Here is a 230,686-nt window from a genome sequence, read left to right on the forward strand (position 1 = left end):
GGCGGTGCGCTCGCGGATCACGGGCTCCAGACCCGACGCGCGAAGCCAGGCGAGATCCGCCTGTACGTCTCGCGAGCCGGGAAGTATCAGCAGATCGACACCCTCCGCGGCGCCGGCGTGCCGGATCCAGGACAACCTCGCTCCGGCCCGGAGAACGGCGGCGAACTCGTCACTGTTCGCCATGCGGGGGTACGCCACGATCCCGATGTGCGGACCGTCCGCCGGCCCCGCGTCGGCGAGGGCCGCGGAGTCCTCACGGGGGAGGACCGCGTCGAGCACGGGGACGACGCCGAGGGTCGTCATCCCGTAGCGGTGGCGCAGGAACTCCGCGGAGGACAGCAGGTGGTCGGGCCGCGTGGCCGGGAAGTACTTGTTGAACAGAACTCCGCGTACCCGTGCGCGATCCTCGGCGGTCATCAGATCGAGAGTGCCCACGCAGTGGGCGACCGCACCCCCGCGGCCGGCGTCGGCGACCAGCAGGACCGGCGCGTCGGCGTGGCGGGCCAATCGCATGTTGACGACGTCGTTGCGGGAGAAACCGGGCTCGGCGGGGCTGCCGGCGCCCTCGGCGACGATCACGTCGAAGTCCTCGCGGAGGCTGTCGAGCGCGTCCGTGACGGCCGGCCACAACAGTGGCTTGCGGAAGCGCCAGGGCACGCCGGTCAGGTCGGGGCGGGGGCGGCCGAGCACGACCGGGACCGTCCGGTCGCGGTGCGGCTTGAGCAGAATCGGGTTCATCCGGACGTCCGGCACGACACCGGCCGCTAGGGCCTGCACATACTGGGCGACTCCCAGCTCGCCGCCGTTCACCACCCGGGCGTTGTTCGAGATGTTCTGCGCCTTGAAGGGGGCGGCCCGGACGCCGGCCCGGGACAGCAGCCGGAGCACGGCGGTGACGAGGAAGGACTTGCCGGCGTCGCTCTGCGTCCCCTGGATCATCAGCGTCCGCGCCGGGCGCCGGGCCCGGGGCCGGCGAGCCGGCCGGGCCTCGAGGCGGCCGGGCGCCCGCTCCTCCCCGCCGGGAATCAGGAGAGCCGGCGCGGTCGCGGCGATCCGCAGCAGCTCGCGGCAGAGCTCCGGGGCATTCCCGGGCGCCGGCGTGGGGACGGCCGGGCCGATCGTCCGCAAACCTTCGAACGACTTCGCCGGACCGACGGCGACGACGGGCGTCCGGGTCTGTTCGCCGAGCTGGTTGATCGCCGGCACGTCGGCGTCCGTACCGAGGCGGGCCACGATGAGGTGGAGGCTGTCCTGTTCGTTGAGGGCGGCGTCGTCGGTGATCGGCCGGAGCGGGGCCGGTCCGGCCGCGGCGGCGAGATCGTGGAGCAGCGGCCGTACGGGCCGGTCCCGCACCGACAGATCCCAGCGGTCGAGCTCCTGCCCGAGCCAGCGGACCGCCGCCCGCACGTCGTCACCCGCACCGGCCTCCACGAGGATCAGCCGGGGGCTGCCGAGGACGGCCCCGGGCTCGTCCCTGTCGTCGCCGGCCGTCACGAGAGCAGGCGATCGAGCAGCCGGCCGTCCAGATGGGAGCGGAGGTGGTCGCTGATGTCGTCGAGGATCCGATCCACCTGCTGCCAGGCGTCGACCGGCATCTCGAGCACGGCGCCCATCGCGTCCGGATGTTCGAACAGGCCGTGCAGATAGACGCCCAGCACGTTGCCGTGACCGAAGACCAGACCGGGCCGGTCGCCCCGATCCACGTCCGCCCCGGTCGGCCGGGTGGCGCCGTGCCTGATCTCGTACCCCGGCACGCGCAGGCCGTTGAGCACCGACCAGGCGCCGGACAGGCCGGAGATCTCCACCTCGGTGTGCCGCTGCACCTTGTCCCGATGGAAGGTCGTTTCCACCGGCAGCAGACCCAGCCCCGCCGCGTCGCCCTCGACCCGGTGCGGATCGCGGATGGCGCCGCCCAGCATCTGCAGCCCCCCGCAGATGCCCAACAGCCGGCCGCCGGACGCGGCGAAGCCGGCGATCGCCCGGTCCAGTTCGCGGGCGCGCAGCCAGTCGAGGTCGGCGGCCACGTGCTTGGAGCCCGGCAGCACGACGATCTCGGCATCGAGGAGATCGGCGGGTTTCTCGGCCCAGCAGACGCGTACGCCCGGTGTCCGGTCGAGGACGGCGAACTCGTCGAAGTTGGAAATCTGGGGATAGCGGAGGATCGCGATCTTCCGGCCTTCGCCACCACTGTCGCGCGCGGCGCCGTACAGGTCCTCCGCGGGCAGCGTCTGCGTCATCTCCGGGACGACGCCGAGCGAGGGCACGCCGGTCGTCCGCTCCAGCTCGCTGATGCCGGGTCGCAGCAGCGCCGCGTTGCCTTCCCGGAAGAACCGGTTGAACACCCACGCCGACAGCTGCCCGCGATCCGTGTCCGGGAGGAGACCCCAGGTTCCGTGGCAGTGGGCGATGGCGCCGCCGCGGCTGGCGTCGGCGACCAGCAGGACCCGGCTGTCCGCGGCCCGGGCGACCCGCATGTTGACGATGTCGTTGTGATAGAGATGCGGCTCGGCCGGGCTTCCCGCACCCTCGATCAGGACCAGGTCGTACTCGGCCCGCAAGTCCTGCAGCGCGGCGTCAACGACCGGCCAGAGCAGGGGCTTGCGCAACCGCCAGGGCACGGTCCTGAGCTCCGGCCGGTGCGTCCCGGCGGCGATCACGTCCATCCCGCCCCGCCGCGGCTTCAGCAGCACCGGGTTCATCCGTACGTCGGGCGCGCAGCGCGCGGCGACGGCCTGCACGTACTGGGCCACACCGATCTCACCGCCGGCCACGATCCGGGCGTTGTTGGACATGTTCTGACCCTTGAAGGGCGCCACCCGGTAGCCCGCGTCGGCCAGCAGCCGCGCCAGACCGGCGACCATGAAGGTCTTGCCCGCGGAGCTGTGCGTGCCCTGGACCATCAGCGTCAGGCCACGCCGCCGCGAGCCGGCCGGTCGCGGGCGGATGCCACCGGCGCCGGGCTCGGCGGGTTCCCTCGTGGCCCGGACGAGCGTCGGTGCCTCGTTGCCGGTCAGGACCAGCGACCGGAGGTCGAGACCGAGGTCCGGCGCGGCCGCGCCGAGCCGGCCGGCGACGATCAGCTTCCCCGCGGCGGCCGAGAACGCCGGGGCGGCGCCGGCCGGGTCCGACCCGGTGACGATCACACCGGCGATCGATCCGCCGCAGCAGTGCCGGTGCCGTTCCACCCGATCGAGCAGGCCCCGCGTCAGAGTGTCCTCGTCGGCGACCAGGAACGCGGGAGTCGAGGTGCGCGTGGCCAGGGCCAGGATCGGACCGCTCAGGTGGGCGTCGCCGTCCGCGGCCACCGCCGTGCCGACCAGGACGGTGACGTCACCGCCGTTGGCGTACCTCGCGGCGGTCGCGGCGGGTGCCCACGCTCCGGCGATCTCGTCGAGGCCGCGCGGCTCGTCCGGTGGGCCGTAGACCTCGAGGGGCACCTGCCACGCGGTCAGTTCCCGGCGTACGAGGCCGGCGACCCGGGCGGCGGACACCGCGTCGAGGTCCACCAGCGCGATCCTCGGTGATCGCAGGACACCTCCGTCGGCCATGTGAGTGACCCCCGTTCCTGTCGTCGTCCGATCAATGCCTCTGCCGTACGGCCGCCCGGGCGCCCGCGCCGTGCCGTCGTGCCGCGTCGACGAGGCGGTGCGGGACGGACGGGTACGCGGCCCAGTGCAGATGCAGGTAGGAGGCGTGCACGTTGCCGGCCACGATCCCGTCGGGCGCACTGCCGTCCCATCGCCAGGCCGGGGCCGACTCCGCGGAACGGTGGACGACCGTGCGATGGAACTCGTGCCCGGTGACCCGGGTGCCCGCCGGGGCGAGGACGCTGGCCGTCGCGGCGATCGCGTCGCGGTAGCCCAGCCTCAGCCGGCCGGTCATCTCGGCGGTGACGTCCAGCACGCCGCACATGGGCGCGCCGTCGAGCGACCGGCCCAGCCACAACATCCCGGCGCATTCCGCGGCGGCCGGGGCGCCGGCGGACAACAGCTCGCGAACCTCGGAGCGCAGCGGGGTGTTGGCGGACAACTCGGCCGCGTAGACCTCGGGGAACCCTCCGCCGACCACGAGCGCCGCGGTGCCGGGCGGCAGTCTCTCGTCGGTCAGAGGATCGAAGACCCGGACCTCGGCCCCGGCCGCGGCGAGCAGTTCCACGTTCTCCGCGTAACTGAAAGTGAAGGCGGCGCCGCCGGCCACGGCCACGACCGGACGGTACGCCGGGGCCGCGGCCGGTGGCGCCCACGGGAGCGCGACCGGTGGCCCGGCTCCTCGCGCGATCCGGTGGATCCGGTCCAGATCGACGTGGCGGGTCACCACGTCGGCCAGCTTCGCCAGCATCGCCCCGGTGGTGTGCCGCTCGGCCGCGGGCACCAGGCCGAGGTGCCGCGAGGGGACGGTCAGGTCCGCGTCGCGCGGCATCGCGCCCAGCACCGGCATCGGCACTTCGGCACAGGCCGCACGCAGGATCTCCTCGTGGCGGGCCGAGCCGACCCGGTTGAGGATGACGCCGGCCACCCGGGCCGGGCCGAACCCGTCGAAGCCGCGCAGCAGGGCGGCGACCGACCGGCCCTGCCCGCGGACGTCCACGACCATGATGACCGGCGCGTCGATCAGCCCGGCCACATGGGCGGTGGAACCGGTGTCGCCCTGACCGGCGCGACCGTCGAACAGTCCGAGCACTCCCTCGACGATCGCCAGGTCCGCGCCGGCCGCGCCGTGCCGGAACAAGGGAGCCACCAGCGACTCACCCGAGAGCACCGGGTCGAGATTGCGCCCCGGGCGGCCCGCGGCCAGGGCGTGGTAGCCCGGATCGATGTAGTCCGGCCCCACCTTGAACGGTGCCACGCGGACACCCCGGGCGGCGAAGGCGGCCAGCAGCCCGGTCGCCAGGGTGGTCTTGCCGTGATTCGAACCGGGCGCTGCAATGACAACTCTCGCAACCATGACGGCCCTATCGGTTGAACGCCTCGGCGGCCGGATCTGCTCGCTTCCACGGGTCGTTCGACACTGCTGGACCCTGCCCGATCAATCGTTCTGTGTCAATCTCTGGCGGGCCGGCGTACGCGTTTCCGCGTTTCCCGGCAGCGATGTTGCGCCGTCGGCGGGCCCTGGCCTATGGTCCACCTTGGAGCGGCTGACCTCGATGACGTTACCGGTCAGGAGCTGGGAAAAGCGATGCCACGGGGCCGATCTGGTCACTGATCAAACGGTTGAACGGGGACTCGGAGAGCGACGGCGAATGCCGGAGCGGGGGAAGTTCATTCGTGCATACTCCGAAGAACGGTGCGTTTTTCTTCGATATCGGTGATCAATTGGCCGGGCGCGACGTGCTGGTCGCCGGCGGCGGGGCGGACGCGTATCGAGGCGTCCTGGCCCTGCTCGGCTGCGCCGCGCGAGTCAGCGTCTACGCGCTGCGCGCCGGGCCCGGAATCAGGGGGCTGGCCGCCGAGGGACGCATCAGCTGGCACCCGCGTGAGCCCGCCGCGCAGGACTTCGACGACACCTGGTTCGTGGTGGCTGCCGCCGGCGGCGAGGTCGATGCCCGGGTCCTGGCGGAGGCGAGGCGCCGCCACCTGTTCACCCGTCGGGTGGCCGCCACCGCCGCACCCGCCGCCACGGGCGGGGGCTCCGTGTCGATCGTCGGCGCCGGACCGGGCGACCCCGGCCTGATGACCGTGCGCGGTCAGCAGTTGCTCGACGCCGCCACCCTCGTCGTGACCGATCGGCTCGTGCCCGCGGAAGTGCTCGTCGGACTGCGCCCGGGCGTGGAGCTGGTGGACGTGGCCAAGTTCCCGCGCGGTCCGGCCGCGTCGCAGGATCGGATCAACGAGACCCTTGTGGCGGGCGCCCGGGCCGGGCACGACGTCGTGCGCCTCAAGGGCGGTGACCCGTTCGTCTTCGGGCGCGGGCTGGAGGAGATGCTCGCGTGCGCCCGGGCCGGCATCGCCTGCGCGGTCGTTCCCGGCGTGTCCAGTGCGATCGGCGTGCCCGGTCTGATCGGCCTGCCGGTCACGCATCGCGGCGTCACCCACGAGTTCACCGTCGTCTCCGGCCATGTCCCGCCCGGATCGCCGCAGTCCCTCGTCGACTGGAAGGCGCTGGCTGCCCTGCGCGGGACGATCGTCGTGCTGATGGGCGTCGAGCATCTCGCGGCGATCGCCGGGGCCCTCATCGGCCACGGCCGGGACGGCGCGACTCCGGTCTGCGTCGTCCAGGACGGCGCGTCGGACCGCGGCCGGCATCTCGTCTCCACCCTCGCGGACGTCGGAGGGGCGGTGGCCCGGGCCGGCGTGCGGCCGCCGGCGGTCACGGTGATCGGTGACGTGGTGGCCGCGGCCTCGCAACTCGCCGCGTTCCGGGACAGCGCGGCCGGCCGGGGAGTTCTCGATGACGTCCGCCACTGAGCGACCGCACCGGCGCCCGGCCGACGGCTGCCCGAGCGTGACGCGCCGTCACGAGGCCATGGACGGGGGGCTCGTGCGGGTTCACGTACCCGGCGGGCTGCTGCGGCTCAGCCAGTTCGGCGTCCTGCGCACCGTTGCCACCCGCTACGGGACCGGCGACCTCGAACTGACCAGCCGCGCCAATGTCCAGATCCGGGGCCTGGCCCCGGGCGCGGAACTCGACATCGCACCACGGATCAGCGCCGCGGGGCTGCTCCCTTCCGCCCGGCACGACCATGCCCGCAACATCGTCGTGCCGCCGGGAAGTTCTTTTCTCCTTCAGCGCGTGCCCCGGCTCCGGCGTCTCGTGGCGGAGCTGGACCGGGCGATCTGTGCCGACGCCGAGCTGGCCGCATTGCCGGGCCGGTTCCTCTTCGCCGTCGGCGACGGCTCCGGCGGGAGGGCCCTCGCCGATGCCGATGTCGCTCTCCGGCCGGTCTCGGCGAACCTGTCGGCGCTGCTGCTGGCGGGCGAGGATTGCGGACTCGTGGTGGGGGACGAGCAGGCCGTCCCCGCGATGGTCGCGGCGGCCCGATGCTTCCTGGCCGAGAACCGCGAGACCGGTGGGGACGCCTGGCGGATCAAGCACTTGGCGAAGGGTCCCGCGGCGGTGGCCGGGCGGCTGCTGCGTTCCGGTACGCACGTCCGCCGCGCGCAGGCGTACGACCCCCCGCCGTCCGATGCCCCGGAAGCCCCGGACACCGACGCCGCCGGACTGATCGCTCAACCGGACGGGTCGGTGACCATGGCCGCGGTCGTCCCGTTCGGCCGGCTCCGCCCGGAGCAGTCCGCGGTGCTGACGTCCGCGGCGGTCGCGGGCGAAGGGGTCCTGACCGTGACCACACGCCGGAGCGTCGTGATCCGGGACGTGCCCGCCCGGATCGGGCGTGAGCTGCTGGGCGACTTCGTCGCGGCCGGCCTGATCGTCGACCCGCGCTCACCGCTGCGGCGACTGACCACCTGCGTCGGCCGGCCGGCTTGCGGGAAGGCGCTGCGGGACGTGCGTGCGGACGCCACCCGCACGGCCGCCGTCCTGGCCGGCTCCGGCCCGCCGGTGCACTGGTCGGGGTGCGAGCGCCGGTGCGGGCGGCCGTCGGTTCCCCATGCCGGGGTGGTGGCGACGTCGTCCGGCTATGTCCTCGAGCTCGGCGGGAGACCACCCGTCCACGGTGGCCAGGCCGACGTCGTCGCGATGGTCGCGGCGGCGCGCCGGGGACGGGAACGCGAGCATGCCGGCGTGGAGGAGGAGCGATGACGGGGAAGCTGTGGGGCGTCGGCGTCGGACCGGGCGATCCGAAACTGCTCACCCTCAGGGCGGTCGAAGTCCTGCGAGCGGCCGATGTCGTGGCGTTCCACAGCGCTCCCCACGGCCGGAGCGTCGCCCGGGACATCGCCGCCGGGCACATCTCACCCGGGCAGACGGAGGTGCATCTCGTCTATCCGGTGACGACCGGGCGGACCGGCCACCCGGGCGGCTATGACGCCGCGCTCGCGGAGTTCTACGACTCGGCCACGGCGCGGCTCGCCGCTCATCTGGACGCCGGGCGTGACGTGGCGGTACTCGCGGAGGGCGATCCGACGCTCTTCAGCTCCTACATGCACCTGCACGCGCGGCTGGCCCCCCGCTATCCGAGCGAGATCGTCCCCGGCGTCACCTCGGTCGCGGGCGCCGCCGCGGCGCTGGGCCGGACGTTGGTCGAGGGCCGGCAGGTCCTGTCGGTGATCCCGGCGACGTTGCCCGAGCCGGAGCTCGAGGCGGCCCTGGCCGCTGCCGACGCCGCTGCCGTGCTGAAGCTGGGCCGGCGCCAGCTCCCGAAGGTGCGGGCCGCCCTGGAGGCGCAGGGACGACTCGGCGGCGCGTGGTACGTCGAGCGGGCCACCACCGCACAGCAGGAGGTCCGCCCGCTCGGCGAGGTGGATCCGGGCACGGTGCCCTACCTCGCTCTGGCGCTCGTTCCCGGCGACGGCCGGCGGGACGGGGAGCGGGAGACCGCGGCGCGGCGGCCCGAGGTGGTCGTCGTCGGGCTCGGCCCGGGTGATCCCGGATGGCTCACTCCGGAGGCGCGGGCCGCGCTGGCGGACGCCGACGACCTCGTGGGGTACGGGCCCTACCTGGACCGGGTGCCCGCCGCACCCCGGCAACGCCGGCATCCGTCGGACAACCGGGTGGAGCGCGAGCGCGCGGAGTTCGCTCTCCGCCTGGCCGGTCAGGGCGCCAGGGTCGCGGTCGTCTCGTCCGGGGACCCCGGGGTGTTCGCGATGGCGGCTGCCGTCTACGAGGTGGCGAGCGAGCAACCGGGGCGGGACGTCGACATCCGGGTGGTACCGGGACTGACCGCGGCCCAGGCGGTGGCCAGCCGGGTCGGTGCTCCGCTGGGTCACGACTACTGCGTCATCTCGCTGTCCGATCGGCTCAAGCCCTGGGCGATCATCGAGCAGCGGCTGCTCGCCGCGGCCGGGGCCGACCTGGTGATCGCGCTCTACAACCCGGCCTCGCGCGCCCGGCGCCATCAGCTCGCCGACGCGCGGCGCGCCCTGCTGACGTCGAGGAAACCCTCGACGCCGGTGGTCGTCGGCCGGGACGTGGGCGGACCCGAGGAGAGCGTGACGGTCACGACGCTCGGCGAGCTCGACGTGGACAGTGTGGACATGCGCTGCATGCTGCTGGTGGGCTCGTCGAAGACCCGAGCCTTCCGGCGACCCGGCGGCCGCTGGGCCGTCTTCACGCCCCGCCACTACGAGACGTCGTGACCACGCGTTCCCGGGCGCCGGCGTGCGTCTCGCCGGTGCCCGGGCAGCCGCCGGAGATCGGCGACACCCCTCGTACCCGGAATCAGGTCATCGTCGGAAATTGCTTTTTCGCACGATTTCCCCGTCGGCCGAAATCGTCGGTGTGCGGTCGCGCCGGACCGCTTCCGTAATCGTTTTTCCCGGGTCGGCCCGCACCATTTGCCGACCGTGCTCCCGCGGCTCCACCCGAGGGGACCCGGGTCCCGTCCGAAGGCGGCGTCACCTCGCTGAGCGTGGCGAAAGCCAGCTGCTCCCGGTCGCCTGCGCCGATGTCGGTGGCGGGCATTGTCAGCCTGTCCCCCTACTGTTCTTCGCATGCTCCCGGGCAGCCTGGGAGCTATCAAACGGGCCGGTTCCGGGCGTATTGCAAAATGTCCATGATATCGACTGTGATCAAACCTTGATGGCTTCGGACGCGGGTGTTACGGTCGCCGGTATGCAGGATGCGGAACGCTCCGCCGAGGCCGTCCGGGACGAGATCGATGTCGTGGTCAGGACAATTCTTCAGGATGATCTCTTCGTCGAGGTGCCGCCGGAGCTGATGGGGCTCGACGACAGCCTGCGCGCCTCGTACGGGCTGGACTCGCTCGGCTTCGTGGAGCTGAGGGTGCAGTGTGAGAACAGGTTCGGCGTCCACATCTCCGACGACGACTTCAGCCCGGAGAATTTCGCCAGCATCCGCGCCGTCACCGACCTGGTGCGGCGGCTGCGGCCGGCACCGTCGCCAGTGGAATGACGGCTGATCGCGCGGCCGCGCCCGCCTTCCGCCCCGGCACCGCCCCGTGGTCGCTCGACGACCTCGAGTTCGAGCGTCGCATGCGGATCGACCACTACGGCGGGACCTCGCCCCGGTTCGCGTGCGTGGCCGCAAGCGGGGTGACGCAGCGTCTGGTGGATCTCGCCGGCGCCGAGCGAGGGCGGGTCTTCGACGTCCTCGACGCCGGCGGCGGCTACGCGAGCGCCTGTCTGGGCGCCGGTCACGCCGCCGTCCGGGCGGCGGTGACGCGGGCGGTCGACCAGGCCGGCTACACCACGGACGAGATCGGCTCGTCGGAGCGTGCCCGGTTGCTGACCGGGCTCTTCGGTCCCGGCGGACTCTGGGCGGAGCGCTTCCCGGCGGCGGACTACCACGTCTGCGGCCGCAACTCCGGTTCCGAGGGCATGGAGCTGGCCCTGCGGCTGGCGCTGGAATCGCGCTTCGACGGCCGGCGGTTGCGTCCGGTGCCCGGCCGCGGCGAGCGGACCATCGTCCTGGCCTTCGAGGGCGCCTGGCACGGCTGGTCGGCCGGGGTGCTGCCGCTGCTCAACCGCCGGCACCACCGTGCCGGCCTGCCGTCGCTCGCGGACCGGCCGCCGTACGGCCTCACCGTCGAGCATCTCCCGTTCGGGGTGCCCGACGCGCTGTCCGGATTCTTCGACGCCCACGGCGCGAGGCTGCTCGCCGTGGTCGTCGAACCGGTGCAGGGCGACGCCGGCATCCTGCTGCCGCCCGCCGGATACCTGCGGCAGCTCGCGCGCTTGTGCCGCGACAACGGCGTCCTGCTCATCGCCGACGAGGTGCTCACCTTCGCCCGTACGGGCCGATTCTTCGCCATGACCGACGAGCACGGGCCCGTTCCGGCGGACGTCACCGTGATCGGCAAGAGTCTCGGCATGGGCGTCCTCTCGACGTCCATGGTGATCGCCCGCAGGGAACTGACCGTCCGTGCTTCCGGCGCGGTGGCCACATCCGACCTGCGCCCGTTCACCTGCGCGGTCGTCGGCGACGGACTCCGGCACATCGTCGCCGAAGGCCTGCTGGCGCGGTCCGTCTCCGTCGGTCGCACGCTGGCCGGGCTGCTGGAGCGACTCGTCGCCGACTTCCCGGCGGTGTTCCGGCGCTCCCGTGGGGCCGGGCTGATGCACGGGGTCGAGCTCACCGAGCGGGCCGCGACCCGGATCACCGAGTTGCGCGACTGCGTGATCAGGTCCGGCACGTACGTGGAGTTCATGGCCGGCGCCGGGCGCCGCGGCGGATCGCTCGGCTACGTCTTTCCGACGATGCGGGTGGCGCCGCCGCTCGTCACCACCCCGGAGGAGGCCGAGCGGATGGTGGCCGGCATCCAGGCCGGGGCGGCACGATTTCAGGCCCGGTTGTGACCGGCAACGAACCGGCCGGCGCCTCCCCGTTCCGGCGCGTGCGGTGCCGGGTGGAACATGTCGACACCGATGCCTCCGGCAGCGTGCACTTCTCCCGCTATCCGTCCCTGCTGGAGACGGCTGCCCTGGAGAGTCTGGAGGGCCTCGGCTGGGGCCCGCCCGAGCTGGACGGCCGCGGCCTGGATCTGGTCGTCGCCGAGCTCGCCATGCGCTACCACGGCCCGGCCCGGTACCGGGACGACCTGGACGTCACCGTACTGATCGACTACGCGGGCGCCGCCCGTTTCCGCTTCCGCGGCGACATCAGCCGGCCCGGAACGTCCCCGCCCGGCGTACCACCGGCGGCCACGACGCTCGCCGGCGGAACGATCCTGTTCTGCGTGGTGGACCGGGCGACCGGACGTGCGACGGGCCTGCCGGCCGACATGAGCACCCTGCTGAAGGGACTGGCTTCCCGTGCATCCCAGTGACGCCGAGCCCGCGACCCCGCTGCCCGGTGGCTCCCGGTCGCTCGGCTTCTCCGAGATCAAGGGCTGGTTGCGCCACCGCCATCCCATGATCTACCTGGACCGGGTGCTCGACTACGCCCCGGGGGAATTCCTGACCAGCACGCTCTCGGTGTCCGGCACGATGGACAGCCTGGCCGGTCACTTCCCGGACCGGGCGATCTTCCCGGCCAGCCACCTGCTGCAGGCCTTCGCGCAGTCGGGCATCATCCTCTATCAGCTCACGACGTCGCGGCTGGCCGACGACGAGATCACCCTCCTCGGCTCGGTCCACTCCCGGTTCCTCCGGATCATCGTCCCCGGCGACCAGGTGATCATGACCGTCCGGGCCGGGCGGATCGTCGGCACGACGTTCTACTTCTCGGTCCAGGCCGTCGTCGACGGCCGGCCGGTGGCGAAGGCCCGGGCCACCCTCAACCGGACCCGCGTCGCCGCGCTCGGGCCCCAGCTCTGGTGACCGGTCAGATGTCCGGCAGCGTCCTGGTCACCGGGATGGCGTGGGACACCGCGCTGGGCGACGGGCTGGAGCAGGTGTGGCACCGGCTGCTCGCGGGGGAGACGGGGATCCGGGTCGTGCCCACCGACGTCCCGCTCCGCAACGAGCGCGCCGCCGTCCCGCCGGACCGGGCCGGACCTGCCGGTGATCCGGCCGGCCACCAGCTGGCGCTCACCCGGGCCACGATGCTGCGCGCGCTCGCCGGCGCGGGGATCGCGGCCGGCGACCCGCGGCTGCGGGCGGTGCTGGGCACCAGTTACGGCAGCCACCTGGACGTGCCGGAGAGCGACCTCTACCGCTGGGCGACTGCGCTCGCCCGTACCCTGGGACTTCGCCATCCACCGGTGTCGGTCGCCACCGCGTGCTCGGCCGGGTCGGACAGCGTGCTCGTCGGCGCCGAGCTGATCGCCGCGGGTGCGGCCGAGGTGTGTGTCTGCGGAGCGACCGACGTGCTCACCCGCGCGAAACGGCTCGGGCACTCGAGCCTCAGGACCATGTCACCCACCTTCCTGCGGGCCTTCGACGCCGGCCATGACGGCACGCTGCTCGGCGAGGGCTCCGGTTTCCTGGTGCTGGAGGCGGAACGTTCCGCCGCGCGGCGCGGGGCGCGCCCGTACGGACGCATCGCCGGCACCGGATCGGCCAACGACGCGACCGGCTCGGCGGCGCCGGACGTCACCGGCCGGAGCATCGTCCTCGCGGTCCGGCGGGCGCTCGCGGACGCCGGGCGCACGGTGGCCGACGTGACCACGATCAACGCGCACGGCTCCGGCACGCCGGTGAACGACGCGGCCGAGGCCCGCGGCTACCAGGAGTTGTTCGCCGGGGTCACCCGCCCGCCGACCCTCTTCGCCACCAAGGGCGCCCTCGGCCACACCCTGGGCGCCACCGGTGCGATCGAGGTGATCACGCTCCTGCTGGCGCTGCGCGACGGCCGGGTGCCGCCGGTGCTCGGGCTGCGCACGCCCATGGCGGACTTCCCGTTGCCGCTGGCCCGGGCGGAGGCGGGCCGGATCGGCGGGACGACCGGGATCAGCGTGACGGCCGCGTTCGGTGGCTTCACGACCTGCCTCGTCGTGGAGCCGCCGCCATGACGGACCACATCGGTACGACCGGCCCCGCACCGCGGATCCTGGGCCAGGGATCGGCGAGCGTCGCCGGCCTGGGCCGGATCCGCGGCGGCCGGGCCTCCTTCTACGCCGACCCGGTGAGCTGGCTGATCGCCGCGGCCGCGCGCGAGGCCGTGGAGAACAGCCCGGCGCGGGTGCTGTCGCGGCCGGAGGACGTCGCGGTCATCTGCGTGAGCGCCCAGTGCACGACGTGGACGATGGCCGCCGTCGCCCGGGGCCTGGCGGCGGAGAGCGTGTCACCGCTGCGGTTCGCCGGGGCCAACCCGGCGGCTGTCGCGGGTCTCGTCTGCGTCGAGCTCGGCTTCCGCGGGCCGAGCCTGGCGCTGCCCATGCCGCCGGGCGAAGGTCTTCCCCCGGCGACGGCGCTGGCCCGGTCCTGGCTGCACCGGGGCAAGGCCTCGGCGGTGGTGCTGGTCACCCACGAGCCGGATGCCGCGGGCGGGCACACCGCCACGGCCACCGTCCTCGGCCCCGGTGAGCGGCCATGACCGCGCCGGCCCTGGAGCCCGCGCGGATCGCCCGGTTCCTGGCCGGGATCGTCGAGATCGGCGGCGCGGCCACGGCCCCGATCTCCCTGGACCGGGCGGTCGGCGAGCTGGACCGCTGCGGCGTACGGCCGGGCAGTGTCGTTCTGATCGCGATGCCCAACAGCCGCGACATGCTCACCGTGTTCTTCGCTGTGCTGCTCCTCGGCGCCGTGCCGGCGGCGGCCAGCCCCTCGGCGAGCAGCGCCCGGCTGCGCCTGATCGCCGATCGGATCGGCGGCGCGGTCGTGGTGGGCCCCCGGCTGAGTCCGGAAAGACTGGCCGGGGTACGCCACCGGCGGCTGGCGACATTCGACGTGGTCACCCGGGACGGGGCCGTCGGCGCCACGCGGCCGGGCCCCACCGTCGTCCTGCTGACCTCCGGCACCCGCGGCATCGCCAGCGGTTGCGTGCACGCCCTGGACCGGCTCCGGCTGAACGCCGAGCGGCACGCCGCGGTGATCGGGCAACGCGACCGGGACAACGTGCTGATCACTCTGCCGTTGCACTATTCGTACGCGCTGGTGGCGCAGGCGCTGTCGGCCTATTGGCAGGGGGCTCGCGTGACCCTGGCCGGTCCGCCGTTCACGCCCGGTGGTTACCTGCGCCTGCTGGCCGGCACGGGTGCGACGGTGTCCTCGCTGACGCCCGCTCTGGTCCGGCTCCTGGCCGGTCCCGGGGACCTGCGCCTGCCCGGGGCGCTGCGCGTGCTGACGGTCGGCGGCGACGCCCTGGAGCCCGCGCTGACCGGCGGCCTGCTGGCGGCCAATCCCGGGCTGGAGGTCTATCTGACGTACGGGCTGACCGAGTGCGGGCCCCGGGTCGCGACGCTGGCGGCCCACCACGAGCCGGCCCGCCGCCACGGTTCGGCCGGCGTGCCGCTGCCGGGAGTCCGCACGCGGCTGCGCCGGCACGGCGCCGAGGGCACCGAGCTGCTGGTCGTGACGGACACCGCGATGCTGGGCCGCGTGGGCGACGTCCCGCCGGAGCAGGCCGGTGACCAGGACGGCGTCGTCGCCACCGGCGATCTGTTCGACCGTGACGACGACGGCTACCTGTGGTTCCGCGGCCGGCGCTCGGACTTCGTCGTCATCAACGACGCCAAGGTGTCGCTCCGCTCGGTGCGGCGGACGGCGGTGGCCGTCGCCGGAGCGGTGCGGGCCCGGACCACGGTGCATCGCACCGAGTCCGGCGAGACCTGGTTCGACCTCGATCTGTACGTGCCCGAGAGCAGCACCCGGCCGGCGGCGTCGATCAAGCGCAGCCTCGACGAGGTGCTCCTTCGCGCGGAACGTCCCCGGCACCTGACCATGCATCCGGTCGGCGCGGCGGACTGGCCCAAATGACCTGAGCCGGCCGCGCGACCATCACGCCGAAGGGAACGACCATGACATTCGCAGTCAGCAGCAGGGACGTGACCGCCGCCGAGGGCACCGCCGACGACATCGCACGCGTCGTGGACGGGTCGCTCGGGGCGTTGCGGCTGACGGACTTCCTGTCCGCCGAGGACTGCCGGTCCGTCGTCGCGGCACTGAACCCGGCGATGTTCGACCAGTACGATCCCGAGTACTACCGCACCGAGGCGTTCCGGATCGGGCCGTCGCTCAACGAGCACCGCTTCGGCTCGCCCGGCCCCGACGACTATGCGGCGGCCGCCGAGAAGGCCTGGCGGTGGTGGGGCGACGGCACGGTTCCCATCGACCTGCACGCGGTCTTCCGGGCGAAGCTGGAGCACGTCTGGGGCGGGCGGTCGCACGCGGCCACCTTCCGCGGCCGGCCGGCCTACTGGGGCATGATCCGCCGGATGGCGGCCGGCACCCTGGTGCACTGGGACGACGTACGCGAGGAGTTCGGTGGCCCCGTACTCGGCGAGGACCTGTCCCGGCAACTCAGTGTCAACGTGTTCCTGGAAGGCCCGGGCGAGGGCGGCGAACTGCTCGTCTGGTCGCGACGGCGGGAGCCGGACCACGAGGCGGCGCGGATCAGCTACGGCTACGACCGCGACCGGGTGGTCCCCGGGGACCCCGACGTGATCCTGCGGCCCCGGACCGGCGACGCGGTGATCTTCTCGCCCGTGAACTACCACCTGGTGGAGCCGGTCGCCGTCGGCGACAGGCTCGTCTTCTCCCTCTTCATGGCGGTCGCCGGGGACGGCGACCTCGTCCTCTGGTCGTGAGGCCGGGGCCGTGGTGAACCTTTACGTGGAGAACTACCTGAGCGGCAACCTCATCTCGAATCTGGACTCGCGGACCGGGCGGTCCAGGGTCCGCGCGATGAACGGGCGCATGCTCTGGTTCGCCGGCCCGGGCGATGTCGTCGTCCTGAGCCGGAGCCTGGACCACACCTACGTCAAGTACGCGTGCGGCCTGCTGGGAGTCGACCCGGGCGACTTCGACGTGGTGGTGCCACCGCCCGGCGTGCTCGGCACCGACGTGCTGACCCGGGACCGTCTCTGTCGTCCGGAGTTCCTCCGGCGGCTGTCCCGGATGCCGGCCGTGCGCGCGGGCCTGCGGCGCGTCGTGGCATACGTGACCGACGAGACGATCCTCCGGATGGCCGGGAGCCTCGGTGCCGAAGACGCGGTTCCCGGCCGCGATGTGGTCGCGCAAGGCGGTGTCGACCTGCTGAACAGCAAGGGGTTCTTCCGGGCGACGGGCCGGTCGGCCGGCGTGCCGATCGCCGAGGGCGTGGTGATGCGCGATGTCCAGGAGGCCGCGTACCAGGCCGGGGAGCTGCTCCGGCGCACCGGCCACGTGATCGTCAAACGAAACTTCCACACCGGTGGGTACGGCAACGTGGTGCTGTCCCGGAGCGCCGCCACCGTGCCGATCGGTGCGCTCGAGACCGTAGAGGTGCGGGACAGCGCGCAGGTCGAGCCGGCGCTGCGCCGGTTGTGGCCGTTCCTGTCCGCGTCCGGAAGCCAGCCGGTCGTGATCGAGCGGTACCACCCGGGGAGCACGACCCTGGCCGGTGAGCTGGAGCTGACCGAGCGGGACGTGCGCTGGCGCACCCACGTCGAGATGCGGATGAACCCGCGGATCGAGGGATTCGTCTGGCGCCCCTTCGGCACGCTCGGCGCCGACGAGAGCTATCGCGCCCGGGCCGTCGAGCTCGCGCGCAAGGTGCACGACTTCGGCTATCGCGGCATCCTGAACGTCGACTCGATCGTCACGCCCGGCGGTGAGGTCCTCATCACCGAGTTCGACGGCCGGCACGGCGGTCTGACCCATCTGCACTCGTTGTTCACCCGGCTCCTGTCCGCGTCGTACGTGCACGACCGGCACATCGTCGTGGTCAACCTGCCGTGCGAGGACGTGTCCGCGGCCATCGCGGCGCTCCACGCCGAGGGACTGGGGTTCGACGCCCGGGCGCGACGCGGCGTGGTGCTCGCCTCAGCCGGCACCGGCGACGGCGGCCCCGTCGAATGCTGCGTCATCGGCGGCTCCGAATCGGAGGTGCTGTCCATGGAGGATCGGCTGAGACAGGTCTTCCCGGCCCGCGGCAACGGAGGAGAGACCCCATGACTCTGGCGAGAGCCGGTGGCATCGCCGTCGGCATCTTCCTCGATCATCTGCTGGAGGAGCCCGCCCGCTTCCACCCGGTGGCCGGGTTCGGCCGCATCGCCACGCGGGTGGAGCGCTCGACCTACGGCGACTCCCGGGCCCGGGGCGTCCTGCACACCGCCGTGTTGCTGGTCCCGCTGGCCGCCGCCGGTGTGCTGACGGAGCGGCTCAGCCGGCGGCATCCGCTGGCCGAGGTGGTGGCGGTCGGCCTGACCACCTGGATCGTGCTGTGCGGCTCGGCCACCCGCAGCATCACGCGGGAGATCTCCGAACCGCTGGTGCGCGGTGACGTCGCCGGCAGCCGGGAGCTGTTCCCCAAGCTGTTCTACCGCAGCAGCGACGTTCTGACGGACGAGGAACTGCCCACGGTGCTGATCTTCGGTGTGACGGAGTCGTTGTGCGACGCCGAGGTCGCTCCGCTCCTCTGGGCAGCCGCGGCGGGCATCCCCGGCCTCCTGCTGTACCGGGCGATCAACGTGCTGGACAACAAGATCGGTTACCGGAGCACGCGATACCGGCGCTTCGGCTGGGCGGCCGCCCGGCTGGACGACGTGGCGAACCTGCTTCCCGCCCGGCTCGCCGCCGGGCTGACCGCCCTCTGCGCCGGCACCGCGGGCGGGAGCTCCGGAGCGGCCCTGCGCGTCTGGTGGCGTGACGCGGGCCGCGACTCCAGCCCCAACTCGGGACAGCTCTTCGGGTCGTTCGCCGGCGCCTTCCGGCTGCGGCTCACGAAGCCCGCGGTCGGTCTGAAGCCGGGCACCTCGGCCGTCACCTTCGGCGCCGGCGTGCGGCCCGGGCCCGAGCACCTGCTGCCCGTCATCCGGCTGTCCGGCGTCGTGGGGGGCGTCGCGGGTGCGCTGGCCGTGGCTGCGTCGGCTCTCCGGGGCCGGCGGACGCGGTGAGCGGCCCGGGCGGCGGCCTGCTGGTCGCCGGGACGACCTCGGACGTCGGCAAGAGCATGGTGACCGCCGGCATCTGCCGCTGGCTGGCTCGCAACGGCGTACGGGTGGCACCGTTCAAGGCGCAGAACATGTCGAACAACTCCAGCGTGGTCGTGGGTGCGGACGGCCGGGGCGGAGAGATCGGCCGGGCCCAGGCGATGCAGGCGAGGGCCTGCGGCACGACTCCGGACGTCCGCTTCAACCCGGTGCTGCTCAAGCCGGGCCGGGACCGGTCGAGTCAGGTCGTGCTGCTCGGCGAGGCGGTGACCACGGCGACGGTGAGTGACTACCGGGCGTTGCAGCCGCGGCTGGCCCGGGCCGCCTTCGGCGCACTCGCCGAGCTGCGCTCCGAGTACGACGTGGTCGTCTGCGAGGGGGCGGGCAGCGTCACCGAGGTCAACCTGCGCAGCGGTGACTTCGTCAACATGGGGCTGGCCCGGCACGCCGGATTCCCCGTCGTCGTGGTCGGTGACGCCGACCGGGGCGGCGTGGCCGCGACGTTGTTCGGTGCCCTGGCGCTGCTCGAGCCGGCGGACCAGCGATTGGTCAGCGGTTTCGTGGTCAACAAGTTCCGCAGCGATCTCAGCCTGCTGCGACCCGGGCTCGCCGGGCTCTCCGCGCTCACCGGACGCCCGGTGCACGGGATCCTCCCCTTCAGCACGGAGGTCTGGCTCGACGCGGAGGACCTGCACGCGTACGGACGGGTGCTGGGCCGGCCGGGCCCGCCGCACGGAACCGAGTGGTTGCGGGTCGTGGTGATCGGGGTGCCGCACATGTCGAACGTGACGGATGCCGAGGCGCTGGCCGCCGAGCCGGGGGTCCGCGTGCGCTTCGGCCTCGAACCCGCCGATCTGCTCGACGCGGATCTGGTGGTGCTGCCGGGATCGAAGGCGACGGTCGACGATCTCGGGTGGTTGCGCCGGGCGGGCCTGGCCGGCATGGTGGCCCGCCATGCCGCGGCGGGCCGGCCCGTGCTCGGCATCTGCGGCGGGTTCCAGATGCTGGCCGAGTCCGTCCGGGACGATGTGGAGAGCCGGTGCGGCAGTGTGCCGGGCTTGGGGCTGTTGCCCGTACGGATCGCGTTCGCCGAGCGCAAGAAGCTGGCGCTGTCGTCCGGGACCGCCCTCGGCGCGCGGGTGCACGGCTACGAGATCCATCACGGAGCGGTCGTGGCGGGTGATCCCGAGCCGCTGCTGGTCGATGCCGCCGGGCGGGGCGAGGGCGCCGTGGCCGCGAACGTCTACGGTACGCACTGGCACGGTCTGTTCGAGTCGGACGAGTTCCGCCGGCGGTTCCTCACCGTGGTGGCACGGCAGGCGGGCCGGGCCGGCTTCCGGCCCGCGCCGGACACCTGTTTCGCCGCCATCCGGGAACGTGCGCTGGACATCCTGGGCGACCTGGTCGAGCAGCACCTCGACACCGCGGCGCTCAGGCATCTCATCGAGGCGGGCCCCGCGCCGGAACTGCCGTTCGTGCCGCCGGGAGCGCCGGCCGCCGTCCCTTTTCCGTAAACAGCAACGGCCCGCTCCGTAGCACCTGTGAACAAAGACATTGTCCTAAATAAATGTCACATATCTTGTTGAGCCGGTCCCGGCCGACGTGATAGGCCGAACCCGGTAAATGTGATGCCTCGCATCGTCGCCGACCCGAGGAGTACCGATGCGCAAAATGTCCACCATGGTGGCGGCGGTTGTCGCCTGCCTCGTCGTGCCGGCCCCGGCGGTCGCCGCCGCCGGCCCCGCACAGGCCGGCCGGCCGCCGGCCACCGTGCGGTCCGCCCTGCCCACCTGCACCCCGCAGTCCGCGATCGACCGGCTGGTCGCCTACATCCGCACCCAGCAGCAGCCCGACGGCTCCTTCCCCGGCATCGGCGAGACCGCCACCGCGGAGGCCGTCTACGCTCTCGTGGCCTCGGGGGTGGACCCGTCCACGGTGACCACCGGGGGCAAGTCCGCCGTCGACTGGATCTACTCGCGCGCCGGTGCGTCGATCAGCACCGGGGCGGCGGCGAAGTTCCTGCTGGCGCTCGTCCTCGCCGGTCGCCCGACGACCGCGCCGGGGGGTTTCGACTTCGAGGCCCGGGTGCGCGACGCCTACGACCCGGCCACCGGGCTGTACGACGCCGATCCCACCGCGAACATCTACTCGATCATTGCCCTGCGCGCGGCCCACCAGCCGGTGCCGGGCAACGCGACGCGGGCGCTGGCCGGGCAGCAGCAGCCCGACGGCGGTTGGAGCGCCTACATTCCCGCGCGGGAGACCGACACCAACACCACGGCCGCGGCGATGGTCGCTCTGGTCGCCGCCCGGCGTCCGGCCCCCATTCCCGCCGCCTCGGCCTTCCTGCGTACCCAGCAGAGCACCGACGGAGGCTTCACCTTCTCGACCGTGTACGGCACCGCGAGCGACGCCAACTCGACCGGTCTGGTGATCGTCGCGCTGCTCGCCACCGGCCAGAGCCTCGCGGACTGGGAGCGTGGCGGGACCGACCCGGTCGAACGTCTCCTGCAGCTGCAGAACCCCAGCGGCGCCTTCCGGTACAACGACGCGACCCCGGCCGACAACGCCTACGCGACGTATCAGGCCGGGCAGGCGGCGGGGCTCACCCGCTGCTGACCCGCCGCACCCGCACCGCACGAGGCGCCACGGACCCGGCCGGTCCGTGGCGCCGTCTCGTGACGCGGTGCCGCTGCCCGGCCCCGAGCAGCGGGAATGCCGTCGGCATGCCACCGAAGGAGGAGGTCCGGCCGGGCCGACTTGGTCGATAGTAGAAGTGCGATCCTATTGATCGTCCGATGACTGCGGTGCCCGTTCTCCATAGAATCTGTCGTGGTTTCTGGTTGCGTGAGGAAGTGACGCGGTCGCCATCGCGACGCCTCGCCGGCGCGACAATTACCAGGACGGGAGACCCGTGGAAAAAGATGTGATCGGTGTGGGCTTCGGGCCGGCCAATATCGCGCTCGCCATCGCCATCGAGGAGCTGGAGATACCGCTCGACGTCCTGTTCGTCGAGCGGCGGCCCCGGCCGGAATGGCAGCCCGGGATGCTGCTCGACGGCTCGGACATCCAGCACCATCCGGCCCGCGACCTCGCCCTCCCGAGCAACCCGCGCAGCCGCTACACCTTCTTCAACTACCTGTTCGAGGAGGGACGGCTGTTCGAGTTCCTGAACCTCGGGCTGCCCTTCCCGCTCCGCAAGGACTACGCCCGCTACGTCACCTGGGCGGCCAACGGGGTCGCCGCGGACGTGCGGTACGGGACCTCGGCCGACACCCTCGAGCTGGTCGACGGCCCGGACGGCCCGCGCGTCCAGGTGGTCCTCGACGACGGCACGACCGTGCGGGCGCGGTCCGCCGTCATCGCCCCGGGCCGGCCGCACCGGATCCCGCTGCCGTTCCGCGAGATCCAGGACCCGCGCGTCTTCCACTTCACCGGCTATCTCGAGCACGCCGCCGAGCTGGCCGAGATGCCGAATCCCCGCATCGCCGTCGTGGGTGCCAGCCAGAGCGCGGTGGAACTCGTGCTCGACGCGGGCCGGCGGTTCCCGCACGCGACGGTGACCAACATCCTGCGCGGCTTCGGCTACCGGCAGAAGGATCTGAGCCCGTTCCACGGCGAGGTCTACTACCCGGAGTTCGTCAACTACTACTTCGGGGCCAGCGAGGAGTCCAAGCGCCTGCTGGACCAGCAGCTTCGCTACACCAACTACTCGGCCGCCGACATCGACGTGCTGCAGGCCCTGTACGCCCAGCTCTACGAGCAGCGTCTCGACGGTGGCAACCGGATCCAGCTGCGGCGCAACACCGATGTCCTGACCTGCCGGCCGGAGCCCGGCGGCGTCCGGCTGACCTTGCGCGAGCAGCATCTCGGTGTCGTCGACGAGGCTCAGTTCGACGCGGTGATCCTGGCGACCGGTTTCGTGGACCTCACGAGCGAGAACGAGGAGATGTTCCTGCCGCCCCTGCTGGCGCCGATCGCTCCCGCGGTCGCGCGCACGGAGTCGGGCCGGGCGGTGATCGGACGCGACTACCGGCTCGGCACCAGCGGCGCCCAGCTGCCGCCGATCTTCCTCAACGGCCTGTGCGAGACGACGCACGGGATGGGTGACGCCGGCTCGTTCAGTCTGCTGTCTTTGCGGGCGGCGACGATCGCCGAGAGCCTGCAGAAGACCGTGGCCGCCACGACGGAGCCGCGCGCATGACTGCCATCCAGCCGGTCGACGAGGTCCAGCTGCGCATCCGAACCGCCGTGCCGGGGCCTCGCTCCCAGGAGCTCCTCGGTCGTCAGGGCCGGTACGAGTCGAACGCCCGGACCTATCCGCGGCGCCTGCCGATCGCGGTCCGCCGCGGTTTCGGCCCGTACGTCGAGGACGTCGACGGCAACGTGTTCATCGACTTCCTCTCCGGCGCCGGTGTCCTGCCCCTCGGGCACACCCACCCCGAGATCGTGGACCGGGTCACCCGGCAGCTGGGTGAGTACGTGCACGGCCTGGATCTGCCGACCCCCACCAAGGACGAGTTCGTCGAGGCCACGATGAGCCTGCTCCCGGAGCGGATGCGGGACCGGATGAAAATCCACTTCTGCGGGCCGACCGGCGCGAACGCGGTGGAGGCCGCGCTCAAGCTGTGCAAGGGGTTCACCCAGCGCTCGGACGTGATCTCCTTCCAGGGCGGCTTCCACGGCTCCACGAACGGCGCGATGGCGGTCACCGGCCTGGTCGGCCCGAAGGCGGCCGTCCCCGGGCGCATGCCCGACGTGCACTTCTTCCCCTACCCGTACTGTCTGCGGTGCCCGCTCTCGCTGGATCCCGCGACCTGCGAGGTGAACTGCGCGACCTACCTGCGCCGGGCTCTGCTGGACACCCACGGCGGCATCCCGCGCCCCGCCGCGATCCTGCTCGAGATGGTCCAGGGCGAGGGCGGCGTCATCCCGGCCACCGCGGGATTCGCCCGCGAGGTGGGCCGCCTGGCCAAGGAGCTGGACGTCCCGCTGATCGTGGACGAGATCCAGACCGGGTACGGCCGCACCGGCACGTGGTTCGCCTTCGAGCAGTACGACCTGGAGCCGGACGTCGTGCTGCTCTCCAAGGCCGCCGGCGGGATCGGCCTGCCGGTGTCCCTGATGCTCTACGACCGCCGGCTGGACGAGTGGCAGCCCGGCGCCCACATCGGCACGTTCCGCGGTCACCAGCTGGCCTTCGCGGCCGGCATCGCCTCCCTCGAGGTGATGCGGCGTGACAACATTCTGGACAACGTGGCCCGGCAGGGCGAGTACCTGCGCGAGCGGCTGCTGAGCATCACCGAGCCGTACGCGGCCGTCGCCGAGGTGCGGGGGCTGGGTCTGATGCTCGGCGTCGAGATCGTCGACGCGCGGACCGGGCAGCCGGATCCGCTCCGGGCGAGCCGGATCCAGCGGGCGGCGCTGACCCGCGGCCTGATCATCGAGGTCGGTGGCCGATCCGACGCCGTGCTGCGGTTCCTGCCCCCGCTGAACGTCACCCGGCCGGTGATCGACGCCGCGCTGGCGATCCTGACCACCGCGCTGGCCGAAGCCTGACCCGTCGAGGACCGATCGAGGAGTCGCAGATGCAACACCACTGGCCGACCGCCGAGCCGCAGTACGAGCCGGACTACAACGTGCTGGCCCGCCGGTTGCCCCGGCTGGCGGACGAGCCCTACGAAGGCGGGGCCTGGGTCGTCGTCGAACCGGGCACCACCATGTCCGAGCACGTCAATCCCGGGCACGAGACGGAGATCTTCTTCTTCCTCGACGGGGCCGGCGTCATGCGCGTCGAGGACCAGCACTACCAGGTCGGGCCGGGCGACGTCGTCATCATCCCGCCGGACCACAAGCACTCCCTGACGAACGAGGGCACCTCGCCGCTGCGGTCGCTGGCGCTGTGGTGGGGAGCCGAGAACGAGAACGAGGAGGGTCGATGACCGTCGCGGCGCCGGTGGGTCTGCTGCCGGAGTTCGACAACCTGTTGCGCCCGGATCTGATTGCCGATCCGTACGCTGTCTACGACCGCTGGCGCCCGATCGACCCGGTGCACTGGAACGCGCACCTGGACGCGTGGTTGCTGCTGCGCTACGACGACGTCCTGAGCCTGCTGAGCGATCATGACCTGTTGTCCTCCGACCGCACGGAGGCGTTCACCGCGCACCTGACGGACGCGGAGCGGGAACGCTTCCGGGCGTTCATCTCGGTCCGCAAGCGCATGCTGCTCTACAACGACCCGCCCCGGCACACCGAGTTGCGCAAGCCGGTCCAGCGCGGCATGAGCGTGCGGCTGGTCAACGGCATGCGCGCGAAGATCCAGGACATCGCCGACGGCCTGGTGGACGACGTCATCGAGCAGGGCGAGATGGACGGCATCCAGGACATCGGGTACCGGCTGCCGGTCATCGTCAACTCCGAGCTGATCGGCGTGCCGGTGGCCGACCGGGACAAGGTCAAGGACTGGACCGCCGACTTCATCGCGGCCATCAACGCGGGCGGCGCGAACGTCGGCACCAGCGACCTCGAGCGCGGCCAGAACGCGGTGCTCGCGATGGGCGAGTACTTCCCCGCCCTCGCCCGTCGCAAGCGGGAGAACCCGGCCGACGATCTGCTGTCCTCGCTGGTGCAGCGCCGGGAGCGGCCACTGAGCGACGAGGACCTGGTGGCCACGTGCATCGTGCTCATGTTCGCCGGTCTGGAGACCGCGCTGAACCTGGTGGGCAACGGCCTGCTCGCGCTGCTGCGCCACGAGGACCAGATGCGGCAGCTGCAGGCCGATCCGTCGCTCACCCCCGCGGCGGTGGAGGAGATCCTGCGGTACGACGGCCCTCTGCACCTGGTGGGCCGCCGGGCGACGCGGACGTTCGAGCTGCACGGCCGCACCATCCGGGCCGAGGACAAGGTACTGGTCATGCTGGGTGCGGCCAACCGTGACCCGGACATGTTCGCCGACCCCGGCCGGCTGGACATTCACCGCCGTCCCAACCAGCACGTCTCGTTCAGCCACGGCGTGCACTACTGTCCGGGTGCGGAGCTGTCACGCATCCTGGGGCAGACCGCCTTCGACACCATCCTGCGGCGGCTGCCCGACCTGCGCCTCGGCGACGGCGAGCTGGAGTACCAGCCGAACCTCTCGTTCCGGGGACTGCGGACCCTGCCGTTGAGCTTCTCGCCCGGCCGCCGGCTGGCGGACCGGTGACGACCACGGCCGACGTCGTCGTGATCGGCGCCGGGGTGATCGGGGCGAGCATCGCCCACCACCTCGCCGTGTCCGGGGCGCGGGTGATCGTCCTCGAACGAGGGGCGATCGCCGCGTCCGGCGCGACGGTCAGCTCCGCCGGCCAGATCCGCTTGTACCATCCCGATCCGGCCGACGCGGAGCTGGCCGCGCACAGCCTGCCGACCTTCCGGCGGTGGGCGGACGTGGTGGGCGGCACCTGCGGCTTCCGGCCGACCGGATTCGTGTTCCTCGGCCGTCCCGGCTCCGCGGCGCCGACGGCTGCCGTGGTGGCCGCCCTGAGCCGCCGGGGGATCGACATCCGGGTCCTTCCCGTGGATCGGTGCCGCGAGTTGTACCCGGGGCTGCACCTCGGCGACGAGGACGTCGTCGCGTACGAACCGGCGGGCGGGTACGCCGATCCCGGGCTGACGATTCGCAGTCTGCTGACAGCGGCGCAGCGCCACGGCGCCGTCGTCTGGGCCGACGACCCGGCGCACGCGCTCGTCCGCCGGGGCAGTGCGGTGGCCGGGGTCCGGTCCGCGACCGGGGAGATCCACGCCGGGCAGGTCGTCGTCGCGAACGGCACGGGGGCGGCGCCCCTGCTGGCCGGCGCGGCGGTGCCCCACGCCCTGGTGGCCAGGACGGTGGGATGGTGCCTGGTCGACACCGCCGCCGCGCCGCGGGAGCCCGGCGCGCTGCCGGTCACCATCGACGACGGGGCCGGCACCTACTTCCGGCCGGACGGTTCCGGCCGGCTGCTGGTCCGGGCCGTTCTCGACGGGGCCACCGTCGCGCCCGGGGTGGACACCGTGCCCCGAGAGGTCGTCGCCGCTTCCCTCGGGCGAGCCGTCCGGCGGGTGCCTGCCCTCCGGGACGCGCCCCTGGTGACCACCCGCGTCGAGCGGGAGGCGTACACGCCGGACGAACGGCCGATGATCGGGCCGGTGGCGCAGGCTCCCGGTCTCTACGTGGCGACGGGTTTCAGCGGCGGCGGCTTCAAGGCCGCGCCGGCGGTCGGCGAGTTCGTGGCGGCCGAGCTGCTGCGGGGCGAGATCCGCGACGAGCTCTCCCGGTATCGGCCCGGCCGGCTCCTTTCCGCGGCCCGGCTGTGAATTCGCCCGGCCTCTCGCTCACAGGAGACGACCCATGATGTTTCGCCACATCGAGCAATTGCTGGCCGCGCCGCGAGCGCTGACCGGAGCGGTACGCGACGGGCTCGGCCGGATGCGGGAGGACATCCAGGTCGTCCGGGAGAAGGACCCGGCCGTCAACTCCAGCACCGAGGTCCTGCTCTACCCGCACATCCATGCCCTGTGGCTGCACCGCGTCGCTCATCTGACCTACCGGCACGGCCACCGGACGTCCGCGCGCGCCATCGCCTTGTTCGGCCGGTTCGTGTCCGGCGGCATCGACATCCATCCGGGCGCCCGGATCGGGCGGCGGTTCTTCATCGACCACGGCGCCGGGGTCGTCATCGGCGAACACGTCGAGATCGGCGAGGACGTCATGCTCTACCACCTCGTGACGCTGGGGTCGGTCGGCTGGTGGCACGACATCGCGCGTGGCCCGGACGTCAAGCGGCACCCGACCATCGGCGACAGCGTGGTGCTCGGCACGGCGGCCACGGTGCTGGGCGCGGTCACGATCGGCGCGGGCAGCCGGGTGGGCGCTCACGCTGTCGTACTCACCACGCTGGAGCCGGGTTCACGTGTTCCCACCGGGCACGTCGTCCGCGACCAGCCCCCGGCCGACCCGGCCGAGACGCCGCAGCAGCCGGTCAACGGCCGCCATCCCCACCTCCCCGCTTCCCCGCCCAGCCTGATCAAGATCGCAAGGAGCAAGGACAATGGCTGACTCCTCCGGGCACGTCCTGGTCACGTGCGCTCCACCCAATCCGAACGGCGATCTGCACCTCGGTCATCTGTCCGGGCCGTTCCTCGGCGCCGATGTGCTGCGCCGTCACCTGGCGTCCCGGGGGGTGCGGACGAGCTACGTCAGCTACACCGACGACCACTCCTGCTACGTCCCGCGCCGGGCCGCCGAGCTCCGCTGGACGGCGAGGGAGACGGCGTTCCGCTTCACCCGGCGGATCGAACAGACGCTCGCGCTCGCGGGCATGTCGCCCGACTACTACTCACATCCGCATCGTGAACCCCGCCACGACGCCACGGTGCAGCGGGAGTTCCTGCGGCTCCGGGAGCGCGGCGCCGTGGTGGAACGGACCATGCCGACGCCGTACTGCCAGGTGTGCGAGCGGTTCGTCTACGAGGCGTACCTCCGGGGGCAGTGCCGGTTCTGCGACTCGCCCTGCGACGGCACCTACTGCGAGGAGTGCGGCTATCCCCAGGACCCCGACGGCGTACGGGAGGGCAAGTGCATCACCTGCGGCACCGAGCCGGTGTGGCGGGACAGCCGTCGCCTGGTGGTGCCGCTGAACGAGTTCGCCGACCGGCTGGCCCGCCTCTACGAGAGCGCGGCCTGGTCCCGGCGCGTCCTCGACTACTGCGAGAAGCTGCTGGCCATGGGGCTTCCCGACGTGCCCGTCAGCCGGGTCGACGGGTACGGCATCGCGGTGCCGCTGGCCGGCTGGGAGGGGCACGTCCTCGACACCTGGTTCAGCGGGATCTTCGGATACATCGCGGCCACGGACGGGCACCAGGAGGCGCTCGGCCATCCGGACGGCGGGTCGCGGATCTGGTCGGATCCCGGCACCACCCTCGTCAACTTCATCGGGTTCGACTGCAGCTTCTCGCACGCGGTGCTGTGGCCCGCCCTGCTCCTCGCCCTCGACCGGCCCGTTCTCCCCGGGCACATCGTCAGCAACGAGTTCTACTATCTCGAGGGCGAGAAGTTCTCCACCAGCCGTGGACATGCGATCTGGGGCGCCGACTTCCTCAACGAGATGCCCGCCGACGCGGTGCGTTTCCACCTCTGCCTCACCCGGCCGGAGACCGAACGGACCAACTTCCGGCGTACCGACTTCGTCCGTACCCGGCGGGAGATCCTCGCCGGACTGGACGACTGGGCCGGCGGCGTCGTGGAGTTGCTGGCCGCCACCTCCGGGTCGGTCGTGCCGGACGTCGCACCCGCCGATCATCCGAGCGCCCTGCGCGGGCTGGCCGACCACCTCCGTACGGAGACGGAACGCGCGCTGGATCCCGCCCAGTTCTCGCCGCGCCGGGCCGCCGCCGCGGTTGCCCGGACCGTCGAGGAGGCCGGTGCCGGCATCCGCTCCCTCCGGGCCGGCGGATCCGGCGACCCGACCGGGACGGCCCGCGCCCTGGCCGCGCACGCGGAGCTGCTCGCGACGCTCGCGTCCGTGTCGGCGCCGCTGCTGCCGGTCTGGGCGGGGAATCTGCAACGGCGGTGGGGGCTCGCGGAGGTGGCGGCGCACGACACGCCGAGGTGGCCGGAGACGGGTGCCCGGCTGATGCCGGCGGGGAGCCCGATCCCGGGGGTCTACGAGCCGGCGTTCGGACGGCCGTGAGACTGCGGTCGGCGGTCACGCTGACCTCAGTCGTCGTCGGGGTGGGCGTGCTCTTCCTGCCCGCCTACGCCCGGGCCGGGCTCGGCGGCGCCGCCCCGATCGCGTGGCTCTACCAGCTGATCTGCGGCGGCTTCCTGGTCGCCGCGCTCGCTCTCGCACGCCGTGCCGACGGCGCCGGCGGGACGATGGCCGACCGGGCCGGAACCGTCTTCGGGCCCGGCGCGGGACGGGCGGTGCGGTGGTGGTATCTGGTCGGCGTCAGCGTGGGACAGGGGGTTGTCGCGGTCATGGGCGGGTGGTTCACCGCGGTGGCGATCGACCGCCTCGCCGTCTGGCCGGCCGCCGCCGGACTGGTTCTGGTGGCCGGCGCCGCGGTGGCAGCCGCCGGTCGGTCGGTAGCGGTGCCGGCGCCGCTGATGCTGGCGCTGACCGTGCTCGCCGGCCTTCTCGTCGCCGGCCTGCTACCGGTGCCGGAGGCGGCCGGCTTGGCGTCCGGCGGGCTCGCCGGCATCGGGGCGGCGACCTTCATGCTGCTGTTCGCCTTCGTCGGCTGGGAGGCCACCATCCGTCTGGTGCAGCCCGCTGCCGCGTCGCGGACGGGCACGATCGCCGGCGTCGTCCTGGTGGCCGTCGTGTACCTCGTCGCCGCGCTGGCGGCCCGCGCGGGCGACAGCGCGGCCACGCCGGGGTGGAGCACCAGGGCCGGCGCGGCGCTGGCCGCGATCATCTGCACGGTGGCGCTCAACCGCAATCTCGTCACGGTGGCCGGACTGGGCGCTGCCTTGTTCCCGCGGACCGGCACGGCGCGCGGCCGATCGGCGGTGACGGCCGGTGCCGCCGGAGTGGCGGGCATCGCCCTGGCCCTGATCGCCCAGGATCGGGTGACCGCCGTCGGCGTGCTGGCCGTGCCCAACGCGATGGCCTTGGCCGTCTTCCTTGTCGCAGCGCTGTCCGTGGTGCGGACCGGCCCGGCTCCGGCCCGGGGCTGCGCCGTCGTCGCGGTGCTCGGGTACGGCGCTCTCGTACCGTTCGGCTGGCCCGCTGTCCTGGTGCCGTTGACATTGCTCGTGGCTGTCGCCGCCGCCGCGCGGATCCGGGCCGGGCGGCCCCGGGCATCCACTCTGGACGACCACTGACAAGGAGATCGACGTGCCACTGATCACCCGAGGATCGCTGGATCGGTTCACCGCGTCCGCCACCGACCCGGCCGTCCGTGAGCAGGGGCTCGACGGAGCCCACGCCTTCTCGGTGTTCCGGGAGGTGACGCGCCGGCTGCAGCCCGTGCGGCTCGAGCTCGCCCGGTCGGCCGGTGTGCGGTCGCTGCGTCTGAGCGGGCTGGAGCTGCGGCCGGAGAGCCGGGTCATGCTGCGGGGAGTCGCCGACGCGGACCGCCCCGTCCATCTCGTGGGCTGGTGGTGGGACCTGGCGGGCGGAGGACCCACCGTGGTCCCGGCGCCCGGGGAAGCCAAGGACTGGGCGCTGCGTCTCGACGGCGACGGTGTCCGGCGCCTGTCGCACCCGGTTCGCCTGGCCGATCCGGGGCGGGCGGTCACCGGTGGTCTGACGGTCCGGTTGATCCCCTGGCAGGCCGAGCCCGGCACGGATCCGGAGGCGCTCGTCGCCGAGGTGGCCGAGGCCATGCGGCACACCACCCTGGCCGGTGCGCTGGACATGCTCGGGGAGGCCTCCCGCGTCACCATGTCCACCGTGATCGCGGTCCGGCAGGCGGCCTCGGCCCTGGGGCCGGAGATCGCGCCGGTACTGCGGGCTCTGTGCCGCGACTACATCGACCTCTTCGAGGGCTTCTATCCGGCGGCAGAGCCGGACACGGCGATGGAGCGTCACGAGGGCTACCAGAGTGTCGTCACACTGCGCGTGTCGGCGGAATAGCGCGCGGCATGGGTATCCGGTTCACGAAATTGCACAGCTCCGGGCAGGGCTATCTCGTGGTCAATGCCGTCGACAGCCGGGGGGAGGACGGTAAGGATCTGGCGCTGGCGCTCTGCGGGAATGTCATCGGCGGGGCCGGATTGATAACGATACGTAATGAGGGTCTGATCGGTTTCCGTGTCGAATGTTTTCAACCGGACGGATCTCCGGTGTGGCCCGACCCGGTCGCCGGCGGCCCCTTCGTCGCCTGTGCGGCCTACGCCGTCCGCGACCGCTACGGCTCGCGCGAACCCGTGCTGGTTTGGCAGAAAGTCCGGCATCTGACGGAAGTCCAGGGGGACACGGTGCGCGTCACGGCCGGCTCCAGCGCGGCCGGGGCCGGGGCGACGGCGGGTCATTCACGCAGCTACTTCGTGGTTCCGGTTCTTGAGGGTGTGGTGGCCTGGCCGCCGCCCCGGCTGGATCTGGAAATCGACACCGCGACCGGCCATCGATCGACGCAGTGATGCGTTACGATTCGATTGCGTTTGGTCACGGTTCTGGCACGTGTGTCGTGCGTGCTCAGTCGATCACGGGGGCAGCACAATGGCTTCTCGCCGTTCAAGTCCGGACTCGGCAGCGCCTCGTCGGCCCGGGAACGAGTCGCTTTCGGCAACGTATCGCATTCCTGGCCGCGGCCCGGGAAACGAGGGCCGATGATCCGCTCATCCGGCCCGTTGACCGTCGTCGTCCACCACGAGGCTGATCTCACCCGCGCCGGCCTCCGCGCGGTCATCGGCACCGAGCCCGATCTCGCCGTGCTCGGAGACACCGGCCGGGTCGACGAGATGGTCGGCATGGTCGGCCGGCTGCGGCCCGACGTGCTCATGACCTCGATGGACGGGATCGGGGAGTTCGAGCCGCTGGGCCGGTTGTGCGCCCATTGGCGGCGCCGGCCACCGGTCGTCGTCCTCGTCGACGACTACGACGAGTCCGCGGTCATCCAGGTGCTGCGTCTCGGATTGCGCGGCATTGTGCACAACGACCATGTAGGACGTTTCGTCGTGGATGCCGTGCGCGCGGTCGCGCGGGGGGAGGCCTTCCTGGCCCCGGCGGCCACCTCCTTTCTCCTCGACCGTCTGGTCGAGTCACTGCCCGATGCCGAGGCGGTGCGCCGCATCGAACATGCGGAGCTGACCGGTCGCGAGCGGGAGGTGCTGCGTCTCGTGGCGGAGGGACTGACCACGAGCGAGATGGCGCTCAAGCTGGGGGTGACGGCAGGGACGGTCAAATCGCACCTCTCCCGGGTGCTGAACAAGCTGGGCATGCGGGAGCGAGGCCAGGCGGCTGCGCTCGCCCACCGCGCACGCATCACTCAGGAGCCGGTGACGCACGCGTCACGGCGCCGGTCCTGAGGGCCGCGGTCGCCGCGTCCCCGGTGCCGGAGGGGCTCACGCTCGGCCTCGCGTCCCCGGTGCCGGAGGGGCTCACGCCCGGGCTCGGAGCCGACTCCGCCGGGGCGAAGACGACCAGGACGTCGAGATCCTCGCTGATCGTGTGGAAGCGGTGTTCCACCATGGCCGGCACGAACACGAGAGAGCCCGGCCCGACCGTGGTCTCCCGGCCGCCGACGGTCATCAGCGCCCGGCCCCGCAGGACCAGATAGAGCTCGTCCTCGCGATGGGGCTGCTGCGGGTCGGCGCTTCCGGCGGACAGCCGATAGACCCCGGCGCTCATCGCGGCGGTGCGCAGGAACTCCAGGTACGGAGGTGATCCCGCGGACCAGGATCGGACGATCTCGTCGACGTTGTGCGCTTCCATCACCGCTCCACGGTCTCGTCGGCCATCCGTGGCCGCGTGGTTTCCCGGCGCCTGGTCCACCACCGGTAGGTCAGCGCCAGGAGGGCCACGATCACCGGAATGGCGAGGGCCACTCCGGCGAAGGGCAGCAGCACGAGGCACAGCAGCGCGGCGGCGCCCGCGACGATCCGGCGGGCGCCGCTGAGCAGCCGGACACCGGCGACCATCGCCGCGATGTAGGTGAGGATGACCAGGGACGTCGGCACCTTGAGCAACAACTCCGGACCCCAGTCGAGCAGGTAGCTCACCAGCAGGCAAGCCCCCGCGTATCCGCCGACGACCAGGACGGACACGAGGGGGACGCCGCGGTCGCTGACCGCGGCGAAGACGCGCGGGAAGACTCTGTCCCGCCCGAGGGCGTAGCCCAGGCGGGACGTGGCCGCCACGAAGGCGTTCGCCGTTCCGACGGCGATCAAGAGCGCGATTGTCGAGGCGAGGGCGCCCACGGTGGAGGACGACGAGCCGCCCAGCAGGCGGGCGATCACGGTGCGGTTGAGCTCGTCGGTGCCGTATGTGCCCGTGCCGACGGTCACGACCGCGACGCCGGCGAAGAGCGCGGTGATGAGGGCGACGCTGATGACCGTGCTGCGCGGCACGTCGCGCGCGGGATCCTGGAACTCCTCGCTCAGATGCGTGATCGCCTCCCAGCCGAAGAAGGCGAAGAAGATGACGACGCCCGCCGAACCGGCCGCCGTCCAGCCGTGCGGGGCGAAGGGCGTCCAGCGCTCGGCCTCCATCCGCGGCGCGGCCACCAGCACCGCGGCCACCAGCAGGAGGGCGACCGTGGTGCTGAAGAGCAACTGGAGCCGCGCGCTGACGCGCAGGCCCCACGCGTTGGAGACCGTGGCGACGGTCAGGATGGCGCCCGCCAGCAGGAAGATCCCCCCGTTGCCCAGGCCCAGGTAGGGCCCGGCGTAGTAGGCGCCGGTCAGCGCGACCAGCGTCTGCGCGGTGGCCGCGCCGATGAAGTAGAACCAGCCCACCACCGCGCCGGTGGCCCCGCCGAAGGCGCGGGTGGCGTAAGTGGCGGCTCCGCCGGCATCCGGGATGCGGCCGGCCAGGGCGGCGAAGGTCAGCGCCAGCGGGATGCCGAGCAGGGCGTCGAAGAGCCAGGCGACCACGGACGCGGGACCGGCCATCGTCGCGCTGACGCCGGGCAGCAACAGGACGCCCGCACCGATGATCGCACCGAGATAGAGCGCCACGCCTTGCGGCAAGGAGATGGTCCGCCTCAGCTGATTCTGGTGCAACGGATCTCCTCGGGACGGCGACCGGTTTGCGGAGCATACAGTGGAGGGCAAGACCGATTCAACACTACCAAACGGAGATGCTCGTGTCGGTGGGCGAAGGGCGATTCGCGGGTCTCGAGCTGGTGCAGAGCTTCGTCAACACACTCGACCAGCGCGGCTTCGTGCTGCACGGCCGGCCGTTGCAGCCGGCGGACGCGCTGGCCACGCCGGCCGGTCTGGCCGGCTGGCTCACCGGGGCCGGTCTGCTCGACGGTCCGGTCTCCGCCGATGCCGCCGATCTCCGGCTGGCCCATGCCCTGCGCGCCGCGTTGCGCGCGGCCACCGTCCAGCCCGGTGAGCCGGCGCTGCCCGCGGGGGCGCCGGAGCCCGCCTGGCCGGAGCTGGACGGGCTGCTGCGCGTCCGGTTCGGACCGCATGCGGCGCCGGTGCTGGCGCCGGCCGGACCGGGCGTTCCCGGGGCCCTCGCGCTGATTCTCGGCGAGGCGGTGAACGCCGGGGCGGACGCCTCCTGGCGGCGTCTGAAGATGTGTCCCGCGCCGGACTGCCGGTGGGTGTTCCTGGACCGGTCCCGGCCGGCCAACGGGCGCTGGTGCGACCCCGATCGCTGCGGCAACCGGATGAAGACCCGCTCTTACCGGGCGCGGACCGCCACCAAGGAACCCCGCTGAGGCGGGCGGAGGCGGGGGATCAGCCGGACACCCGGTCGCGCACGTGCGCCGGCACGGGAATGTCCTGCGACATCCGGGGATCGGGCACCGGTGTCCCCCAGACCGTCTCCCGGGGAAGGACACCGGCCCAGACGGGCAGCGTGTAATCCTCCTCGTCGTCGATCGGCGGCCCCTGCCGGATCTTGACCGAGGCTTCGGTCAGGGGGAGGGCGAGCACCAGGGTCGCCGCCAGCTCCCTGCGCGTCGGTGCTCGCACAGCGTCCCATTGCCCGGGCGCCAGCTGCTCGGAGATCGCCCGGAGCCCGGCCACCTGCTCGTCCGGGTCGCTCACCCGCCGGACCTCGCCGTAGATCATCGCCGACCGGTAGTTGACGGACTGGTTGAACGCCGAGCGCGCCAGCACGATGCCGTCGAGGTGGGTCACCGTCACACAGACGGACCCGGCGTGGCGCAGCGAGCGGGCACCGCTGGACCCGTGCAGGAAGAGTGTGTCGCCGATGCGGCCGTAACCGGTCGGCACCACCATCGGGGCGCCGTCGACGACGAGCCCGAGATGGCACACGAGACCGGCGTCGAGAACGGCGTAAAGGTCGGCGCGATCGGTACGCGCCCGATCCTTGGCGCGACCCAGTGTCGTGCGTTCGGTCGGGGAGAGCATGGTCACACCATAGGGAGGGGCGCGGGCACGGCGCCACATCCGGACTGTCGGCTTTCGGCGGCGTCCCCCGGATCCTCCCCGGCGCACCGGCACGAGCCGCGGTTCGCCGGCGAGACCCGCACCGGAGGGCGCGTACCCGGGGATCCGGTAGATTCTCCGGCGTGGAGCCATGGGGTGCGGCGCTGTACGGAGATCCGTGCCGGGCTTGCGGATTCGACTGGTCGCTGACGCCCGGGGAGGCCCTCGCCTGGATGTCCGGATGGGACCGGCGGCTCGCCGAGGCGACCGCCGGGGCCAACGGTGCCGAACGACGTCCCGCGGGCGGATGGACGGTCACGGAATATGTCTGCCACGTCGGGGACAATCTGCGGCAATGGTCGGAGCGGGTGCAGAGCGCGCTTCTCGCCCGGCGCAGCGACGTCGCCGGCTACGACCCCGACGCCCTGGCGGCGGCCAGGAGATACGCCGCCCTGCCCCTGGCCGTGGCCGCGTGGTCGAGCGAGCTGGCCGCGGCCGCCTGGGTCGAGGTCGTGGGGCGTGCTCTGCGCGAGGGCGTCACGCTGCGGCACGCGACCCGGGGGCGTCAGACGGCCGCGGACGTCGCGAGGAACAACTGCCACGACGCCTACCACCACCTGTGGGACATCGGACAGATCCTCGCGTCGCCGGTTCACTGAGCCGGCCCCGTCGTGCTGCCGGCGACGCCCGGGCGGATGTCGGCAATCGTCCTGTCCGGATGCTTGGTGAGCAGCCGGATCCCCCGGTGCAGGAATGCCAGCAGCTCACCGGCGCCGGACCGGGGCAGCAGATCCGGCCGATGGGTAACCCGCAGGAGGATCCGCTCGCCCGGCACGACCGCGAGCGCGCAGGTGAAGTGCGGCATGTCCCGCACGCTCGTTCCGGTGAGGCGGAGCTCCGAGGCAGACACCACCGGACCGGGCGGATAGTTCTCGAACGCGACGGCGGTGTCGAAGAGCTCGCCCCGGCCCGTCATCCGCCGGATCTCGCTCAGGCTCACGTACTGGTGCGGCATCATCCGGGACTGCTCGTCCTGCACCCGGCGCAGCAGGTCCCCGGCGGTCTCCCGCGGGTTCAGCACGATGCGGGCCGGAACGGTGTTGATGAGCAGGCCGACCATCGACTCGACGCCGGGCAGATCGTCCGGCCGGCCGGAGACGACCACGCCGAAGACCACGTCGTCGCGGTGGGTGGAGCAGGCGAGCGCGAGGGCCCACGCCGCCTGGACGTACGTGTTGAGGGTGATCCCGCCGGCCCGGGCCGCCGCCCGGACCGCGTCGCTCTCCGGCTCCGTCAGGGTGGCCTCGAGCCGCTCGGGCAGGACCGCGGCCGAGTCCGCCCGGGCGCGGCCGGTGATCGTCGGAGCCGCGAGACCGGCGAGCGCCGTGCGCCACGCCGCCCGGGCCTCCGACCGTGACCGGCGGGCGAGCCAGCCGAGAAAGTCCCGGTACGCCGGCGCCGGGGCCGGCGTGCTGCCGTCCAGCCGGGCGCCGTAGAGCGTCATGAGGTCCTGGACGAGCAGGGGCACCGACCAGCCGTCGATCAGGAGGTGATGGATCGTCAGCACCAGTGTGTGCCGCTCCGGGCCGAGCCGGCACAGCAGGAAGCGCAGCAGCGGTGGCTCGCCGGGCGAGAACCCGGTGGTGCGGTGGCCGGCCGCGAGATCGGCCAGTCGCCGGTCGCGGTCCTGCGGCGACAGGTCGCGGAGATCGGTTTCCTGCCACGGTACGCCCGGCGGGGCGCCGATCACCTGGACCGGTACGCGGAATCCCCGGTGGAGGAACGCTGCTCCGAGGTGCGGATGACGGCGGAGCAGATCGCCGGCCGCCCCGTGCAGCGCGCTCGCGTCCAGTGTTCCCGCCAGCCCGAGCGTCAGCTGGACGACGTACACGCCGCCGGCCTCACCGCCGGACAAGGCGTGGAACAGGATTCCCTCTTGCAACGGCGCGAGGGGGAGGATGTCGGTGAGTCCCGGGCAGGCCGCCTCGGCCGCCTCCACCTCGGACTGGGAGAGAGCGACGAGGGGGAAGTCGGAGGGTGTATGGCCGCCCTCGCCGGTGTCGGCGAGAGCTGCCAGACCGGTCAGGGCCTGCTCCCAGAGGGTCGCGAGCGTGCGGGCGTGGTCCTCGCCGACCACGCGGGTGGCCCAGCTCAGCGTGGTCTCGAGCCGTGGGCCCGGCCCGCCGTCGCGGATCAGGGCGGTGATCGCCAGCGGGTGGGTCAACGGCTCTCCGGGGGTGGCTGTGTCGCCGGTGCTGTCGTCCGCCGCGGCGCGGCCGAGGAAGGTCAGGCCGATCCGCGCTCGGCCCGCGGCCCCCAGCAGGGGACCGGTGCGCGGGTTGAGGTAGCGCAGCAGATCGAATCCGAGGCCTCCGCCGGGCAGCGACCGCAGGTGTTCCTTGACGCGCCGGACGGCCGGACCCAGGGTTGCGGCCCCGGCGCGGACGTCGGCCCAGTCGATCGGCCCCGGGTCCAGGCGCGCGGGGTACGTACGCCCGAGGCAGCCCATCGTGTGGGTGAGATCGAGGCCGGTCCGGGCCGGTGGCCGGTCGGCCTCCTCGATCTCGACCAGAGCGGATGTGCCGTCCTCCCCCCGGGACACACTTCGCCACCGGGCCACCGCGAGGGCCAGAGCAGTCGCAAGGACGTCCCGCGGCTCACAGTGGAACATCGCGGGCAATCGGCCGACCAGGGCGTGCGACTGTGCGGGTGACATCACCACGGGCACCCGGCCGGCCGTCGCCACGGTATCCACGGCCGGATCGAGCACGTGCGGTGCCGGTGCCGGGTCGTCACCGTCCAGCTGTTCGGCCCACCGCTCGACCTCGCTCTCCCGATCCGGCCGTACCGCCTCGCCGGCGAGCATCCGCGCCCAGGACCGCAGCGAGGTGCCGGCGGGGGGCAGGGCGGCGGCGGGCGATCGGTCCGCCGTCGCGGCGACCCAGGCGCTCATCAGGTCGCCGGCCATGATCCTCAGGCTCGGCGGGTCGACCGCCAGGCGGTGGCCGAGCAGGTGGACGCGGCCGGGCTCGCAGTGGACCACCCGCAGCATCGCGGCCTCGGCGGGCACCAGCTCGCGGCAGGCCGCCCGCACCGCCTCGTCCTCCGCCGCGGGACCGGCGTGCCGGACGAGGCCGGCGGCGGCCACGGCGCCGACCGGCAGGATCTCGCACTGTCCGTCGGGGGTCAGCCGCATCCGCAAGGCGTCGTGACGGTCGACGACAGCCTGTACGGCGTCCGACAACCGGTCGGCGGAGACGGTACCGGGCAAGCGGAGCACGACGTGCCGGCACCTGCCGTCGATCGGGCCACCGCTGTCCAGGAACCGTCGCATGGCCGGGGTCAGCGGCATCGGCCCGGTCGCCGCGTCGTCCGGCTCCGGGGCGGGCCTCAGCGGCTCGGCGGCGGCTGCGATCGCGCCTACGGTCCGGTGCTCGAACACCTGCCGCGGGGTCAGCGCGAAGCCGGCGCGCCGGGCCCGGACGGCCAGTCGCAGCGCCGTGATGCTGTCCCCGCCGAGTGCGAGGAAGGAGTCTTCGAGGCTCACCCGGTCGAGGGGCAGGAGCTCTCGCACCAGCCGGGCGATCGTCTGCTCGGCCGTGGTGGCGGGGGCCGCGCCGGTGCCGTGGGGGGTGCGGTCCGGGGCCGGCAGTGCAGCCCGGTCGACCTTGCCGTGCGGAGTGAGCGGCAGCCGGTCGAGGACCACCACGGCCGCGGGCACCATCGGGTCCGGCAGCCGCTGGGCGATCCAGGACCGTGCCCGGACCGGATCGATCGGTGTGTCCGCGGTGAGGTAGGCGACGAGGTCGCGCCGGCCCGGACCGTCCTCCCGAGCCACGACGGTGGCATCGGTGACACCCGGGTGGCGGACGAGGACCGCCTCGATCTCCGCGGGTTCGACGCGGAAGCCGCGGATCTTGACCTGGTCGTCGACGCGGCCGAGGAAGTGCGCGACGCCCTGCTCGTCGAGCCGGACCAGGTCACCGGTGCGATACATGCGGCTGCCCGCGGGGCCGAACGGGTCCGCCGGGAACCGCGCCGCCGTCAGTCCCGGATCGTTCGAGTAGCCGAGGGCCAGTCCGCGCCCGGCCAGGTACAGCTCGCCCGGCCGGCCGGCCGGTACCGGTCGCAGGGCGGCATCGAGGACGTACGCCTCGGTATGGTCCATCGGGCGGCCGATCGGGACGTCGTCGCCGGTGTCGCCCGGTCCGATCCGCCACACCGTCGCGAACGTGGTCGTCTCGGTGGGCCCGTACACGTTGGCCACCCGCACGTGCGGTGCGGCCGAGCGCACCCGTCGCACGGCGTCGGCCGGCACCACGTCGCCGCCGGTCCAGACCTCGCGGAGCCCGGTGAACGACTCCGGTGCCTCCTGAGCGAAGGCGCGAAACAGGCCCGCGGTCAGGAACAGCGCCGTGACGGAGTGCCGTTCGACGAGCGTGGCGAGCGTCGCCGGCAGCAAGGCTTCCTCCGGCGCGACGACCACCGCGCCGCCCCGGACCAACGGCACCCACACCTCATAGGTGACAGCGTCGAACGTGGCCGGCGAATGCAGCAGCACCCGGCGGTGGGCGTCGCCGTCGAAGGCCCGGTCCAGCGCCAGCGCCGCGACCGCCCCGCACGGCACGACCACGCCCTTCGGGGTGCCCGTCGAGCCGGAGGTGTGCACGATGTACGCCGGGCGCCAGGCGGCCGGCGGCACGCGCGGCGGGTCACCGTGCGGGCCGGATCGTGGCAGGTCCACGCGTACGCGGGGCAGGTCGGCCGCGCCGGGAACGGTGCCGTCGCCGGTCACGAGCAGGCACACCGGACGCGCGTCGCCGAGCATGGCGGCGAGCCGGGGAGCCGGGTGCGCCGGGTCGACCGGCACGTACGCCGCACCCGCCTTGAGCACAGCCAGCAGGGCGATCACGAGATCCGCCCCGCGGGGCACGGCGACCGCCACCCGGGTCCCCGGTGCGACGCCGGCCGCGGCCAGCCGGGCCGCCAGCCGATCGGCGCGCTCGACCAGCTCCCGATAGGTGAGGACGGTGTCCCCGGCCACCACCGCCACCGCATCGGGCGTGCGCGCGGCCACCGCGCCGACCAGCGCCGCCGGACTCACCGTCACGGCCGCCTCCGGTCCGGGCCCGGTGGTGTGCGCGGCCAGCCCGAGCAGCGCCTCGTGCCACAGGTGCAGCAGGTCACTGATCTGCCCGGCGGTGAAGAGCGACTCGGGCCACAGCACCGAGGCGGTCAGCTCGACACCGGTGTCACCCTCCTGCGCCGCCATGCCGATGCCGATCTCGTGGGGGATCGGCTCGTCCGGGTCGGCGCCGCCGTACAACCCGGTGAACTCGGGTGCGGTCGTCCACCCGGCCGCGGACCCGGCGCCGGTGGCGGCGAACCGCCCCAGGTAGTTGAAGCTGATCTGGGGTCGCGCCGCGCCGGCCAGCACCGGTGTGGTGCGGGGGTTGAGGTGGCGCAGGAGCCCGAACCCGACGCCCTTGTCGGGCAGCGACCGCATGGTCTCCCGGACCCGTCCGAGGGCGGCGGCCACGGCCGGGCCGCCGGCGCGGACCTCGTCCCAGGCGGGCGAGCCGACGTCCAGGAGCACCGGGCAGAGGGACGTGAACCAGCCGACCGTACGGGTCGGGTCGGCGCCGGGGACGACGGGTTCGCGGCCGTGCCCCTCGACGTCCAGCAGGACGGTGGACGTGTGGCCGCGGCCGTGCCGGCGACGCCAGTGCACCACCGCCAAGGCCAGGGCGGTCATCAGCACGTCGTCGGGCCCGCAGTGGAAGAGCCTCGGGGCGTCGGTCAGCAGTGTGCGGGTCGGCCCGGCCGGCAGGCGCAGCGTGTCGACCCGCCCCCCGGCGAGCACGTCGCGGGCCGGGTCGAGCCGTCCGGTGCCCAGCGGGGGATCCTCCCGGCCGAGCTGGGCGAGCCAGAAGTCCAGCTCGGCCTCGCGTTCCGGCCGGACTGCCGCCTCGGCGAGCATGAGCGCCCACCGCCGGTACGACGTCCCGGCGGGCGGCAGCACGGCGGGAGCGCCGGCCCGGGCGGCCTGCCAGGCCTCCGCCAGATCCGGTACGAGGATCCGCCAGCTGACCCCGTCGACCGCCAAGTGGTGGACGACGATCACCAGCCGTCCTGCCCCGGACGACCCGGCGTCCAGCCACACCACCCGCAGCATCCTGCCGTCCTCGGGGGCCAGGGCTCGGCGGGCGGCCTCGATCTGCTCGTCGATCGTCCGGGCGAGGGCTTCCCCGGTCCGGCCGGCGACGTCCACCCGGCCGACGCAGGCGGCGGCGGTGACGGCTCCGCGCGGCCGCACCTCGAGCGTCCAGCGGTCCGGCCGCTCCGGTCCGGCCGGCGCCCGGGTCAGCTTCAGGCGCAGCACGTCATGGTGATCGAGCAGTGTCCCCACCGCGGTCTCCAGAGGCCCCAGGCCCAGGCCGGCGGGTACGCGGACGACGACGGCCTGCCCGAATCCGCCGGCCGGGCCGTGGCGGTGCCGGAACCACTCCATGATGGGGGTGAGTGGCACCTGACCGACGCCGTCACCGGATCCCTCGACCGGCGACTCCGTCACCCGCCCGGCGAGCGCTGCCAGTCCCGCGGCGGTGGGATGCTCGAAGACGTCCTGCGGCGTGAAGGCGAGGCCGGCGCGACGAGCCCGGCTCACCAGCTGGATGGCCAGAATGCTGTCGCCGCCCACGTCGAAGAAGCTCACGTGCGGGTCGACAGCGGGCACGCCGAGCACGGTGGCGAAGACCGCGCACAACTCCCCGGCCCGGGCGGCGGAGTCGTTCGCCGGCGCGGCCGCGGCCGCGAATCCGGGCGCGGGCAGAGCGGACCGGTCGACCTTCCCGGCCGGACCCGACGGGAGCCGCGGGAGGACGATCACGGCGTGCGGCACCATGTGACCGGGCAGCCGCTGGGCGACCCAGGCCCGTACGGCCGCCGGGCCGGCCGGGGCGGCCACAGTGACGTATCCGATCAGCTTCCGGTCGCCGGGCCGGTCCTCCCGGACCACCGCGACGGCGGCGGTGACGTCCGGGTGCGCGGCGAGCGCGGCCTCCACCTCGCCGAGTTCGATGCGGAAGCCCCGGATCTTCACCTGGTGGTCGGTCCGGCCGAGATAGTGCAACAGCCCGTGCTCGTCCCGGCGGACCAGGTCGCCGGTGCGATACATGCGGCTTCCCGCGGGGCCGAACGGGTTCGCCGGGAACCGGGCCGCGGTCAACGCCGGGCGGTCCCGATAGCCGAGGGCCAGCCCCGCGCCGGCCAGGTACAACTCACCGGGCCAGCCCGGCGGTACCGGTTGCAGCGCGGCGTCCAGCACATGCGCCCGGACGTTCGGCAACGGCCGCCCGATGGGTGGCGCCGCGTCGATCGGGCCGTCGGTGAACCAGGCGGTGGCGTAGACGGCCGCCTCGGTCGGACCGTACGCGTTGGCGATCCGGGCCCGGGGAAACCGTTCCCGCACCGTCCGGGCCGCTCGCGGGGTCAGCGCCTCCCCGGCCAGGACGACGAGATCCGGCGACAGCATGACCGGGCCGGCCGCCAGCAGCCGGTCGAGGACCGAGGGAACCATGCTGACGAGGCTCGGCCGGGCCGCCTCGGTCAGCAGGGCCGGCGGATCCGCGAGCAGCTCGATCGTGCCGCCGGCGAGAAGCGGCACGACCAGCTCGAAGACCGAGACGTCGAAGCTCAGCGACGTGGTGGCCAGGACCCGCCGCATCGTGTGCTCGCCGACGTCACGGCGGGCCCAGGCGACCAGGTTCGCCACCGCGCGGTGCGGAACCACCACGCCCTTCGGCCGCCCGGTCGAGCCGGACGTGTAGAGGAGATAGGCGGGACTCTCCGGCCGGGGCGAGGCCCGATCGGCGTCCGCCGGCCGGCGCACCGGACAGTTGTCCAGCGCGGCCACGGTCGCCGCGTCGTCGAGCCGGACGACGGGAACACCGGCGGCGGCGGGCACCCTGTCGCCCGCGCCGATCACGACGGCCGGGCGGGCATCGGCGAGGATCGTGTCGATGCGGTACGGCGGCTGGTCCGCGCCGATCGGCAGGTAGGCGCCGCCCGCCTTGGCCGTCGCGAGCACCGCGACGATCATCTCGGCGGTGCGGGGGACCGCGAGAGCCACCGGGGCCCCGGGTGTGACACCCCGATCGAGCAACAGATGAGCCAGCCGGTTGGCCCGGGCGTCGAGATCTCCGTACGTGATGGTGACGGCCCCGGTGATCACGGCCGGTGCCCCGGGGTCGCGGTCCACGGCGGCCTCGAAGAGCTCGGGCAGGCCGGCCGCGCGTACCGGCAGATCGGTGTCGTTCCACTCGGTCAGCCCGCGCCGATGATCAGCCGGATCGAGCAGGGCGAAGGTGCCGACCGCCCGGCGGCCGTCCGCGGCGAGCTCCTCGACCGCACGGCGCACCCGGGTGAGGTAGGCCGTAACGGACGGGACGTCGTGCCGGGTGGCGTCGGCGTCCACGTGGAGGTGCAAGCCACGGTCGGCCGGGTCCTCGTGCACCCGTACGGTGATCTCCGCCGGACCGGTGCCGGAGCCCAGCTGGCGCAGGCCCGCCGGCGCCGGTCCGAAGTGGATCGGCGTCGTGGCCGGCAGCGTCTCCACCACCGTCGTGTACGGCTGGCCGGCCGGCTGTCGCGCGGCGCGGCGCAGAGCCCGGGCCACCGCTCGCACGACCTCGGCCCCGGTCTGTTCCGGGCGCACGGTCGTCCCGAGGGCGGCGACCGACGTCATCCGGCCGACCGCCCGCCGGTCCGCGCGGCCGGCCCGGTTGGTCACGGTCGTCCCGATGACCACGCCGGACTCGCCGGTTCGCCGTTGTTCCACGCAGGCGACGGCGGCGGTGACCAGCACCGGCCAGTGGACGCCCGCCGCGCGGGCGCCCCGGTGCACCGCTTCCGCGACGGCACCGCCGAGGGTGCTCTCGGCGGTCACCCGGCCGGTGGGCGGAATCGTCGCGGCCGGGCGGCCGGGCTCCGCCGGCTCCGGCGCCGGGACCAGCGGACCGGGCGTCACGCCGGCGCCGGTGAGGAGCGCGGTGTAGGTCTCACCGACCCGGGCTGCCACCAGGCCGACGCTGTGCCGGTCGAGCACCGACGGGTCGTACCGCTGGAACCAGCCGTAGCGTCCGCCGCCGAGATGGACGAGCACGTGCCGCCCCGGAGGCTCCGCCACCTCGGCCAGCCGGGCGGCCAGCCAGCGCCGCGCCCCGGCCGGGCCCGGATCGGCGCCGAGATCGACGAGCTCGGGATCGGCGGCGGCGAGGCCGGCCTCGGCGAGCGTACGCCGCAGGGCGATCGTGAACAGCGCCGGATCGAGCGCTCCGCCCGGCGTGACATAGGCCGCCAGGACACCCTCGGACAGCACCGTCGTCATCTCCCCGGTCCGGCGTGCGGATAGCGATGGAAGCCGTGACCGGTCTTGCGGCCCAGCCGGCCGGCCTCGACCAGGTCCACGAGCAGCGCGCTGGGTATGAACCGGTCGTCCCCGGTGTGCTCCCGGAGCATGTCCAGGGTGTCCACGACGGTGTCGACGCCGATCAGATCCGCGGTGGCCAGCGGGCCCAGCGGGTGCCCGAAACACTGGGTGAACACGGCGTCCACGGTGCTCGCGTCCGCGGTGTCCTGCCGCACCACCGTGGCCGCCTCGTTGATGGTCAGCATGAGGATCCTGTTGCTGACGAAGCCCGGGCCGTCGTTGACGACGACGGCCCGCTTGCCCATGCCGGTCAGCAGGTCCAGGGCGCGCCGCATGGTGTCGTCGCCGGTCCGCGCGCCGCGGACGACCTCGACGGTGTCCTTCAGCGGCGCGGGATTCATGAAGTGCGTGCCCAGCACCCGGTCCGGCCGCCCGGTGAACGACCCGAGGCGGCCGACCGGGATGCCGGACGTGCACGAGGCGAACACGGTCTCCGGTGCGCAGAACCGGTCCAGGACCCCGAGCACCTCCTGCTTGACCGCGATCCGCTCGGTGACGCACTCGATGACGAACTCGGCCCGGGCCAGCGCGGCCGGATCCCCTGACCAGGTGACCGGGACGAGCGCGCCCCCGGCCGGTGCGAGCTCCGTCCGGCCGAGGACCCGGCTGAGCCGGATGCCGTCGCGCAGCCGGGCCGGCGCCCCGTCCAGGGCCGCCGGATCCGTGTCGGTCACCACCACCGCATGACCCGCCTGGTACGCGCACTGCGCGACGCCGACTCCCATGGTTCCGGCCCCGACGACACCGATCCTCATGTGATGGCCTTTCCGATCGGGCCGGCCTCCGCCGGCCGCCACAGGTCGAAAACCGCCGTCCCCGGCTCGTCCCCGGCCCGGCGCAGCACGGTCGTCAGTTCCTGTGCGACGCCCTCGACAGTCGCCGGGTCGTAGAGAGCCGTGCGATAGGTCAACCGGACCACCACGTCCGCGTCGCCGTCGCCGTCCACCGTCACCGCGAGGTCGTGCGGCGTCCGGCCGGGGGCGCCCGCGGTCTCGTCGCCGGGACCGGCCGCGAACCACAGATCGGTGAGCGGATGCCGCCCCGGCACCGGCGGCAGATCGCCCCGGCCGGCCAGGTCGGCGAGCGACACACTCAGATGTCCCCGGGCGCGGGCGACGGCCGCCGCCACCCGGCTGGTCAGCGTCGTCCACGACGGCTCGTCGCCGAGGTCGGCCCGGATCGCCGCCGGTACGACCCGCTCCGGATCGCCCGGCGCGGTCAGCGGCAGCCCGACGAGGAGGTCCTCGACACCCGTACGGGCCGACACCACCGTCAGGAAGGCGGCCAGGAGCGCGATGCCGGCGTCCACCCCGGTGGCCCGGACGATCCGGGCCGGGACGGTGTGCCGGTGCACGGCGACGGCGTCATCCCCGTCGAGCGGGCGCAGCCGGTCACCCGGCAGATCGATCAGCGGGGCCCCGGCCGTCTCCGACCGCCAGTACGCCAGGTCGCCGGCCGTGGTCGCGGGGTCGGCTCCGGCGGCCGCCGCCGGGGCGGGTCCGAGCCGGTCCAGGGGAAGGTCCGGCCGCTCGACGACGCGATGCAGGACGGCCAGGAACCGTTCGGCCGTCGCTGCCACGGTCGGGCGATCGAACAGCTGGGTGCTGTACTCCAGCCCGGCTGTCAGGCCGGCCCGCCCGGCATGTTCGCCGATCACCAGGCTGAGGTCGAACTTGGCGGTGCCGGCCGGGATACCGGGGAACGGCTCGTCCGGCCCGGTGACGGGGTCCCCGGCGTGTGCGGCCTCCGGCGGCAACGTCTGATGCACGTACATGACGTCGAACAGCGGGCTGCGTCCCGGCTCGCGCGGCTGCGCCACCGCCTTGACCACCTTGTCGAACGGCACTTCCTGATGGTCGAGACCCGCCAGGACGGTACGCCGGGTACGCCGGACGAGCTCGCGGAAGCTGGGCCGGTCCGACAGGTCCCCGCGCAGCGCGACGGTGTTGTTGAAGAAGCCGATCAGCTGCCACAGCTCGGGGTGCGTGCGGCCGATCGTCGGCGTGCCGACGACGATGTCGTCCTGGCCGCTGTCCTGGTGCAGCAGCACGAACAAGCCGGCCAGGACGACGGCGAACAACGTCGCCGACTCCTCGCGGCCGAGCGATCGCAACGAATCCACCAGCTCGCCGGAAATCACGAAGGGGTGGACGTCGCCGGCGTAGTCGCGCCGGTCCGGCCGGCGGCGGTCGGTGGGCAGCCGCAGGACCGGCACCTCACGCAGGGCGTCCTTCCAGTACTCCAGCTCGGGGTCGAGCAGCCCGTCCCGGAGCAGGTCCCGCTGCCAGCGCGCGTAGTCGTGGTACTGGATCGGCAACGGGGGAAGCTCGTGACGACGGCCCTCGGCCCGGGCGGCGAGATGGCTCTCCAGCTCCTGGTCGAGGACGGTCGGGGCCCAGCCGTCGTTCACCGCGTGGTGCATGGTGGTGAGGTCGATGTGCTCGTCCGCCGCCAGCCGGATCAGCACCACCCGGACCAGCGGATCGGTGGCCAGGTCGAAGGGCCGGCGCTCCTCGGCCCGCAGCACCGCGCGCGCCGCCGCCCGCGGGTCCGGCTCGCCGGACACGTCGGCGACCGAGAGGAAGTCGCCCAGCGCCGGCCGGATCACGAGCCGGGGCCGCCCGTCGTCGGACACGAAGTTGGAGCGCAACACCTCGTGCCGCGCGGCGAGATCCTCCCAGGCGGCCCGCAGCACCGCGGGATCCAGCGGCCCGCGCCGCCGCTGCGAGACCGGCAGGTTGTAGAGGGTCGTCTCCGGATCGAGCTCGTGGTGGAACCACATGCGCTCCTGCCCGAAGGAGAGCACCCGCTCGCCGCCCGGCGTGATCGGCGGCAGGGCGGAACGGGCCGGGGCCGGCGCCGGCGGTGCGGCGGCCGGGCCCGCGGCCCGGTCCGCGATGACCCCGGCCAGGTCGCTCACCAGCGGGTGGTCGTGCACGTCGAGCACCCGCAGATCGGCCCGGTACGCCTCGCGGACCCGGTCGACGAGTTGCAGCGCCACCACCGAGTTGCCGCCGAGCTCGAAATAGTCGGCATCGGCCGGCACCTCGTCGGCGTGCAGCAGCGCCCGCAACGTGTCCGACAACCACGGCAGCACCCCGGCGCCCGGGTCCGGTGCGACGGCAGCGGGAGGCGTCGGGCCGGGCGCCGGGCGGGGCGCCACGCCCGCGGGCCGGGGCCAGCAGCGTTCGCCTCGCAGCGGGTAGCCGGGCAGGTGCACGCGCCGGGCCGGGTGGCCGGGCGGATCGAGCGCCGCCCAGTCCACGTCGATCCCGGCCTCGTACAGCCGGCCGAGCAACCGCAGCAGACCGTCGGGATGCCGCTGTACGACATCGACGGCCACCGGCGCGGCCAGGATGTCGCCGGCCCGCAGCGCCTCGCCGATCTCCCCCCGGTGCCCGAGCTCGACGAACCGGACCGGTCCGTCCGCGAGCTGCGCGGCGACCGTCCGCAGCCGATCCCGGTCGGCCGCGGGGAAGGTCTCCGTCCCGCCCAGTCGTGCGGTGTCCGCGGCGGACAGCTCGCCGCGCAGCCATCGCGCCGCGTACCGGCCGGCGCCGGAGCTCAGGATGCCGTGGATCGGCACGCCGGCGGCCACCAGCCACCGGAAGGCCATGAGCTGCCAGGCGACCACCGCGGCGTACCGGTCGCGCAGGGGCAGTGCGGCGGGAAGCTCGTCCGTGCCGCCGGACGGGACCTCGGCATCGCCGGAGAGCAGGACGAGCAGGCGGGGCGCCGGTCCGGGCTCGCCCGCCCCGGTGGATCGACGCCAGGTGACCTCCGCGGCCAGCGCGGTGGCGGCGGCCGCGGTGTCCGCTGCGACCACCGCGACCCGGTGAGGGTGGTGGTCGCGGCCGGCGCCCAGCGTCGCCGCCACGTCGGCCAGCGGCACGACTCCCGGCCGCAGGGCGAGGGCCGTGCGGCGGCAGGCCGTCAGCAGCTCGTCGTGGGTGCGGGCGGAGACCACGACGAGCCGGGAACCGGAGAGGCCCGTGGTCTCCGCGCGCGGTGGCGCCTGCTCGACCACGCAGTGCGCCACCGTGCCACCGAGGCTGAAAGAGCTGACGCCGGCCCGGCGGGGCGTACCGTCGCGGGCCTCCCAGGTCTCGGCCGTGGTCACCACGCGTACCCCGGCGGCCGTCAGGTCGACGCCGTCCGGCGGCGCGGTGAAGTGCAGGGTGGGATAGCGCTCCGCGTGCCGGACGCTCAGGATCGCCTTCACCAGACCGGCGATCCCGGCCGCGTGGTCCAGATGCCCGATCGCGGTCTTGACCGAGCCGATCGGCAGCGCCCCGGCCCGCCTTCCCGCCTGCCGGCCGGCGAGAGCCAGCCCTTCGACCTCCACCGCGTCACCCAGCCGCGTACCCGAGCCGTGGGCCTCCAGATAGCCCGCGGTCGCCAGATCCGCCCCGGCCACCTGCCAGGCGCGCGTGATCACCGCGGCCTGCGCCGCGGCGCTGGGCGTGGCGAGGTCGGCCGATCGGCGCCCGTTGTGGGCGACGGCGCTGCCCCGGATCACGGCGTGACAGGGCAGTCCTTCGGCCTCGGCCCGGGCCCGGGTGGCAAGCAGCAGCACAGCACCGCCCTCGCCGCTGACGGTCCCGTCGGCGGCGGCGTCGAAGGCCCGGCACCGGCCCCGGGCCGAGAGAAGCGCGGGGAAGTCGCCGGCCGCGGCCGCGGGATCGGGCCGGACGCGCAGGCTGACGCCACCCGCGAGAGCCAGGTCGGCATCGCCTGTCCACAGCTCCCGGCAGGCATGATGGACGGCGATGAGGGATCCGTTGCAGCCCGTGTCCACGTTGTAGCACGGGCCGACGAGCCCGAAGTGCCGCGCCACCCGGGCGGTCTGGGCCGAGGGCCAGGTGCCCAGCATGGCCAGGGTGCCGGCCTCGCCCGCCAGACCGGCGAAATCGGTGCCGGGCGCGCTCAGGACCACCGCCGTCCGGCTGTCCCGCAGCCCCGAGGGGCGCAACCCCGCGTCCTCGATCGCGCCGAGGCTCAGCTGCAGCGCGAGCCGGTGGTGGGGGTCCATCAGCTCGGCCTCGCGGCGGGACAGGCCGAAGAACCGGTGGTCGAAGAGGTCGATCCGGTCCAGGTAGCCCATCGGTTCGTAGGCGGTGGACGGGTCCAGGCCGGTGCTCGCGACGCGGTCCTCCGGGATGTCCCGCACGCTGTCCCGGCCGGCGCGGAGGTTGCCGCGGAACTCGGACAGGTCGCCGGCCTGCGGAAACCGTACGGCGATGCCGACCACCGCGATGTCCCTGTCCGGCACGGTCGTCCCTTCCTGTCGTGTCATCCGGGCGCCTCGTCAGATCTCGAAGCTCAGCACCGGGGCCGCCCGGTGGCCGCCGGGCCCGGGCCGATCTTCCGGGGCGGCGACGCCGCCGGCCTGCGCGGGGACGGCCCCGGCCTGCGCGGCGACGACGCCGGGCTGCGCGGAGACGGCCCCGGCCTGCGCGGCGACGGTGGCCAGGTCGAAGAGGGCGCCGAGGCGCAGCGCTCCGGGCCAGCGCCGCTCCAGCCGCTGGTGCAGCTGGACGATCTTCAGCGAGGTGCCGCCGGCGTCGAAGAAATTCGTTTCCCGGTCCCAGTCGCGGTGGCCGAGGACCTCGGCCCACTCGTCGGCGACGGCTCGCTGCACCGGCGTCCAGTCCGGATCGTCGCGGGGCCGGGCCGGCGTCGCGGCTGATGTCGCCCCGAGCCGGGCCAGGGCGGCCCGGTCGAGCTTGCCGCCGGCCGTCAGCGGCAGGGCGGCGACCGCGACGAAGCGGGCCGGCGTCGCGGCGGCGGACACCCGGCGGCGGCACAGCAACCGCAACGATGTGGCGGGCGGTGGCCCGTCGCACACGACGTAGGCCACGAGCGCCGGTTCCGGCTCCTCCTCGACGAGAACAGCAGCGTCACGGACTGCGGGATGCTCACGAAGGACCAGAGCCACCTCACCCGGCTCGACCCGCTGCCCCCGGATCTTCACCTGGTCGTCCACGCGGCCGTGGAAGTCGAGGGTCGCGTCCGGCCGGCGGGACGCCAGGTCGCCGGTGCGGTAGAGGCGCGCGCCGGGGCGGGCCGCGAAGGGGTCGGCCACGAATCGCTGCGCCGTGAGCCCCGGCTGACCCGCGTAGCCGTGCGCGGTGAACGGTCCGCCGACGTAGAGCTCTCCCACGGTCCCGGTCGCGACCTCCCGCAGCGCGGCGTCCAGGACGTACGCGGTGGCCCCGGGCAAGGGCGAGCCGATCGGGACCGGTGCGGCCGGATCGCCCGGGACGGTGGGGTGCGACAGACACGACACGATCGCCTCGGTGGGGCCGTACTCGTTGACCAAGGTGGTGCGCGGGAGCAGACGATAGTGCCGCTCCACCAGATCACCGGTGCAGCGCTCGCCTCCCACGGAGACGTGGACCAAGCTGTCCGGGAGCGCGGCCGCGTGGTCCAGGACCAGCCGATAGTGGGACGGGACGCATTCCAGGTGGGTGCCTCGATGATCGGCGACCAGCCGGGCGGCGTGCTCCGCGTCCGGCAGGCGGGCCTCGCCGGGCAGGACGACGGTGCCGCCCCGGGTGAGCGTCCACAGCGTCGCGCCGAGGCTGCCGTCGAAGGACAGGCGCAGGAGCACCACGAACACGGGCGGCCGCCGGCCGTAGAGCGCGTCCCGGCAGGCGATCGAGGCGGCGAGGTGCGCATGCCCCACCACCACGCCCTTCGGCCGTCCGGTCGACCCGGAGGTGTGGACGACATAGGCCGGAAGGTCCTCCGGCAGGGCATCCGGCAGCGGACCGGTCGGGGACCCGGCGTGGTGGCGGAGGTCCACGGGAGTGAGCCCGGAACCGGGTGCGGCATCCGGCTCGCCGTCGTGGACCAGCACCCGGCACCCGGTGTCCCGCACCAGAGCGGCGAGGTGACTCTCCGGCCGGTCCGGTTCGACCACCGCCCACGCCGCCCCGGCCCGCATCGCCGCCACCATGGCGACCACCGTGCCGGCCGACTGGCGCAGGCGCAGGCACGCCACGTCGCCGGGCCGGACCCCCGCGGCCACCAGCCGGCCGGCCAGCTGCCGGGCCCGCTCCATCAGCCGGCCGTAGCTCACATGGTCGTCGCCCACCACGACCGCGGGCGCGTCCGGCCGGCGGCGGGCCTGGTCCTCGAGGGCCCGCAGCAGGGCGGTCACCGCGCGCCTCCGGTGTGGTCGATGACGCGCATGTAGGACGGCCGGTCGCGCGGCGGCCGGTCGGCGGGAACCGCCAGCCGGAGCTGGTCCCCGTCCCGCCCGGCCACCTCGAAACCGGCGAACCGCAGGGTCACCAGCATGAGGCGGTTCACCGGCGTCGGGACGAAGCGGGCCACCGGCTGCCGGCCGGCCGCGAGGGCCCTGTGCACGAGATGGTCCAGCAGCACCGCTCCCGCGCCCCGGGACACCACCCGGCAGGACATCAGAAGCAGCTCCAGCACCGACTCCGAGGCGGTCAGCCGGGTGACGCCCAGGCCGATCATGCCGTACGAGCCGAAACGGTCGGCCAGCTCCGCCACCGTCACCTCGTGATCCTCCGCGTCACACAGCCGGCGCAGCTCGTCCGGGCCGTACGTGATGCCGGTGCTGTTCAGCTGATGGGTCCGCACAGTCAGCTCGTGGGCGCGGTTCAGATCGGCCTCCGTGCCGGGCCGCACGGTCATGACGAGCTCGAGCGACGCGAGGAAGTCCGCGGAGGGGCCCGCCCACTCCTCCTCGGCGGTGCGGCGCCGCCGGTCGACCTGGTACATCTCGCGCCGCCGCCGGGCTTCCTCCGTCACGATCGGCTGGAACTCCGGCAGCGTGGGCAGGCCGGCCACCGCGGTCGCCGGATAGCAGCGCACGTCCGGCAGGGCCCGGGCCACCTCGGCGAGCTCCACGGGGTCGTTGTCCACGAAGGCCAGCGTGCCGAGGCCGATGTTGAGCGTCTCGGCGATGCGCCGGACGGCGTGGGACTTGTCGGCCCACCCCACCTCGACGGCGCAGAACAGGCCGGCCAGCCCGACGTCGGCCAGATGACGCGTGGCGGCGGCGGGATGGCCCCGGCTCGCCACGGCGTGCAGTATGCCGCGCCGATCCAGTTCACGCAGCGTGGTCACGGCCGCGGCCAGGGGCGCCGGCCGGTCGCCCTCCAGGACGACCCCGCGCCACAGGGTGTCGTCGAGATCCCAGACGAGGCACTTGACGATGCCGGTCATCGCGGGTCCCCATCGCGGTCACGGACCAGCAGGGTGCCGCTCCACGCGGCCACCGGACTGCTGTTCATCACCAGCACGTGTCCGTCCGGTGGCAGCTCCGGCGCCGCCGCCTCCAGGTTGGCCAGCACGTCGATCGGGCCGAGATGTCCGTACCGGGCGAGGTTGCGGGCGCACACGTCCGAGAACCGGACGTCCAGGGCCTCCTGCCAGAAGGCGAGCGATCCGCGGGAGAGGTTCTGCATGAGCAGGCCGTCGAGCTTGCCGGTCGTCAGCCCGTACGCGTCGAGCAGCTCGGTCGTCAGCGTACCGAGGCGGCGGCGGCTCTCCAGGGCGAGCCGGAAGGAGTAGGCCGGCTCGTCGGTGCAGACCTCTCGCCACCGGTCGGCGGGTACGTCGCGGTAGTCGATGCGGAACAGATCGGCGTACCGGCCGTCGGTGCGCAGCGCGTGGTCCACCCAGCGGTAGCGGCCGCCCGAACGGTTCAGCAGGACGGCCGCCCCGGCATCGCCCAGGACCGTCATCGGCGGGCGGTAGCGCCGGGGGGTCGCGGCGAGCGAGCCCATGGCGACGAGCACGTGCCGCCAGGCCGGCCGGCCGCGTAGCATCGCCACCCCGACCTCCAGCGCGGCGGACACCGACACGCAGCCCAGGTCACCGACCGACAAGACGGTGGCGCGAGTGGCGCCGATCCGCTCCTGTACCCGGGTGACCTGCGAGGAGAGCAGGTAGCGGGGCGCGCGTCCCTGGACGAGGACCAGCGCGTCGAGCTCGGCGGCGGGCAGGCCCGCCCGGGCGAGCGCGTCCGCCGCCGCCACGGTCGCGAGCTCGACCTCACCGTCGGGCGTACCGTCACCGGGCGCGGGACGGAATCGGTGCACCCGGTCGATGCCGAGCGACAGCAGGTGGTCACGGCTGCCCGGCGCCAGGTCCGCCAGCTCCGGCAGGTCGCGCACCGCCACGACGTCCGGGGGCAGGTGCAGGCTGACGGGCCCGAGCCACACGGGCTCCCCGGTCACGGCACCGCTCCCGACGGGACCGGCACGTGACCGGGGTGACCGCCGGCGGTCCGGCGATGCTCCCGGATGACGTGGTCGGCGATGTGCATCTCGTTGACCTCCGGGGCGCCCTCGATGATCTGCATGACGGCGGCGTCCCGGAGAAAGCGTCCGACGACGCTGCCCGCGTCGCACCCGGCGGAGCCGTGGATCCGGACGGCGTCGCGGCTGACCGAATCGGCGGTGCGGGCGGCCGCGTACTTCGCGGTGACGGTGGCCGCGAGGAATTCCGGGTCGCCCGCCGTACGAAGGGCCGCGGCCCTCCGGCAGAGCTGCTCCGCCGCGGTGAGGTCGACGAACGAGCGGGCGAGCAGGGCGCGGACGAGTTGGTGGTCGCTCAGCCGCACGCCGCCCTGGACGCGGGCCAGGGCGTGGCCGGTCGCCAGCCGGTGGCACGCCGCCGCCAGGCCGACGCAGCCCCAGGCCACCGTGTACCGGCCGTGATCAAGTGCGGTCCCGGCGACGTGGGACAGCCCGAAGCCGGGTGCGGCGACCAGATTGCCGCGTGGCACCGGCACGGCGTCGAGATCGAGATGCGCGATGTGGGCGGCGCGCAGGCCGAGCTGGTCGCGTACCGGCCGGCGCCGCAGACCCGGGCGGCCGGTCTCGACCAGCACAGCGGCCGGGGCGCCGTCGAGCCGCCCGAGGACCAGCACCACGTCGGCGATCTCCCCGAACGACACCCAGACCTTGCGGCCGGTGACGCGCAGCTGTGATCCGGCGGGCTCGATGCGGGTACGGACGGCGGCCAGCTCGGATCCGGCGTCCGGCTCGGTGGCGGCGAAGGCAGCGACGGCCTCGCCGGAGGCGAACCGGGGCAGCCAGGTCTCGCGCTGACCGGCAGTGCCCCAGCGAAGCACTGCCGCGGCGACCATGCCCTGCACGGTGACCAGCGCGCGCAGAGACGAACACACGCCCCCGGTCCGGGCCGAGAGCTCGCCGACGTCCGAGGCGGAGGCGCCGGCACCGCCGTAGTGGTGCGGGAGGTCGGCGGCGAGCAGACCCGCCCGGCCGGCCTCGCGGATCAGCTCCGCGGGCAGCTGCCGGGCACCGTCCCAGCCGGTGGCACCCGCACGAACGGCTTCCAGGAACACCGCGGCGTCCGCCGGTCGCCCGGTCATCGACGGCCGGCGGCGTCGGTGGCGGCCCGTTTGGCGGCGACGAAGGAAGCGATCGCCGTGGCGGTGCGGAAGTGGGCCAGGTCGAGGTCCTCCGGCTCGACGACCAGCCCGAACCGCGCCTCGACGAAGACGATCAATTGAAGGGCGAACAACGAGTTGACCCGTCCGGTGGCGAAGTAGTCCTCGCCGGGCCCGGGGGCGTCGCCCAGCGCCTCCGCCAGGTAGCTCCGGACCTCGTCGGTCACGCCGTCGTCCGGCGGCCCGGCCGCGGGTGCTCGACTCGTCATGATGGCATTGTGCATCGATGACAGCCTTGGTCCGTGAGCCCGGACAGCGACGCCGTCCGGGGGTAGCCGATCGGCTAGACGGCACTTATCACGGCGTCCCGGAAACGTCCGAGGAAAGGTGGCCCCGCCGCGCGGTCGCATATTAGAATTCCGGTGCTCCGGCGGGACGGCTTCCACTGAACGGGGATGACGCGAATGGACTCCCGGAAATCGGCCGTGACGGTTCGTGACGGCGGGCGGCGGATCGTGACGGTCGCCGACAACGAATTGTCCCGGCGCGGCCTTCACGAGATGCTGCAATCGCTCGATTCCGTGGCCGGCGTCGATTCCGTCATGCCCGCACCGCACGTGACGCTGCCCGAGTCCCGGTTCGACGTCCTGGTCGTCGCGTGCGACGACCTGACCGCCGGTGGTCCGCGCCGGCTGGCGGAAGCGGCCGCCGGCCGGGGCGCCAAGGTGCTGGTGCTCTTCAGCCACCGGACGGGCGACCTGCTCGACCCGGTCACCCGCTTCCCGGGCGACGGCTTCCTGATCACCAACGATCTCACCGAGACGACCCTCGAGGAGGCCCTCGGCCGGATCGCCGGGGGCGAGATCCCGATGCCCGCGGCGCTCACCAATCATCTGCTGAGGGGCGTGACCGAGGGGCCCCGGGGCGCCCGCGCCGACGATCCGGGGCTGACCTCACGGGAGCGGGAGACGCTCCGGCTGATGGTGCAGGGGCTGAGCAACAAGCAGATCGCCCGGCAGCTGCTGATCTCCCAGCACGGCGTGAAACGCCTGGTGGCCAACGTCCTGGTCAAACTGAACTGCGCCAATCGCACCCTTGCGGCGGCCGTGGCGATCAAGCAGGGCCTGGTCGGCGAGGGGGTCTGACGCCGGCCGGGCGCCGCCGGCCCGCAGGCCGACCAGGGCCTGGCCGGTAAGGGGGTCCGGCGCCGACCGGCCCGCGGGGCCTCAGGCCGGGCCGGCCGTCAGATCGCGCGCGATCTCGGCCAGCAGCGGCCCGGGCGCGCTCAGGAAGGCGAAGTGACCGCCGTCGAGCAGCACCGACCGGCAGTCCGCCGTCATCTCCTTCCAGCCACCCATGAGCGACAGCGGGATCTGGTCGTCCTCGCTCCAGCCCACCGCGGTGATGCCGCACGGGAGATCCAGCGGCGCCGGCACGACATAGCGCTTGTTCGCCTCGACGTCCTGGACCAGCAGGTCCAGGCCGAAGTCGAGCAGCGCGTCGGTGGGCGTGCCGCCCAGGTTGGTGATCAGCTCGGCCAGCGTCTCCCGGAGCCCCGCGCGGTCCTGCCCGAGGAGCTTGCCGTACGGCCCGTCGTGCGGGGCGACCTGGGCGGACACGAACAGGCGCCGGGGCACCGGCAGCCCCGCCGCGGCGAGTTGCCGGGTGACCTCCACCCCCGGCAGGGCCCCGCTGCAATGACCGAAGAACGCGAAGGGCCGGTCCAGGTAGGGCACCATGACGTCGATCAGCTGGGCCGCGAGGCGCTCGTAGGACCCGTAGTGCGGCTCCCGGATCCGGTTCTGCCGGCCCGGCGGCTGGATCAGGCAGAGCTCGGCATCGCCGACGCGCCGGGGCCAGCGCTCGTACATCGTGGCCCCGGCGCCCGAATACGGAAAACAGAACAGACGGGCCGGCGCCTGCGGATCAGGCTGGCGCAGCAACCAGTTCGGCTTGGTGGCCGACGATTCAACCATGGGGTGACAACCTGCCTTTCCGGCGCGATGCCGAGAATGGAAAGGGGTGACGGTGCTGTCGTTCTGCCATTGTCACGATATCGGCGGCGCGCCATCCCGTACGGGCGTCCTGCCGTCCAGTGCGGCCGCTATTCCGGCGAGCACCGGGCCGGCGCGGCCGAAAATCGCGAAATGGCCCCCCTCGAGCAGATGCAAGCGGAAGCCGGCAGTGGTCTGTGACTGCCACGGCCGCATCAGGTCCGCCGGCGCGACCGGGTCGGTGCGGCCGGCGAACGCGGTGATCGGGATGTCCAGCGGTGCCTCCGGCCGGAACGTGTAGCACTCGTCGACGGCCAGATCGGCGACCAGGATCGGCCGCATCAGCTGCAGCAGGCGGCGATCGGACAGGACCGTCTCCGGGGTGCCGTTCAGCTCGCGCAGGAAGGCCGCCAGTTCCGGCAGGGGCAGGCCGGCCACGTCGTGACGGCCGGGCGGCAGGTGCGGGGCGGGGCGGCCGCAGACGAACAGGTGCACCGGCGCCGGGCCGCCGGTGCGCCGCAGCTCGCGGGTCACCTCATAGGCGCACAGGGCCCCGGTGCTGTGGCCGAGAATCGCGTAGGGCCCGGGCACCGAGGCGGTGATCTGCTCGGCGAGCTCACGGACCAGCGGCCCCACCCGGGTGAACGGTGCCTCCCCGTACCTTCCCTCCCGTCCCGGCGGCTGCACCGGGCAGACGGCGACGCCGCCGGGCATCTCGCGCGTCCACGCCCGGTACGCCGACGCCCCGGCGCCGGCGTGGGGCAGGGTGAGCAGCCGCATCGGCGCGCCGGGACCGGTGCCGAAGGGAAACCACGGGTGCTTCGCCACCGTCGTCACCCGCCTCCGTGCCGCGGGAGTTCGTCCGCCCGTTCCTCGACGACGGCCGGCGGGGGCATGTGATCGGTGATGCGATGGGCAACCGTGCTCACTGCTCGTCTCCCGTGGGTAGTCGTCCCCCGCGTCCTCTGTCCGTCGTGGTGGCTGTGCCGGTCCGCGCCCGCGCTCGCACGCACCCGGCGAGCACGGGGCATCGGGCGACGCCGTGCGGCCGGCCCGATCCGGCGGAGACCCCCGGAAGCTCTCGTGGCCGCGGACCGGCACCGGCCCCGCCCCGGGCCCGCCGGCGTTCGGCCCGCCGCTCACGACAGCTCCAGAATCATCTCCGCCGTGCTGGGAACAGCATTCGACAAATGTATTTATGCATTTCTCAGCGCATCCTGATCGACCGTCCGGCGCGGGACGAATGTTGATCAGGAAGTGCGGAGTGAAGGCCGGCCGAGCGGTGCGAGACGCGAGTCGGTCCGGCCGTGAAAGATCCCGTTGGGCGCTCACATTGCCATAACGCGTACGGACTCGCCAGCCATTACCCGCCGCTGCGCGGGCCCTCCGGGTGAGTTGGCGCAGCTCATCCCGCGCAAAGAAATTTTCGTCGTCCGCCGCGCCCGGGAACCGGCGCCCGCCGTGCCGGGGCCTACCCGCCTGCCCGGTCCATGCGCCCCTGAGCTGCCCATATGCGGTGATCAAGGCGGATCGAGGGTGGTTCCGGGGCATCCGGCGGGCTCGCACCGCGCGATGTGCCCGAGGGGCTCGGCGGCCCGGCGGCCACCCGTGGGGGAGGCGGCGGCCCGGACTGTCCGATATGGATGCCAAGCCCTTGCGGGCAATTGTCGAGAGGGGTCGGATGATCAATCTATTCAAGATCCGGAAGACGCGAATGGCACAGTGATATACGTCACCTTTTAATGTTGTGAACATTTGTCAGTGTCTATTGACAGAGGCTTTTGGGAACACAACGATCAATCTGCCGCTACGTGGAGCGTCAGCTACGCGGCGTGACATGGCCGGCCGACGAAAGGCGGAAATCGCGGTGGAGCATGGCGAGGGGGACGCGATGCGGGAGGCGAATCCGGACTGGCGGGACGCCACCATCAACGATCTGTTCGACGCCCAGGTACGCCGGCGGCCCGACGCGGTCGCGCTGCGCTTCGACGGGCAGGATCTGACCTACCGGGAGCTCGACCTGCGGGCCGATCTGCTCGCCCGGCACCTACGGGATCTGGGTGTGGGCCCGGAGGCCGCGGTGGGAGTGTTCTTCGAGCGGTCGTTCGAGATGGTGATCGCCCTGGTCGGCATCCTCAAGGCCGGCGGTGCCTATGTTCCGCTGCACCAGAACGAGCCGCCCGACCGGTTCCGCTACATGCTCGACCAGGCCGGCTGCCGGGTGGTCCTGACCCACGACGCCCTGGCCGGGCGGATCCCCGATGTCAGCGCGACGGTGGTGAACCTCGACCACGAGCCGGCCGGAACGCCCGGCGCCGCCCCGGTCGCGGGGACGAGGAGTCCGGACAACCTGGCTTACATCTGTTACACGTCCGGCTCCACCGGCCTGCCCAAGGGCGTGGCCGTGCGGCATCGGGGCGTCGTACGCCTGGTGCAGGACGGCGACTATGCCTCGCTCACCGAGGACGAGACGTTTCTTCAGCTCTGCTCGCTGCGGTTCGACCCGTCGGCCTTCGAGATCTGGGGGGCGCTGCTCAACGGGGCCCGCCTGGTCGTCTACCGGCCCGGTCCGCCGGCGCTGCACGAGCTGGCGGACTTCCTCGAGGCCGAGCGGATCACCACCCTCTGGATGACCACCGGATTGATGCACCGCATGATCGACGGTCATCTCGACCGCCTGGGCGGTCTGCGGCAGTTCCTCGGTGGCGGCGAGGCCCTGTCGCCCGTGTTGATGAACCGGCTGCACCGCGCCTATCCGGAACTGCTCATCGTCAACGGGTACGGGCCCACCGAGGACACGTGCTTCACCTCGTGTCACGTGGTCTCGGAGGAGGTCGGCGACACCGTCCCCATCGGCCGCGCGGTCACCGACACCCGGCTCTACGTGCTCGACGAGCAGCTGAAGCCGGTGCCCGACCACGAGTGGGGCCTGCTCTACACCGCGGGCAGCGGGCTCGCGCGCGGATACGTCGGGCGCCCGGGGCTGACCGCGGAGCGGTTCGTGGCCGACCCCTTCGTGCCCGGCGAGCGGATGTACGCCATCGGGGACCTGGCCCGGCGCGTGGCGGGCGGGGTCCTCGAGTTCCGCGGCCGGCTCGACGACCAGGTCAAGGTGGACGGTTATCGCATCGAACTGGGGGAGATCCAGGCGGTGATCGCCGGGCAGCCCGAGGTGAGCGAGGCGGTGGTGGTCGCGCGGGAGGGCCTCACGCCCGGCCGCAAGATCCTGGTCGCCTTCGTGGTGCCGGTCGGCGGAACCGAGGGGCTGGTGGCGAAGGTGCGCGTGGCTCTGCACCGCAAGCTACCGGCCTACATGCACCCGGCGGCGATCATCGAGATGGACGCCTTCCCGGAGACGCTCGGCAACAAGATCGACCGGAAGTCGCTGCCCGCTCTCGAACAACTTCCCCGCGACGTGGACGCGGAGTTCGAAGCGCCGCGTACGCCCGTCGAGGCGCTGCTGGCCGACTTGCTGCGCGACGCGCTGGCGGTGCAGGACGTCGGCGTCCACGACGACTTCTTCGAGCTCGGCGGCAGTTCGCTGGTCACCATGGACCTCCTGGCCCGGGTCCGGGAAGTGTTCGACGCGGACGTCCCCGCGGCGGAGTTCTTCGCCGCGCCCACCGTCGCCGGACTGGCCGCCCTGATCGAGAAGTACGCGCCGCACACGAACGCCGCGGAGCCGCAGTCCTGGTTGCCGGCGAAGAGCGGACCGGCCCGGTGACGAGCCCTCGTTTCGCGACGCTGGCGGTGCGCGGGTCGTACGACCACGAGGAGGCGATCTCCCACCACGGATCGCTCAGCGAGCCGGCGTACCTGACGACCGCGCAGCACTTCGACTCGGCGGAAGCGATGCGCGCCACCGCGGCCGGGGAGCGGGAAGGCTGGGTCTACGCCCGGCGCGGCAACCCGACGACCGGTCACCTCGAGGCGACCCTGGCGGCGCTGGAGGGTTACCAGACCGGCGCCGAGGTCACCGCGGCGGTCACCACGACCGGGATGGCCGCGATCTCCCTGGCGACGAGCGCCTTCCTCGGCGTCGCGGCCGGCGCCGAACCCAACATCGTCGCCTCACCCGCGTGCTACGGCTCGACCGTCATGGTCTTCGACCGGCGCTACGGCGACGAGCGTGGCGTCTCCGTCCGCTGGGTCGACGACCCGTACTCGGTGGAATCCTGGGAGCGGGTCATCGACCGGAACACCCGGTTCCTCTTCGCGGAGTCGCCGTCCAATCCGATGGTCCAGCTCGTCGACATCCCCGCGCTGGCCGCGCTCGCCCGCGAGGCCGGGATCCCCCTGATCGTCGATGCGACGCTGGCCACGCCGGCGTTGCTGCGCCCGCTGGCCCTGGGCGCCGACATCGTCGTCCACTCGCTGACCAAGGCCGCCGGCGCCAGCGGCCGGAGCATGGGCGGCGCGGTGATCGCCCGGCGCGGTCTTCGCTTCCGTGGTCAGCCCGCGGAGATGACCGAGGACTTCGCCCGTTACCTGCGGCTCGGCCCGATGCGTGACATGGGCAGCGTGCTCAGCCCGTTCCACGCCTGGACGCTGCTGGCCGACATCCGCGAGCTGCGCACCAGGGTGGACACGATGTCGTCCGGCGCGCTGCGCGTCGCCGAGCATCTGGCCGGGCGGGACGACGTCGCCGAGGTCTTCTACCCGGGCCTGCCGGGCCACCGCACCCACCACCTCGCCCAGCGCGACATGTGGCTGGTCGACAGCGGTGGTCCCGGCCGCGATCCGGTGAACCGGTTCGGGTTCCTGCTCGGCTTCCGGCCGGCCGGTGGCGTGGCGGCCGCGCACCGGGCGCTGGACCGGCTCCGTCTGGTCTGGCGGGCGAACAACCTCGGCCAGGTCAAGAGCACGGCGACGATTCCCGCGATCGGCACCCATCTGCAGGTGGGGGCGGACAGCCCGGTGCCGGCCGACATGATCCGGCTGAGCGTCGGCGTCGAGGACGCCGGCGACATCATCGATGACCTGGACCAGGCGCTGACCGGGGGCGACGGGCCCGTCCGGCGTCCGGCCGGGCGAGCCCAGTGAGGAGGTGCGCGGCATGGAGACCGACCTGGCCGAGGTGTATCCGCGGCGGGTGGTACTCGTCTCCCCACCCCGGACCGGTTCGACCGCGGTGGCCCGGCTGCTGTGGCAGCACCCACTGATCACCCACCATTGCCACGAGCCGTTCGAAGCCTGCTACTGGGGCGCTCAGGGCCCCGAGTCGGTGGCCGCCATCCTGAACAACCCCATGCGGGTGGCCGTGGGCGACCGGGTCAGGCTGACCGAGGTGCCGCCCGGCAGCGGCTTGCTGATCAAAGAGATGAGCTTCCAGCTGTCCACCGGCCAGTTCGACGAGCTGGCCGGACTCGCCACCGCGCCACCGATCTTCGTCATGTCCGATCCCCGGTTGTCCACCACGTCGCGGCTCCGCATCGTGCGGGAGTTGACCCAGGCGTCGACGTTCCCGCCGTTCGAGAGCGGCTGGCCCTCGCTGGCCGCACAGGTGGCCCGGTGCCGCGAGCGTGACCTGCCGTACGTGCTCATCGACTCGGAGGATCTCCGGGCCGACCCGGCCGGCATGGCCGCCGCGCTGGTGGCGGCGCTGGGCCTGCCCTCGCGGGCGGGGCTGGAGGAGTGGTCGCCCCGGCCCGGGTTGCAGCTGGTCGCGCCCGAGGTGGGGGCGCTGATGGGTAGCTCCCGGCGGACCGACGACCCGTTCTACCGCAAGGTTCTGAGCAGCACCGGCGTCCAGCCCCGCGCGCGCGTGGACTGGGACCGGGAGGAGGCGATGATCGCGGCCGCCGGCCTGTCCGACGAGGTCGAGGCGTGGCGGGACATCCATCGGGCGTTGCGCGCGGATCCGCACCGGCTCGGCGTCCCGGCCCACGCCACGACCGAGCCGTAGCCCTCCGGCGCGATGTCCGGACCCACCACCTCCCGGCCGGGACCACCACGGTCATCGGGCGCCCCGGCCGCGCCACCCCGGATTCGTCTGATGGGAGCCATCGACCATGTCTCACGCCCCTGAGACCCGGCAGACCCTCGTGCACCCGCGCGGCGACGACGATGTCTCCACGCCGCGCACGATCCCCGAACTGTTCGCCGCCGTCGCCGGCTCCCGGCCGGACGCGGTGGCGCTGATCGGCCCGGCGGGCCGGCTGACCTATGCCGAGCTCGACCGGCTGGCGGAACGGCTCGCGACCGCCCTGGTGGCCCGGGGCATCGGCCCGGAGAGCCTCGTCGCGATCAGGGTACGGAACCCGATGCACAGCATCGTCGCGATGGTGGCGGTGACGCGGGCCGGCGGCGGCTATCTCGCCGTCGACCACACCTACCCGCCCGACCGGGTGCGGTTCATCCTGGCCGACGCGCAGCCGGCGCTGATCCTCGCCGACGAGGCCGATCCGGGCGCCGAGCTGACCGCCGGCCGGCCGGTGCTGACGTTCCGGCCGGACACGGAGGAAGGCGGCGACGAGTCGCCGGGCGGCGAGCGCCGGGCGGCGGGACCACGTCCCGGGAACCTGGCCTACGTCATCTACACCTCGGGATCGAGCGGCGTACCCAAGGGCGTGGCCGTGTCGCACACGGGCATCGAGACGCTGGTCCGGGAGCAGTCCGAACGCTTCGGTCTCGGCCCGGAGGCCCGGGTGCTGCAGTTCGCCTCCCTGAGCTTCGACGCCTCGGTCTCCGAGATCTGGGTGACCCTGCTGGCCGGAGCGACGCTCGTCTGCTCCGACGGTGAGCGCATCCTCCCCGGCGAGGACCTCGTCCGGCTGGTCGAGCAGTTCGCCGTCACCCATGTGACGCTGCCACCCTCGGCGCTGCTCGCGATGACTCCGGAGGACCTGCCCGGCACGACGATCATCGTGGCCGGCGAGGAATGCCCGGCTCATCTGGCCGAGCAGTGGGGCCGGACCCGGCGTTTCGTCAACGCCTACGGTCCCACCGAGACGACGGTGTGCGCCACGATGAGCGATCCGCTCGACGCGGCCTTCGTGCCGATCGGTCGTCCGCTGGCCGGTCGGGATGTGTATGTGCTGGACGGGGTGCTGGGTCTGGTGCCTGCTGGTGTGGTGGGGGAGTTGTTCGTCTCGGGTGTGGGTCTGGCGCGGGGTTATGTGGGCCGGGCGGGTTTGACGGCGGAGCGGTTCGTGGCGGATCCGTTTGCCGGTGGTGGTGCGCGGATGTATCGCACGGGTGATCTGGTGCGGTGGGGTGCGGGCGGGGTGCTGGAGTTCGTCGGCCGGGCCGACGCACAGGTGAAGATCCGCGGGTTCCGGGTGGAACCGGGCGAGGTCGAGGCCGCTCTGCGTGCCGCCACCGGGGTGGCCCAGGCGGTGGTCGTGGCCGAGGGCGAGGTGGGGGCCAGACGCCTGCTCGGTTACGTGACGGCCGAGCCCGGTGCGGTGGCCGACGGCGACGGCCTGCGCCGTTCGTTGTCGGCGGTGCTGCCGGATTATCTGGTGCCGGCCGTGATCACGGTGCTGGAGCGTTTCCCGCTGACCGGCAACGGCAAGGTCGACCGCGGCGCGCTGCCGGTGCCCGCCGGCGTCGTGGTGGCGGGGCGGCGTCCGCGTACGCGTTCCGAGCGGGTGCTGTGCGAGGCGTTCGCGGAGGCGCTCGGCCTGGAGTCGGTCGGCATCGACGCCGACTTCTTCGATCTCGGCGGCGACAGCATCCTGGCCATCAAACTGATCTCCGTCGCGAGGAAGGCCGGCCTCGCTGTCAAGCCGCGGGAGATCTTCCGGCAACGGACGGTGGTCCGCCTCGCCGCGGTGGCCGGCCGGGCGAAGGAGGCCCCGGCGGACGCGCGGTCGGACAACCTCGGCGTCGTCCCCGGCACACCGATCATGAACTGGCTCGCGGAGCGCACCGGCGACCTGCGCGAGTTCCACCAGTCCATGGTGATCCAGGTGCCCGCCGGGGCATCCCTGCCGGCCCTGGCCGGGGCGCTGCAAGCCGTCGTCGACCAGCACGACGCGCTGCGGATCCAGGTCGTGCGGAACGGACCGGACGAGGCCTGGGACGCGGAGGTCCAGGCCCCCGGCCACGTCGACGCCGCGGCCTGCCTGATCCGTACGGACATCCGGGACCGGACACCGCGGGCCCGGGCCGCCGTTCTCGAGTCGGCCCTCGCCGCCGCGCGCACCCGGCTGGACCCGGAAGCCGGGGTGATGCTGCAGGCGGTGTGGCTCGACGGCGGACCCCAGCCCGGGCGGCTCCTGCTCGTCGTCCACCACCTGGCGATCGACGGAGTGTCCTGGCGCATCCTGGTGCCGGATCTCCAGGCCGCCTACGAGGCCGTCGACCAGGGCCGGGAGCCGGTCCTGCCCGCGGTGGACACGTCCCTGCGCCGATGGGCGCACCAGCTGCGGGCGGAGGCCACCGATCCGGCGAGAACCGCGGAGGCCGCCTTCTGGCAGGCGCTCACGGCGGTGGACGGGCCCGAGATCGGACGGCGGCCGCTCGATCCCGCGGTCGACACCGCCGCCACGGCCGGAAGTCTCACCACGGAGGTGTCCGCGGACGTCAGCACGGCGGTGCTCGGCGCCGCCCCGAAGTCGATCCGGGGCAGCGTCAACGACGTGCTGCTCGCGGGTCTGGCCGTCGCGGCCGGCCGCTGGCTCGCCCGGCGGGGAGCACACGGCCCCCTCCTCGTGGACGTCGAGGGTCACGGCCGGGAGGACATCTTCCCCGACACCGATCTCTCCCGGACCGTCGGCTGGTTCACATCGCTCTACCCGGTCAGGCTGGACGCCACGGACGACGGAACCGGCGGCTCCGGCGTGGCCCGCGCGTTGCGGCGGACGAGGGACCATCTCCGGGAGATTCCCGACCACGGTATCGGCTACAGCATCCTGCGCTACCTGCCGGGCCCGGCCCAGGAGTCGTTGCGCTCGGGCGCCCGCGCCCAGGTCGCTTTCAACTACCTCGGACGGTTCCCCGAGCCGGCACAGGCCGACTGGCAGCCCGCCGCGGAGGCCGGCAGTGTGATCGAGGGCGATTTCGGACCGGACCAGCCGCTGGCTCACGCGCTCGAGATCGGCTGCGTGACCCTGGACTCCGCCGGCGGGCCGCGGCTCGTCACCACCTGGACGTGGCCCACCGGGGTGCTGGACCGGGACGACGTGGCGGAGTTCGCCGCCGACTGGTCGCAGGCGCTGACGGACATCGCGCGCCATGTCTCCGGCGCGCGCACTCCCGCGGACTTCCCGCTGGTGCACCTCGATCAGGACGCCGTCGACGCCCTCGGCTCCCGCTTCCCAGCCCTGGAGACCGTCCTGCCCCTCACGCCGCTGCAGGCCGGGCTCCTGTTCCACTCGCTCTACGACGAGCGGGGCGAGGACGTCTACATGGTCCAGCTCGGCGTCCGGCTGCGCGGCGACCTCGATCCCGAGCGGTTGCGATCCGCGGTACAGGCACTGACGGTGCGGCATCCGGCCCTCCGGGCTCGCTTCGTCCACGACGGCCTGCGCGAGCCCGTCCAGGTGATCCCCGGGGCGGAGCCGGTGCCCTGGGAGACCCGCGACCTGCGGTCGCTGCCTCCGGCCGGGCGGGAGGCGGCGTACGCCGCACTGAGCGTCGCCGAACGGACCCGCCGGTTTCGGCTCGGCCTCGACCTTCTGCTGCGTGCCGTTCTGGTGCGGATGGACGACGACGATCATCGGCTGCTGCTGACCAGCCACCACCTGACCTTCGACGGCTGGTCCTCCCAGCTCATGATCCGTGACCTGCTCGCGCTCCACGAGGCGGGCGACGGTGATCCGGCCCTGCCGGCGGCCCGGTCCTACGAGGACTACCTGGTCTGGCTGTCCCGGCAGGACCACGCGGCCGCCACCGCCGAATGGCGCGCGGCCGTGGCCGGGCTGAAGGAACCCACCCTGGTGGCCGGCGACCACCGGCCCGGGGCGCATGTCACCGAGCGCCTCGAGCTGACCCTGACCGAGGCCGAGACCGCCGGCCTCACCACTGCCGCCCGGTCGGCGGGCCGTACCCTCAACGCGATCTTCCAGGGCGCCTGGGCCCTGGTCCTCAGCCGGATCACCGGTCGGCACGACGTCGTCTTCGGCACCACGGTGGCCGGCCGGCCCGCCGATCTGCCGGGCATCGAGGAAACGGTCGGCCTGTTCATCAACACATTGCCCGTCCGGGCCGACGTCCGCCCGGACCGGCGCGTCGACGACGTGCTGGAGAACGTGCAGGACGAACAGGCACGGCTCATGGAGTTCCCGTACGTCAGCCTCAGTCAGGTCCAGGATCTGTCCGGCCATCGGACGCTCTTCGACACGCTGCTCGCCTACCAGAGCTTCCCCGCCGGTGGCGACGGGGGGAGCAGCGGCGACCCGTCGTCGATCGACCTCACCGGCATCGACGGGTACGACGCGACCAACTTCCCGCTGGAGCTGGTCATCACCCCGGGAACGCGGGTCGGGCTGCAGCTGAACTATCACCGGCCGGCGATCGCCGACGAGCTCGCCCACCAGATTCTCCCGCTGTTCCGGCACGTGCTCGTCCAGGTCGCCGCCCGCGGCTCCGACCCGGTCGGCCGGCTGACCCTGCCCGCTCCCGACCAGGCCGAGGCACTCCTGGCGCTGGGCCGCGGACCCGGGACGCGACAGCCGGCACCGAGCGCCGGCGTGGCTGAGGCGATCAGCCTGATCGCCGCGCGGACGCCGGACGCGGTCGCTGTACGGCACGCCGGCACCACGCTGACCTACGCCGAGCTCACCCGGCTGGCCGGCGCTCTGGCCCGGCACCCGGCGCTGGCCCGGCTGCCCCGCGAAGCCCCGGTCCTGGTGGTGCGGGAACGCACGCCGGGCCTCGTCGTCTCCCTTCTCGCCGTGGCGGCGGCGGGCGGCGCCGCGCTGACCGTGGACCCGGGAACGCCCTCGGACCAGCTTCGCGACATCCTCGAGGAGCTCGCGCCGGCGGTCGTCCTGACCGGCCCGGACCGGTCGCGTCACGACCTTCTCCAACCGTTCGTGGACCGGGGCACAACGACCGTCGTCGCCGTGGACGAGGATCAGCTCACGGTTCCCGCGGACGGCACCGTCGAGGTCGCACCGGTGCTGCCCGGGCAGCTGCTCGAGGCCGGCCGTACGCCCGGGATGACCGGCACGACCCACGGCGCCCTGCTCCGGTGGGCGGCCGACCCCGGGTGGGCCGACCGGCGGCCGACGGTGCTGATGCACCGCGCGCCGGCAGCGGCTTCGCTGGCGTTCGAACTGTGGATACCGCTGCTGCAGGGGGGCGACGTCGTGCTGGCGCCGGCGGGGGACTCCGGCTCGCACCAGCTGGGCCGATGGGTACGGGAGTACGGCGTCACGCGCCTCGGGGTCCCGGCCGACCGGTTCGGCCTGCTCGCCGCCGACTGCCCCGGTGACTTCGCCGGGCTCTCGGAGCTGTGGACCGAAGGGGGCGTCGTGCCGGCGGACGCCGCTCGCCGGTTCCGGGCCGCGGCGCCTCAGGTCGTGCTCCACCACGGCTACACGACTCCCGGGGTCACCGGCTTGACCACCGCCCACCGGGCAACGGCGGACGATCCCCGGCCCGTGCTGCCGATCGGTCGTCCGCCGGCCGGTCGGGATGTGTATGTGCTGGACGGGGTGCTGGGTCTGGTGCCTGCTGGTGTGGTGGGGGAGTTGTTCGTCTCGGGTGTGGGTCTGGCGCGGGGTTATGTGGGCCGGGCGGGTTTGACGGCGGAGCGGTTCGTGGCGGATCCGTTTGCCGGTGGTGGTGCGCGGATGTATCGCACGGGTGATCTGGTGCGGTGGGGTGCGGGCGGGGTGCTGGAGTTCGTGGGCCGGACCGGCACGCGAGCGCGGACCCCCGGGGCGAGGACGGAGGAGCAGAGGAGTCCGCGTACCTCTCGTGAGCGCCTGGTGTGCGAGGCGTTCGCGGAGGCGCTCGGCGTGGAGTCGGTCGGTGTCGACGCCGACTTCTTCGACCTCGGCGGCAACTCGTTCGCCGCCATGCGGCTGGCCGACCGCCTGAACCGCGAGTTGAACACCACGACGAGCATCCGCGACATCTTCGAGGCCCCCACGGCCGGCCGGCTGGCGGCCCGGCTGACCGGCGGCGACCGGCCGGGAAGCGGTGCGTTCGACCCCGTCCTGCCGATCCGCCCGGCCGGCGAGGGACCGGCCATGTTCTGCGTCCATCCCGTGGCCGGTCTCGGCTGGAGCTACGCCGGGCTGCTGCCGTACGTTCCCCCGCGGGTGGCGATCCACGGCCTCCAGTCCCGCGGGCTGTCCGACGAGGCCGGCGCGCTCCCGGCCGACGTGGACGAGCTGGTGACCGACTATCTCGACCGGATCCGCCGCACCCGGCCGCACGGTCCCTACGTGGTGCTCGGCTGGTCGTTCGGCGGCCGGGTGGCGGAGATTCTCGCGGCCCGGCTGGAGGAGCGGGGCGAGCGGGTGCTGCTGGTCATCCTGGACGCGGCGCCGGAGGTGACCGGCCACGACACGGACGGCACCTTGGAAGGCGCGGCCCGGGCCCTGCTGCGGCTGGCCGGACACGACTGCGACGCTCGCGGCTGTCGTGCCGGGGATCCGCTGGAGCACGTGACGGCCGTCCTCGCGGAGCCGGCCGGCGGACTCTCGGCCATTCCGGCTTCCCACGTGCCGCGTGTCCTGCGGGTCACCGCCAACAACCTGAGACTGACCTCGTCGCTGCGGCCCGCCCGTTTCGACGGGGAGAGTCTGCTGTTCCTCGCCGGCCGGTCGGAGGCGGATCCGGAGGCCGTGGCCCGGTCCTGGCAGCCGCATCTGGGCGGGCCGGTCCAGGTCCACTTCGTCGACGCCACCCATGACGACATGACCGGGGCCGATGCCCTGGCCGCCCTGGGCAAGGTGCTGACACCGGCAATCGAAGGCTTCGCGGCACAGGACGCGAACCGCTGAAGGAGGCAACGATGACCAATCCGTTCGAGGACGAGAGCGCTCGCTACCTTGTGCTCGTCAACGACGAGGGCCAGCACTCGCTGTGGCCGGAATTCGCGGAGATCCCGGCGGGGTGGACGTCCGTCTGCGGACCGGACAGCCGTGACGTCTGCCTGGCCTACGTCGAGAGCCACTGGACCGATCTCCGGCCGCTGAGCCTGGTGCGGCAGATGCGGGAGGACGCGGCCTGAGAGCGCCACGGCCCGTTGCGGCGCGCCCAGGAGAGCTCCGGCCGGACGTTTCCCGGTCCGGTCGGCCCCCGGAACGTGTCCGCGGCGGCCGGGTGCGCCGGCGGCGTCCATCACAGGGAAGGCGACATGACTGACGAAGCGACCGGCGGGTGGTTCTCCGGCGACCCCGATACCGGTACCACCGGGCCTCGGCTCTTCTGCTTCCCGCACGGTGGCGGCGGGGCCGGTGCCTTCCGCCGCTGGAAGGCGGAGCTGGCGCCCTCGATCGAGGTCGTCCCGGTGCACCTGCCCGGCCGCGAGTCCCGCTTCGCCGAGCCGCTCCTGACGTCGGTCGCGGCGGTGGTCACCGCCCTGGTGGGGCCGCTGTCCGCCCGCGTACGGGGGCCCTTCGCCCTGTTCGGGCACAGCATGGGCGCCCTGCTGGCCTACGAGACGGCCGCCGCCCTCACAGATCGGGGCCTCCCGCCGGCGCACCTCTTCGCCTCCGGGCATCACCCGCCCCACCTGCCGCCGGCGACTCCGGCGATGCACGGCTTGCCCGACGCGGAGCTCGTCGCCCGGCTGGCCGAGTTCGGAGGAACGCCGCCGGAGCTGCTCGGCGATCCGGCGCTGATGGAGTTGCTGTTGCCGCGCCTCCGGGCCGACTTCGAGATCTGTGAGACGTACCGGTACGCGGCGCGGCCGCCCCTGCCCGTGCCGATCACCGTGTTCGCCGGCCGGGACGACCCGTCCGTCGACGTCGGCGAGCTCGGCCGCTGGGGCGACCTGACGACCGAGGGGGCCGAGGTGCACATCCTCGACGGCGGCCACTTCGGCTTCGCGGGTCCGGACGGGAACGGCGTTCTTCCGATGGTGGCGCACGCGTGGAGAGGAATCAGCCGGCGATGACGAATGCGGCCGTTCACGACGGGGCCGATCTGGGCGATCCCCACATCTACCAGACGGCGGACCGTTACCGCATGTGGGAGAGGCTGGTGGCGCAGGACCGGGCGGTCTGGAGCTCGCCGGGGAGCTCGCCCGGCGGATTCTGGTCCGTCTTCTCGCACCAGGCCTGCTCGGAGCTGCTCGCGCCGAGCGCACCCTTCACGTCCGAGTACGGCATGATGATCGGCTTCGATCGTCACCGGCCGGACAAGGCCGGCGGCACGATGCTGGTCGCCAGTGAGGGCAGCCGCCACACCCAGTTGCGCCGCCTGATCGCCCCGTTCCTGTCCCGGACCTCGGCCCAGTCGCTCGCGTCCTTCGTGGACCGTGAGGTGACCGAGATCCTGGCGCACCTGCGGGACGGGGAGAGTCCGGCGGGCCGGGACATCGCGGCCCACGTCGGATCCCGGCTGCCCGCAGCGGTGGTCTGTGAGCTGCTGGGCATCCCGGCGAGCGACCGCGATCTGGTCGTCGGCCTGACCAACCACGCCTTCGGCGGCAAGGAGCCCGCCTTCGCGGACATGGAGCCCTCGGAGGCGCATACGCAGATCCTCGGCTACTTCCTGGACGTCATCCTCCAGCGGCGCGACGATCCGGGCACCGACCTGGTCACCGCCCTGCTGACCGAAGGATCGCTCGACGACCGCGAAATCCTGATCAATTGCGACAACGTCCTGATCGGCGGGAACGAGACCACGCGCCACGCGGTGACCGGGTGCTTCCACGCCCTGGCTGAGAACCCCGCTCTCCTCCCCGCCCTCCGGTCGGATCCGGCGCTGATCCCGGTGGCCGTGGAGGAGATCCTGCGCTGGGTCTCGCCGGCGATGCATGTGCTGCGGGTGTCGACCCGGCCGGTCGTCGTCGCGGGCCAGGACGTGGACGAGGGTGTCGCGGTGGTGGCCTGGCTGCCGGCGGCGAATCGGGACCCCGCGGTCTTTCCCCGGCCGCACGAGCTCCGGCTGGACCGGCGCCCGAACCGTCATCTCGCCTTCGGGCACGGCCTGCACCACTGCCTCGGCGCCGCGCTGGCCCGGGCGGAGCTGACGGCGCTGCTCGGCGCGCTGGCCCACCGGCTGACCGGGGTGGAGCTGGCGGACCGGCCCCAGTGGATGAGTGTCAACCAGGTGCAGGGCTATCGGAGTCTGCCGGTGGTGCTGCACTGGAGATGACCAGGCCCGAACCTGGTGGCCACCTATCCGCGGATCTTCTCGGGGGCGAACGGACGATGACCGACGACAAGCAGTCACCACTCACCGGCGGGACCGTTCCGCTGAACCACAACCGGGACTTCGTCCGGTTGTGGCTGAGCCAGGCGCTGTCCGCCACCGGCTCGCGCGTCAGCTATCTGGTCTACCCCCTGCTCATCCTGGCCATCTCCGGTTCCACCGCGGCGGCCGGGGCGGTGGCCGGAACGGCCGCACTGGTCGAGATCGTGGTGCGCATCCCCGCGGGACCGCTGCTGGACCGGCTGGACCGCCGGAAGCTGATGCTGTGGACCGAGTCGGCGCGAGTGGCGGCCATGGTCGTCGCCGCGGTGGCGGCCGCCCTCGGCTGGATCTCGGTTCCGCTGATCTTCGCGGTGGCCGCGGTCGACGCCGGCGGCGCGGCACTGTTCGAGTCGGCCGAGCGCACGGTCCTGCGGCATATCGTCGCCCGGGACCAGATCACGGTCGCGAGCGCGCGCAACCAGGCCCGCATCTTCACCGCCGAGCTGCTCGGCCCGCCGCTCGGTGGCGCGCTGCTCGGGCTGGCCCGCGCCCTGCCCTTCGTCTTCAACGCCGTCGCGTACGCCACGTCCTTCTGCACCGTCCTCTCCATCAGGCGATCACTGCGGGGGGATCAGCCCGAGCGCCACGAGAATACCCTGGAAGCCTTCACCGCCGGGTTCTCCTTCGTCTGGCGCAAGCCCTTCCTGCGCGCCGTCGCCGTCGCCGAACCACTGCTCAACATGGCGTTCACGGGCACCATGTTCGTGATCCTCGTGATCCTGCACGACGCCGAGATCCCCGCCTTCGGCATCGGTGCCGCGCTGGCCGTCATCGCGGTGGGCGGGATCCTCGGCGCGATAGCCTCCCCGTGGATCGAGAGGCTGCTGGTCCCCCGGCTCATCATCGTGGTCCTGTCGTGGACGAGTGCGCTGATGGCGGCGCTCTGCGTGCTGCTCCCACCGGGCTACTGGGTGGTCGCCCCGATGCCGGTTCTCGTGTTCTTCGCCCCGGCCGTGACGGCGACCATCTTCGGCCACCAGACCGCGATCACCCCGGATCACCTGCACGGACGAGTAGTCACCGCCCTGGGGCTCTTCGCGACCGCCATGAACCCGATAGCCCCGCTGACGGCCGGCATCCTCCTCGAGCACCTGGACAGCCGGGCGGTGCTCGCCGTCTTCGCGGCCGTCTTCGTGCTGGCGTCGGTCGTCGTCACGTTCAGCAAGGGCATCCGGGCGATGGGGGAGGCGCCCCGGCCGGAGCACATGACCACCCGGCACTAGGTCGGCACGGAGGGATCATCGAATGGCAAGTGTCCAGGCGCGCGGGAAGGACCGCCCCCGGCTCGTCATCATGTTCGAGGAGGGTGCGGTCACGCCCGCCGAGATCGTTCTCAGCATCATCGACTGGGCCGACGTGCTGCTCGTCGTCGGCACCTCACCGTACGCCTCGGCGATGGCACCCTTCCTGCACGAGATCGCCGAAGCGGTCACCTGGGACCAGCCGCGCGCCGAGCTGCTCGCCCAGCTGCGCGCGTGGCGCCCGGACGGCATCACCACCTACGCCGAGAGAATGGTGGTGCCCACCGCCGAGGTGGCCGCCGAGCTCGGTCTTCCGTACCATTCCGTGCCCACCGCGAACCTGCTGCGCGACAAGTACCTGCAGCGCGTGCGCATGGCGGAGACCGGTGCGCAGCACACGAGATCGGTGTCGCTGGCCGGAGCCGGCCAGTGGCGGGAGGCCGCCGCGCAAGTCGGATTTCCCTTGGTCATCAAGCCCCGGCTGGGCGAGGGCAGCCGCCACACCCACCTGGTCGACTCGCTCGAGCAGGGCGAGGCGCTGTTGCGGGACGTGGCCGACCTGTACTCCGGGGCGTTCGTCGCGGAGGAGTTCATCGTCGGCCAGAAGCGACCGCCGTTCGGCGACTACGTCTCGGTGGAGAGCTGTGTGGTGGACGGGAAGATCTCGCACCTCGGTATCACCGGCAAGTACGACATCCTGCCGCCGTTCCGTGAACAAGGAGGATTCTGGCCGGCCCCGGTCAGCGCGGCCGAGAGGACCGGCATCCTCGATCTCGTCCAGCGGGCCCTGGACGGCTTCGCCCTGTCCACGGGTCTGATCCACACCGAGGTGAAGCTGACCGCCGGCGGTCCCCGCATCATCGAGGTGAACGGGCGGGTCGGCGGCCAGATCAACGACATGGCGATGCGCGCGGGCGGTGTCGACCTGGTCGAGCTCGGCGCACGCATCGCCCTGGGCCTGGACTGCGACGAGATCGTGGTCGCGGAACCGAGCAAGATCTACTTCCAGTACCACAACTCACCGCCCCTGGACGCCCGGCGGATCACCGGCGTCCGGGGGGCCGAGGCCGCGCGGAAGGTACCCGGAGTCACCTCCTACGAGATCTTCCTGCACCCGCCCGCGACCCTGGACGGCGACGTGATGACCAGGTGGATCGACGTGGTCCGGGGCGAAGCGAAGGACCACGACGACATGCTCACCGTCCTGGACGAGGTGAACGACCTGCTGTCCTTCGACTACGACACGGATTCCGGCGAGGTCACCCGGCCGGCGGTCTGGACCGAGCAGCGGGCGGCCACCCGGCGCTGAACCAGCCCGACCGGCGGCCCCGTCCCGTTCCCGTACCGGAGTTCCGGATGCCCGAACATGATTGTGGAGGAGAACCGACGATGAGCTCCGACCTACGCGAGCTGGCCGCCGTCTACGAGCGTGACGGGTGGTGCGAGCTGCCGTACAGCTTCACCCCGGCCGCGGTCGGGCTGCTGAACGACCGGGTGGCGGTGATCTCCCAGGAGACCAGGCCGGAGGTGGTCTGGGAGAAGGGCAAGAAGATCGTCCGGGCCATCCACGGCTGCCACCGCTTCGACGAGGTGTCCGCGGCGCTGACCCGCCATCCCCGGCTCGTGGCGCTGGCCGAGATGTTCCTCGGCGGCCCCGTGTACGTCTACCAGTTCAAGGTCAATCTCAAGCAGGCCCGCGAGGGCGCCGCCTGGCCCTGGCACCAGGACTACTCCTTCTGGCAGCGGGAGGACGGCATGCCCCGGCCGGACGCGGTGAACTTCGCGATCCCGCTGGACGCGGTCCACGAGGGCAACGGACCGCTGATCGTCATCCCCGGCTCGCATCGGCTCGGTCCACAGGACGAGTACGGGGACGGCGACGGTGCACCGGGCTCCGACTGGCGGCGGCACGTCTCGGCCGATCTCGCCTACGCGATCACCCCGGAGCGGGCCGGGAAGCTGACGTCCGAGCTGGGCACCCAGCTGATCACCGGCCCGGCCGGCGGCATCCACGCCTTCCATCCGAGCATCGTCCACTCGTCGACCGGCAACGGCTCGGCCGACCGCCGGGCCCTGCTGCTGATCACGTACAACGCGGTCCGCAACAGCCCGCCGCACCCCACCCGCCCGGAGTTCCTGGTGGACCGGAACACCACGCCGATCGTCCCGCGCGAGGACCACCGTCTCGAACTGACCGCCCGCTGAGCACGGTGCCGCCATGCGCGGAAGACAGGAGCAGAGCGCTGTGAGTGAAGAGTTCGACGGCCCGGCGCCGGAGCCCGTGGCGCTCGTCGAGGGCTGGGCGGCACGGTCGCCGCTGGCCGTCGCCGTGGTGTGTGGCGCGGAGCGGCTGACCTACCGGGATCTCAACACGCGGGCCAACCGCCTCGCCCGGCTGCTGATCCGCCGGGGCGCCGGCGGTGAGTCACTGGTGGGGCTGATGCTGCCCCGCACGGCCGATCTGCTCGTCGCCCTGCTCGCCGTGGCCAAGGCCGGGGCGGCTCATGTCCCGCTCGACCCCACCCACCCGGCCCGGCGCAACGGGCTGATCCTCGACGACGCGGAGCCGCTCCTGGTGCTGACGGCGGCCGGCCCGGCGGGTGTGCCCGACTGGCTGACGGGGCCGCATCTGCCGCTGGGCAGCCCGGCGGTCGAGGCCGAGCTCGCCACCCTGCCCGGCGGCGACATCGGTTCCGGCGAACTGCGCCGGGGCCGGCATCCCGGGCATCCCGCGTGGGTGCTGCACACGTCCGGCTCCACGGGGCGGCCCAAGGGCGTCGTCGTCCCCCGGGCGGGGCTGGCCAACATCCTGGCCGACTTCGGTGAGCGTCTCGGCGCCGGCCCGGACGACCGGTTGCTGGCGGTCACCACGCTCGGGTTCGACATCGCCGGGCTGGAGTTGTTCCTGCCGCTGGTCAGCGGTGGAACCGTCGTGCTGGCCACCGAGGCGGAGCAGCGTGATCCCATCCGCCTCGCCGCCGTGATCCGCCGGTCCGGCATCACGATCATGCAGGCGACGCCGTCGTTGTGGGACGTCATGCTCGAGAACCCGGCCCTCGATCTCTCCCGGGTGCGGGCCGTGGTGGGCGGCGAGGCGCTACCGGCCGCACTGGCGCGGCGGATGCGGGCGGCCGGGGCCACGGTGATCAACGCGTACGGGCCCACCGAGACCACGATCTGGTCCACCGCCCACGCCCTCGGCGACGAGGCGCGCGCCGGGGCGCCGCCCATCGGTACGCCCGTCCGGGGCACCCGCGCCTACGTCCTCGACGACCTCCTGCGGCCCGTTCCCGACGGGGCGGCGGGCGAGTTGTACCTGGCCGGGGCCGGGCTGGCCCGCGGGTACCACCACCGCCCCGGACTGACCGCCACCCGGTTCGTCGCGGACCCCTTCGGTCCCGGAGGTGACCGGATGTACCGGACCGGCGACCGGGTCCGGCGGGCGACCGGCGGCCTCCTGGAGTTCATCGGGCGCACCGATCATCAGGTGAAGATCAGCGGGCACCGGGTGGAACTGGGCGAGATCGAGGCCGCCGCCGGGGAACTGCCCGGGGTCGCCCGGGCGGTGGCCGTCGTGCGCGCGGACCCCGGAGGACACCAGCACCTGACGCTGTACGTGGTGCCGCTCCGCGACGGCGCGCTGGACCCCGGACGCATTCCCGGGTTGCTCGCGGAGCGGCTGCCCCGGCCCATGGTGCCGGGCACGGTGCTGACGCTCGACTCCCTCCCGCGAACCCCGAACGGCAAGATCGACCGCGCCGCGCTCCCGGATCCCGGCCCGGTGGCCCGGACCGGCACGGTCGCCCCCGCCTCGGCCGGCGAGGCCCGGGTGTGCGGTCTCTTCGCCGCCCTGCTCGGTGTGCCGCGGGTCGGGGCCACGGACGACTTCTTCGCGCTCGGCGGCGACTCGCTCCTGGCGATCCGCCTGATCGGCCGGCTCCACCACGAGCTCGGCGGGGACCTGGAGCTGAGCCGGTTCTTCGACGCGCCCACCCCGCGCGCGGTGCACGAACGGCTGCATCCCCCGCTCGTCTCCCGGGCGGGCCCGGAACCGGCCGAGCGTCCCGAGCGGCTGCCCCTGTCGTCGGCGCAGCGCCGGTTGTGGTTCCTCAACCGGATGGAGGGGCGCACCGCCACCTACAACATGCCGGTGCGCCTGCGGTTGCACGGCCCCCTCGACCGGCCGGCCCTGGAGTCGGCGCTGTCCGATCTGGTCACCCGCCACGAGCCGCTGCGCACCCGCTATCCGGAGGAGGCCGGCGAGCCCCGCCAGGAGATCGTCCCGCCGGCCGCCGCCCGGCCCCGGCTGCCCGTGACCGGGTGTGCGACCACCGCCGAGGCCGCGCGGGCCGCGACCGAATTCTTCGCCGCGGGCTTTGCGCTGGGCACGGACCTTCCCTTGCGTACGCGCTTGCTGCGCCTCGGCCCCGGCGAGCATGAACTGCTGCTGGTCGTCCATCACATCGCCTACGACGGCCTGTCGACTGCTCCGCTGATCCGCGATCTGCTCGCCGCCTACGAAGCGCGGCGGAAGGGTCTGGCCCCACCGGCCCGTGAGCTCGCGCTCCAGTACGCGGACTACGCCCTGTGGCAACAGCGGCACTTCGCCCACCCGGGTGAGCCCGGCAGCCCGGCCGGTGCGCACCTCGACCATTGGCGGTCCGCGCTGAGCGGGATGCCCGATGAGCTGGAACTGCCGTTCGACCGTCCCCGCCCGCAGCGGGCCTCGTACCGTGGGGGCACGGTCTCCCTGACGGTGGATCCCGGCCTGCACCGGGAGCTGGCCGAGCTCGCCCGGGGCGCGGGAGCAAGCCTCTACATGGCCCTCCAGGCCCTGCTCGGCGGGTTGCTCACCCGGCTGGGCGCGGGCACCGACCTGCCGATCGGCTGCCCGGTCGCCGGTCGCGACGACCCCGCGCTCGAAGACCTGGTCGGCTTCTTCGTGAACACGCTGGTGCTGCGCACCGACACCAGCGGCGATCCCGGCTTCCGCACCCTGCTCGGCCGGGTACGGGACGCCGACCTCCGGGCCTTCGCGCACCGGGACGTGCCGTTCGAGCTGGTCGTGGAGGCTCTGGCCCCGGCCCGGTCACTGGCCCGGCACCCGTTGTTCCAGGTGCTCCTGGTGTCCCAGGTCCCCGAACAGCGGACGTACCGGGTGGACGGGCTCGACGTGGAGTGGGACGAACCGTCGAACGGCACCGCCAAGTTCGACCTCTCCGTCAGCTACACGGAGCGCCGGGCGGCGGAGGGACAGCCGGGCGGCATCGACATCGCCGTCGAGTACGCGAGCGATCTGTTCGACCGGGCGACGGCCGAGCGCATCGGCGGATACCTCCTGCGGCTCCTGCGCTCGGCGGTGGCCGGTCCCGACGTGCCGCTGAGCCGGCTGGACATGCTCGGGCGCCAGGAGCGGCAGCTGCTCGAGGAATGGAACGACACGTCGGTCGGCGTCGCCCGCCGGACCCTGCCGGATCTGCTGGACCGGCAGGCCGGTCGGACGCCGGACGCCGTCGCCGTGCGCTACGAGGACGAACTCCTCACCTATCGGGAGCTGGCCGCGCGCTCCAACCGGATGGCGCGCCTGCTGATCCGCCGGGGGGCGGGGCCCGAAGCGGTGGTGGCGATCCGGATCTCCCGGTCGGTCGATCTGATCGTCGCGACGCTCGCGGTGATCAAGACGGGGGCGGCCTACCTGCCACTCGACCCGGACTACCCGTCCGATCGCATCGCCTACATGCTCGCGGACAGCCGGCCCGTCTGCGTGCTCACCACCGCGGGAACGGCCGGCGAGACGCCCGGGGACCGGCCCCGGCTGGTGATCGACAGCCCGGAGACGAAGCGGGCGCTCGCGTCCCTGCCGGACACCGATCTGCCCGACGCCGAACGGACGCTGCCGCTGCGGCCGGAGCACCCGGTCTATGTGCTGTACACGTCCGGGTCGACCGGTCGCCCCAAGGGGGTGGTCCTGCCCACCCTGGCCATGGTCAACCTGCTGGCGTGGCACGCCGGGACGATGGGCGGCGGCGTGGGCCGCACCACGGCCCAGTTCGCGAACCTGAGCTTCGACGCGGCCGCGCAGGAGATCCTGTCGGCCCTGACGTCCGGCAAGACCCTCGCGGTGGTGCGGGACGACCACCGGAAGGACGCGGAGCAGTTCGCCCGGTGGCTGGGCCGCATGGGGGTGAACGAGCTGTTCGCCCCCACCCCGGTGGTGGAGGCCCTGGTCGACGCCGCGCAACGGCTCGGCTCGGACCTTCCGCACCTCGCACACGTGGCCCAGGCCGGGGAGGCGCTCATCCTCGGCCCCGCGCTGCGGCGGTTCTTCGCCCCGGGCACCGGGCGGCGGCTGTACAACTACTACGGCCCGACCGAGACCCATGTCGCCACCGGCTGTCTCGTCGCCGCCGGACACCTGACGGGTCCCGGCCAGCCACCCATCGGCGGGCCGATCGGGAACACGAGGGCTTACGTGCTGGACCAGAGGCTCGTGCCGGTGGCGCAGGGCGTCGCGGGCGAGCTCTATCTGGCCGGCGACCAGCTGGCCCGCGGCTATGTGAACCGCCCGGCGCTCACGGCCGCGCGCTTCGTGGCCGACCCGTTCGGCGGACCGGGCAGCCGGATGTACCGGACGGGCGATCGGGTCCGCCGGCTGCCCGGTGGCGCACTGCAGTTCCTGGGCCGCACCGACTTCCAGGTGAAGCTGCGCGGATTCCGCGTCGAGCCCGGGGAGGTGGAGGCCGTCCTCGCGGAGCACCCCGAGGTCGTGCGAGCGGTCGTGCTGGTCCGCGAGGATCGCCCGGGAGACAAGCGCCTGGTGGCCTACGTGGCCGGGAACGAGGACGCCCGGCTCGACCCGGCCGCGCTCAGGCAGACCACGGTCCGCCGGCTTCCCGACTACATGGTCCCCGCCGCCGTGGTGGTGCTGCCGCGGATTCCGCTCACCCCGAACGGCAAGGTGGATCGCGCGGCGCTGCCGGCCCCGGTGTTCGCCACCGGGGCCGGCGGCCACGACCCCGCCGACGAGCGGGAAGCCGCCCTGTGCGCGATCTTCGCCGACGTCCTGGGCCTGCCCCGGGTCGGCCCGGCCGACGACTTCTTCGCGCTCGGCGGCCATTCCCTGCTCGCCACCCGCCTGGTCAGCCGGATTCGCGCCGAGCTGCGGTGCGAGGTGGACATCCGGGACCTGTTCGAGGACGCCACGGTGCGGGGGATCGCGAGCCGTCTGACCCCGGACGCGGCCCGGCCGGCTCCTGTCACGCCGGCCGGGGGTGACCGCGACGAGGGCGATGCCTCCACGCGTCCGGCGACGGGCACGAGCGGATCAGCGGACGAGACCGGGGACAGGCGCTACCCGGTGACCTTCGAGCAGGAGTCGATGTGGCTGGAGGAGCAGGTCGCCGACGGCGGCTCCGCACTGCTCGAGTCCTGGGTCTGCCGGCTGCGCGGGCCGGTGGACGTGGCGGCCGTGACGTGGGCCCTCACCGAGGTGGTCCGGCGGCAGGACGCCCTGCGGACCCGTCTGGTCCTCGACGGCGACGCACTGTGCCAGGTCGTCCGGCCGGAGCCGGAGCTGGTGCTGCACCGGCTGTCCTGCACCGAGGAGACACTCGACGCGGAACTGCGGCGGGCGGTCAGCGTGCCGCTCGATGTCGAGGAGGCACCGTTGCGAGCCACGCTGCTGGAGCTCGCTGCCGACGATGTCGTCCTGGCCGTGGAGTTCCATCACTCCGCGATCGACGACTGGTCGTTGTCACTGCTGGAGCAGGAGTTCGGGGAGTTCTACCGGGCGCGGGTGCAGCGTCGTCCGCCGCAGCTCGCGCCGCTGGCCCGGCGGATCGGCGACTTCGCGGTGGACCAGCGGGCGGCCGGTGTCGATCCGGTCCAGCTGGCATGGTGGCGCGACCGCATGCGGGACGCGCCCGAGCAGGACGCGCTGCCGCTGGACCGTCCGCGGCCCTCCGAGCCCCGGCACACCGGGGGCCGGATCGACGTGCTGATCCCGGACGAGCTGGCGCGGACCGTACGCGAGTTCGGCCGGGAGGCCCGCGCGACGCCCTTCGCCGTGTTCGCGGCGGCCCTGACCGTCTTGCTGGCCGGTCACAGCGGCCGCTCCGACGTGGTCTTCGGCGTGCCGGTGTCCCGGCGCGGCGCGGCCGACCTCGAGCCGGTGATCGGCTGTCTCACCACGCTCCTGCCGCTACGGCAGTCCGTGCGCGCCGGTGAGTCGTTCGCCGCCCTGGTCACGGCGACCAAGCGGCTGATCGCGGAGATCGTGGCCCACCGGGACACGCCTTATCCGGCCCTGCTCCGGGCCGTCGGGCGCAGCGCCGACCTGAGCCGGACCCCGCTGTGCCAGCTGGCCCTGGTGGTGGACGACGCGCCACGAACCCCGCTCGGGTTGCCCGGTGTCGAGGCCGTCCGGATCCACCCCGCCACCGGGATGTCCAAGTTCGATCTCAACCTGTACCTGATCTCGGAGCAGTCGGGCTATCGGGGCTTCCTCGAATATGCGGACGAGGTGCTCGACCGGGGCACGGCCGAGCGGCTGGCCGGCGCCTTCGTGGCCCTGGTGGGCTCGGCGACGGCCGAGCCGGACCGGAGCGTGACGGAGCTCGCCCGGGACCACGGTGCGACGCCACCGCCGCGGCCGGTGACCCCCGGGCCCGGACCCTCCGGCGGCGAGCTCGAGCCCGTGCGGGCACCTCTGAGCGGGGGACCACGATGAACGAAGTTCCGCGTAATCGGCGACTGCTGGAGTTCGGCACCACCGTCTTCAGCTCGATGTCGGCGCTGGCCCGGGAGACCGGTTCGATCGATCTCGGCCAGGGTCTCCCGGACACCGGCGGCCCGCCGCTGCTCCTCGAGGCCGCGGCTGCTGCCGTCCGGGCCGGCCGCGGCGGCCAGTACCCTCCGGACATCGGCGTTCCCGAACTCAGGGGGGCCGTCGCCCGCCATCGGGAACGCCATCACGGCATCCGGTACGACCCCGAGGAAGAGGTTCTCGTCACCGCCGGCGCCACCGAGGCGATCGCCGCCGCGATGCTGGGACTGCTGAACGCGGGCGACGAGGTCGTCATGCTCGAGCCGTACTACGACTCCTATGCCGCCTGCATCGCGCTGGCGGGGGCGAAGCGGGTGCCGGTGACCATGCGACCGCCCGACTTCCGGCTCGACGTTCCCGCGCTGCGGCGGGCGGTCACCCCGCGCACCCGGCTCCTGCTCATCAACAGCCCGCACAACCCGACCGGAGCGGTGCTCTCCCGGGCCGAGCTCGGCGAAATCGCTGCGATCGCACGCGAGCACGATCTCGTCGTCGTGACCGACGAGGTCTACGAGCACCTGCTCCACGACGACGCCGAGCACGTTCCGCTGGCCACCTTGCCCGGCATGCGCGAGCGCACGGTGTCGATCTGCTCGGCCGGCAAGACGTTCTCGGTCACCGGGTGGCGGATCGGCTGGGTGTTCGCCGAGCCCGGGCTGCTGGGTGCCGTCCGGGCGGCGAAGCAGTTCCTCACCTTCGTCGCTCCCGGCCCCTTCCAGCACGCCCTGGCCGACGTGCTCGACGTCCTCCCGGACAGTTACTACCGCACCTTGCGGACGGACCTGCAGCGCAAACGGGACCTGCTGAGCGCGGGCCTCGAAGCGGCGGGGCTCACGGTCTACCGGCCCCGCGGCGCGTACTTCGTCACCGCCGACATCGGCGCCCGCGACGGCATGGCGTTCTGCCGGGAGCTGCCGGCGGCCTGTGGTGTGGTGGCGATCCCGTCGGCGGTGTTCTACGACGACAAGGCGGCGGGCCGATCGCTGGTCCGGTTCGCCTTCTGCAAGAGGGACGAGGTTCTCACGGCCGCGGTCGATCGGCTGAGGTCCCTGCGGCACCGGGTACGGGCCGGCGGATGACGCCCGTGTCACGGCCCGGTCTGTGCGGCGATCCACAGCTCGCGCTCGACGTCGGTCGGCGGGCTCGGGTCGAACCGGTCCGGGTGGCCCGGCGGCAGCACCGGCGCCGGTGACGGCCCGGCGCCGGCCGGGTCCGGGAGCTGGTGAACGAGCAGTGCGAAGGGCGGCAGCGGCAGGGCGGGGGCCAGGGCCCACCCGACGGGGGCCAGAAGCCGTACCGACCATCGGAGGAGCGTCGCCGGCAGTCCGGCGAGCCGTCGTCTCAGCTCTGCCACGGAACACCACCTTTCTCCGGCGGTGGACCGGCCGGCATCGGTCGTCGTCGCCGGTTCCGGGCCGAACCGGTGGGCTGACATCCTCGACTGTGCCGGACCGCCCGGCGGGCACCCACCCTGATTAGCACGGGACTGCGGCGTGGCCGTCGCATGTGCTACGCGTTCCGCCGGCTCACCAGTGCAGGACGCTGATACCCGTGGACATGCCACCGCCGAAGCCGACCAGCAGCACGACCTCGCCGGCCCGGAACCGGCCGGCCCGGTTGGCGTGGTCGAGGGTGATGGGGATCGAGGCGGCGCCGGTGTTGCCGTAGCGTTCGACCGTGCGGTGCAGGAGCGCCCTGGGCAGGCCCAGGCGGGCGACCAGGTCGTCCAGCATGCGACCGTTGGCCTGGTGCGGAACCAGGTGGTCGACGTCGGCGGGCGCCAGCCCCGCGTCCCGCAGGAAGCCCTCGACCGCCGGCGGCAGGTAGGTTTCCACGAACTGCCGCACCAGCCGGCCCTGCATGGTGAAGTGCTGTTTTCCCGCCGCCAGCGCCGCGGCGTCCAGCGGGAGCCGGCTGCCGCCGCCGGGGACCCCGATGAGCTGGGCGAATTCGCCGTAGCTGGCCAGCTGGTCGGCCAGCATGCCGCGCGGCGGCGGGACGGCGCCCAGGACGACTGCCCCGGCGCCGTCGCCGAAGAGGATGCTGGTGCGCCGGTCGGTCCGGTCCAGGATGCGGGAGTAGATGTCGGCTCCGATGACCAGGGCCGGACCGCCGCTGCTGCTCTGGGCCAGGAAGCGCTGGGCCGTGGTGAGGGCGAAGACGAAGCCGCTGCAGACCGCGTTCAGATCGAAGGCGGCCGCCCGGACGGCGCCCAGGGCGGCTTGCACGAGCGCGGCGGTGCACGGCTGTGGGTGGTCGGGGGTGGACGTGGCGACGACGATGAGCTGGAGCTCCTCGGGCCGCACGGATGCCGCGTCCAGCGCCTGCCAGGCGGCGGCGACGGCCAGGTCCGAGGTGGCCTGCTCGGGACTCGCGTGGCGCCGTGCGTGGATGCCGGTGCGTTCGCTGACCCAGGCCGCGTCGACGCCGGCCGGGGCGGCGACCGCCTGATTGCCGACCTCGATGTCGGGCAGACAGGATCCGGTCGCGAGGATGCCGATCGAGGACTGCTCCGGCAGCCGGACCGTCACGGCCCGCGGCTGCGTGGTCTTCTCCACCGTCGGGTTCCCTTCGTAGGACGCCCCTCGCCGGCCCGCGCGGTACGACCGGCCCGCGGGCCGAGGTGGGCGGGATGCCGCTACCGCGGCTCGTAGAGGCGTTTGTGGCCGGAGATGCCGGCCAGGCGGTACGGCCCGGTGGTCTCACGCGGCACGGCGAGGTCGCTGCCGTCGACGGGGAAGGACCGGCGGTGCAGCTCCTCGTATCGGGCGTAGTCGATCTCCTGCCGTCGCCGGATCGCCGCACGGTGGAGATCGGTCCGCAGGTGAGAGCGGTACCCCGGCACGACCTGTCCGCCGAAAAACTCGGCGACGCTGCCGGAACCGTAGCTGAGGAAACCGATCGTCCGGCCGGTCAGGTCGCCGGCACTGTCGAGCAGTGCGGCCAGCCCGAGATACATCGAGGCGGTGTAGCTGTTCCCGATGACCGCGTTGTAGGAAGTCGTCCGCCCGATCGCGCGGAGGATGCCGTCGTCGTCGGCGTCCTGGCCGCAGTACTGCACCAGGTGCCGGTGGGCCTTGTGGGCCATCCGGGTGAACGGCTGGTGGTAGCAGAAGGCGTGGAAGTCGTCGAGCGGGCGGCCGCCCTGCTCGGTGTAGTCCTTCCAGGCCCCCTCCACCGCCTGCAGGTACGCCGAGATGGACTCCTGCCCGTCGACCAGGGCGGTGGCGCGGTAGTTCGGCCGCCAGAAGTCCATGACGTCGGCCGTGAACAGGCCCGAGGGACTCTCGACGCGGAGCAGGGCCGGATCGGCGCCGACGAGCATGGCCACCGCGGCCGCGCCCTGGGTGGACTCGCCGGGGCTGCCCAGGTCGTACTTCGACGTGTCGGTGGCGATGACGAGCACCTGTCGCTCCGGGTCCCGGTGGACCAGGCCGACGGCGAACTGGAGCGCGGCCGTCCCGGCGTAGCAAGCCTGTTTGAGCTCCACCACCCGGGTGGCCGAGGGCATGCCGAGCAGCGAGTGGACGTAGATGCCGGCCGCCTTCGCCTGGTCGATCCCCGTCTCCGTGGCGAGGACGATCGTGCGGATCCGGTCGGTGCCGTGCCGGGCGAGAACGGGCCGGGCGGCAGTGGCGGCCATGGTGACGACGTCCTCGTCCGCCGCGGGCACACTCATCGCCAGCTGGCCCAGCCCCCGGTGGTACTTGGCCACGTCGGCGCCGGTCCGCCCGGCCAGCGTCTCGTGCGTCAGGACGTACTCGGTCGTCGCGGCCGAGAGGTCGTGCAGGCCGATGCTGAGGTCCGAGGACACGCTATTCCCCCTTCGTCGCGATCGAGCTGGGGCGTTCTAGCCGGAGGTGCGCTCGCATGAGCTCGCCCTGGTTGGTCTGGGCGGCGAGCAGCGACAGTTCGCCGCAGAGCACGGTCGCGGCACAGATGACCGCGAGCCGGCGCGCGTTCCCACCCGGCTCGCGTTCGGCCCGGCAGCCGAGCCGGGTCATGTTCTCCTCCACGAAGCCGAGGCTCTTGCCGTTGCCGACCGTGCCCACGATCAGATTCGGCAGGGTGCACGAGAAGTAGAGGTCGCCGTCGCGGTCCTCGGCCACGGTCACGCCCTGCGAGCCCTCGACGATGTTGGCCGCGTCCTGGCCGGTCGCCAGGTAGAAGCCGAGCAGCATGTTCGCGTAATGCGCGTTGGCCGAGCGGATGCCGCCGGCGAGCAAGGTGCCGATCATGTTCTTGTGCACGTTCAGCTCGGCGACCGCGCCCGCCGTGGTGTGCAACCGCTGATGGACGATCTCCCGGGGCACGAGGAGCTCGGTGACCACGTTCTTGCCCCGGCCGAGGATGCCGTTGACCGCCGTGGCCTTCTTGTCGGTGCAGTAGTTGGCCGAGATCGAGCCGTACCTGATCCCGGGAATGGTGTCCAGGAGGTGCGCGAGGAGGGCATCGGCCGCCAGGGTGGCCATGTTGTGCCCCGAGGCGTCGCCGGTCGAGAACTCGAACCGGAGGAACAGCAGGTTGGCTGTGATCTCGTGGTGGAACCCGAGGAGCTCCACGAACCGGCCGCACCGGCGCGTGATCTCGCGCAGTTCGTCGAGGCGGGCGTCGATCTCCAGGACGGCCAGGCAGGCCGTCTGCGCGTCGGCCGCCCGGACCAGGACCGAACGGGTCATCCGCTCGTTGACGAGGGTGGCGACGATGCCCTGCTCGACGAGCATGGAGACGCGCGCGCCGCGGCTGACCGAGGGCCAGAGCGGCGACTCGTACGTGGCCAGAGGCACCTCGGTCTCGACCCGGGCGACGTCGCCCGAGATCCGCACGGGCCCGACCCATTTCATCGGGACGCCGGCGACCAGGCTGGTGTCAGTCATCGCTAGTCTCTCCTTCCACCGTGGAGGTGAACGACCGGGAGCGCGTGGCGAGCCGGTCGGTGTCGATGCCGCGCCGGGCGCAGAACGCGCTGAGACTCCCTTGGATCAGCACGTCGCAGCGGGTCAGGTCGGCCGGGGTCCGCGCACCGAGGACGGTCATCAGGGCCGCCACCTGGTCGAGCCACGCGGAGATCAGAGAGACCAGGCCCGGGACTCCGGCGTCGAGCACGGTCTTGAGGAACAGGCCGGAGGCCCCGGCCGCGACGGCCCCGAGGGCCAGGGCTCGCACCACGTCGAGCGGGTGGCGCACCCCGCCCGAGGCCAGGACGGGAAGTCCGGCGTCCTGGGCGTCGAGCAGGCAGGCGGGGGTGGACTGGCCCCAGCCGAGCAGGAACGAGTAGTCGGCCCGGTCCCGCCGGTCGTTCTCGATGCGCGCGAAGTCGGTGCCGCCGCTCCCGGAGACGTCGGCGAGCCGCACGCCCAGCGTCCGCAGCCGGAGCAAGGTCTCGCGGCTGAGGCCGAAACCGACCTCCTTCACGATCACCGGCACGCCGACGCCTTTCACGATCTTCTCGATCGTGGCGGCCCAGGCGGAGAAGTCACGGTCGCCCTCGGGCATGACCGTCTCCTGAACGGCATTGAGGTGGATCTGAAGGGCGTCGGCCTCGAGGAGGCCGACGGCCCGGCGCGCGTTCTCGACGGTGGCGTTCGCGTTGACGTTCGCCATGATGAAGCCGCCGGGATTCTCCTTGCGCATCACCCGGAAGGTGTCCGCCGTCGACGCGTCGGCGAAGTAGGCGCTCATGGAACCGGTCGCGATCGGCACGCCGGTCTCCCGGGCCGCGATCGCGAGGTCGCGGTTGATCATGCCCGTGCGGACGCTGCCGCCGGTCATCGCGTTGATGTAGAGGGGAACCTCCCAGGCGATGCCGCCGAACCGCGTGGCCAGCGAGACCTCCGACCGGTCGAGGCCGGCCAGCGCGTGGTGGACGAACCGCACGTCGTCGAACCGGTTGTCCCCCGCCGGCCGGCGCTGCTGTTCGTGGGCGTGTCGGACGTGGTCGTCCTTGCGGCCGGCGATCATGCTCCGCTCCCGTTGCTCGGCTCGACTCGGATAGGTACAGGCAGCACGCCGGCGGCAACCCACGCGTGGTGCAGCCGGGTGATCTCGGTGTCCGCCCCGGCCGTCAGGAGCGCGATCCCGCAGTCGCCGCCCCCGGCGCCGGAGGGTTTCGCCGCGGCGCCGACCGCTTCCGCGGCGTCGCACAACGCCGTGAGACGCTCGGTGAAGATGCCGAGCCGCATGGCGCCGTCCAGCTCGGCCAGCACCTGGCGAGCCGTACGCACGTGGTGCCGCAGCTCGTCGCCGGCGCCCCGGTCCAGCGCGTGGATGGCGCCGCGTACGCAGGCGTCGCTGCGATCGAGGAAGAGCCGGTGTGCCGCTGTGCCGGCCCGCAGGCGCTTGGTCAGCGAGACAGTGCTCGCCGGCTCGCCGGTCCAGCCGACCTGCAGCGTGAGTGCGCGTGGCGGCCGCAGCCGCCGTAGCCCGAAACCGGGCCACGGCACCCGCAGCGCCTCGGCGACGCCGCGGCGCTGGGCGAGATCGGCGACGGCGGCCCGATCGGGTGCGTGGTAGGCGAGCCAGCCGCCCCACACGCTCGCGGCGATGTCCCCGCCGGAGGCGCGGGGATCGTGCGCCGCCGTCGCCAGCAGTGCCAGCCGGTACCGCTCTTCGGGCGAGAGGCGCACGCCGCAGGACGCGGCCACGGCCGTCACGGTGGCGACGGTGACCGCCCCGCTCGAGCCGAGGCCGAACTTGGTTCCGTCGCGGTGGAGATCGCTGCCGACCGAGACATGGATCGCGGGAAGGCGGATGCCGCGGGCTCTGAGCAGCGCCCCGGTGACCGAGACGGCGGACAGCACGGGGCTGACGGCCCCCGGCGCCGGCTGCTCGTCCGAGCCGGCGGGCCGGAGCAGGTCGCCGGCCCAGCGTGCCCGGACGACGCCGGGCCAGAGATCGGAGGCGACAGCGACTCCGGCGTCCCCCGTGTGCGACACGCTGACGGTGACCCGCCGGTCGACCGCGACGAGGATCGCCGGATGGCCCGGCTCGACGACCGCGTACTCGCCGGCGATGAACAGCTTGCCCGGCGCGTGCCGGCGCACGGTCGCCCGGCCGCTCACTGCCCGGTCCTCAGGTGCGCGCCCGGTCCCCGGCGGGCGATGATCACCGGACAGCCCGGCGCGGCGCCGCGCAGTTCGGCGGCCACGCGCGGGCCGTCCTCGCGGTGACAGAGCACTTTGACGTTGGGGCCGGCGTCCATGGTCGCGTAGGCCGCGATGCCCTGAGCCCGCAATCGCACGACATGGTCGAGCACGGTGACAGTCGCCGGCGAGAAGTACCGCACCGCCGGTCGCGCGGCCAGCATCGTCGCGTGCATGCCGAGGGCGTTGCGCTCCGCGATCTCACCCACCAGGTCCAGGTCGCCGCGGTGCAGGGCCGTGCGCATCTCGGCCAGGTCGGTCCGGCTGGAGTCGGCCCAGGCCCGGTACAGCGGTGAGGTCTCGGTGGTGCGTCGCATGGCGACCCGGCTCGAGACGGACTTGGCGTCCGCGTCCAGCAGCACGATCACCAGCGCGGGGTCGAAGTCCGGGACGGCGACGGGCTCGGCGAACGAGTCGAGGTCGGCGCCGGGCCCGCGGCCGGCCCGGCAGATCGCCCAGCCGCCGAAGACCGACCGCGCCGCCGACACGGAACCGCGGCGGGCCAGCCGCGAGAGGGCGGCCGGGCCGAGCTCGAGGCCGTAGGCTGCGGCGCCGGCCAGGGCCAGAGCGGCGAACCCGCTCGCGGAGGAGGCCAGGCCCGCCGCGGTGGGGACCGTGTTGCGGGTGTCGACGACGGCGGACTCGGGACGGCCCGCCCGCTCGCGCAGCAGATCCAGGAAGGCGGCCACGCGCTTCGCCACTCCCGCCTCCGCGGGCCGGCCGCCGAGCGACACGCGGTCCTCCCGCCCGGCCGGCCCCAGCCGGACCGTGGTGGTGGTCGGGAAGACGTCCAGCGTGATCGACAGGCTGTCGACGGCCGGGATCATGAGTCCTTCGTCGCGCTTGCCCCAGTACTTGATGAGCGCGATGTTCGGATGAGCGACCGCGGTGGCGCCCGCCGGGGCCGCGTCCTCCGGCTCCACCGCCCGCGCCGGGTGATCAGTCGCCATGGTGCGCGAGGCCCCCCATCGGGGCGACCCAGAGCTGCGTGGCGCCCGCCGCGCGGAGCTCCCGGACGACGGTCCCGGTCGCCCGGAGGTCCGGAACCAGCGCGATCATGCAGCCGCCCAGTCCGCCGCCGGTGATCTTGGCACCCAGGGCGCCCGCGGCGAGCGCCGCCTCGACCAGCGTGTCGATCCGGCCGGTGCTGATGCCTGCCTCCCGGAGCACCCGGTGGTTGGCGGTCAGCCGGCCGCCGAACGCCCGCAGGTCGCCGTGCCCGAGATCGCGCACGGCGGCGCTCGTCAGGTCGGCCACGGCGGTCACGAAGGACGCACGCCGCGCGGGCTCGCGGGCGAATCTTCTCGCCAGTTGCTCCACCGCCTCCTTGGTGCTGCTGCCGGTGCCGCTGTCCCCGATCACGAGGGCCGCGCGGGCGGCGGCCCGGGCGTCCGGAACCGGGTGGACCGTGCCGGACCGGAACACGAGTGCGGAGACGGCGCCGGTGGCGACGGCGTCGATGCCGCTCGCCCGGCCGTGGGCCACGCGCTCCGACGACTGCACCAGGTCGTAGAGCTCGCCGGCGTCGAGGTGCCGGCCGAACGCCCCGGCGAGGGCGAGGGCGGCCGCGCGGGCGCAGGCGGCGCTGGAACCGAGCCCGCGCCCCCGGGGGACGGCGGACTCGACGACGATGTCCACCCCGGACCGCGCCTGCGGGCCGGCGCGGTCCAAGAACTTCTCCACCAGGTGGTGCAGCCCGTCCACGGCCGGCAGCCGCACCGATTCCGTCGCCGAATCCGCCGGCTCCCCGGTCGTGAAGGAGATCCGGCCGGTGTGTCCTCCGCCGGGGAAACGGGTGGCCGTCGCCGTGACCGTCAGCTGCGGGAGCGGGATGACCAGCGCGGGGGCGCCGTACACGACGGCGTGCTCGCCGAGCAGGATGGCCTTGCCGTGCGCGCGCCCGGCACCCCGCCCGATGCCGGTGCGGTGCGTGCGGGCCGGGGAAAGGCTGTGCGGGTCAGGCATCGGCTGCCCGCCTGAGGTCGGCCGCCCGGCCGGTGCTCTCCCACGTGAAACCGGGGAGATCCCGGCCGAAGTGACCGTAGGCGGCCGTCTGCCGGTAGATCGGGCGGAGCAGGTCGAGATCGCGGATGATCGCGGCCGGGCGCAGGTCGAACACCTTGCCCACGGCCTTCTCGATCCGATCGGCCGGGACCTTCTCCGTGCCGAAGGTCTCGACGAACAGGCTCACCGGGTGCGCCTTGCCGATCGCGTACGCGACCTGCGCCTCGCACCGCTCCGCGAGACCCGCGGCAACCACGTTCTTGGCGACCCAGCGCATCGCGTACGCCGCCGACCGATCCACCTTCGACGGGTCCTTGCCCGAGAAGGCGCCGCCGCCGTGCCGGGCGTACCCGCCGTACGTGTCCACGATGATCTTGCGGCCGGTCAGGCCGGCGTCGCCCATGGGCCCGCCGACCTCGAAGCGGCCCGTCGGGTTCACGAGCAACCGGTAGTCCCGGGTGTCGAGATCCAGTTCCGCCAGTTCCGGTGCGACGACGTGCTCCCGGACGTCCGGGGTGAGCAGCGACTCGAGCGAGATCGCCGGAGCGTGTTGCGTCGACAGCACGACCGTGTGCAGCCGGACCGGGCGCAGGCCGTCGTACTCGATCGTGACCTGGGTCTTGCCGTCCGGGCGCAGATAGGGAATCGTGCCGTCCTTGCGCACCTCGGACAGGCGCCGGGCGAGACGGTGGGCGAGCGCGATCGGCAGCGGCATCAGCTCGGGGGTCTCGGAGCAGGCGAAGCCGAACATCATGCCCTGGTCGCCGGCGCCCTGCGCGTCGAGCACGTGCTCCGAGCCGTCCGTCCGCAGCTCGACGGCGCTGTCCACCCCCTGGGCGATGTCAGGCGACTGCGCGCCGAGGGACACGCTGACGCCGCAGGAGGTGCCGTCGAAGCCCTTCTGCGACGAGTCGTAGCCGACGCCGAGGACGGTGTCGCGGACGATGCTCGGGATGTCGGCGTACGCCTGCGTGGTGACCTCGCCGGCCACGTGCACCTGACCGGTCGTGATCAGCGTCTCGACGGCCACCCGGCTGCGCGGGTCCGCGGCCAGCAGGGCGTCGAGAACGCCGTCGCTGATCTGGTCGGCGATCTTGTCCGGGTGGCCTTCCGTGACCGACTCGGAGGTGAACAGGCGAAGGGTCATGAGGGCTCCAGGGACGGGCTCGGGTGGACGGACGGGACGGCCCGCACGGGGCCCTGACGCCGCGGTTCAGGAGACGTACGCGTACTCGGCCTTGTCGCGGATGTCGTCGACGAGCTCGGCCTGCCGGAGCGAGTCGCCGGTCTGGGTGGCCACGTCACGGGCGACCGCGGCCTCGCCGGACCGGACGGCGGAGGCGAAGAAGGCGATGATCCTCGCGAACTGGTCCGCCGGGGCGAGGACGATCTCCGTGTGGCCGTCCCGGCCGTCGACCCGGACGACGGGGTGATGATCGGGCGGTGGCGTGAACGCCCGGGGCAGGGTCAGGCGGCCGGCTGCGCCGCGGAGCTCGTACCGGCTGTCGTACGAATGCTCCATGCCGAACGCGAGCTGAGCCGTGACACCGTCCGGGTCGGACAGCAGCATGCCGCCGCCCACGACGACCCGGCGGGCCCGGTCGACGCGGAGCGCCGCACCGACCACCCGCAGCCGGGGCCCGGCGAACCGCAGCGCGGCCCGGACGGGGTAGACCCCGATGTCGGCCAGGGCACCGCCGCCGACGCCGGGCCGGTACCGGGCATCGGCCGGCGGCCTCGGCGGGATCGTGAAGGCGCTCACGAACGAGCGCAGCTCGCCGATGGTGCCCGCCGACACCAGCTCGTCGATCCGGCGATGCTGCGGATGATGGACGAACATCATGTTCTCCAGCAGCACCTTCCCCCGGCGGCCGGCCAGGGCGATGAGGCGTCCGGTCTCCCGGGACCGCATGGTGAGCGGCTTCTCGGCGAGGACGTGCTTGCCGGCCAGCAGCGCCCGTTCGACCCACTCGGCGTGCAGCGCGGCCGGCAACGGGATGTAGACGGCGTCCACGTCGTCGCGCCGGAGCAGTTCCGCATAGCCGCGCACCGCCACCCCGCCGAACTGCGCGGTGAACCGCTCGGCCTTCCGTAGTTCCCGGCTGGCCACGGCCCGTATCTCCACGGCCGGCACGGTCCGCATCGCCGGAAGCGTCCGCCGCCACGCGATGTCCGCGCAGCCGAGCACGCCGAATCTCACCGAGCCGGGTTGTTCCGTCATGTCCTGCCTTCCGACTCCGTGGCCGTTCGGCCGCATCGCGGTAACGCGAACCTGATGAATCGCACCACCGGGCCGGCGGGTCGCGGTACCCCGGTTTTATGAGGGATTGATCCGCCCGAGCGGCGCCCGGCAAGGTGACTTCCGATGCTGACAGGAAGAGGTAACCAGCCATGGCCGCCCAGATTCAGCTCCCGCTCGACCCGCCGCATCCGGCGCGACCGCAGAGCAATCTCCGGGCCCTGCAGAAGCGGGCGCCCGTGCATCGGGTCAGCACCGGCGCGGGCGACCCGGCCTGGCTGGTGACCGGCTATCAGGAGATCAAGGTCCTCCTCGCCGATCCGCGGCTCGGCCGCAGCCATCCCGACCCCGCCAACGCCGCCCGCAGCGGTGACTCGGCGTTGCTCGACGGCCCGCGCGGCGACTACGCGACCGAACACCAGTGGATCGCGACGATGCGTACGCGGCTGCAACCGTTCTTCTCGGCGGGGCAGGTGAAAGCCATGCGGCCCGGCGTCGAAGCGGTGACCCGCGGGCTGCTGGACCGGATGGCCGAGGCCGGGCCCCCGGCGGATCTGGCCGGGGCGCTGGCGCTGCCGTTGCCCCGGGAAGTGATCGGTGACCTGCTCGGGGTGCCGGCGGAGGAACGCGGGCTGCTCGAGGAGTGGACGACAGCGGTGAGCGACACCGGGGACCGGCAGCGCTCGACCGCCGGCCTCGTCGATCTCCACCGCTACGGCCTCGATCTGGTGACGCGCAAGCGGGCCCGGCCGGGCCGGGACGTCATCTCCGGGCTGTGCCAGGACGGCACCCTCGCCGACGACGAGGTCGCCCAGCTCGCGATGGGGGTGCTGTTCGCGGGGTACGAGACGACCGCGGCGGCCCTCAGCATCGGTACGGCGCTCCTGCTCGACGACCGGGACCAGTGGGAGGCGCTTCGCGCCGATCCCGGCGCGAGCCCGCTCGTGGCGGAGGAGAGCGTACGGGTCGCCAGCCGGCTGCTCCGCCCGGTCGTCCGCTACGCCCGCGAGGACGTCGAGGTCGCCGGGGTCACCCTCGGGCGCGGCGAGCTCGTGATGCTCGACATCTACGCCGCGAACCACGACGAGAGCATCTTCAGCGACCCGGACGGGTTCGACAGCGTCCGGGCCGACAATCCGCATCTCTGCTTCGGCTTCGGACTGCGGTACTGCATCGGCGCGCCTCTCGCCCGGCTGGAGCTGCAGGTCGCCTTCAGCCAGCTGGTGCGGCGCTTCCCGCACATGCGGATGACGACGCCGGCCGGCGGTCTCACGGCCCGGCCGGCCTCGTTCGCGGCGCTGCCCACGTCCATTCCCGTCACCTGGTAGGCCGGTGCGCGGCGATCACGAGGAGTCGACATGACCCTGGCGCGAGACGCGCTGCGAGCAGGCATCGACCGGGTTGCGCCCGCGGTGCTGGACGCCACCGGCACCCCGGGGGTTCTCATCGACGTCGGCATCGCGGGACAGGGCTCACTGACCGCGGCGTACGGCCTGGCCGACGTGGAGTCCGGCGCGCCGATGCGCACGACACACACCATGCGGGTCGGCAGCCTCGGCAAGCTGCTCGTCGCCACCGCTGTCACCCGGCTGGCCGAGTCCGGCGCGCTCGATCTGGACGAGCCCATCGACCGGCACCTGCCGTTCCCCGTCGTCAACCCGCTGGGCGGCACGATCACGCTGACCAAGGCGCTGGCCATGCTGTCCGGCGCCGCCACGGACGGCTATCCCTGGGTCGAGCGGCCCGGGCCGGCGATGAGCTACATCGAGCGCGAGCTGCGGCGCGGTGTCGTCCACGAGTACGGCACCGGAGCACCTCGCTTCGTGAGCCCGGCGGACACGACGGAGTGGCGGTCCTCCTCGTTCATGTACGAGGTGGCCGCGCTCACGGCCGAGGCGGTCACCGGGATGCCGCTGGGCCGTTACGTGCAGGACGAGATCCTCGGCCCGCTCGGCCTGCGCGACACCGCCTGGCTCGACAGCCCGAACTGGGACGACGTGCGGAGCCGCTGCACCACGGGGCACATGCTCTTCGGAAGCCGGGCCGTCCCGTTGCCGTGGCTCGAGTGCGGCACCTACCACTCGGTCGGAGCGGTCATGGCGCCGGCCGACTACACCACGCTGATGCTGGCCCTGACCGGCCGGGAGGGCATCTTCGGGGGAGAAGTGTCCCGGGCCATCATGCGGCCTCGGACCACGGCCCGCGACGGGAGCGAGGTCGGATTCGGTGTCCAGCTGACCGGAGCGCCGGGGACGGCCGGGCACTGCGTCCGGGCCGTGGGCCACTATGCCTTCGGGTGGTGGGCCGTCTCACTGGCCTATCCCCACGCGCCCGAGCCCTTCTGCGTCACGGTGTGCACGAACATGGCGGATCAGCGCGACGTCTTCAACCCGCCCGCGCAGTACTCCTTCGGCATCCTCGCCACCGAGCTGGCGAACTGGATCCACCGCGGAGCGGTCGACGCGCGCACCCTGGAATCCCACGCGGAGTGGAGCTCGTACACCATGGGGCTCGTCGCCGCCGACCGGCTCGCCGGCATCGTGGGGGCGGAGCTGGACAAGAGCCAGATCTCCCGGATGGCCCAGGGCACCAGGGTGATCGGCCGGCCGCCGGCCGCGGGGTTCGACGAGGGCCGGTTCGTGGAGGCCTTCTCGGACATGCAGGCGGCGATCCGGGATCGGCGCGTCGACGACTACCTGGACGGCGATTGCCCGGTCGGGGGCCTGTTCCGCAAGCTCGCCCGCAAGGAATGGGGAAGCAAGGACTTCGAGGCCCCGTCGCCGGTGCGGGCCTGGTCCGAGCGGCGGCCGGACCCCGGCCACGTGTTCGCCCGGCTCGACTCCCTGCTGCGTGAGGTCTGGGAGCAGCACCCCGCCGACGGCCCGATCCCGGGCGACGCGTCGTTCCTCGATCTCGGTGTCGATTCGCTCACGCTGGTCCTGCTGCTCGACAAGGTGGGCGCGGAGTTCCGCATCGACTGGGACACCGAGGCGTCCCCGGGTGCCACCAGCTCGCTGCGCTCTCTCGCCGATCTCGTGCTGCACAGGCATGAGCCCGCCCCCGTCCGGCGTCCGGCGCCGGACGGGGAATGAGCGGACCGGAACGGGGGAGGACGACGTGCGTACCCGGGGTATCCATCTCGCCGGTGTCGGGGTGTTCCTGCCGCCGGTGCAAAGCACCGCGTCGGCCGTGGAGCGAGGGCTCGTCCCGGCGGAAACGGCGGCGGAGTACGGGCTTTCGGGCGTCACGGTCGCCGGCCGGATCCCGGCCCCCGAGATGGCCCTGGCCGCGGCGAAGGAAGCGCTCGAAGCCGGCGGGACGAACGCCGAGGACATCGGGCTGCTGCTCTACACGGGCGTCTGGCACCAGGGGCCGGACGGCTGGGGCCCGCAGGCCTACCTGCAACGGCACCTGCTGGGTGACGACCTGCTGGCGGTCGAGGTCAGAAACGGCTGCAACGGTGTCTTCAGCGCGCTCGAGCTGGCCGCCGCGTACCTCACGTCGGTGCCGGAGATCCGGGCGGCGCTCGTCACCGCCAGCGACAACTTCGGCACCGCGCTGCTCGACCGGTGGCGTCCCGGCGACGGCGTGTCCTATCTGGGCGACGGAGCCGGCGCCGTCGTGGTCACCACCGGGCCGGGCTTCGCCGAGCTGCGCTCCATCTGTTCGGCGACGTTCTCGGAGATGGAGGAGGCGCACCGCTGCGGAGTGCCGCTCTTCCCGCCCGGCGCCACCGCCGGGGCCGCGCTCGACTACGGCGCACGAGGTGCCGCCTTCCAGCGCAAGGCCGAGGGCGACGGCTCGTGGGTGCGGCTGCTGCTGAGCCACCAGAGGCACAACGTCGCCTGCACCGAACGCGCGCTCGCGGAGGCGGAGGTGACGGCCGGCGACATCGATCACGTCCTCATCCACGGCATGCCGAGGCAGGCGGCTGTGTCGTACCTCAAGGTCCTGGGCTTCTCGTTGCCGCAGTCGACGTGGGAGTTCAGCCGGACGATCGGGCACCTCGGCGCCGGCGATCACCTGGTGGCGCTGCACCACCTGGTGTCGACGGGCCGGTTGCGGGCCGGCGATCAGGTGCTGCTGTGCGGCTTCTCGCCGGGCGTGACCTACAAGGCGGCGGTCCTCCGCATCCTCGGCACCGAACCGGCAACGACACGGGAGGCGTGAGCCAGTGGACTTCGATCCCTCTCCGGAGCAGCGGCAGCGAGCCGCGTCCATCCGTACCGCCGCCGGTGGCCTCCCGCGCCCGGAGCGAGGGACGCCTGCCGGGAGAGACCTGTGGGAGGCGGCGGGGAAGATCGGTGTCACCGGGCTCTGTCTGCCCGCGGACTGCGGTGGCGGCGGGCTGGGTGCGCTCGACACGGCCCTGGCCCTCGAGGCGTTCCGCGCGGGCGGCGCCGACACCGGTCATTCCTTCGGGATCGCCGCCCACCTGCTGGCCTGCGGCACCGTACTCGCGGAACACGCACACGAGCCGGTACGCGCCGAGCTCCTGCGGGGACTGGCCGCCGGTACGACGATCGCAGCCAACGCGATGACCGAGGACGAGGCCGGCTCGGACCTGAGCCGGCTCGCGACGACCGCCGTCGCCGACGGCGACTCGTACGTGCTGAACGGGGTCAAGTCGTTCGTCAGCAACGGCCCGCTGGCGGATGTCGTCGTCACCTACGCGGTCACCTCGCCCGAAGCCGGATATCTGGGGCTGTCGGTGTTCGCCGTCCGCACCGGCTCGCCGGGCTTCCGGGCCGGGCCGGCCCTGGACAAGGCCGGGCTGGCGGGGTGCGCCGCCGCCCGGGTCGAGTTCGCCGGCTGCCGGGTGCCGCGCAGCCACCTGATCGGCTCGGAGGGCCAGGGAAGCGCCATCTTCCAGGGTTCGATGGCCTGGGAGCGGGCCTGCCTTCCCGCCATCTATCTGGGCGCGATGCAGGAGCAGCTCGACCAGTGCCTGGCGCACTGCCGGCAGCGCCGGCAGTTCGGCCGGCGGATCGGTGACTTCCAGGCGGTCGCGCACCGGCTGGCCACGATGCGCCGGCGCTTGGAGAGCAGCCGTCTGCTGCTGTACCGGGCCTGCTGGCTGATCGACCGGGACAGCCCGGGCGCCGGCGAGGCGGTGGCGCTGGCCAAGGTCGCCGTCACGGAGGCCGCGATCGCGAACGGGGTCGACGCGGCACGGCTGTCCGGTGCGCAGGGCTATCTGGCCGGCGCCGGCGTCGGCAGCCACCTCCAGGACGCGGTGCCGTTGCACATCTTCTCCGGCACGACGGACATCCAGCAGGAGATCATCGCCCGGGGGATGGGCCTGTGACCGGGCCCGGAAGCCTCCACGACCTGCTGATCGAGAGTGCGGCCCGCACCCCGGGGGCCCTGGCCGTGGACGGACCCGGCGGCACCGCGACCTACGCCGAGCTCGACGCCCGGGCCGGCGCCCTGGCGGGTGTCCTGGCCGCCCGCGACGTGCGCCGGGGCGACCGCGTCCTCGTGTGGGGGCCGAAGACGCCGGACACGCTCGCCGCCATGCAGGCGGTGCTGCGACTCGGTGCCGCCTATGTCCCGGTGGACCCGCTCAGCCCCGTGGCCCGCGTCGTGACGATCGCCCGCGAGGCCGGGGCCCGGGTTCTCTGCGCCCCGGCCGACCTGCTGCCCCGTGTTCCGGACGATGCCGGCGAGCTGCCGGTCCGGGTCGGCACAGCTGCCCGGCCCGGCGCGCCCGTACGCACCACACGCGTGCTCACCGGCCGGGACGAGCCCGCGTACATCCTCTTCACGTCCGGTTCGACAGGGACGCCGAAGGGCGTGACCATCAGCCACGGCAACGCCCTGGCGTTCGTGCGGTGGGCCGTCACGGAGCTGGCGGCAAGCCCGGAGGACCGGTTCGCCAACCACGCCTCGCTCACCTTCGACCTGTCGGTGCTGGACATCTATGCCGCCTTCTCGGTCGGCGCCACCGTCTGCCCCGTGCCCACCGAGGTCGCCCAGGTCGCGACGCGCCTCGTCGACTTCCTGCACCGGCACCGCATCACCGTCTGGTATTCCGTACCGTCCGTGCTGGCCCTGATGCGCCGCGAGGGCGGCCTGCTCGATCGGCCCGCGCCCGGGTCGCTGCGGGCGCTGCTGTTCGCCGGCGAGCCGTTCGCCATCCACCATGTCCGCGAGCTCGCCGCGTGGACCGGGGCCCGGATGCTCAACCTCTACGGTCCGACCGAGACCAATGTGTGCACCTGTCACGAGGTCCGGCCCGGTGACCTCACCCGGGGCGTTCCCGTTCCGATCGGCCGGGCCTGCAGCGGCGACCGGGTCTGGGCGAGGACTTCCGACGGCCGGACGGCCGGGCCCGGTGAGGAGGGCGAACTCCTGGTCAGCGGCCCGACGGTCTTTCTCGGCTACTGGGGCCGACCACCGCAGCGCGGGCCCTACGCCACCGGGGACCGGGTCCGGGTGCGCGCCGACGGCTCCTTCGACTACCTGGGCCGCAACGACGGCCAGGTCAAGGTCCGTGGCCACCGGATCGAGCCGAGCGAGGTGACCGCGGCCCTGCACACCCATCCGGAGGTGCTCGAGGCCGCGGTCGTCGCCCTCGGCGACGGGCTCGACCGGCGGCTGGCCGCCTTCGTGCACCGGGCCCCGGGCAGCGCCCTCGGGAACATAGCGCTCCGGCGTCACCTGGCGCGCTCGCTTCCCCCGCAGATGATCCCCGACGAGGTCCATTTCGTCGACGAGCTGCCGCGCAACGACCGCGGCAAGCTCGACCTCGCGGCCCTGGTCGCCCACCACAACCCATGAGGGGTGTCAGTGACAGCTATGCAGGAACGAGAAGAGATCGCGGCGAAGCTCCTCGCCTTCATCCGGAACAGCTTCCTCGCCGGGGACCCGCAGGGCGAGCTGACCGGCGACACCCCGCTGCTCGCGCTGGGCATCCTCAACTCGCTGAACACCGCGACGCTCATCGCCTACACCCAGGAGGAGTTCGGCGTGAAGGTGCCTCTGCACGACGTCAGCCCCGAGAACTTCAAGAGCGTGGACAGCCTCAGCTCGATGGTGCACGAGAGGCGGTCCACCGCCGATGCATAGGCTGCGGTCCGACATGTTCCTGCTGCACGCTCCGAGCGTCTTCGACTTTCGCGAGCGTGACGACATGCTCTTCGCCTATCTGAGTGACAGCGACAGCGTCAATGTCACCTCCGTGTACGAGATGTATCCCATCGGCTGGTTCTCGATCAAGCAGCACCTGGCCGAGCACGACGTCCGCTGCGACATCGTGAACGTCGCCTCGCTCATGCTCATGCACCCGGAGCTCGACGTCGAGGCGCTGATCGGCCGGCTGGAGGCGCCGATCTTCGGCTTCGACCTGCACTGGATGACCCAGTGCCACGGCGCGATCGAGCTGGCCCGGCTCGTCAAGCGGGTGCATCCGGAGGCGCTGACCGTCTTCGGCGGCATCTCGGCTACCTACTACGCCGAGGAGCTCGCCGGCTACGACGCGGTGGACATCGTCGTGCAGGGGTACGACACCCTCGAGCCCGTCCGCCGTCTGACCGAGCAGGTGCTCGCCGGGAGCCGGGACTTCCGCTCGATCCCGAACCTCGTCATGGCGACTCCGGACGGGATCGAGAAGACGGGATTCGACCACAAGCCCGCGACCAACTACAACAACGCCGTCAACGACTGGTCCTACTACCAGCGAACCCCGGTGACGCCGCTCTCCAGCAAGCTCATCATGACCCTGCCGAACACGGGCTGCGCCCACGACTGCGGCTGGTGCGGAGGCTCCCGTTTCGCCTACCGCAACATCATGGACGTCCGGAAGACCCTGGTGCAGAAGGACAACGACCTGATCGTCGAGGAGCTCCGGACGATGGGGGAGGCGGCGAAGCACACCTCCATCTATGCCCTGCAGTGCTACTCCGAGAACAAGTCGCGCATGCATCGTTATCTCGACGCCGTGCACGAGTTCGGCTACCGCAGTGTCCACTTCGAGCAGTTCAACCTGACCCCGGACGACACCCTCAAGAAGATGGGCGAGTCCACCGACGCCTACATCCTGCTCTCCCCGGAGTCCCACGATCCCAGGATCAGCAAGGCCGCCGGTCGTGGCACCTTCACCATGGAGCAGATGGAGCAGTGGATCCCGCGCGCGCTGGACGCCGGGGTCAAGGGCGTCATGATCTGGTTCTTCATCGGCATGCCGTACCAGGATCGCCAGTCGGTCCTGGACACGGTCGCCTATTCCGAGCATCTGATCCGCAAGTTCGGCGGCTGGCCCGCGCTGCCGCTGATCTGCCCGATGGTGCCCTTCCTGGACCCCGGATGCCGCTTCTTCGAGGAGCCCGAGCAGCACGGCTACCGGATCATCCACCGCACGCTGGAGGAGCACCGGCAGGCCATGGTCGAACCGATGTGGCACCGTCGCCTCAACTACGAGACCCGGTGGCTCAGCCGTCGCGACCTCCAGGACGTCTCCTACGAGGCGATCGAGCGGCTGGTCCGCGTGAAGGGCGAGTACGGGGTGCTGCCCGGCGAGTTCTGCGACGCCGTGCTGGCGACGATCGACGAGACCCGGCGGGTGCTCGGGGAGATGGAGCGCGCTCTCACTTTGGACGGGGTGCTGCCGGCGTCGCTGCGGGCCGAGGTCCGGGCGTACAACCGCAAGATCCTCGCCTACTCGACCGATCAGATCCTGCCCATGCCGCGTCCGTTCGGCGGGCGCTGGTTCGACGACGTCACGGTGCCCGCCGAGCTGATCGCCGAGGTCTCGGGGACGGCGGCCCGGACCGTCTCCGGCCGGGCGTGACCGGCCGCCGTGGCACCACCCGCATCGAGCAACGGACTCCGAGGTGAGTTGGGCATGCTTTCCGACCGTGCGACAACCCCCGACACCCGTACCGTCCCGTCCCCGGACGCCGCCCCCGGCGCGGTCCCGCCCGAGATCGATCGGGTCAACCGCATGGTGACCCCGCTTCTGCATCGGGCGGTCACCGGCTTCGACGACCGGCTCCAGCCCATGATCGTGCATCACTTCGGGTGGCCCGGGGCCGATCCGCCGCCGGCCGTCTCCAGCGGCAAGATGGTGCGCGCGACCCTGACCGTCCTGGCCGGCGAGTGCTTCACGGCCGACGCCGGGACGATCTCCCGCGTCGCGGCGGCCGGGGCGGCGGTGGAGATGATCCACAACTTCTCACTCATCCACGACGACCTCATGGACGGCGACGCCGAGCGCCGCGGCCGCCCGGCCGTCTGGCACAAGTACGGCGCGGCGGCGGCCATTCTGGCGGGCGATCTGCTGCTGGCCCGGGCGCCCCTGCTGCTGGACGGACCGCCGGACGCCGGCTCCCGGGCCACGCGCTTGCTGGCGGACGCCGTCGCCCGGCTCGCCGCCGGGCAGATGGCGGACATCTCGCTGGAGGGCCGGGCCCAGGTCAGCACGGACGAGGCGCTCGAGGTGGCCGAGAACAAGACCGCGGCCCTGCTCGCCTGCGCCTGCGAGCTGGGAGCCCTGATGGCCGGTGCGACCCGGGAGACGGCGCACCGGTTCCACCGGTTCGGACGGCATCTCGGCCTGGCGTTCCAGATAGCCGACGACATCCTCGGGATCTGGGGCGATCCCCGGCGTACGGGCAAGCCGGTCGGCTCCGACCTGCGGAGCCGGAAGGGCAGCTTCCCGGTGGCGGCCGCCCTCGCCTCGGGCACCCCCGAGGCGGCCGAGCTCGCCCGCTTCTACGCCGGCCGGGGACCGGTGGGCGACGACGAGGCGCGGCATGCCACCGACCTGGTCACCCGGGCCGGCGGCCGGGTGAGCGCGGTGCGGGAGATCGTCCGGTTCGAGTCGCTGGCCCGCGCGGAGTTGCGAGGCCTTCAGGGGCTTCCCGGAGAGCGTGTGGCGCCGTTGCTCTCGGTCACCGACTATCTGTCCGGCCGCAGCCACTGACGTCGAGGACGGAAGCGGATTCAGCCGGCGGCTCCGGGGCCGCCGGCTGAATCGTGTGGTGCCGATGCTGCTCAGTGCTTGGCCGGAGACGGCACTACCGAGGCGCGGCGACTCCGGCGGCCCAGTTCAGCATCACCGAGTCGGTCAGCGGTGCCGTCGTCGCCAGCGCCATGCTGTGCCCGGTCGCCGGGATCAGCTCCACCTGAAGGTTCGCCTCGGGCGGGTAGTAGCTCGCCTCGTAGGCGCGCACGCTGGCCGGGTCGTCGCAGTCGTAGACAGTGACGCCCTGGCACAACAGCCAGTCCTGGGCGCCCGCGACGACGAGGACCGGCACCCGGATGCCGTACGGCGGCTGCGCGGGAGTGGTCACGGCGAGGGGGATGACGTCCTTGGCCGCCTCGTCCGCGGCCACCACCGCGGGGTCGGTCGTGGCCGGGTAGTAGAACATGGAAGCGCGCGTGCCCGGCCTCGTGGTGAGGTAGCCGGTGTCGTAGCCCGAGCCGGCGAACTTCGGATCGTCGGCGGCGGGATACGAGTTCGCGAACACGGTCTGGGCGTGGTCCGTGTTGTGACCGTCCAGGGCGCTGGTCAGGATCGCGGCGTCCACGTCCCCGTACCGCGGGATCTCACGCCACGCGTAGAACGAGCCGAGCGCGTGCCCCACCCAGATCACCTTGGCGAAGGACCGTCCGTCGAGGGAGCCGTCGCGCAGAGCCGTGATGGCGTCGTGCAGCGCTACGGCGCCGGCGTCCCCGGTGACCAGGCTGCTCTGGGGGTGCGAGCTGTTGCCCGAGCCGATCAGATCGATGTTGAAGGTGGCGTATCCGGCCGCGACCGCGGCCCGGACGTAGGAGTAGTAGCCGTTACCGACGGGGAGGTCCCAGTAGGCGTGGTTGGAGTACCCGCCGTGGACGAGGAACTGCACCGTGGTGGGGGTGGAGTTCCGGGGCCGGCACAGCTGACCCCAGAGGGTCTGTGTCGCCGGTCCGGGGTCGGCCAGGCGGACCGGCAAGGCGTAGGCCTTGCAGATCGGATCCGTGGCGGAGCCGCTCGCGCCGGCGGGCGCGGCCGTGGCCGCCAGGACGGCGAGGGCCGTGATCGCCGCGGCGAACGTGCGGATCCATTGTGGATGATGCGAGCGCACAGGAACATCTCTCCCTACGACGGAACGGGCATTTGCGGGCGGGCCGCGCATTCCTGCGTACGGCGCCCGAGGGCCCGAACAGGAGTGGAATGCGGACGGCGCGTCCCTTCCGGCTGCCCTCACGGGCATCTTAGTGGGCCGTTGACCACTATGGTGCCCGTGCCGTTCGACATGTCAACAGTATTTATCCGCCGCATACCACAGAACTGTTCGTGGCGGTACCCCGATCAAACCGCATTGCCGTCGGTGAATCGGGCGGGCAAGGTGACCGCGACGGTCCCATCTGCTGACGAGAATGGTCGGTTATCGGATGCGCATACTTTTCATTCCGGCCTCCGCGCCGTCGCACTATTTCCCGATGGTGCCCCTGATCTGGGCCGGGCGGACGGAGGGCCACGACGTCTGTGTCGCCGCGCAGCCCTGGGGCGAGTCGGTCGTCGTGAACTCGGGCGTGCCGATGGTCACCATCGCCCGGTCGTTCGACATGAACGCCGAGCTGGTCCGGCACCGGGACAGGGGCCCGGTCGAGAGTGAGCCCGGCGCGCCGAACCCGCTCTTCCGGACGCTGGTCGACGCCCAGGTCCGGTTCGCTGTGGAGTCCGCCGCCGAGGTGGTCGCCCTGGCCCGCGACTGGCGGCCCGACCTGGTCGTCGCGGATCCGCTCGTGCTCGCGGCGCCGCTGGCGGCCGCGGCGGCCGGAGCTCCGCTGTTCCACCACCTGTGGGGCCCGGACCTCCTGCGCGCCTCCCCGTGGGGGTACCCCGGCTGCGGAATGTCCCCGGACGCGTGGCCCGATCGGCTCAGCGAGCTCTACGCCCGCCACGGGTGCTCGCCGCGGGCCGAGAACGCCGTCGCGACGGTCGATCCGTGGCTGTCCCGGATGGGGATCGTCGAGACGCCGTCACGGATCCCGCTCCGGTTCGTCCCCTACAACGGCACCGGCGTGCTCCCGCCGTCCGTGCTCGCCCCGTCCCGGCGCCGGCGGGTCCTGGTCACCTGGGGCTCGATGCTGACGACCCGCGACGGCATCGGGGCGTTCCCGGTCGCGGACGTCGTCAAGACGCTCCACGCCCAGGACGCCGAGGTGGTGCTCGCCCTCAGGAGCGCCGACCGGGAGCTGCTCCCGGACCTGCCGCCCGGGGTCACGGTGGTGGAGAACGTGCCGCTCAACGCGATCGTGCCCCGGTGCGACGCGGTCGTGCATCACGGCGGGGCCGGCTCGATCATGACGGCCGCGTACTACGGTGTCCCGCAACTCGGCATCCCGGCCTCGCTCGACGTCCGGACCTGCTGCCGGCGACTGGCCGAGACCGGGGCCGCGGTCGCCGTCGACAACGAGCGCGCGACCGTCGACACCCTGGCGAGCGCGATCTCGACCGTGCTGACCGACGATCGGGTCGCCCGCGCCGCCGTGGCGCTGCGCGGCGAGGTGCTCGCCCAGCCGTCTCCGGCGGAGGTGGTCGGGCGGATGGCCGCGTACCTTCCCTGATCCGGATCAGCCCGCCGGGGTGAGGGCGTCGACCACGTCGGCCAGGCCGTCCGCCAGCCGGACCCGGGGCCGCCAGCCGGCGGCCCCGGTGAAGGGCGAGACGTCGAGGCGGACGTCGCCGAAGTCGGTGGCATCGGCCCAGTCCGGCGGGGGCACGGTGACCACGGGCACGGGCGGCCGGCCGGTCCGCACGGCGACCAGGCCGGCGAGCGTACGGAACACCTCGCCGAGCCGCGCGGGCCGGCCCGTGCCCACCAGCCACCGGCCGCCGCTGAGGGCCGCGGGCGCGTGCAGTGCGGCGACGAAGGCCCGGGCGGCGTCGGTGACGTGCACCAGGTCCCGGACGACCGTGCCGTCGTGCCACATGGTGATCGGCTCCGCCGCGACAGCCTTGCGGGCCATCGCGGCGACCACGCCCCGTCCGACGGAGCCGGTGAGCGGGGTGCGCCCGTAGATCGTGGCGGGGCGCAGCGCGATGCCGCGCACCGCACCCGCCCGGGTCGCCTCCGCGAGCAGCCGCTCGGCCGCGATCTTCTCGCGTACGTAGTCGTTGAGCGGGCTCCCCGGGGGCGCCGCGGCCTGGACGGTGCTGGCGAACACAACGATCGGCGGTCGTCCGCGCACCGCGCCGGCCAGCGTGTCGAGCAGGCCGGTGCCGAGCCGGGCGGAGTCGCCGCCCGGCTCCCGCCATGAGCGCTCGTCCGAGAAGTGGGCCGCCAGATGGATGACGGCGTCCGCGCCCGCCACGGCGTCACGCACCGCGCCCGGGGCGGTGAGATCGGCCAGGCGGACCTCGGCCGTCGCCGCCGGCAGCTCGAGCTTGCGCGCGCGGGAGACGAGCCGGAGGCGCACCGGCAGCGCGGCCAGCTCGGCGGTGACCGCCGCGCCCAGGAACCCCGACGCGCCCAGCACCACGACGAGCGGCCGGTGGTCGTTCGCATTCACCACGTGCACTCCTCGTGGGCCGGACCTGCTCACGAGGTCCCGGTGTAGTGGGGGAGGAGCCCGGCCGCCGCGGCTTCCCGCAGCCCGGGCGCGGTCCGGTCCTTGGCCGAGAGGATCGGCTCTCCGGGGCCGATCCAGGGCAGGGCGAGCTCCGGGTCCAGCGGGTTCACGTCGATCTGGCTGCCTGGGACGAACTGCTCCGCGCACAGGTAGCTGATCCGGGTGTCCTCGGCGAGCGTCTGGTAGGCGTGCCCGAGACCGTCGACGACGAACACCAGCTCGCCGGACTCCTCGGTCAGGTGCACGGCGTCGTACGCGCCGAAGGTGGGCGACCCCACGCGCAGATCGACCACGACGTCGAGGGCCGCCCCCCGCACGCAGCTGACCAGCTTGGCCTCGCCGGATCCGGCCCGTGTGCCGTGCACCCCGCGGACCACCCCGCGCCGGCTGACCGTGACGTTGCTCTGGTGGACCCGGAAGTCGAAGCCGGTCACGCGGGCGATCTCCGCGGTCCGGAACGCCTCGTAGAAGCATCCTCGATGGTCACGGAGCTTGCCGGGAACGATGCGGAACGCGCCCGCTATCGCCATCTCCTCGATCTTCACCGGCCGGCCGCCTCCCGCTTCCGCAACGGACGAGCATGTCGTGACCGGGCCGGCACCGCCGCCGGCCGGGCCCGGCGCGGGCGGGCCCGGTTGCCGGCCGCGCGTGCCCCCTCATCGTCCGCCGGGAAATGGCGCGACGCCTCCCTCGGAATTCGGGGGTTGCGCCCGGCCGGTCGCCCGGAGTAATGCCGGATCCGGGCGGGCGCCGGCGGCGTGACATCGCCGCTCCAGCGATCGGATTGACAAGGTGGGCGACCGCCCACAAAGATGATGCCATGGCGAATGCGAAGCTGGGTGGCGAACTCCACCGACAACGGGGTACTGCCGAGAACTACGGCATCGACGCTGAACGCTACGACCGGACCCGGCCGCGTTATCCGGAGGCTCTGGTGACACGCATCCTGCAGGCCTGTCCGGGGGCCGGGCTGTTGGACGTGGGCGTGGGCACGGGCATCGAGGCGCGGCAATTCCAGGCCGCGGGCGGCACGGTGCTCGGTGTGGAGCCGGACGCTCGGATGGCCGAGTTCGCGCGCGCGCAGGGCACCGAGACAGAGGTCGCCCGGTTCGAGGACTGGGAGCCGCAGGGGCGCCGGTTCGACGGGGTGATCTCGGGTCAGGCCTGGCATTGGGTGGACGCCGCGGTGGGTGCGGCGAAGGCGGCCTCGGTGCTGCGCCCGGGCGGTCTGCTGGCCCCCTTCTGGAACGTCGCCGAGACCCCGGAGGAGGTCCGCGAGGCGTTCCGCGACATCTATGTCGAGGTGGTGCCCGACGCGCTGGCCACCCGGGCCTACACCATGCCGAACCCGCCGCTGAACGCCTCGCCCCTGCTCACCAGGACCGTCGACGGGATCCGGCAGGCGGGGGTCTTCGGCGAGCCCGAGCAGTGGGAGTTCGCGTGGGACCACGTCTACGACAAGGACGAGTGGCTCGACCAGCTCCCCACCCTGGGCGACCACGGTCAGTTCCCGCCGGAGAAGCTGGACCGGGTGGTGGCGGGGGTCGGCGCCGCGATCGACGCGCTGGGCGGAAGCTTCACGATGAAGTACACCGCGGTCGTGGTGGCCGCGACGCTGCCCGCGGCCTGACGGGCGCGTGGGCCCCGCCTGGCGGGCGGGTGACCGTCCCCTCGGACCCGCTGCCGGTGCCGGTCCCGGGCACCCGGCCGGGCTCGCCCTCTTCTCCTGGATCGGTGCAGCACGATCCCGGGGAAGAGGGCGTCACTCTGCCCGGCGGCGTCGCCGGTGCCCGCGGGGCGTCACCGAGACAGGGCGCCGGCGACGACGCCCGTCACGAATTTGGTGATGACGGCCGCGGACGGCGGCTCGGGGGCGTGGTTGACGAACACCAGATGCCCGCCGCCGACCAGGGAAAGCGTGAGCGCGTCGATGTCGGCGCCGGCGGTGAGGCGACCCCGCCGCTGCTCCTCCGCCAGATAGCCCGAGATGGCGCTCGTGGCTTGGGCCAGGATGGTGATGCCGCCGCCCGGCTTCGCCTGCCGCAGCCGGGCCCGCAGCCCGTCCCGGAAGGTGACGAGCGGGATGATGGCCATCGGCACCGGCCCGAAGAGGCCGCCGAGCGCCTCGGCGAGATTGCCGGCGACGTCGCCGGCGCCCGCCCGATCGAGCAGCGTGCTCGCCTGCGTCTCCAGCCGCGCGGCCCGGTCGAGGACGAGGTCGGTCAGGAAGGCGTCGAAGTCGGCGAAATGCCGGTGCAGGACGCCCTTGGCGCACCCCGCCTCGTCCGTCACGGCCCTGCTGGTCAGGCCGTCGGGCCCGTCCCGCAGCAGCACGCGCTCGGCGGCGTCGAACAACTGCTGCCCCGCGTTGCGAAGGTGCACCCCGGTCGGCACTCACAGATCCTCTCGCGCATCAACCATCCCTCCGTATGGTAGAACGAATCCGCGCGAACCGTCCCCTCCGATCGGCGGGTACCGGACCGGCGCCCGCGCCGCGGAGGCCGTTTCCCCAGGATGGTGCCGGGGGGCGGAGGTCATTCCCCCAGGATGGTGTCGGGGGCCGGATGGAGCTGATGGGACCGGGCGCTCCGCATCACGTACCGGCCGTAGGGGGAGGCACTCATCTCGGCGCCGAGCCGATGACAGGCCTCCGCGTCGATGAAGCCCATGTACATCGCGATCTCCTCCACGCAGCCGAGGCTGATGCCCTGGCGGTGCTGGATGTCACGGACGAACCGGCCCGCGTCGAGGAGCGACTCGTGGGTGCCGGCGTCCAGCCAGGTGACGCCCCGGCCGAGCCAGACGAGGTCGGCGCGTCCCTCGGCCAGGTAGGCGCGCAGGACGTCGGTGATCTCCAGCTCGCCGCGGGGGGAGGGCCGCAGGCCGCGGGCGATGTCCGTCACGGTGTCGTCGAAGAAGTACAGGCCGGGTATCGCGAGGTTGGAGCGCGGCCGCTCCGGCTTCTCCTCGATGGAGACCAGCCGGCCCTTGGCATCGATCTCGGCGACGCCGAAACGCTCGGGCTCGGCGACCTGATGCCCGAAGAGCACGCATCCCCGCAACTCCGCCGCGGTTCTGCGCAGCAGCGTCGGCAGCTTGGCGCCGTGGAACAGATTGTCGCCCAGAATCAGCGCGCAGTCCTCGCCCTTGATGTGCGTGGCGCCCACCAGGAACGCGTCCGCGATTCCCCGTGGTTCGTCCTGGCGGGCGTACTCCACTCGCATGCCGAGCCGGCTGCCGTCGCCGAACAGCCGGCGGTACAGCTCGATCTCGGCGGGCCGGGCGATGACGAGGACGTCGTCGATTCCCGCCAGCATGAGGATGGACAGCGGGTAATAGATCATGGGCTTGTCGTAGACCGGAGCGAGCTGCTTGGAGCCCACCAGGGTGAGCGGCAGCAGCCGGCTCCCGTTGCCGCCCGCGAGGATGATGCCCTTCATCGGACCGCCGCTCTCGTCGAGCCGGTTCCGTCCGCTCTCATCGAGCCGGTTCCGCGCGATCGGCGAGCGGGTTCCGATAGAGGGCCTGCCAGAGATAGCTCCACGGGACGGCCCGGCCGTCGCCGAGGCATTCCCAGCCGTCGTTGGGCCGGTAGCCTTCGATGAAGGCGGGCACCGCCGCCTGGACCGCCTCGCTGTCATGAATGTCGAGCAGCTGCCTCAGCGGTCCGTTCTCCAGCGCCATCTCCACGGCCTCCTGGCCCTGGAGATAGCCGTCCAGGCTCTTGTCGATGTACTTGCCCACGGGGTTCTTCACGTAGAAGTGGGAGCACGTCCGGTCGATCAGATCGAGATAGGCGTTCACGGTCTCCGGCCTCATCTCGGTCATCGAGTGGATGTTGAGGCACAGGTCGAAACGCTCGGTCCGCAGGGCGGCCTCGTCGAGGCTCTCGACCGGGATGAACCGGATCCGGCCGTAGCGGTCCCGGTCGAGGGTCCGCCGCAGGTACGCGCTGCTCAGCTCGAGTGTGTTCGTCAGATCGACGATGCAGTAGTCGGCGATGTCGTGATTGGACATGATCATGTGAGCGCTGCGGCCGTACCCCGCGCCGATCTCCATGACCCGGGCGCCGTGCAGGTCCATCCGCGCCTCGATGAAGCCGAGTTCGAACGTCGCCTGCACGTAGTCCATGCACAGCGTCTCGCCCTCGCACCGCACCGAGATGGGGTCGCCGATCTCCCGGTGCGGAGTGCGCTTGATCCGGGCCCAGTCCTCCGGGCTCAGGTCCATGCCCAGCTGATAGGTCAGGGCCTTCAGATAGCGGATCCCGTTCGTGGACGGGTCCCAGAGGGCCAGCTTGAAGTTCCGCGGATCGGATTTCAGATTCGTCAGGTCGACGGCGGCGTCCTCGGTGATGAACTGGTCCTGGATCCGTGCCCACTGGCGACTGGCTTGATACTTGAGATCCATCTCGCTCCCCCTGGTGGTCGGCGGGCCCGGCCGGGCCGCTCGGTTCGTGTGCTGGTGCCAGGCCCTAACGGGCCGGGGTGGGCGAGGGCGCCGGGCCCGGCCCGGTCCGGGCGCCGGCGAACGCCGCCCGGAGCAGGGCGGCGAAGCGCTCCGGTTCCTCCTGGAAACCGGTGTGTCCCGCCGGAAAGGTGACCAGCGGCCGCTCGAGCCGGTCGGCCAGCACCGCCGCGGTCCGGTGGTAGAGCTGCCCCCGGGATGTCGTTCCCCCGGCCACCGTGACCGGCACGAAGGTCGCCCGCAGCACGCCGAGGTCGGGCCGGTACCGGGTGGTGGGCTGGAGGATGCACCCGAAGAACCGGTCGAGGAGGGCCCGCGCGTCCTGCGGCGGGGTGTACTGCTCGGCTGTCGGCGCCTGCCCCGGGGCGGACGGCGGCACGAAGCTGATGCCGGTCAGCTCCGTGTACGCGCGCAGGGCCACCTCACGCCGCCCGGCACCGTACTCCGCGCAGAGCTCGTCGATCGTGGCGCGTATCCGCTCCGCGTCGGGCAGGAGAGCCGTCACCGGCGGTTCATGGGCGACCAGCGTGCGCACCGCGTCCGGATACCGGGTGACCAGGGCGAGACCGGTGACGGCACCACCGCTGTTGCCGAACACGTGGGCCGGCCCGGCGGCCAGCGCCGTGATCAGCCGCCGGACGTCGTCCGCGAGCAGGCCGGGTGCGGCCTCCTGCTCCGGGTCGGCGACGGTACTGCCCAGGATGCCCCGGGGATCGTAGGTCACGACGGTGAAGTCGGCGGCGAGCAGCCCCGCGAGTGACGTGAAGCCCCGGCTGCCCATGGGTGAGCCGATCATCAGGAGCAGGGGACCCGAGCCGTGCACCTGGTAGCGCAGACGGGCGCCCGGCACGTCCAGGAAGTGCGTCGCCGGGCCGGTGCGGCCCATCAGTACGCTTCCTTCGCGTTCACCCAGTCCGGCACGTAGCGCTGGCCGGGCCCGGGCCGGTAGTGCTCCCACCGGGGCTCGTTGCCGGACGGGGTGTCGCCGAGCACCACGACGCGCAGTCCCTGACGCCGCTCGGCGTAGTCGTCGACCGCGTAGTGCTGCGTCACCCTGTTGTCCCAGATCGCCACGTCGCCCGGCTTCCACTGATAGCGGCAGATGAACTCGGGGCTCGTCGAGAAACCGTGGAGGTACTGCAGGAGCGAGTCGCTCTCGTTCCGGCTGAGCTGGGCGATGTGCGACGTGTGGGCCCGGTTGACGAACAGCGCCCGGCGCCCGGTCTCGGGGTGCACTCGCACGACGGGGTGTTCCGCCACGCTGTCCAGGCCCGGGATGTGGATCGCGTGGACGGCGGTGAGGCCGTCGAGCAGGTCACGCAGCGGGGCGGAGAGCCGCTCGTACGCCAGGTACTGGTTCGACCACATGGTGTCCCCGCCCTGCGCCGGGCCGTCGACGATCTGGAGGACCGAGCCGATGGGCGGGTTCGGGGCGTAGGTCATGTCGGTGTGCCAGATCGGGATCTTGCCGTTCTGCTCCGAGTCGATGATCTGGATCTGCGGGTGGCCCTCCAGATGCGGCAGGTACGCGTGCTGCTCCAACTCGCCGAACCGCCGGCCGAAGGCGATGCGCGACTCCGCGGACCAGCCCTCCTGCCCGGGGATGAAGATGACGAGGTACTCGAGCAGGAGCCGGTGCAGCTCGGCGAACTCCGCGTCGGTGATGTCCTCGACCCGCACCCCGTGGACCTCGGCCCCCAGGGCGCTCGTGAGCGGTCGGACATCGAACTTCGTGGTCAGGCTGTCTGACATTCGTCGGCCCTTCTCGTGGTTGTCGCCATGCGTCGTGGCGTTGTCGGCTTCAGGTCCCGGGCCGGTGCCCGGGTGCTCGCCGGGCGGCGAACGACCGGGCCCGCAGGTCGGGCAGGACTCCCAGCTGGATGAGCCGGTCGAGCCGGTCGAGGGGGTGCATGCCGAGCCCGGACATGTTGTACGTCGTCAGGTAGCGCAGACGGCCGGCCCGGGCGGTTCCCCGCATGAGCCTGCGGTTCAGGACCCGGCTTCCGCGGGATGTGCTGGTCAGCATCCGGGCCGCGTTGTGGCTCATGGTGTGTACGGCCTGGATCCTGCTCATCCGGTCGTGCTCGTAGCGGCGCAGCGCGGCATCGACGGCGGCGCCGTCGCCGGGGTCGACGGCCGCGAGCCGGGCCGCGAGGGCCTCGGCGTCGCCGATCGAGGTGTTCATCCCCTGAGCCGCCAGCGGGTGCACGACATGCGCGGCCTCCCCGAGCAGGACGAGGCCGGGCCGGACGAGCGACGGCGCACGGTAGCGCCGGACCGGAAGCACCTGGTGGCGGGTCGCGTGCTCCTCGAGCAGCCCGGCGATCGGGGTCAGCGCCGGCACCCGGCCGACGAGCGCCGCGCACCACCGCCGCAGCTCCTCCGGGTCCGCCCGGCGGAGTTCTCCGGCCGTCACCTGGACGTACACCCGGATCCGCGCGTCCGGCAGCGGATACACCATGACCAGGCCGCGGCCGGTGGCATAGGCGGACACTTCGTCGCCCGCCGCCAGAGTGCCGGGCAGCTCGAAGGACAGCAGCCGATGTTCGTAGGCGACCGGTTGCACCTCGATCCCGGCCAGGGTGCGCAGCCGTGACGACATCCCGTCCGCCGCCACGACGAGCCCCGCCCGTATCTCGAGGGCGGTGCCGCCGGCGACAGCGCGTATCCCGGTCACCCGGCCGTCCGGGTCCGTGCTGAGGTCCTTCACCAGGACCCCGCGCCGCAGACGCACCGCCGGGCCCAGGGACTCGGCCATGCAGTCCAGGATCGTCGAGTAGTCGTGCGCGAGCATCCATGGCCTGTCGCTGCCGAGCACCGAGAAGTCCAGGGCCATCAGCTCCGCGCCGTCGGCCGCGCGGGCGACGAGCCGGGTCAGCCGGACCGCTCGCCGGCGCTCGAGGCGGCCGAGCACGCCCCACGCGTCCAGGGCTCCCAGCGATCCGGGCTGGAGCACCTCGCCCTTCCAGAGCGAGGGCTGGACCGGCCGCTTGTCCAGCAGGGTCACGTCCAGGCCGGAGCGCCCGAGGGCGCACGCCGCCGCCAGGCCGGCGACTCCGGCGCCGCAGATCACCACATCGGTGTCCACCACTCGGTCCGCGCCGTGGCCGGTCGTCACGACGCCTCCTGCCGGGCCGCCGGGCCGGCGGTGAGCGCGCCGCGGTAGGCGCCCAGCGCCCCCAGCGCCAGCCCGTTCCCGATCAGGCCGTCCACGTAGTAGGCGAGCCGCCGGATGTGCAGGCACACCGGGCTCGGCACCCAGCGGCCGTCGTCGCGCTGGGCGGCCATGATCCATTCCGCCGCCCGCCGGAGCCGGTCGTCCGCCGCCGGCAGGCCCGCGGCGAGCAGACCGCGGAGCGCCCAGGAGGTCTCCTCGACAGTGCCCCGGTCCGGATCGTCGCCGGGCGTGCCGGTGTCGCCGGGGCCCCACGACCCGTCCGCCAGTTGTGCGGCCAGAAGGGCGTCACGGGCCCGGCGGGCGGCCGGGCTCCCGTGCACTCCGCCGTGCGCGAAGGCCACGAGCACCATGGCGGTCGCGGCGGTGCGGCCCCGGTACCACAGACCTTCGTAGGTGCCGTCCGCCCGCTGGCTGCCGCGCAGCCAGTCCAGTGCTCTGCGGATCCGGGGATCGGTGCCCGGCAGGCCGCCGCCGAGCAGGGCCTCGACGCACTGTGCCGTCGTGTAGGGGCAAGGGCCGTCGTTCGGCAGCGTGGTGTTCCGGACAAAGGTTCCCCACGACCCTCGGCTGTCCTGCCGGGACAGCAGCCAGTCCAGGCCGTGCCGCAAGGGTTCGCGAGGTTCGGCGTCGCCGGCGGGCAGGAGCGCGGCCAGCACGTTCGCACTGTCCAGAAAGTTGGGCCAGCCGCGCGGGCCTTCCCACCCCCACCCGCCGGGCGGTGTGCCGTAGACCGCGAACGCCGCGTCCTGCCGGCACCCGCGCAACCACTGCCGGGCCCGGACCAGCCGTGGATCGCCGGTGTAACCCGCGTCGGCCAGGCCGCGGGCGACGTAGGACCCGCCGATCAGGTCGAGCCCCTGCATGATGTGCCAGGAGCCGTCGGGCTGCACGTTCGCCCGCAGATAGCCGACGGTCTCGGCGATCATGCGGCGGGGGGCCCCGGCCCGGACCAGGCCGATGCACACGACCGCGGCGAGCCAGTTGTCACCGCCGTAGCCGCCCCGGTCGTTCTCCGCGCGTTCCACCTCCTGGAGCAGGCGCAGCCCGGCCGGCCGGGCCAGCCGGTGCAGCAGCCGCCCGGCGCCTCCCGGGGCGTCGTGGTAGGCCTGGATGAAGGCCATGGCCACGAAGGGCGCGGCCCGGAACGACAGTCGTGGCCGCCAGACCCGGCGGGGCAGCAGCAGGAGCTCCAGGGGGATGCGCCGGGACCCCCGCATGTCTCCCAGACCAGCCAGGACGAGAAAGGTCCGGGCCATGTGAACCATGCCGGGATCCGCGAGCGCCGCGAGGCCACCGAGCGACTCGACCAGGCCGAGCGCCCGCCGCACGGCATCGGCGGCCGGCGCGGGGGCCACCAGCCGCAGGGCCGACGCCGCCACCACCGTGGGCACCAGCTGCGAGGCCGCGGCGGGCACTCCGCCCCAGCCGCCGTCCGGGTTCTGCCTCGCCGTCAGCCACGCGGCCCCCCGCTGCACCAGGTCTCGTGAGCGGCCGGGATCGGCGAGGTGCAGGGCGACGATCGCGCCGGCGGTCCCCAGGACGGCGGTGGGACGGTGGTTCGGCCAGGAGCCGTCCGGGCGTTGCGAGGCGAACAGCGCCTCCGCGGCGCGCGTGATCGAGGACTCGATCCGGCTGTCGAATTCCGGGTACAAAGCGAAGCACCCCTCTCAGGAGAAGGTCGCCGGGACATGCGGGGCGGTGCTGTGCGGGAACTCGTACCGCGACCGCATGGTCTGCTGGCTGACCAGCGTGAGCGCGAGCAACGGCGCGAGGATCGCGAGCACGGTGGCACCTCCGAGACCCGGAACCAGGAGCGCTGCGGCAAGCACCATCCGCTCGACGACCAGCACCTCGTGCGACCGCAGGCTCAGCCGTTCCGCGGGTCCGGGGCCGGAGGCGTACAGCATGCCGAAGGCCCCGCCCCCGAGGCCCGCGGCGACGAGCAGGGCGACCAGACCGCCCACCCGGCCGTCGGGCAGGGTGAGGACGCCCGCCGTGGCCACCGCGATGGCCAGGGCGTAGAGGCCCGTCGCCGTCCGGGCGGCCGTCCGGGCCCCGCGCCGCACCGCGAAGGTCGCATATCCGCCCGCGCGGTCGCCGGAGACGTCGCGCAGCGTCCCGACCAGGTTGGACGCGGTGTCGTGGGCCCAGAAGACCGGCACGAACAGCACGACCCCGGCCGGCGGCCAGGCCGACGCCATCATCGACCCGAAGACGAGCGCCCCGCCGGTCAGTGACCCGCGGACGAGATTGCCCGCCAGCCCTCTCGCCTTGAAGAAGGCGTTGTAGGCCATCGCCCCGCCGACGGCTGCGACGGTCAGGAGGAGGGCCCGGTAGTTGACGGCGGCGGTCGTCGCGGCGGCGGCCAGCGCCAGGACGGCGCCGCACCAGACCGCTGTCCGGGGACGGATCAGGCCCGCGGGGATGGGCCGCTGCGGCTTGCTGATCGCGTCGAGATCCCGGTCGAAGTAGTCGCCCAGGTAGTGAGCCGCGATCCAGACCAGGGTGGGCACCGCCCACGCCACCGCCGCCCGGGTGACCACGAGCCGGTCGGCGGCGAGCACGTAGCCGGCCGCTCCGACCAGGCCGGCGTACCAGAGGGTGTAGGGCCGCCACGTCCGCACATGGGCGACGAGGGTGCTGCCGGGACCGTGCTCGCCCACGTCAGGCGCTCCTTCCGTCGTTCCCGGTCGCGCCGGGGGTCCACGACTCGCCGTCCGCCGGCGTGACGGTGTTGCCCAGGGTGCCGATCCCGGCGACCGACACCTCGACCCGATCGCCCACCGCCAGCGGGCCGGAACCCTCGGGCGTGCCCGTCAGGATCACGTCGCCGGGGAGCAGCGACATGTACCGGCTCACCACCGCGACGACCTCGTGCACCGGCGTGACGAGGCCACGGGTGCTGCCGTCCTGGCGCGTCTCGCCGTTGACCCGGCAGGTGATCCGCACGTCCTCCGGGTCGAGTCCCGTGGCCAGCCACGGCCCCAGCGGCGTGAACCCGTCGAAGTGCTTCGCCCAGACCGGCGGCTGCCCGGCCCGCTCCGGCGAGGCTCGGTGCGCGTAGCTCGTGAGGTCGTTCGCGCAGGTGTATCCGGCCACGACCGTCGCCACCCGGCCCGCCGGAACGTTCTTGCAGGCCACGGCGATGACCACCGCCAGCTCCGCCTCGTACCGGAGCTCCCAGGCGGCGCCCGGATGGCCGATCGGCTGCCCGTCGCCGATCAGCGTCGACGGTGGCTTCGTCACGACGGAGCAGGTGGCGGGATCGGCCGGGTGCCCGGCGCCGCGGCGGGCCGCCCTGTCCGGCGCGTAGTTGAGGGCGACACAGATGATCTTGGTCGGGTCGGCCGGCGGCAGCAGCGTCACCCCGGTGATCGGCCGGACCGGGCCGGCCCGGTCGACCCAGCCCCCGGCGAGCCCGTCGTAGCGCACGGGCACCAGGCGATCGCCGTCCCCGCCGGGCTCGACCCGCGCGTGCCCGGTCTCGTCACCGTCAGCGAACCTGCAGATCAGCACCGGGATGTCCTCGTTCCTGCGAGACGGCTCGTCACCAGGCGACCGGCAACGTCTCGAGGCGGATCGTGACGTGCCCTCCGCGCCAGCTCAGACTGTCCATCGGCACGGCCGGCCGCAGACCCGGGAGCCGGCGCAGGAGCGTCGCGAACACCGTCCTGAGCTCGAGCCGGGCCAGGGCGGCCCCCAGACAGTGATGCGCCCCGAAACCGAACGCGAGATGCGGGTTCGGCTCGCGCGTCACATCGAGCCGGTCGCCGTCGGGGAAGACCGTCGCGTCGCGGTTGGCCGCGTTGATCGAGATCTGGACCAGATCGCCCGCGGCGATCTCCTGACCGCCCAGCCGTACGGCCTCGGTGGCTATCTGGAGCCGGTTGACGTCGATGACCGGTTGATAGCGCACCAGCTCCTCCACGGCGCTGCCGACCAGATCCGGACGGGCGCGAAGCTTCTGCCACTCGTCCGGGTGGCGGAACAACCGGAGCAGGCCGGCGCTGATCGCGGTCCGGGTCGTCTCCAGGCCACCCGCGAGAACGACGACGGTGAGCGAGAGCAGCTCTTCCATCGAGAGCGCGCGGTCGGTGTCGTACGCATGGACCAGTCTGGTCAGCACGTCCGCGTCCGGTGCGGGGCTCTCGCCCGGCCGCCCGCGCCGGGCCGGCAGCAGGCCCGCGATGTAGGCCGTCAGCTCCCGCCAGGCGTCCGGGTCGGGAGGGCCGGCGCCGACCGCGGTGATGTGGTCGCACCAGCCGCTCAGCGCGTCGCGGTCCGCCGCCGGAAAACCGAGCAGCTCGCAGATGGCGAGGGCGGGCAGGGGGTCGGCCAGATGGGCGACGAGGTCCACCGGCGGGCCCGCCTCCTCCATGGCGTCGATCAGATCGTCGGTCCACGCCTGCACGGCCGGGGCCATGGCCTCGATCCGCCGGAGGCTGAACGACTTGGCGACCAGGGCGCGGAGCTCGGTGTGCGGGCGGCCGTCCAGGTTCACCGATCGGGCCGGGCTGACAGCGGTGCCGGCCAGCCGGGCGCGCACGCCCGTGACGTCCCGGGTGAATCTGCGGTCGTGCAGCACCGTCCGGACGTCTTCGTGCCGGGTCACGAGCCAGGCGTGCTGCCCGTCGGCGAGCAGCACACGGGGAAGTGACGCCTGGCGGCGCCAGGCGTCCAGCTGCGGAGGCAATTCGCCCGCGGTGTCCGCGGAACTGGGAAGAACAGGGACTCGTTCCATTGTCGGAATTCCGATCTCGGTGGTCGCCCAGGGGACCGCGCAACGCCTCGTGCGGCCCGGCGCTCGCGGTCGGCAGCCGTGAACAGACGGCTGGACACGTGCTTCACCTTGGCAGCGCGCCGGCGGCGCCGACAAACCCTGATTAGTGGGGGAGGGCAGGCCCTAGCACGGCCCCGGGACCGCCGCCGCCCCCGATTATTCGCAGCTTGTCGGCGTGCGGCGCGTCCGGCAGCGTGACCGGGCAACGGCGCACGCACGGCCGTCACGGATCGCCGAGGTGGGGAGCGACCAATCATGTCTCACGCACGGGTGTCCCGCTCCGGGAGCGACCTGTCCCGGCACCGTCAGGTGGCGGAGGGGTTCGGCGCGGATCCGGACCGGTACGACCGGACCCGGCCCCGCTATCCCGACGCCCTGGTGCGGCGCGTCGCCGGGGACCGCGCCGGGCTCGACGTGGTCGATGTCGGATGCGGCACCGGGATCGCGGCCCGGCAGTTCCAGGCGGCCGGGTGCACGGTGCTGGGCGTGGAACCGGACCCGCGGATGGCGGAGGTCGCCCGGCGTCGCGGGCTCGTCGTCGAGATGTCGGCCTTCGAGACCTGGGATCCGGCCGGCCGGAGCTTCGACGCCGTCGTCGCCGGGCAGACCTGGCACTGGCTGGACGCGGTCGCCGGCGCGCGGAAAGCGGCGCAGGTCCTGCGGCCCGGCGGGCGGCTCGCGGTCTTCTGGAACGCGGAGGTCCCACCGCCCGACGCGCTGCGGGCCTTCGGCGAGGTCTACCGGCGCATGCTGCCCGGCTCGCTCGTCGCCCGGCAGTGGACGAACGACTCCTTGGCCGGGTACGCCGAGCTGGGCCGGAAGGCGGCCGACGGGATGGAGCGATCCGGTGGGTTCGGGCCCCCGGAGGAGACACGGGACGACTGGGAGCGCACCTACTCCCGCGACGAGTGGCTGGACCAGCTGCCCACCCACGGCGATCACAGCCAGTTCCCGGTGGCCCTGGTGCGTGAGGTGCAGGCCGCTGTCGGCGCCGTCATCGACCGGCTGGGCGGGAGTTTCACGATGGGCTACGCGACGGTCGGGATCAGTGCCGTCCGCACCTCGTCATGAGCGCGGGGCCGGCATGACGCAGCGGCGGTACCGGGTGACCGACTCCGAGAAGGGATGACCGACATGACCTCCACCGAGCGAGGAACCCGGCTGGCCGACCAGTCCGCCGACGCCGGGGCGATGCTGGCCTGGTTCCGGCGGATGCGGGAGAGCGAGCCCGTCAGCCACGACGAGGAAGCCGGTGTCCGGCATGTGTTCCGGCACGCCGACGTGGAACGGATCCTCTCCGATCCGGGCACCTTCTCCTCCGACTTCAGCTCGCTGATGCCCGCGCAGGAGGATGTCGACCGTTTTCTCCGGGGCAACCTTCTGCGCAAGGATCCGCCCCAGCACCGCAAGCTCCGCACTCTGGTGAGCAAGGCCTTCACCCCGGGCCGGGTCGCCCGGCTGGCGCCCCGCATCGCCAGCGTCGTCGACGACCTGCTCGACGCGCGAGCCGGCCAGGACGAGTTCGAACTGGTCGCGGACCTGGCGTACCCGCTGCCGGTGACGGTCATCGCCGAGCTGCTGGGCATTCCCACCGTCGATCGGCCGATGTTCGGGCGCTGGGCGGACGCGCTGGTCGCGCCGGAGAGCCAGACGAGCTTCATTCCCAACGAGGAACGTACGCGCTCCATGGCGATCGTGATGCGGGAGATGAACGCCTATTGCCTCGAGCTCATCCGTCACCGGCGGGCCCGGCCGCAGGACGATCTGACGAGCGAGCTCGTGGCGGCCGAGGTGGACGGCCAGCGCCTGGACGACGAGGAGATCATCGGCTTCGTGGGCCTGCTGCTGCTGGCCGGCCACATCACGACGTCGGCGCTGCTCACCAATGTCGTCACCTGTCTCGTCGAGCAACCGGAGGCCGCGACGGCGTTGCGGGCCGACCCCGGCGGGCTGGCCCTCGCCGTCGAGGAGGTGCTGCGCTTCCGGACCCCGCTGGCCCCGAGCATGCGGGTGACCCGGAGCGACGTCCGGATCGGGGATCACACGGTCCCGGCGGGCCGGATCGTTCTCGCGTGGCTGGCCTCGGCCAACCGGGACGAGCGGGTTTTCGCCGATCCGGACCGGTTCGACATCCGCCGGACGCCCAACGCCCACCTGAGCTTCGGCCACGGGATCCACTTCTGCCTGGGCGCCCCGCTCGCCCGCCTCGAGGTACGGACGGCTGTCGCCAAGATGCTGGGACGCTGGAGTGACATCGCCGTCGGTCCGGGGGCCGAGTACCACGACGCCCGGGGCATCGTGGGCGCCCGGCGTCTGCCGCTCCACGTCCGCTGGGTCTGACACCGGCCGGTGTCACCGGCCCCGGGTCACGGTCAGTCGGGGCCGGCGCAGGTCGTCGGCCCGCAGGATGTCCTGTTGCAGGTTCTGGAGCGCCCGGCCCGGTTCCAGCCCTATCTCGTTGAGCAGCGTCTCCCGCGCCGACCGGTAGACCTGCAGGGCCTCGCCGGCCCGGCCGCCGTTGTGCAGAGCGATCATCAGTTGCCGGTAGAAGTTCTCGTGCAAGGGATATTCCTGCAACAGGGCATAGAGATAGCCCACCGATTCCCGTTCCCGGCCGAGGGCCAGATAGGAATCGACCAGCATCTCGATGAACTCGATCCGGAGTTCCTCCAGCCAGGCGGCGAACCGGGTTACGGACGGACTCTCGCGGAGGTCGGCCAGTACGGGTTCGCGCCACAGTCCGAGGCCCTTGTGCGCCAGTTCGGCCACCTCGTGATGCAGGTTCTCACGCCGGTTCTTCCGGGCCTGTTCGATGAGCCGCAGGAAGAGGTTGAGGTCCAGATCGTCCGGTCCGGTCTGAATGAGGTAGCCGGGCGCCCGGGTGATGACCGGCCCCGCCGAGCCGCCGGACTGCCGCAGGAACTTGCGTAATTGTGAGACGTAGACGAAGACCGCGGCGCTGGCCCGGCGGGGCGGGTCCTCGCCCCACAGCTCGGTGACGATCTGATCGAAGGGGACGATCTGATTGGCCCGGATGAGCAGGGTCGCCAGCAAGATTTTCACCTTGGTGGCGTTGATGGAGACGACCTCGTCGCCGTCCATCACCCGGAGACTGCCCAGCAGTTGAAACTTCATGCGTTCCCCCCGAAAGCGCGCCGCCCTCAGTCGTCCGCCGGAACGGTACGACACATTGATGGTCATCGTGTCAGGAGGCCGGGGCGATCGCATCCGGGAAACTACGTACGACATCGATGAAACATGATGGCCACGTCTCATTGTATGGCTGCTGAAAAAATTGCTTGCGGTGACTTTAGTGACAACAGATATGTGCATCGTGAACGCGGCTCCGGCGCTTCGGTCCATCGCCCGTGGTGACGGCCGTGCGGCGCGCGCGGACGGGCCAATCCGGCACTGTCCTGAGTGGAATAACGGGGCGCCGCACACGGGCCGGCTGGTGTAAGGTGCACGCCGCCGCGCCGGGTCGCCGGCCGGAGCGGACGGGGGCGCGTTGCCGTCCGAGCGCGGGTGAGCCACGAGGTGGTCGGCATCGCGGAGACGGTGTGCGACGCCGGCGACGGGGGTGCGGACCGGCGACGGCTCCGTCGCGTCAGTTCTCCACGCAGTAGCCCTCGGCCACCGCGTCGGGGCCGGGTGGATGGAGCATCAGGTTGGCGAGCGCCGCCCGTGAACTGACGCCCAGCTTCCGATAGATGTGGGAGAGATGAGCCTCTATGGTGCGCGCGCTCAGATTCAATTGCTGCGCGATTTCCTTGGTTCGCGTGCCGGTGGACGCGATGCTCGCTATCTCGTACTCCCGATTGGTGAGGACGGCGGCCCAGGGTCCGGGATCCCGGCCGTCCGCGGGCCGGCTGCTGAGCTCCTCCACCATGCGCTGCTGTTCCGCGGCCTTGAGGTAGGTCGCCGACGCGCTGGCCCGGCCGGCGAGCTCCTTGCCGAGTGCGAGCATGGCCGCTGTGTCGCGCAGCATGTGCATCGTCAGTGAACAGGAAGCCGCCGCGACGAGCATCTCCGCCTGATGCCGGATCAGGTTGACGCCCGCGAACAGCTCGGCCGCGGTGCGATAGAGGCGCAGAGCCGTGTCGAGTTCGCGTTGCGCCGCGAGGACATGAGCGCGGGCCGCGAACGCACTCGCGCGATGGGAGGCCAGCCCGGTCGCGTCGGCGACGCCGGCGGCCCGCGTCGCCCACCGGTCCGCCTCCGCCGTGTCGCCGGACCGCAGAGACGCCCGGGTGAGCACTTCGAAGCAGCCCGGGCGCTCGGCCCGGGGCAGGTCGGGAAGGTCCGGACCGCCGCCACTGTTCACGATCGCGGCCGAGCCGCGCAGCGGGTCGCCCCGCTCGAGAGCGGCCTCGGCCAGAGCCCGGGCGCAATCGGCGCGCCACAGGGCCTCGTCCACGGGCAAGGTGCTCATGGCGGTCTCGGCGAGCGTGAGGGCCTGGGTGTTCTCCGGCTCGGTGGCGAGCAGGCAAGCCGACTGGACGGCGATGGCGAAGGCGGCCAAGTGCCGGGATCCGAGGTCCCGGGCGAGCTCGAGGCCGTCGTCCGCCGCCTGCCGCGCCTGCTCCGCCAGGCCGATGGCCAGGCACACCCGGCCCAGCGCGATCGAGATGAACGGCCGTAGGTGACGGGCTCCCGTGTGGTGCGCGAGCCGGCCGGCGCGCTGGAGCTGCCGCCGGGCCTCGGTGTGCTCGTCCAGATTGTGCTGCGCCCAGCCGAGCAGGGCCAGATATCCGGTGGCCCGGGCGAGCTCGTCGTCCGCGAGCCGGTCGACGATCGCCGTGCCGGCCCGGAGGGCCACGCGTGCGGCGCGGCAGTCGCCGGCCTTCGCCTCCAGCAGCGCGAGGAGAGCGAGGGCCCCGGCCTCGCTGACGGGATCGCGCGCCTGGCCGGCGAGGCGGACAGCGCGCCGCGCGTCGCGCAGGGCCTGTGCGCTGCCCTGCCCGCCGGCCGTCAGCTGGCGGGCAACGGAAAGGGCGATCGTGGCCCGGGGCTCGCGCTCCCGCGTGGCGGGCAACTCCTTGTCGATCAGACTCTTCGCGTCCGTGCGGTTGTCCAGCACCCATTCCAGCTGGGTGCACAGCACGACCGCCGACGTGCGGTCGGGCACCGGCGACGGCGGTGCGGCGGACAGCGCGCCCCGCAGCACGTCCCGGGCCTCGTCCGCCCGGCCGTCGGAGATCAGGGCCCGGGCCAGGGTGAGCGAGATGTCCAAGGGCGACCGGCCGTCGGGCCGGGCGAGCGCCGACAGCCGCAGCGCTGCCCGCATCCACCGGACCGCCGCCGCGGGGTGGGCCGGGCCGGCCTCCTCGGCGGCGCGCACGAACAGCGGCAGGTCGTCCCGGCCGGGCTGCCCGAGCAAGCCGTCGAGGTGCGACATCTTGTCCTCGACCGGTGCGCCCCGGGCGTTCAGCAGATGCAGCGCCCTGCGGTGCGCCGTGATGCGCCAGGCCGGGTCGGCGCGGGCGGCGAGCATGGCCCGGACCACCGGGTGCCGGAGGCGGTACGCGGGCGGGCGGGTGACCGGCCGGATCAGGTCGGCTCGGGTCAGGGTGTCGACCGCCGCCCTGACCGCACCGGCGTCGAGGCCCGAGACCTGGCCGAGGATTTCCAGGTCGAAGACGTCGCCGACCAGTGCGGCCGTGGAGAGCACCACCGTCTCGTCCGGGGTCAGCTCGGTGATCTCGCCCATCAGGGCGGTCCACTGCCGGCCGGTGGTCATGGCCTCGGCGCTGCGGCCCTGGGTCCGGAGGCGCGCCAGTTCCAGGAGGTATCCGGGCAGCCCGTCGCTCTCCCGGTGCAGCTCGCCGACCGCCGGATCCGCCACGTCGAGCCCCAGGAGCTCGGCGGCCTGGCCGGCGTGCACCGGCCCGAGCCGGACGCTGCGCACCGTCCCGAGGGCGGTGCCGTACGCCAGCGCGTCCCGCAGCCACGCCGACGACTGGCGGGGTCGGTGCGAGACGACCACGAGCGTGTCGGGGATCGGCGCGAGGACGAGATGCTCGATCAGGCTGACGGAACGCACATCGGCCTGGTGAAAATCGTCGAGCAGCAGAACGAGGGGCGCCCGGGTGGCCCGCCGGGTGAGCTCGCTCTTCATTTCCGCGATGCCGTACAGCGGATCGAGGACATTTCCGGAAAGGTCGTCGTGCGATTCTTGCCGGGACGCCCAAATGGTGTGGATCACGTGGCCGCCGGGTGTCCCGTGGGCGGCCAGGGCTTGCCGGAAAGGGTAGAAGTGCTGCTCTTTTCCGGGGCCGGTGCACCGGGCTTTGAGGACGACGGCCCCCGCAGCCGCCGCCGCGCCCGCGAAGGCCGACAACAGCTGGGTCTTCCCGGCTCCGGGCTCTCCCGTCAGTTCGACCAATCGCCCGGAGCCCCGTCGGCGGAGGTGTGACAGAAGCAGATTCAACTCGTGTTCTCGAATGGTCTTCCCGGCGCTTTGATCGGCATTGAGGGAAACCACGCCCTATCCCTTTTCCTCCCGTGCGGGCGCCTGAGCTCAACCCGTCATCGTGATGGGCCCAGCTTTGGCATGGCGTGGATCAGTGTATGTGTCAATCACCTCGACATGTCAACATGCAGGGCTTTTGCGCGGTTGATCAGCGACGGCTTGACCTTGGGTTATGGCACTTCATTCGGGTCGGTGGACGGCTCTCGCCGGACCCGGGGGGACACCGCAGAAGATCGGCCATAGCCCGGCTTTAGCGGCACAGGCCACACTGGCCGACGCCGAAGGAAGGACACCACATGAGTGAACGGGCTGCGCACATCCTCGACGAGGTGCGTAAGTACCACCAGGACATCGAGGGTGGCCGGGCGTTCGTCCCCGGCGTCACCGAGATCTGGCCGTCCGGCGCGGTGCTCGACGACGAGGACAGGGCAGCCGTGGTCGAGGCGGCCCTGAACCTGCGGATCGCGGCGGGCCGATCCGCCCGGAAGTTCGAGTCCGCCTTCGCCCAGCGGATGGGCCGGCGCAAGGCGCATCTGACCAACTCCGGCTCCTCGGCGAATCTCCTCGCGGTCACCGCCCTCACCTCTCCGCAGCTCCAGGAGCGCCGGCTCGTTCCCGGCGACGAGGTGATCACCGTCGCGGCGGGCTTCCCCACGACCGTCAACCCCATCCTGCAGAACGGTTTGGTCCCGGTCTTCGTGGACATAGACCTGCACACGTACAACACGACCGCGGAGCGTGTGGCGAAGGCCGTCGGGCCCCGCACCCGCGCGATCATGATCGCGCACGCGCTCGGCAATCCCTTCGAGGTCGCGGAGGTGGCGCAGCTCGCCCGGGAGCGGGACCTGTTCCTGATCGAGGACACCTGCGACGCCGTCGGCACCACCTATCAGGGCCGGCCCGTGGGGACGTTCGGCGATCTCGCCACGGTCAGCTTCTATCCGGCGCACCACCTCACCATGGGCGAGGGGGGCTGCGTGCTCACCTCGAACCTCGTGCTGGCCCGGATCGTGGAGTCGCTGCGGGACTGGGGCCGGGACTGCTGGTGCGAGCCGGGGGAGAGCGACACCTGCCGCAAACGCTTCGGCTACCAGATGGGGACGCTCCCGGCCGGATACGACCACAAGTACATCTTCAGCCATGTGGGCTACAACCTGAAGACCACCGATCTGCAGGCGGCGCTCGGCCTCAGCCAGCTGACGAAGCTCGACGACTTCGGCGCGGCGCGCCGGCGGAACTGGGGCCGGTTGCGGGCGGGGCTCGCGGACGTTCCATGGCTGTTGCTGCCGGAACCCACGCCGGGCAGCGATCCGAGCTGGTTCGGGTTCGTCGTCACCGTCGATCCCGCGGCGCCCTTCCGGCGCGCGGAGCTGGTGGACTTCCTGGAGAGCCGCAAGATCGGTACGCGCCGGTTGTTCGCCGGGAACCTGACCCGGCACCCCGCCTACCTCGGCCGTGAGTTCCGCGTCTGCGGCGAGCTGACCAACAGTGACATCGTCACGGACCACACCTTCTGGGTCGGCGTCTACCCCGGACTGACCGAGGAGATGATCGACTACGTCGTCGCGTCCGTCGCCGAGTTCGTGCGGGCCCGGTCATGACGGCGACCGGAGGCACCCGGGTGCGGCCGGCCCTCAAGGCCCGTCATGACGTCGCGTTGCCGGAACGGGTCGCCCGGTCCGCGGCGGCGCTCGCCGGTCTGCCCGCGGACGACGCCCTCGGCTGGCTGCACCGGCGTCGCACGGACGTCCCGTTCTCGGTGGACCGCATCCCCTTCGAGGAGCTCGAGGGCTGGTCGTTCGCACCGGGGACCGGGAACCTCGTGCACCGCAGCGGCCGCTTCTTCACGGTGGAGGGGCTGCACGTCAGTGTGGGGGAGGAGCCCCACCGGTCGAAATGGCACCAGCCCATCATCGTGCAGCCGGAGATCGGCATCCTCGGGATCCTGGCCCGGGAGATCGACGGCGTCCTGCATTTCCTGATGCAGGCGAAGATGGAGCCGGGCAACCCCGGGCTGGTGCAGCTCTCGCCGACCGTCCAGGCGACGTACAGCAACTACACCAAGGTGCACGGCGGTGCCTCCGTGCGCCACCTGGAGTACTTCACCGATCCGTCCCGCGGTCGTGTCCTGCTGGACGGGTTGCAGTCGGAACACGGCTCCTGGTTCCACCGCAAGCGCAACCGCAACATGATCGTCGAAGTGCGGGATCCGGTGCCCGAGCACGAGGACTTCCGCTGGTTCACCCTCGGCCAGATCCACGCGCTCATGCGGCACGACCACGCCGTGAACCTGGACGCGCGATCCGTCCTGAGCGGACTCGGTGCACCCGGCACGCCGTACGCGCTGCACTCCGACACGGAGCTGCTGTCGTGGCTGGCCGGCCGCCGATCCACGACCCCGATCCGCAGCGAACGCGTCCCGCTCTCCGGACTGCGGGGCTGGAGACGCGGCAGATTCTCGATCGATCACGAGGACGACCGGCACTTCCGTACCGTGGCCGTGTCGGTGCGGGCGGGCAACCGCGAGGTCGGGCACTGGACGCAACCGCTGATCGAGCCGCGCGGGCAGGGCACGGTCGCCTTCCTCACCCGTACGTTCGAGGGGGTGCCGCACGTGCTGATCCAGGCCCGGGCGGAGGGCGGCCTCCTCGACGTCGAGATGGGCCCTACCGTGCAGTGCGTGCCCCGCAGCTACGCCGGGGTGCCGGCCGCCGCCCGGCCGCTCTTCCTCGACCTGGTCACCGCGGCGGACCCGGCCCGCATCCGCTACTCCGCGCTGCTGTCCGAGGAGGGCGGCCGCTTCCTCGACTCGGTGAACCACTATCTGGTCCTGGACGCCGACGAGAGCGAGGCGCCACAGATCCCGCCACCCGGGTTCCGCTGGGTCTCCCGGGATCAACTCACCACGCTGGCCACCTTCAGCCACTATCTGAACGTCCAGGCGCGGACGCTGCTGCTGTGCCTGAACGCCGTGGCGGGCCGGGATTGATCCAGCTCGCCGCGAGCGGCGGCATCGCTGCGCGCCGGGGGGCCGGACGTCGTGCGCTGCCGGCCCGGCCGCCCCGCACCGGCGGGCCGCCCGGGCCGCCCGCTCATCCGGCGACGATCCCGGATGCGATGGCCAAGCTGACCAGATGGGACTTCGTGGTGGCGCCCACCCGGCGCCGCGCCTCGGTCAGATGCTCGTCGACGGTGGTCTTCGAGATGCCGAGCCGGCGCGCGGTCTCCTTCGCGGTCAGACCTGATGCCGCGAGCCGGACCACTTCGGTCTGCCGCGCGGTGAGCGCCTTGGCGACATCGGCGGTGTCAGGGTGCGAAGTGCTCATTCCGGTCCTCTCCCGATGGGGCTGCCGTCACTCGTACGATCCCCGCCGGACCTAAAACCCCACCAAACAAACGCTTGTGGCGAGTTGAGCCGCCGCCGGAAAGGTCATCATGCTGCGACCCCCATCGCTGGACAGTGAACTCGTCTCCCTCGGCGGTCGTCCCGCTGTCCTTCCGGCGGACTTCATCCGCGTCATGCGGTCGGCCCCGCCCCGGCCGGCGCCGACCGACGAGGAGCTGACGCTCGGGGGCGCGTTCACGGTCGCGGAGGGGGCCGAGGCGGGTGTGCCGTTGCTCGTCGCGAGACCCACGCGGGTGCGGCAGGCCCGCGGCTGCGTCTATTTCATGCACGGTGGCGGAATGGTGTTCGGCGACAACCGCCGCAAACTCGGCGGGGTACTCGGCTGGGCGGCGGAGCTCGACCTGGTCGTGGTCTCGGCCGGCTACCGGCTGGCGCCGGAGAACCCGCACCCCGGGCCGGTCGAGGACTGCTGGCAGGGGCTGACCTGGACCGCCGGCCACGCCGGCGAGCTGACGTTCGACCCGGCGGGACTGATGGTGGCGGGCGGCAGCGCGGGCGGCGGGCTGGCCGCCGCGCTCGCGCTCATGGCCCGGGACCGGGGCGGGCCGGCGCTACGGGGCCAGCTCCTCATGGGGCCGATGCTCGACGATCGCAACGACTCGGCGTCGGTGACGCAGATGGCGGCCGCCGGGGGCTGGGACAAGGCGGCCAACGAGGCGGGCTGGACGGCGCTGCTCGGTGCCGCGCGGGGCGGGGCGGACGTCTCCCCGTACGCGGCGCCCGCGCGCACGACCGACGTCTCGGGACTTCCGCCGGCTTACGTGGACGTGGGATCGGCGGAGATCTTCCGGGACGAGGCCGTCGCGTACGCGAATCGGATCTGGCAGGCGGGCGGGTCGGCCGAGCTGCACGTCTGGCCGGGCGGCTTCCATGGTTTCGACGTCCATTTTCCCCAGGCCACACTGTCACGGGCGGCACAGGCCGCACGGCTGGCGTGGCTCCGCCGCCTGTACGCGACACCCGCCGCGGAGTGACACGGGGGCCTGCCCCGGGTGGATCATCCCGGCGAAAAGTTGAGTTCGTCGGGGAAGATTTGCCCCGCACGTCTGGTGTGGATACATCCACCGACGTAGTCTTCCTGACGGTAGTCGCGCCGTAGCGTGAAGTCAGCGCGGTGGTGGCTCCGTCGATCGCGTCACGGGGGAGGCGAGCGCGCAGTTGATGGATGTCGTGTTGCGGGCCGGAAATCCGGCGTCGGCCATGAGTGGTCGCATGTTCCGCTGATGCACTCGTTCCCGGCCGGAGTCGCCGGGCCGCCCCGTCGTTCTCCGGGGCGAACATTCTTTCACGGCTGATCATTTGTCGTCTTTCCGTACGCCCGTGCGCGTGCGGAAAGCCTTCTGGTCGTGCCGATCAATAGCGGACGGGTGGTGCGCGTCGTCGGCGCGCCGCCGGTCGCTTCGTGCCGTCGTTGGTGAGGAGTAGCGATGCTGCGTGTCAAAATCGTGCAACAAGGCGTGTGGCACATGTCCAAGGAATCGATGCCTCTGGCGGCCGGCTATCTGGCCGCGATGGTGCGCGGCGACGCCGGCCTGTCGGCCCGCTGCGAGGTGGAGATTCTGAACTACTCGGGCTCCGTGAGCCTGTGGGAGATGGCCACCCAGCTGCTCAGCGGCGCGCCGGCCGACGTGCTCTGCTTCTCCGTCCTGGGCTGGAACGTCAAGCAGTTCGGCACGCTCGCCGAGACGTTCAAGCAGGTCAACCCCGAGGGTACGGTGATCTTCGGGGGCAACCACGTGACCAACCAGGCGCATCGGGTGCTGCGCCAGTGGCCCGAGGTCGACGTCGTGGTGAACGGCGAGGGCGAGGTGACCTTCCTCGAGCTGCTGCGGGCGGTCGAGGCGGGCACCCCGCTGGCCGAGGTCGCCGGCATTTCCTTCCGCGACGCCGGTCAGGAGGTGGTGACCACGCCGGAACGGGAGCGGATCTCTGATCTCGACATCATTCCGTCGCCCATTCTGGAGGGTGTGCTGCCGCTTCTCGATGAGGCGGGGGCGTTCCGCTACGATGTGGCTCTGATGGAGACGAACCGGGGTTGCCCGTACCATTGTTCGTTCTGTTTCTGGGGCGGTGCGGTCGGCCAGCGCGTGCGTTCTTTCTCGCGTGAGCGGCTGCGGGCCGAGCTCGAGGTGCTGGCGCAGCACGGGGCGGAGACCGTCGTTCTCTGCGACGCCAATTTCGGCATCCTGCGGCAGGATCTCGAGTTCGTGCAGGACCTGGTGGAGGTGCGCCGCAAGTACGGCTTCCCGCGGGCGCTGGAGACCTCGTGGGCCAAGAACAAGTCCGCGACCTTCTACGAGATCGTCGACATCATGCGTGAGGAGGGCATCCGCAGTTCCTTCACGCTCGCGCTGCAGACGCTGAGTGACCAGGCGCTGGAGACGATGAACCGCCGCAACATGAAGATCAACGCCTGGCGGGACCTCGTCGAACGGCTCACCGGCGACGGCATGGACATCTACGCCGAGCTCATCTGGGGTGCGCCCGGTGAGACGCCGGAGTCGTTCCTGGCCGGCTACGACGAGCTGGCCGAGCACGTCTCGCGGATCGCCGCCTATCCACTGATCCTGTTGCCGAACACCGAGTACTCCGACCGCAAGGACCTGCACGGCTTCGTCACGGTGCGCGGCGAGCGCGACGATTTCGAGTACGTCATCGCCAATCGCGGCATGTCGCTGGAGCAGAACCTGTCGATGCAGCGATTCCTGTTCTGGGCCCGGCTCCTGGCGGAGAACCTGGTGCTGCGGCGGGTGTTCCCGGCGGTCCGTCTCGCCGGTCAGGTCAGCCAGTCGCGGGTGATCCTGTCGATCGCCGACTTCATCGAGGCCGGTTCGGGCGCCGGGGTCGAGCTGCTGCGCTCGGCCGCGGCCGACTCCACGGCCGACCCGGATTCCCTCTCGCCGGCTCTGGAGTTCTGTTTCACCTCGCGCGAGTTCGACGACCTGGTCCGGCAGTGGTGGGACAAGGAGGGCCCCGCGCTGGTGCCGGCGGGCTGGGTGGGGCCGCTGGCCGAGCTCGTACGCTTCGACCTGCTGAGCCGGCCGCTGCCCGAGCCGGAGGCCCGGGACCTGGCGGACGCTCGTCACGAGATCCGGGACGGCGAGGACGTCCTCGTCGCCCGCCGCACGTTCGACTACGACGTCGTCTCGATGGGACGTGCCGCCGGCGGGCCGGTCCCGGCGCTCGGCCCGGTCGACGTCGAGTTCTGCTGGAAGACGGGGTTCGCCGAGCTGGCGGCCTCGACCAACCACGAAGAGACCGCCCACTACGTCGCCCGCACCGGGCTCGTGCCCGAGCGGGCGGGCGAGGATCGGACAATCGGAGTGTGATGAGCGAGGTTTCCTCCGCCGGCCGGGTCGGTTACCGGACACTGCTCGCGACGGCCGCCCGCCGCCGGCTGGTGCTCAGCGGGGCCGTGTCCCGGCTGCCGCTGGCCGGCGCGGGTGTCGCGATCGTGCTGGCCGTCGGCAACAGCACCGGCTCGTACGGGCTCGGCGGCACCGCGTCGGCGCTGTACGTCATCGGGACGTCCGTCGCCGCGCCGGTGCACGGCCGGCGGATGGACCGGCAGGGTCAGCGCAAGGTGTTGCTGACCTGCGCCGCGGTGCAGGCCGCCGCCCTTGTCGCGCTGATGCTCGCCTGTCTGCGGGAGTCGGCCTGGCAGGTGCCCGCGGTGCTCGCCGCCAGTCTGGTGGCCGGTGCCGCCCAGGTGGACATCGGATCGGCGGTGCGCGCCCGGTGGTCGTACGCCGCGTCGGAGCCCTCCGTGCGGCAGACGGCGTTCTTCCTGGAGTCGGTCGTCGACGAGATGATGTTCGTGCTGGCCCCGGTGGCGATCACGGCGGTCACCGTGGGCCATCCCTGGCTGTCGCCGGCCGTCGTCCTGCTCGGGCCCGCGATCGGCTGGGTCCTGCTCGCCGCGCAGACCTCGTCCGAGCCGCCGGCCCGGCCGCGTGGTCCCGCAACGGAGCCGCGGCGGCAGGCCCGGGGGATCCCGGCGAAGGCGGTCGTCGGCGCGTTCGTGGGCATCGGCGCGTACCTGGGCTCGATCGAGATCCTGCTCGTCGCCCTGGCCGACGGGCAGGGCCGGCCGGCGTGGGCGGGGATCTCGCTCGCGGCCTGGGCGATCGGCAGCGCATCGGTGGCGCTGTTCGCCGGCCCGCGGCTGGGCCGGGTCGACCCACGCCGGCTCTTCCTGCCGGCCCTGGCGTGGATGGCGGGGTGCGGCCTGCTGCTGCCGCTGGCGACCTCGCCGGCACTGCTCGCGGCGGCCTGCTTCCTCGCCGGCGTGGGTGCGGCACCGACGCTCAGTGCCGGTTTCTCGTTGCTGTCCAACCCCGAGACGGGCGCGGCCGAGGGGATGACCTGGGCCTCCGCCGGCATGGGGGCCGGGACGACCATCGGCGCCTTCACCGGCGGCTGGCTCGTCGAGCACCGCCCGACGAACGCGTCGTTCTGGCTGTCGGTGATGTTCGGTGCCTTCGCCCTCCTCCTGGCCTGGCGGACGCGGCGGCGCCGGCCCGCGCCGTCGTGACTGTGCGTAGTGATGAAAAGGGGCCGGTGCGGGGTGGGGCCGGGTCGACCACTGTGGATATGGCTGTCGGGTGTTGCTAGCATCCGGAAGGTGATTACCGCTATGGGCAACAATCATGGTTATCTCCTGCTTCTCGGTGCCACCATGACCTTGCGGGAACGCGCTGTCGTGGCCGCGTTGCGCCATTTCCCCGGCCCGATTGCCGCCCTGTCCCCGACCCGGTCGACAAAATCCGGAAAATTCTTCGACTTCATTGTTCCGGGGGTGCCCAGCGATCCCGAGTCCGCGCTGGCGGCGGTCCGGGCCTTCGAGCGGGAGACCGGTGCGGCGCCGGTGGGCATCGTGCCGTTCGTCGACGGCAACCTGATGGCCGGTCTGCGTCTGGCCGAGCACTACGGCCTGCCCTTCCTGAGCCGCCGGGCGGTCGAGGACTCCTCGATCAACAAGAACCTCATGAAGGACCGGCTGGTCGCGGCCGGCGTTGCCACCCCCCGCTGTCGCGTGGTCGACGGCGTCCCGGACGTGGCGCGCGCCGTGGACGAATTCGGCCTGCCCAGCGTCATCAAACCGTGCGCCTTCGGGGGCAGTCTGGGCGTGCGGCTCATCCGGAACAGGGAAGAGATCGATGAGGCCTACGCCTATGTGCGGCAGATCATCGATGAGACCGCGGCGACGTTCTCGGTGCGCAACCGGGCCGTCCAGGTCGAGGAGTTCTGCCCGCTGAGCGACGAGGTGTCGGTCGAGGTGCTCAACCACGGCGAGGCCCGGTCGGTGCTCGCGGTCGTCGACAAGTCGCTGGGCCGGGCGCCGTACTTCGCCGAGGTCGGGCATCTGGCACCGAGCCGGTACTCCGGCCGTGAGGACGTCCGGGAGCTGGCCGTGGCGGCCTGCGCGGCCATCGGCCTCGACCGGGGGCTCGCGCACGTCGAGATCCGGGTCGAGGACGGCAAGGCGCCGCAGGTCATCGAGGTCGGGGCGCGGACGGCGGGCGGCGGGATCATGGACGTCGTCGAGCGGGTGATCGGCATCTCGCCGTACGCCCTGCACATCCTGTCCTACCTCGACCGGCTGGAACTCCCCCTGCCGCAACCGCGGCCGACGGGCACGGCGGCCATCGCGACGCTCAAGGCGCCGGGCGGGCGGATCACCGGCATCCGCACGCCCGCCTCGGTCGATCCCGCCGTCAGCAATTACGAGGTCACTGTGGCGCCAGGCCACGTGTCCAGCGAAGTGTCCGCGAACTACCTCAACCGCGAGGGGTACGTCGAGCTCTTCTGGCCGGCCGCTGGTCCGGCCGCGGTTCCGCCCGGCGAACACCTCGATATCGCAGCCGGCCTCGCGGCGCAGATCTTCGACGTGGAGGTCCCCGGCGCCGACGGCTGACCAGGGGACCGGGCGCCGTCCGGACGTACCGGTGACAAAGGGTTCTCGATCCGTTCCAGGAAGGAAATCACCTTGTCCGACGACCAGCTCGACCAGTTCCCCAGCCTCCGCCCCCTGCTCGACGCCGAGGTCGCCGGCGACGAGCGCGCGGGCGTGCAGATCTCCCTCTCCCTGCGGGGTGAGCAGTACGACATCGCGGTGGGCGGGAACGGCATGGGCGCGCCCATGACCGCCGGCTCCCGGGTGCCCTGGACATGTTCCTCGAAGCCGCTCGGTGCGCTGTCCTTCGCGATCGCGTGGGAGGCCGGCCGGATCGGCCTCGACGACAGGGTCGCCGATCACCTCCCGGAGTACGGGGAGTACGGCAAGGACACCATCCGGATGCGTGATCTGCTGACCCATACGACCGGCATTCCCGACCCCATGCTCAGCCTCGACACCCAGGGCTCCGAGGTGCCGCAGTGGGCGGAGCTGGAGCCGCTGATCTGGTACCTCATCTGCAACGTCGAGCCGCAGCAGAAGCGGGGCACGCTGATGAGCTACAACCCGATCACCAACTGGTTCGTGCTCGACCGGGTGCTGACCACCGTCGAGGGGAGCGCGCCGGGTGACAGCTACCGCGCCCTCTTCAAGCGGTTGGGGATCGCCGCGACGCTGGGCCTGGATCCGGACGCCGACCCGGAGCTGGGGGTGATGCCGGTCGCGCCGCCCGAGGAGGCCGACGGCCTGCGAAACATGATCATGGCTTCCGGTCTGCCGTTGCCGGGCACCGGGGTATGGGGAACCATGGCGGACCTGCGCGTCGCCGGCGAGGCGCTGCTCACCGGGCACGCGCGCGACGGCGAGCAGCTCGTGCGGGCCGCGACGCTCGAGGCGATCACGGCGACACACTGGCCGGGGACGCCGCGCAACATGTTCTCCGACACGAACTTCCCGTACGGACTCGGTTTCATGACCCTGCCCCACCTGCTGGGCAAGGCGTGCTCCTACCGGGTGTACGGGCACGCCGGCGGCAACACCTCGACCCTGCTGATCGACCCGGCGGCAGAGCTCGTGCTGGCCGTCTACTGGAACGGCCGGCTGCCGGACGTCCCGACGGTCACCCGGCGCCATGCCCTGGTGCAGGCCATCTACACCGACCTGGGGATCGAGCCGGCCGCTCAGTTCGAGATCGTCACGGCCTGAGGGCACCGGGCGGCGCCGCTCCGGTGCCGCCCGGTCCGTCCCGTCAGGCCCGGATCCGCGCCCCGGGAGCCAGCGACCGCCCGGGCAGCGCGGGATCCGGCGGCAGGCCGGCCAGCTCGAGCAGGGTGGGCGCCACGTCCAGGGCGGAGGCTGCTCCGAGCCGCCCCGGTGCCCGGTCCGGCACCCGCAGGACCATGAAGCCCTCCGCTGTGTGGTTGACCTCCACCGGCTCGTCGTCCGGGCAGGCCAGCCACGACACACCCACCCCGACGCTGCCGTACGCCCGCCAGCTCTCGTCGTCGCAGCGGACGACGAGATCCGGAGGCAGCCCGCGCACCGCCCGGTAGAGCTCCCGCGGCGACTCCAACCGGCAACTCACCCGTTGGGCCCCGGCGTCGACCGAGCCGAAGAGGGCTCGCAACCGGGCGATCAGCGCGGGGCGCTCCGCGGGTGCGACCGTGCCCCGGGGCTCGCGTCCGGCCAGATTGAGGAAGATCGACCCCTGGTGGCCGCCGTCGGCCCAGGCCGCCGTCCTGGACCAGTCGACGAGGTCCGCGGTCAGCGGCTGCGCTCCCGCGGGCGGTGTCCGCAGCACCAGCAGACCCGCGTCCCGGAGGATCTCGTTGAGGAGCAACGCGCCCCGCATGCGCACCGTGCCGTGACCGGAGGCGATCATCACGCTGGTGCCCGGACCCGCGGCACGCACCAGCCGGCCGACGCAGGCGTCCACGAACCGGCAGTAGGCCACGGCGGCGCGCCGTGACGGCCCCGCCGGGGCGGTGCCGTCGAGCAGCTCGTCGATCGTCCAGGTCCCGTGCTGGACACGGTCCAGGCCGATCTCGTGCACGGCGGCCAGGTCCCACGGCCGGGTGCGCATCAGGTGCTCCATGGTGCTGAAGCGGCGCTCGGTCATCCGCCACGCGGCGGAGATCAGCCGGTGCGGCGGCAGCGCGCGGAAGTCCGGCACGTCGGTCAGGTAGTCGCCGACCAGGGCGGAGATCTCATCGGCGAGCCGCGGCGGGAAGGTGGCTCCCGTGCGATCCTCGAAGCCGGGAACCAGCACGCCGTCGATCGCGGGCGGCGGGGAGGTCTGCGGCATGCCGACCACCACACTGGGGCGTCCGGCCGCGGTGAGCCGGTCCCACACCCGAGGGTGCCGCACCGTGTCCGGTCCGGCCGGGGCCAGGTCGAGATAGGCCCGGCTGCGCCGCCGGACGGCGCCGTAGACGCCCAGCTCGCCGGGATCCCGGCCGGTCAGCATCGTGGTCCAGGCGGGCACCGGGGACGGCGGGTGGGTGCTGTGCAGCGGCCCGCTGACGCCCTGCTCCGCCAGCGCGGTGAGCGCCGGCAGCAAGCTCCGCGCGGACCGGCCGGGGCGCGCCGGACCGAGTCCGTCGAGCCCGATCAGGAGGACGCCTGGCATCGTCACCTCTCGTCGATCCGGTGACCCGCCGCCGGCGCGCGAGCGGACGGCGGAACGCGGGGAACGGCTCGGCCGGGAACCGGCCGACGTGCATTCCCGGCCGGAAAAAGAGTGCCGTACGAATGCGCTTCACAATATCAGCGACCACGATCCGAGGTGGCCCCGCGGATCGATATCCGTCCCTTCCTTGTATGGTGTGGACACGCCTGCTCGAAATCGGCTCGGGCGTGGTGCGCAGCCCGTACAGGAAGGCCGTCGATGTCGCCGTTACTGCCTGAAGATCGCGGCCAGCGCCTGCTCGTGCTCGCCATCCTGGTGAACACTGTCGGTTACGGGATCTACCTGACCGCCGGTGTGTTGTACGCGACCCGGGCCATCGACCTGCCGGCCGGTCAGGTGGGAGCCGGCCTCTCCGTCGCGGGCGTGCTCTCCCTGCTGGCCGGGCTGCCCGCCGGTCATCTCGCGGACCGGCTCGGCGCCCGTGGGGTCTATGTGGCCACCGGTGCGATCGGCGCCGCGGGCATGGCCGGCCTGTGTCTGACCCGTGACTTCTGGCTGTTCCTGGTCTTCACGACGCTGGTCAACATCTCGCAGACGGCGGGGCGGGCCGCCCGGGGTCCGGTGATTCAGCAGCTCGGCGGGGAACGGCCGGCCCGGTTCCGCAGCTTCCTGCGGGCGGTGACCAATCTCGGTGTGGCCTTCGGCGCCCTCGTCGCGGGCTGGGGCGTGCACGTCGACACCCGTAACGCGTACTTGTTGCTGCTGGTCGGCTGCGCGCTGACGTACCTCACGACCGCCGTGATGACGGCCTTCCTGCCACGCGTCCCGGTGCGAGAGGCGCGCGAGGGGCCGCGCTGGTCCGCGCTGCGCGACAAGCCGTACCTCCTGCTCACCCTGCTCGACGGGGTCATGTCCCTGCAGTACAGGGTGCTCACCGCGGCCCTGCCGCTGTGGCTGCTGACCCGCACCGAGGTGCCGAAGTGGACGGTGGCGGCCGCCATGTTGATCAATACCGGTGTCGTGGTGTCGCTCCAGGTGACGCTCGGGCGCCGGGTGGACTCGCCGAAAGCCGGTGCGGTGGCGTTCCGGCGAGCCGGTCTCGCGTTCCTGGTCTCGTGCGGGCTGATCTCGGCGCTGGCGGAGGTGCCCGCCTGGGCCGGTGTCCTCCTGCTCGTCACGGGCGTGACGGTGCACACGCTCGGCGAGATCTGGCAGTCCGCGGGCGGCTTCGAGCTGTCCTTCGCCCTGGCCCCGCCGGACGCCGTCGGCCAGTACCAGGGTGTTTTCGGGCTGGGCCTGGGGCTGGGCACGACGGTCGCGCCCGCCCTGTTGATCTGGTTGTGCGTCGAGTGGGGGACCCCCGGCTGGTGGGTGGTCGGTGCCCTGCTCGCCGGGGCCGGTCTCGTCGTGCCGGCCGTCGCACGGTGGGGTGAGCGCACCCGGCCGGTCACCGCCGAGCCGGCGTCCGGCTGAGCGGCGTCCGGCTACTCCCACGGGCGATACCCGGCCCACCGGTCGGGCAGGCCGAAGTCCTCCTGCAACAGGTCCACGTCGATGACGCCGGCCGCCAGCGACCCGGCGGCCGCGGACATCACCACCGAGGAGATGGCGACTGCCGCGTCCGGGCGGCGCGCCATGTCACCGGCCGCGAGCACCCCGGCCACGCTGGTCCGCGCCAGTTCGTCCACCGCCACCGAGCCGTCGCCGAGGATGCGGCACCCGAGCTGTGCGGCCAGCGGTGACCGTTGCCGCTGCGAACCCTTGACGAACATGGTCGTCCGGGCCAGCGGTGGCCCCTCGCGGAACTCGATGCCGCGCAGCTGATCGCCGTCGGCCACCAGCCGGGCGACCTCCTCCTCCCGGATCAGCACCCCCGCCTTCTCCAGCGCGGCACCGTACGGTTGCTCCAGCTCGGCCGGCCCGTTCGTGCACAGGACGACGTCCTCGGAGAACGCGCTCAGCTGCAGGGCGAGCCGCATGCGCTCGGGGCCGGCGCCGAGGACGGCGATCGCGGCGCCGGTGGACTCGTAGCCGAAGCAGTAGGGGCAGTGCACGACGGAGCGTCCCCACAGCGGCTCGAGGCCCTCGATCGCGGGCAGCTCGTCGACGAGCCCGGTGGCGAGCAGCAGGCGCCGGGCCCGATGCACCCGGCCCGAGGCGAGCGTGACCGCGAAGCCGTCGGCACCGTGGTTCTCCGCCCGGGCGGCCGTGGCGGCCTGGAGCCGTACGCCCGGATAGCGCGCGAGCTGTTCGGCGCTGCGTCGGCGGAGCCCGGCCGGGGAGGTGCCGTCGTGGCCGAAGAAATTGTGGATCTCCCGGGCCGGTGCGTTCCGGCCGGGGCCGTCGTCGAGCACGAGCGTGCTGTGGTGGGTCCGGCCCAGGCTGAGGGCCGCGGACGAGCCGGCGACACCGCCGCCGACCACGATGACGTCGAACATCGGACAACCTCCGGTCGGGCGATCAGGCGCGGACGGCGGGGCGCACCGAGCGCACCCGGACCGGTACCCCGCCTCGCGGCCACATGGTGGCGACGCCGGTGGGCCGGACCGGCGGACCGGCGAGCTCCAGGTCGGTACGACGGACGAGCTCGGCCATCATGGCGCGCAGTTCGAGCTCGGCGAAGGCGTAGCCGATGCATTTGCGGTAGCCCCCGCCGAAGGGCACCCAGCTGTACGGGGGCGGTTCGCGGTAGCCGGGAGCGTCCGGGTCCCACCGTTCCGGCCGGAACTCCTCGGGCTCCGGCCACAGCTCGGGCATGCGGTGGGTGACGTACTGGGAGTAGAGCACCCGGGCCCCCCGGGGCACGACGTGGCCGGCGAACTCGAAGCTCTCCACGGCGGTCCGGCCGGTCAGCACCCCGGGGGTGTAGAGGCGCAGGATCTCCGAGACGGTCCATCCGGTGTACTTCATCGCGTCGAGGTGCTCGACGGTGAGCGCGCCGCCGCCGGCCACCTCGGCGACCTCGGCGCGGACGCGTTCGTACACCCCGGGGTGGGACAGCAGGGCGTAGACCGCCCAGCCCGCCGCCGCGCTGCTCGAGTCGTAACCCGAGGCGATGAGACTGATGACCTGGTCGCGTATCTCGAGGTCGGCATACTCGCCCCGCGCGTGCTCGCAGGCGTCGAGCAGCGCGTCGAGGACGTCTCCCCGGTCGTCGGGTTCCGCCCGGCGCTTCGCGATCTCGGCCCGGACCAGGCTGTCGACGCGATCCCGGGCCGCCTTCGCCCGCCGGAAGGCCGTGCCCGGGAGGTCGTGGTCGAAACGCAGGAAGGGGGAGCGGTTGATGTAGCGCAGCGCCGTCTCCAGCTCCCGGCCGATGTCGTCGGTGTGCTGCTGGAGCCGGTCCCCGAACAGCGAGCGGATGGCGATCCGGCGGATGCAGGAGCGGATCTCGGGGAACGCGTCGACCGTCCCGCCGGCGGGCCAGCCGCTGATCATCCGGTCGATCTCGTCCACCATGGTCGGCACGTAGCCCTCGATGCGCTTGCGCGCGAAGGCGGGCCGCACCAGCGCCCGGCGGCGGCGGTGGTCCTCACCGTCGCTGACCACCATCGCGCACGAGCCCACCACCGGGATGAGCAGGGTGAGCACGTCGCGGGAGAGGAACCGGGGCCGGGCCGGCGAATCGGTGAGCAGCAGCTGATTGGCCTCGGCCCCGAACATCAGCACATAGCGCTGACCCGCGAAGCCGAACTGGCACAGCGGCCCGTAACGGCGGTGCAGATCCAGCAGCGCCTGGTACGGGCTGCCCAGCAGAGCGGGCAGGTAGCGGGCGTGACCGGCGAGGGACGGGCCGGGCAGCCGCCCGGGAGACGGTGCGGTGCGCAGACTCAAGGTGACAGCTCCAGGGTCGGCTTCGCGGGAGGCACGAGAGAGGGCGGCGGCGACGTGCGGCCGTCCGCGACGAGACGTCAGGACGGCTGCGACATCGACCTGACGGCGGACTCGAGCGAGCCGAAGGTGGCGAACGTCTCCCGCACGAGCAGCTCGGGCGGGAACTCGGCGCCGAAGGCGTCCTCGAGGTGGATGACCAGATCGATGGCGGACAGCGAGTCGAGCCCGAGGTCGGCCAGCGGCACCGTCGTCCAGTCCTGGTCCTGCGGCGGATGCAGGTGCGCGACGAGCACTGTGCGCAGCTTGTCGGAGACAACCGGATCCGTGAGCCCCATGCGTCCCCCATCGTCGCGTCAGGCCTGGCTTGTCCGCTCCACAGCGGATAGTCAGATGTGTCCTGACTCCCCGTGGGCGCGCGGCTACAGTAACCCAGATGAGCGCCTCCCTGAAAGGCCCGTCGATCTCCGGCCGGCCGATGACGGACGTCGATCTTGTCGCCCTCGCCGGGCGCGTGTCCACCCCGCTCGTCGTGCACGACCTGGCTGTTCTGCGGCGGCGGGCGGCCGCGCTGCGCGGGGTGCTGCCCGGGCCGTCGACATTGCTCTATTCCCTCAAGGCCAACCCGTGCCCGCCGGTGGTGGCGGCACTGCAGGCGGCCGGCTGTGGGAGCGAGATCTCGTCGGCCGGAGAGCTGGCCGTCGCCCTCGGCACGGGCCACGATCCCGGTCCGATGCTCTACACCGGACCGGGCAAGAGCGCCGCCGACCTGACCGCCGCGGCCGAGGCCGGCGCCATCCTCTCCTGTGAGTCGCCGGCCGAGGTGACCCGGGCGCGGGAGGTCTTGCGCCCGTCGTCCGCCGACCCGTTGCGGATCATCCTGCGGGTGCAGCCCGGCGTCCGGACGGCCGCCGGGTTGTCGATGGCCGACGGGCGCCAGTTCGGCCTGCTGGAGGCCGAGGCCGGGCCCTTCTGCCGGGACCTGCCGGCGGATGTCGAGGTGCTGGGCTTCCACATCTACCTCGGCTCGCAGATGCCCGGCACGCCGGCGCTCGCCGCGGCGTTCGAGCAGGCCGCCGAGACCGTGCACCGCATCACGGCCGAGGCGGGTGTGCGGCCGCGCATCGTCGATCTGGGCGGCGGCTTCCCGTGGCCGTACGCCGCTCCCGGGGAGGGACCCGGGCTCGCCGACCTGCCCCCGGCGATCGAGAAGACCGTGGACCGGCTCGCCCGGTGCGGTGCCGAGGCCTGGTTCGAGTCCGGCCGTGGTCTGGTCGCGGCGGCGGGCCGCCTGCTCACCACCGTCATGGATGTCAAGCAGCGCGGGGGGACCACGCTGGTCGTGGCCGACGCGGGCGTCAACGTGCTGGGCGGGATGTCCGGGCTCGGCCGGGTGCTGCGCCCCGACACCGTCTTCCGTAACCTGTCGGCGCCGGACCGGGAGCAGGTGAAGGTCGATGTCGTCGGGCCGCTGTGCTCGCCCCTCGACCGGCTCGCCGTCGGCACCCGGATGGCGTCGCCCCGCATCGGCGACGTGCTCTGCGTCGACAACGTCGGCGCCTACGCCACCACGGCGGCGCTCACCGGCTTCCTGTCGCGGCCCGCGGCCACGGAGGTCGCCGTGGACGGGCCGTCGGTCGTCGAGGGCTGGACCCTGCGCACCGGTCACGAGCGGGTGACCCTCGGCCCGGCCTGACCGCGGGCGGAGCCGGCCCCGGATGCCGGGGACCGGCCCCGGGGTGGCGGTCCGGCGGCGGGGCGGGGCCGTGTCAGCGCGGGCGGCGCTCGCGAAGCACGCGAAAGCCTATGTACGGCAACGTGCTCAGCGCGTCCGAGGTGAAGGTCGTGCCGTTCTCGAAGCTCTCCGGATTGCGCAGGGTGTAGGCGCCGCCCTTGACGGCGCGCGAGCCCGGGACCGGGCCGTCCGGCGACGCCAGGGGATCGGAGCACCATTCGAAGACGTTGCCCGTCATGCCGCGCAGTCCGGTCGGCCCGGCGGGCAGGTGGGTGACCGGGCGGGGCCCGGTGGCCTCGGGGGCGTAGAGCGGCCGATCGAACTCGTTGCCCAGGCTCCAGCGCCAGCCCCGCGGGCCGGAGGCCGCCCGCTGCCACTCCGCCGCCGACGGCAGCCGGCAGTGCGTGCCGGTGAGTGCGCCGAGCCAGGTGCAGTACGCCACGGCGCCGTGCCAGGTGACCCCGGTCGCCGGCAGAGTGCTCAGCTCGTCGTCGAGCGTCACCCGGCCTTGCCGGTCGGTCCGCAGGCCGGTCCCGGCTTGCCGCGGAAAGGCGTGCAGCCGCGGGGCGGGTTCCTGGTCCAAGCCCTGGTCGAGCAGGTAGTGCCAGTACTGGGCGACCGTGGTCGGACAGGTGGCGAGGTCGAAGCGGCCGGCGTCCACGGTGGTGAACAGCGGCGGGTGCTGGGTCGCGGCGGGATCGTGGGTGCGCGTCACAGCGACCGTGCCACGCGGAATCCGTACACCTCGCACTTGGTGTCCTCGAAGGCCGCCATCCGGCTCGCGGGCCGGCAGGCCGGGCCGGGGTCGGCGAAGGATCCTCCACGCACGACCCGGAACGAGCCGCGGCCGGGCCCCGAGGGATCGCGGGCAGGCTCGGCGGAGTACGGGGCGTATCGGTCGTGACACCACTCCCGGACGTTGCCGATCATCTCGTGCAGCCCGGCCGCGTCGGGCGCCCGCGCCGCGGTGGGTATGGGCCCGGGCTCGCCGCGGCGGAAGGCGCCCAGCCCGGCCTCGCCTGCCCGCAACGCCCGGCACGCGGCCGGGGCGTCGGCGGTGTTGCCGGTCCCGGCCGTGCCCGCGGGGTGGCCCTGGCGGCACGCCGCCTCCCATTCCGCCTCCCGCGGCAGCCGATAGCCGTCGGCGGACAGGCCGGCCTCCCGCCGGGCCAGGTCGTAGACGGGCTGGAACCCCTCGCCGCGGGACAGCCAGTTGCAGTAGGCCGCCGCGCCCCAGAAGCTGATCTGGATCATCGGGAAGTCGGCGCAGCCGGGGCGCACCTGGAAGCCGTCGGCGCGATGCACGACGAAGCCCGGATCGATGCAGTCGATCATGAGATGGTCCATGTCGTCCGGGGCGTCGTGCAGGAAGGCCGTGAAGTCGCCGGCACTGACGCACCGGTCGGCCAGGGCGAAGGGGCCCAGGGACACCCGGTGCGGCGGGCGCTCCCGGGCGGTCAGATCGGCGGACCCGACGACCAGGTCCTGGCGGGCGAAGCTGATCATCGAGAACTGTCGAACTCCTACCAGCATCGGCTCAGCATAGAGGCAAGGGCGGTCGGAGAGGTGTCCCGTCACGCGCCCCGCACATTGATCAACAACTATGGGGGTTGCACGGATTGTTGCGTCTCGGGCACACTGCGACGGCGACAATCTACTTCGGTCATACAGGGGGGACCGGGCGTGTCGGATTGGCCGTTGCTGACCAGCATCATCGTTCCGCCTCACTCCGAGGGCTTCGGAGTGGGCGCGACGCTGCCGTCGGCGTCCTACCTGGAGCGCATGGTGCGATTCCTGGCGGCGGCCGAGCGGATCGGCGCTGTCGGTGCCTTCGTCTACGATTTCCCGGCCGCCATGGACCCGTGGCTCGTGGCCTTCGACGTGCTCAACGAGTCCGTGGCGCTGCAACCTGTGGTGGCGGTGCGCCCGCACCAGGAGGCGGCGGAGTCGGTGTCGCGCCGCGTCGCCGATCTCACCGGGCGTTTCGGCCGGCCGGCCCACGTCAACGTCGTGGCCGGTGCCACCCGGTCCGCGCGCGCTCCGGGTGAGGCGCAGGACCCGGTCGCGGCCCGTCGCCTGCTGGGTGACTACGCCCGCGACATCCGGGCCGGGATCGACGGGCGGCTCGGCCCGCGCGGGGAGCGGCCGCTGATAGTCACTCCCTCGTCCCGCACGCCCGGGACCGTCGTGCCCGCCGACTGCGTCCTGATGATGGCGCGGCCGCGCGAGCAGCTCGGTGCCGACATCGCCCGGGTCCGGGCGGAGCAGGGCGCCGAGCGGATCGCCATGCTGGTCGGCTTCGTGGTCCGCGACACCCGGGCCGAGGCCTGGGCCGCGACCACCCGGCTCTACCCCGCCGACCGGCGGCAGGTGATAGCCGGGCGGATGTTCGTCAGCCAGGTCGTCTCGAGCGAGCACACCGGCAGCTATGCCCTGGCCGAGCAGTCCGACGTGCACGACGGCCACCTGTGGTACGGCGCGCCGAACCGCGGTATCGACGCCCCGAAGCTGGTCGGCTCGGTGGCCGACGCCGCGGCGTGGCTGCGCTCCTGCCGCGAGCTCGGCGTGACCGATCTCATCATCGACCTCGTCCCCGATCCGGCCGAGTACGACCGGATCGGCGACGTGCTCCACGCGACCGGCTGACCCAGTCGGTACGCCGATGGACCGTCAGCCTTGACAATGCTCTGACGCCGGAGAGGAACGCGGAATGGCTTTCAAATCTCTTGAGGTCGACCGGGTCACGGGGGGAAGCCTCCGGGCGATCGAGATCGGCGTGACGTCCCGGTGCAACTTCCGGTGCGACTACTGCGGCGCCTACGACCTGACCGAGCGCAAGATCCTGTCGGTCGACGACGTCGCCCGGGTGATCGACACGCTGCCGGACCTCGAGCGGGTCAAGCTGTCCGGCGGCGAGGTGCTGCTGGAGTTCGACATCTGCGAGGGCATCATCGCCTACTGCACCAGCAAGGGCATCCAGACGCAGATCAACTCGAACGGCACCGTGCTCAACGAGGAGAAGTTCGCCCGCCTCGAGGCCGCCGGCCTGGACGTCCTGCACTTCTCGCTCAATCACACCGACGCGGCGAGCCACGCGGCCTTCTACCGGGTCACCGAGAAGATGTTCCCGAAGATCGTCAACGCCGTCAGCCGGTCCGTGGCCTCGCCGACCATCGACACCGTCGTGGAGACGATCCTGTTCGACGAGACCCGCGCGCGGATGCCCGAGGTGCACCGGTTCGCCGCCGGTCTCGGCGTCACGAAGCACGAGGTCCAGATGGAGATCCCCAGCGTCCACCAGGGGTACGCCAACACGATGGACACCGAGGCGGTCCTCGGGGCGATCACCACCATGATCGAGGCCCGGGACCCGCGCACCACCATCTACTTCAGCTGTCTGTCGGCCTACTTCAACCCCAGGAGCGACACCTGGAAGCGCCTGCAGTTGCTGCTGCGCGACCCCGGCGTGATCTACGCGAGCTGCATCGAGGGCAAGGCGCAGCTGCACCTGCACTCCAACGGTGACGTCATGATCTGCGAGCTCGGCAACCCCGACGTCATCGGCAACGTCTTCGAGACCGACATGCTGAGGATGTACGACGAGAGCCCCAAGCTGCGGGAGTTCGTGCAGAAGAAGCACGAGGAGGAGACGTTCTCCTGCTTCCGCCACTTCGACAAGCCGGGGCAGAAGGTGGCCAACCCGGGCGGCCTGTCGCTGCTGCCGATCCCCGTCATGCGGGCCGCCTCCGAATAGGCGGCGGGCTCCGGGCGCCGGCATGAGCGACACGGCCGGGGACACCAGTGGTCCGGGAGTGGTTCTGGGCGTCGTGGGTCACGACATCCACGTGGTGGCCAACCGCATCCTCGCGGTCGGGCTCGCCGAGAACGGCTTCCGGCCCTACAACATCGGCATCAGTTGTGCCCTGCCGGACTTCGTCGACGCGGCGCTGGAGACCGGGGCCCGCGCGGTGCTGATCTCGTCCGTCAACGGCGAGGGCGAGGAGGGCTGCGCAGGCGCCGGTGCCCGCTTCGCGGCGGCCGGGCTGGGGAACGTCCTGCTCTACGCCGGCGGCAACCTTGTCGTCGGCGACCGTCCTACGGCGGTCGTCGAACGGCTGTTCCTCGGCTACGGATTCCACCGTGTCTTCCATCGGCCCGGCACCCTGACGACATTTTTCGAGGCACTGAGGCGGGACCTGGGCGATGGCCAGCTACCAAGGTGATGTCAGCCCCGGCGATCTCGAGGACGAGCGGGCCCGGGTCCTGGAGTCCGCCGACGCCGGAGCGCTCGACCCCGCGGAGGCCGGGCGATTCCTGCGTACGCTGCCGCCGAGCCGGTTCGCCTCCGTCGCGTACCGGGCCCGGCCCGACCGGCCTCACGTCCAGCCGCGGGGCGGGTTCCCCGGCCTGGCTGCGCAGCGCGCGCTGCTCATGGCCCTGGTCGACGCGGGCGCCGACTTCGTGCCGTTGACCATCGACAGCCACACCCGGCACAACGATTACCGGGCCGCCGCGGAGCTGCTCGCCGAGGGCCGGCGGCGGGGTCACGACCTGCTCAACGGCTTTCCGTTGGTCAGTCATGGCTACCGGCGTACGAGAGAGGTGCTCGACGGCGTCACGGTGCCGGTGAGCCTGCGGCACGGCACCCCGGACGCGCGGCTGCTCACCGAACTCGCGCTGGCGGCGGGCGTCACGGAGATCGAGGGCGGCGGCCTGTGCTACACGTTGCCGTACGCGAAGTCGTTTCCGCTCGACCGGGCGCTTGCCCACTGGCAGTACGTCGATCGGCTCTGCGCGGTGACCGGACCCGCGGACACGCCGATCCATCGGGAGTCCTTCGGACCGCTGACCGCCACGATGGTGCCGCCGGTCATGACGGCCGTCGTCCAGCTCTGTGAGCTTCTGCTCGCCGCCGAGCAGGGCGTGCGCTCGTTCGCCGTCAGCTTCGGTCAGACCGGCAGCCTCGAGCAGGACGTCGCTCTCGCCCGGGTGCTGCGCGAGCAGGCCCACCGCCTGCTGCTCGGCGCCGGGCACACCGGCGTCGAGGTGCGGCTCGTCTACCACCAATGGATGGGCGCCTTTCCGGCGGACCCCGCGCGGGCCTGGCCGCTCATCGCGGTCTCCGCCACGATCAGCAGGCTGATCGAGGCGGACAAGGTCGTGGTCAAGACCCCCGACGAGGCAAGGGGCATCCCGGCCGCCGAGCGCAATGCCGAGGCGGTCCGCGCCGTCCGCTACGTCCTCGAGATGTTCCCGGACATGTCCGTGCTGTCGAGCGAGGCCGTCGAGGAGGAGCGGCTGCTCCTCGACGGGGAGGTCACCGACGTCATGGACCACATCCTCGGCCTGCCTGCCGGGTCCCTGGCCGCCGCGGTGCACCGCAGCGTGCTCTCCGGCGTCATCGACATCCCCTTCGCGCCCCACGAGCGCAACGCCGGACGGCTGCTCACCGATCGCGGGCCCGGCCGTCGCATCCGGGTCCTGGACCCGGGCTCCGTCCCGCTCGCCCCGCGGCACCTGAAGCAGGAGCAGCGCCTGCTGCGGGCCCGCAGCGCGGACCCCCGGCCGTTGTGGGAACGGATGCTGGACGACGTCGGACTCATGACATGAGCGGCGGGTTCCGCCTGCTGGCCGACGTCGGCAGTACGACCATCAAGCTGTGCCCGCGGGAGCCCGGGGGGCGGTTCGGGCCTGTCGAACGGATTCCCCGCGTCGCCGGCCTCGGCCCGGGCCGGCAGATCCGGGACCTCATGGCGCGCCGGTCGATCCGCTCGGTGCGGGTCTGCAGCTCCGCCCGAGCCGGTCTGCGGGTCGGGATCGTCGCCTTGTCCGGCCGCTACAGCGCGGCGGCGGCGCGCCGGGCCGTCGTCGAGGGCGGCGGCCACGTCGTCTACACGACCTCCTTCGCCGCGACGGGGCCGCCGCCGCCCGTCGACGTCCTCGTGCTGGCCGGAGGGGTCGACGGCGGCGATACGGATCGCCTGCGCGCCGCGCTGGCCGGCTTCGATCCGGCCCGCCACCCCCACGGCCACCTGCTCTGGGCCGGCGCCCGCGACCTCGGCCTGCCGGACGGCCTGCGGGTGGACCGGCGCCTGCCCAACGTTCTCGACCAGCGGCTGCGGCCGTCCCCGGGCCCGCTCGCCGAGGCGATCCGTGACCTCCACCTCCGCGACCTGGTGGACGGGCGGGCGCTGCGGCCCCTGTCCGAGGTGGCCGACGGCCCGATCGTGGCGACGCCGGACGCGGTCGGCCGGGCTGTCCGGCGGCCCGCCGGGCCGGGGCCTCTCCTGGTGCTCGACGTGGGCGGCACGACGACCGACGTCTTCGTGTCGTCCGCGCTGCCCGGCGCCGGCCCGGCGGTCACCCGGCACGTCTTCACCGACCTCGGCGTGGCGGCGTCGGCACCGGTGATGGTGGAGCGTCTCGCCGCGGGTGACGAGCTGTTGGAGCTGTCCACCGCTGTGGCCCCGGGCGCTTCCCGGTCTCTGTTCCGGCGGGCCGGTACGGGCTCGTCCGCGGAGCTCGACCCGTCTGAGCGCTTCCTGATCTGTGTCTATCTGGCCCTGCGCCGGGTGGTGGCGGCGCGGCAGCCGGGTGCCGGGCTCACGGGCGCCGCCGAGCTGCTGATCACCGGCGGTGCCTGGCCCGGAACCCCGGCGGCGGCGGTGCGGCGGGTGGCCGGCCTCGCCGGGGAGCCGGGCGGACCGCGGTGCGCCGTCCGCTTCGACGAGGACTACCTGATGTGGGCCCGGGGTCTCGACGCGGACCCGGCGTGATCACCACGGCCGGGCCCACCCCGTCGTGACCGGTGGTCAGAGGGCCAGGACGGCCTCGCGTACCGCCTGCCGGTCGATCTTGCCCTGGTTGCCGGTGACCGGCAGGGACGGCCGGCGCACCATCCGGTGCGGCACCATGTGCCGGGGCAGCTCGTCGAGCAGGAACGCGCGCAGCTCGTCCTCGGCCACCTCGTCCGCGGCGGTGTAGACCAGCACGACGTCCTCGCCGATGGCGATGTTCGGCACGCCGGTCACCACACAGGAGCCGATGCCGGGGAACCGGGCCGCGACCTCCTCGACCTCGGTGGGACTCACCCGGAAGCCGGACGTCTTGATCATGCTGTCGCGGCGCCCGACGAAGTAGAGGTAGCCTTCCTCGTCCCGGGTCACGATGTCGCCGGAGAACACCAGGGTCTCGCCGGGGTATCGCGGCAAGCTGCGGAACCGCTGGGCGGTGGCCTCCGGCGCGTTCCAGTATCCGGCCGCGACGCACCCGCCCCGGTGCACCAGCTCGCCCCGCTCACCCGGGCCCACCTCCCGGCCGTTCTCGTCGAGGACGAGGATCTCCACGTCCGGGATGGCCCGCCCGATCGACGTCGGCCGGTGCCGTACCTGCGCCGGCTCGAGATAGGTCGAGCGGAACGCCTCGGTCAGGCCGTACATCAGCACCAGGCCGGCCCCGGGGAAGGCGCGCTCCAGATTGTCGATCATGGAAGGAGCGACCGCGCCGCCGGAGGTGCAGATCAGGCGCACGGCCGACAGGTCAGCCGTGGGCCGGCGGCGCAGCAACTGGGGGTCGAACATGCGCGTGACGATGACCGGCATCACCGGCAGCACGGTGATGCGGTGGTCCGCCAGGAAGGCGAAGAGCGAGGCCGGGAAGACCAGTTCGTGCAGGTACAACCGGGCCCCGGTGTGCAGCGCCTGCCACAGCTGGTTGAGGCCGTAGTCGAAGTTGAGCGAGAGCACGGACCCGATCCGGTCGTCGCGGCGGATGCCGAGATAGCGGGCGGTGATCCGGGCCCCGTCGACGAGATTGCGATGGGTCACCATGATGCCCTTGGGGCGGCCTGTCGAGCCGGACGAGTAGATGATGCCGGCCACGTCGTTGCCTATCACCGCGCCCGGTAGCTCCGGGGCCGGATCCCCGTCGCCGGGCCCCGGCGCCCGGCAGAGGTCGGCGGCGCTCCGCAACGGCAGCTCCGGCACCGCCTTCCTCAGCTCCCCGGCGCGCACGTCGTCGGTGATCGCGGCGCACATGCCCGAGTCCCGCACGATGTGCGCGATGTTGGCGGCCTTCAGCGCGGGCAGGATCGGCACGATGACGGCGTCCGCCGCCAGCACGGCGAGGATCGACACGACCTGATCCAGGCTCTTGGCCATGCAGACGCCGACGCGGTCGCCCCGGCGCACCCCGGCCGAGCGCAACCGCTGCGCCGTTGTCAGCGCCGCGGCGCGCAGCTCGGCGAAGCTCAGAGTGCGGTCGCCCTCCGTGACGGCGGCGTCCGCGCCGAAGGCGTCCGCGGCGTCGTTCAGCAGGGCGGGGACGGTGAACAGCTGAGACATCGGCACCTGACGATCTTAGGCGGTCCCGGCCCCGCCGCGGTGTCCCCTTCTCAGAAGAGCGTCTGCCACAGCTCGGTCCGCAGGCTGCGGGCGACGGCGGGCGACGTGCCGGCCAGCCGCTCGCGGAAGGCGGCATTGTGCGCGGAGACCTGGTCGGCGTGCCCGGCCAGCACACTCCGCTCGGAGAGGTCCAGCAACCACAACGGACGCAGCTGCGCGCCACGCAGTGCCTTGCCGTCCGGTGTCGACATCCCCGCGTGCAGCATGCGCACCCCGGGCAGGCGCGCCGGGATGTAGTACGCCAGGTTGAAGTATTCGGCCGCGCCGCGCAGCCGGTCGTACTCGAAGCCGACCGCGCGCAGGTAGACCGTGTCGCCGGCGCGGTAGTAGAGGCAGCAGGCCACGGGCGGCGTGCCGTCGTCGTGGTCGCAGAGCAGCACCTGGGCGCGCGGGCCGGCCAGCAGCCCCTGCTTGCGGAACGCTTCCGTGTTGGCGGCGACGTCGGCCCGCTTGCCGTAGCGGTGCACGGTGGCCGCGGTCAGCCGGGCGACGTCCTCGTACGCCTCGCTCAGCGGTTGCTGCCGGATCCGGTATCCGGCCTGCTCGAACTTGCGGACCTCGCTGCGGATGCGCCGCGCGCGGTGGCTGGACCCGAGCGACGCCAGCCACGCCTCCCAGCCGCCGGCCGGGATCTCGATCCAGGCGTCGGCGGCCAGAGCCACCGGCGGCGACGTCACGCCGGCCGCCTGCAGGCGCAGGACGTCCGGTGTCGTCAGATAGAGCGCGACCTGTGCCCGCTCGCCGGCGGGAACCGGGGCGGCGGCCGACCGGACAGCCGCCAGCAGCTCCGCGGCGGCGGCCTCCGGCGCGGCGTCCGGTGTGGAGAGCACGTGCGCCAGATAGCCGCGCAGCTGACCGACGAGGGTGCCGTGCGGTGGCGGGCTCGGCAGTCCCCGCGCCGCGAGCAGGGTGTCCCAGCGCGTGTTGGGGTGCGGGTCGTCGCCCACCGCGATGACCGGCACCGCCGCCCGGCCGCCGCCGGGGACCTCGACGTGGACGCCGCCGAACGGGCCGGCCCGCTCCGAAGTGCACAGGCGCAGCCAGAAGGCGGAGGAATAGAAGTGGTCACCGGCCATCTCGTCCCACTGCCGGTCGCCGAGGCCGCCCAGGGGGTCGTCGAAGTAGTGCGTGGTGAGGGACGTCTTCGTCATGCGCCGGCTCCCGCTCCCGCCGGGCGCGGCTCGCACCGCCCCCGCGCTGTCCGCCTTGTCGTGATCCTGCTCCGTCTTACCATCTTCGCGACCGCGTTCCCAGCGCGTGCGCCCGGCGCCGCCGCCCGCCGCGCCGCCGCTTCGGTGGGACCACAATGCATTTCCGGAACGGCCGCACATCCGGCGGAATCGTCACCGGGCAATCTCGCCCAGTGGGAAGCGGGCTCACCCAGATCGATGCGGTCCGGTACTTTGGCGTTGTCTGCGGCGCTGTCGCGCCCGGGCCGCAAGGCGTCTACGGGGGCGTCTTCGCCGCGGCCGTCCGATCCGGACGGCGGTGAGGTGGAGCAATGGCGCTCGGCCCCCGGAATCATGCCCATGCCGGACGTCGCCGCCACGCGTCGATCACGCGTTCCGGGGCTGCTCACCGGCACATTTTCCGGGAGATCTCGTGCAAGCATTGTCGGCGGTTCTGCCGGCGGCCGGCCCGGCGCGGCGGCTCGCCGCGGTGACCCTGGCCGCCACGGTCGGCAAAGGCATTTTCCTGACCGCCGGTGTGCTGTTCTTCAACCGCGCCGTGCACATTCCGGTGGTGCGGGTCGGGCTGGGGCTGAGCGTGGCCGGTCTGGCCTCGCTGCTCGTCGGCGTGGTGGCGGGCCACCTCGCCGACCGGCGCGGGGCCCGCGGCGCCTATGTCGTGGCGCTCCTGACGGGGGCGCTGGCCACCTTCGGCATGCTGGCGGTCCGGGACTTCTGGTCCTTCCTGGTCCTGGTGACGGTCGCGGTCTCCGCGCAGGCCGCGGGCATGGTGGTGCGCGGGCCGGTGATCAACGACATCGCCGGGGACCGGCCCCAGGAGCTGCGGGCCTACGTGCGCGCCGTGACCAACGTGGGCATCGCCGTGGGGGCCGCGCTGGCGGGCTGGGCGGTGCAGGCCGACACCATCGGCGCCTATCGCTGGCTGATCCTGGCGAACGGCGTCTTTCTCCTGGTGGCGGCGGGTGCGGCGAGCACTCTTCCGGTGGTGCGGGTGCGGCCCGCGCCGGCTGTCGGGTCCCGCTGGATCGCGCTGCGGGACCGCCCGTATCTGGCCCTCGCGGTGCTCGACGGGATCCTGTCCATCCAGTTCCGGGTCCTGACCGTGGCCATCCCGCTGTGGATCGTGACCGTGACCCGGGCCCCGGGCTGGACCGTCGCGGCCGTGGTGGTGCTCAACACCGCCGTCGTCGTGCTGTTCCAGGTGCGGGTCGGCCGGGGCATCGACACGCCGGTGCGGGGCGGCCGGGCGATGCGTCGTTCCGGGGTGATGTTCTTCCTCGCCTGTGTCGTCGTCTCCTGGGCCGCGGGGGTGCCGTCCTGGGCGGCCGCGGCCCTGCTGCTGATCGGTGTCGCGGTGCACAGCGTCGGTGAGCTCTGGCACGCGGCGGGCGGGTTCGAATTGTCCAACGTGCTGGCGCCCCGGCACGCGACCGGCCAATATCTCGGCGTTTTCGGCATCGGCATGGGCCTGGCCGAATCCGTCGGACCATTTCTGCTCACCAGTCTCTGCATCGCCTGGGGCCGCCCCGGCTGGTATGTCGTGGGTGCGCTGCTGATCGGTGCGGGCCTGCTGATTCCGGCAGTGGTGCGCTGGGCGGAATCCACGCCACCACGAACAATTCCGGCCGAGTCCGGATCGCCCTCTTCCGAGCACAGTGGGGAAATCGCCGTATGACTTCGTACCGGGACACACTCACACCCCAGATGGGACAGTACGCGGAACGTTTCGACGACCGCGCCGAGATCCGCTGGATGCCCTATCTCATGTATTTCCATCCGGTCGATCACCGTTCCGCGGTCGTCAACACCGACGGCCTCGGATTCCGGCTGGCGCAGGGGCCCGGGGCCACGGCCTCGGCCGGAAGCCAGGTGCCCGGGGGGCCGGTGAACCTCGTCGCCGGCAGTTCCACCGTCTTCGGCATCGGCGCCTCGTCCGACGCGAACACCCTGGCGTCGCGGCTCTGGGACCTGTACGGCGCCGACCGGCCGTGGCTCAATTTCGGCGGGCGCAGCCACAACTCCACGCAGGAGCTGCTGCTGTTCACCCTGTACCGGCACCTGGTGCCGCAGATCGACCGGATCGTGCTGTTCTCCGGGTTCAACGATCTCGGCCTGGCCCGGCTGCCGCGGTGGATGCAGGGCGACGACGGCGCCTTCTTCAACTGCCGGGAGTACTACGAACAGCTGGACGAGCTGCGGATCAAGCAACGGCGCGCAGCCGGTCTGTCCCGGCGCCACGCCCGCCGGGTCCTCGAGCGCACCGCGGAGGATCTCGCCGTCCCCGATCTCGACGAGCAGATCGGCGCCGCCGTGGAGCGGACGACCCGCCACCTCGAGAACTGGCGCCTGCTCGCCGACGGTCTCGGCGCCCGGCTGACGTTCGTGTTGCAGCCGCTCGCCCCCTGGGTCCGGGAGAAGCCGGCGCCGGAGGAGGAGCTGATCTTCGCCGAGCTGGACGAGATCGCCGACTTCGGTCAGGCGTACGGCGACATCGCCCGCCTCGAGGTGGGCCGCCGCTACGCCGCCGAGCTGTCCGCCGGATGCCAGAAGCTCGGCGTCCCGTTCGTCGACATGAACCCGCTGCTGGGCCGGGCCACCGGGCCGGCCGACTGGCTGTTCGTCGACCGCATCCACTTCACCGACCACGGGCACGACGTCGTCGCCCGGCTGCTCCGATCCCACCTCGAGGACTGAGACATGACTCTGCTCAAGGCCCTGTTCCGCCGCATCTTCCGGCGCAACCGCAAACCGAAGAACGACGCCTCCATCTACCCGATGTTCTGAGGACACGATGACGATCTCGTCGACGACCGCACCGGCGGTGGCCGGAGCGGAGGCCGGACCGGACACGTCCTGGCTGCGCACGCTGTACGCCGAGCTGTGCGACCCCGAGTCGGTCGTGCCCGGCGCCGTGGCGGATCAGGTCCGGGCAGAACTGCGGAGGCTGCCCGGCCCCGACGTCCCCGCGTGGGACCTCACGGACGACACGCAGGCCCTCGCCGCCTGGTCCGGCCGCGAGGCGGCCGGGTTCGAGCGGCTGTGGCAGGAGCTCGGCCCGGACGACGGCGTCCGTGACCTCGTGCTGCGCCGGGCCGCCCTGAACTGTGCTCCGCTCGCGCTGATCTCCGGCGCGTGGCTGCAGTGGCTGAGCAGCATGGCCGAGGCCGACGACCCGCTGACCCTGCGCGTGCTCAAGCTCTACGCCGGTGACGTGGGAGCCGGCCACGCGCACAGCTCGCGGGGCGACGCCTACCTGACCCTGCTGCGCCGGCTGCAGCTGGCCGACAACGCCGTCCCGGCGTCCGGCCTGGCCCTGGACAGGCGGATCCACGACGACGCCTTCTACCTGCCCGCTGTGCTGCTGCTGATGAGTCGCCGGCCCGAGGAGTTCCGCCCCGAGATCCTCGGCGCCGATCTCTGCCTGCGCACGACGGGGCTGCTGCCGCCGCTGGCGCTGGTTCGCGCCGGTGTGCCCGGCGCCGCCTGGAACGACCTGGACCCCGCCTCCGCCCGCTCCGCCGGGGACCCGCCGGGCCGGGAGCTGGTGCGGGCCGCGGTCGCCGGATGCCTCGACGGAGGGGACGCCCAGGTGCGGGACCGGGTCGCCGCCGGCTTCCGCTGGGCCGCCGCCGCGGTGCGGGAGTGGGGCGCCGGGCTCCGCGCCGAGCTGGAGGCCGCCCGGGACCCCGCGGCGGAGATGGCCGCGCTGCTGCGACTGCGGGCCCGGGAGGGTGCCGTCTACCACCATGCGGTGGATCTGGGCGGCCGCTCGCTGGCCGACTGGCTGACCCAGGCCCGGACCGACCCGTGGCCGTTGCTCGACGTCCTGTCGCGCAGCAAGCTGGTCCGTCCGGGCGACCCGGCGCGCAGCGCCCTGGCGACCGGGCTCGTGGGCGAGCGGGGGGCGATGTTCCGGGTCTTCGCGCCGACCGACCTGGAAACCATCCGCCGCTGGATCCGGAGCCTGCCGGGGGCGAAGGGCGGCCCGGAGCCGGAACCCACCGCGCCGCCGGCGGCGGCGATCGTGATCCGCCACCCGTTCCCGGCCCCGGACCCCGCGACCGGCGACGACCCGGACCTGCGCACCGCCTACGCGCTGCTGCAACGCCGGACCGTGACGCCCGCCGTCCGCCGCTTCGCCCTCGACTACGTCCACGCGTGGCTGGGGCGTTCGGCCCACCGGATCGACAGCGCCGGGGTGCCGCTGCCGGACGCCTGGACGTCGCAGGGCCTGCGCCCGTGGCTGACGACCAGGCACGAGGAGCACGCCGCCGAGTTCGAGCGGGGAACCGGTGACGGGGTGCCCTCGCGCGAGCAGCTGATCGAGTCGTCGGTGCAGCTGGCCCCGCTCACGATGATCGACGGCGCCTGGCTGCAGGGATTCACCGACTACGCGCTCGCCTCGTCCTCGATCGGGTTCTCGCTGTTCGAGACCTACTGGGACGAGCTGGGCAACGGCGAGGCGCGGCTGAACCATCCGCTCATCTACCGCGAGCTGGTGGCGCAGATGGGTGTCGAGCTGCCGCCGACCGGATCCCTGGAGTTCGCCCGGTGGCCGGGCTTCGCGGACAGCTCGTTCGAGCTGCCGGTGTACTGGCTCAGCATCGGGCGGTTCCCGCGCACCTTCCTGCCCGAGGTGCTCGGCCTCAACCTCGCGATGGAACTGTCCGGCGTCGGCGGCAGCTACCGCCGGGCCCGTATCGCCCTCGTCGAGCACGGCTTCAGCACGCGGTTCGTCGACATCCACAACACCATCGACAACGTCGCCACCGGGCACTCCGCCTGGGCGGCCGACGCCATCGACAGCTTCATGTCCGGTATCCCCGCGACCGGGGACCCGGGGGCGCGGGAGGCGGCCTGGCGCCGCATCCGGCACGGTTACCGATCCCTCAACCCACCGGGAGACCTGCGGGCGCGGCTGGCCGCGGGCCGGGCTCGTCGCGCCGGCCGCCGGTGGCCGTCCGGAAGGCCCGGCCATGTCTGATCTCGTCCTGGGAATCTCCGCCTACTACCACGACAGCGCCGCCGCGCTGGTGTCCGGCGGTGTGCCCGTCGCCGCCGCGCAGGAGGAGCGGTTCACCCGGCGCCGGCATGATTCCGGCTTCCCGGCCCGGGCGGTCGAGTACTGCCTCCGGGAGGCGGGCGCGACCCTCGCCGACGTCTCGGCGATTGCCTACTACGAGGACCCGGCGCTCAAGTTCCGCCGGGTGCTGGCCACCTATCTGGGCGCCGCGCCGGGCGGCCACGAGTCGTTCCGGGACACGCTGCCCGCGTGGCTGAGCTGGAAGCTGCGGACCGCCCGCCGGGTGCGCCGGGAGCTGACGGACCTCCGGCTGGGTCCGCCGCCGGAGATCGTCGTCCGCCGGCATCACGAGTCCCACGCCGCGTCGGCCTTCCTGCCGGGCCCGTACGAGTCGGCGGCGGTGCTCTGCGTGGACGGCGTCGGCGAATGGGCCACCACGACGCTGTGGCACGGCCGGGGCAGCGAGCTGAAGCCCCTGGCCGAGCTGCGCTTCCCGCACTCGCTCGGCCTGCTCTACTCGGCGTTCACCTACTTCTGCGGGTTCAAGGTGGACTCCGGGGAGTACAAGCTCATGGGGCTCGCGCCCTACGGCCGGCCCCGCTACGCCGAGGTCATCCGGAAGACCCTGATCGACGTGCGGCCGGACGGCAGTTTCCGGCTCGATCTGCGGTACTTCGAGTACCTGCGCGGCCGGACCATGACCGGCCCCGCCTTCGAGCGGCTGTTCGGCGGGCCGCGCCGGTCGCCCGAGAGCCCGCTCACCGAGCGCGAGTTCGACCTCGCCGCGTCCGTCCAGCAGGTGACCGAGGAGGTGATGCTCGGGCTGGCCCGCCACGCGCGGGAGCGCACCGGGGAGCGGCGCTTGTGTCTCGCCGGCGGCGTCGCGCTCAACTGCGTCGCCAACGGCCGCATCGCCGACGAGGGGATCTTCGACGAGCTCTGGATCCAGCCGGCCGCCGGCGACGCGGGCGGAGCGCTGGGGGCCGCCCTGGCCGTCGCCGCCGAGCGCGGCGCACCGCGGGCCCACCTCGGCACGGGTGCCGACGCCATGTCCGGCACCCTGCTCGGCCCCCGGTATTCCAGCGCGGAGATCAGCGCCTACCTGGACAGCATCGGAGCGCCCTACCGGCGGCTCGAACCGGGCGAGCTCAGCACCGTCGTGGCGGGCAAGCTCGCCGGGGGAGCGATCGTCGGCTGGCACCAGGGCCGCATGGAGTTCGGTCCCCGGGCGCTGGGCGCGCGCTCCATCATCGGCGATCCGCGGGATCCCGCGATGCAGTTGGCGATGAACCTGAAGATCAAGTTCCGGGAGTCGTTCCGGCCGTTCGCGCCCGCGGTGCTGGCCGAGGACGCCAAGGACTACTTCGAGCTGACCCAGGACAGCCCGTACATGCTGCTCGTCGCCGGGGTGGCGCAGGCTCAGCGGCTGGCCGCGGACACCACCGGCGACCCCACCGGGATCGAGCTGCTCAACGTCCAGCGGTCGACGATCCCCGCCGTGACGCACGTCGACCACTCGGCGCGGGTGCAGACCGTCGGCCCCGCGGCCGAGCCGGCGTACCGGCGGCTGCTCACCGAGTTCAAGGCGCAGACCGGATGTCCCGTGCTGGTCAACACGTCGTTCAACGTCCGGGGAGAGCCCATCGTGAACACGCCGCAGGAGGCGTACACCTGCTTCATGCGGACCAACATCGACTATCTGGTGCTCGGTGACTGTCTGCTCGACAAGGCGGATCAGCCCGCCTGGCACGACGACGACTGGCGCACCGAGATCCCGCTGGACTGAGGAGTCCCCGATGCCGAGGCTTTTGCTCACACTGTTGTACTTCGTCGTTGTCGTGCCAATGGGTGGTGCCGTACGCCTGGTGCGCGACCCGCTGGCCCGGCGGTGGCGGGCGGGTGCCGCGACGTACTGGAGTCGCCCCGGCGCCGGTCAGGGTGTGTTCCCGGCCGGCGCGGCCGATCAGGGAAGGAGTCATTGATGGAGGAGGGCTTCCTCGCCTTCGTCGAGAGCAACATGACCGGGACCGGGATGCAGGCGTTGCGCCTGGCCCACGACCGGGGCCTCGGCATCGCTTTCCTCACGTCCGACCTGGGTAAGTACGACGCCGACCCGGACGCCGCGCGGACCATCCGTGACCTCGCCGGCGAGATCGTCACCTGCGACACGAACAGTCCCGAGGCGCTGGAGAAGGCGCTGCGCAACCTGCCGGGGCCGGTGCGCGGCATCATGACCGTGATGGAGTACTTCGTACCGGTCGTGGCGGCCACGGCGAGCCGGATGGGCCTGCCCGGACTCGACCCCGGGGCGGCGGCCGCCGCTCGCGACAAGGGCCGCAGCCGGTCGGTCTGCCACGACCACGGCGTGCCGGTCCCGCGGTTCCGGTTCGTCGGCGCGCTCGATCAGCTCGATGCGGCCCTGGACGAGGTCGGCCTGCCGTGCGTCATCAAGCCGGTGGACGAGTCGGCGAGCATCGGAGTCACGCTCTGCCGCACCAGGGAGCAGGCGTACGAGCGGATGCGCGAGCTCGCCGGCAGCCGCACGAACTCCAAGGGCCAGCCGCGGACGCCCGGCGGGCTGGTCGAGGAGTGCCTGTTCGGGCCCGAGGTCAGCGTCGAGACGTTCAGCCACGGCGGACGTACCGTGGTGCTCGGCGTGACCGACAAGCTCCTGGGGCCGGTTCCGCACTTCGTCGAGCTGGGGCACACCTTTCCCTCCGGGCTGCCGCCGGAGCGCTCCCGGGCCGCCGCGGACGTGGCCGTCGCCGCGCTGGCGGCGCTCGGGTTCGACTACGGACCGGCGCACGTGGAGGTCAAGCTCACCGCGCGCGGGCCCGTGCTCATCGAGGTCAACGCGCGCGCCGGCGGCGACTTCGTGCCCGACCTGGTCCGGCATGCGACCGGCGTGGGGCTGCTGGAGCAGACCATCGTCGCGAGCACCGGGGGGACGCCGCAGCTGCGGCCGAGCCGGCACGGGGGAGCGGCGATCCGGTTCCTCACCGGCAGCACCGGAGTGGTCGCCGCGCTGCCCGACACCACCGTCCTCGAGCACTTCCCGTCCGTGGTCGCCTTCCGGGTCAAGGCTGTTCCGGGCCAGCGGACCAGCCCCGCGGCCAACAGCCACGAACGACTGGGGTACGTGCTGACGAGCGCCGGGACGGCCCACGAGGCGGCTCTGGACGCCGATGCCGCCGCGGCGCAGCTGGCCCTCACCTACGAGGCGAGCTGAGGCACGGCCGATGTCTTGACACTCGTCGATGTCCGGCCTGGGATGGCCTCATGGGTGGAACTCATGTCGCGGTCGTCACCGGGCTGGTCGTCGCGCTGGCCGGGCCGCCGGCGCCCGCTGCCGCGGCGGTCTGTGCGGCGCCGGTCCCGAGCACCACGCAGCCCGGCTATCTCGTCGCCGATCCGGACTGCGACCTCGACGGGACGCCGTTCGCCGCGCTGCCCGGGGCGCGCACCTGGACGGGCGTCTCGGCCGGGGCCGCGTACCGGATCGAGGTGCCGCGGGCGTGGAACGGGCAGCTGGTCGTCTTCGCGCACGGCTATCGCGGCACCGGCACCACCGTGTCCGTCGACAACCCCGATCTGCGGGCAGCCTATGTGGCGCGCGGGTACGCGTGGGCGGCCTCCAGCTATGCGACCAACGGCTACGACGTGGGCCAGGGCGTGCGGGACTCGGTCGCGCTGATCGACGGCTTCCGCCGGGCCACGGGCGTACGCCCGGAGTCCGTCCTCATGTCCGGCAAGTCCATGGGCGGGCACGTCACCGCGGTGGCGATCGAGGAGTATCCGCGGGCCTTCACGGGCGCGATGCCCTACTGCGGGGTGCTCGGCGATACGGCGCTCCACGACTACTTCCTCGACGCGAATGTCACGGGCGCCGCGCTCGCCGGGGTGGACGCCGAGTTCCCGCCGCACCCGGACGCCGGCTACCGGGCGCGATGGGAGGAGCAGGTGGGGCGGATCGTCCCGGCGCTGGGCCTGCCGTCGGGGTCGACCCCGGCCGGGCGTACGTGGTCGGCGGTCCTCGAACGGCGCAGCGGCGGCGAGCGGCCCGGGTTCGGCAGCGCGTTCACGTTCTGGAACTCCCAGGCGTACGGGAATCTGCCGTTCCTGTTCGGTCTCCATCCCGGGCTGAGCGGGGGCACCGCGGGCATCGCCCCGGGCAACGTCACCGACAACCGGCACACGGTCTATCGCAGCACCGACCGGTGGTGGCCGACCCGCGCGGAGTGGCGCCTCAACCGGGACGTGCTGCGGGTGCGGCGAACGGCGAAGGCGGATCCGGGGCTGGCCGGCATCCCGGACATCGACGGGCGGCCGCGGGTGCCGGTGCTGTCGCTGCACGACATCGGCGATCTGTTCGTGCCGTTCTCCATGGAGCAGGTGTACGCGGCCCGGGGCGGCCAGTTCGTCTCCCGCGCGATCCGCGGCGTCGGCCACTGTGACTTCACGCAGTCCGAGCTGACCGAAGCCTTCGACGACCTGACCCGCTGGATCCGCACCGGGCACCGGGCCGCCGGCGACGCCGTCCTCGATCGCCGCGCGGTGGCCGATCCGGCGTTCGGCTGCCGGTGGACGCGCGGGCGGCACGCGAACTTCGTCGCACCGCCCTGCCCGTCATCGGTGGGCTGACACCTCGCGCGCGACGCTGCGGCCCAGGGCCAGGCCGGCCTGGTTGCTGAACTCGAGGTGCCGGCCGCCGTACACCCGGGACCGGCCCGCCTCCGCGGCGGCCGCGGCGAAGCCCGGGTAGTGCCGCGCCACCCCGCCCGGCGCCGAGTCGGTGGCGTGGTCGAACGCGATCGCGTCGGTGGTGCGCACGGCGGTCAGCGCCAGCTCGTTCCACCCCCGGACGGCGTCCAGGTCGACCGGAGCGTCCGGCGCGCGGGCCGGGGCGACGAGCCCGGCCACGCCGAGCACGGCGGTGAGCAGCAGAGCCCTCATGCCTCACCCTGGCCACGCGCGCCAGATCACTTCAATCCGCCGGTCGGCCCCGGGTCAGCTGCCGAACGGCTGGGCCGAGACGAGCTTCTGCGTCCAGCCCCGGGTGTCCACCGGGTCGTCGGTGTAGTAGCGCAGATCCGCGCCGGACAGGTCGTACGGGTCCCGGTCGCGGTAGTGGTACATCGCCCCGTCCGGCGTCTTGCCGTAGTAGAGACCCGCCCCCGGCGACGTGAGCTGGTCGAAGGTGCTCCAGCGGGTGGCCAGCGTGGTGCCGGTCCAGGTGTGGTCGGCGTTGACGCGGTACGAGCGCAGCTCCCCGCCCGTGTTCACGCCCAGCAGCCAGTCGTCGCCGGTGGCGGTGAGCGTACGCAAGGTGAAGTTGCCCGCGATGACGTGCCGCTGGCCGATCTGGTCCGCGCCGGGCTTGTCGCGCGACACCACGTACTGCATGAGCGTGCCGTCCGCGACGCCGTAGAGGTGCCCGTGCCCGTCATAGGCGAGCAGGTCGTGCGTCCAGCCCGGCTCCACGAAGACCGGCGGGTTGTACGTCAGCGACGTCTTGTTGGTGAGGATGTCGACCCGGTGCAGCCGTCCGTCCGGCGACGTGACCAGCACAGTGTTGAAGTTGAGCGTCGCCAGGGCGACCGGGACGAAGGCGAGCGGCTCGGCGGCGACCACGGTCGAGGTCCGGTTGCCGGTCGCGGCGTCGATCGTGGTGTACGTGAGCCGGCCGTCCCCGAGCACGCCGTAGACCGAGACCGCCGGCTCGGGCGCGGCCGTGAGGCTCACCGCGTCCACGATCCGTTGCGCGTCGGCGGCCTGCGGCTGGTAGCGCTCCGGGAAGGCGGACACCTGGACCGCCTGGCACACCTCGCCGATCGGCGCGGTCCGCCACGATCCGCCGGGATACTCGCTCTGCATCTTGTCGAGGAACTTGCCGGTCGCCTTGGCGGGGTTCATGCGATCCGCGTACGGCCCCCAGCTGTCCCGCTGCTGGAAGAGGCCCACGCTGTCCCGGTCGCCGCCGGTGACGTTGCGGATCGTGCTCTCCACGATGGTCGTGGTGATCGCGATGACCGCCGCCCGTTCGCCGAGTCCCCGGTCGAGGACGGCGTCGGTCACGGCCCGGGCGCAGGACACCCGGTACGCGTCCATGGCCCCGGCCATCGACCCGGTGAGCACCCGGTTGAGCCGGGTCGCGGTGGCCGCGTCGGCGGAGGCCGGGCCCCCGGCGACGCAGTCCTGGGTGGCGGCGACGGCCATGGCCCGCTGGTGGGCGTCGAAGCCGGGGCCGTCGGCGGCCCGGGCGGGGGTGGCGATCGTGGCGCCGAGGACGGCGGCCACGGCGAGGGTGAGTGCGCGCATGGTCGTCACGCTCCCGGGGGCGACACGTAGCCGGAGATCAGGACCTCGTCGCGGCCCATCCGGGCGGTGTCCGGGTCGATGGTCCGGCGGCTGACCTTGTTGCTGACGTTGCCGCCGACCACGACCAGGGTGCCGTCGGGGCGGACCGAGGTGATCACGTCGACGTGCCCGCCGGTCTGGCCGTCCGGCGGGCCGTAGATCGCCCAGTCGCCGACCTTGGGGCTGCCCTTGCTCGCCCCGGACCGCGGCCGGAACAGGCCCCGGTCCTGACCCCAGGCGCCGAGGCCGCGGGCCACCCACTCGCCGCGCGGGACCCCGGGCACGCCGGCGGTCGCCCAGGCCCAGGTGGCGAACATGGCGCACCAGTCGGGCTCACCGTCGTGGCAGCTGGAGTGGTAGCGGTTGCACTGCGACTCCGGGGTGCCGACCTGGCCGGAGACCGTGGAGGCGATCTTCGCGCGCAGCGTGTTCGCCGGCGCGACCACCGTGCAGGTTGCCGGCTGGGCCGAGAGCAGCGTCTGGGTCCAGCCGCGCGAGGAGACCGGGTCGTTGAGGTGATAGCCGATGTCGGCGCCGGAGCCGTCGGCCGGGTCGCCGTCCTCGTACCAGTACATCGCGCCGCCGGCGTCCTTGCCGTAGTAGAGGCCGCCGCCCGGCGACACCAGGGAGGTGAAGGTGCCCCAGCCGCCGTCGTCGAGGGGCTGGCGGGCGTACGTGGTGCCGGTGATCGCATAGCTGATGAGCTCGCCGTCGCCGTTGGTGGCGATGAGCCGGTCGTCCGCCGCGGCCGCCATGGTGCGCAGGTAGAAGCCGACGTCCCCGATCACCTTGCGCTGGCCGATCTGGTCGGCGCCCGGCTTGTCCCGCGAGACCACGTACTGCAGCAGATCGCCGCCGGCCGTCCCGTACAGGTGGCCGTGCCCGTCGTAGGCCAGGTGGTCGTGGGTCCAGCCGCCCTCGATGCGGGCCGGCGGGTTGAAGGCCAGCGACTCGTTGTTCGTCGTCACGTCGACCCGGTGCAGGCCGCCGCCGGTGTCGGTGATCAGGATCGTGTTGAAGTTGAGCGTGGCCATGGCCTTCGGCGTGAACCCGAGCGTGCTCGCCGAGACCACGACGTGCGTCAGGTTGCCGTTGTCCGGATCGATGACCGAGTAGGTGAGCCGGCCGTCGGCCAGGACGCCGTAGACCGAGACGTTGCCGGTGCACTTGGCGTCGGCGTACGCGGGTGCGGCGGTGACCGTGGCGGTCGCCGCCCCGCTCGCGGCCAGGGTCAGCGCGGTCAGCGCCGTCGAGAGTGTCCGTCTCATGAGGTGGGTGCCCCCGTTCCCGTGGTGGCGTGATTGCCGGGAACACTGTGCGTGGTGTCGCCTTCAGGAAACTTTCATCCGCCTGTCGACGGCATGGAGTAAGAAGGTTTCATGACAGATTCACGGGGGACGATGGACGGCGTGCGCCTGCTGGGCGCCGTCACGCTGGTGACCGGCGACCGCGAGCAGCGCCCGGGCCCGGTCAAGCTGCAACTGCTCCTGGCCGCCCTCGCCGTCGACATCGGACGCACGGTCCCGCCCCCGACCCTGGTCGACCGGATCTGGGACGAGGCGCCGCCGCGGAACGCCCGGGCTGTCCTGCACACCTACGCGGCCCGCCTGCGCCGCGCCGGCCCGGCCGTGAGCTGCCAGGCCGGCGGCTACCGGCTCGAGACCGGCCGCGAGCGGATAGACCTGCACCGCTTCACGGCACTGCGGACCCGGGCGGGCGGCCTCGACCCGTACGACCCCCGCCGGACCGAGCTGCTCGAAGCCGCCCTCGACCTGTGGTCCGGCGAGGCGCTGGCCTGCCTGCCCGGCCGCTGGGCGGCCCAGGTGCGCGAGTCCCTGCGCCAGCAGCACCGCAGCGTCCTGGTCGACTGGGCGGACGGCGTCCTCGCCTCCGGCCGGCAGTCCCGCGTGCTCGAACGGCTCGCGCCCGAGGCCGCCGCCGACCCCCTGCACGAGCCGGTGATCGAGCGGCTGATGCGCGCGCTCGGCGCGGCCGGCCGCACGGCCGAGGCCCTTGATCTGTACGCCCGGACGAGCGCCCACCTCGGCGAGGAGCTCGGCGCCTCACCGGGTCCCCGGCTGCGCGACTTGCACACGGCCCTGCTGCGCGGCGAGTCCGTCGGCCCCGGCTCACGCCCCGCCGCTCCGGCCCAGCTGCCCTCCGCCGTCCGCCACTTCAGCGGCCGCGCCACCGAGCTCGCCGACCTCGACCGCTGGACCGCCGCCTGGGCCGCCGACCCGCACGCCCTCGGCATCGTCGCCGTCACCGGCCCGCCCGGCGTCGGCAAGTCGGCGCTCGTGGTGCACTGGGCGCACCGCAACGGCCCCCGCTTCCCCGACGGCATCCTCCACGCCGACCTGCGGGCCGGTGGCCGCCCGGTGAGCAGCCACGACGTGCTCTCCCGCTTCCTGCGCGCGCTGGGCGTCCCCGGCGACGCCGTCCCGGCCGACACCGACGAGCGCGCGGCCGGTCTGCGTACCCTCCTGGCTCGCCGCCGCATGCTGATGGTGCTGGACGACGCCGCCTCGACCGCCCAGATCCGCCCCCTGCTGCCCGGCACGGCCTCCTGCCCGGTGCTGGTGACCAGCCGGACGCCCCTGACCGACCTGGTCAGCCGGCACGGCGCCCACCGCCTGCCCCTGGCGCCGCTGCCCACCCCGGACGCCCTCGCCCTCCTGCGGGCCCTGGGCGGCGCGGCGACCGACGCCGAGGAGGCGCTCGCCCGCTGCGGCAACCTGCCGCTCGACCTGCGGCGCGAGGCCGCCGGGCGGGCGCCCCGGGCCATCTACCGCGCCAACTCCTCGGCCCGCCACAGCGACAGCTTCCGGCCGGGCGGCCGCCGCCGGACCGCCCCGGAGTCCAACGGCTGACCGCGGGGTCAGATGCGGACCGCGCCGAGCTGGGCGGCCAGGCCCAGCTGATCCCAGAGCTGCCATTCCTCGGCCAGTTTGCCGCCGCTGTAGCGCTGGATGCTGACGCCGGTGGCCTGGACCAGGTTGCCGGTGGCGGCGATGCCGAGCAGGGACGCCTTGTGGGTCCCGCGGATGGTGAAGCGGGTGACCACCTTGTCGGCCTCGGCCAGCTGCAGGTCCACCGTGACGCTCAGGTCCGGCAGGCCGGTGCGGAAGGCGCTGATCAGGGCGGCGCTGCCGGCCCGGGTGGCCGGTTGCAGCGCGGTCGGGTCGTGCAGGACGAAGCTGGTGGCCTGGGTGTTGGCCAGGGCGGTCAGGTCGCCGCGGTTCCACGCGTCCATGTAGACGCTCGCGGCCTGCGCCTTGATCGCGGCGGTGTCCTCCGCCTCGGCCACCAGGGGACCGTTGGCCAGGAACGGGCCGGGGGCCGGGGTGGGGCGGGGCGCCGGGATCCGTACCGGGGTCAGGGTCAGCCGGGGCACGGCCACGCCGAGCTGGCGTACGAGGGTGACCGCGTCGCGGCTCTCCCACTCCTCGACGATCAGGCCGTCGCGGACCCGTACCACGGAGATCCCGGCGATCTCGGTGCGCTTGCCCGTCGCCGGGCGCCCCTGCCACGCGCCGTTGTTGGTGCTGGCCTGCCGCCAGCGGGCGGCCACCAGGTCGCCTTCGCCGATCACGTCCTCGACAGTGGTGGTGAAGCCGGTGAAGGCCGGGAAGACCACGCCGGTGAAGAAGTTGACCTGCCCGGCCGCGCCCGTCTGGTTGCCGGTCTGCTCGCCCGGGGCGAGGTCGTGGTGGAAGAAGTTGGGGCTCAGGTACTTCCCGGCGGCATCGGCGTTCTTGCCGTCGAGGACTTCCTTGACAAAGCTGACCAGCAGGTCCTTGTTCTCCTTGACCGACATTACGACCACCCTCCTGCGGACTCGTGGTGCCCGGTCTGGGCCAGAAACGACAGCACCGCCCAGTGCTGCCAGGCGTCGGTGATCCGGCCGCCGTCCGCCGCCAGCACGGTGATGCCGGAGACGGTGACGAAGCGGCCCGACGCGGCGACACCGAGGACGGGGGCGCGGTGGTGCCCGCGCGAGGTCCACCGCACGGCGGCCCGGGCGGGCGTGGCCACCAGCAGATCCACGGTGACGGTGAGGTCGGGGAAGGCGGTGCGCCAGCGCCGGACGAACTGCCGGACGCCCGCGGTTCCCGGCTGCTGGCCCGGCAGCGGCGTGTGGTTGACGAAGCCCGGGTCGAACAGCTCGTCCACCAGCGTCAGGTCGCCGCCGTGCCACAGGTCGGCGACATAGCGGGTGGCCAGCGCCCGGGCGCCGGTCTCCTCCGCGCCGCCCTCGTCGAGACCGCCGAGCAGCGCGGTGCCCGAGATCCGGCCGATCTGCTCGATCACGTCCTGTGCCTCCCAGTCCTCCACGACCTGCCGGTCGCGCACCCGGCTCAAGGTCAGCCCCGAGGCCGGCACCGTCACGCCGTCCACCGGGATGCCGTACAGGTGGCCCTTCCACGTCGCCGTCCGGGTCCACCGGTGCAAGGCGACGTCGGCCTGGCCGAAGGTCTCCTCCACCGTGGTGGTGGCGGGGCCGTCGCGGTCGGCGAGCTCGGCGCGCAGGGCCGACCGGAGCCCGGCCAGCCCCTGCTCGTCCTCGGGCCGGTCGTGGTGCCGGCCGTAGGCGGCGACCCAGGCGCCGGCCGCCTCCACGTCACCGGCGTCGACGACTTCGCGGTAGTAGCCGCGCACGACCCGGTCCACCTCGTCCGGGCCGCCCGGCCCGCCGGCCGCGCCGACCGAGGCCACCGTGAGCACGGTGCCCTCGCTCAGCCCCTCGACGCTCACTCCGGCGCCGGTCTGCACCAGCAGGCCGTCGCCCGCCGCGAGCTCGGCCGGGGCGTCGCCGGTCAGCGGCACCGGCGGCGCGAACGGCCCGGTGCCGCGCCAGGACACCACCTCGCCCGACTCCCAGGTGACGCGGACCGCCCCGGCCCGGACGTGCACCAGTCGCGGACCGGCCCCGCCCACCCCGGCCCGGCTGCCGGGCGGCGAGCGCAGCTCGGTGACGGTGGCGGTGGCCGGCGCGGCGGGCAGCACCCCGACCGGCCCGAGCACCAGCGGCTCGAAGGCGATCCCGGGCGGGAACTCCTGCGCGGGGGCGGCGCCGAACACGGCCAGGCCGAGGATCCGGGCCGCGCGGTCGCCCACCGTACGGGCGCTGTGCAGCACGCCGCCCGGCATCACGAGCTGGTCGCCGACCGTGACGGTGAACTTCCGCCCCGGCGGCATGTCCTGCGGCGCGCCGCCGGCCGGGGTCTTCGTGGCGGCGTCCTCCGCCTCGAACTCCAGCGTGCCCTCCAGCACGCGGAAGACGACCGGCCCGTTGCCCTCGGCCGGCGGGAAGAACGCGCCGGGCTGATAGCTGAAGTGGGCCAGCGCGAAGAACGCCGGAGGCGGCACGAGCGCGTGGAACGTGCCGCGGATCAGCACCTCGGCCGCGACGGCCCGGCCGGTGGTCTGCTGGGTCATGGGAGTCCTCTCTGTCAGCGCGCCCGGGCCAGCCGGCGCAGCCCGCCGATCCCCGGCGTGAAGAAGTAGCCGCCCTCGGCGAAGGTGGTGAACGGCTGCCCGGCGTCCAGCTCGACCAGGTGCGGGCCGGTGTCGCCGGGCACCGGGACGCCGAACCTCCGCGGACCCGGCGACCGGCCGACGATCAGGTCGATGCCCTCGCCGGGCCGGCGCAGGCTGTCGTCGTCGAGCCAGCGGTCGCGCACGAACTCGAACTGCCGCTCGATCGAGGTCTGGTAGGACAGGAACAGCAGGCCGCGGTCCCGGTCGTCGGCGCCCGGCGGCCCGTACGGGATCCCGCGCCGCAGCATCCGGTGCCGCCGCGCCGCGCCGGGGCCCGCGGTGCCGGCCAGGTCGTCGCGCACGTTCGCCTTGCGGACATGCGCCGCGTACGGGCACCGCAGCCCGTCCGGATCCGCGGGCGCGGGTGGCCACGGCGAGCCGGGCCGGGCGGGCCGGGCCGACCGGTAGGCGAAGTCGTCGGTGGCCCGGTCGTCCGCGCCCAGCGCCGGGTCGTCGGCGTGCGGGGCGCGCACCAGCGGGGCCCCGCTGCGCCATCGGCCCACGATCATGGCCGCCACCCGCTGCTCGCCGATCCAGCCCAGGGCCGGCGCCGCGCGGCGCAGCTCGGCCGTGGCCCGGGTGACGAACCGGTCGAAGGCGGCGACATCCTGGGTGTAGCGGGCGTAGACCAGCAGCGAGCCGTTGCGGGCCCAGTCCGGGCCGGCGTCGGCGATCGGTCCCGGCGCCCCGTTCTCGCCCTCGGCCGGATAGCCGAACACGAACTCGCCCGGCTGCACGAGCGGCTGGCCCGGCTTGCCCTCGTCCGGGTCGCCCGGGTTGAGCCGCGCGGTGACCGGCTCGTGCGGCGGGAGCGGATGCCGGCCCCGCACCCCGGGCTGCGCCACCCCGTCGCGGAAGCCGAAGTGCTCGGTGCCGCGCCGGTCGCCGGGCAGGGCGTCGCCGCGCTGCCGGCTCCGCAGGACGAAGCCCGGCGCCAGCGCGGCGGTGAGCCGGGCGCTCTCCCGGTCGAGGGCGGCCGGGTCGTCGGCGGCCACGATCAGCAGCAGGTCCGGCAGCCCATCGCGGCGGCCGGAGGTCCCGCGGAAGGCGGCGTCGGCGAAGACCACGGCCTGCGGCTCCAGGTCGATCAGCGCCGGATAGGACAGAGCCGCGGAGACCCAGGTCGCGCTCACCGCGCCTTCGTGCCCGCGGCGGGTGCGGGTGCGGGCGAACAGCCGGCCGAACGCCCACACCTCGGCCGCAGTGGCGACCTCACCGGCCAGGACACCCAGCGCGTGCCGGGCCTCGCCGAGCGCGCCCATGCGCAGGCTCAGCACGGCGACGTGGTCCTTGGCGAAGCCGGGGAACACGCTGCCCTGGATGTCGGCCAGCTCCAGGATCGGCTCGGCGCCCGCCCCGGCTCGCGGCGCCCGTCCGGCCGGGGCCTCGAACCCGTGGAACGCCTCGCTGATGCGGCCGCCCTCGACCCGGTACATGCCGTAGAGCGGGACCGTGACCGGGTGGGCGGAGCCGGCCGGATCGCCGAGCTCACCCAGGCGGGCGCCGCGCACGGTCAGCCGGGCCGCCACGGTGTCCCCGGCGGCGATCAGCTCGTCGACGGTCCACCGGCTGTCCGGCAGGGCGGCCCGCAGGCCGAGCACCCGGTCGCAGCTGCGCCGGGCCTCGTCGGCGCCGGTGCCGAGCAGCCCGGCCAGCGGCCGGTCGTCGCCGGCGCGGAAGACCGTGGCGACGAGACGCTCGACGAGCGCCGCGGGGCCACGGTCCGCGCTCACCAGGAACCGCCCTGCGCCCCGCCGCCGACGTTGACGTCCCAGGGGCTCGGGCCCGGCGCGGGCGACCCGCCGCCGGTGCCGGGAGTCGGCGCGCCGGGGCCGGGAGCCGGGGTGCCGGGGCCGGGGGAGGGCGCGCCGATGCCGGGCGGGAACTCGATCAGACCGAGCTGGGTGACCAGGGTGGCGTTGTCGAAGAAGCCCCAGTGCTCGGCGAGCTTGCCGCCGCGCACCGCGTGCACGCCGATCCCGGTCACCTCGATCCGCTTGCCGGTGGGCGCCGCGCCCCGGAAGAGCCCGCGGTGGGTGCCCCGCACGGTGTAGCGGCTGGCGACCCGGCCGCCCGCCGACACCTGCAGGTCCACGCTCACCGACAGGTCGGGGAAGCCGGTGTGGAACGCGCGGACCAGCTGCGCGACCCCGGCCGTACCGGCGTGCTGGCCCGGCACCGGGCTGTGCTCGACGAAGTCGGTGGTGAAGATGTCGGCGATGCCGTCGGTGTTCTCCCGGTCCCAGACGTCGTAGTAGTAGCGGCGCACGCTCTCCTTGTCGGCCTCGTCGTCGGCGGCCGGGCCGGTGACCCCGTCCTCGAGGGCGCCCAGCGGCGACGGGATGCCCATCTGGCCGAGCAGGCTGAGCGCGTCGCGCGCCTCCCACTCCTCCAGGATGCGGCCGCCGCGGACCCGGGTGATCGTGATGCCGCCGATGTGGATGTCCTTGCCGCTGGCCGGGAAGCCCAGGTAGGGGCCGGTGTTGGTGAACTGCTGCGACCAGCGCCCGGCGACCAGGTCGTCCTCGGCTATCTGCTCCTCCAGCACGGTCCGGAAGCCGGAGAACGCCGTGAAGATGCTCTTGATGAACGCCACCGCGCCCTCGACGCCCGGCTCCTCGCCGGGGGCCGGGTCGTGGTTGTAGAAGTTCTCGGAGAAGTAGAACCGGGCGTTGTCGGCCTTCTCCGCGTCGATCACCTTGGCCACGTACTGCTGCATGTACGCCTTGTTGAGCTCGGGCGTGCCCGTGGGCAGGCCGGTGCCCGTCCCGGTCCCGGTGCCCGTACCCGTGTCGGCGGGGGTGTTCTGCTCGCCGAAGGGGCCGCTCACCGCCCAGTGCTCGACCACCTTGCCCTCGTCGTTGACCCGGATCGCCGAGGTGACCGCGAACGACATGGGCCTGGCCGGCGCGTCCGGCTGCTCCCCGGTGAGCCCGGCGAGGGTCTGCGGCGGGCTGGCCGTGCCGGTGTGGTGCAGCGTGACCACGTCCCCGTCGACCTCCACCGAGTCGAGCGACGACCGGTAGTCGGGGAACGTCGAGCGCAGCTGCTCGACCAGGTGCTTGAATCCGTCGCAGCCCGACCCGTACGGCTTCGTGAGGCCGGAGTGGTCGACCACGTCGTAGTCCACGAGCTCCTCCAGCTCGTCGACCTTCCCGTTGTTCATCACATCGGTCCACCGCTGCGCGACCTGCAGCAACTGTTCCCTGGACAGCGTCATGGCGTCCCTCCCGTCTCGGACCTCCGACGCTGCCAGCCGCCCCCGGCGAGGGGCTTCTCCGAGGTTGCCGGAAACAGGTTGTCCGAAAGTGCGAAGGCGTCGCGGAGGCGACAGTTCCGTGGCGCGCGGACCCCGGCGGGGGCACAGTGGCACGCGGCCAAGTCAACGCCGACACCAGCGAGGAGCGGCATGGACGCTCAGGAGTTCCGGGCCGAGCTCGAGGCGGACCAGCGCGGCACCGTGCGCATCCGCATGCCCTTCGACCCGACCACCACCTGGGGCAGCCGGCCCCGGCAGTACATCCGCGGCACCATCGACGACACCGAGTTCAGCGGCTCGCTGGGCAGCCGGGGCGGCCAGTGGTACTTCCCGGTCAACAAGGCCCTGCAGAAGAAGCTCGGCGCCGGTCCCGGCAGCACCGTGCGGGTGCGCGTGGAGCCCGGCGAGCCGGAGGAGGCCACCGTCCCCGGCGACCTGACCGCCGCCATGGCCGGGGCCCCGGGCACCGGTGACTTCTTCGCCGGGCTCTCCGGCTTCTACCAGCGGCAGTACGTCGAGTGGATCGAGGGCGCCAAGAGCACCGACACCCGGGCGACGCGGGTCGCCACAGTGGTACGGCTGCTGGGGGAGGGGCGCAAGCAGCGGTGAGGTGTCAGGGGCGCAGCGCGTGGCGGCGGGCCGGGCCGCGCAGCGCCGTCTCGGCGGCCTGTCCCAGCACGACGGCCGCCACGATCCGCTCCAGCAGCATGCCGCGATCGGCGCCGGGCGTGGCCGCCATCCGGGTCCCGATCGCACGCACGACCTCCGCGTCGCAGGCCGCCAGCCGGGCCGCCGCCTCGGCATAGCCGTCGAGGGCCGGCCCCAGCTCGGCGACGTCGAGCCGGGCGGCCGTGGCGACCACGCCCGCGAGCGGGTCGGGCGCGGGCCGGCGCCGGGGCTGACCCGGCCCCGCCTCGTCGAGGACGCCGAGCAGGGCGGTCAGTGACACGCCGGCGTCCACCGCGCGCAGCACGGCGTGCGTCCGCGCGATGCTCAGGCCGCCGATCTCCAGCAGCGTGCGGATCAGCTCCAGCCGGTAGAGGTGCCGCTCGCCGTAGTCGGCCTGGTTGGGCGCCGTCCGATGCCCCGCCGGCAGCAGGCCCGCGCTGAGGTAGTACTTCACCGTGGGCAGGGCGACGCCGGCGCGCCGGGCGAGCTCGCTGATCCGCATGCCTCACCGCCTTCCGCGGTCGCTACCGGTTTGTGTTGTGGCCAGCCGGGGGGATGCGGAGAAACCCAGATTAGGGCCCGGATCGGCACCCCGCTTCTTGCACGGTGCTATATGGAATTCAAGAGTTCCTCAACTTCGCGGTGGCAGGCTTCGCCGGGTCCTCACCCGCCGAACCCGCCAGGAGCGGACATGACCTCGCCGCCGCTGCACCTGCGACCGCTCGTCCTGCGCCCGGGCCTGACCGACTTCGCGGCCCGCGGCTTCCGCACCGAACCCGCCGCGACCCGGGCCGTGCTGCAGACGGCGGCCGGCACGTTCCTCGCCGGCTACAACGCCGAGCTGGCCACGCCGGCCGGCACGGCGCCGGCCCTCGGAAGCCTGCCGCCGCGGCTGCGGGGCTTCGCGGCCGAGGGTGCCGCCATGGCCGCGACTCTGCTCGACCGGCTGAGCCCCGGCGGCGGGCGGCGGCTGGCCGCGCTGCACGACGCCCATGACGGGCGGTACGCGTACCTCATCCATGTCGGCAGCGGCTGGGCGCTGGCCAAGCTGCACCGCACCCGGCTCGGCGGGCTCGGGGCCGGGGCGCCGCTGCTGCGCTGGCTGGCCTACGACGGGCTGGGCTTCTGCCACGGCTTCTTCGCCGGTGAGCGGGCCGTCCGCCGCTGGGCGCAACATCCGCCGATCTGCGCGCCCACCTGCGACATCCGGCACCAGGGACTGGGCCGGCACCTGTGGTTCCGGGCCTGCGGCGACCCGGCCGAGCTGGCCCGGCACGTCGCCCGGCTGCCCGCCCGGCACCACGGCGACGCGTGGAGCGGGATCGCGCTGGCGGTCACGTACGCCGGTGGGGTGCCGGAAGCGACCGTCGCGGCGTTGCCCGCCCTCGCCCGGGAGCACCGGCCCGCGCTCGCCCAGGGTGCCGCCTTCGCCGCCGAGGCCTGGCAGCACAGCGAGTACGTGCCCGAGCACGCCCGGACGGCCGTGCGGGTCCTCGCCGGCGTGGACGTGCCCACCGCCGCCGGCTGGACCTGGTCGGCCCGCCATGACCTCGACCGCCCCGGCGCCACCGCCACCGACTACCGCACCTGGCGGCTGCGCATCCAGAGCCTCGCCGCCCCGGTCGTCACGGGAGGACCGTCATGCCGCTGAGACAGCGTGTCCGCAACGGCGCCGCCGGCCTGCTGGCGCTGGTCCTGTGCGTGGGCGCCGGGCTCGCCACCCGGCTGCCGTCCGCGAGCGCCGGGGAGCGGGCCGAGCTGGCCGGCCGGTTCGCGTTCACGATCGGCGACGTCAACGGCGACCCGCCCGGCGCCCGGACGGTCCGCCGGGTCCAGCCTCAGCTCGAGCACATCCGGACGTGGATCTCCGCGGTCGGCGCGAGCGGCGGCCTGGCCGACCTCGACAACGACGGGCGCGCCGGGGAGGCGTGCCTGGTGGACCCGCGCGACGACTCGGTCTCCGTGCTCCGCCTGCCCACCGGCACCCGGCTGCTGACCCTGGAGCCCACCGGCCTGAGCTACCGGCCGGACGTCATGGCCCCGATGGGCTGCCTGCCCGGCGATCTCAACGAGGACGGCTGGTCCGACGTGCTGGTCTACTTCTGGGGCCGCCCGCCCGTCGCCTATCTGCGCCGCCCCGGCGTGCCGCTGAGCATCGGCGCCTTCACCCCGGCGGACGTGGTGAGCGACCCGTCGCGGATCTGGAACTCCACCACGGCCAACCTGGCCGACCTCGACGGCGACGGCCGCCTCGACCTGATCGTGGGCAACTACTTCCCGGCCGGGGCGCGGGTGCTCGACCCGGCCGCCACCGACGACCCCGCGATGCAGATGCAGGAGTCGATGTCGAACGCCGCCAACGCCGGCGAGAACGTCATCCTCCGGCTGGCCGGCGTGGAGAACGGCGTGCCGCGCTACGAGGACCAGTCCCGGGCGCTGACCGAAGTGCAGTCCAAGCGGTGGACCCTGGCCACCGGGGCGCAGGATCTCGACGGCGACGCGCTGCCCGAGCTCTATGTCGCCAACGACTTCGGCCCCGACTATCTGCTGCACAACCGTTCGGTGCCCGGGCGCATCGCCTTCACCGAGCTGCGCGGGCAACGGCTGCCCACCACCCCCAAGTCCAAGGCGCTGGGCAACGACTCGTTCAAGAGCATGGGCGTCACGTTCACCGACCTCAACGCCGACAGCCGCCCGGACCTCGTGGTCAGCAACATCACCACCCCGTACGGGCTGCAGGAGAGCAACTTCGCGTTCGTCAGCACCGGCACCGGGCCGTTGACGGGCGGCCGGGCCCCGTACCGCGACGACAGCGAGCCGCTCGGGCTGGCCCGCACCGGGTGGGCGTGGGACGTCAAGGCGGGCGACTTCGACGGCGACGGCACCGACGAGCTCGTCCAGGCGGTCGGCTTCGTCACCGGCACCCGCAACCGCTGGGCCCAGTTGCAGGAACTCGCGCTGACCAACGACGACCTGGTCCGCCACCCGGCCGCGTGGCCCGACTTCGTGCCGGGCGACGACGTGTCCGGGCACCAGCGCGACCCCTTCCTGGTCCGGGGCCCGGACGGCCGCTTCGTCGACGTGGCCGCCGCGATCGGCCTGGCCAACCCCGGCCCGAGCCGCGGCATCGCCCTGGGTGACATCGACCGCGACGGGCGTCTCGACGCGCTGATCAGCAACCAGTTCGCCCGCTCGCAACTGCTGCACAACCGCGGCCCGCACCGCTCCTATCTGGGGCTGCGGCTGCTGCTGCCCGCCACGCCCGGGGTGCCCGGCGCCGTCCCGCGCCCGGCCGTCGGCGCCGCGGTCACGATCACGACCTCCGGCGGCCCGGCCCGCCGCGCGCAGCTCTTCCCGGCCAACGGCCACACCGGCGTGAACGCCCCGGAGCTGCTCTTCGGCCTCGGCGCGGCCACCGGCCCGGTCACCGCCGACATCACCTGGCGCGACGCGGCCGGCCCGCACACGCTGCGCCGCGTGCTCGCCCCCGGCTGGCACGACGTCGTCCTGCAGAGAGGTTGAGACCATGCCCGACCCGCGGATCAAGGCCCTGCGCCGCTTCGCCCTGTCCATCTCGGTCTTCACCGTCCTGGGACACGTCTGGCTGGGCTTCGAGCAGGCCTACCTGACACCGGTCGTCGCGCTGCTCACCGCGTACGCGCTCAGCCTGCTGCTGGAGACCGTCGACGCGTGGGCGAGGCACACCACCCCGCGCTGGCGGGGGTCGCCCGTGGACCTCGTCAACTTCCTGCTGCCCGCGCACATCGCGGCCCTGGCCTGCGCGATGCTGCTGTACGGCAACCAGCGGCTGCTGCCCACCGTCTTCGCGGTGGCCGTGGCGGTGTCCGGGAAGTACGTCTTCCGCGTCCGGGTGAACGGCTCGCTGCGGCACATGATGAACCCGAGCAACTTCGGCATCGCCGTCACGCTGATCCTGTTCAGCGCGGTCGCCATCGCCCCGCCCTACCAGTTCACCGAGACCACCGGCACGATCGTCGACTGGGCGGTCCCGGCGGCGATCCTGACCGCCGGCACGATGCTCAACGGCAAGCTGACCGGCAAGCTGCCCCTGATCGCGGCCTGGGTGGGCGGATTTGCCCTGCAGGCGGTGCTGCGCGCGGTGTTCCTCGACGTCGCGCTCGTCTCGGCCCTGGTGGCCATGACCGGCGTCGCCTTCGTGCTGTTCACCAACTACATGATCACGGACCCGGGCACCACGCCGGTCCGGCCGCGCGACCAGGTGCTCTTCGGGCTGAGCACGGCCGGCGTCTACGGCCTGCTGCTCGTCGCGCACATCACGTTCGGCCTGTTCTTCGCCCTCGTGATCGTCTGCGGGGCACGGCTGGTGATCACGTGGTTCCGCGAGCGGCTGCACAGCCGGCGGGCCCCGGCCGGCGCGACCCACCCGGCGCCCGCGCGGCGGCTGCCCGAGCCGGCCGGCCTCGCCCGGCGCGCGGTGTCCTGACATGACCACCTCCGACCCGGTCGTCGTGGCCGGCCTGGCCTGCCGGTTCCCCGAGGCGGACGGGCCGGGCGACCTGTGGCGCAACGTCATGGCCCGGCGGCGCTCGTTCCGGCGCCTCCCGGACGGGCGGCTGCCCCTGGCCGACTACGGCGGCGCGGACCCCGACCACACGTACGTGACCCGGGCCGCCCTGCTCGACGGCTGGCACTTCGACCGGGCGCGGTTCCGGGTGCCCGGGGACACGTACCGGGCCGTGGACCCGAGCCACTGGCTGGCGCTGGAGGTGAGCGCGGACGCGCTGGCCGACGCCGGGCTGCCCGGGGGCGAGGGCGTCGACCGCGACCGGGCCGGGGTGGTGCTGGGCAACTCGCTGACCGGGGAGTTCTCGCGGGCGGCGACGTTGCGGACCCGGTGGCCGTACGTGGGGCGGACGGTCGCCGCCGCCCTGGCCGGCACGGATCTGCCGCCCGGCGCCCGGTCGGCGCTGCTGGGCGACATCGAGCGGCGCTACAAGGCGGCCTTCCCGGTGCCGTCGGACGAGACCCTGGCCGGGGCGCTGGCCAACACGATCGCCGGCCGGGTCTGCAACCACTTCGACTTCCACGGCACCGGGTACACGGTGGACGGCGCCTGCGCGTCCTCGCTGCTCGCCGTGGCCACCGCCGCCGAGGCGGTCGCCGCCGGGCACCTCGACGTCGCGCTGGCCGGGGGCGTGGACCTCAGCCTGGACCCGTTCGAGCTGGTCGGCTTTGCCCGAGCCGGCGCGCTGGCCCGCGACGAGATGCGGGTCTACGACCGCCGCCCCACCGGCTTCCTGCCCGGCGAGGGCTGCGGCGTGCTCGTGCTGTGCCGCGAGTCGTACGCCCGCGAGCGCCGGCTGCGCGCCTACGCCCGGCTGCTCGGCTGGGGCACCGCCTCGGACGGCCGCGGCGGGCTGACCCGGCCGGAGGTCGCGGGGCAGCGGCTGGCGCTGCGGCGCGCGTACGAGCGGGCCGCCCTCGACCCGGCCCGCGTGCGGCTGGTCGAGGGGCACGGCACCGGCACCGAGATCGGCGACCTCACCGAGATCACCGCCCTGCGCGACGTGCGCGGGCCCGGGGCGCCGACGGCCGCGCTGGGCAGTGTCAAGGCCAACATCGGGCACACCAAGGCCGCGGCCGGGGCGGCCGGGCTGATCAAGGCGGTCCTCGCCCTGCACCACGAGGTGCTGCCGCCGGCCACCGGCTGCGCCGACCCGCACCCGCTGCTGCACGACCCGGCCACCGCGCTGCACGCCCCGGCGGAGGCCCGGCCCTGGCCCGGGCCGGAGCGCTACGCCGCCGTCAGCGGTTTCGGCTTCGGCGGTATCAACGTGCACGCCGTGCTCGGCGGCACGGGTCCCACGGCCCGCCGGCGCCTCGCCCGCCACCAGAGCCGGCTCGCCGCCCGGCACCCCGGCCGGGAGATCGTGGTGTGCACCGCCGACCGGCCCGGGGTCCTGGCCGCCCGGCTGCGCCATGTCGCCGGCGCCGCCCCGGTGATGTCGCGCGGCGAGCTCACCGATCTCGCCGCCACCCTGGCCGCCGGGCACCGGGGCGACGCGCCGGTCCGGTTCGCCGCCGCCGTGAGCACCGTCGACGAGCTGGCCGCGGCCGCCGGGCACGCCGCCGAGCGCCTCGAGGCGGGGGAGCGGCTCGTCCTCGACCGGGTGCGCCGGGTCTTCGTGGCCGCCGGGGCGCCGCTCCGGGTCGCACTGCTCTTCTCCGGGCAGGCCGCCCCCTGCCATCCGGGCCCGGGCGCGCTCGGCCGGCTGCTCGACGAGCTGCCGCCGGGCTACGACGACCCGCTCACCGTCCCGGACCCCGCCGCCGGGCCGGCCGGCACGGACGTCGCCCAGCCCGCGATCATGCGCTCGGCCCTGGCCGGGCTGCGCTGGCTCGACACGCTGGGGGTCCGGGCGCACGCCGCCGCCGGGCACAGCCTCGGCGAGCTGGCCGCCCTGTGCTGGGCCGGGGCGCTCACCGAGACCGAGGCGTACACGCTGGCCCGGGCCCGCGGCGCGGCGATGGCCGAGGCCGGCGGCACCGATGGCGCCATGGCGAGCCTGGGCACCGGCCGCCCCGGCGCCGAGACGCTGGTGGACGGCACCGGCGCGGTGGTGGCCGCCGAGAACGGGCCCGGGCACACGGTGGTCTCGGGCCCCCGCGCCGCCGTCGGCCGGGTCGTGGCACGGGCCCGGGGCCAAGGCCTCGCCGCCACGTGGCTGCCGGTTGCGCACGCCTTCCACTCGCCCGCGATGGCGGCGGCCGCCGATCCCGTCCGCGCCGCCGCCGCCCGGATCCGCCGGCAACCGCTGTCCCGGCCGGTCGCCTCCACCGTGACCGGAGCCTGGCTGCCCGCCGAGCCCGACCTGCCCGCCCTGCTCACGACCCAGCTCACCGCCCCCGTACGCTTCACCGCCGCCCTCGCCCTGCTCGCCGCCGACCTCTACGTCGAGGTCGGCCCCGGGCACGTGCTCGCCGGCCTGGCCGGGGACCGGGCCGTCGCCCTCGACGCGGGCGCCCCGGAGGCGGACGGGCTCGCGGTCGCCGGCGCCGCCCTCTTCGCCGCCGGCGCCTGTGACAGCGTCCAGCCGTGGTTCGACCGCCGGGAGACCCGGGTGTTCGATCTCGACCGCCCGCGCGCCTTCCTCACCAACCCGTGCGAATCCACCGATATCGTCGTCGACGAGCCGGCGGTGGAAGCGGAACCGCGGGTGGTGAACGCGACGGCGGATCCGCTGGAGATCACGCGGGAACGGGTCGCCGGCGAGGCCGAGCTGGACCCGGCCGCCGTCGCCCCGGACGCCCGCCTGCTCGCCGACCTGCACCTCAGCTCGTTGCGCGTCGGTCAGCTCGCCGCCGCCCTCGCCGCCGACCTGGGCCGGGCCGCGCCCACGGCACCGCTGGAGCTGGCGACCGCGACCGTGGCCGAGCTGGCCGCGACCCTGGCCGCCCTGCCGCCCGCCGGGAGCGCGGAGCCGCCGGTCACCGGGGTCGCCGCCTGGGTGCGGGTGTTCGGCGCGCACCTGACCCCGGTCGCGCCGCCCGCCGCCGCCCCGCAGCCGCGGGACTGGGAGATCATCGGGGCGGGCGGGCACCCGTACGAGCGGGAGCTCACCGTCGCCTTCCCCCGGCGGCCCGGCGCCGGCGAGCCCGCGCGGCTACTGGCCCTGGCCCCCGACCGGCCGGCGGCCGACGCCGCGGATGACGTGGTGACCGCGCTGCGCGCCGCCGACGCCGATCGCCGGCCGCTGGTCGTGCTGCACCACGGGGGCATCGGCGCCGCCGTGGGCCGCAGCCTCGCCGCCGAGAACCCCGCCGTGCCGGTGCTGGTCGCCGAGACGCCCGCCACGGCGGACGGGATCCGGGCGGCCGCCGCCGAGGCGCATCGCCCGCTGCGCCCGTACGCGGAGGTGGTCCTCGGTCCCGGCGGCGTGCGGGCCGAGCCGGTCCTGCGGCAGCTGGTGATCCCGCCCCGGGACGACGCGGCGATCCCGCTCGGGCGCGGCGACGCGTGCGTGGTCACCGGCGGCGCCCGGGGCATCGGCCTCGAGTGCGCACTCGCGCTCGGCGCCGCGACCGGGGCGACCATGATCCTGCTCGGCCGCAGCCCCGGCGACGATCCGGCCGTGGTCACAGCCCTGCGGCGCGCGACCGAGGCCGGGGTGACGGCCCGGTATGTGCGCGCCGACGTCACCGACTCCGAGGCCGTGGCCGACGCCCTGCGGCCCCTGACCGTGCGGGGCCTCCTGCACGCGGCGGGCCGCAACGAGCCCGTACGCATAGCCGCCCTCACCCCCGCGAAGCTGCACGCCACCCTCGCCCCCAAGACCGCCCTCGACCACGTGCTCGCCGCGCTCGACCCGGCGGCGCTGCGGTTCGCCGTCGCGTTCGGATCGGTGATCGGGCGCACCGGGCTCGCCGGGCAGGCCGACTACGCCATCGCCAACGAGTGGCTGACCCGCCGGTGCGCCCGGCTGAGCGCCGAGCACTCGGACGTGAAGTGGCTGTCCGTCGAGTGGTCGGCGTGGTCCGGCACCGGGATGGGCGAGCGGCTCGGGGCGCTCGACGCGCTGGTGCGCCAGGGGCTGAGCCCGGTGCCCGTGGCCACCGGCACCGACCTGCTGCTGCGCCTGCTCGCCACCCCGCGGCTGCCCGCCGCCGTGCTGGTCACCGGGCGGCTCCCGGCGAGCCCGGCCGTGCGCTGGGACGACGACGAGACCCCGGCCGGCCGGTTCACCGCCGCCCGGCCGGCCCACACCCCGGGCGTCGAACTGATCAGCACCGCCGACCTGTCGCTGGGCGACGACCCCGCCCTGGCCGGCCACCGGATCGACGGCACGGTCCTGCTGCCGGCGGTGCTCGGGCTGGAGGCGATGGCCCAGGCCGCGGCGGCCCTGGGCGGCAAGCCCGGCCACACCGGGCTGTCCGCGGTCGCGTTCGCCCGGCCGGTCACCGTGCCGGAGCGCGAGCCGCGCCGGATCCGGGTCGCGGCCCTGGCCGGCGAGGACGGCGCGATCGAGACGGTGCTGCGCAGCGCCGAGACGGGCTTCGCCACGGACCACTTCCGGGCCACCTGCACCGACGCGGGCCCGGCCCGCCCCGGCACCGTCGGGCCCGTCGTGGTGGCCGGAGACCCGATGCCGGCGGCCGGCCTCTATGGACCGCTGTTCTTCCACGGTCCCGCGCTGCGGCGGGTCCGGGGCTATCACCGGCTCAGCGCCTATCGCTGTCTCGGCTCGGTCACCGCCGACCCGGACGCCCGCTGGTTCGGCGCCTTCCACGATCCGGCGCTGGTGCTCGGCGACCCGGGCGCCCGCGACGCGTTCCTGCACATCCTGCAGGGCTGCCTGCCCGACCGGCGGCTGCTGCCGGTCGGGGCCGACGAGATCCGGTTCCACGGGCGGCCCGAGGGGACGCTGACCGTGCACGCCCGCCAGCGCCCCGGCGACGGCGACGAGCTCGTGTTCGACCTGGTCGTGTCCGGGGCCGGGCCGGAGGTCGTCGAGGAGTGGTCCGGCCTGCGGTTGCGGGTGACCGGCCCGCTCGACCCGGCGCCGCTGCCGCTCGCCGTGCTGGGGGCGCTGCTGACGCGTACGCTGCGGCGGGCCCACCCCGGGCTGCGCCTCGACCTCGCGGTCGCCCCGGCCACCCGGACCGGCGGCGAACGCACCCGGGAGGTCGCCGCCTGGCTGGCGGACGCCCCGGCCCGGCACGCCCCGGACGGCGCCCTGCTCGTGGCGGGCCCCGGCCACGCCTCCGCCAGTCACCTCGCCGGGCACGTGCTCGTGGCCGCGGCACCGCAGCCGGTCGCGGTGGACTGGGAGGCGGCCGGGCCCGGCGAGGTGCCGCTCGGGTCCGGCGATCGTCAGGTGGCGGCGGAGCTCGGCGCGGCCGGCGCGTACCAGGTGTGGGCCTGTCGCGAGAGCCTGCGCAAGCTGGGGCGCACGGCCCCGGACCCGCTGCTGCTCACCGGGGCGCCGGCCGCGGGCTGGACCACCCTGACCGCCGCCGGGTGCCACCTCCACAGCACCGTCGTGACCAGCACGACCGGCCCGGTGGCCGTCTGCGTGGGGCTGGGGGAGACGCCATGACCGGCCCGGCCTATGTCTATCGGCACCGCGTCACCTTCGACGAGACGAACCTCGTCGGCAACGTCTACTTCGCGCACTACCTCGCCTGGCAGGGGCACTGCCGCGAGCACTTCCTGGCCGACCGCGCCCCCGGCGTGCTCGCCGACCTGCGGGCCGGGCTGGCGCTGGCCACCGTCGGCTGCGCGGCCGACTTCTACATCGAGAGCTTCGCCTGCGACGTGGTGGAGGTGCACATGAGCCTCGAGCACATCACCGGCAACCGCATCGGCATGGGCTTCGACTACCGGCGCGGGCCCGACCTGCTGGCCCGGGGGCGGCAGACCGTCGCCTGCATGCGGCGCACCGGGCGCGGGCTGGAGCCGGCCGCGATCCCGGCCGAGCTGCGCGGCGCCCTGACGCCCTATGCGGTGCGGCCGTGACCCGCCGGGGCGTCGGCGAAGCCGATCAGCCGCAGGCAGCGGGGCACCGCCGCGGGCCGGCCGGTGACCCGGACCGCGCCGCTGACCAGTGCCTCGATCGGGTCGAGCCGGCCCAGCCCGAGGTCGAAGAACGTGCGTGGGTCGGTGGTGGCCACGACGTCCGGCGCCGCGGCGGGCCCGGGGCGCACCACCGCGCGCCCGGCCGCGGCCGCCACATGGAAGACCTCCCCGCCCACGTCGAACTGGTAGGTCTCGTCGGCCTCGGGCCCCGGCCCGCCGGCCAGCATCGCCTCGATCGCCAGCGGGGCCCAGGACGCCCGGCTGACCGCGCCGGCGGGCCGGGGGCGGCCGGCGCCGGCCCGCAGCCCGAAGCGGGCCAGCCCCAGGATCGGCTCGTGCAGCGTGCGGCCCAGCTCGGTCAGCGCGTAACCGGCGGTGCGGCGGCCCGGCTCCAGCGGCTCGACCACGCCGGCCTCGGCCAGCGAGCTGAGCCGCTCGGCGAGCAGGTTGGTGCCGATGCCGGGCAGCCCGTCGAGGAGGTCCCGGAAGCGCCGGGGCCGCGGCAGCAGCTCCCGGATGATCAGCAGGGTCCAGCGCTCGCCCACCACGTCGAGACCGTAGGCCAGTCCGCACTCCTGGTCGTAGAGACGACGCTCCCTCGGCGGCTTCGTCACTCCGGCTCCTCACGCACAGCTTCCTTCACTATCGCATAGCACCGGGAGGGGAATCATGGCTGTTCTGACCCGTCCAGGCCGCACCGGGACGCCCACGCGGCTGACTCTCGCGCTGGCCGCGCTCGGGGGAGTGCTGCCGGCGTACGTGTGGTCGGCGTCCTTCGTGGACCGCGAGATCGGCCTCGCCCTGGCCTTCCTCGGGCCGGCGGCGCTGGGCCTGGTGCGCGACCCGTTCGCCGGCCGGCCGCGGCTGCGCCTGGCGGTGCTCGGCGCCCTGGTCGGCGTCTTCTTGCTGGTCTATCGGGACGTACGGCTGCCCGCGCGCTTCGGCTACGGATGGTTCCCGACCGCGCCGTGGAACGCGTGAGCCGCCGCCATGACCAGCTCAACCCGGCAGCGGGCAGGAATGACCGAGCTCGGCCGCGGAGCAACGCACGAGCCGCAGCATGCGATAGCGGGTGCCCGTCCCGGAGTGCAGCACCGACAGCAGCGAGGCGTCGACCAGCCGGCTGAGCATGGCCCGCACGTCGACCGGCCCGCCCGGCAGCCCGTCCCAGGCGAGGGCGGCGTCGGCCGGGCCGAAGGACGCGGTCAGCCCGGCCAGCCGGTGCAAGCAGCGGCGCTCGGCGGCGCTCAGGCAGTCGGCGCTGCGCCGCAACGTCGAGCGCAGCGAGCGCTGGTGCGCCGGGGGATACCGGCGGGGCGGGGTGATCTCGTCCAGCGGCCGGGCGGTGCGCTCGGTCAGCTCGTCGAGCGGCACGGCGGCCAGGCAGGCGGCCGCCATCTCGATGGCCAGCGGCAGCCCGTCGAGGCGGCGGCAGATGTCGGCCACCTGGTCGGTGTTGTCGCGGGTCAGCCGGAAGCCGGGACTCACCTGGGCGGCCCGGCGGGCGAAGAGGGCGGTGGCGCCGTCGTGACCGCCGACCTCCAGCGGCTGCACCGGCCACACCGTCTCGTAGGGCAGCCCGAGCCGCTCGCGCGAGGTCACCAGCACCGACACCCGGCGCACCGAACGGATCAGCCGGTCCGCGGCGGCGGCGCTGACCGCGACCAGATGCTCCACATTGTCCAGCACCAGCAGGGTGCGCCGGTCGCCCAGCAGTGCCGCCGCGTCGTCGCCGGCCTGCCCGCCGGTCAGCCGGGCCAGCGCCTCGGCCAGCCCGGCGGCGCCCGGGATCTCGGACGCCTCGAGCACCAGCACGCCGCCGGGGAACCGGTCGCGCACGGCGGTGGCGGCGTGCAGCGCCAGCGCGGACTTGCCGCAGCCGGGCGCCCCGGTCAGCGTGAGCAGCCGGTCCTCGGCGAGCCGGCCGGTGACCGAGACCAGGTCGGCGTCGCGCCCGACCAGCGTGCCGGGGCCGGCGCCGGGCCCGCGCCAGGGCGGTGGGTCCGGCCTCGGCCCGGCGGGCGCCGGGGTCCGCGGCCGCACGATCTTCCGGTACGCCCCGGCCAGCTGGGCGCCGGGCGTGACGCCGAGCTCGTCGCCGAGCCGGGCCCGAACGTGGTGGAACTGGTCCAGCGCGGCGGCGCGCCGGCCGCTCTGCTCCAGCGCGGCGATGTAGCGGGCCTGCACCTCCTCGTGCAGCGGCTCGCACCGGGCCAGCTGCTCGGCCACGGCCAGCACCGCCGCGCCGCGGCCGAGCCCGAGCCCGGCGCGCACGTAGTCGAGGGCCGCGTCGCACCACGCCCGGTGCGTGGCCGCCACGGCCTCGTCGGTGTGCAGCAGCCGGGCCAGCTCGGCCAGCTGCGGGTCACGCCACTGCCGCAGGGCGGCCCCGAGCAGCTCGAAGGACCGGGGCGGGTCCTGCGTGGCCCGGGCGCGCGCCTCGGCGCACAGCGTGCGGAAGCGCGTCACGTCGACCTGGCCGGGTTCGACCGCCAGCCGGTAGCCCGCCGAGCTGGACCCGATGACGTGCACCCGGCCGCGCGGCGGCAGGTCCGGCTCGAGCACGTGGCGCAGCCGGGCGACATAGGTCTGCACGACCTGCCGCGCCGACTTGGGCTGGGCCGGGCCCCACACCGCCTCGCGCAGCGCCCCGGCGGACACCGTCTCGCCCGGCTGCAGGGCCAGGGCGGCGAACACCGCTCGCTGCTTGGCCGGGCCCAGGTCGAGGGGATGCTCGCCCCGGAAGACGCGAACCTCGCCGAGCACCTGCACCCGAATCGCCGTGCCACCGGGCATGTCCACCACCGCCCCCATGAAAGTCGCGGCTTCCCCGTACGGACATTGTCACTGGCCGCTGTCCGCTGTCACGGGTACCGCACCGATGTTTGCGCGGAGCGCAACGACGATCTCCGATCGACGGGAGGCGGGCGATGAGCGTGCTGCGGCTGGGTGCGTGGGCCGGGATCACCCTGCGCTGCGCGGTCCGCTCCGGCCTTTCCGGGGTACGCCGCCGGCTGCACCGGTCCACGTCGGCGCCCGCCGGTCCGGGGCCGGGCGTCCGGCTGCTCGTGGAGCTGGGACCCACCTTCGTCAAGGGCGGTCAGCTGCTCAGCACCCGGGCGGATCTTCTCCCTCCACATTGGTGTGAGGCACTGAGTGCGTTGCGTGACGATGTGGGGCCGGTGTCACCCGAGCGCACCCGCCGGGCGCTGGAACGGGCGTACCCGGCCGCCCCCGACTGGCCGTTCGCCGCCTTCGACTGGACCGCGACGGCCAGCGGCAGCATCGCGTGCGTGCACCGGGCCCGGCTGCTCGACGGCCGCGAGGTCGCCGTCAAGATCCGCCGCCCGGGCATCAGCCGCCGGATGCGCGCCGACTTCCGGCTGCTGGCGGCCGGGGCCGGGCTGGGCCAGGCGGTGCCCCCGCTGCGCAAGGTGCCGATGCGCCGCATGGTCGACCAGGTCGGCGCGGCCGTGCTGGGCCAGCTCGACCTGGTCCGGGAGGCGGAGCTGCTGGCCCTGCTGCGGCGCAACCTCGACGGGCTGATGCGCGTGCCCGAGCCGCTGCCCGCGGTCAGCGGCGACGGCGTGCTGGTCATGGAGTACGTCCCCGGCCTGCGCGGTTTCCGGGCCGCCGACTTCACCCGCGAGCAGCGCCGCGCCGTCGTGCGCCGGATCCTCACCGGGGTCTTCCGGATGCTCTTCGTGGACGGGCTCGTGCACTGCGACATGCACCCGGGCAACCTGTGCCTGACCGCCGAGGGGCAGGTGGTGCTCCTCGACGCGGGCTTCGTGGTGCGCCTCGACCCGGCGGTCAAGCGCTTGTTCGCCGAGTTCTTCCTCAACCTGGCCACCGGACGCGGTGAGCGCTGCGCCGAAGTGGTGCTGCGCAGCGCCGAGCACGTGCCGCCCGAAGCCGACCTGGACGCCTTCCGGGCCGGCCTCCGGGACCTGGTGCGGGCCAACCATGGGCGTACGGCCGGGACGTTCCGGCTGGCGCCGTTCGCGACCCGGCTGTTCGACCTGCAGCGGCGCTCCGGCATCGCGGCCGCCCCGGCCTTCGTCTTCCCGCTGCTGTCCCTGCTGGTCCTGGAGGGCATGATCAACGACTTCGACGTGGACGTCGACTTTCAGGCCGAGGCCATCCCGGTGCTGCTCACGGCCCTGCCCGGATAGGAGGCGGACGCATGGGAACCGTCCTGGCCCTGGTCCCCGGGCCGCGGCCGCTCGCGCCGGGCGCACACCCGCCCGCCGCCACCGAGCCGGTCGTGATCCGCCTGGGCGCGGTCTTCGGGCCGGGGGACAACACGCTGCTGCTCGACGCCGTCCGCCACGCGTGGTGGCAGCGGCGCCGGCTGGTTCTGATCCACTCCGGGGCCGGCGGCGCGGCGCTGCTGCGCTCCTCGATGGCGGGCCGCCGGCTGCCCGGCTGGCTATGTGCCGAACTGCCGCCCCTGCCCTCGCCGGCCGCCCTCCGCACCGCGCACGCCCTGGCCGCGTCGGACCTCACGGGCGAGGTGCTGGTCGACGGCACCGGCGCCTCCCGGACCAGCTGGCGGCCCGTGTCCCTGCCACCGCCCGGTCCGGGACCCGTCGCGGGCGAGGCCGTGCTGGTCACCGGGGGGCTCGGCGGGCTCGGCATCCGGGTGGCCGGACTGCTGGCGCACCGCTACGGCTGCCACCCGGTGCTGCTCGACCGGGCCCGGCCCGCGCCCGGCTCGGCGGCCGACCGGCATCTCGACCGGTTGCGCCGCTGCGTGCCCGGTGCGACCGTGCGGCTCGCCGACGTGACCGACCCCGCCGCGGTGGACCGGGCGCTCACCGGCCTCCCGGCGCCGGTCCGCACGGTCGTGCACTGCGCCGGGGTGCTCGGCCCGGCCGGCGACTGCGGGCCGGCCCGGCTGCGCGCCGCCCAGGACGTGAAGGTGGCCGGGCTGCGGCACGTGCTGGCCGCGCTCGACCGCTCCCGGCTGCGCCGGCTCGTCGTCTTCGGCTCGGTGCTGGCCGAGCTGCCGCCGCACGATCTCGGCTGCTACGCCCTGGCCAACGAGCTGCTGCGGCGCGAGACGCTGCGGGCGGCCGGCACCCTGCCCCGGGCCACGACCGTGGTGGCCGAGTGGGACATCTGGTCGGGCGCCGGGATGGCCCACGACCTCGGCGTGGTCCCCCAGGCCCGGCAAGCCGGGCACACCCCGGTCGCGCTGGTGCCGGGCCTGCGGGCGCTGACCCGCCTGCTGGCCCTGCCCCCGGGCCCGGCCCGGACCTTGATGCTGCGAGGAGGGAACTCATGACAGGTGTCCGCACCGCCATCGTGATCGGTGCCGGCCCGGCCGGGCTCGCCACCGCCGTCGCCCTGGGCAAGGCCGGCATCCAGGCCACTGTGTACGAACGCGGAGCCGCGCTCAGCGCCGCGGGCGGCGGGCTCACGCTGTGGCCCAACGGGCTGACCGCGCTCGCGTCGTTCGGGGCGGCCGAGGACGTACGCGCGGTGGCGCTGGCCTCGCCCGGCACCGCCATGCGCACCGCGGCCGGCCGGCTGCTCAGCGCGACCACCGGCCCCGAGCTGGACCGCATCGGTGGCCAGGGCCTGGCCCTGCACCGCGCCGACCTGCTCGCCGCCCTGGCCGGAAGGCTCGGGCCCGGCGCCGTCCGCTTCGGCCGCCGCTGCGCCGGGGTGCGCAGCGGGGCGCACGACGCCACGGTGGTCTTCGAGGACGGCGGCGAGGACCGGGCCGACGTGGTGATCGCCGCCGACGGCATCCGGTCCCGGCTCCGGGCGGACGTCGACCCCCGGCCGCTGCGCTACGCCGGCTTCGCGGTGTGGCGGGCCACCGTGCACCACCCCCTGCCCGCGGCGCCCGGGCTGCTCACCTTCGGCGGCGCCCACCAGTTCGGCATCTGGCGGCTGCCGGGCGACCGGGTCTACTGGTTCGCGTCGGCGCCCGTTGCCGATCCGGCCCGGGCGCCCGTACGGCCGCCGGAGCTCTTCCACACGTGGCACGACCCGATCCCGGAGCTGCTCGACGTCACCACGCCCGCGGAGCTCACGCTGACCGGCGCCTACGACTGCCCGCCGCTCCGGGCCTGGCACGCCGGGCGCGTCGTGCTGGCGGGTGACGCCGCGCACCCCGCGCTGCCGACCATGGGCCAGGGCGCCTCGCAGGCCTTCGAGGACGCCGCGGTGCTCGCCGCCGAGCTGGGCAGCGGCACCGAGCTGGACACGGCCCTGCACCGCTATCACCGCCGGCGCCGCCGCCGGGCCCGCGCGGCCTGGTCGCAGGCGCGGATGCTGGCCCGCGTCGGAGCCTGGCGGCACCCCCTCGCCTGCCGGCTGCGCGACACCATGATCGCCTCGGCGCCGGCCGGGGCCCAGCGCCGTCAGCTGCAGCGGCTCTTCACCACCGCCGGAGAGGAGGCACGGTCATGAGCGTCGAGCGCGTCGAGGCCGACTGCGCGACCGAGCACACCGCCGACGACTGGGTGCGCGCCGTGCGCCGCTCGATCCGGGTGATGCGCGAGCACCTGGGCGACGACTACTCGCTGCGCGAGCTGGCCCGCAGCGCCTGGCTCAGCCCGTTCCACTTCCACCGGGTGTTCCTCAAGGTCACCGACTCCACGCCGGCCCGGTTCCTGGCCGCGTGGCGGATGGCCGAGGCGAAACGGATGCTGGCCACCAGCCGGGTCAGCGTCACCGAGATCTGCATGCGCATCGGCTACTCCAGCCTGGGCACGTTCACCTCCCAGTTCACCCGGGCGGTGGGGGTGCCGCCGGGCCGCTTCCGGCGGCTCGTCGCGGCGTACGGGGACCGTCCGTGCAACGACGTCCTCCGCGCGATCCGCCCGGCGCAGCCCGTGGACCCCGCCCTGACCGTGCCGGTGACCGGCGGCCCGCCCGGCGCCCTCGCCGTGGTCGGCCTGTTCCGCAGCGGCATCCCGCAGGAACGGCCGGTGGAGTGCGCGATCGTCGCGGTGCCCGGCAGCGCCCGGTTCTCGGTGGCGCCGCCGGACGCCCGGCCGCTGGCGGTGGTGTTCGACGACTCGGTCACGGTGGCCGAGGCCGTCGCGGACGCCGAGCTCGACCGGTGCTGGGTCGCCGCCGGCCCCGACCTCCGGCTGCGCCCCCGCCGGCCCACCGACCCGCCCGTCGTCCTGGCCCTGCCCCTCCTGCTGGTCACGGAGCAGTCCGTCGTCCCGGCGGCCTGAACGGCAAGCTGCGAGAAGGCCGGGGCCCGCGCCGCCGCGAGACTGGCAAGGAACGGACCGCTGCCGCAGAAGGGACGCCGCAATGGCCATCGACCTCTGTAACAAGTCTCCGGGACTGCTGGCCGAGCGTGATCCGGGCTCGTGGGGCGCGGCTGTCCAGAGCCCGGTGCTGCTCGACGACCTGGGCACCGACCAGCGCGAGGCGCTGAACTTCGCCTACCGCACCACGCTGAGCCACGTGGACCCCCGGTTCGTGGCCGGCGACCCCGCCGCGTGGGCCAGCGACTTCGGCTACGCCCTGGACCGGGTGGCGATCCGCCTGGACAACCGGGCCAACGACGAGCTGCGCCGGCAGGCGCTGCACCACCGCGACCCGGTCATGCGTGAGCAGGCGCTGTTCGAGTACGCCGACCGCGACCACCCGGACGCGCTGGAGCTGCTGCGCGAGGCGATCCGCCACGACACCGACCGCGAGGTGCGCTGGGACGCGCTGTGGGCGGTGGAGAAGCTCGGCGGCCCGGAGGCGATCGAGACGCTGCGCGAGTTCCTCACCGACGACGACCCGGAGATCGCCGAATGGGCCCGGCTGTTCACCGCCGAGCTGCAGACCGGCGACCCCGCCTTCGACGGCCGGTCCGGGCTCCTCACCCCCGGCCGCACCTTCGACGAGACCATCTATCTGCTCATCCACTGCGACCTGTACGTCCGGCTGGACGACACCAACACCCACTGGGGCAAGATCTCGCTGGCGCCCCAGGGGCTGGCCCGCATCTACGGTCAGGCGCACGCGTGTCCCAACGTGGCCACCCGGGAACGGCAGCTCGTCATCGCCAAGACCATCGCCGGCCTGCACGCCGACGGCTCGCCGCACTGCGACAACTACCTGTTCCGCGGCTTCACCGACCGCACCCGCCGGGACCGGGGCAACTTCTTCTTCGAGTCGCTGGTGCCGCGGACGTTCTTCCGCTCCGGGCGCGCCGACGACCCGAGCGAGGGCGTACGCCAGGCCCGCATCGGCTTCGCCCGCTACGGCACGTGGCACCTCGAGCCGAAGTTCCAGGTCCGCGAGGAAGCCGCCATCCGCTACGTGCGCGGCCGCTTCCAGGGCTGGGGCTACGTCAACCTGGCGCGGATCGCCGGCCGCTCGCTGGAGGAGATCCTGACCCCGGGCAACGGCGTGCTGTCCACGCTGCACGACCCCGAGGTCGGCCCGATGACCAACGCGTTCATCCTCGGCACCTTCAAGGGCAAGCTGAACGACTGGGACGGCGACGGGCGCATCGACCTGAACTCGCGCGACGTCTACTCCACCGCCGAGGGCGAGATCGACTCGGACCAGGACGGCGTGCCCGACGAGGCCGGCCGCACCTGCTGCGACTACACCAGCCAGCTGCCCTGAGGGGAAGGGAGACACCGATGAGCGCACCGACGCAGAAGCCGTCCGTCGTCTACGGCCGCCCGGTCGGGACCGAGGGCGTCCCGAACGTCTATGCCGGCGCCACCGTGGTGCCGTGGACCCCGCCCGACCCGGGCATCGACAACCTGGGCATCAGCTCGGTGGACGCGTTCGCCGTGCCGGGCGTCGGGGAGTACACCGTGCCCTTCGACGGCTACGTGCGGGTGGTCCGGTCGGATCCGACGTCCCGGATCTGGCACGACGCCGAGGTCTACACGAACCTGATCGAGATGAAGATGGTCGGCCACTGCGAGGAGCTGGGCACCATCACCGTGCGGCTCAACCCCGACTGCCTGTCGACCGGCCAGATCCGCACACCCTTCGACCCGTACGCGGGGGAGGGTCCCTCGGCCAAGGCGTGCCGGATGGCCGTGGGTGCCCTGTTCGAGATGCCGAAGCTGGGGCTGCGGCTGGTGAACAAGGAGCCGATCATCCTCACCATCGACGACGTGCGGCAGATCCCGCCGGCCGGCTCGCCCGGCAAGGGCCAGATCTACCGGATGCTGCCGCTGCACGACATCCGGCGCCCGGACGACCAGCCGATCGCCTATCTGACCAGTCTGCGCTTCACGATGGGCGGTTACCTGACGCCCGACGAGCTCGCCGCCATCTGACCCCACCCGCAGAAGGGCTTCACCATGGCCGATGTGGACATGCGCCGGGCGGCGCTGCCCCCGCCGCCCGCGTTCGATCTGACCCGGCCGGAGGCCGGCTTCCGGCCGCTGGCCGGCGGCGCGTTCCCCGTGGCCCAGGACCGCTGGGAGCGGCTGGTCACGGTGGCCTCGATCCCCGAGCCGGTGGGCCGGGTGTGGGAGGCCCTGGTGGAGCCCGAGCACGTGGCCCGGTGGCTGGGCGTCTGCCACGGCGGCTGGGCCCGCCGCGGTCTCGAGTCCACCCTGGACTTCGAGGACGGCGAGTTCTTCTACTGCAGCACCTCCCGGGCGCGGCCACCCACTCCCGCCCGGGAGGGCCTTCTCGAGTACCTGTGGCGCTGGGTCGGGGTCGGCCCGGCGGCCCGGGTGACGTGGACGGTGGCCCCGGGCGCCGGCGCGACCGTGGTGACCGTCGTCGAGGAGGCGACCAACCCGCCGTCGGACTGGCGCTCGTGGAACGGCATGGGCTGGCCGGGCATCCTCGACCAGCTGGCCGGCTATCTGCGGACCGGCACGAACACCCGGTGGCCGTGGCGCCGCATGGGTCCCTATCTGCAGATCCCGCTGCCGGAGATGCCCTTCGCCGCGTGGGAGGCGCTGACCAGCCCCGGCGCGGTCAAGCACTGGCTGCAGCGCAGCGCCGGCTCGCTGACCCCCGGCGACCCGATGACCATGGTGATGGGCGACGCCAGCGGCACGATCCAGCTCAGCGTCACCAAGGCGGTCGACGCCGGCCAGGAGTTCCCCTCCTACCAGCCCTACCTCGACTTCGAGCTGCGCCGCCCGGCCTGGACCGCCGCCCTCGGCGGCCGGATGTGGATCGAGCCGGCCGGGCTGGGGGAGAGCCTGCTGCAGGTGTTCCACTACGACTGGGAGCGCCTCGACATCCGCGATCCCGTCACCGAGCGCAAGCTGCTGACCAACCATTGGATCAACGCCGCGGCCCGGGCCCGGATGCTCTTCGCCCCCTCCGGTCCCGCCGCCGGCCCGCACGGGTGGTCCGCCTCGGCGACGGCTCCGGCCGACCGGAACGGGCACAGCCCGCAGTCCCTGCCGGCCGACCTCGATCCCCGGGAGGCGGGCGCCTTCGCCGGGCGGGTGCTGGGTGACCTGGGCGCCGCGACCGGCAGCCTGCTCGCCGCGCTGGGCGTGCGGCTGGGGCTCTTCGAAGCGCTCGCGGCCGGACCCGCGACCCCCGGCGAGCTCGCCGAGCGGGCCGGCTGCGCCGAACGGTACGTCACCGAGTGGTGCTGGGGCCTGCACAGCGCCGGCTACCTGCGGCACGACCGGGGCACCGGCCGATTCGTGCTGCCGGCCGAGCACGCGGCCGTCCTGGCGTACGCGGGATCGCCGTTCGATCTTTCGCCCGGCTACGGCCTGCTCGCGCCGATGGCGGCGATGCTGGACGAGGTGGCCGACGCCTTCCGCAGCGGCAAGGGCATCGCCGCCGACCGCTATCCCGCCGGCCTGCACGCCGCGATGGAGGCCATGAGCGCGCAGTGGATCGACGGACTGCTCGTCGACCGATGGCTGCCCGCCGTGGACGGACTCACCGCCGCCCTGAGCCGCGGCGCCGCCGTCGCTGACGTCGGCAGCGGCAACGGCCGGGCCCTGCGCGTGCTCGCGCGCCGGTTCCCGGAGAGCCGCTTCATCGGCTACGACCTCAGCGCGCCCGCCGTCGACCGGGCCACCGCCGCCGCGGCCGAGGAGGGGCTGGCCGACCGGATCCGCTATGTCACCGCCGACGCGGCCGACGCCCTGGACGGCCCCGCGGACCTGATCACCATGTTCGACGTGCTGCACGACGCGCCCGACCCGCCCCGGCTGCTGGCGGCCGCCCGCGCGGCGCTCGCCCCGCACGGTGCCCTGCTCGTGCTGGAGAGCAACGGCGCCGCCGACCCCGAGGACAACGCGGGCCCGGCCGGCCCGATCCTGTACGCCACCAGCGCCCTCTACTGCGTCCCGACGGCGCTGGCCGTGGGCGGTCCGGCGCCCGGGACGCTCGGGATGCCGTACCCGGAGGTGACCCGGCTCGGCGGCGAGGCCGGCTTCACCCGGATCGACGAGCTCCCGGTCGACAGCCCGATGCACGCCCTGTACGTGCTGCGACCATGACCGTCGTCACCCGGCGCGCGATGGCCGCCCGGACCGTGGTCGTGGTCGTGGTCTCCGGCACGGGCGCCGTGGCCACCGCCGTCGCCGGGCTGGCCGGCCTGGTGACCGGCGGCCGCCCCGCCGCGCGCCGCCGGGGCTACCGGGGCCTGGTGCGCACGCTCGAGCGGCTCGGCCCCACGTTCGTGAAGTTCGGCCAGCTCGCGAGCACCCGGCGCGACACCATGCCGGCCGCGCTGGCCGACGCGCTGGCCACCCTGCACGACGCGGTGCAGCCGATGCCGGACGAGCAGGCCGCCGCGGTGATCCGCCGGGCCGCCGTACCGGGGCTGGTGCGGTTCGCCACCGCGCCGGAGGCCAGCGGCAGCATCGCCGGGGTCTACCGGGGTGAGCTGGCCGACGGCCGGGTGGTGGCGCTCAAGGTGAAGCGCCCTGGCATCGCCGCCCGCATGCACACCGACCTGGCGCTGATGCGGGCCGCCACCCGGCTGCTGCAGCGGCTGCCCCGGCTGCGGGGCATGCCGCTCGCGGATCTCGTCGGCTATGTCGGCGCGGCGATCGTGGGCCAGCTCGACTTCGTCCGGGAGGCCGCGAACGCGCAACGGCTGCGCGAGTGCCTCGCCGATGTGCCGCGGATCGTGGTGCCGGAGGTGCACCCGGAGCTGTCCTCGGCCGACTGCCTGGTCTTCGGCTTCCTCGAGGGGCTGGACGGCGGCACGCCGGCGGGCCTGACGGGCGAGCAGCGGCGGGTGCTGGCCGGCCGGGTGCTGCGGGCCGTGCACACGATGGTCTTCGTCCACGGGTTCGTGCACTGCGACCTGCACCCGGGCAACGTCTATCTGACCCGCGACGGCCACGCGGTCGTCCTCGACGCGGGCTACTGCGTCCAGCTCACCGACCGGGTCCGGGAGCTGATCGCCGGCTTCTTCGCCGCGCTGGCCACCGGGGACGGGCGCCGGTGCGGCGAGATCGTGCTGGCGGCCGCGGTGCACCCGGAGCGCGCTGATCGGGCGGCGTTCGTGGCCGGCATGACCGCGGCGGTCGCCCGGCTGGCCGGGCCGGGCGTGGAGTTCGACATGCGCGTCTTCGGCGAGGCGGTCTTCGCCCTGCAGCAACGCCACGGCATCTACGCCGCCTCGGAGTTCGCCTTCCCGCTCATGTCGCTCAACGTCGTCGACGGCACCCTCCGCGGCTTCTCCGGCGAGGTGGACATGCGACAGGTCGGGGCGGGGCAGCCGTGACCGACCGGATCGCCACCGTCGCGGAGCAGCGGGAGAGCTGGGACGAGCTGAGCCCGGGCTGGCAACACTGGCTCGGCGTGTTCGAGCGCGGCGGGGCACCGATCACGGCCCGGCTGCTGGAGCTGGGCGGCGTACGCCCCGGGTCCGTCGTGCTGGACGTGGGCACCGGGCTGGGCGAGCCGGCGATCCCGGCGGCCCGGCGCGCGGGCCCCGGCGGCCGCGTCGTGGGCCTCGACGTCTCCGGCGAGATGCTGCGGGCGGCCCGGGAACGCGCGGCCGGGCTCGGCACCCTCACCTTCCTGAACCGGGCGGTGGAGGAGCTCACGCTGCCGCCCGCGTCGTTCGACGTGGTGCTCAGCCGATGGTGCCTGATGCTGCTCGACGACCTGGCCGGCGCGCTGCGGGCGGTGCACCGGCTGCTCGTGCCCGGGGGCGTGCTCACCGCGGCCGTGTGGGGCACCCCGGCGGACGCGCCGATGGCCGGGCTGCCGGTCGAGATCCTCGCCGACCGGCTGGGCCTGACCCCGCCGCCACCCGGGCAACCCGGGCCGCACGCCCTGGCCGACCCGGACCTGTGCCGGACGGTGTTGCGCGACGCGGGATTCACCGCGGTGTCGGTGACGCGCGAGACCGCGCCGTTCTGGCTGAGCTCCGGCGCCGAGTACGCCTCCTTCGCCGCCGATGTCCGGCCGCCGCTGGTGAAAAGGATGCTCGCCGACTGGTGCACGCCCGCCGAACGCGCGGAGATCGACGCCGCCCTGGCCCGCGCCGCGGACGCCCGCCGCTCCGCGGACGGCCGGGTCGCCCTGCCCTCCGCTGTGCTCTGTCTGCGCGCCGTGAAAGCGCAATGAGGAAGAAATCCGGGGGCGCCCGGCTCACTAGCGTCGGAAGACATGACGACCCTGAACGAGCGGTACCACCGGCCGGCCGTGCTGCTGTTCGGCCTCGTCGTGCTGGCGCACTGGGCCGAGCACGTGGCGCAGGCCGTCCAGCTCTGGGGCCTGGGCTGGAAGCCCGCGGAGGCCCGGGGCGTGCTCGGTATCCCCTTCCCGAGCCTCATCCAGCAGGAATGGCTGCACTACGGCTACGCCCTGGTGATGCTGGCCGGGCTGTGGCTGTTGCGCCCCGGCTTCACCGGCCGCGCCCGCACCTGGTGGACGATCGCCCTGGTGATCCAGTTCTGGCACCACTTCGAGCACCTGCTGCTCTTCATCCAGGCCCAGACCGGTCTCCACCTGCTGGGCCGCCCGGTGCCCACCAGCATCGCCCAGCTCGTGGTGCCCCGGGTCGAGCTGCACCTGTTCTACAACGCCGTGGTGTTCCTGCCCATGGTGGTCGCCATGTACCTGCACCTGCGCCCGTCGCCGGCGGAGCGGGACGCCATGCGCTGCGCCTGCGCCGTCCAGGACCGGCAGCTGGACCGGGTGGGCTGATGATCGCCCGCCGCGCGTTCGCGGTGCTGATGATCGTCGTGGCGGCGGTCGTCCTCGCCGCTCCCTTGTTCCGCGCACCGGACCGTCCCGGCCACGCCACCCACGCCGCGGCCCCGGCGGACAGCGGCGCCCAGGGCCACCAGCACGGGGCCCCCGACCCGGTGACGCTGGTGGTCCTGGGCGCCAACGTCGTGGTGCTCGCCGGGATCGCCGTCCGGGAGACCCGGATGCGGCACCGTCGCCGGTCGGCCCGGCGGTCGTCCGTACGGGTGAAGGTCTGATGTCGTCCTGGATTTTGGTGCCCTGCCTGGCCGCCCTGCGGGCCGAGTTCAACGGGGTCGCCGCCCGGCGCGACAAGGGGGCCGACGGGTCGATCGGCGACGCCGCCCACTCCTCCTCGTCCGACCACACGCCCGACGAGGACTCCCGCGTCCTGCGCGGCCGCGACGCCGACAGCCGCAACGAGGTCCACGCGCTCGACGTCGACGCCACCGGGCCGTGGCCGCGGCCCGGCTGGTTCGGCGACGCGATCCTCGCCCTCGTGGCCCGGGAGAAGGCCGAGTTCGAGAGCCCGGACGTCGCCGGGCGGCTCGAGTACGTCATCTGGAACGGGCACATCTACTCCCGCTCGCGGGGCTGGCGCCGGCGCGTCCACACCGGCGCGGACCGGCACACCAGCCACGCGCACTTCAGCGCGCGGTACGCGACCGCGACGGAGAACGACACCCGGCCGTGGGGAGTGCTGGCGGCCGCCGACCGTGAGGAGAGCGGAGTGAGCAAGCAGGACGTGATCGACGCCCTCAAGGACCCGGCGGGCGCGAAGGCGCTCGCCACCTCGATCAAGACCGTCCCCGAGCTGCGGGCCGCGCTGGCGTGGGCCGTGCTCGCCTACGACCCGGGCTTCGCGGCGGACGGCCGTACCACCCCGACCGGCTCGGTCCGCAACCTCACCACCAAGGACCCGGAGAACCCGACCGTGGGCGCGGCCACCGCGCTGGAGCGCGCCCAGGTCGGCACGGTCCTCGGGTACGAGAACCGCGGTCTGCTGCAGGCCGTCGCCAGGCAGCTCGGCGTGGCCCAGAAGGACCTCGACGCGATCGAGCGCCAGGTCGCCGCCGTGCCCGCCGCCGTGGTCGAACGCCTCGGCGACGCGAAGGCCAGCGCCGAGGACCTCGCCGCGGCGTTGCGGCCCGTCCTCGGCGACCGGGCCGCCGCCGTCGGCCGGCTGCTCAGCGCCCCGCCCCCGAAGCGCCCCTAGGCGGTCCTTTCTCCCCCGCGAGAGGGAGACGAACCTCCCGCCGCCGGCGGACGACCCGGCCGCGCGGCGCGCCGAGGATGAACGGCATGACGAAAGCACGCCTCGCCGCGGCCCTGGCCGCCGTCACCGCCCTCGCCGCCGGCTGCGCCCTGCCGGCCGACCTCGCGCTCGCGCTGCCGGCTCGCACCGCCGGTGCCGAGAGCATGCCGGTGGAGGAGCTGCTCGGGGCCGTGCGGGTGGTGGCCCGGGGCGACGCGCTCATCGACCCGTCGGTGACCCGGCGGCTGGTGACCCGGTTCGCCGACGGGATCGCCCCGGCGACCGCGGACGAGCCGCGTGCGCTCGACCGGCTGACCGCCCGGGAGCGCGAGATCCTGCTCGAGGTGGCCCGCGGTCACTCCAATGCCGAGATCGCGGGCCACCTCTTCGTGGGCGAGCAGACGGTCAAGACGCACGTGTCGCCCCTGCTGATGAAGCTGGGCCTGCGCGACCGGATCCAGGCCGTCATCCACGCGTACGAGAACGGGCTGCTCTGACGCGCCGCGCCCGGGTTCAGCGTTGCCGGGTCAGCAGGCCCGGCCGGTAGGGGAGCAGCCCGTAGTCCCCGCCCGAGCTGGGCGAGCGACCCTGGTAGAGCAGCTGCAGGTTGCAGGGGTCGACGGTGAAGGTCTGGTCGGCGCTCGTGCGGACCAGCTCGCCGTGGCTGATGTCGTTGGTCCAGGTGGCGCCGCTGTTGGCCTTGCCCGCGAAGGGGTTGCTCTCGGTGGCGGCCTGCGGGGTCCACGACCCGTTGAGGCTGGTGGCGGTGAAGGAGCGGAAGTAGCGCCCGTTGGCGCCGATGGCCTCGACGATCATGAGGTACTGGTTCTGCCCGGCGACCTTGTAGACCTGGGGGGCCTCGAACAGGTTGTTGGTGCTGTCACTCATGATCGTCGTGTAGGAGCCGCCGAAGCTGCCCGGGAAGTTGCCGATGGGCATGCTCTGCCGGTAGATCTTGCCGTTGTCGCCGGCGAAGAAGAGGTACATGTTCTGGCTGTCGGCGATCAGCGTCTGGTCGATCGGCCCGGTGCCCGAGCCGGAGATGGAGGCCGTCGAGAGGGTCTGCGCCGACGACCAGCCGTTGGCGTTGGTGGGGTCGTTCGACGTCCGGTACGAGAAGGCCGTCGGCCCCCACTGGTGGGCGAGCACCCAGATGTTCTTCGGGGCGAAGTAGAACAGCGTCGGCGCCACGGTGCCCTGGTTCATCGCGTTCTGGCTCGCCGACGCCATGTCGGACCAGTTCGTGAACAGGCTGAAGTTCATCGAGCCCCAGCTGGAGCCCTGATCGTGCGTGGTGGCGTAGACGAGCTGCTTGCCGTTGTAGGGCACGGTGGTGAAGTCCTTGAGCGACACCCAGCCCGAGCGCGGGTTGGCCAGCGAGCCGGTCGAGCTCCACCGGTAGGTCGACGGCAGGGTGCAGCTGCCCGGGTTGCCGGGGTTCTGGGTGCCGGCCGGGACCAGCTGCCACTGCTGGTTGGTGCCGCCCCAGTCGGCGTACTGCACGATCGCCGCGCCGTCGGTGGTCGCAGCGCCCTGCACCTCGAGCGCCTTGCCGCTGACCCGGTTGATCAGCCGGACGTAGCCGCTGTCCGAGTCGGCGAGCGACCACTGCTGGTTGGTGGTGTTGTTGTCGGTCCACTGGACCACGGCGGCGCCGTCGGCCGTCGAGAAGTTGTAGTTGTCGAGCACCTTGCCGGAGTGCTGCGCCTTGAGCCGGTAGTAGCCGCTGCCGGAGCTGACGAACTGGAACAGCTGGTTGGTGCCGCCGGAGCGGGCGTACTGCTGCACGCAGGCGTTGTCCGCCGTCGACGCGCCGCAGACGTCGAGCGCCTTGCCGCTGCCCCGATTGACCAGCGTGTACCAGACGCTCGTGTCGGGGGTCGCGGCCGCTGCCGGTGGGGTCGCCACCGCGACACCGGCCAGGACGGTGACCAGCCCCACTGCTGCCGCCAGCCAGCGCCGGCGCTTACTTCCTGTTGTCACGTCTTCCTCCATGATGGGCATCATCGGCGGGTCCAGATCTGATTGGCGGCACCGGTGCAGGTCCAGAGCAGGACGGTGGTGCCGTTCGCGGTGCCGTTGTTGTTCACGTCGAGGCAGAGCCCGGACTGGCGGTTGCTGATCGTGCCGTTGGTGTTGAACGTCCAGTCCTGGTTGGCGCCGCCGTTGCAGTCCCAGAGCTGCGCCTTGGCCCCCGCGGTGGCGTTCAGCGGGGCGTCCAGGCATGTGCCGAGCGCCCGCAGGGTCGCGCCGGAGCTGGTCCACTGCTGGTTGGCGGCGCCGCTGCAGTCCCAGACGACCGGCTGGGTGCCGTTGGCGGTGGTGCTCTGCGGCACGTCGAGGCATCGCCCCGAGCCGCTGCCGACCAGCGCGGAGGTGGTCTCGGGGATGGTGGTGCCGCCGCTGAGGCGGAAGACCGCGGTGCCGTGCGCGGGCACGGACGCGCTGATCGTCCCGCTGGTCGTGGTGGTGGCGCCGGTCCAGGCGTCGACCAGCGTGAACGACGAGCCGGAGCGGCCGACGGCGGCCGCGGTGGTCGTGATCGTCCGGGTGCTGCCGCCGGAGTTGAACAGGGCCACGGCGATGTCACCGTTCGCCAGCCGCTTCGCGAGGACCCGCTGCGAGCTGTCGCCGCTGACCTGCACGGCCTGCAGGCCCAGGGAGTCCTGGTTGATGGCGATGAGCCGGCTGTTGGTGAGGATCGACCGGGTGGCCTCGTTCATCGAGCGGACGTCGTTGCCGGCGATCAGCGGGGACGCCAGCACCGCCCAGAGCGCGAAGTGCGAGCGCATCTCGGTGTCGGTCATCCCGCCCCGGCCGACCTCCATCATGTCGGGATCGTTGAAGGCGCCCGGGCGGGCGTAGCCGGACAGCGGCACGGTGACGTCGACGATGTTCCTGATGCCCATCGGATAGCCGTTGGTCTGCCCGGTGTCCCAGGCGTTCGTGATGTCCTCGGTGGTGCGCCACATGTTCGCGACGTCGCCCCAGTTGCGCTGGGGGCCGGTCTTCGCGTGGATGCTGTTGGAATTGATGCTGTAGACGATGGGCCGGCCGGTGGCGGCCAGCGCGTCGCGCATCCGGGAGAAGGTCGCCACCTGGTCGTTGATGCTGCCGGTGGGCGAGCACCAGTCGTACTTGAGGAAGTCGACGCCCCACGCGGCGAACTGGCGGGCGTCCTGGGTCTCGTGACCGTTCACGCCGGTGGCGCCGGGATAGGAGCCGAAGTACTGCGCGCAGGTCTTGTCCAGCGGCACCTGATAGAGCCCGAACTTCAGGCCCCGGGCGTGCAAGTAGTCGCCGAGTGCCTTCATGCCACTGGGGAAGCGGGTCGGATCGCCCTGCAGATTGCCGGCCGAGTCGCGGTTCGGGTTGAACCAGCAGTCGTCGACCACCACGTACTGGTAGCCCGCGTCCCGCATGCCGCTGCTGACGATGGCGTCGGCGGTCTGCCGGATCAGGCCCTCGTTGATGGTGCAGCCGAACGAGTTCCAGGAGTTCCAGCCCATCGGGGGCGTGCGGGCGACGCCGTTGTCCAGGGCGAGGGCCTGCTGGGCGGGCGCGACGACAGCCGCGGCGGCGAGCAGGAGGGCCGAGGCGAGACAACGGATTCTCATGAGAACTGCCACCAATCCACGTTGAACAGATAGCCGCTACCACCGGCGAAGCGCAGGTACAGATCGCGGGTGCCGGTCGCCCCGCTCACCGGGCAGGAGACGGTCGACCAGTTCTGCCAGCCTCCGGTGCCGCCCACCGTGCAGGTGCCCACCACCGGGCCCGAGGTGCTGTCCAGGCGCAGCTCGAGGCGCCCGCCGGCGGAGGCCGACGCCACCGAGGCGGAGAACGAGGTCGCCCCGGCGCCGAACGCCGCGCCCTTCACCTTGATCCAGTCACCGTTCTCGGCGAAGCCGACGTTGCGCCCGCCGGTGCTGCTGGCTTCGGTCTCGACGCCGGACTCGTACGCGATGGTCTCGGCCTCCTGGCGTACGAAGGGGTTCAGGGTGCCGATCTGCGGCGCCCCGGCCGTGGTCATCGAGATCGTGGGGATGGTGTTGTCGCTGCGGTAGGCGAACTTCTCGACGGCCACCGACCGGGTGTAACCGCCGCCGCCGGGCAGCGCGCCGTTGTGGTAGAAGAAGTACGAGCCGCCATGGAAGTCGATGACCGCCGGATGGTTGGTGAAGCTGCCGCCCTGGGTGGGCATGATCGTGCCCCGATAGGTCCAGGGGCCGAGCGGGCCGGGCGCGGTGGAGTAGGCGATGAACTCCGAGCAGCACTTGGCGGCGAAGACGAGATAGTAGAGGCCGTTGCGCTTGTAGACCCAGGGCCCTTCCTCATAGAGGGTGGGCCGGTTGGCGTCGCCGCTGCGGGTGCCGAAGCCGGCGGTGGTGAGCGCGATCTTCGCCGGGCTGGTGGCGAGCGAGACCATGTCCGGGTTCAGCTTGGCGTACCAGAGGTTGGGGTTGCCCCAGTAGAGATAGGCCTGCCCGTCGTCGTCGATGAACACCGTCGGGTCGATCTCGTTGGTGTCGGCCAGCGGGCGGCCGATCGCGTCGCGGAACGGGCCGGTAGGACTGTCCGCGACGGCCACGCCGATCGACATCCGGCCGGTGGCGCGGGCGGTCACCGGCACGTACCAGTAGAACTTGCCGTTGCGCTGCACCACCTGGCCGGCCCAGGCGTTGGCGCTCGCCCAGCTGAAGGTGGTGAGGCTCAGCGGCGAGCCGTGGTCGGTCCAGTTGACCATGTCGGCGGAGGAGAAGACCCGCCAGTCCTTCATCGTGAAGTACGTCGACCCGTCCTCGTCGTGCCCGGTGAAGAGATAGACCCGCCCGTTGTGCACCAGCGGCGCCGGGTCGGCCGTGTAGACGTGCTGGACGATCGGATTGTCGGCCCGGGCCGGAGCGGGGGCACCGGCGAGGAGCAGGACCAGCGCGAGCAGCGCGGTCAGGGGACGGGAACGGGTCATGGTGTGGTCACCCCGAACTGGGAGACGGCGACGGAGCCGCCGAGGGCCCGGGTCGCGTAGTTGAAGAGGCCGAAGCGGTAGCCCATGAAGAACTGCCAGTTGTTGTTCAACGTGAAGGCCGGGCCCAGGCTGCGGAAGGTCGTGCCGTCGGTGCTGTAGGAGAAGGTGGCGGTGCGTCCGGAGCCCGGGCGGATGTCCGCGGCGGCGCGCAGCCAGATCGTGCCGCCGGAGACGGTCGCGCCCGCGGCCTCCGTGCCGGTGCCGGTCGTGGTCCAGCCGTTCGTGGACATGGACAGGCCGTTGGTCATGGAGACGCGTGTGACCCCGCTGTCCTTGCGGATGCCGATCCACGCGGACGAGTCGCGCAGCAGGGCCAGTCCGCTGCGGTCGCCGTCGGCCATCGCGGAGTAGTCCAGCTTGACCGTCGCCGTGGAGGACGGGCCCTGGATGCGGCGGGTCAGTGTGTTCCGCGCGTTGTAGAGGTCGTTGGTCACCGTGGCCGTAGCCAGCCGCAGGCCGTTGTTCACGGTGACCTTCGAGGTGTCCGGGTTGTGGTTCCACTCGTACTGCGGGCCCAGCGTGGTGCCGGCGAAAGTGTCCGTACCCGTGAGGGGTGCGACAGGATGCCAGGGCAGGTTGGGGCGGGGATAGCTCGCGCCCCAGCGGCCGTTGACGGTCTGCAGCACCGGCCAGCCGTCGCCGCTCCAGCTGATCGGGGCCAGCGTCGGCATCCGGCCACCGGGGTACGCGTCGGTGAACGCCATGTACCACCACTCGCCGTTCTGCGTCTGCACGAGACCGCCCTGATGCGGTACGCCACCACCGCTGATCGGGCCGGGCAGGTCGAGCAGGACCTGGCGCTGCTCGTACGGGCCCCACGGGCTGGTCGAGCGCAGCACGTACTGACCGTTCGCGGGGCGGGTCAGCCAGATGTAGTAGTAGTTGCCGCGCTTGTACATGCGCGAGCCCTCGAGCGTGCCGATGCTCGACGGCGTCTGATACACCGTCTGCGAGCGTACCTCGGCACTCAGGTCGGCGTTGAGCTGCGCCACACTGATCGTGCCGTTGCCGTAGGCCACGTACGGGGTGTCGTTGTCGAACAACAGTCCCGCGTCGTAGTAGCACTTGTTGATCCGCGCCTTCTTCGCCCAGCCACTGCCGGCGTTGGCCGAGGCGTACACGTAGGTGCGGTTGAACTCGGTGCAGCCCAGCCAGTAGTAGGTGCTGTTGCCGGGCCGGTAGTTGAACGCCGACGCCCAGATCCCCTTCACGTACGCCCGGCCGCCGTTGAGGTCGTAGGCGTTCGAGTCGAAGTCCAGCCGCGGCACCGAGTGCCCGGCGAACTCCCAGTTGACCAGGTCGTAGGACCGCAGAACCGGCGCACCCGGCGAGTAGTGCATTGTCGAAGCCGAGTAGTAATACGCGTCGCCGACCCGGATGATGTCACCGTCCGCGAAGTCCTGCCACACCACCGGGTTCGCGAAGGTTGTGGGGTCCGCGGGGACGGCCGCGCCGGTGACGAAGGCCAGCAGAGCGGCGGCGACCAGCCGGAGCCGCACGCGGATCACCCGGCCTGGCACGTCGGGGCGGCGGCCGGGCCGGTGCCGGTGCCCTGGAAGCCGAACTCGGTGCTGGCACCCGCGGCCAGCTGGCCGTTGTAATCCGCGTTGCGGAAGGTGTTGCCGCTGTTGGTCGCGCTCCACGTGCTGGTGACGGCGCTTCCGGAGGGCAGGGCGACGGTCACGGTCCAGCCGGTGAGGGCCGAGGATCCGGCGGTGACGCGGACGGTGGCGACGTATCCGCCCGTCCACGAGTTGAGCGACACCGTGGCCGTGCAGCCGGCACCGCTCGGCGGCGGCGTCGTGGAGCTGGGCGGCGGGTCGCTGGGCGGCGTCGAGCCACCGGCGTTGAGGGCGTTCAGGACCGAGGTGTACGCGGCCTTCTTGGTGCCGGAGTTGTCGAACAGCAGCGGATTCTCGCCCGTACGCCAGGAGTCGCTGTCGCGGATGCCCCACACGGTGATGCCGGTGCACCGGGACACGGCGAGGCAGGCGCGGGTGACCGCGGCGTAGACATTGGCCTGGTTGCCGCCCTGGGCGACGTCGAGCTCGGTGATCTGGACGTCGACGCCGAGGTCGGCGAAGCGTTGCAGGTTGGCCTGGTAGTCGCCGGAGATGCTGGTGCCCAGGTGCGACTGGAAACCGACGCAGTCGATCGGGACGCCGCGGCTCTTGAAGTCGCGGACCATGGTGTAGATCCCGGTCGACTTCGCGTTGATCCCGTCGGTGTTGTAGTCGTTGTAACAGAGCTTGGCGGCGGGGTCGGCGGCCCGCGCGGCGCGGAAGGCGGCCTCGATCCAGTCGTTGCCGGTGCGCTGCAAGTTGGAGTCGCGGCGCCCGCCGCTGCCGCCGTCGGCGAAGGCCTCGTTGACCACGTCCCAGGCATAGATCTGGCCGCGGTAGTGCGTGGCGACCTGGGTGACGTGGTTGATCGCCGCGCTGCGCAGGGCGGAGCCCGACAGCGACTGTGCCCACGACGGCTGCTGCTGGTGCCAGAGCAGCGCGTGGCCGCGGACCTTCGCGCCCTGGGCGAGGCCCTGGTTCAGGATGCGATCCCCGTTGGTGTACGTGAAACGCCCCTGTGACGGCTCTGTGGCGTCCCATTTCATCTCGTTCTCGGGGGTCACCGAGTTGAACTCGGTGCTCAGGATCCTGGTGTAGGTGGCGTCGCCGAGCCGGCCGGCCGCGATGGCAGCGCCGAAGTAGCGGCCGGTCTGAGCAGCGGACGCGCCGAGCGTGGTGGCCGCGTCGGCCGGACCGGCCAGCATGCCGACCGCGGCGGCGACGGCACCGGCGAGCAGTGCACCGAGCACTGTCCTGGGAGCGTTTCCATTCATAATCGCCAATGTAAACGGGCCGTTTCGTGACCTTCAAGGGCGACTCTCTCGGCCGCCCCGGCACAACAATTTCTCGTTTTCCGCGACTCGCGACTCGCGCGGCGGGGTCGTCGTAACACTTTTTTGCGGCTGCAAATAGCCGCCCGGGATGTGGCACGATCGACCCCCGCACCGTGACGGCGAGAAGGAGAGATGCGAGCTACCCGTACCGAGGACGCGGCGCTGGTGACCGCCGCGCGGGCCGGCGACCGCCGGGCGCTGGAGCAGCTGCTGCGGTCCGGTCTGCCGCTGGTCTACACCGTCGTGCGGCGGGGCATGGGCCCGCATCCCGACGTCGACGACGTGGTGCAGGAGACCATGTTGCGCGCCCTCCGGCAGCTGCCGTCGCTGCGGTCGCCGGCGCAGTTCCGCCCGTGGCTGGCGTCCATCGCGGTGCGCCAGGTCGGCACCCATCTGCGCCGCGCGGACGTCGGTGCCGCGCGCCGGGCGCCGCTGGACGAGGCCGCGTCCGTGCGGGACGAGCGCAGCCCATCGGAGGAGGCGACCGCGATCGGCGTCGACTTCTCGCGCCAGCGCCGGCAGGTCGAGCGGGCCGGGCACTGGCTCGACGCCGACAACCGCGCGCTGCTGCCCCTGTGGTGGCTGTCGATGGCGGGGGAGCTGTCGCGCGGCGAGCTCGCGGCCGCCGTCGGGGCCAGCCCGGCCCATGCCGGCGTACGCATGCAGCGCCTCCGGGACCAGCTGGAGGTCAGCCGCCGGGTCGTCGCCGCGCTCGAGCGCCGCCCCCGGTGCCCGGAGCTCGACGCCGTCGTGAGCCGGTGGGACGGCACGCCGCAACCGCTGTGGCGCAAGCGCATCTCGCGGCACGTGCGCGGGTGTGCGTACTGTGCCGAGCCGGGCACCGCGATGGTCGGCGCCGAGCGGCTGCTGCCCGCCGTGGCGCTCCTGCCGGTGCCGGCCGGGCTGGCGGCCACGGCCACGGGCGGGAGCGGTGCGGTGGTCGCGACGGGCCTGGGCACGGCGGTCGCCGCCCATCCCGTGGTCGTCACGCTGACCGTGGGTGCACTGGCCGCCGGGGGCACGGTGGCCGCGACCCAGTGGCCCGAGAGCCGCCCGCCCGACCCGCCCGCGATCGCCGCGCCCGCGCCCGCTACCACGTCCGTGCCCACCGCCACGGCGTCGTTCCGGTCACCGGCTCCGGCCGCCACCTCGCGGTCGTCCTCGTCCCCGAGCACCCGGCCCCCGGCGGGCGAGTCGCCGTCGCTGAAGGACGGCACCGTCTCGCTGGAGGCGCAGAACGCCCCCGGCCGCTTCGTGGCCACCTTCGACGACCTCGGGGTGCTGCTTCCCGCCGATCGGGACAGCCCGGCGGCCACCCGGCGCCGGGCCACCTTCCGCGTGGTGCCGGGGCTGAACGACGCGGTCTGCCACTCCTTCCGGGCCGAGGACGGGCGCTATCTCCGCCACTCCTCGTGGCGGCTGCGGCTCAGCCCCGACGACGGGACCGCGCTGTTCCGGGGCGACGCCACGTTCTGTTCGCGCGGCGCCGTGGGGCTCGGCTCGGTGACCCTCGAGTCGTCGAACTATCCGGGCTGGTTCCTGCGGCATCGCGGCGACCAGCTGTGGGTCGACCAGACCGACGGGAGCGCCGGCTTCAGCTCGGACAGCTCCTTCCTCATCCGCTCCGCGCTGGCCGACTGATCCCCGGAACTTTCGGCGCTATAGCGAAAGGCCAAGCGCCACTCTTGGTCTCGGCCTGCGCAAACACTCCTCACGGGTCGGATCTTATTCCGGAAGTTCTCCGAAACATATTGTTTCGCCGATGTTGCCGTGCCTAGCATGACGTTGCATCGACGTTCATCGCTTGCTTACCCGGAAGGAGATCGTCGTGGCTCCCAGCTCCTCCCCGCGCCGCCGATCACGATGGTTGCGCCCCCTGCTCGGCGGCGCCGTGGCCGCCCTCACCGCCGTGGGCGTCGGCCTGGTGATGCCCGACGCGAACGCCGCGGCGAGCACCCTGGGCGCGGCGGCCGCGCAGTCGGGCCGCTACTTCGGGACGGCGATCGCGGCGAGCCGCCTCGGTGACAGCACCTACAGCACGATCGCTGGGCGCGAGTTCAACATGATCACCGCCGAGAACGAGATGAAGCCGGACGCGACCGAGCCCCAGCGCGGCGTGTTCAACTTCAGCGCCGGCGACCAGATCTACAACTGGGCCACCCAGCGCGGCATGCGGGTCCGCGGCCACACGCTCGCCTGGCACGCCCAGCAGCCGAGCTGGTGGTCGGGGCTGAGCGGCAGCGGCCTGCGCCAGGCGATGATCGACCACATCAACGGCGTGATGGCGCACTACAAGGGCAAGCTCTACGCCTGGGACGTGGTCAACGAGGCGTTCGCGGAGAACGGCAGCCGCCGCTCGTCCAACTTGCAGAACACCGGCAACGACTGGATCGAGGTGGCCTTCCGGACGGCGCGGGCCGCCGACCCGTCGGTCAAGCTCTGCTACAACGACTACAACATCGAGAACTGGACGTACGCCAAGACGCAGGGCGTCTACACCATGATCCGCGACTTCAAGTCGCGCGGCGTCCCGATCGACTGCGTGGGCCTGCAGACCCACTTCACCGGCGGCAGCTCGCTGCCCGGCAACTTCCAGACGACCCTGTCGAGCTTCGCCGCCCTGGGCGTGGACGTGGCCCTGACCGAGGTCGACGTCACCAACTCGTCCACCTCGCAGTACGCCGGGCTCACCCAGGCCTGCGTCAACGTGCCCCGCTGCGTCGGCATCACCGTGTGGGGCGTGCGGGACAGCGACTCGTGGCGCTCCAGCGAGAGCCCGCTGCTCTTCGACGGCGGCGGCAACAAGAAGGCCGCCTACAACTCGGTGCTCAACGTCCTGAACTCCGCGGGTGGCGGCACCGATCCGACCTCACCGCCGCCGAGCGGGACGACCCCGCCGCCGAGCGGGACCGGCCAGCGGATCGTCGGCGCCCAGTCGGGCCGATGCGTCGACGTCCCGAACGCGTCGCAGACCAGCGGCACGCGGGTGCAGCTCTACGACTGCAACGGGCAGACCAACCAGGCCTGGACCCTCACGTCGAGCCGGACACTGACCGTGTACGGGTCGATGTGCCTGGACGCCGCGGGGTCCGGCAACGGCTCGGCCGTGCAGATCTACAGCTGCAACGGGCAGGCCAACCAGCAATGGACCGTCAACTCCAGCGGCACGATCACCGGTGTCCAGTCCGGACGCTGCCTCGACGTGTGGGGCACCGGCAACGGCCAGCAGGTGCAGATCTACGACTGCAACGGGCAGGCCAACCAGCGGTTCAGCTTGAGCTGATCCGAGCGCTTCGGCTCGAGCTGATCCCCATGGGAAGGCGGCGCGGCGGCCCGATCGGTCACCGCGCCGCCTTTCCTCAGCGCGGCCGGCGACCGGCGAGCAGGCCGCGCGGCGGGACCGAGTAGACCTGCACCGGGCGTACGCCGTGGCGGTCCAGGATCGCGTTGACGGCCAGGGCGGCCGAGGCGGCGGAGCGCTCCATCAGGGCACAGGGGAACGGCATGCGGACCCAGTCGCCGGCCAGATAGAGCCCTTCCGCGCCGGTGACCACCCCGGGCCGGGTGGCGTTGCTGCCGACGTCGAAGGCCGGGGCGTCGTACCCGATACGGTGGTCGGTCTCGATGGTGCGCAGGCCCCCGGTCTCCGGCCAGAGCGCGGTGAGCTGCGACCACATGTCTCGGGTGGCGGTGGCCGCGTCGATGCCGGCATCCGCGGCGTACGCGTGCAGCTCCAGCACAGCCCCGCCGGTCCGCCGTGACCACTGGGCGGGCCCGCGCTCGAGGCGGTGGAACAAGCTCACCGAGTCGAGCAGTGGCTCGCGGGCGACACTGCTGAACACGGCCCGGTCGGGGGCGACGTCGCGGTCGGTCCAGATGCGACTGACCGCGTACGGGGCCGTGGTCCTGATCGTGGCCATGTCGGCGGCCAGGCGGGGCGGCACCGGGGAGGCCGCGACGATGCCGCGCGCCGCCGCCGGATCGGTGGCCAGCACGACGTGGTCGGCGCGGAGCTGGGCGCCCCCGGTGAGGGGCACGGTCCAGCCCGGTTCGATCCGGTCCACCGCGGCGCCCGTACGGATGTCCACGCCGAGTTTGCGCAGCCGGTCGGACAGCGGCGCCCAGATCGCCGTCTCGTAGTCGTCGTCCGGCGCGTCGAAGTCCAGCCCCTCGGCGTTACGCAGGAAGTAGAAGTGGAACTGCATGATCATCTCGGCCGCCGACATCTCGGCCGCGTGATTGAAGAACGAGTGGGCGAACACGTCGAAGAGCAGCGCCCGGGCCCGCTCGGGCATGGCCAGCCGGTCGAGGAACTCCGCCGCCGGCATCGCGTCGTACTCCTGATAGGTCCGCGCCTGCGAATAGCGCAGCAGGGCCAGCGACGTCGGCCCGTCGACGCCGCGCATCTCCCGCATGCGCAGGCTCGGCGAGCGGGCCATCAGCGCCAGCAGGCTCCACGGCGGCCGGCCCGGCAGGCCCCCGAAGTCCTCGTCCGGCCACGCCCGCGACACGACCGGATAGTGCTTCGCCGGGCGCAGGAACGCCAGCCCGGGATCGATGCGGCGCAGGATGTTCCGCCAGTTGTAGTACTGCCGGAAGAAGGCGTGGAACCCGTGCCCGACCATCTGCGTGGAGCCGTCCGCCAGCCGCTTGGGCCACGCCGCGAGCCGCCCGCCCAGCCGCTCGTCGCGCTCCACGAGCGTCACCTCGACACCCCGCTCGGCGAGCAGCAGCGCCGCGGTCACGCCCGCGATGCCACCCCCGACCACCACGGTACGCACGGGATGCCCCACCGAGCGCGGCGACGACCGGTCGATCCGCACCAGCCGGTGCGCGTTGCGGCTGACTGTCATGCCCCGTGTTTCCCGGTCACTGATCATCCAATCCTCGGCCGTCCGCGCACGTACCCGGGGGCGGCGTGGGCGTGCTCAGCTGCGCCAGCGACTGGTTCACCTCCGTCTTCGTCGGCAGTTGCCGGAACTGCTCGCCGACGACGACGTCGATGGCCCCGGTCGTGCGGGCGCGGTCGAACACCGGCTCGGCCGCGCCCAGGAAGTACGCCCGGACGAGCTGAGCGGCGCCGACACCGCGCGGCCCGTACCGCACGATCCCGGCCCCCGCCACCCGGCTCCCACTCTGCCCGGCGGCCTCGGCCCGGAAGCCACGATCCCGGAAATCCGCGCTGACGGCATCGGCCACACCGGCGGTTCGCGTGCCGTTGAGGATCCGCAGCGTCACCTGACCCGCGTCGCCGGGCAGCGTCAGGTCCACCGGAACGGATCCGGGCGGGCACCCGCCGGCGGCAGCTGCGTCGCGCTGACTGTCGCGGACCAGCGTGACCGTCGCGGCCCCGGCGGCGAGTGCGGCCAGGACACCGACGACCAGAGACGCCCGTACGCGGGTGGTCGGTGCCATCGGTGGATCTCCTCTTCCTCGGTCGGACACCGGGTAACACACCGATCCGGGGGAAGAGGTTGCACGCTCGTTCGTCGCGGGGCGCCGTCGCAGTGACTCGGGGGCGCCCTCGCCATCGTTCGGGCGCCCCCGCGGGTGACTCGGGGCGCCTCCGAGCCGGCGCCGGCCGGTCAGCGGGCGAGGTGACCGGGCACGATCCAGATGCCGTCGCGGCCGAGGCCGGTGACCGAGCTGACCGCCAGCAGGTTGTCGTTGTCCAGCGGCGTCACGGAGTTCCACAAGGCGTTGGCGCCGGCCGGCAGGTCGGGGAAGGGCGCCGTCGGGTTGGCGAAGTTCTTGGCGTTGCCGTCGCCCACGTAGACCTGCATGTTCGCCACGCTCAAGGTGTTCTGGGGGCGGCCCTGGGTGGACTGCACCGACAGCACCGTCTCGCCGGTGGGCATCTGCGCCAGGTAGGGCGCCCCGGCGTAGACGGCGGCCGGCAGTTGCTGGTCGGAGCGCAGGGCGGACCAGCGGGTGGACGGGCCCTGCCAGTTGTCCGCCGTGGAGGACCACACGACGGCCGGCTTGAAGTCGCCGTTGAGGCCGTTGTCCTCGATGGCGACCGCCAGCCCCGCGTTGTTCGCGAGCCGCACCGGTACGGGCATGCCGTCGCGGTGCCCCGGCCGGAACGACACGGCCTTGGCGCCGCCCCAGCTCAGCCCGTTGTCGTACGAGCGCATGAGGGTGATCTCCTGCTCGTCCGACGAGCGGTAGGGGCTCTCGTTGGCGAAGAACAGCTGGATCTCCCCGGAGGGCAGCTGGATCGCGGCCGGTTCCCACACGCCGTTGCCGAAGACGTTGTCGCCGGTGTAGGCGGTCCGCTCGTCCGACCAGGTCGCGCCGCCGTCGCGGCTGATCTTCGACATGATGGTGTAGCGCTGCGCGCCGCCGTCGGCCGCCGGGCGCCCGTTCCACAGATAGAGCAGCCAGCCGTTGGCCAGCTGGACCAGCTCGGCGTTGGTGTAGTTGTAGCCGCTCTGCTGCGCGACGCGCGTGGCCCCGCCCCACGTGGCGCCGTTGTCGGTGCTGCGCCGCACGTTGACGGCGGGCCCGTCGCTGTAGGCCAGCAGCAGGTCACCGTTGCGCACCCGCTCGACCCGCGCGTAGACGCCGGTCGTGACGAAGTGACGCCCCGCGGTGTTCCAGACGATCGAGCCGGCGGCGGCCGCGTCGGCCCGCGGGGCGACCAGGCAGGCCGCCGCGACCACCACGGCCGCCGCGATCACGCGCATTCTCATGAGCCCTCCCAAGCGATCGGTCCCCGTGGATGTCCTCCCTCACCATGCGCGTGTTGTGCCGACGTTGCAAGACGATGAACATTAATTTTGCATCGTTGCAGAGCCGAGGGTGCTCTCCCGGGGCAGCAGCGCGTGCGCGGCCCGCACCTCGGCCGGCGCCGGGGGAGCGCCCTGCTCGATCAGGGTCACCAGATGCCGCACGGCGAGCGCGGCGATCTGCTGCTTGTCGGGCACCACGGTGCTCAGGCTGGGCGTGGTGAACGCGCCCTCCTCGATGCCGTCGACGCCGATCACGGCGATGTCGCCGGGCACCCGCACGCCCGCGCTGAGCAGGGCACGGAGGGCGCCGACGGCGAGCAGGTCGTTGTAGCAGAAGATCGCGTCCGGCGGCCGCGGCAGCGCCAGCAGCTCCCGGGCGGCGACAGCGCCGAGGCGGCGGTGGAAGCGCGCGGTGGGCCGGACGAGCTCGGGGTCGTAGGGCAGCCCGGCCCGCTCCAGCGCCTGACGATATCCGGCCGTGCGCAGCTGGGCGGTGTCGCCGGTGCGGTAGGGCTGGTCGCCGATGGCGGCGACGCGGGTGCGGCCCAGCCCGATCAGGTGCTCGGTCGCCTCCCGCGCGGCGGCGACGTTGTCGATGGCCACGTGCGAGAAGCTGCCGTCGAACACGTGCTCGCCGAGCAGCACCAGTGGCACCCGGTTGCCGCGCGAGCGCAACTCCTCGGCGGTCAGCGTCAGCGGGCTCAGGATCAGCCCGTCGAAGAGGGTGAGCCGGGAGTTGCCGGTCAGCAGCTCCCGCTCGCGCGCGGGGTCGGCGTCGGTCTGGTCCAGCAGCACCGTGTAGCCCCGCTCCCGGCCGGCGGCGATCACCGCCCGGGCCAGCTCGGCGAAGTAGGGCACGTCGAGCTCGGGCACGACCAGGCCAATCATCCCGCTGCGCCCCTGCTTGAGGTTGCGGGCGATCAGGTTGGGCCGGTAGTCGAGCTCGGCCAGCGCCTGCTCGACCCGGGCCCGCAGCGTCTCGGAGACCCGGGCGTAGCCGTTGACCACATTGGACACGGTGCGGATCGACACCCCGGCCCGGGCGGCCACGTCGCGCAGGGTGGCGTCGCGCATGCGGATTCCTCTCGACCGGGGAGGCGGCGGCTGTGAGTTTCGTCCGGCCCGCCGCGCCCGATCATTCCGCACGGCGGCGGCACGATCAAATGGGGCGCTCGAGTTCGCGCCGAACGGCAATTCGGGAAGCTTCGCAAATCCGGTTAACATGGTCCGCGGCGGCAAGTCAAGCGAATCGAATTACGTGAATGCTTGAAGTTATGCGGACGGATTCGATATTTTCAGGTTCGCTCGGGTCAATTGTCAATCAAGAAGCGGAGAGAGCGAATGAGATCACGGCATGTTCTGCTCGGCGGGGCCGCGGCCCTGGCGCTGATCCTCGGCACTCCGGGGATGGCGTCGGCCAATTCCGTCCAGGTCAGCGGCGAGCTCAACACCGGCGGGAGCCTGGTGCAGTACTCCACCTTCCGGACCCACACCTTCACCGGTCCGATCAATCTCAACCTGACCGACAACACGGGCACCTACACCCGGCTGGGCCTGCGGAACACCTCCGGGACCCAGTTCACCAACACGAGCCAGTGGAACGCGCCGGGCAGCCAGAACTTCGTCCTGCCGAGCGGGAGCACGACCATCGCCTCCGGGACGCAGTTCGCCTTCAACGGCCGCATGGGTGCCTGCACCGCCTGTGACCGTTTCTGGGGCGGGACGCTGAACTACTGACCTGCCGCCCCGGCCGACGGGGCCGGTTCGCGGGCGCTTCCGGCAAGAGCAGCCCTCGAGGATCGGCACGGTCACCGGTGAGCGGGCCGGGCGCCGACCGTCACCAGGAAAGATCGGCGCAGGGAAAGACGGCCGCCCGGAAAGATCAGCGCAGGGAAAGACCATCGCGCGGAAAGACCATCGCAGGGGAAGACCGGAGCGTCCGGCAAGGCCGCTCCGGTCTTCCGGCTCCGACTGTACTGGACCGCCGGCGGGCGACGCCCCGCCGACCTCTCAGGGAATTTGTTTCGATGACACCTTCCGTCTGTTCCCGGCGGCTTTCCGTCCCGATCTTCATTGCATTCATGGGCGTCTTCCTGGTCGCCGGATGCGATTCGGGTGACGCGAAAGATCAGCCGGTGATTCTCGATCGTTCCGCGGCCGAGCAGGAGTACCGGCGTACCGCGGAAACGCTCACACTTCCGGCCGGAGCGACCTTTCCCGGTGCGTTACCCAAGGCCGAGGCCGAGTTGATGTATGAGCCGGGATACGCGACCAGCATCGCGGAGAACTTCTGGATCTGCGCGTGGGGGAAGGAATGGCTGGCGCGCCGGGAGAACGATCGGCCGGCGGCGCAAGCGGCGCTCGACCGGCTGGGTGAAGCACCCCGGACGGCATTCCTCAGCAAGCATCTGGACGCGGCCGGGCGCCGCCTCTTCGCCGGCCATCTGGCCAAGGCGCGGGCCGGCGACCCCATCGGTTTCCGCCAGTACGTCGACGCGAACTGCACGGCCTGACCCGGCCGGACCGGTCGTGGCGCCAGGAGGGGCCCGGCCGGTCGGGGCCCGGGGCGGACGGGGTCAGGCGGGCGATCCGAGCGCCCGCACGGTGTGCTCCCACAGGCGATCGGCGGCGGCCGGATCGAGGGCGTCGCTCGCCGTCTCCTGGTTGTCCTCGAAGTAGCGGCCGGTCACGCCGGCGACCAGCGGCGAGGCGGCGAGCAGCACGGAGGTCGCGGCGCCCTGCTCCGGGGTCTTGTAGTAGTCCGGCGTGACCAGGTTGCCCTCCGCGTCCATCGCGCCGAACGAGCGCATGGTGTCATCGTCGAGGTGCCGCTGCAGGTTGGTGTGGACGAAGCCGGGGCTCAGGGCGTTCGCGGTGATGCCGTCGGCGGCCCAGCGCCGCGCCAGCGCCCCGGCCAGCATGATCTCGGCCCGCTTGGCCCGGGCGTACGCGACGAAGGGGTCGTACGGCTGCCGTTCGAACTGCGGGTCCTCGAAGTCGAACGCCGCCTGCTTGTACGCCCCGGAGCTGACCAGAACCACGCGGCCGCCGGGGCGCAGCGCCTCGTGCAGGCCGGTGACGAGCGCGAAGTGGCCCAGGTAGTTGACGGCGAGCTGCAGCTCCCAGCCCTGCGGGCTCAGCCGCCGCTCCGGGACGGCCATGATGCCGGCGTTGCCCACGAGCGCGTCCAGCCGCCCGGACCAGCGCTTGGTGAAGGCGCGCACGGAGTCCAGGTCGCCGAGGTCGAGCGCCTCGGCCCGGACCCGGGGGAACTCGGCCGTCAGCGGTGCGGCGGCGCCCGGGTCACGGGTGGCGACGACGACCTCGGCCCCGGCGCCGGCCAGGGCCCGGACGGTCGCCGCGCCGAGACCGGAGGAGCCGCCGGTGACCAGGTGACGCTGCCCGCTCAGATCGACGCCATGCAGGACGCCGGCCGCGGTGGCGGTCGCCGGGAACGGGGTGGTGACGCTCATGACGTACCTCTTCGGTGTCGTGCTCGGTGCTGACACCAGCGACGGTACGGCGGCCGATCTGGACTTCCCATGGCTGGAAGTCCAGAGAACTTGCTTGAGGCTCCAGCCGGCTCAGACGGCGGCCGGGTAGAGGTCGCGAGGATCACCCGCGAGGGCCGCCTTCGCACCTCGCGCCAGATCGTCGACGATGATCTCCAGGCGGCCCGCCTCGAGACCGTCGAGCATCGTCCGGACGGCGGTCGCCGCGTCGCCCAATGGCCCGTCCCGCCACTCCTGGTGGCCGGTGTCGGTCATGCCGAGGTAGGCGCCCGCCACGAGCGTGCCCTGCCCGGCCAGCTCCAGCCGGACGCCGCTCGTCAGCGCCCACTCCGCCGCCTTGGCCACGTGGTAGGCGTTCGCCCGGTCCGCCGCGACCCGGGACATCGCCGAGTTGACATTGAGGATCGCGCCGCCGCCGTGCGCCTTCAGGATCGGGGCGAAGACTCGGATCATCTCCAGCGGCCCCCAGAAGTAGACGTCGAGATCCTGCGCGATCGCCGCCTTGTCCCCGGTGACCAGATCGGCCATGGCCGTGCTGCCCGCGTTGTTGATCAGCACGGTGACGTCCGTGGCCACCGCGGCCGCCCGGGCCACCTGCGCCGGTCGGCGACACGACCGCGAGATCCGCGAGCTGGAGGAGCGGCGCGACCGGCTCGACGACATCATCGTCATCGCCACCGTTCCGGGCGCCTGCACCACCGGGTGACCGGTCGGGCGGGGCTCCGCTCAGTTCACCTCGCCGGCGATCATGCGGATTGTCCAGCCGGTCTCGTCGCGGACCGTGGCGACGTGGTCGCAGGCCTGATAGGTGATCCACAGGCCGCGGCCGCCGGGGGCACTGTCCTGGTGGGGGAGGAGGCCGGCGAACGGGTCCTTGGGGCCCTCGCCGGCGTCGGTCACGGCGACGAGGACGCGGTCGTCGCCGGACCAGACGCTCAGGCGGGCGGGCGGGTGCCCGTACCGGAGGGCGTTGGTGACCGTCTCACTCACCGCGACCACCAGGTCGTCGCACGCCTCGGCGGTCAGGCCGGCGGCGGCGGCCCGCACCGCCTGCCGGGCCTGCGCCGGCGTCGGGTCCGTGAGCTCGGCAAGGGGCGCCCGCTGCTGCACCGGGTCCGGCCACAGGGGGCGGTTCTCCATCAGGAAGGTACGCGGCTCGGTGTACGCCGCGCTGATCTCGTGCCGGTCGCCGGGGAGGATGAACCGCGGGTGCGTGCGGGCCACGTCGGCGAGCACCGCGGCGGACGTGTGCCGGGTGTCATAGGCGCAGAGGGTCCACAGCGGGAAGTCGTCGAAGGCGTGGTTGATCGCCGCCTCGTAGCGGGCCCACCAGTCCCAGGTGCGGCCCAGCGCCGGCCGCGGCAGCTCGCCGGCGACGCGGACCTGCGCCGCGCCCCGGGCGACCCGATGGCCCAGCAGCTCGCGGTAGGCGCGGATCGCCCCGGCCGGGCGGGTGTAGATGGCGTCGACGGGCAGGAACAGCACGCCGGAGTCCACCGGCAGCGCGGCCCGGACCAGGGCGGCACCCTCCGCGCCGAGCGCCACGACGGCCGGCTCGCCCGCCGCGACCCCGTCGAGCAGGAAGGGGATGACGACCGACAGCAGCTCGTCGCCCGACGAGTACGGCAGGGCCTCGTGGAAGCAGCCCTGGTGACCGGTGGCGGCCCCTGATCTCATGACATGTCCTTGACGCGTACCGCGGTCAGCTCGAGCAGCTCCGCCATCCGGCGGGCGGAAGCGAAGGGGGTGCGCAGCACGGCCGTGGCGCCGAGGCCGCGGGCGTAGCGGTCGAGGCTCAGCAGCGACTGGTGGTCGATGAACGTCAGCGCCGATCCGTCGAGCCGCAGCTCGCCGCCGGCCGGCGCCAGGTCGCACCGCTGCAGCGTGTGCTCGAACCAGGTCAGCGTGTCGGCGTCGAGCTCGCCGGCCAGCGCGGCGCCGGAGCGGTCGGGCCGGTCGGCGTAGAGCCGGAAGGGCGCCTGCGAGTCCGGATGCGCGCAGGCCAGCTCGGTGGTCACGTCGGCGCCCAGCTCACCCCGGTCGAAGGCGCACATCGCGGTGAACGGGTGGTCTCGCATGTAGCGGTCGACCAGGAACTCGTAGCGGGCGAACGCCTCCAGCTGGGCCGGGGTGCGAACCAGCGCCGTGGCGTCGGCCGCCACGCACAGGCCCGTGTAGCCCTCGGCCCGGGCCCGGTCGGTCGCCTCGGCGTAGGCCGCCAGCCCGGCCTCCGGATCGATCACCGACCCGGCCGGGTAGTGCGCGGCGACGGCGAGGACCTCGGGCGTGAACTCCCACCCCTGCGGCTTGCCGTTCCCGACGTACCAGGTCTGCTGCCCGGCCGCGTGCCCGGCGGCCAGGAAGGCCCGCGCGGCCGTGTCGAAATCCGCCGGATCGTCGTAGGTCAGGCAGGTATGTCCGAGCGTGGCGTCGCGCCGCGCGGTGGTCCCGTTCCCTGCCATAACGCCACTCTACGCCGGGACGACCGGAGGCCCGGGCCCGCTCGTGCGGCGGACCCGGGCCGGCCGGGTCAGCTCGCGCTGCAGGACACCGACGGCCAGGTGGTGCTGCCGTTCTTCATGATGGTGACACCGAAGTTGTTGCCGTTGCCGTTCGGCCGGGCAGTCATGATCTGTCCGCTGGAGTCCCAGCTGGCGGTCGTGTTCCAGGTGGCGCTGATCTTCTGGGGGGACGGGACGTTCATCGTCACGGTCCAGGTGTTCGAGCCGCTGACGGCGACGTTGAGGTTGTAGCGGTCGCTCCAGTTCTCGCCCGCCGACAGGGTCGCGGTGCAGCCACCGGGGCTGGGCGTCGTGGGGTCGGTGGGGGTGGTGCCGCCGCCGGAGCCCTCGCTGACGGTGATGCTGGAGCTGGCGTTGCTCTGGTAGCCCTCGGTGGCCATGATCTGGTAATCGTGCGTGCCCAGCGTCAGGCCGGAGCGGGCCCACGCGCTGAAGTGGTTGGCCGTCGTGATGGTGCCGCTGGTGCGGTGGTTCCGGCGCACGCTCCAGTACTGGTAGAACGTCGCGGTGCCGATGATCGACGGCTGGTTGACCCGCTGGGTGCGGTAGAGGTCGTAGGTGCTGCCGTCGGTGGTGACGGACCCCAGTGACGTCGTGCCGGAGCTCGGGTTGTAGCTCCCGAAGTCCTCGACGACGTAGTACTCGATGAGCGGGTTGGTCGTCCAGCCGTAGAGGGCGAGGTAGCCGTTGCCGTTCGGGTTGAAGCTGCCCGAGTAGTTGACGGTGTGGGCCGAGCCGGGCTTCCAGCCCTTGCCGCCGACGAAGTTGTTGATGCCGCTCATCTGGACGCTGTAGCTGCCCCCGGCGCCGAGCCGCATCGTGACGTTGCCGGAGTCCTTCCAGTACGAGAAGAAGTAGCCGTTGTGGTAGCCGGTCAGGTTCGAGGTGAGCGTCCGGTCGGCCTCGGCCTGCGCGGTGCCGGCCCAGGCGATCGAGGCCGCCGCGAGCACGGCGGTGGCGAGACCGGCGACGAGCGCGCGGAGGCGGCCGCGCGGGGGGACATGGGACATGTGCTTGCTCCTCAAGGACGGGGGAGACGGGCAACACGTTGATGCTTGTCGATTGAATATGGCCGCGGCCGGAACTTGTTGTCAACAACTTCCGGTAACTTTCGGGGCCCCTGAGCCCGCTCTTGGTCGGATGACGAAGATCAATATGTTGACATTGACTGGTCTGACTTCTTAATTTGAGCATCACATTCCGGAATCACTCTGAAAGTTTCGGGCGGAAGGTGGGCGCTCCATGGCACTCAGGAAGGCCTCGGCCCTGGCCGTCGCGGTGGTGGTGGGCGCGCTCGGGGTCACCGCCTGCGGAAGTGACGACGGCGGCTCCGGCGGCAGCGTCACGATGCAGCTGTGGCAGAACTCCACGACCGGGCCCGGCAAGGCGTTCTGGGACAAGGCGGCCGCCGACTACCACGCGGCTCACCCGGACGTCACGATCAAGGTGCAGACCGTGCAGAACGAGGACCTGGACGGCAAGCTCCAGACCGCTCTGAACTCCGGCTCGGCCCCCGATCTCTTCCTGCAGCGCGGCGGCGGCAAGATGGCCGCGATGGTCGAGGCCGGCCAGCTCAAGGACATCACCGGCGACATCACCGCGGAGAGCAAGCAGGCGGTGGGGCCGGCCGCGCTGAAGACGGGGGAGGTCGACGGCAAGGCGTACGCCGTTCCCGTCTCCATCCTGCCCGGCGGCTTCTGGTACTCCAAGGACCTGTTCCGGCAGGCCGGCGTCACGGCGACACCGGCGACCCTGGAGGAGCTCACCGGCGCGGCGGCGAAGCTCAAGGCCGCCGGCACGCCCATCGCGCTCGGCGCCAAGGACGCGTGGCCCGCCGCGCACTGGTTCTACTTCCTCGCCCTGCGCGCGTGCAGCCAGGCCGCCCTCGACGCCGCGGCGGAGAGCAAGAGCTTCGACGATCCGTGCTGGACGAAGGCCGGCACGGACCTGCAGACCTTCGCCGCCGGCCGGCCCTTCAACAACGGCTTCCTGACCACGTCGGCGCAGCAGGGCGCGGGCAGTTCCGCCGGTCTGCTGGCTAACCACAAGGCCGGCATGGAGCTGATGGGCTCCTGGGACCCGGGCGTCATCGCCTCCCTGACCAAGGACACCAAGCCCCTGCCCGACCTGGGCTTCTTCCCGTTCCCCGCGGTGCCCGGCGGGCAGGGAGACCCGGCCGCCGTCATGGGCGGGTCGGACGGCTACTCCTGCGCGGAGAGCGCGCCCGACGAGTGCGCGGACTTCCTCAACTACCTGCTGACCGAGGACGTGCAGAAGGCGTACTACAAGGCCTACAACTCGCTGCCGGTCAACAAGGCCGCGCAGAGCGCCGTCACCGAGGACTACCTCAAGGCGGTGCTGGACGCCTACAACAAGGCACCGTACGTGTCCCAGTGGCTCGACACGGTGTACGGCCAGAACGTGGGCAACGCGCTGAACGTCGGCGTCGTCAATCTGCTCGCCGGCAAGGGCGACGTCGCGGGGATCATCAAGGCCGTGAACGACGCCGCCAAGAAGGGCTGACCGGGTGGCGATCACCGCGGACGCCCCCGAGAGCCGGGTGCGGGGCGGCGGGGTACGCCCGTCGCCTCCCGTCCGTCCCCGCCGGCGCGGCATCGGGTGGGCCCAGCGGCTCGAGATCGTCGTGCTGGCCGGCCCGGCGATCCTGATCTTCCTCGCCTTCGTCATCCTGCCGGTGCTCATGGCCGCCTACTACGGCTTCTACCGGTGGAAGGGCTTCGGCGTACCGACCGACTTCGTCGGGCTCGACAACTACCGGACGATCCTGCGGGACGGCTCGTTCCGGGCGGCGCTGGGGCACAACGGCCTGGTCGTCGTGCTGTCGCTGGTCCTGCAGGGCCCGATCGGGCTCGCCCTGGCCCTGCTGCTCAACCGCAAGCTGCGGGGACAGTCGCTGATCCGGGTGCTGATCTTCGTCCCGTACGTGATCGCGGAGGTCATCGCGGGGACGGGCTGGAGCCTCCTGCTGCAGAGCGACGGCGCGGTCAACGGCATCCTGCGGTCGGCCGGTCTGGGCGGGCTGGCCCAGGACTGGCTGGCGAACCCGGCACTCGCGCTCGGGACCCTGATGGCCATCCTGACCTGGAAGTACATCGGCTTCGCGGTGATCCTCTTCCTGGCCGGGCTGCAGAACATCCCGGAGGAGCTGACCGAGGCGGCCGCGATGGACGGGGCGAGCTGGTGGCAGACCCAGCGCTCGATCACGCTCCCGCTGCTCGGGCCCACCATCCGGATCTGGGGCTTCCTGTCGATCATCGGGGCCCTGCAGCTCTTCGACCTGGTCTACATCATCTGGGGCCAGTACGTCGCGGCGACCGCCGGCACCTCCACCATGGCGACCTACATGGTCACCGAGGGCCGCAACGCGGGCAACTTCGGCTACGGCAACGCGGTGGCGGTCGTCCTCTTCCTCGTCTCCATGCTCATCGCGCTCGTCTATCAGCGCTTCGTCCTGCGCCGGGACACCGAGGGCGCACTCACCGGAGGGCAGTAGGACATGGCCGGTACCGCCCGGGACCGCGGCAACCCGCTGATCTATGTCGTGGTGCTGCTGCTGATCGGGGTCATGCTGGGGCCCGTCGCCTACATCATCGTCGGCGGCTTCCGGACCAACTCGCAGATCACCGTCGACCCGGCCGGACTGCCCGACCCGTGGCAGTTCGGCAACTACACCAGCGTGCTGACCAGCGACACCTTCTGGCGGCAGGTGGGCAACTCGGCGCTCGTGGCCGGCGCCACCACCGCCGGGGTCGTCGTGCTGGGCGTCATGGCGAGCTATGTCCTGGCCCGCTACCGCTTCCGCGGGCGCGGTGTCCTGTACGCGCTCTTCGCCGCGGGCCTGATGTTCCCGGTCACGGTCGCCATCACGCCGCTCTTCATCCTGATCAAGAATCTCGGGCTGGTGAACACGCTGCCGGGGGTCATCCTGCCGCAGATCGCCTTCGCGCTGCCCACGACGGTCATCATCCTGGTGCCCTTCCTGCGCGCCATCCCCAAGGACATCGAGGAGGCCGCGGCGATCGACCGGTGCAGCCGGCTCGGCTTCTTCTGGCGGATGGTGCTGCCGCTGTCGGTGCCGGGGCTGATCACCGTCGGCATCCTGGCGTTCGTCAACAGCTGGAACAGCTATCTGCTGCCGCTGTTCCTGCTCAACGACGAGGACACTTTCACGCTGCCCCTGGGCGTGCAGGCCTTCTCGTCGGCGTACTCGGTCGACACGGCGAAGGTGCTCGCCTTCACCTCGTTGTCGATGATCCCGGCCCTCGTCTTCTTCAGCCTCTTCGAGCGCCGCATCGTGGGCGGGCTCACCGGCGCCGTCAAAGGTTGATCGATCCCGCCGGTTTCCCGCCCCCGGCGCCTTCGGCATCTCCGCCGCCGTCGGCGCGGACGACGACGATGACGGCCGGCTGCTCGGCACCTCCGCCTACCTCGCGCCGGAGCGCATCGCGGGCGGACCGGTGCGGGCCGCCGCCGATGTGTACGCCCTCGGCCTCCTGCTGTACCTGGCGCTGTGCGGCCGGATGCCGTGGCACGCCTCGACCGTCACGCAGATGGTGCGGGCGCACGTCTGCACCAGCCCGTCGCCGATGCCGGTCGTCCTGGGCCTGCCGCCCTCGGTCGCCCGGCCGGAGAAGAAGCCGGCCCTGCCCGGCCGGGCGGGGCCGGAGGCGCCCTGAGGCCGGACGGCCCGAATAGCGCCGAAAAAGGCGCGCCGAAAAGTGTTACATCAACCGAATACAATGACGAGCTTGAATGCGTGGGAGCGCTCCCGTAATCTCCCGGAAATAGCGGGGAACCGCCGATCCGAGGGAGATCACCATGCCGCGCCCCTGGCGTCCGATCCACCTGCTGCTCGTCATCGGACTGGTCCTCGCCGCCGCGGGAACGGCCTTCGCGGGAACGGCCGCCGCGGGAACGGCCTTCGCCGGAAGCGCCACCGCGGCGGGGACGAGCGGCTGCGGCCAGGCACCGACGCTGCGCAACGGCACCTACACGATCCAGAGCGGCGGGCAGACCCGCAGCTACATCCTGCGCATCCCGGACAACTACCAGCCCACCCTGCGGTACCGGCTCTTCGTCGGACTGCACTGGCTCAACGGCTCCGCGGCCGCCGTGGCCGACGGCGGGGGAGCGGCCGGCGCCGGCTGGGCGTTCTACGGCCAGCAGCGCATGTCGGGCAACGGCGCCATCTTCATCGCCCCGCAGGGCCTCGACGCCGGCTGGGCCAACACCGGCGGGCGCGATGTCACGCTGGTCGACGACATCCTGCGTACGGTCGAAGGCGCCCTGTGCGTCGACACCACCCAGCGCTTCGCCCTCGGCTGGAGCTACGGCGGCTCCATGAGCTACGCGCTGGCCTGTGCCCGGCCCACCGTCTTCCGGGCTGTGGCCGTCTACTCCGGCGCGAACCTCAGCGGCTGCGCCGGGGGCAGCCAGCCGGTTGCCTACTTCGGCATCCACGGCACCTACGACAGCGTGCTGAACATCTCGCTGGGCCGCTCCATCCGGGACACCTTCGTGCGGGCGAACGGATGCACCGCGCAGAACCCGCCCGAACCGGCGCGCGGCAGCGGGCGGCACATCACCACGGCGTACGCGGGGTGCCGGGCCGGATATCCGGTGCAGTGGGCGGCGTTCGACGGTGACCACACGCCCGAGCCGGTCGACGGCGGGTCCCCGAACACGGCCTCGACGTGGACCACCGGCGAGGTGTGGCGCTTCCTGACCCAGTTCGGCCCGGCCACGTCACCGGCCGGCGACCCGTCCACGCCGCCCTCCGGCTCGCCCTCCACGCCGCCCGCCCCGGGCGCGGCCTGCCGGGTCACCGCCACCATGAACGCCTGGAACACCGGGCCCACCACCAGCCTGACCGTCACGAACACCGGCTCGGCCGCGATCAGCGGCTGGGCGCTCGGCTTCGCGCTGCCCGCCGGCCAGAGCATCGTCTCCGGCTGGAACGCCACCTACTCGCCGGCCGCCGGCCAGGTGACCGCCCGCAACGCCGGCTACAACGGCGACCTGGCGCCCGGTGCCTCCGTGAGCATCGGCTTCCAGGCGACCCACACCGGGGCGGCCGGCGCTCCGGACGCGTACACCCTGAACGGCACCTCCTGCACCACCGCCTGACGTCCGCCCTTCCCCCAGGAGACCCCCATGATCCGATCCCGATGGGTCGCGCCGGCCCTGGCGCCGGCCGGCCTCGCCCTGGTCGCCGCGACCGCAGCCGTCGCGATGGCACCCGCGAACGCCGCCGCCGCGGGCTGCACGGTGGACTACGCCGTGTCGTCGCAGTGGCAGGGCGGCTTCAACGCGGACGTCTCGGTCACCAACCTCCGCGACCCGTTGACCAGCTGGTCGGTGTCGTGGACCTACGGCGCCGGGCAGACCGTCACGCAGGGCTGGAACGCCACCGTGGCCCAGAGCGGGACGGCGGTGACGGCCCGGAACGCGAGCTACAACGGCTCGGTGGCGACCGGCGGCAAGGTGTCCTTCGGCCTCTCCGGATCGTGGACGGGCAGCAATCCCGTACCCGCAAGCTTTGCCGTGAACGGGGTGAGCTGCACCGGTTCGGCCTCGCCGAGCACACCGGGCTCGCCGTCCCCGTCCACGCCGGGCGGCACGTGCACCCTCCCGTCGACCTATCGCTGGTCGTCGAGCGGCCCGCTGGCCGGCCCGAAGTCCGGCTGGGTGTCGCTCAAGGACTTCACCAACGTGGTCCACAACGGCAAGCACCTGGTGTACGCGTCGAACGTCTCGGGATCCGGGTACGGATCGATGAACTTCACCCCGTTCACCAACTGGTCCGACATGGCCTCGGCCGGGCAGAACGCGATGAGCCAGGGCACGGTGGCACCCACCCTGTTCTTCTTCGCGCCGAAGAACATCTGGGTGCTGGCGTACCAGTGGGGGCCGACCTCGTTCAGTTACAAGACGTCCACCGATCCGACCAACGCCAACGGCTGGTCCGCGGCGCAGACCCTGTCGACGGCTTCCATCTCCGACGCGCCCTACGGCGTGATCGACCAGACCGTCATCGGCGACGGGCAGAACATGTACCTCTTCTTCGCCGGTGACAACGGCAAGATCTACCGCCAGAGCATGCCCGTCGGCAACTTCCCGGGCAGCTTCGGCTCGTCGTACACCACGGTGCTCAGCGACTCGACGAACAACCTGTTCGAGGCCGTCGAGGTCTACAAGGTCCAGGGCCAGAACCAGTACCTGATGATCGTCGAGGCGATCGGCTCGGGCGGCGCCCGCTATTTCCGCTCGTTCACGTCCACCAGCCTCGGCGGGTCGTGGACCCCGCAGGCCGCGACCGAGAGCAACCCGTTCGCGGGCAAGGCCAACAGCGGCGCCACGTGGACCAACGACATCAGCCACGGCGACCTGGTGCGCAGCAACCCGGACCAGACCAAGACCGTCGACCCCTGCAACCTCCAGCTGCTCTACCAGGGCAAGAACCCGAGCGCCGACGTCCCGTACGACCAGCTGCCCTGGCGGCCCGGCCTGCTGACCCTGCAGCGGTGAGCGCCGTGATCACCCGGCTGGCAGCCGCCGCCGTCGCTGTCGTCGTGGCCTGAGGAACGGCGCGGGTGCCCGGAGGACGGGGCACCCGCGCCGCCGCGGGGTCAGCGCAGGCCGAAGGCCCGGGTGATGCGCTGGTCGACCCGGTTGCCCTCGGTGTCGCGGGCGGTTACGTGCAGCGCCACGAAGGAAGCCGCGCGCGGGGCGGTGATCCGGGCGGTGCCGCGGCGCAGCGAGGTGCGATGCCAGGTCCTGCCGTCGTCGTACGACACCTCGAGCGTCACGTCCCGGACGGACCCGGCGCCCGTGGCCGTCGTCAGGAACGACGTCCCGACCGTCAGGTCGAAGGTGCGCGGGGCGCGTCCGTCCCGGTCGGTGTCCACGGCGTAGTCGAGCTGGATCAGGGCGGGGGAGTCGACCGTGCCCGGCTTGACGTCACCCGACGCGAACCGCCACTCGGTCCGGGTACGCGTGGAGTACGGTCCGGCCCATGTGTCCCGGACGTTCTCCGCCACCAGCCGGTACGGGAGCCGCTCGGGGGCCAGGGGTCCGGCGACCAGCAGCGGGGTGTAGCGGTCGGCCGCGCTCACCAGCCGGTCGCCCTGATAGAGCGCCAGCCGGTCGTCGGCGCCGGTGAGGCCGGTGCTGGTGCCCTCGTGCGCGGCGCCCGAGTCGCCCCAGCCGGGGATGTGGGCGAAGAACCAGCCGCCCTCCTGCCGGAACGTGCCGAGCCCGTCGGGGTGGTCGACCAGCCGGGGCCGCTGCACCGGCCCGAACCAGCGTTCGGTGTGCACCGATCCGGGCCGGTAGGCGACGGGCGCGGTGCGCTGGGACTGCTCGTCCGGGATCTGGACGTCGGCGACCCACGTCTCGCCGGCGGTGACCCAGTCGGTGCGGTCGCCCCGGGCCGGTGTCTCGGTGTAGTCCAGCGACGCCGTCGAGCCCAGCGGGTCGGTGTCGGAGCGCTGTTCGAGGGCGCGGCCCGCCCGCCAGTTGCGGAAGGACACGTCGACGCGGGCCAGGGTGCGCGCGGTGGCCCGGTAGGTGAGCTCGGCCGGGATGCCGGTGGCGTAGTCGGTGACCAGGTCGTACGCGTACCGGATGGCCGGCTGAGACGTGACGTCCAGCCGGACGTGCCGATCGCGGCGCAGGCGGGCGATCAGCGCGTCGCCCTCCGCACGGGTGAGCGTCGCGACGGTGAGCGGCGGCGGATCGGCCGGCGCCCAGACCGAGCCGGGCCAGGGCGCGAGCCGGCCGTCGCCGCCGTTGACCACGAGCAGCAGCTTCGCCCCCGCGGCGGCCGCGGCGGCGGCCCGTTCCTCGATCGTCGTGGTGGCGTCGTTCCGGGCGACCAGGGCCTTGCCCCGGAGGTCGCCGCCGAGCACGGCGTCGAGCACCCGGGCTCCGGCAGGCAGCGGCGCCGCGCCGGGCCGCACCCGGAGGTCGTCGTAGCCGGCGACGGTCAGGGCCGGTTGCATCAGCCGCCAGCGGGCGGACAGCGTCAGCGAGCCCTGCGGGAGCTTGCCGGTGGGCAGCACCCACACGCTGTCGTACTCCGGGCCGGGGAACCAGGCGTCGAGCCACGGGCTGCCCGCCACCTCGCGGATCAGCTCGTAGCGGGCGGCGGTGACAGTGGACCGCTGCGGGGTGACTGCCATCGAACGCCGGGCCTTCGTGGCGTCGAAGACCACCGTCCGGTCGGCGGTGAGCCGGATGTCCGCGACCGGCAGGATGGCCAGACCCTTGGAGCCCGGGCCGTGCACGCCCTCGACGTCGGTGCTGAGCCACGCCGTGTACGTGTCCTCGGGCAGCCGCAGGTCGAGGGCCCCGGTCGCGTCGACGGCGAAGGTCCGGGTGGTGTCCCGGCCCAGCAGCACGAG

181 protein-coding genes (2 of these 181 cut by a window edge) are annotated in these 230,686 nt (G+C 73.1%); 106 read left to right on the plus strand and 75 right to left on the minus strand.

Annotated features, from left to right (window positions below; genetic code table 11):
• The 3 genes in view from RAN62_RS28800 to RAN62_RS28810 are tightly spaced (at most 31 nt apart) and all read right to left on the minus strand, a layout consistent with a single transcriptional unit that may run on beyond the window.
• Positions 1-1,494, minus strand: the 5' portion of a protein-coding gene (locus RAN62_RS28800) for a cobyric acid synthase (protein WP_305787930.1). Its footprint begins 471 nt before the window's first position; 1,494 of the gene's 1,965 nt are visible here — the first part of the coding sequence; it begins with the start codon at positions 1,492-1,494; the stop codon falls past the left edge of the window.
• Positions 1,491-3,548 (minus strand): cobyric acid synthase, encoded by a 2,058-nt coding sequence (locus tag RAN62_RS28805; protein ID WP_305787931.1) that lies wholly within the window; start codon positions 3,546-3,548, stop codon positions 1,491-1,493. The genes RAN62_RS28800 and RAN62_RS28805 overlap by 4 nt, the downstream gene beginning before the upstream one ends.
• Before the next feature lie 31 nt (positions 3,549-3,579).
• Positions 3,580-4,944 (minus strand): cobyrinic acid a,c-diamide synthase CobB, encoded by a 1,365-nt coding sequence (locus RAN62_RS28810; protein WP_305787932.1) that lies wholly within the window; start codon positions 4,942-4,944, stop codon positions 3,580-3,582.
• A gap of 368 nt (positions 4,945-5,312) precedes the next feature.
• Here RAN62_RS28810 and cobA point away from each other — a divergent pair, with 368 nt between their 5' ends.
• The 26 genes from cobA to RAN62_RS28940 all read left to right on the plus strand — a co-directional run bounded on the left by cobA (position 5,313) and on the right by RAN62_RS28940 (position 32,522).
• Positions 5,313-6,404 (plus strand): uroporphyrinogen-III C-methyltransferase, encoded by a 1,092-nt coding sequence (gene cobA / locus RAN62_RS28815; RefSeq protein ID WP_305787933.1) that lies wholly within the window; start codon positions 5,313-5,315, stop codon positions 6,402-6,404.
• Positions 6,388-7,698, plus strand: a complete 1,311-nt coding sequence (locus tag RAN62_RS28820) for a ferredoxin-like domain-containing protein (RefSeq protein ID WP_305787934.1) — start codon at positions 6,388-6,390, stop codon at positions 7,696-7,698. Before cobA ends, RAN62_RS28820 begins: the two co-directional genes overlap by 17 nt.
• Positions 7,695-9,194, plus strand: coding sequence for a precorrin-3B C(17)-methyltransferase (cobJ, locus tag RAN62_RS28825; RefSeq protein ID WP_305787935.1), 1,500 nt, complete (start codon positions 7,695-7,697; stop codon positions 9,192-9,194). The genes RAN62_RS28820 and cobJ overlap by 4 nt, the downstream gene beginning before the upstream one ends.
• A 475-nt stretch (positions 9,195-9,669) precedes the next feature.
• Complete coding sequence (gene amcB / locus RAN62_RS28830; protein WP_305787936.1) at positions 9,670-9,969, plus strand: cispentacin biosynthesis acyl carrier protein AmcB; 300 nt, start codon at positions 9,670-9,672, stop codon at positions 9,967-9,969.
• Positions 9,966-11,372, plus strand: coding sequence for an amipurimycin biosynthesis protein AmcC (gene amcC, locus RAN62_RS28835; protein WP_305787937.1), 1,407 nt, complete (start codon positions 9,966-9,968; stop codon positions 11,370-11,372). Before amcB ends, amcC begins: the two co-directional genes overlap by 4 nt.
• Positions 11,373-11,422: 50 nt before the next feature.
• Positions 11,423-11,842, plus strand: coding sequence for an acyl-CoA thioesterase (locus tag RAN62_RS28840; RefSeq protein WP_305787938.1), 420 nt, complete (start codon positions 11,423-11,425; stop codon positions 11,840-11,842).
• A complete protein-coding gene (amcE, locus tag RAN62_RS28845) occupies positions 11,829-12,335 on the plus strand; it encodes a cispentacin biosynthesis cyclizing decarboxylase AmcE (protein ID WP_305787939.1) in 507 nt (168 codons plus the stop codon). The genes RAN62_RS28840 and amcE overlap by 14 nt, the downstream gene beginning before the upstream one ends.
• A gap of 8 nt (positions 12,336-12,343) precedes the next feature.
• Positions 12,344-13,468, plus strand: a complete 1,125-nt coding sequence (amcF, locus tag RAN62_RS28850; RefSeq protein ID WP_305787940.1) for a cispentacin biosynthesis acyltransferase subunit AmcF — start codon at positions 12,344-12,346, stop codon at positions 13,466-13,468.
• The gene (gene amcG / locus RAN62_RS28855; RefSeq protein ID WP_305787941.1) at positions 13,465-13,992 is read left to right on the plus strand and encodes a cispentacin moiety biosynthesis protein AmcG; all 528 of its coding nucleotides are present in this window, start codon (positions 13,465-13,467) and stop codon (positions 13,990-13,992) included. Before amcF ends, amcG begins: the two co-directional genes overlap by 4 nt.
• Positions 13,989-15,374 (plus strand): adenylate-forming 2-oxoglutaryl-ACP ligase AmcH, encoded by a 1,386-nt coding sequence (amcH, locus tag RAN62_RS28860; RefSeq protein ID WP_305787942.1) that lies wholly within the window; start codon positions 13,989-13,991, stop codon positions 15,372-15,374. The genes amcG and amcH overlap by 4 nt, the downstream gene beginning before the upstream one ends.
• A 41-nt stretch (positions 15,375-15,415) precedes the next feature.
• The gene (locus RAN62_RS28865) at positions 15,416-16,204 is read left to right on the plus strand and encodes a 2OG-Fe(II) oxygenase (RefSeq protein ID WP_305787943.1); all 789 of its coding nucleotides are present in this window, start codon (positions 15,416-15,418) and stop codon (positions 16,202-16,204) included.
• A gap of 10 nt (positions 16,205-16,214) precedes the next feature.
• On the plus strand, positions 16,215-17,552 hold the full coding sequence (locus RAN62_RS28870) for a preATP grasp domain-containing protein (RefSeq protein WP_305787944.1): 1,338 nt from the start codon (positions 16,215-16,217) through the stop codon (positions 17,550-17,552).
• Positions 17,549-18,493 (plus strand): cobalamin biosynthesis protein, encoded by a 945-nt coding sequence (locus tag RAN62_RS28875; protein WP_305787945.1) that lies wholly within the window; start codon positions 17,549-17,551, stop codon positions 18,491-18,493. Before RAN62_RS28870 ends, RAN62_RS28875 begins: the two co-directional genes overlap by 4 nt.
• Positions 18,490-20,043, plus strand: coding sequence for a cobyric acid synthase (locus tag RAN62_RS28880; protein ID WP_305787946.1), 1,554 nt, complete (start codon positions 18,490-18,492; stop codon positions 20,041-20,043). Before RAN62_RS28875 ends, RAN62_RS28880 begins: the two co-directional genes overlap by 4 nt.
• 148 nt (positions 20,044-20,191) lie before the next feature.
• Entirely contained in the window at positions 20,192-21,148 is a 957-nt protein-coding gene (locus RAN62_RS28885) for a prenyltransferase/squalene oxidase repeat-containing protein (RefSeq protein WP_305787947.1), read from the plus strand.
• A gap of 295 nt (positions 21,149-21,443) precedes the next feature.
• Complete coding sequence (locus RAN62_RS28890) at positions 21,444-22,733, plus strand: lysine N(6)-hydroxylase/L-ornithine N(5)-oxygenase family protein (protein WP_305787948.1); 1,290 nt, start codon at positions 21,444-21,446, stop codon at positions 22,731-22,733.
• Complete coding sequence (locus tag RAN62_RS28895; RefSeq protein ID WP_305787949.1) at positions 22,730-24,088, plus strand: diaminobutyrate--2-oxoglutarate transaminase family protein; 1,359 nt, start codon at positions 22,730-22,732, stop codon at positions 24,086-24,088. The genes RAN62_RS28890 and RAN62_RS28895 overlap by 4 nt, the downstream gene beginning before the upstream one ends.
• 29 nt (positions 24,089-24,117) lie before the next feature.
• On the plus strand, positions 24,118-24,471 hold the full coding sequence (locus RAN62_RS28900) for a cupin domain-containing protein (RefSeq protein WP_305787950.1): 354 nt from the start codon (positions 24,118-24,120) through the stop codon (positions 24,469-24,471).
• Complete coding sequence (locus RAN62_RS28905) at positions 24,468-25,730, plus strand: cytochrome P450 (protein ID WP_305787951.1); 1,263 nt, start codon at positions 24,468-24,470, stop codon at positions 25,728-25,730. Before RAN62_RS28900 ends, RAN62_RS28905 begins: the two co-directional genes overlap by 4 nt.
• The gene (locus RAN62_RS28910) at positions 25,727-26,863 is read left to right on the plus strand and encodes an NAD(P)/FAD-dependent oxidoreductase (RefSeq protein WP_305787952.1); all 1,137 of its coding nucleotides are present in this window, start codon (positions 25,727-25,729) and stop codon (positions 26,861-26,863) included. The genes RAN62_RS28905 and RAN62_RS28910 overlap by 4 nt, the downstream gene beginning before the upstream one ends.
• A gap of 34 nt (positions 26,864-26,897) precedes the next feature.
• Positions 26,898-27,605 (plus strand): serine O-acetyltransferase EpsC, encoded by a 708-nt coding sequence (gene epsC, locus RAN62_RS28915; protein ID WP_305787953.1) that lies wholly within the window; start codon positions 26,898-26,900, stop codon positions 27,603-27,605.
• Entirely contained in the window at positions 27,598-29,238 is a 1,641-nt protein-coding gene (locus RAN62_RS28920; RefSeq protein ID WP_305787954.1) for a class I tRNA ligase family protein, read from the plus strand. The genes epsC and RAN62_RS28920 overlap by 8 nt, the downstream gene beginning before the upstream one ends.
• Positions 29,235-30,374, plus strand: coding sequence for a hypothetical protein (locus RAN62_RS28925; RefSeq protein ID WP_305787955.1), 1,140 nt, complete (start codon positions 29,235-29,237; stop codon positions 30,372-30,374). Before RAN62_RS28920 ends, RAN62_RS28925 begins: the two co-directional genes overlap by 4 nt.
• A 13-nt stretch (positions 30,375-30,387) precedes the next feature.
• Entirely contained in the window at positions 30,388-31,128 is a 741-nt protein-coding gene (locus RAN62_RS28930; protein ID WP_305787956.1) for a hypothetical protein, read from the plus strand.
• An 8-nt stretch (positions 31,129-31,136) separates the two neighbouring features.
• The gene (locus tag RAN62_RS28935; RefSeq protein ID WP_305787957.1) at positions 31,137-31,634 is read left to right on the plus strand and encodes a diaminopimelate epimerase; all 498 of its coding nucleotides are present in this window, start codon (positions 31,137-31,139) and stop codon (positions 31,632-31,634) included.
• Between the two features lie 189 nt (positions 31,635-31,823).
• On the plus strand, positions 31,824-32,522 hold the full coding sequence (locus RAN62_RS28940; RefSeq protein ID WP_305787958.1) for a LuxR C-terminal-related transcriptional regulator: 699 nt from the start codon (positions 31,824-31,826) through the stop codon (positions 32,520-32,522).
• On the opposite strand, the gene RAN62_RS28945 is transcribed toward RAN62_RS28940, so the two are convergent.
• Together RAN62_RS28945 and RAN62_RS28950 are read right to left on the minus strand one after the other, a co-directional pair.
• Positions 32,479-32,928, minus strand: a complete 450-nt coding sequence (locus RAN62_RS28945; RefSeq protein WP_305787959.1) for a cupin domain-containing protein — start codon at positions 32,926-32,928, stop codon at positions 32,479-32,481. The two genes, RAN62_RS28940 and RAN62_RS28945, sit on opposite strands and share 44 nt — an antisense overlap.
• A complete protein-coding gene (locus tag RAN62_RS28950) occupies positions 32,928-34,217 on the minus strand; it encodes an APC family permease (protein ID WP_305787960.1) in 1,290 nt (429 codons plus the stop codon). Before RAN62_RS28950 ends, RAN62_RS28945 begins: the two co-directional genes overlap by 1 nt.
• Before the next feature lie 89 nt (positions 34,218-34,306).
• On the opposite strand from RAN62_RS28950, the gene RAN62_RS28955 reads away from it, so the two are divergent.
• Positions 34,307-34,885 (plus strand): CGNR zinc finger domain-containing protein, encoded by a 579-nt coding sequence (locus RAN62_RS28955; protein WP_305787961.1) that lies wholly within the window; start codon positions 34,307-34,309, stop codon positions 34,883-34,885.
• A 19-nt stretch (positions 34,886-34,904) separates the two neighbouring features.
• Here the strand turns inward: RAN62_RS28955 and RAN62_RS28960 are convergent, their stop codons facing one another.
• The gene (locus tag RAN62_RS28960; RefSeq protein WP_305787962.1) at positions 34,905-35,543 is read right to left on the minus strand and encodes a pyridoxamine 5'-phosphate oxidase family protein; all 639 of its coding nucleotides are present in this window, start codon (positions 35,541-35,543) and stop codon (positions 34,905-34,907) included.
• 161 nt (positions 35,544-35,704) lie between these two features.
• Here RAN62_RS28960 and RAN62_RS28965 point away from each other — a divergent pair, with 161 nt between their 5' ends.
• Entirely contained in the window at positions 35,705-36,220 is a 516-nt protein-coding gene (locus tag RAN62_RS28965) for a hypothetical protein (RefSeq protein WP_305787963.1), read from the plus strand.
• Here RAN62_RS28965 and RAN62_RS28970 read toward each other — a convergent pair.
• From RAN62_RS28970 to RAN62_RS29005, 8 genes are read right to left on the minus strand one after another with little or no spacing between them, the layout of a single operon-like run.
• Positions 36,214-44,940, minus strand: a complete 8,727-nt coding sequence (locus RAN62_RS28970; RefSeq protein WP_305787964.1) for a non-ribosomal peptide synthetase — start codon at positions 44,938-44,940, stop codon at positions 36,214-36,216. The two genes, RAN62_RS28965 and RAN62_RS28970, sit on opposite strands and share 7 nt — an antisense overlap.
• Before the next feature lie 5 nt (positions 44,941-44,945).
• Positions 44,946-45,806: a 3-hydroxyacyl-CoA dehydrogenase family protein gene (locus RAN62_RS28975; RefSeq protein ID WP_305787965.1), complete on the minus strand. Its 861-nt coding sequence runs from the start codon at positions 45,804-45,806 to the stop codon at positions 44,946-44,948.
• Positions 45,803-50,323, minus strand: coding sequence for a condensation domain-containing protein (locus tag RAN62_RS28980; protein WP_305787966.1), 4,521 nt, complete (start codon positions 50,321-50,323; stop codon positions 45,803-45,805). The genes RAN62_RS28975 and RAN62_RS28980 overlap by 4 nt, the downstream gene beginning before the upstream one ends.
• A gap of 36 nt (positions 50,324-50,359) precedes the next feature.
• Complete coding sequence (locus RAN62_RS28985; RefSeq protein WP_305787967.1) at positions 50,360-52,216, minus strand: non-ribosomal peptide synthetase; 1,857 nt, start codon at positions 52,214-52,216, stop codon at positions 50,360-50,362.
• The gene (locus RAN62_RS28990; protein ID WP_305787968.1) at positions 52,213-53,253 is read right to left on the minus strand and encodes an HAD-IIIC family phosphatase; all 1,041 of its coding nucleotides are present in this window, start codon (positions 53,251-53,253) and stop codon (positions 52,213-52,215) included. The genes RAN62_RS28985 and RAN62_RS28990 overlap by 4 nt, the downstream gene beginning before the upstream one ends.
• The gene (locus tag RAN62_RS28995; RefSeq protein WP_305787969.1) at positions 53,250-54,269 is read right to left on the minus strand and encodes a hypothetical protein; all 1,020 of its coding nucleotides are present in this window, start codon (positions 54,267-54,269) and stop codon (positions 53,250-53,252) included. The genes RAN62_RS28990 and RAN62_RS28995 overlap by 4 nt, the downstream gene beginning before the upstream one ends.
• A complete protein-coding gene (locus RAN62_RS29000) occupies positions 54,266-55,429 on the minus strand; it encodes an acyl-CoA dehydrogenase family protein (RefSeq protein WP_305787970.1) in 1,164 nt (387 codons plus the stop codon). Before RAN62_RS29000 ends, RAN62_RS28995 begins: the two co-directional genes overlap by 4 nt.
• The gene (locus RAN62_RS29005; RefSeq protein WP_305787971.1) at positions 55,426-55,716 is read right to left on the minus strand and encodes an acyl carrier protein; all 291 of its coding nucleotides are present in this window, start codon (positions 55,714-55,716) and stop codon (positions 55,426-55,428) included. The genes RAN62_RS29000 and RAN62_RS29005 overlap by 4 nt, the downstream gene beginning before the upstream one ends.
• Before the next feature lie 195 nt (positions 55,717-55,911).
• On the opposite strand from RAN62_RS29005, the gene RAN62_RS29010 reads away from it, so the two are divergent.
• A complete protein-coding gene (locus RAN62_RS29010) occupies positions 55,912-56,592 on the plus strand; it encodes a LuxR C-terminal-related transcriptional regulator (RefSeq protein WP_305787972.1) in 681 nt (226 codons plus the stop codon).
• Positions 56,593-56,673: 81 nt separating this feature from the next.
• Here the strand turns inward: RAN62_RS29010 and RAN62_RS29015 are convergent, their stop codons facing one another.
• Together RAN62_RS29015 and RAN62_RS29020 are read right to left on the minus strand one after the other, a co-directional pair.
• Positions 56,674-57,423, minus strand: coding sequence for a thioesterase II family protein (locus RAN62_RS29015; protein WP_305787973.1), 750 nt, complete (start codon positions 57,421-57,423; stop codon positions 56,674-56,676).
• 72 nt (positions 57,424-57,495) lie between these two features.
• On the minus strand, positions 57,496-58,278 hold the full coding sequence (locus RAN62_RS29020; protein WP_305787974.1) for a thioesterase II family protein: 783 nt from the start codon (positions 58,276-58,278) through the stop codon (positions 57,496-57,498).
• Between the two features lie 1,054 nt (positions 58,279-59,332).
• Here RAN62_RS29020 and RAN62_RS29025 point away from each other — a divergent pair.
• The 12 genes from RAN62_RS29025 to RAN62_RS29080 all read left to right on the plus strand — a co-directional run bounded on the left by RAN62_RS29025 (position 59,333) and on the right by RAN62_RS29080 (position 83,912).
• Positions 59,333-61,165 carry a non-ribosomal peptide synthetase gene (locus RAN62_RS29025; protein ID WP_305787975.1) on the plus strand — a complete coding sequence of 611 codons (1,833 nt, stop codon included), beginning with the start codon at positions 59,333-59,335 and terminating at the stop codon, positions 61,163-61,165.
• On the plus strand, positions 61,162-62,484 hold the full coding sequence (locus RAN62_RS29030) for a trans-sulfuration enzyme family protein (RefSeq protein WP_305787976.1): 1,323 nt from the start codon (positions 61,162-61,164) through the stop codon (positions 62,482-62,484). Before RAN62_RS29025 ends, RAN62_RS29030 begins: the two co-directional genes overlap by 4 nt.
• Before the next feature lie 13 nt (positions 62,485-62,497).
• On the plus strand, positions 62,498-63,346 hold the full coding sequence (locus RAN62_RS29035) for a hypothetical protein (RefSeq protein ID WP_305787977.1): 849 nt from the start codon (positions 62,498-62,500) through the stop codon (positions 63,344-63,346).
• A 106-nt stretch (positions 63,347-63,452) separates the two neighbouring features.
• On the plus strand, positions 63,453-70,346 hold the full coding sequence (locus RAN62_RS29040) for a non-ribosomal peptide synthetase (RefSeq protein ID WP_305787978.1): 6,894 nt from the start codon (positions 63,453-63,455) through the stop codon (positions 70,344-70,346).
• A gap of 11 nt (positions 70,347-70,357) precedes the next feature.
• Complete coding sequence (locus RAN62_RS29045) at positions 70,358-70,576, plus strand: MbtH family protein (RefSeq protein WP_305787979.1); 219 nt, start codon at positions 70,358-70,360, stop codon at positions 70,574-70,576.
• 126 nt (positions 70,577-70,702) lie between these two features.
• Positions 70,703-71,464, plus strand: a complete 762-nt coding sequence (locus RAN62_RS29050; RefSeq protein WP_305787980.1) for a thioesterase II family protein — start codon at positions 70,703-70,705, stop codon at positions 71,462-71,464.
• Positions 71,440-72,669, plus strand: coding sequence for a cytochrome P450 (locus RAN62_RS29055; protein WP_305787981.1), 1,230 nt, complete (start codon positions 71,440-71,442; stop codon positions 72,667-72,669). Before RAN62_RS29050 ends, RAN62_RS29055 begins: the two co-directional genes overlap by 25 nt.
• 56 nt (positions 72,670-72,725) lie before the next feature.
• Complete coding sequence (locus RAN62_RS29060; protein ID WP_305787982.1) at positions 72,726-73,991, plus strand: MFS transporter; 1,266 nt, start codon at positions 72,726-72,728, stop codon at positions 73,989-73,991.
• 22 nt (positions 73,992-74,013) lie between these two features.
• Entirely contained in the window at positions 74,014-75,318 is a 1,305-nt protein-coding gene (locus RAN62_RS29065) for an ATP-grasp domain-containing protein (protein ID WP_305787983.1), read from the plus strand.
• Between the two features lie 80 nt (positions 75,319-75,398).
• The gene (locus RAN62_RS29070) at positions 75,399-76,214 is read left to right on the plus strand and encodes a phytanoyl-CoA dioxygenase family protein (RefSeq protein WP_305787984.1); all 816 of its coding nucleotides are present in this window, start codon (positions 75,399-75,401) and stop codon (positions 76,212-76,214) included.
• A 40-nt stretch (positions 76,215-76,254) separates the two neighbouring features.
• A complete protein-coding gene (locus RAN62_RS29075) occupies positions 76,255-82,737 on the plus strand; it encodes a non-ribosomal peptide synthetase (protein WP_305787985.1) in 6,483 nt (2,160 codons plus the stop codon).
• On the plus strand, positions 82,734-83,912 hold the full coding sequence (locus tag RAN62_RS29080) for a pyridoxal phosphate-dependent aminotransferase (RefSeq protein WP_305787986.1): 1,179 nt from the start codon (positions 82,734-82,736) through the stop codon (positions 83,910-83,912). The genes RAN62_RS29075 and RAN62_RS29080 overlap by 4 nt, the downstream gene beginning before the upstream one ends.
• An 8-nt stretch (positions 83,913-83,920) precedes the next feature.
• Here RAN62_RS29080 and RAN62_RS29085 read toward each other — a convergent pair whose 3' ends face one another.
• The 10 genes from RAN62_RS29085 to RAN62_RS29130 all read right to left on the minus strand — a co-directional run bounded on the left by RAN62_RS29085 (position 83,921) and on the right by RAN62_RS29130 (position 94,200).
• Positions 83,921-84,187 (minus strand): hypothetical protein, encoded by a 267-nt coding sequence (locus RAN62_RS29085; RefSeq protein WP_305787987.1) that lies wholly within the window; start codon positions 84,185-84,187, stop codon positions 83,921-83,923.
• A gap of 172 nt (positions 84,188-84,359) precedes the next feature.
• Positions 84,360-85,391 (minus strand): 3-oxoacyl-ACP synthase III family protein, encoded by a 1,032-nt coding sequence (locus RAN62_RS29090; protein ID WP_305787988.1) that lies wholly within the window; start codon positions 85,389-85,391, stop codon positions 84,360-84,362.
• A gap of 80 nt (positions 85,392-85,471) precedes the next feature.
• Positions 85,472-86,647, minus strand: coding sequence for a hydroxymethylglutaryl-CoA synthase (locus RAN62_RS29095; RefSeq protein WP_305787989.1), 1,176 nt, complete (start codon positions 86,645-86,647; stop codon positions 85,472-85,474).
• Between the two features lies 1 nt (position 86,648).
• Positions 86,649-87,710, minus strand: coding sequence for a hydroxymethylglutaryl-coenzyme A reductase family protein (locus RAN62_RS29100; protein WP_305787990.1), 1,062 nt, complete (start codon positions 87,708-87,710; stop codon positions 86,649-86,651).
• Positions 87,703-88,794 carry a type 2 isopentenyl-diphosphate Delta-isomerase gene (gene fni / locus RAN62_RS29105; protein WP_305787991.1) on the minus strand — a complete coding sequence of 364 codons (1,092 nt, stop codon included), beginning with the start codon at positions 88,792-88,794 and terminating at the stop codon, positions 87,703-87,705. The genes RAN62_RS29100 and fni overlap by 8 nt, the downstream gene beginning before the upstream one ends.
• Positions 88,791-89,894 (minus strand): phosphomevalonate kinase, encoded by a 1,104-nt coding sequence (locus RAN62_RS29110; RefSeq protein WP_305787992.1) that lies wholly within the window; start codon positions 89,892-89,894, stop codon positions 88,791-88,793. The genes fni and RAN62_RS29110 overlap by 4 nt, the downstream gene beginning before the upstream one ends.
• Positions 89,891-90,925: a diphosphomevalonate decarboxylase gene (mvaD, locus tag RAN62_RS29115; protein WP_305787993.1), complete on the minus strand. Its 1,035-nt coding sequence runs from the start codon at positions 90,923-90,925 to the stop codon at positions 89,891-89,893. The genes RAN62_RS29110 and mvaD overlap by 4 nt, the downstream gene beginning before the upstream one ends.
• The gene (gene mvk, locus RAN62_RS29120; protein WP_305787994.1) at positions 90,915-91,940 is read right to left on the minus strand and encodes a mevalonate kinase; all 1,026 of its coding nucleotides are present in this window, start codon (positions 91,938-91,940) and stop codon (positions 90,915-90,917) included. The genes mvaD and mvk overlap by 11 nt, the downstream gene beginning before the upstream one ends.
• Positions 91,933-93,126: a methionine adenosyltransferase gene (gene metK / locus RAN62_RS29125; RefSeq protein ID WP_305787995.1), complete on the minus strand. Its 1,194-nt coding sequence runs from the start codon at positions 93,124-93,126 to the stop codon at positions 91,933-91,935. Before metK ends, mvk begins: the two co-directional genes overlap by 8 nt.
• A 66-nt stretch (positions 93,127-93,192) precedes the next feature.
• Positions 93,193-94,200, minus strand: a complete 1,008-nt coding sequence (locus tag RAN62_RS29130; RefSeq protein ID WP_305787996.1) for a Gfo/Idh/MocA family protein — start codon at positions 94,198-94,200, stop codon at positions 93,193-93,195.
• A gap of 170 nt (positions 94,201-94,370) precedes the next feature.
• On the opposite strand from RAN62_RS29130, the gene RAN62_RS29135 reads away from it, so the two are divergent.
• From RAN62_RS29135 to RAN62_RS29170, 8 genes are read left to right on the plus strand one after another with little or no spacing between them, the layout of a single operon-like run.
• Positions 94,371-95,546 (plus strand): cytochrome P450, encoded by a 1,176-nt coding sequence (locus tag RAN62_RS29135; RefSeq protein WP_305787997.1) that lies wholly within the window; start codon positions 94,371-94,373, stop codon positions 95,544-95,546.
• 30 nt (positions 95,547-95,576) lie between these two features.
• Complete coding sequence (locus RAN62_RS29140) at positions 95,577-97,310, plus strand: serine hydrolase (protein ID WP_305787998.1); 1,734 nt, start codon at positions 95,577-95,579, stop codon at positions 97,308-97,310.
• A 25-nt stretch (positions 97,311-97,335) separates the two neighbouring features.
• On the plus strand, positions 97,336-98,388 hold the full coding sequence (locus RAN62_RS29145; RefSeq protein ID WP_305787999.1) for a ketoacyl-ACP synthase III family protein: 1,053 nt from the start codon (positions 97,336-97,338) through the stop codon (positions 98,386-98,388).
• 4 nt (positions 98,389-98,392) lie between these two features.
• Entirely contained in the window at positions 98,393-99,526 is a 1,134-nt protein-coding gene (locus RAN62_RS29150; protein WP_305788000.1) for an acyl-CoA dehydrogenase family protein, read from the plus strand.
• Positions 99,523-101,001, plus strand: a complete 1,479-nt coding sequence (locus RAN62_RS29155) for an amino acid adenylation domain-containing protein (protein WP_305788001.1) — start codon at positions 99,523-99,525, stop codon at positions 100,999-101,001. The genes RAN62_RS29150 and RAN62_RS29155 overlap by 4 nt, the downstream gene beginning before the upstream one ends.
• An 18-nt stretch (positions 101,002-101,019) precedes the next feature.
• The gene (locus RAN62_RS29160; protein ID WP_305788002.1) at positions 101,020-101,289 is read left to right on the plus strand and encodes an acyl carrier protein; all 270 of its coding nucleotides are present in this window, start codon (positions 101,020-101,022) and stop codon (positions 101,287-101,289) included.
• A 13-nt stretch (positions 101,290-101,302) separates the two neighbouring features.
• Complete coding sequence (locus tag RAN62_RS29165) at positions 101,303-103,009, plus strand: B12-binding domain-containing radical SAM protein (RefSeq protein WP_305788003.1); 1,707 nt, start codon at positions 101,303-101,305, stop codon at positions 103,007-103,009.
• A gap of 54 nt (positions 103,010-103,063) precedes the next feature.
• The gene (locus RAN62_RS29170) at positions 103,064-104,143 is read left to right on the plus strand and encodes a polyprenyl synthetase family protein (RefSeq protein ID WP_305788004.1); all 1,080 of its coding nucleotides are present in this window, start codon (positions 103,064-103,066) and stop codon (positions 104,141-104,143) included.
• Positions 104,144-104,237: 94 nt separating this feature from the next.
• Here RAN62_RS29170 and RAN62_RS29175 read toward each other — a convergent pair whose 3' ends face one another.
• A complete protein-coding gene (locus RAN62_RS29175) occupies positions 104,238-105,287 on the minus strand; it encodes an alpha/beta hydrolase (RefSeq protein WP_305788005.1) in 1,050 nt (349 codons plus the stop codon).
• Between the two features lie 358 nt (positions 105,288-105,645).
• Between RAN62_RS29175 and RAN62_RS29180 the strand changes: the two genes are divergently transcribed.
• Complete coding sequence (locus tag RAN62_RS29180) at positions 105,646-106,776, plus strand: glycosyltransferase (RefSeq protein WP_305788006.1); 1,131 nt, start codon at positions 105,646-105,648, stop codon at positions 106,774-106,776.
• A gap of 6 nt (positions 106,777-106,782) precedes the next feature.
• Here RAN62_RS29180 and RAN62_RS29185 read toward each other — a convergent pair whose 3' ends face one another.
• Positions 106,783-107,721, minus strand: a complete 939-nt coding sequence (locus tag RAN62_RS29185; RefSeq protein ID WP_305788107.1) for an NAD-dependent epimerase/dehydratase family protein — start codon at positions 107,719-107,721, stop codon at positions 106,783-106,785.
• 29 nt (positions 107,722-107,750) lie between these two features.
• The gene (locus tag RAN62_RS29190; RefSeq protein WP_305788007.1) at positions 107,751-108,326 is read right to left on the minus strand and encodes a dTDP-4-dehydrorhamnose 3,5-epimerase family protein; all 576 of its coding nucleotides are present in this window, start codon (positions 108,324-108,326) and stop codon (positions 107,751-107,753) included.
• 275 nt (positions 108,327-108,601) lie between these two features.
• Between RAN62_RS29190 and RAN62_RS29195 the strand changes: the two genes are divergently transcribed.
• Positions 108,602-109,411 (plus strand): class I SAM-dependent methyltransferase, encoded by an 810-nt coding sequence (locus RAN62_RS29195; protein WP_305788008.1) that lies wholly within the window; start codon positions 108,602-108,604, stop codon positions 109,409-109,411.
• A 170-nt stretch (positions 109,412-109,581) separates the two neighbouring features.
• Here RAN62_RS29195 and RAN62_RS29200 read toward each other — a convergent pair whose 3' ends face one another.
• The 10 genes from RAN62_RS29200 to RAN62_RS29245 all read right to left on the minus strand — a co-directional run bounded on the left by RAN62_RS29200 (position 109,582) and on the right by RAN62_RS29245 (position 120,071).
• Entirely contained in the window at positions 109,582-110,175 is a 594-nt protein-coding gene (locus tag RAN62_RS29200) for a TetR/AcrR family transcriptional regulator (protein WP_305788009.1), read from the minus strand.
• A gap of 140 nt (positions 110,176-110,315) precedes the next feature.
• Entirely contained in the window at positions 110,316-111,221 is a 906-nt protein-coding gene (rfbA, locus tag RAN62_RS29205) for a glucose-1-phosphate thymidylyltransferase RfbA (RefSeq protein ID WP_305788010.1), read from the minus strand.
• 37 nt (positions 111,222-111,258) lie between these two features.
• The gene (locus tag RAN62_RS29210) at positions 111,259-112,191 is read right to left on the minus strand and encodes a putative sugar O-methyltransferase (protein WP_305788011.1); all 933 of its coding nucleotides are present in this window, start codon (positions 112,189-112,191) and stop codon (positions 111,259-111,261) included.
• A gap of 64 nt (positions 112,192-112,255) precedes the next feature.
• On the minus strand, positions 112,256-113,134 hold the full coding sequence (locus RAN62_RS29215) for an alpha/beta fold hydrolase (RefSeq protein ID WP_305788012.1): 879 nt from the start codon (positions 113,132-113,134) through the stop codon (positions 112,256-112,258).
• A complete protein-coding gene (locus RAN62_RS29220) occupies positions 113,134-114,000 on the minus strand; it encodes a TauD/TfdA dioxygenase family protein (RefSeq protein WP_305788013.1) in 867 nt (288 codons plus the stop codon). The genes RAN62_RS29215 and RAN62_RS29220 overlap by 1 nt, the downstream gene beginning before the upstream one ends.
• 49 nt (positions 114,001-114,049) lie before the next feature.
• A complete protein-coding gene (locus RAN62_RS29225; RefSeq protein ID WP_305788014.1) occupies positions 114,050-115,366 on the minus strand; it encodes an FAD-dependent oxidoreductase in 1,317 nt (438 codons plus the stop codon).
• Positions 115,363-117,078, minus strand: coding sequence for a prenyltransferase/squalene oxidase repeat-containing protein (locus tag RAN62_RS29230; RefSeq protein ID WP_305788015.1), 1,716 nt, complete (start codon positions 117,076-117,078; stop codon positions 115,363-115,365). Before RAN62_RS29230 ends, RAN62_RS29225 begins: the two co-directional genes overlap by 4 nt.
• Positions 117,079-117,093: 15 nt before the next feature.
• Positions 117,094-118,089 carry a UbiA family prenyltransferase gene (locus tag RAN62_RS29235; RefSeq protein WP_305788016.1) on the minus strand — a complete coding sequence of 332 codons (996 nt, stop codon included), beginning with the start codon at positions 118,087-118,089 and terminating at the stop codon, positions 117,094-117,096.
• 1 nt (position 118,090) lies between these two features.
• Positions 118,091-118,942, minus strand: a complete 852-nt coding sequence (locus RAN62_RS29240; RefSeq protein WP_305788017.1) for a fumarylacetoacetate hydrolase family protein — start codon at positions 118,940-118,942, stop codon at positions 118,091-118,093.
• A gap of 31 nt (positions 118,943-118,973) precedes the next feature.
• A complete protein-coding gene (locus tag RAN62_RS29245) occupies positions 118,974-120,071 on the minus strand; it encodes a cytochrome P450 (protein WP_305788018.1) in 1,098 nt (365 codons plus the stop codon).
• A gap of 390 nt (positions 120,072-120,461) precedes the next feature.
• Here RAN62_RS29245 and RAN62_RS29250 point away from each other — a divergent pair, with 390 nt between their 5' ends.
• Together RAN62_RS29250 and RAN62_RS29255 are read left to right on the plus strand one after the other, a co-directional pair.
• Positions 120,462-121,277: a class I SAM-dependent methyltransferase gene (locus RAN62_RS29250; protein WP_305788019.1), complete on the plus strand. Its 816-nt coding sequence runs from the start codon at positions 120,462-120,464 to the stop codon at positions 121,275-121,277.
• A gap of 63 nt (positions 121,278-121,340) precedes the next feature.
• The gene (locus RAN62_RS29255) at positions 121,341-122,546 is read left to right on the plus strand and encodes a cytochrome P450 (protein WP_305788020.1); all 1,206 of its coding nucleotides are present in this window, start codon (positions 121,341-121,343) and stop codon (positions 122,544-122,546) included.
• 12 nt (positions 122,547-122,558) lie between these two features.
• Here the strand turns inward: RAN62_RS29255 and RAN62_RS29260 are convergent, their stop codons facing one another.
• Positions 122,559-123,341 (minus strand): AfsR/SARP family transcriptional regulator, encoded by a 783-nt coding sequence (locus RAN62_RS29260; RefSeq protein WP_305788021.1) that lies wholly within the window; start codon positions 123,339-123,341, stop codon positions 122,559-122,561.
• 472 nt (positions 123,342-123,813) lie between these two features.
• A complete protein-coding gene (locus RAN62_RS29265) occupies positions 123,814-126,690 on the minus strand; it encodes a LuxR C-terminal-related transcriptional regulator (protein ID WP_305788022.1) in 2,877 nt (958 codons plus the stop codon).
• Positions 126,691-126,974: 284 nt separating this feature from the next.
• Between RAN62_RS29265 and rfbH the strand changes: the two genes are divergently transcribed.
• Positions 126,975-128,279, plus strand: a complete 1,305-nt coding sequence (rfbH, locus tag RAN62_RS29270) for a lipopolysaccharide biosynthesis protein RfbH (protein ID WP_305788023.1) — start codon at positions 126,975-126,977, stop codon at positions 128,277-128,279.
• Complete coding sequence (locus RAN62_RS29275) at positions 128,276-129,667, plus strand: NDP-hexose 2,3-dehydratase family protein (RefSeq protein WP_305788024.1); 1,392 nt, start codon at positions 128,276-128,278, stop codon at positions 129,665-129,667. Before rfbH ends, RAN62_RS29275 begins: the two co-directional genes overlap by 4 nt.
• 103 nt (positions 129,668-129,770) lie before the next feature.
• Here RAN62_RS29275 and RAN62_RS29280 read toward each other — a convergent pair whose 3' ends face one another.
• Entirely contained in the window at positions 129,771-130,004 is a 234-nt protein-coding gene (locus RAN62_RS29280; protein WP_305788025.1) for a response regulator transcription factor, read from the minus strand.
• 109 nt (positions 130,005-130,113) lie between these two features.
• Between RAN62_RS29280 and RAN62_RS29285 the strand changes: the two genes are divergently transcribed.
• The 5 genes from RAN62_RS29285 (at position 130,114) to RAN62_RS29305 (ending at position 137,186) form a co-directional block, all read left to right on the plus strand.
• Positions 130,114-131,058 carry an alpha/beta hydrolase fold domain-containing protein gene (locus tag RAN62_RS29285; RefSeq protein WP_305788026.1) on the plus strand — a complete coding sequence of 315 codons (945 nt, stop codon included), beginning with the start codon at positions 130,114-130,116 and terminating at the stop codon, positions 131,056-131,058.
• A gap of 453 nt (positions 131,059-131,511) precedes the next feature.
• Positions 131,512-133,413: a KedN5 family methylcobalamin-dependent radical SAM C-methyltransferase gene (locus RAN62_RS29290; protein ID WP_305788027.1), complete on the plus strand. Its 1,902-nt coding sequence runs from the start codon at positions 131,512-131,514 to the stop codon at positions 133,411-133,413.
• Complete coding sequence (locus RAN62_RS29295; protein ID WP_305788108.1) at positions 133,413-134,618, plus strand: MFS transporter; 1,206 nt, start codon at positions 133,413-133,415, stop codon at positions 134,616-134,618. The genes RAN62_RS29290 and RAN62_RS29295 overlap by 1 nt, the downstream gene beginning before the upstream one ends.
• A 102-nt stretch (positions 134,619-134,720) precedes the next feature.
• The gene (locus RAN62_RS29300) at positions 134,721-136,001 is read left to right on the plus strand and encodes an ATP-grasp domain-containing protein (RefSeq protein WP_305788028.1); all 1,281 of its coding nucleotides are present in this window, start codon (positions 134,721-134,723) and stop codon (positions 135,999-136,001) included.
• 72 nt (positions 136,002-136,073) lie between these two features.
• Entirely contained in the window at positions 136,074-137,186 is a 1,113-nt protein-coding gene (locus tag RAN62_RS29305) for a serine hydrolase domain-containing protein (RefSeq protein ID WP_305788029.1), read from the plus strand.
• 43 nt (positions 137,187-137,229) lie between these two features.
• Here RAN62_RS29305 and RAN62_RS29310 read toward each other — a convergent pair whose 3' ends face one another.
• Positions 137,230-138,609 (minus strand): alkaline phosphatase family protein, encoded by a 1,380-nt coding sequence (locus RAN62_RS29310; RefSeq protein ID WP_305788030.1) that lies wholly within the window; start codon positions 138,607-138,609, stop codon positions 137,230-137,232.
• A gap of 258 nt (positions 138,610-138,867) precedes the next feature.
• Here RAN62_RS29310 and RAN62_RS29315 point away from each other — a divergent pair, with 258 nt between their 5' ends.
• Positions 138,868-140,082: an MFS transporter gene (locus tag RAN62_RS29315; RefSeq protein WP_305788031.1), complete on the plus strand. Its 1,215-nt coding sequence runs from the start codon at positions 138,868-138,870 to the stop codon at positions 140,080-140,082.
• Positions 140,083-140,093: 11 nt separating this feature from the next.
• On the opposite strand, the gene RAN62_RS29320 is transcribed toward RAN62_RS29315, so the two are convergent.
• From RAN62_RS29320 to RAN62_RS29330, 3 genes are all read right to left on the minus strand, one after another.
• Positions 140,094-141,047: an NAD(P)/FAD-dependent oxidoreductase gene (locus RAN62_RS29320; RefSeq protein WP_305788032.1), complete on the minus strand. Its 954-nt coding sequence runs from the start codon at positions 141,045-141,047 to the stop codon at positions 140,094-140,096.
• 22 nt (positions 141,048-141,069) lie between these two features.
• Positions 141,070-142,443, minus strand: coding sequence for a cytochrome P450 (locus tag RAN62_RS29325; protein ID WP_305788033.1), 1,374 nt, complete (start codon positions 142,441-142,443; stop codon positions 141,070-141,072).
• 77 nt (positions 142,444-142,520) lie between these two features.
• A complete protein-coding gene (locus RAN62_RS29330; protein ID WP_305788034.1) occupies positions 142,521-142,778 on the minus strand; it encodes a phosphopantetheine-binding protein in 258 nt (85 codons plus the stop codon).
• Positions 142,779-142,876: 98 nt separating this feature from the next.
• Between RAN62_RS29330 and RAN62_RS29335 the strand changes: the two genes are divergently transcribed.
• On the plus strand, positions 142,877-144,136 hold the full coding sequence (locus tag RAN62_RS29335; protein ID WP_305788035.1) for a type III PLP-dependent enzyme domain-containing protein: 1,260 nt from the start codon (positions 142,877-142,879) through the stop codon (positions 144,134-144,136).
• Between the two features lie 73 nt (positions 144,137-144,209).
• Here the strand turns inward: RAN62_RS29335 and RAN62_RS29340 are convergent, their stop codons facing one another.
• Entirely contained in the window at positions 144,210-144,890 is a 681-nt protein-coding gene (locus RAN62_RS29340) for a formylglycine-generating enzyme family protein (protein ID WP_305788036.1), read from the minus strand.
• Positions 144,887-145,708: a formylglycine-generating enzyme family protein gene (locus RAN62_RS29345; RefSeq protein WP_305788037.1), complete on the minus strand. Its 822-nt coding sequence runs from the start codon at positions 145,706-145,708 to the stop codon at positions 144,887-144,889. The genes RAN62_RS29340 and RAN62_RS29345 overlap by 4 nt, the downstream gene beginning before the upstream one ends.
• 150 nt (positions 145,709-145,858) lie before the next feature.
• On the opposite strand from RAN62_RS29345, the gene RAN62_RS29350 reads away from it, so the two are divergent.
• From RAN62_RS29350 to RAN62_RS29370, 5 genes are all read left to right on the plus strand, one after another.
• Positions 145,859-146,821: an LLM class oxidoreductase gene (locus tag RAN62_RS29350; protein ID WP_305788038.1), complete on the plus strand. Its 963-nt coding sequence runs from the start codon at positions 145,859-145,861 to the stop codon at positions 146,819-146,821.
• 64 nt (positions 146,822-146,885) lie between these two features.
• Positions 146,886-147,929 carry a radical SAM protein gene (locus tag RAN62_RS29355; protein ID WP_305788039.1) on the plus strand — a complete coding sequence of 348 codons (1,044 nt, stop codon included), beginning with the start codon at positions 146,886-146,888 and terminating at the stop codon, positions 147,927-147,929.
• A 22-nt stretch (positions 147,930-147,951) separates the two neighbouring features.
• Positions 147,952-148,398: a methylaspartate mutase subunit S gene (gene glmS, locus RAN62_RS29360; RefSeq protein WP_305788040.1), complete on the plus strand. Its 447-nt coding sequence runs from the start codon at positions 147,952-147,954 to the stop codon at positions 148,396-148,398.
• Entirely contained in the window at positions 148,379-149,785 is a 1,407-nt protein-coding gene (locus RAN62_RS29365; protein WP_305788041.1) for a methylaspartate mutase subunit E, read from the plus strand. The genes glmS and RAN62_RS29365 overlap by 20 nt, the downstream gene beginning before the upstream one ends.
• A complete protein-coding gene (locus RAN62_RS29370; protein ID WP_305788042.1) occupies positions 149,782-150,951 on the plus strand; it encodes a glutamate mutase L in 1,170 nt (389 codons plus the stop codon). Before RAN62_RS29365 ends, RAN62_RS29370 begins: the two co-directional genes overlap by 4 nt.
• A 36-nt stretch (positions 150,952-150,987) precedes the next feature.
• Here the strand turns inward: RAN62_RS29370 and RAN62_RS29375 are convergent, their stop codons facing one another.
• Positions 150,988-152,517, minus strand: coding sequence for an AMP-binding protein (locus tag RAN62_RS29375; RefSeq protein WP_305788109.1), 1,530 nt, complete (start codon positions 152,515-152,517; stop codon positions 150,988-150,990).
• Between the two features lie 50 nt (positions 152,518-152,567).
• Positions 152,568-153,728: a GNAT family N-acetyltransferase gene (locus RAN62_RS29380; protein WP_305788043.1), complete on the minus strand. Its 1,161-nt coding sequence runs from the start codon at positions 153,726-153,728 to the stop codon at positions 152,568-152,570.
• Between the two features lie 451 nt (positions 153,729-154,179).
• Between RAN62_RS29380 and RAN62_RS29385 the strand changes: the two genes are divergently transcribed.
• The 7 genes from RAN62_RS29385 (at position 154,180) to RAN62_RS29415 (ending at position 163,431) form a co-directional block, all read left to right on the plus strand.
• Positions 154,180-155,442 (plus strand): MFS transporter, encoded by a 1,263-nt coding sequence (locus tag RAN62_RS29385; protein ID WP_305788044.1) that lies wholly within the window; start codon positions 154,180-154,182, stop codon positions 155,440-155,442.
• A gap of 29 nt (positions 155,443-155,471) precedes the next feature.
• A complete protein-coding gene (locus RAN62_RS29390) occupies positions 155,472-156,461 on the plus strand; it encodes an SGNH/GDSL hydrolase family protein (RefSeq protein ID WP_305788045.1) in 990 nt (329 codons plus the stop codon).
• A gap of 97 nt (positions 156,462-156,558) precedes the next feature.
• Positions 156,559-158,751, plus strand: coding sequence for an iron-containing redox enzyme family protein (locus RAN62_RS29395; RefSeq protein WP_305788046.1), 2,193 nt, complete (start codon positions 156,559-156,561; stop codon positions 158,749-158,751).
• A complete protein-coding gene (locus tag RAN62_RS29400) occupies positions 158,744-160,576 on the plus strand; it encodes a carbamoyltransferase family protein (protein WP_305788047.1) in 1,833 nt (610 codons plus the stop codon). The genes RAN62_RS29395 and RAN62_RS29400 overlap by 8 nt, the downstream gene beginning before the upstream one ends.
• A gap of 10 nt (positions 160,577-160,586) precedes the next feature.
• Positions 160,587-160,772, plus strand: coding sequence for a hypothetical protein (locus RAN62_RS29405; protein ID WP_305788048.1), 186 nt, complete (start codon positions 160,587-160,589; stop codon positions 160,770-160,772).
• The gene (locus RAN62_RS29410) at positions 160,772-162,019 is read left to right on the plus strand and encodes an ATP-grasp domain-containing protein (protein ID WP_305788049.1); all 1,248 of its coding nucleotides are present in this window, start codon (positions 160,772-160,774) and stop codon (positions 162,017-162,019) included. The genes RAN62_RS29405 and RAN62_RS29410 overlap by 1 nt, the downstream gene beginning before the upstream one ends.
• Positions 162,020-162,069: 50 nt before the next feature.
• Complete coding sequence (locus RAN62_RS29415) at positions 162,070-163,431, plus strand: alpha/beta hydrolase family protein (protein ID WP_305788050.1); 1,362 nt, start codon at positions 162,070-162,072, stop codon at positions 163,429-163,431.
• Here the strand turns inward: RAN62_RS29415 and RAN62_RS29420 are convergent.
• From RAN62_RS29420 to RAN62_RS29430, 3 genes are read right to left on the minus strand one after another with little or no spacing between them, the layout of a single operon-like run.
• The gene (locus RAN62_RS29420) at positions 163,417-163,743 is read right to left on the minus strand and encodes a phosphatase PAP2 family protein (RefSeq protein WP_305788051.1); all 327 of its coding nucleotides are present in this window, start codon (positions 163,741-163,743) and stop codon (positions 163,417-163,419) included. The genes RAN62_RS29415 and RAN62_RS29420 overlap by 15 nt on opposite strands.
• A 54-nt stretch (positions 163,744-163,797) precedes the next feature.
• Positions 163,798-165,108, minus strand: a complete 1,311-nt coding sequence (locus RAN62_RS29425) for a tachylectin-related carbohydrate-binding protein (RefSeq protein ID WP_305788052.1) — start codon at positions 165,106-165,108, stop codon at positions 163,798-163,800.
• A 5-nt stretch (positions 165,109-165,113) separates the two neighbouring features.
• Complete coding sequence (locus RAN62_RS29430) at positions 165,114-166,415, minus strand: CHAP domain-containing protein (RefSeq protein WP_305788053.1); 1,302 nt, start codon at positions 166,413-166,415, stop codon at positions 165,114-165,116.
• Between the two features lie 111 nt (positions 166,416-166,526).
• Between RAN62_RS29430 and RAN62_RS29435 the strand changes: the two genes are divergently transcribed.
• The gene (locus tag RAN62_RS29435) at positions 166,527-168,017 is read left to right on the plus strand and encodes an AfsR/SARP family transcriptional regulator (protein WP_305788054.1); all 1,491 of its coding nucleotides are present in this window, start codon (positions 166,527-166,529) and stop codon (positions 168,015-168,017) included.
• 8 nt (positions 168,018-168,025) lie between these two features.
• Here the strand turns inward: RAN62_RS29435 and RAN62_RS29440 are convergent, their stop codons facing one another.
• The 4 genes from RAN62_RS29440 to RAN62_RS29455 are packed head-to-tail and all read right to left on the minus strand — an operon-like array spanning position 168,026 to position 173,908.
• A complete protein-coding gene (locus RAN62_RS29440) occupies positions 168,026-168,964 on the minus strand; it encodes an ester cyclase (protein ID WP_305788055.1) in 939 nt (312 codons plus the stop codon).
• On the minus strand, positions 168,964-170,586 hold the full coding sequence (locus RAN62_RS29445; RefSeq protein WP_305788056.1) for an ester cyclase: 1,623 nt from the start codon (positions 170,584-170,586) through the stop codon (positions 168,964-168,966). Before RAN62_RS29445 ends, RAN62_RS29440 begins: the two co-directional genes overlap by 1 nt.
• 14 nt (positions 170,587-170,600) lie before the next feature.
• Positions 170,601-172,421 (minus strand): Dyp-type peroxidase, encoded by a 1,821-nt coding sequence (locus RAN62_RS29450; protein WP_305788057.1) that lies wholly within the window; start codon positions 172,419-172,421, stop codon positions 170,601-170,603.
• On the minus strand, positions 172,418-173,908 hold the full coding sequence (locus tag RAN62_RS29455) for an ester cyclase family protein (protein ID WP_305788058.1): 1,491 nt from the start codon (positions 173,906-173,908) through the stop codon (positions 172,418-172,420). The genes RAN62_RS29450 and RAN62_RS29455 overlap by 4 nt, the downstream gene beginning before the upstream one ends.
• A gap of 189 nt (positions 173,909-174,097) precedes the next feature.
• Between RAN62_RS29455 and RAN62_RS29460 the strand changes: the two genes are divergently transcribed.
• Positions 174,098-174,556: a YdeI/OmpD-associated family protein gene (locus RAN62_RS29460; protein WP_305788059.1), complete on the plus strand. Its 459-nt coding sequence runs from the start codon at positions 174,098-174,100 to the stop codon at positions 174,554-174,556.
• A 4-nt stretch (positions 174,557-174,560) separates the two neighbouring features.
• Here RAN62_RS29460 and RAN62_RS29465 read toward each other — a convergent pair whose 3' ends face one another.
• On the minus strand, positions 174,561-175,118 hold the full coding sequence (locus RAN62_RS29465; RefSeq protein ID WP_305788060.1) for a MerR family transcriptional regulator: 558 nt from the start codon (positions 175,116-175,118) through the stop codon (positions 174,561-174,563).
• 189 nt (positions 175,119-175,307) lie between these two features.
• On the opposite strand from RAN62_RS29465, the gene RAN62_RS29470 reads away from it, so the two are divergent.
• Genes RAN62_RS29470 through RAN62_RS29490 form a run of 5 tightly spaced genes read left to right on the plus strand, consistent with a single transcriptional unit; the run spans position 175,308 to position 185,114 of the window.
• The gene (locus RAN62_RS29470; protein ID WP_305788061.1) at positions 175,308-176,267 is read left to right on the plus strand and encodes a DUF1702 family protein; all 960 of its coding nucleotides are present in this window, start codon (positions 175,308-175,310) and stop codon (positions 176,265-176,267) included.
• Positions 176,258-178,138, plus strand: a complete 1,881-nt coding sequence (locus tag RAN62_RS29475) for a CRTAC1 family protein (RefSeq protein ID WP_305788062.1) — start codon at positions 176,258-176,260, stop codon at positions 178,136-178,138. The genes RAN62_RS29470 and RAN62_RS29475 overlap by 10 nt, the downstream gene beginning before the upstream one ends.
• Positions 178,139-178,142: 4 nt before the next feature.
• Positions 178,143-179,081, plus strand: a complete 939-nt coding sequence (locus tag RAN62_RS29480) for an enediyne biosynthesis protein UnbU (protein WP_305788063.1) — start codon at positions 178,143-178,145, stop codon at positions 179,079-179,081.
• Between the two features lies 1 nt (position 179,082).
• On the plus strand, positions 179,083-184,695 hold the full coding sequence (locus tag RAN62_RS29485) for an SDR family NAD(P)-dependent oxidoreductase (RefSeq protein ID WP_305788064.1): 5,613 nt from the start codon (positions 179,083-179,085) through the stop codon (positions 184,693-184,695).
• On the plus strand, positions 184,692-185,114 hold the full coding sequence (locus RAN62_RS29490; protein WP_305788065.1) for an acyl-CoA thioesterase: 423 nt from the start codon (positions 184,692-184,694) through the stop codon (positions 185,112-185,114). Before RAN62_RS29485 ends, RAN62_RS29490 begins: the two co-directional genes overlap by 4 nt.
• Here the strand turns inward: RAN62_RS29490 and RAN62_RS29495 are convergent.
• Positions 185,096-185,788 (minus strand): winged helix-turn-helix transcriptional regulator, encoded by a 693-nt coding sequence (locus RAN62_RS29495; RefSeq protein WP_305788066.1) that lies wholly within the window; start codon positions 185,786-185,788, stop codon positions 185,096-185,098. The two genes, RAN62_RS29490 and RAN62_RS29495, sit on opposite strands and share 19 nt — an antisense overlap.
• A 55-nt stretch (positions 185,789-185,843) precedes the next feature.
• On the opposite strand from RAN62_RS29495, the gene RAN62_RS29500 reads away from it, so the two are divergent.
• Positions 185,844-186,155 carry a hypothetical protein gene (locus RAN62_RS29500; RefSeq protein ID WP_305788067.1) on the plus strand — a complete coding sequence of 104 codons (312 nt, stop codon included), beginning with the start codon at positions 185,844-185,846 and terminating at the stop codon, positions 186,153-186,155.
• Between the two features lie 18 nt (positions 186,156-186,173).
• On the opposite strand, the gene RAN62_RS29505 is transcribed toward RAN62_RS29500, so the two are convergent.
• Positions 186,174-187,970 carry an AfsR/SARP family transcriptional regulator gene (locus RAN62_RS29505; protein WP_305788110.1) on the minus strand — a complete coding sequence of 599 codons (1,797 nt, stop codon included), beginning with the start codon at positions 187,968-187,970 and terminating at the stop codon, positions 186,174-186,176.
• 134 nt (positions 187,971-188,104) lie between these two features.
• Here RAN62_RS29505 and RAN62_RS29510 point away from each other — a divergent pair, with 134 nt between their 5' ends.
• From RAN62_RS29510 to RAN62_RS29570, 13 genes are all read left to right on the plus strand, one after another.
• A complete protein-coding gene (locus tag RAN62_RS29510) occupies positions 188,105-189,349 on the plus strand; it encodes an ABC1 kinase family protein (protein ID WP_305788068.1) in 1,245 nt (414 codons plus the stop codon).
• Between the two features lie 11 nt (positions 189,350-189,360).
• The gene (locus RAN62_RS29515; protein ID WP_305788069.1) at positions 189,361-190,464 is read left to right on the plus strand and encodes a KR domain-containing protein; all 1,104 of its coding nucleotides are present in this window, start codon (positions 189,361-189,363) and stop codon (positions 190,462-190,464) included.
• Complete coding sequence (locus RAN62_RS29520; protein WP_305788070.1) at positions 190,461-191,600, plus strand: FAD-dependent monooxygenase; 1,140 nt, start codon at positions 190,461-190,463, stop codon at positions 191,598-191,600. Before RAN62_RS29515 ends, RAN62_RS29520 begins: the two co-directional genes overlap by 4 nt.
• A complete protein-coding gene (locus RAN62_RS29525; RefSeq protein ID WP_305788071.1) occupies positions 191,597-192,376 on the plus strand; it encodes a helix-turn-helix domain-containing protein in 780 nt (259 codons plus the stop codon). The genes RAN62_RS29520 and RAN62_RS29525 overlap by 4 nt, the downstream gene beginning before the upstream one ends.
• An 82-nt stretch (positions 192,377-192,458) precedes the next feature.
• Entirely contained in the window at positions 192,459-193,775 is a 1,317-nt protein-coding gene (locus RAN62_RS29530; protein WP_305788072.1) for a HEAT repeat domain-containing protein, read from the plus strand.
• 17 nt (positions 193,776-193,792) lie between these two features.
• Positions 193,793-194,446: a DUF6073 family protein gene (locus RAN62_RS29535; RefSeq protein ID WP_305788073.1), complete on the plus strand. Its 654-nt coding sequence runs from the start codon at positions 193,793-193,795 to the stop codon at positions 194,444-194,446.
• 24 nt (positions 194,447-194,470) lie between these two features.
• A complete protein-coding gene (locus RAN62_RS29540; protein ID WP_305788074.1) occupies positions 194,471-196,600 on the plus strand; it encodes a methyltransferase in 2,130 nt (709 codons plus the stop codon).
• The gene (locus RAN62_RS29545; RefSeq protein ID WP_305788075.1) at positions 196,597-197,838 is read left to right on the plus strand and encodes an ABC1 kinase family protein; all 1,242 of its coding nucleotides are present in this window, start codon (positions 196,597-196,599) and stop codon (positions 197,836-197,838) included. The genes RAN62_RS29540 and RAN62_RS29545 overlap by 4 nt, the downstream gene beginning before the upstream one ends.
• Positions 197,835-198,689 carry a class I SAM-dependent methyltransferase gene (locus RAN62_RS29550; protein ID WP_305788076.1) on the plus strand — a complete coding sequence of 285 codons (855 nt, stop codon included), beginning with the start codon at positions 197,835-197,837 and terminating at the stop codon, positions 198,687-198,689. The genes RAN62_RS29545 and RAN62_RS29550 overlap by 4 nt, the downstream gene beginning before the upstream one ends.
• Before the next feature lie 42 nt (positions 198,690-198,731).
• Complete coding sequence (locus tag RAN62_RS29555) at positions 198,732-199,271, plus strand: hypothetical protein (protein WP_305788077.1); 540 nt, start codon at positions 198,732-198,734, stop codon at positions 199,269-199,271.
• Positions 199,271-199,552, plus strand: coding sequence for a hypothetical protein (locus RAN62_RS29560; protein WP_305788078.1), 282 nt, complete (start codon positions 199,271-199,273; stop codon positions 199,550-199,552). Before RAN62_RS29555 ends, RAN62_RS29560 begins: the two co-directional genes overlap by 1 nt.
• Positions 199,552-200,529 carry a hypothetical protein gene (locus RAN62_RS29565; protein ID WP_305788079.1) on the plus strand — a complete coding sequence of 326 codons (978 nt, stop codon included), beginning with the start codon at positions 199,552-199,554 and terminating at the stop codon, positions 200,527-200,529. The genes RAN62_RS29560 and RAN62_RS29565 overlap by 1 nt, the downstream gene beginning before the upstream one ends.
• An 86-nt stretch (positions 200,530-200,615) precedes the next feature.
• On the plus strand, positions 200,616-201,065 hold the full coding sequence (locus RAN62_RS29570) for a response regulator transcription factor (protein WP_305788080.1): 450 nt from the start codon (positions 200,616-200,618) through the stop codon (positions 201,063-201,065).
• Positions 201,066-201,081: 16 nt separating this feature from the next.
• On the opposite strand, the gene RAN62_RS29575 is transcribed toward RAN62_RS29570, so the two are convergent.
• Genes RAN62_RS29575 through RAN62_RS29595 form a run of 5 tightly spaced genes read right to left on the minus strand, consistent with a single transcriptional unit; the run spans position 201,082 to position 208,433 of the window.
• Complete coding sequence (locus tag RAN62_RS29575) at positions 201,082-202,551, minus strand: non-reducing end alpha-L-arabinofuranosidase family hydrolase (RefSeq protein ID WP_438874568.1); 1,470 nt, start codon at positions 202,549-202,551, stop codon at positions 201,082-201,084.
• A 20-nt stretch (positions 202,552-202,571) separates the two neighbouring features.
• Positions 202,572-204,185, minus strand: coding sequence for a glycoside hydrolase family 27 protein (locus tag RAN62_RS29580; protein ID WP_305788081.1), 1,614 nt, complete (start codon positions 204,183-204,185; stop codon positions 202,572-202,574).
• Positions 204,182-205,537 (minus strand): glycoside hydrolase family 43 protein, encoded by a 1,356-nt coding sequence (locus RAN62_RS29585; RefSeq protein WP_305788082.1) that lies wholly within the window; start codon positions 205,535-205,537, stop codon positions 204,182-204,184. The genes RAN62_RS29580 and RAN62_RS29585 overlap by 4 nt, the downstream gene beginning before the upstream one ends.
• Positions 205,534-207,096, minus strand: a complete 1,563-nt coding sequence (locus RAN62_RS29590) for a glycoside hydrolase family 43 protein (RefSeq protein ID WP_305788083.1) — start codon at positions 207,094-207,096, stop codon at positions 205,534-205,536. Before RAN62_RS29590 ends, RAN62_RS29585 begins: the two co-directional genes overlap by 4 nt.
• Before the next feature lie 5 nt (positions 207,097-207,101).
• Positions 207,102-208,433 carry a glycoside hydrolase family 10 protein gene (locus RAN62_RS29595; protein WP_305788084.1) on the minus strand — a complete coding sequence of 444 codons (1,332 nt, stop codon included), beginning with the start codon at positions 208,431-208,433 and terminating at the stop codon, positions 207,102-207,104.
• A gap of 192 nt (positions 208,434-208,625) precedes the next feature.
• Here RAN62_RS29595 and RAN62_RS29600 point away from each other — a divergent pair, with 192 nt between their 5' ends.
• Both RAN62_RS29600 and RAN62_RS29605 read left to right on the plus strand, forming a co-directional pair.
• On the plus strand, positions 208,626-210,134 hold the full coding sequence (locus RAN62_RS29600; protein ID WP_305788085.1) for a sigma-70 family RNA polymerase sigma factor: 1,509 nt from the start codon (positions 208,626-208,628) through the stop codon (positions 210,132-210,134).
• Positions 210,135-210,321: 187 nt separating this feature from the next.
• Positions 210,322-211,776 carry an endo-1,4-beta-xylanase gene (locus RAN62_RS29605; RefSeq protein ID WP_438874569.1) on the plus strand — a complete coding sequence of 485 codons (1,455 nt, stop codon included), beginning with the start codon at positions 210,322-210,324 and terminating at the stop codon, positions 211,774-211,776.
• Between the two features lie 76 nt (positions 211,777-211,852).
• Here RAN62_RS29605 and RAN62_RS29610 read toward each other — a convergent pair whose 3' ends face one another.
• The 4 genes from RAN62_RS29610 to RAN62_RS29625 all read right to left on the minus strand — a co-directional run bounded on the left by RAN62_RS29610 (position 211,853) and on the right by RAN62_RS29625 (position 216,301).
• Positions 211,853-213,346, minus strand: coding sequence for an FAD-dependent oxidoreductase (locus RAN62_RS29610; protein ID WP_305788086.1), 1,494 nt, complete (start codon positions 213,344-213,346; stop codon positions 211,853-211,855).
• Between the two features lie 16 nt (positions 213,347-213,362).
• On the minus strand, positions 213,363-213,908 hold the full coding sequence (locus RAN62_RS29615) for a LytR C-terminal domain-containing protein (RefSeq protein WP_305788087.1): 546 nt from the start codon (positions 213,906-213,908) through the stop codon (positions 213,363-213,365).
• A 170-nt stretch (positions 213,909-214,078) separates the two neighbouring features.
• Positions 214,079-215,188 (minus strand): sialidase family protein, encoded by a 1,110-nt coding sequence (locus RAN62_RS29620; RefSeq protein WP_305788088.1) that lies wholly within the window; start codon positions 215,186-215,188, stop codon positions 214,079-214,081.
• An 81-nt stretch (positions 215,189-215,269) separates the two neighbouring features.
• Positions 215,270-216,301, minus strand: coding sequence for a LacI family DNA-binding transcriptional regulator (locus tag RAN62_RS29625; RefSeq protein ID WP_305788089.1), 1,032 nt, complete (start codon positions 216,299-216,301; stop codon positions 215,270-215,272).
• Positions 216,302-216,568: 267 nt separating this feature from the next.
• On the opposite strand from RAN62_RS29625, the gene RAN62_RS29630 reads away from it, so the two are divergent.
• Both RAN62_RS29630 and RAN62_RS29635 read left to right on the plus strand, forming a co-directional pair.
• On the plus strand, positions 216,569-216,964 hold the full coding sequence (locus tag RAN62_RS29630) for a hypothetical protein (protein ID WP_305788090.1): 396 nt from the start codon (positions 216,569-216,571) through the stop codon (positions 216,962-216,964).
• Positions 216,965-217,308: 344 nt separating this feature from the next.
• A complete protein-coding gene (locus RAN62_RS29635) occupies positions 217,309-217,740 on the plus strand; it encodes a hypothetical protein (RefSeq protein WP_305788091.1) in 432 nt (143 codons plus the stop codon).
• A gap of 63 nt (positions 217,741-217,803) precedes the next feature.
• Here the strand turns inward: RAN62_RS29635 and RAN62_RS29640 are convergent, their stop codons facing one another.
• Both RAN62_RS29640 and RAN62_RS29645 read right to left on the minus strand, forming a co-directional pair.
• Entirely contained in the window at positions 217,804-218,700 is an 897-nt protein-coding gene (locus RAN62_RS29640; RefSeq protein ID WP_305788092.1) for an SDR family NAD(P)-dependent oxidoreductase, read from the minus strand.
• Positions 218,701-218,811: 111 nt separating this feature from the next.
• The gene (locus RAN62_RS29645) at positions 218,812-219,315 is read right to left on the minus strand and encodes an SDR family NAD(P)-dependent oxidoreductase (RefSeq protein ID WP_305788093.1); all 504 of its coding nucleotides are present in this window, start codon (positions 219,313-219,315) and stop codon (positions 218,812-218,814) included.
• On the opposite strand from RAN62_RS29645, the gene RAN62_RS29650 reads away from it, so the two are divergent.
• Positions 219,308-219,445 carry a hypothetical protein gene (locus RAN62_RS29650; protein ID WP_305788094.1) on the plus strand — a complete coding sequence of 46 codons (138 nt, stop codon included), beginning with the start codon at positions 219,308-219,310 and terminating at the stop codon, positions 219,443-219,445. The genes RAN62_RS29645 and RAN62_RS29650 overlap by 8 nt on opposite strands.
• A gap of 20 nt (positions 219,446-219,465) precedes the next feature.
• Here the strand turns inward: RAN62_RS29650 and RAN62_RS29655 are convergent, their stop codons facing one another.
• The 3 genes from RAN62_RS29655 to RAN62_RS29665 form a co-directional block, all read right to left on the minus strand.
• On the minus strand, positions 219,466-220,416 hold the full coding sequence (locus RAN62_RS29655) for an anti-sigma factor RsbA family regulatory protein (protein WP_305788095.1): 951 nt from the start codon (positions 220,414-220,416) through the stop codon (positions 219,466-219,468).
• Positions 220,413-221,201 (minus strand): MEDS domain-containing protein, encoded by a 789-nt coding sequence (locus RAN62_RS29660; protein ID WP_305788096.1) that lies wholly within the window; start codon positions 221,199-221,201, stop codon positions 220,413-220,415. The genes RAN62_RS29655 and RAN62_RS29660 overlap by 4 nt, the downstream gene beginning before the upstream one ends.
• Positions 221,202-221,269: 68 nt before the next feature.
• The gene (locus RAN62_RS29665) at positions 221,270-222,271 is read right to left on the minus strand and encodes a glycoside hydrolase family 11 protein (RefSeq protein WP_305788097.1); all 1,002 of its coding nucleotides are present in this window, start codon (positions 222,269-222,271) and stop codon (positions 221,270-221,272) included.
• Between the two features lie 232 nt (positions 222,272-222,503).
• On the opposite strand from RAN62_RS29665, the gene RAN62_RS29670 reads away from it, so the two are divergent.
• The 6 genes from RAN62_RS29670 to RAN62_RS29695 all read left to right on the plus strand — a co-directional run bounded on the left by RAN62_RS29670 (position 222,504) and on the right by RAN62_RS29695 (position 228,809).
• A complete protein-coding gene (locus RAN62_RS29670; protein WP_305788098.1) occupies positions 222,504-223,784 on the plus strand; it encodes an ABC transporter substrate-binding protein in 1,281 nt (426 codons plus the stop codon).
• Between the two features lie 4 nt (positions 223,785-223,788).
• Positions 223,789-224,775 (plus strand): carbohydrate ABC transporter permease, encoded by a 987-nt coding sequence (locus tag RAN62_RS29675; RefSeq protein WP_305788099.1) that lies wholly within the window; start codon positions 223,789-223,791, stop codon positions 224,773-224,775.
• Between the two features lie 3 nt (positions 224,776-224,778).
• Entirely contained in the window at positions 224,779-225,609 is an 831-nt protein-coding gene (locus tag RAN62_RS29680; protein ID WP_305788100.1) for a carbohydrate ABC transporter permease, read from the plus strand.
• A gap of 37 nt (positions 225,610-225,646) precedes the next feature.
• Positions 225,647-225,958: a protein kinase domain-containing protein gene (locus RAN62_RS29685; RefSeq protein WP_305788113.1), complete on the plus strand. Its 312-nt coding sequence runs from the start codon at positions 225,647-225,649 to the stop codon at positions 225,956-225,958.
• 142 nt (positions 225,959-226,100) lie between these two features.
• Positions 226,101-227,408 (plus strand): CE1 family esterase, encoded by a 1,308-nt coding sequence (locus RAN62_RS29690; protein ID WP_305788101.1) that lies wholly within the window; start codon positions 226,101-226,103, stop codon positions 227,406-227,408.
• Positions 227,409-227,435: 27 nt separating this feature from the next.
• The gene (locus RAN62_RS29695; RefSeq protein ID WP_305788102.1) at positions 227,436-228,809 is read left to right on the plus strand and encodes a non-reducing end alpha-L-arabinofuranosidase family hydrolase; all 1,374 of its coding nucleotides are present in this window, start codon (positions 227,436-227,438) and stop codon (positions 228,807-228,809) included.
• Between the two features lie 101 nt (positions 228,810-228,910).
• Here the strand turns inward: RAN62_RS29695 and RAN62_RS29700 are convergent, their stop codons facing one another.
• Positions 228,911-230,686 carry the final stretch of a S8 family serine peptidase gene (locus RAN62_RS29700; RefSeq protein ID WP_305788103.1) on the minus strand. 1,785 nt of this gene lie beyond the right edge of the window, so only the last 1,776 of its 3,561 coding nucleotides appear in the window; the start codon falls outside the window, past its right edge — the gene reads right to left on this strand; its stop codon occupies positions 228,911-228,913.

This window comes from Symbioplanes lichenis (genome assembly GCF_030709675.1).
Taxonomy (GTDB): domain Bacteria; phylum Actinomycetota; class Actinomycetes; order Mycobacteriales; family Micromonosporaceae; genus Actinoplanes; species Actinoplanes lichenis.

Excerpts from the sequence above, each read along its gene's own strand:
- RAN62_RS28805 (WP_305787931.1), bottom strand. The coding sequence starts at position 3,548 with ATGGCCGACGGAGGTGTCCTGCGATCACCGAGGATCGCGCTGGTGGAC.
- RAN62_RS28810 (WP_305787932.1), bottom strand. The coding sequence starts at position 4,944 with ATGGTTGCGAGAGTTGTCATTGCAGCGCCCGGTTCGAATCACGGCAAG.
- RAN62_RS28820 (WP_305787934.1), top strand. The coding sequence starts at position 6,388 with ATGACGTCCGCCACTGAGCGACCGCACCGGCGCCCGGCCGACGGCTGC.
- cobJ (WP_305787935.1), top strand. The coding sequence starts at position 7,695 with ATGACGGGGAAGCTGTGGGGCGTCGGCGTCGGACCGGGCGATCCGAAA.
- amcB (WP_305787936.1), top strand. The coding sequence starts at position 9,670 with ATGCAGGATGCGGAACGCTCCGCCGAGGCCGTCCGGGACGAGATCGAT.
- amcC (WP_305787937.1), top strand. The coding sequence starts at position 9,966 with ATGACGGCTGATCGCGCGGCCGCGCCCGCCTTCCGCCCCGGCACCGCC.
- amcF (WP_305787940.1), top strand. The coding sequence starts at position 12,344 with ATGTCCGGCAGCGTCCTGGTCACCGGGATGGCGTGGGACACCGCGCTG.
- amcG (WP_305787941.1), top strand. The coding sequence starts at position 13,465 with ATGACGGACCACATCGGTACGACCGGCCCCGCACCGCGGATCCTGGGC.
- amcH (WP_305787942.1), top strand. The coding sequence starts at position 13,989 with ATGACCGCGCCGGCCCTGGAGCCCGCGCGGATCGCCCGGTTCCTGGCC.
- RAN62_RS28865 (WP_305787943.1), top strand. The coding sequence starts at position 15,416 with ATGACATTCGCAGTCAGCAGCAGGGACGTGACCGCCGCCGAGGGCACC.
- RAN62_RS28875 (WP_305787945.1), top strand. The coding sequence starts at position 17,549 with ATGACTCTGGCGAGAGCCGGTGGCATCGCCGTCGGCATCTTCCTCGAT.
- RAN62_RS28885 (WP_305787947.1), top strand. The coding sequence starts at position 20,192 with ATGCGCAAAATGTCCACCATGGTGGCGGCGGTTGTCGCCTGCCTCGTC.
- RAN62_RS28895 (WP_305787949.1), top strand. The coding sequence starts at position 22,730 with ATGACTGCCATCCAGCCGGTCGACGAGGTCCAGCTGCGCATCCGAACC.
- RAN62_RS28900 (WP_305787950.1), top strand. The coding sequence starts at position 24,118 with ATGCAACACCACTGGCCGACCGCCGAGCCGCAGTACGAGCCGGACTAC.
- RAN62_RS28905 (WP_305787951.1), top strand. The coding sequence starts at position 24,468 with ATGACCGTCGCGGCGCCGGTGGGTCTGCTGCCGGAGTTCGACAACCTG.
- epsC (WP_305787953.1), top strand. The coding sequence starts at position 26,898 with ATGATGTTTCGCCACATCGAGCAATTGCTGGCCGCGCCGCGAGCGCTG.
- RAN62_RS28920 (WP_305787954.1), top strand. The coding sequence starts at position 27,598 with ATGGCTGACTCCTCCGGGCACGTCCTGGTCACGTGCGCTCCACCCAAT.
- RAN62_RS28935 (WP_305787957.1), top strand. The coding sequence starts at position 31,137 with ATGGGTATCCGGTTCACGAAATTGCACAGCTCCGGGCAGGGCTATCTC.
- RAN62_RS28940 (WP_305787958.1), top strand. The coding sequence starts at position 31,824 with ATGATCCGCTCATCCGGCCCGTTGACCGTCGTCGTCCACCACGAGGCT.
- RAN62_RS28945 (WP_305787959.1), bottom strand. The coding sequence starts at position 32,928 with ATGGAAGCGCACAACGTCGACGAGATCGTCCGATCCTGGTCCGCGGGA.
- RAN62_RS28960 (WP_305787962.1), bottom strand. The coding sequence starts at position 35,543 with ATGCTCTCCCCGACCGAACGCACGACACTGGGTCGCGCCAAGGATCGG.
- RAN62_RS28975 (WP_305787965.1), bottom strand. The coding sequence starts at position 45,806 with ATGAGGATCGGTGTCGTCGGGGCCGGAACCATGGGAGTCGGCGTCGCG.
- RAN62_RS28990 (WP_305787968.1), bottom strand. The coding sequence starts at position 53,253 with ATGACCGGCATCGTCAAGTGCCTCGTCTGGGATCTCGACGACACCCTG.
- RAN62_RS29000 (WP_305787970.1), bottom strand. The coding sequence starts at position 55,429 with ATGACCGGGCGACCGGCGGACGCCGCGGTGTTCCTGGAAGCCGTTCGT.
- RAN62_RS29005 (WP_305787971.1), bottom strand. The coding sequence starts at position 55,716 with ATGACGAGTCGAGCACCCGCGGCCGGGCCGCCGGACGACGGCGTGACC.
- RAN62_RS29010 (WP_305787972.1), top strand. The coding sequence starts at position 55,912 with ATGGACTCCCGGAAATCGGCCGTGACGGTTCGTGACGGCGGGCGGCGG.
- RAN62_RS29015 (WP_305787973.1), bottom strand. The coding sequence starts at position 57,423 with ATGGTTGAATCGTCGGCCACCAAGCCGAACTGGTTGCTGCGCCAGCCT.
- RAN62_RS29025 (WP_305787975.1), top strand. The coding sequence starts at position 59,333 with ATGCGGGAGGCGAATCCGGACTGGCGGGACGCCACCATCAACGATCTG.
- RAN62_RS29035 (WP_305787977.1), top strand. The coding sequence starts at position 62,498 with ATGGAGACCGACCTGGCCGAGGTGTATCCGCGGCGGGTGGTACTCGTC.
- RAN62_RS29040 (WP_305787978.1), top strand. The coding sequence starts at position 63,453 with ATGTCTCACGCCCCTGAGACCCGGCAGACCCTCGTGCACCCGCGCGGC.
- RAN62_RS29045 (WP_305787979.1), top strand. The coding sequence starts at position 70,358 with ATGACCAATCCGTTCGAGGACGAGAGCGCTCGCTACCTTGTGCTCGTC.
- RAN62_RS29050 (WP_305787980.1), top strand. The coding sequence starts at position 70,703 with ATGACTGACGAAGCGACCGGCGGGTGGTTCTCCGGCGACCCCGATACC.
- RAN62_RS29060 (WP_305787982.1), top strand. The coding sequence starts at position 72,726 with ATGACCGACGACAAGCAGTCACCACTCACCGGCGGGACCGTTCCGCTG.
- RAN62_RS29065 (WP_305787983.1), top strand. The coding sequence starts at position 74,014 with ATGGCAAGTGTCCAGGCGCGCGGGAAGGACCGCCCCCGGCTCGTCATC.
- RAN62_RS29070 (WP_305787984.1), top strand. The coding sequence starts at position 75,399 with ATGAGCTCCGACCTACGCGAGCTGGCCGCCGTCTACGAGCGTGACGGG.
- RAN62_RS29080 (WP_305787986.1), top strand. The coding sequence starts at position 82,734 with ATGAACGAAGTTCCGCGTAATCGGCGACTGCTGGAGTTCGGCACCACC.
- RAN62_RS29100 (WP_305787990.1), bottom strand. The coding sequence starts at position 87,710 with ATGACTGACACCAGCCTGGTCGCCGGCGTCCCGATGAAATGGGTCGGG.
- fni (WP_305787991.1), bottom strand. The coding sequence starts at position 88,794 with ATGATCGCCGGCCGCAAGGACGACCACGTCCGACACGCCCACGAACAG.
- mvaD (WP_305787993.1), bottom strand. The coding sequence starts at position 90,925 with ATGGCGACTGATCACCCGGCGCGGGCGGTGGAGCCGGAGGACGCGGCC.
- mvk (WP_305787994.1), bottom strand. The coding sequence starts at position 91,940 with ATGCCTGACCCGCACAGCCTTTCCCCGGCCCGCACGCACCGCACCGGC.
- metK (WP_305787995.1), bottom strand. The coding sequence starts at position 93,126 with ATGACCCTTCGCCTGTTCACCTCCGAGTCGGTCACGGAAGGCCACCCG.
- RAN62_RS29130 (WP_305787996.1), bottom strand. The coding sequence starts at position 94,200 with ATGACGGAACAACCCGGCTCGGTGAGATTCGGCGTGCTCGGCTGCGCG.
- RAN62_RS29135 (WP_305787997.1), top strand. The coding sequence starts at position 94,371 with ATGGCCGCCCAGATTCAGCTCCCGCTCGACCCGCCGCATCCGGCGCGA.
- RAN62_RS29140 (WP_305787998.1), top strand. The coding sequence starts at position 95,577 with ATGACCCTGGCGCGAGACGCGCTGCGAGCAGGCATCGACCGGGTTGCG.
- RAN62_RS29160 (WP_305788002.1), top strand. The coding sequence starts at position 101,020 with ATGCAGGAACGAGAAGAGATCGCGGCGAAGCTCCTCGCCTTCATCCGG.
- RAN62_RS29165 (WP_305788003.1), top strand. The coding sequence starts at position 101,303 with ATGTTCCTGCTGCACGCTCCGAGCGTCTTCGACTTTCGCGAGCGTGAC.
- RAN62_RS29170 (WP_305788004.1), top strand. The coding sequence starts at position 103,064 with ATGCTTTCCGACCGTGCGACAACCCCCGACACCCGTACCGTCCCGTCC.
- RAN62_RS29180 (WP_305788006.1), top strand. The coding sequence starts at position 105,646 with ATGGTGCCCCTGATCTGGGCCGGGCGGACGGAGGGCCACGACGTCTGT.
- RAN62_RS29195 (WP_305788008.1), top strand. The coding sequence starts at position 108,602 with ATGGCGAATGCGAAGCTGGGTGGCGAACTCCACCGACAACGGGGTACT.
- rfbA (WP_305788010.1), bottom strand. The coding sequence starts at position 111,221 with ATGAAGGGCATCATCCTCGCGGGCGGCAACGGGAGCCGGCTGCTGCCG.
- RAN62_RS29210 (WP_305788011.1), bottom strand. The coding sequence starts at position 112,191 with ATGGATCTCAAGTATCAAGCCAGTCGCCAGTGGGCACGGATCCAGGAC.
- RAN62_RS29215 (WP_305788012.1), bottom strand. The coding sequence starts at position 113,134 with ATGGGCCGCACCGGCCCGGCGACGCACTTCCTGGACGTGCCGGGCGCC.
- RAN62_RS29220 (WP_305788013.1), bottom strand. The coding sequence starts at position 114,000 with ATGTCAGACAGCCTGACCACGAAGTTCGATGTCCGACCGCTCACGAGC.
- RAN62_RS29250 (WP_305788019.1), top strand. The coding sequence starts at position 120,462 with ATGTCTCACGCACGGGTGTCCCGCTCCGGGAGCGACCTGTCCCGGCAC.
- RAN62_RS29255 (WP_305788020.1), top strand. The coding sequence starts at position 121,341 with ATGACCTCCACCGAGCGAGGAACCCGGCTGGCCGACCAGTCCGCCGAC.
- RAN62_RS29260 (WP_305788021.1), bottom strand. The coding sequence starts at position 123,341 with ATGAAGTTTCAACTGCTGGGCAGTCTCCGGGTGATGGACGGCGACGAG.
- rfbH (WP_305788023.1), top strand. The coding sequence starts at position 126,975 with ATGAGTGAACGGGCTGCGCACATCCTCGACGAGGTGCGTAAGTACCAC.
- RAN62_RS29275 (WP_305788024.1), top strand. The coding sequence starts at position 128,276 with ATGACGGCGACCGGAGGCACCCGGGTGCGGCCGGCCCTCAAGGCCCGT.
- RAN62_RS29280 (WP_305788025.1), bottom strand. The coding sequence starts at position 130,004 with ATGAGCACTTCGCACCCTGACACCGCCGATGTCGCCAAGGCGCTCACC.
- RAN62_RS29285 (WP_305788026.1), top strand. The coding sequence starts at position 130,114 with ATGCTGCGACCCCCATCGCTGGACAGTGAACTCGTCTCCCTCGGCGGT.
- RAN62_RS29290 (WP_305788027.1), top strand. The coding sequence starts at position 131,512 with ATGCTGCGTGTCAAAATCGTGCAACAAGGCGTGTGGCACATGTCCAAG.
- RAN62_RS29295 (WP_305788108.1), top strand. The coding sequence starts at position 133,413 with ATGAGCGAGGTTTCCTCCGCCGGCCGGGTCGGTTACCGGACACTGCTC.
- RAN62_RS29300 (WP_305788028.1), top strand. The coding sequence starts at position 134,721 with ATGGGCAACAATCATGGTTATCTCCTGCTTCTCGGTGCCACCATGACC.
- RAN62_RS29310 (WP_305788030.1), bottom strand. The coding sequence starts at position 138,609 with ATGCCAGGCGTCCTCCTGATCGGGCTCGACGGACTCGGTCCGGCGCGC.
- RAN62_RS29315 (WP_305788031.1), top strand. The coding sequence starts at position 138,868 with ATGTCGCCGTTACTGCCTGAAGATCGCGGCCAGCGCCTGCTCGTGCTC.
- RAN62_RS29320 (WP_305788032.1), bottom strand. The coding sequence starts at position 141,047 with ATGTTCGACGTCATCGTGGTCGGCGGCGGTGTCGCCGGCTCGTCCGCG.
- RAN62_RS29330 (WP_305788034.1), bottom strand. The coding sequence starts at position 142,778 with ATGGGGCTCACGGATCCGGTTGTCTCCGACAAGCTGCGCACAGTGCTC.
- RAN62_RS29335 (WP_305788035.1), top strand. The coding sequence starts at position 142,877 with ATGAGCGCCTCCCTGAAAGGCCCGTCGATCTCCGGCCGGCCGATGACG.
- RAN62_RS29345 (WP_305788037.1), bottom strand. The coding sequence starts at position 145,708 with ATGCTGGTAGGAGTTCGACAGTTCTCGATGATCAGCTTCGCCCGCCAG.
- RAN62_RS29355 (WP_305788039.1), top strand. The coding sequence starts at position 146,886 with ATGGCTTTCAAATCTCTTGAGGTCGACCGGGTCACGGGGGGAAGCCTC.
- glmS (WP_305788040.1), top strand. The coding sequence starts at position 147,952 with ATGAGCGACACGGCCGGGGACACCAGTGGTCCGGGAGTGGTTCTGGGC.
- RAN62_RS29365 (WP_305788041.1), top strand. The coding sequence starts at position 148,379 with ATGGCCAGCTACCAAGGTGATGTCAGCCCCGGCGATCTCGAGGACGAG.
- RAN62_RS29370 (WP_305788042.1), top strand. The coding sequence starts at position 149,782 with ATGAGCGGCGGGTTCCGCCTGCTGGCCGACGTCGGCAGTACGACCATC.
- RAN62_RS29375 (WP_305788109.1), bottom strand. The coding sequence starts at position 152,517 with ATGTCTCAGCTGTTCACCGTCCCCGCCCTGCTGAACGACGCCGCGGAC.
- RAN62_RS29380 (WP_305788043.1), bottom strand. The coding sequence starts at position 153,728 with ATGACGAAGACGTCCCTCACCACGCACTACTTCGACGACCCCCTGGGC.
- RAN62_RS29390 (WP_305788045.1), top strand. The coding sequence starts at position 155,472 with ATGGGACAGTACGCGGAACGTTTCGACGACCGCGCCGAGATCCGCTGG.
- RAN62_RS29395 (WP_305788046.1), top strand. The coding sequence starts at position 156,559 with ATGACGATCTCGTCGACGACCGCACCGGCGGTGGCCGGAGCGGAGGCC.
- RAN62_RS29400 (WP_305788047.1), top strand. The coding sequence starts at position 158,744 with ATGTCTGATCTCGTCCTGGGAATCTCCGCCTACTACCACGACAGCGCC.
- RAN62_RS29405 (WP_305788048.1), top strand. The coding sequence starts at position 160,587 with ATGCCGAGGCTTTTGCTCACACTGTTGTACTTCGTCGTTGTCGTGCCA.
- RAN62_RS29410 (WP_305788049.1), top strand. The coding sequence starts at position 160,772 with ATGGAGGAGGGCTTCCTCGCCTTCGTCGAGAGCAACATGACCGGGACC.
- RAN62_RS29415 (WP_305788050.1), top strand. The coding sequence starts at position 162,070 with ATGGGTGGAACTCATGTCGCGGTCGTCACCGGGCTGGTCGTCGCGCTG.
- RAN62_RS29420 (WP_305788051.1), bottom strand. The coding sequence starts at position 163,743 with ATGAGGGCTCTGCTGCTCACCGCCGTGCTCGGCGTGGCCGGGCTCGTC.
- RAN62_RS29425 (WP_305788052.1), bottom strand. The coding sequence starts at position 165,108 with ATGCGCGCACTCACCCTCGCCGTGGCCGCCGTCCTCGGCGCCACGATC.
- RAN62_RS29430 (WP_305788053.1), bottom strand. The coding sequence starts at position 166,415 with ATGAGACGGACACTCTCGACGGCGCTGACCGCGCTGACCCTGGCCGCG.
- RAN62_RS29435 (WP_305788054.1), top strand. The coding sequence starts at position 166,527 with ATGACAGATTCACGGGGGACGATGGACGGCGTGCGCCTGCTGGGCGCC.
- RAN62_RS29440 (WP_305788055.1), bottom strand. The coding sequence starts at position 168,964 with ATGTCGGTCAAGGAGAACAAGGACCTGCTGGTCAGCTTTGTCAAGGAA.
- RAN62_RS29445 (WP_305788056.1), bottom strand. The coding sequence starts at position 170,586 with ATGACCCAGCAGACCACCGGCCGGGCCGTCGCGGCCGAGGTGCTGATC.
- RAN62_RS29455 (WP_305788058.1), bottom strand. The coding sequence starts at position 173,908 with ATGACGCTGTCCAGGGAACAGTTGCTGCAGGTCGCGCAGCGGTGGACC.
- RAN62_RS29460 (WP_305788059.1), top strand. The coding sequence starts at position 174,098 with ATGGACGCTCAGGAGTTCCGGGCCGAGCTCGAGGCGGACCAGCGCGGC.
- RAN62_RS29465 (WP_305788060.1), bottom strand. The coding sequence starts at position 175,118 with ATGCGGATCAGCGAGCTCGCCCGGCGCGCCGGCGTCGCCCTGCCCACG.
- RAN62_RS29470 (WP_305788061.1), top strand. The coding sequence starts at position 175,308 with ATGACCTCGCCGCCGCTGCACCTGCGACCGCTCGTCCTGCGCCCGGGC.
- RAN62_RS29475 (WP_305788062.1), top strand. The coding sequence starts at position 176,258 with ATGCCGCTGAGACAGCGTGTCCGCAACGGCGCCGCCGGCCTGCTGGCG.
- RAN62_RS29480 (WP_305788063.1), top strand. The coding sequence starts at position 178,143 with ATGCCCGACCCGCGGATCAAGGCCCTGCGCCGCTTCGCCCTGTCCATC.
- RAN62_RS29485 (WP_305788064.1), top strand. The coding sequence starts at position 179,083 with ATGACCACCTCCGACCCGGTCGTCGTGGCCGGCCTGGCCTGCCGGTTC.
- RAN62_RS29490 (WP_305788065.1), top strand. The coding sequence starts at position 184,692 with ATGACCGGCCCGGCCTATGTCTATCGGCACCGCGTCACCTTCGACGAG.
- RAN62_RS29500 (WP_305788067.1), top strand. The coding sequence starts at position 185,844 with ATGGCTGTTCTGACCCGTCCAGGCCGCACCGGGACGCCCACGCGGCTG.
- RAN62_RS29505 (WP_305788110.1), bottom strand. The coding sequence starts at position 187,970 with ATGCCCGGTGGCACGGCGATTCGGGTGCAGGTGCTCGGCGAGGTTCGC.
- RAN62_RS29510 (WP_305788068.1), top strand. The coding sequence starts at position 188,105 with ATGAGCGTGCTGCGGCTGGGTGCGTGGGCCGGGATCACCCTGCGCTGC.
- RAN62_RS29515 (WP_305788069.1), top strand. The coding sequence starts at position 189,361 with ATGGGAACCGTCCTGGCCCTGGTCCCCGGGCCGCGGCCGCTCGCGCCG.
- RAN62_RS29520 (WP_305788070.1), top strand. The coding sequence starts at position 190,461 with ATGACAGGTGTCCGCACCGCCATCGTGATCGGTGCCGGCCCGGCCGGG.
- RAN62_RS29525 (WP_305788071.1), top strand. The coding sequence starts at position 191,597 with ATGAGCGTCGAGCGCGTCGAGGCCGACTGCGCGACCGAGCACACCGCC.
- RAN62_RS29530 (WP_305788072.1), top strand. The coding sequence starts at position 192,459 with ATGGCCATCGACCTCTGTAACAAGTCTCCGGGACTGCTGGCCGAGCGT.
- RAN62_RS29535 (WP_305788073.1), top strand. The coding sequence starts at position 193,793 with ATGAGCGCACCGACGCAGAAGCCGTCCGTCGTCTACGGCCGCCCGGTC.
- RAN62_RS29540 (WP_305788074.1), top strand. The coding sequence starts at position 194,471 with ATGGCCGATGTGGACATGCGCCGGGCGGCGCTGCCCCCGCCGCCCGCG.
- RAN62_RS29545 (WP_305788075.1), top strand. The coding sequence starts at position 196,597 with ATGACCGTCGTCACCCGGCGCGCGATGGCCGCCCGGACCGTGGTCGTG.
- RAN62_RS29555 (WP_305788077.1), top strand. The coding sequence starts at position 198,732 with ATGACGACCCTGAACGAGCGGTACCACCGGCCGGCCGTGCTGCTGTTC.
- RAN62_RS29560 (WP_305788078.1), top strand. The coding sequence starts at position 199,271 with ATGATCGCCCGCCGCGCGTTCGCGGTGCTGATGATCGTCGTGGCGGCG.
- RAN62_RS29565 (WP_305788079.1), top strand. The coding sequence starts at position 199,552 with ATGTCGTCCTGGATTTTGGTGCCCTGCCTGGCCGCCCTGCGGGCCGAG.
- RAN62_RS29570 (WP_305788080.1), top strand. The coding sequence starts at position 200,616 with ATGACGAAAGCACGCCTCGCCGCGGCCCTGGCCGCCGTCACCGCCCTC.
- RAN62_RS29580 (WP_305788081.1), bottom strand. The coding sequence starts at position 204,185 with ATGAGAATCCGTTGTCTCGCCTCGGCCCTCCTGCTCGCCGCCGCGGCT.
- RAN62_RS29585 (WP_305788082.1), bottom strand. The coding sequence starts at position 205,537 with ATGACCCGTTCCCGTCCCCTGACCGCGCTGCTCGCGCTGGTCCTGCTC.
- RAN62_RS29595 (WP_305788084.1), bottom strand. The coding sequence starts at position 208,433 with ATGAATGGAAACGCTCCCAGGACAGTGCTCGGTGCACTGCTCGCCGGT.
- RAN62_RS29600 (WP_305788085.1), top strand. The coding sequence starts at position 208,626 with ATGCGAGCTACCCGTACCGAGGACGCGGCGCTGGTGACCGCCGCGCGG.
- RAN62_RS29610 (WP_305788086.1), bottom strand. The coding sequence starts at position 213,346 with ATGACAGTCAGCCGCAACGCGCACCGGCTGGTGCGGATCGACCGGTCG.
- RAN62_RS29615 (WP_305788087.1), bottom strand. The coding sequence starts at position 213,908 with ATGGCACCGACCACCCGCGTACGGGCGTCTCTGGTCGTCGGTGTCCTG.
- RAN62_RS29620 (WP_305788088.1), bottom strand. The coding sequence starts at position 215,188 with ATGAGAATGCGCGTGATCGCGGCGGCCGTGGTGGTCGCGGCGGCCTGC.
- RAN62_RS29625 (WP_305788089.1), bottom strand. The coding sequence starts at position 216,301 with ATGCGCGACGCCACCCTGCGCGACGTGGCCGCCCGGGCCGGGGTGTCG.
- RAN62_RS29630 (WP_305788090.1), top strand. The coding sequence starts at position 216,569 with ATGAGATCACGGCATGTTCTGCTCGGCGGGGCCGCGGCCCTGGCGCTG.
- RAN62_RS29635 (WP_305788091.1), top strand. The coding sequence starts at position 217,309 with ATGGGCGTCTTCCTGGTCGCCGGATGCGATTCGGGTGACGCGAAAGAT.
- RAN62_RS29640 (WP_305788092.1), bottom strand. The coding sequence starts at position 218,700 with ATGAGCGTCACCACCCCGTTCCCGGCGACCGCCACCGCGGCCGGCGTC.
- RAN62_RS29655 (WP_305788095.1), bottom strand. The coding sequence starts at position 220,416 with ATGAGATCAGGGGCCGCCACCGGTCACCAGGGCTGCTTCCACGAGGCC.
- RAN62_RS29660 (WP_305788096.1), bottom strand. The coding sequence starts at position 221,201 with ATGGCAGGGAACGGGACCACCGCGCGGCGCGACGCCACGCTCGGACAT.
- RAN62_RS29665 (WP_305788097.1), bottom strand. The coding sequence starts at position 222,271 with ATGTCCCATGTCCCCCCGCGCGGCCGCCTCCGCGCGCTCGTCGCCGGT.
- RAN62_RS29670 (WP_305788098.1), top strand. The coding sequence starts at position 222,504 with ATGGCACTCAGGAAGGCCTCGGCCCTGGCCGTCGCGGTGGTGGTGGGC.
- RAN62_RS29680 (WP_305788100.1), top strand. The coding sequence starts at position 224,779 with ATGGCCGGTACCGCCCGGGACCGCGGCAACCCGCTGATCTATGTCGTG.
- RAN62_RS29690 (WP_305788101.1), top strand. The coding sequence starts at position 226,101 with ATGCCGCGCCCCTGGCGTCCGATCCACCTGCTGCTCGTCATCGGACTG.
- RAN62_RS29695 (WP_305788102.1), top strand. The coding sequence starts at position 227,436 with ATGATCCGATCCCGATGGGTCGCGCCGGCCCTGGCGCCGGCCGGCCTC.